A 183,304-nucleotide genomic window follows, 5' to 3' on the forward strand; every position below is an offset into this window, starting at 1 on the left:
CAAAAAATCTGTAGATTTTTTGGAAAGAGGAAAAACATATGTAGTATATTTACAAAACTTTGTTTTGTTCTATACGGAATATGTTTTGACGAGGTACAGCTAAGTTCGCAAAAAACGGAATTCAGAACCTTTCTCAACAGCCTGAACTGTGTTGATATTCTTTTAAAATTTATACAACGGGTAATGTCTTTGTCGTGTTAATGCACAAACTGTACAAAAAAAGTTTGTAATTTATGCCAATATGGCAAATATTGACGAAAAGCAATAATCGGTTTATAATATACATAAGACAATTTTTATATAAAAATATATATAAAGAGTTTTACGGAGAAAAATAATTAATGGGGGAAAGACTTATGAAAAAGAGTTTTTTGAAAAAAACCGTCAGCATAATGCTTGCAGTTGTTATGTCCGTCACAGCGGTATTGCCTGCGGTCAGTGCATTTGCCGGTGACGGTGTTGAAGGCAAGTACGACCTTCAAATCTTCTTCAGCGACACAGACACCATTGTTCCCGACAAACAGGAGGACAACACGACACCGTATATCGTTTATATGACCGAGGGTGACGAGCTTCAATTAAAGTACAAAATGATTGACTCGCAGTTCCCGGACAACGGTTATGTAAAGTGGTATTCCGAGGCGCCGGCTCTTGCCGATGTTGACCAAACAGGTAAGGTTAAGGCGTTCGACTCATCAAAGGGTGCGGTTGTTCATCTTTGGATTGACAATGAGGTAAAGACTATTCCGCTTTTGGGCAAACCTCTCGGCGCACTTCTTGAAAAGGCATTTTTCAATGAGTATGTTAACATTGACTCAATGGACACAGACGAAATTGTTGCCATTCTTGAAAAGACGCTCGGCTCTGATTCTTTGATTGCAGAGCAGATTGAGTCCTACGAGGGCGAACTTATTGACTCACTCCGTTCATATCTCGACAAGGTTAATTCAAACATTCACTGCGTGCTTTATGACAAGTACGGCGAAAAGCAGGCTGATGATGTTATCCGGCTTGTTGTTAAAAAGTGTGAGGAATGGTACGCAGCATTTTTGCCAAACGGTACTCACATCACAAATAAGTCGCAAGTGCCTGATACAGTTGCAAAGGGCGGTCAGATTCAGCTTTATGCTATCACCACTCCGCAAAGACTTAACTTTGGCACAGTATACTCCGTAAAATCATCATCAATAGTTTCACAGGGCAAGGTTGTTGCAACAGTTGACGACAGCGGTCTTGTAAAATTTAAGAATATCGGCACAGCAACAATTATGGCATCTCCTGACTCGGACGATGTCATACAGGGCTTGCTCAAGTTCATCAACTATTTCTATGAACTTGAGCACACAGGCACAATCGACTCTCAAAAGGCAGCCGATATCATCATCAAGTACATCGGTCTTGATATTAACCGAAATGTGCTTGCCACAATTTTGGATGCTTGTTTTGCAATTTCCGACATCGTGGGCGACACTGCCGACCCTGTTCAGCTCACCGCAACAGCAGTAAAGCTCATTGCAAATCTCTGCTTGCAGTTTGCATACAACGACACAATCGACTTTACAGTTGTTAAGGCAGAGCCGATTAAGAATTTTGACATTGACGGTCTTAACACCGTTAAAGAGGGTCAGCAAATCCAGCTCACTCCTACAAATATCGAACCGTCTGTCGGCGACCCGTCAGACATCGTGTGGACTTCGGAAAACCCAAATATTGCTTGCGTAGACAAAACAACAGGTGTTGTAACAGGTCTTGATGCAGGCGGTTCTCTCGGTTCACTTTCTTCACAGACTGTCACAATTCACGCAACCTCAACCACAAATAATGTTGACAAATCTTTGCAGATTACCGTAACGGGTAAAACAGGTAAGTATCTTTCAAAGGTTGACATCAACGGCAAAGACCTTGTCGACATTGAGGACACAGAGGATTTCTCATACACAATTTATCCAAATCGTGTTGCCGAGGGCGATAACCTCTACATCAAGTGGGGTATGGTAGGCCCTGAAGATGAGGACGGCAACCCAACATATATTTGGGCAGACGGCGAAAATGTTGCCGTTGACCCTGACGGTGTGGCTCAAATCGACAGCAAGGGTCACTTCACTCCGCTCAACGGCGGTAAGTGCAAAATCGCACTTGAAGCAAAAACAGGCTACCGTATTTCTGACGGAAGTTTTTACGAAATCAGTTCGTACACAGCAATCAAAGAGGTTGAAACAGGTGTTCCGGTTGAAAAGATTGACATCAGCGTTACAAAGGCGCTCGGTCTTGGCAATCCGTCAATAGGCAAAAACAAAACCGTAACCATCAACGGCAAGGATTACTACTATTGCACCGAAAAAATCGGTCTCGGCAATGCCTACAACGGCAGAGGCACAGCCGTAACAGCAAAGGTTTATCCTGAAAACGCAACCTATCAAAATGTTAAGTGGGTTGTAAGCAATTCCAATTGTGACCAAAAGGTTTCGGAAGATACTCATACAAACGAAATCACCGTTAAGCCGGGTCACGAAACAACTCAAAAATTTGATGTTTATGCAGTTTCGGCAGACGGCGAGGTATTGTCAAATGTAATCACTGTTTGTATCACAAGAAACTACGCAACAGGAAATAAGATTAACGAGGAATCAATCAATCTCATCAACGGCAAAACAGGCGAGGCAACTCACACAGTTACCTTTGACGGTACTTTGGAAAGTTCGGCATATGCTTGCTACGATGCAAACTGGTATTCATCGGATGAAGAAATCTTCACTGTTGAAAACAAGGGCAATGACAATTCAGACGCTGTTCTCACAGCTCACGATGTCGGCACAGCAACACTCTATTGCGTATCGGCTGACGGTGCTTTTATTGACGAAAAGACAGTAACCGTAAGACCTGATAAGCAAAGACTCAGAGAACTTGTTGAACTTTGTGACGGAACAGTTGTTCTTAAAACAAAGTTTAATAAGGATTACTATAAAGATTATTGCAGAAAGCTCAATCTTGCGTACATTGTTCTTGATGAGCAGGATATGCCTTCGCAAAATCTTGTTGACACAACAGCAGCAAATCTCCTTGCCGCATTCACAAAGATTGGCGGTTTTGTAAGCATCACAGACCTTCAAATCGCAGATAAAAACGGCAATGCACTCAAGAATAAATATGTAACAATTAAGGTTGGCACAGCAAAGAATTATAAGAACTACAGCTACGACTTTGATTACAAGGTTAATCCAAAGGGCGCAATGTTCTCAAGAGCAGAGTGGAGCTCATCAAACGATTCTATTGCAGTTGACGAAAACGGCATTTGCCGTCCGACTTCAAACAATCCTTGCTCGGCAGACATCACCTGTTCCGTAACCGATTACAGCGGAACAGAGGTTATTGATGTTGTTCATGTTGCATTTGCAAAAACGAAAGCAACGGGCGTTGAGATTATTCCAAAAGAAATCACAGATGCAAAAATCGGCGAATCTCAACAGCTCAAGACAATTGTTCTTCCAAAATCTGTTATCGGCAAGTCAGACGCTTCTGTTGGCGCTGTAACTTGGCGTTCAACCAACGAAAATGTTTGCACGGTTGACAAAGACGGCGTTGTAAAATTCATTTACGGCGGTAACGCAAGAATCATTGCAACAACAGCTGACGGCGGATTCACAGGCGAGTGTAACATTACCGTAACCACAAATTACGACAATCTTGCACTTCTTGTCAGCCAGTACAACAGCCTTTCACTCCGTGAGGAGGCTTATTATCCTGAAACATGGCAACCGTATATCACCGCAAAGAGAGAAGCGGAGCAAATGCTTGAGGCTAAAAACAGCACTCAAGAGGAGGTTGACGCACAGTATATCAAGCTCCAAACAGCACAATCAAACCTTAAAAAGTATGTAAATATCCAAAAGGTTGAACTTTACCTTGACGGCGAGCAAACCAAGGAATTCTATCAGTATGACCTTAAGCTCCTTAAAGAAGGTATAAAATATACAAATGCAAAACTTAACCTCAAGGTTAGACTTTATCCAAATGACGCAACCTATCAAAAGGCAGAGTGGACATCTTCAAGACCTGACGAAGTTTCGGTATCTTCTGACGGTATATGCTCACCAACAGCAAACAAGGCTTGCTACAGCGTCATCACTTGTACCGTAACCGATTCGTTTGGCAAGGAATTCTCCGACACCGTGCATGTATCGTTCTCGTATCATCCGGTTACAGGCATCAGACTTTCTGAAGAAACCATTTCAGGTTCTATCGGAGAAACACATCAACTCTCGGCAACTGTTGAACCTGAAGGAACAACACTTGTTCACACAGGCGCAGCAGACATCAAGGACTATTATTGGGAGTCGGATGACGAAAATGTTGCAACGATAGACGAAAAAACAGGCTTGGTAACATTTAAGAACGCAGGCTCAACCGTTGTTCGTTGCGTATCATATGACGGCGGTATTTATTCGGAATGTAGGGTTTCCACCGAGGGCGACAGAACTGCACTCAAGGCGGCTATCGAAAAATACAAAAACACCGATTATACTCAATACGAATATGAATACGGTATGGCATTCAAGAATGCGTATGAGCATGCTATGGTTGTTCTTAATGACAAGTCTATGAGCCAAGAAAACATTGACGCTGCCGCATCGGCACTTGAATCAGCAGGCGAGGCACTTGCAACTCATCCGTATGTTTCGGTTAGCACAATCAATGTTAAGTACGAAACACAGTCAAGAAATCTTTTGGATATCGCAACATCTGTCGGAGGCGGAACAGTCGGCTCAAACGGCGCAGTTTCAATTGACCTTTCAAAGAAGTATTCAAATTATAACAATTATAATGACATATTCCTAACAGCTTCGTGCGAACCGGAAGACGCAATGTATAAGTTTGTTAATTGGGAGGTTATCGAAAAATCAAATATGAAGTCCGAGGCATCGGGCGGAACAATCAAGCTCACACCTTCAGGACAGACTTCTGTATCTTGGGCAAGAGTAAAGGCAGTTTATACAGACGATTACGGCAAGACAACCGAGCGTGAAATTTGGGTATCAATGGCGGATGTTGTTTGTACCGAACTTACAGTTTCACCGCTTGAACTTAACCTCAAGGGCACAGCAGAGCCGTATCAGCTCAACTACACAACAAAGGGTACAGGCGTTGGCTATACCGATAAGGTAATCTTTAAATCAAGTGACGAAAGCATTGCAACCGTATCTGCAGGCGGTGTTGTAACTCCGGGCAACGCAGGTCAGTGCACAATCACTGCAAAGACACTTGACGGCGGATTTTCACAAATTGTTAATGTAACTGTTGAAACCGATTTCAGCGTACTTGCATCAAAGGTTACGGAATATGAAAAACTTCTTAACGATGTTAAGGATACCGACCAGTACACCGAGGAATCACTCAATGCATTGAGAGCTCAGGTTAACATCTGCAAAGAAATGATTAATGCAGGCAAGGCAAATCAGGCTGAAGTTAACGAGGCACTTCGCAAACTTAACGAGGCTTACGGCAACCTTTCAGGCTACATTCCGGCAACAGGCATCAAGGTTTCGCTTGACGATGCACAGTCTGCTGTCAGCGAGCCAAATCCGGGCTTTATCAGATACAAAGGCACTGCACTCAACGGTGTAAGCGTTCAGCTTTCAAGCAAGGTACTTCCTGACAACGGTATGTACTCATCAATCAAGTGGACCTCATCGGATTCGTCAATCACTGTCAACAATGACGGTTTGGTAACAAACAAAAATGCACTTCCGGGCGCAGCAAAGATTACTGCAACCGTAACAACCGCTTATGGCGACAGCTATTCAGACAGCGTATATGTTTCATTCGTAAGAAATGCAGTAACGGGCGTATCGTTTGAAACTGCACTCCTCTACGGTGCTCCTAACAAACAAAAGCAAATCACTCCTGTTTTGGCAAGTGATTCAACGGTTCAGCAAATTCCTGCTTCCGTAACAGGTTGCTTGTATCAATCAATGGATGAAAGCATTGCAACAGTCAATGCAGACGGTCTTGTATTGTTCAAAACTCAAGGCAAGACAACTGTCAAGGTTACAACTATTGACGGTGGTTATGTTGGAGAAATTCAGGTTCAAACAACTTGGGACACTTCGGCACTTGAGGAGGCTATCGTACAAGCAAGCAATCTCAACTATCAGGATTATGATGTTGAATACGGCACAATGCTCCAAACAGATTTGGCTGCCGCAAGGGCAGTGTTCGACAATCCTGACGCTACACAGGGTGAAATTGATAGTGCTTGCACAAAGCTCCAAACAACTCTCAGCGAGCTTGAAAATCACGAGTTTGTTCTCCCTGTTGTTTCAATGACTGCAAACGGCAAGGCACTTTCAAACGGAATGACATATGAGGCAATCGGCGGTGTGCTCAACATTGATGTTGCAATTGCCGGCACTATGTACAAGACCTTTGAACTCACAACCGACAACGAGGTTGGCGTAACTTCTGCTATCAGCGAAAACAAGGACAGCATTGTTCTTACAAAGACAGCCGAAAGCGGAACTGTTACAGTCAGCGCAAGAGTTGTTGATGATTACGACAGAGAAACAACCTATACCTATAATATTACTGTTGTAGACAAACTTGTGGCTATCAGCTCAATCTACATCACTCTTGACGGTCAAAAGGTTGATTCCGTAATAAAGTCGGGCTATTCACTCGGATACAGAGATTTCAGCCCATTCACTCTTGAATACAAGACCGATGATGTTGGATGTGCAGAGCCTACCAATGTTGAGTGGACATCAACAAGTTCCGAGTACATCTCAATTGATTCAACCGGCAAGGTTGACCTCACAATTGCAGGCAGAGCCAAGGCAACCAACAACACAAACATTACCTGTACCGTAACAAATGCCGACGGCACAAAGGTACAAGCAAAGATTCCTGTTCAAATCAGTAGAAAATAAAAGATAAGAGGTATGCTAAATTATGATAAAATTATATATTAAAAAAGGTATAGCCTCTGTTCTGGCATTACTCACATTAGCCACCTGCCTTTCAATGGGCAGTGTGGCGTTTGCCGAGGATTTGGTTGCCATCAATGAGCAGAACTTTCCCGACAATGCGTTTCGTGGGTATATCACAGACGAATGCGATTTGGACGGCAACGGCTATTTGTCTGTTTCGGAAATCAGCAGTGTAAAGAGTATGTGGCTGGATGCTTTCATAGAGAACGAACAGGTTTCAAACCTTGACGGTATTGACAAGTTCTATAATCTTGAAAAACTCTATTGTGCCGACCTTGGCTTAACTTCGCTCAACATCAGCAAAAACCAAAAACTCAATACAGTAAGAGCTTCAGGCAACAATCTTAAAACAATCACAATAGGTTCGCTCCCTAATTTGACAGTTTTTGATTGCTCCGAGAACAACATTACATCGCTCGATGTTTCGGGTTGTCCACAGCTTAGCGATTTAAAGGCTAATATAAATAAAATTGCTACCCTTGATTTGAGCAAGAATAAGGAACTCACAAAACTCAATGTGTTCCAAAATGAGCTTAGCGAACTTGATTTGAGCAACAACACAAAACTTGTTCAGCTTCGTTGTTCAAGCAACCACATTGCGGAACTTGACCTTTCGGCAAATACCGCTCTTCAAAACATTGCAACGGAAGCAATCGGAAATCAGTGGATTGAACTTCCTGCAAAGGTCAGCGATAACAAAATTACTGTTCCAAAGACTTTTGCCGATTCATCCAGAGTTATCTCTACCACACTCGACACCGTTATTCAAACCGAAGAGGGCGAGGATACAATCCTTGCATATTCAAACGGTGCGTTTGTAACAGATGAACTCATCAATATTTCGGGCAAACTCGTCAATGCCAACAACGAGGTCAAAGACGGCTTCACCTACAAATATAATACCGGCAACGACAAGTGCGATTTGATGACGGTCAACACGATTGTCAACAGAAATATGTATCAGGTCAACTTCTATCTTGACGAAACAAAGAGCGTAAGATTAGGCTATCAGCTTGTTGAAACAGGCAAGAGTGCAACCGCACCTGCCGTTCCTGAAGCATCATCTTGCAAAAAGTTTGTTTCGTGGTCGGAAGATTTCTCAAATGTCACAGCCGATATGGATGTCTATATTGTTTGGGCAGATGACCACAACATTATCAAAAATATCAATACCGAAAACGGAGATATTGACATCAGGTGTACAAAGTGTGACAAAAAGACCTTGCACTTCAACTTTAACGACACATATAATTGCTTCAAAGGCGACCCGAACTATAATGCCGAGGCGGATTTAAACAATGACGATGTTGTAAATGCAAAGGACTTTGCCATTATTGTTAATGATTATTAATCAAAAATTGAAGAAAAAGTCTTGATTTTTATGCCTGCAATGAGTATAATCGTTGCAGGCATTATTGTTAATGTACAGAATTTTTTGTGAAATTGCGGATGTGAATTTATGAAAAATAAAAGACTGATATGTTTAATTACAGCCGTTGCTTTGATTATTTCCGGAGTTTTAAGCATAAGTCTCACGGCGGTTGCAGGCACTGTGTCGTTCAATTACGAGCCTGAAAGTGCAACCTTGACCGTCAAAGGCAGTGGCGACATTTTGGATTATAAGGAAAATGACCTTAAATCACGCCCTTGGAATGTTTACCGAGATGAAACAAAGCATATTGTGATTAGTGATGGCATAACTTCTGTCGGCAGTTATTCCTTTGCACAGTTCAAGTACACCCAAACCGTTGAATTGCCAAGCAGTGTAAAATCTATCGGCGAGGCATCTTTTGCGGGATGCAACAAGTTGCTTGAATTAACCGTGCCCGACAGCGTTGAAACCGTGGGCGATTATGCTTTTGGTTTTAATGACCGGATGGAAACCCCGCAGGGCTTCGTTGCCCATTGCTCAACCAAAAGTGCGGCACAGGCATATTGCTTCAGGAACAATATTATGTTTGATTCGCCTATGGATTCTATGAGCACAACTGCCCACATCACAAAGTCGGATGAACTTCAGCTTTGGTCGTTTGTTCCGCTTACAGACGGCAAATTGACCTTTTATTCAACAGGCAAAAAGAACACGGTGGGATTTTTGTTTGATGCAGAAAATTATGTTTATTCCGACAACTACGGCGATTTGAGAAGAACCGCTTTGATTTATGATGACGATTGGAACGGCGGAGGCTTGAATTTCAAGTTTTCGTACAATCTCAAAGCCGGTAAGAGATATTATCTTGGCGCTCGTTTTCGACTTGCCCGTGATTATGACGGTTCAACTTTGACCGAAAACGGCAAGTTTGATGTTGTTGCCGAATTTGTTTGCAGTCAGCACAAGTACGAACTTTCTTCAACCGTTGAGCCGACTTGCGAGGAGTTTGGCTATAATGTTTACACCTGCATTGCCTGCGGTGATTCGTACAAGGAGAACATTTCTCCGCTTGGTCACGATTTTGTGCCGAGCAATGTTGACGGCAGTGATGTCGTGCTCGATTGCTCAAGATGCGGCAAAACTTCAAGAGAGCCGTTTGCAAATGTTTATCACGAAGAGTTGACCGATGAAAATCGCAAGTTTGATGTTAATTCCGACGGTGTAATCAACGCAAAGGATTATGCAATTCTTCGCAAATAAAATAAAAAACCAAGGAATATCCTTGGCATTGATACAAACAAAAAACGCAGTGAACTTTGATTTTAAAATTCATTGCGTTTGTTTTTATTTGTTTTGTTCTGCTTCAAGCGCCGCTTTCTCGGCTGCTGCCTTTTTCTCGGCACGGCGAGCCGCACTCCTTTTGCGTGATTTGTAGCTCATAAGTTTGTCGAGGTGCTCCTGCGGAGTTGAATATGCGCCAACCGTAACCGATTGTCTGCCGTATGTTCCGTGGAAGTCCGAACCGCCTGTTTGCAAAAGCTTTTTCTTCTTGCAAAGTGCGATGAGCTCTTCTGTCAATTCGTCACTGTTTTCAGGTGACCAAACCTCAACGCCGTCAAGTCCAAGCTCAACATAATCCTCGATTTCGTCACGGTTGTTGAACTTGCCCGGATGAGCAAGAACAGCGATACCGCCCGCACCGTGAATTTCATCAATAACTTCTTTTACGGATGGGTACTTTGTAGGAGCGAGAACATTGTTTTCACTGCCTGTGTCGAACAGTTGATAGTACAAATCTCCAAAAATCTCGTCTGTGTAGCCTGCATCCATAAGTGCGTGCATAATGTGTTGCTTGTAAAGGTTGGTTGAACCGCTTGCGTGGCTGATGATGAATTCGCTTGTAACAGGAAATCTTGCCGCAACTTTAAGCATCATAATTTGACCTGCTCTCTTTCGTGCAACAGAAGTCTTTTTGCAAATTCGCTCAAGTCTGTCCGGTGCGTCTGCGAGGTATGATATGATGTGAACTTTCTTGCCTGCAATTTCATCAAAAGCGCTGATTTCAACGCCCGACACAATGTTTATGCCGTATCTTTTGCCGATGACCTGACCTCTGACGACACCTGCAAGGCAGTCGTGGTCGGTGATGGCTATTGTATCAATTCCGCTTTTTTGTGCGATAACTATTAAATCTTCAATGCCAACAGAGCCGTCGCTCAGCTTTGTATGACAATGTAAATCCGCCGCCATAATACGTCTCCTTTCTGTTTTGTGTCGGTATTAGGGCACAATATTTATTTATACTATAACATAAAAATGTAGAAATTTCAACAATAAATCTGCTGTTTCTACATATAAAAGTTTGTTATTTTATTGCTAAAAGCTCCCTTGCAAGTTTGCTTACGGGAAGTCCGACAACATTGAAGTAGTCGCCGTCAATTTTTTCGACAAGCAGTGAGCCGTAGCCTTGAATTCCGTACGCTCCCGCCTTGTCAGCAGGCTCTCCTGTTTTGATGTATTCGTCTATTTCTTCATCGGTCAAATCAAAGAATTTCACCTTTGTTTCAACGGAAAAACTCCTTGTGATGTCGCCCTTGATTAAGGTCACTCCCGTGAATACGCTGTGAGCCTTGCCCGATAAAAATTTGAGCATTTCCCTTGCGTTTTCGTCATTCTTCGGTTTGCCGAGGATTTTGCCGTCAAGTGCAACAACCGTGTCTGCACCGATGATGATGTCGCTGTCGTTTTTGAACGGCTCTGCCTTGATTTTTGACAGATACAAAACAGCGTCTTTCGGAGAAATTCCGCTTGGCAAAGTTTCGTCAACATTGCTGACCTTTATTTCAAAATCGTTTGTTATGAGCTTCAACAGCTCCTGCCTTCTCGGGCTTTGTGATGCCAAAATTATCATTATTCTACCCCTCTGTATGTCAAGCCTCGTGTGTATTTGCCGTCAAATTGACCGCCTGTTTTGAACAAATTGATGATTTGCTCAACCTGATTTTTGCTCTCGTCAGTGAAGTAAAAATGGATGAAGTCGGTCTTGATTTCCTTTTGCCTGTCGCCCATATAAACAGGAACAGGGTTGAGCACCTCAACGCACGGATAAGGCGAACACTTCACCTTGAACTCAAATCCCTTGCGGTCGGTGAGCTTTCCTGTGCAACGGGAACAGCCGAGGTGATTTTTAATCGGGCAGTTTCGTGTCAGCATAAGCGGTAAATATCCGTAGCCGATAATTCCCGTGTCCTTTGCGCCGATTCGGTTTGTCTGTTCAAGAGTTGCCTCAAATGACAAAATCGGAGAGTTGAAAAGCTGTGCGCTCTCACTGTTAAATATGTTCAATCCAAAGTCGCCGTATACCTCAAATCCCATTTTTTGTGCAAGCGAATATGCGCCGAGGTTTGAGCAAAGCGCTTTTCTGACACCGATTTTTTTCAGGTGTTCAAGCCTTTTGGTGAGCTTTTCTTCCATACCGAAAAGCCCTCTCGGCACTTCAACTCCTGCACGGTTGTCCACAAAATCCTCGTCACTGCTCCAAATCGGGATGAAAATCCTCTTGAACGGATGCTTGTCCGGGATGCTGTCGGGATTCAAAAATCTTGCTGTGTAGTACGGTGTGCAGTCCTTTTCTTTGTACTTTTCGGCTTTGTACGGCATTTGTGTAAACGGCTGAATTTCAACTTTGTCAAGCATTTCAACCGCTTCCCTGCGCATTGAATTGATTACGCTTGCCAGCAAAATCAATCCGTCGTCAAGGTCGATTTTTATATTTTTCAAATAGAATTGAGTGTTACCGAATTTTGCAAGCCTTGTTTTAACGGATTCTTCGGTCATCGGCTTGTTGATTGCCTTTTCGGGTACGGTGCCCGTCACGGTTACGGCTTTTCCGAGTGCCCTTGCCGTCAGTTCTGCTTTGCGGTTCGCTTTGCAGATGAACTCAATGTCAATCGGCACAAGCGGATTTTCGTTATCGTAGAGGTGCGACAATTCCTTGAGCACATCCTTTGCCGCCACAACATCCTCTTTTTGACGGGTGCCGAACATATCCTTGCGTTTGCCTGTAAAATATCCGTCGGTAAATCCTGTTCGGGAAAATACAGATTTCAGCGTGTTTTCGTCAGAGGCGGAATATTCGCCGTCAATCGCCTTTTTGCACGAGGTGACAGCCGCCGCAACATATTCGGGACGCTTCATTCTGCCCTCGATTTTCAGGCTGACAACTCCTGCCTGTGCAATTTCGTTTATGTTGCCGATTAGGCTCAAATCTTTTAGCGACAAGTCACAGCTTCTGCTTGCATCGGCGCTGAAACCGAGCCTGCAAGGTTGTGCACAAAGTCCACGGTTGCCCGAGCGACCGCCGAGCATTGCCGATAAATAGCATTGACCGCTCACGCACATACAAAGTGCGCCGTGCACAAACATTTCAAGCTCCATATCTGTTGCCTGTCGAATTTCCTTGATTTCGTCAAGGCTCATTTCTCTTGGCAAAACAGCACGAACAAAGCCCATTTTTTCAAGCGCCTTGAACCCCTCCGGTGAATTGACACTGCACTGGGTTGAAGCGTGCATTCTTGCTGTCGGAAAATGGCTGTGTATGATTTTTGCAAGTCCGAGGTCTTGGATGATGAAGGCGTCAACTCCAAGCGACAATCCTGCTTCAACGGTTTTGTATGCAAGCTCCCTCTCGCTGTCAGAAATGAGGATGTTGAGCGCAAGGTAAATCTTGACATCTCTTGCGTGGCAGTATTCCACCGCCTGCTTCAGTTCCTCAAAGGTGAAGTTCGTTGCGCCTCGCCTTGCGTTTATTCCTTTTGTGCCGAGATAAACGGCATTTGCTCCGCACCTAACGGCAGCAATCAAACTTTCCATACTTCCTGCAGGTGCTAAAATTTCCGGTTTATTGTTCATATCTTTGTTCGTCTTTCAAAAAAATTAATGGACACACACTGCGTCCATTAATCGTAGTATATGGTTTATTTGCCTTCGCTTGCGTTTTTGCTTCGAAGTGCGGAAAGTTCTCTGTTGAGTCTTTCAATCTCTCGTCTTGCAACATCAACCTCAAGCTTTGCTCTTGCGGCATCCTCGATATAATCCTTGATTTGAACACGCAGGTTGACTGCTTCGCTGTTTGCCTTTTTGCAAGCGTCTGCTTGGTCAAGTGCAACAAGCACGGCGCACTGTGTTTGCGAAAGATTTGGCGATTCGTTGGAAATGTTGTGCATCTCCTTGTTGATGAGCTCACCGAGCTGTTCTACATATTCTGTGTCATCTTCTGTCAAGATGGTGTATGAATTGCCGTAAATTTTCAGAGTAACTCTGTTTTTTTCCATAGTATCACCTTTTTCGTCATAATACTTCAAATTTTTATTCTCTTTTAGTATAACAATTTAATATAAAAATGTCAACATTATAAACCGATTGTGCGTTTCCATATTTTAAGTGGAAATGTTGAAAAGGATAAATGAAATTACTTGATTTTTTAACTGTAATTAAAATTTATTCTATTTGTTGACGGATGATATAATCGGTGATAATATAATATTACTATTATAACAAACTATAGAAGTTTTGAGAGGTGAAAAGTATGGATAATATGAAAAACACAAAGTTCATCAGAAAGCTACCTGTACCGAAGGATATCAAGGCACAGTATCCGCTTTCGGAAGAGGCTACCGCAAAAAAAGAAATCAGAGATAAGGAAATCGAAAAAGTCTTTAAGGGTGAAAGCGACAAGCTCGTTCTTGTCATCGGTCCTTGCTCTGCCGACAAGCCGGAGCCTGTTCTTGAATATATCCACAGACTTGCCGAGGTTCAAAAAGAAGTTGAGGACAAAATTCTCATCATTCCGAGAATTTACACAGGCAAGCCTCGCACAACAGGCGAGGGCTACAAGGGTATGCTTCATCAGCCTGACCCTGAAAAGAAACCCGATATGCTCGAGGGTATCATCGAGGTTAGACAGCTCCACAAGGACGCTATCGAGCAAACAGGTCTTACCTGCGCAGACGAAATGCTCTACCCTGAAAATCACAGATATTTGTCAGACCTTCTTTCATATGTTGCGGTTGGTGCAAGAAGTGTCGAAAATCAGGAACACAGACTTGTCTCCTCTGCTCTCAATATCCCTGTCGGAATGAAAAATCCGACATCAGGCGACATTTCCGTTATGCTCAACGCAATCAAGGCTGCTCAGTCGGGACATATGTTCTTGTACAGAGGCTGGGAAGTTGAATCTGCCGGCAACGATATGGCTCATGTCATTCTTCGTGGAAGCGTGGACAAGCACGGCATCAACCATGTCAACTATCACTACGAGGATTTGATGAACCTTTGCACTCAATATTGCAACGGCGGTTTCAAAAATCCTGCTGTTATTATTGACACAAACCATTCCAACTCGGGCAAAAAGTATCTTGAGCAGGTTCGTATTGCAAACGAGGTGCTTCATTCTATGCGCCACAGCAACGACATCAAGAAGATGGTCAAGGGCTTTATGATTGAATCATATCTTGAGGACGGCAACCAAAAGGTTGAGGACGGTGTTTACGGCAAATCAATCACCGACCCATGTCTCGGATGGGATAAAACAAGAGAACTCATCCACATTATTGCGGAACAATTATAATAAAATTAAATTAAAATACCTGCTGTGAGTGTGCCCCAAAGCACGCTCACAGCAGGTGATTTTTTTATTAGTAAACAAAATACGGCTCTCATTCGGCGTGGTTTTTGTTGCAAAAAGAGAAATTTGTATCAAAAGTTGTTAAATTATTGACAATTTATCGCTATTGATATAAAATCTAATCAAATCGAATTGTTATATATTTAACAATGTTTAGGAGGTAAGATAGTTATGGCAAACAGAAGAGTAGCACTTGTCGGATGCGGCATGGTAGGTATGAGCTATGCTTATGCTCTTCTTAATTCCGATTTGTGCAATGAGTTAATTCTTATTGATATTAACGAGGACAAGGCAAAAGGTGAAGCTATGGACCTTAATCATGGCTTGTGCTTTTCAAGCTCTCATATGAAAATTCGTGCAGGCTCATTTGAAGACTGTGCGTATGCTGACCTCGTTGTAATCACAGCTTCGGCAGGTTCAAGAAAACCGGGCGAAACCCGCTTTGACCAGCTTAATAAAAATGTAAAAATCTTCAAATCGTTTATTTCAAAAATCGTTGCATCGGGTTTCAACGGCATTTTCCTTGTTGCTTCAAACCCTGTTGATGTAATGACAAGAGTGACCTATGAGCTTTCGGGATTCCCGGCAAACAGAGTTATCGGCTCGGGCACAACCCTTGACACAGCACGACTTCGTTATCTCATCGGCGATTATTTTCAGGCTGACCCTCATTCGGTTCACGGCTATGTTATCGGCGAGCACGGCGACAGCGAGTTCGTTCCTTTCAGCCAGCTCAATCTTTCTACCAAAAATGTTGAAGAATTCTTCAATGATGAGAGATTTGCTAACGATTATAAGCGTGAAGATATTGAAGATATTATCGAAAAAGTTAAGAATTCCGGCGCAGAAGTTATCAAGCTCAAAGGCGCAACTTATTACGGTATCGGTATGAGCCTTGTCAGAATTACAAAGGCGATTTTCGGTGACGAAAACAGCGTAATCACTGTTTCTTCAAGACTTAACGGCGAGTACGGTATGCGTGATGTTTATCTCGGCTTGCCTGCTTATGTTAACCGCAACGGTGTCAGAAAAATCCTCCCTCTCAACCTTACAGAAGAGGAAATTGAAAAGCTCCGCAATTCGTATAATATCCTCAAGGAATCATACGACGGAATCAATATGTAAATCAGCACAATAAGATTGGAATCCCCTCCCGTCTATTGTATATATGCCTTCCTGTGTTATTACGGGGAGGCAATTTTTTTGTACATCGGGGGCGTGTGGGTTGGATGTGATTGCTCCGTTTGGCACGGGTTTTAACAATTTGTAAAAGATTTGAGCAAAGTTGTGCAGGTTTTTATCATTCAACAGGCAAAATTACGAAAAATAAAGTTTTAACGATTGCTTTTTTGTAGAAGTATCTGAAAATGTCAAAATTGTTATTTTTTTAACAATTTGCCCTTGATATTAGAATAACAGAAATATATAATATAGTAGAAAAAAATTAAACCCAACCGGATATCAGGAGGTAAAGATTATGGAATATCGTATTGAACACGACTCAATGGGCGAGGTTAAAGTACCTGCAGACAAGTATTGGGCTGCACAAACAGAGCGTAGCCACGAAAACTTCAAGATTGGCGTTGGCATCGAAGTTATGCCAAGAGAAATTACTCACGCATTCGGCGTACTCAAAAAGGCTGCTGCTATTGCAAACAATCAGCTTAAGCCTGAAAAAATGACAGACGAAAAACTTTCTGCTATTTCACAGGCTTGTGACGAAGTTATGAGCGGTTCACTCAACGAGCACTTCCCGCTTGTTGTTTGGCAGACAGGTTCGGGCACACAGTCAAATATGAACGCAAATGAGGTTATTGCAAACAGAGGTAACGAGATTGCAGGCAAAAAGATTCTTCACCCGAATGACGACATCAATATGTCACAGTCATCAAACGATACATTCCCAACAGCTATGAGCATTGCGGCTGTTCTTGGAATCGAGGACAAAGTTTTCCCTGCTCTTGACAAGCTCATTGCAACATTCAAAATGCTTGAAGAAAAGCATCAGGGCGTCGTAAAGTCGGGCAGAACTCACCTTCAGGACGCAACTCCTATCACTTTCTCACAGGAAATCAGCGGTTGGAGATCTTCTCTTGAAAAAGACAGACGACTTCTCGAAATCGCACTTCCTGAACTTAAGGAATTGGCACTCGGCGGAACAGCGGTAGGAACAGGTCTTAACGCACCAAAGGACTTTGATGTTAAGGTAGCAGAGGCTGTAACAGAAATCACAGGCAAGCACTTCATCACAGCACCAAACAAGTTCCACGCTCTCACTTCAAAGGACGAAATCGTGTTTGCTCACGGCGCACTCAAGGCTCTTGCGGCTGACCTTATGAAGATTGCAAACGATGTTCGTTGGCTTGCTTCCGGTCCTCGTCTTGGTCTTGGCGAAATCAAAATCCCGGAAAATGAGCCGGGCTCATCAATTATGCCGGGCAAGGTTAACCCAACACAGTGCGAGGCTGTAACAATGGTTGCGGTTCAGGTTATCGGCAACGACACAGCAATCGGTATGGCTGCTTCACAGGGCAACTTCGAACTCAATGTATTTATGCCTGTAATTATTTACAATTTCACACAGTCTGTAAGACTTCTTTCGGAAGTAATGATTTCATTCAACGACAACTGTGCGGTTGGCATCACAGCAAACGAGGATAAGATGGCTTCAAACCTCCACAACTCTCTTATGCTTGTTACTGCTCTCAACCCGTATATCGGCTATGAAAATGCGGCAAAGACTGCAAAGCTCGCATACAAGAACAACATTTCTCTCAAGGAGGCTTGCGTTCAGCTCGGCTTCCTCACAGAAGAAAGATTTGACGAAGTTTTCCATCCGGAACAGATGGTTTGATTTCGGTAAAAATTAGAATTTTGGATTTAGGATAAAGGAGAATAGAATAATGACTTTCAGTTATTATCCGGGATGCACCTTGAAAACAAAGGCGCAGGATTTGGATAAATACGCAAGAATGTCGGCGGAGGCTCTCGGTGTTACACTTGAGGAACTCCCTGATTGGCAGTGCTGCGGCGGTGTTTATCCTATGGCAAGGGACGAGATTGCAACAAAGCTTTCTTCCGTTCGTGCGCTCAATAAATCAAAAGAACTCGGTCACGACCTTGTAACTATGTGCTCCGCCTGCCACAATGTAATCAAGCAGGTAAACAATGATATGCTCGATGAAGAAATCGCAGACAAGGTTGCAAGATATATGAAGCTTGACGAGCCTTACAGAGGCGAAACAAATGTCATTCACTATCTTGAAGTTTTGCGTGACAAGGTAGGTTTTGACAATGTCAAGTCAGCGGTAAAAAATCCGCTCAAGGGCAAAAAGATTGCGGCATATTACGGTTGCTTGCTTCTTCGTCCAAGCAGAGTTATGCAGATGGACGACCCTGAAAATCCTACAATTATGGAGGATTTGATTAAGGCTCTCGGTGCAACACCCGTTGTATATTCAATGCGCAACGAATGCTGCGGCGGTTACACCACCCTTGAAAACAAGGAAATTGCAAAGGCAAACGGCAACGCAGTGCTTGAAAATGCAGTTAAAAACGGTGCGGAGATGGTTATCACCGCTTGTCCGCTTTGTATGTATAATCTCAACAAGAACGCAACGGATTACGATGTGCCTGTTAAGTACTTCACAGAGGTGCTTGCAGAGGCACTCGGTTTGATTGGCGAATAAGGAGGGCTTGCAATGGAAAATAATTATCTCAAAGAGCAGGTTATCCGTTCGGCAGGTATCAATCCGCTCAAATGTATGGGCTGCGGCAAATGCTCGGCAACCTGTCCTTCTTATGATAATATGGAATATCATCCGCATCAGTTTGTGTCTATGGTGGCAAACGGCAACATCGAACCGCTTTTGGAGAGCGAATCACTGTACACCTGCCTTTCGTGCCTTGCTTGCTTGGAGCGTTGCCCAAGAGGCGTTGAGCCGGTAAGATTTGTTGAGGCTGTAAGAGTTGCCAAGATTCGCCGTCAGGGCGAGGAACATTTGCACCCGCAGGACATTCCCGAAATGTGGGATGAAGATTTACCTCAGCAGGCTATCGTGTCTGTAATGAGAAAGTATTGGAAATAAGCAGGGAGGAGTAGAAAAATATGCACAGAATAGGCGTATTCGTTTGTTGGTGCGGTAGCAATATCGCCGGTACGGTTGATGTTCATAAGGTTGCAGAAACTTTGAAGAACGAGCCGGGCGTAGTTTACTCCACCGATTATCAATATATGTGCTCCGAGGCAGGACAAAATATGGTTAAGGACGCTATCAAGGAATATAACCTTACAGGCGTTGTAATCTGCTCTTGCTCACCTCGTATGCACGAAAATACATTCCGCAAGGCTGCTGCTTCGGTTGGTCTTAATCCGTATATGGTTGAGATTGCAAACATTCGTGAGCAGTGCTCGTGGATTCACAAAGATATGGCAACGGCAACCGAAAAGGCTGTTATCTTGGGCAGAACCGCTATTGCAAAGGTTCAGCTCAACACTCCGCTTGTTGCAGGCGAAAGCCCTGTTACAAAGCGTGCACTTGTCATCGGTGGCGGTATTGCGGGTATTCAAACCGCACTTGACATTGCCGAGGCAGGCTTTGAAGTTGATATTGTTGAAAAGTCACCTACTATCGGCGGCAAAATGGCACAGATAGACAAGACTTTCCCGACTCTCGACTGTGCGGCTTGTATCTTGACCCCAAAAATGGTTGAGGCGGCACAGCAGGAAAAAATCAAGATTTATTCTTACAGCGAGGTTGAAGAAGTCAAAGGCTTCGTCGGCAACTTCAATGTTAAGATTAAGCGTAAGGCAAGATTTGTAAATGAGGACATTTGCACAGGTTGCGGACTTTGCACCGAAAAATGCCCTATGAAGAAAGTGCCTAACGAGTTTAATCTCGGTATGGATAACCGCAGTGCAATCTATATTCCGTTTGCACAGGCTGTACCGAAGGTTGCAACTATCGATCCTAATTATTGTATCAAGATGAAAACCGGCAAGTGCGGACTTTGCTCAACAGTTTGTGAGGCAAAGGCTATCAACTATGATGCAAAGGACGAATTTGTTGACGCACAGTACGGTGCAATCGTTGTTGCAACAGGCTTTGAACCGATTAAGGTTGATAAGTTTGACGAGTTTGCATACAATCAGTCGCCTGATGTTGTAACTTCTCTTGAATACGAAAGACTTATGAATGCGGCAGGTCCTACAAACGGCACACTTCTCCGTCCGTCCGACCATGAGCATCCGCATACTATCGTATTTGTTCAGTGCGTCGGCTCCCGTTGTGCCGAAACAGACCCCAAGGGCAAGCCGTATTGCTCAAAGGTTTGCTGTATGTACACCGCAAAGCACGCAATGCTCACCCGTGAAAAATATCCTGACACTGATGTTTATGTGTTCTACATCGATGTTCGTACTCCGGGCAAGAATTTTGACGAATTTTATCGCAGAGCGGTTGAAGAATACGGTGTTCACTATGTAAAAGGTATGGTTGGCAAGGTTGTACCGGACGGCAAAAAGCTCAAGGTTCAGGCTTCTGATTTGCTCAATAACAAACAGCTTCACATTGATGCGGATATGGTTGTTCTTGCGGCGGCTATTGAACCGTCAAAGAGCGCAAGACCTCTTGCAACAATGCTTACGGCTTCAATGGATACAAACGATTTCTTCACAGAGGCTCACCCAAAACTCCGTCCCGTAGAATCACCTACAGCAGGTGTGTTCCTTTCGGGTATGTGCCAAGGTCCAAAGGATATTCCCGAAACCGTATCGCAGGCTTCGGCTTGTGCGGCAAAGGTTATCGGACTTCTTGTAAAAGATAAACTCACTTGCAACCCTTGTGTTGCCCACAGTGACGAGATGATGTGCAACGGCTGTTCATCTTGCGAAAAGGTTTGCCCTTACGGCGCAATTACATATCATGAAAAAGAATTCCGTATGCCTGACAGAACAACTCAAATCAGACGAGTTGCAAGCGTAAATCCGGCTGTTTGTCAGGGTTGCGGTGCTTGTACGGTTGCTTGTCCGTCAGGCGCAATGGACCTCAACGGATTTTCTAACAAGCAAATTATGGCGGAGGTAGATGCAATATGCAAATAGAGAATAATGAATTCAAGCCAAAAATTGTAGCCTTCTGCTGTAACTGGTGCTCATATGCAGGGGCTGACTTGGCAGGTACAAACAGACTTAACTATCCTGCCGATGTAAAAATCATCCGTGTGCCTTGCTCATGCAGAGTAAACCCTATGTTTATTCTCCGTGCGTTCCAAAGAGGCGCAGACGGTGTAATTATGTGCGGTTGTCACCCGGGTGACTGCCATTACACAACAGGTAACTATTATGCACGACGCAGAATGACTCTCCTTTTCTCAATGCTTGATTATCTCGGCATCGAAAAGGGCAGAACCCGTGTTGAATGGGTATCCGCCGCAGAGGGTCAAAAGTTTGCGGAAACTATGAACAGCTTTGTGGAAACTATCTATGAGCTTGGCGAAAATAAGAGATTGGAGGATTTGAGATGCAAGAACAAATAATTGCAAAAGCAAAGGAACTCCTCCAAAACGGTACTGTTGACCGTGTTCTCGGCTGGAAAGTCGGCGAATTTAAGTACGACCTCACTCCGGGCGTGTTCACTTCGGCAGACGAGGTTGACCGTGAATTTGTTTACAACACATTTTCGGGTGCTAACCTTTCAAAATATCTTGTAAAGCAAACAAGAAAAGGCGAGGGTAAAATCGCAATTTTTGTAAAACCTTGCGATTCTTACAGCCTCCAACAGCTCATCAAGGAGCATAGAGTAGACCGTGAAAAAGTCTACATTGTCGGCATTGAATGTTTTGGCAAGACCGATATAAACAAGATTAAAGCAACGGGACTCAGCGGTATTTCGGATATTACGGAAGCTGGTGATTCAATCGTTGTTGAAACAATTTACGGTGACAAAAAGACTTTCAAGAAGTTTGAGGTTATGGCAGAGCGTTGCCTTTCCTGCAAGAGCAAGAAAATCGTAATTTATGATGAACTTATCGGCGAAAACGGCGAAGTTCTCGATTCTAACCGCTTTGACCAGGTTGCCGAACTTGAGGCTATGACACCTGACGAGCGCTTTGAATTCTGGCAAAACGAACTTTCAAAGTGTATCAGATGTAACGCTTGCAGAAATGTTTGCCCTGCCTGCACATGCGAAAAGTGCGTGTTTGACAACGACAATTCCGGCGTTGCTCAAAAGGCGGCTCAAACAAGTTTTGAGGAGAGCAATTTCCACATTATCCGTGCATTCCATGTTGCCGGCAGATGTACCGATTGCGGCGAATGTTCAAGAGTTTGCCCTCAAAATATTCCGCTTCATCTTCTCAATCGCAAATTCATCAAGGATGCCAACGAACTTTACGGTGAGTATCAGGCAGGCGAGGACGCAGACAGCCGTTATCCGCTTGTTAACTTTGATTTTGACGATTGCGAGCCGAGCGTTGTTTATGAGAGAGGAGGACAAAAGTAATGAAAAAGATTTCTATGTCACAAATCGACTCTCTTTTTAAGGCTATCGCAGAAAACGAGGCACTCTATATCCCGACCGACAAGGGCGACATTGCAGAGTTTGCAAAGTACGAGGACGGTATGACACTTACCGAAAAGTACAACACAAACCGTTCTGCAAAGGATTTCTTCTTCCCGCAGACCGAGAATTTGTACGACATTCGTATGAACGGCTTGAAGCTCGAAATCAAGGACACTCGTAAAGAGTGCGAGGATTTTGTGGTATTCGGCGTAAGAGGATGCGATGTCAGAGCGTTTGACATTCTCGACAGAGTGTTCCTTGTTGACCCGATTGATACATATTATAAGAACAGAAGAAGTCACGCAACAATTATTTCACTTGCGTGCAACCGCCCTGAAGAAACTTGCTTCTGCAACGCTTTCGGCATTGACGCTTCCGACCCGAACGGCGACATCACCGCTTGGAAGCACGGCGACACTCTTTATATGGATGCCAAAACCGAAAAGGGCGAGGCTCTTATTGCAAAATTAGGCACTGTGCTTGAAGATGCGGACACTGCTCCTGTTGAAGAAGTTAAAAGTGCGGTTAAAACGGTTATGTCAAAGCTTCCGCTTGCAAACACATCGTTTGAGGGTATGAAGCAAAGCGACCTTTTGGCTCATTTTAAAAATGAAAAATGGGCAGGACTTTCCGAGAGCTGTATCGGTTGCGGAACTTGCACCTTTGTGTGTCCAACCTGTCAGTGCTACGACATCAGAGAATTCGACACCGGCAACGGAGTAAAGAAGTTCAGATGTTGGGACAGCTGTATGTACAGCGATTTTACAAAAATGGCTCACGGCAATCCGAGAACATCACAGCTTGAGCGTTTCCGTCAAAGATTTATGCACAAACTTGTGTATTATCCGGATAACAACGACGGTATTTTCGGTTGCGTAGGTTGCGGCAGATGTATTGCCAAGTGCCCTATTTCGATGAATATCGTTAAGGTAGAAAAAGCATTGGAGGTTGAAGCATAATGAACAGTGAAACTTTAATTCCTCACATCGGTGTTGTTACAGAGATTCGTCAGGACACACCCGATGTAAAAACCTTCAGAGTGAACGCACTTGAGGGCGGAAAAGTGTTTGAACACATTCCGGGTCAGTGCGCAATGCTTTCTATTCCGGGTGCAGGCGAGGGTATGTTCTCAATCACATCTTCACCTACAAACGAAGAATTTATGGAATTCAGTATCAAAAAATGCGGTTGCCTCACATCTTGGCTCCATATGATGGATGTCGGTCAGGAAATCGCAATCCGTGGTCCGTACGGCAACGGCTTCCCTGTTGATACGGAATTTGCAGGCAAAGATTTGCTCTTTATCGCCGGCGGTATCGGTCTTGCACCGCTCCGCTCGGTAATCAACTATTGTAGAGATAACAGAGATAAATACGGCTCAATTGATATTGTTTACGGCTCACGCAGTATGGATGACCTTGTTGACTACAAGGAAATCATTGACGAGTGGTGCAAAGAGGACGGTATCAATGTTTACCTCACCATCGACCGTGAGCAAGAGGGCTGGGACGGTCATGTGGGCTTTGTTCCGAATTATGTCAAGGAACTCGGCTTCGACACAAACAAGACCTGCGTCATCTGCGGTCCGCCGATTATGATTAAGTTTACCCTTCAGGGACTTATTGAACTCGGTTTTGAAAAAACACAGGTTTATACCACAATGGAACTTCGTATGAAGTGCGGTGTAGGCAAGTGTGGCAGATGCAACATCGGCGACAAGTATGTTTGCAAGGACGGTCCTGTGTTCCGCTGTGACCAACTTGATGAATTGCCTGATGAATACTAAAATTGGGAGGATATTGGATTATGGGAAATAATATGGTTAATATATATTTGTTCGGCAAGAAATATTCTGTGCCGTCAAATTTGACAATAATGAAAGCAATGGAATATGCCGGCTATCAGCTCAAAAGAGGCTGTGGCTGTCGCAACGGCTTTTGCGGTGCTTGCGCAACAATCTACAGAGTTGCGGGCGACAAGGACTTAAAGGCTTGCCTTGCTTGTCAAACACAGGTTGAGGACGGAATGTACATTGCAACTTTGCCGTTCTTCCCTCTTGTAAAAGAGCCTTATGATATTGAAAAAATCAGCACAAACGAATCTATTATGATGCAACTTTATCCCGAGATTTACGCTTGCGTAGGCTGTAATGCCTGCACAAATGCGTGCACACAGGGGCTCAATGTTATGCAGTACATTGCATATGCACAGCGTGGCGAGTTTGAAAAGTGTGCAGAGGAGAGCTTCGACTGCGTTATGTGCGGCGTGTGCTCATCTCGTTGCCCTGCCGGTATTTCTCATCCGCAGGTTGCACTTTTGGCAAGAAGAATCAACGGCAAGTATCTTGCTCCGGAAAGCAAGCACTTGACCAACAGAGTTCAGGAAATCAAGGACGGCACATTTGAGGAGCTTCTCCAAAATCTTATGCAAAAGCCGATTGAAGAAATGAAAGAACTCTATAATAACAGAGAGATTGAGAAGTAAGGAGGCGACCGAAATGTACAACAAAGAAATGCAGGAATCTATGAAAAAGGTTGCGGCAAACAGAGCGGAAAATGCCGCACTTGAACCTCGCCGTATGACTGCGGAGGAAAAGGACACCCTCCTTGCAACCTATCACCCGGACTATAAGCAAGACCAATTTGCAACACTTCAAATCGGTCCGAATAAGGGCGAAAAAGTGCCTCTTGAGCTTGCGGATTTGCTTCAGGCTCACAGCAGAATCAACACAAAGGACATCAATCTTGACAAGGTTGACTATGATGTTGATGTTCTCATCATCGGCGGCGGCGGTGCAGGTGCATCGGCTGCGATTGAGGCAGACAACAACGGCGCTTCTTGTATGATTGTTACAAAGCTCCGTATCGGCGATGCAAACACAATGATGGCAGAGGGCGGTATTCAGGCTGCCGACAAGGAAAACGACTCCCCTGCACAGCACTATATCGACGCTTTCGGCGGCGGTCACTTTGCCGCAAAGCCTGAACTTCTTTACAAACTTGTAAACGATGCTCCCGAGGCTATTCAGTGGCTTAACGACCTCGGCGTTGAGTTTGATAAAGCTCCTGACGGCACAATGATTACCACCCACGGCGGCGGTACATCACGCAAGAGAATGCACGCCGCAAAGGACTATTCGGGTGCGGAAATTATGAGAACTCTCCGTGATGAAGTTCAAAACAGACAAATTCCTGTTGTTGACTTTACGGCGGCTATTGAACTTATCAAGGACACAGAGGGCAAGGTTGCCGGTGCTGTTCTTCTTAATATGGAAACAGACGAAATCCTCATTGCAAAGGCAAAGACTGTCATCATCGCAACAGGCGGTGCAGGCAGACTTCACTATCAGGGCTTCCCAACTTCAAACCACTACGGTGCAACAGCCGACGGCCTTGTTCTCGGCTATCGTGCAGGCGCAAAGCTTCTTTATGCCGACACACTTCAGTATCACCCAACGGGTGCTGCTTATCCTGAACAGATTTTCGGTGCACTCGTAACAGAAAAGGTTCGTTCTCTCGGTGCAAAACTTGTCAATGTAAACGGCGAAGTATTTATGCACCCGCTTGAAACCCGTGATGTTTCTGCGGCTTCTATCATTCGTGAGTGCTCAACAAACGGCAACGGTGTTCACACAGATGACGGCGTGGGCGTTTGGCTCGATACCCCTATGATTGAACTCAAGGGTGGCGAGGGCACAATCGAAAAGAGAATTCCTGCCATGATGAGAATGTTCGGCAAGTACGGAATCGATATTCGCAAAGAGCCTATTCTCGTTTATCCGACCCTTCACTATCAAAACGGCGGTCTTGACATCAAGGCTGACGGTATGACAGAGGTTGAAAACCTCTATGTTGCCGGTGAAGCTGTCGGCGGTATCCACGGCAGAAACCGACTTATGGGCAACTCACTTCTTGATGTTATCGTATTCGGCAGAAACGCAGGTAAACACGCTTCCGAAAAGTCAAAGAGCGTTGATGTTGCAGATCTCACTCTTTCTCATGTTGACAGCTTTGAAGCAGAAATCAAGGACGCAGGCATTGAAACAGAAACTGTTTCACCAAAGCTTCTCCCGGACTATACTCGCAAAGTAAATAACAAATAAGTATTAACTGAACAAGGCTCTCCTTGTTTGTTTTGAGGAGAGCCTATTTATTCGGTTTGTCAACTATATAGAGTGCGTTAGATGATATACTATATTGTTAATTATAAGGAGAAATTATGGATTTCGGTATTGTGTCCGTTACGGGCGTAGCGTTTTTAACCTTTAGTGTGCTGGCTATTGCGGCAGTTGGCTACACTCTCGGCAGAATTACCATTAAGGGAGTAAATCTCGGCACAGCAGGCGTGTTCATTGTTGCCCTGCTGTTCGGTGCGTTTTTGTTCCCTGTTCTTGATGACCAGCTTATGGTGGGCGATGAGGCAGTTTCGTTCACCAAAGAAGCTCTTAAAATTATAGAAAATCTCGGACTTATTTTCTTTGTCACTTCGGTCGGCTTCATCGCAGGACCAAAGTTTTTCAGAAATATGAAAAAGAATTTTAAGTCCTATGTTCTTTTAGGAATTGTGATTATTGCTTCCGCTTCGCTTGTGTGTGCACTTTGCGTGCTCATCGGCGGCAAGCTCACATCTGTTGACCACGAAACTTTCAAGTCAACTATGGTCGGCTTGTTTGCGGGTGCGTTGACTTCAACCCCGGCATTCTCCGCTTCAAAAGAGGCGGTTGCCGAAATGGGCGCTCACTACGAGGACGCTGTTTCGGCTGGCTATGCAATAGCTTACCTTTTCGGTGTAATCGGCGTTGTTCTTTTCGTTCAGATTATTCCGAAAATCACAAAGGCAGATATGGCAGAGGAACTCAAAAAAATCTCTGTTGAGGCAAGCGAATCGTCAAAAAAGAGCGACGACAAAAAACTTGTTTTGCTTGACGAACTCGGCTTTACTCCGTTTTCGCTTGCAGCGATTTTGGGCGTTATGCTCGGCTCAATCAAGCTCAAGGGCTTTTCGCTTACCACAACGGGCGGTTGCATTTTGGTTGCCCTCGTGTTCGGTCACTTCGGCAGAATAGGAAAAATCAGCATTATGCCGGAGCAGTCGGTTCTCCGCACATTAAGAGAACTCGGACTTATGATGTTCCTTATAGGTGCAGGTGTATCGGGCGGTGCAAAATTCGTGCAGTATTTTGAGCCTGTGTACTTCCTCTACGGTGCGTTGCTCACACTCGTTCCGATGGTCATCGGCTATGTGTTTGCAAAATTCGTTCTCAAAATGCCACTTCTCAACAACCTCGGCTCAATCACCGGCGGTATGACAAGTACCCCGGCGCTCGGCACGCTCATCAGCGTTGCAGGCTCGGAGGATGTTGCTTCGGCTTATGCGGCAACCTATCCTGTTGCCCTCATCAGCGTAGTAATCGCATCAAAATTGATTATTATGTTCTGTTGATATAAAAAAGACGCTTCGTTCCGCATTTCACGGACGAAGCGTTTTTGAATTATTCGTTTTTTAGGAGAGCTTGTCTAATTCACTCAAGTATTTCACGGCACTGTGGGCGGCAATGTTTCCCTCGCCGACCGCCTTTGCAATTTGGTACGGAGTGCCTGTGCAGTCGCCTGCGGCAAAGCATCCGTCAATGCTCGTTTTCATATTTTTGTCCACAACAATACTGCCGTTTTGCACCTCGAGTTTGTTCAGCAGAACATCCGCAGAAACAGCCTGTTTGATGAAAAATACGCCGTCAACATCAAGATTTGTGCCGTCTGCAAGCTCAATGCCCGATACCTTGCTGTCACCGATAACCGCAGTAATTATTGATTTAAGATGCGTAACATTCGCCTTGTCAATTTTCGATGTGAACTTGTGCGAATAGTAGACCTCACTTGCAAGGTCGCTCAAATATTCAACTTCTTCCTCGCCGTCTGCATTGTCGCAGAACACGGCGATTTTTTTGTCTTTGTACAACATTCCGTCACAGGTTGCGCAGTAGCTCACGCCCCTGCCGAGAAGTTCTCGTTCCTTCGGCAACGGCTTGATTGTTTCAGCGCCGAGGCATAGAATAACAGACCTTGCTTCAAACATTTTGCGGTTTGCAAGCAGGGTGAATTTGTCTTTCATATTATATATACCCGTGATTCGTTCCTCGGTGATTTCAATCCCCATTGAGTCGAGATGTTCACGCATTTTTGCGTTCAGTTCTTTGCCCGAAATATTTGGCAAACCCGGATAGTTGTTGATTTTTTCCGATATTTCTACCTTGTGCGAAAGCTCGTTTTGACCGAACAGCACAATGGATTTGTTCCTGATTTTGCAGTTGATTGCCGATGAAATTCCCGCAGGTCCACTGCCGATGATTGCAACATCAAACATAGCGTCACTTCCTTTATAATATTTATATAATATTTATTATACCACATCTTGAATTTAATTTCCATTGATAACAAAATTTAGTATGTTGCCTTTTTTTACAATTTGTGATAATATATATGCAGAAAGTTACAAATTGTAATAATTTGAATGCTTCACACAGGAGGTACAAAATGAAAAAGTTTATTTCGCTTGTGATGTCGGCTGTAATGCTTGTTTCAAGCGTCGCTGTCGGAATAACCGTTCAGGCAGGAACAGTTGAAGATAATTTGAGAGCACAGGGTTTTCCAGAGTCGTATATTGAGGATTTGGCGACCTTGCAAAAGGCTCACCCAAATTGGAAGTTTGTTGCATTTAAAACAGGGCTTGATTTTGATGATGCTGTCAAAGGCGAATTGTCGGGAACACCTACAACGGAGGAAAATCTTCGAGCTTATCTCGACCCTCGTAATTGGCTCAATGAAAAATATGTTTTCCAGTTTGAAAGCATCAGAAAGAGCGATGCAGTTCAGTCTGTTTCAAGTGTAAACGCTATTCTCAAAAACACTTGGATGGCAAACAGCAAGATAAATTATTTTGACACTCAAGGTGTCAGCAAAACGGTCACAGAAGTGAATACATATGCCGATGCAATGATTAAGGCTTCAAACGACACAAATTTGAGTGCAAACTATATCGCTGCAAAAATCCGTCAGGAAAATGGTAGAACAGAAAATACAGCAACTGCTGTTTGCGGAAAAAAAGAGCCGTTCAAAGGCATTTATAACTATTTTAATATCGGTGCTTACACAACCGCTATGGACGGTCTTGCTTGGGCGGCAGGATTTTTAAAAGCAAACAAGGACACCGTGCTTTTTGACGGTGCAAATGCCACGGCTAAACCGATTGTCACAGTTTCAAACGGTCAGCGAATGGCATATATCAAAGAAGAGGGTGACTATTACAGAGTTACACTCTATGATGAACTTGACAACGGAAAATATGACGATAAGGAAATCGGCTACATTCTCAAATCGGATGTAAATACAACATATATGGGCAATTACGGCAGACCGTGGACAGACCCTAATAAGGCTATTTATAATGGTGCAAAGTACATTGCAAACGGTTATCTTACATATCAGTTCACAATGTATTTGCAAAAGTACAATGTCAATTCACAGTCGGGCAGTTTGTACAGACATGAATATATGACAAATGTCAGCGGTGCGGCAAGTGAGGGCTATCATCTTTACAGCGGATATGCAAAGGCAGGACTTTTGAACAGTGCTCACACATTTTACATTCCTGTTTTCAACAATATGCCGAATGATAACTCTAATATCACAACAACTGCTCCAACAACCACAACCAAGAACTACACTCCTGCAAAGGTTAAGCTCACAAGCCTCACTGCACTTAAAGGTCACAAGATTAAGGCAAAGTGGAACAAGTGCTCAACTTCTGCAACAGGCTATCAAATTTATTGGGCAAAGGACAAGAAGTTCAAGAAAGTTGTTGCAAAGACAACTACAAGAGGCAGGTCAAAGGTTACCTACACAGGCAAAAACTTCACCAAGGGCAGAAAGTATTATGTACGAATCAGAGCCTATAAAAAGGCAGGAGGCAAAACATATTACGGCCCATGGTCAAATATCAAAGCAAAGACTTCTAAATAATATATACCTATTATAAATATAAGAGCAGGTAAGGATTCATTCCTTGCCTGCTCATTTTTATGACTTTTTAGTTGTGGTTTTCTTGCCTTTTTTGTCTTTGTCCTTTTTTGTCTTTCTTGTTCTTGTCACTCTTTTTGGTTGTGGTTGGCTTTGGCTTCGGCTTGCTGTATTTGCTGACGGTTCGGTAGTTTTGCTTGCCGTCAACCGTTCTTGTAAGGATGTATTGGTCGCCGTCTTTTTTGATGTTGATTTTCACATTGTTCGGCTTAACATCTTTCTTGCCGTAGAGCTTGCAAGTGAGCTTTCCGCCCTCGCAAGTCATCTTTATTCTGACATCGCATCCAAGAGTGTTTTTGAACTTGAAGTCCTTGCTGTTCCATTGCACCGTGGCATCTCCGCCGAGCGGAACATATCCGATTTCAAGCGAATGATTTGTTCTGTACACAATTTCAACATTCGCACGGAGCACGCACTCAAACAGGGTGGAGCTGACTTGACAAACGCCACCGCCAAGACCGTCAACAAATTCGCCTCCGTTGATGACCTTTGCGGTTTCGTAGCCTGCCGTGATTGTTCGCTTGCCGACAGTTTGGTTGAATGAGAACACCGCATCATCAGGAATTTTGATGTTGTTCAGCTTGCTGACTGCTGCTTTGAGATTTGCCGTTCTTGTTTCGTCACTTGAACGATAATATGAGGTGTATGTAGCAAGCTCATACGGATAGTCGCCCTCGCTGTCTTTTGACAAGCCCGGATAGACTTTCATCGTGTCGCTTTCTTTAAATGTTGTTTCCAAGTCCTCTGTTGTGGTCGGCTTGGTTGTAGTTTCGGTTGTGGTTTCGCTTGTTTCCTCTTCCTTGTCACCGCCTGCCGTACAGCCTGTTACTGTGCAGATGATAATGGTTAATATAAGCAAAACCGCAATTATATTTTTGTTTCTTTTCTTCTTCATCACAAATGTGCCTTTTATTTATTTCTGATTTTTGTATGGCTTTTTCTCGGCTACCCAGCCCTCTTTGTTCACTTGTCTTGCCCTTGCAATAGAAAGTGCTTCGTCAGGGATGTTGTCGGTGATTGTTGAGCCTGCCGCAATGTATGCCATTTCGCCCACCTTAACAGGAGCGATAAGGTTTGTGTTGCAACCGATGAACGCACCGTCACCGATTTCGCATCTTGATTTAACCTTGCCGTCATAGTTGCAGGTTACCGTTCCACATCCGAAGTTTACATTGCTTCCCACATCACTGTCGCCAATGTAGGTGAGGTGAGCACTCTTTGTGCCCTCGCCGACAACAGAGTTTTTAACTTCAACAAAGTTGCCGATGTGCACGCCTTTTTTGAGCACGCTGTTTGCTCTTACCTTAACAAACGGACCGCAGTCAACACCGTCCTCAATTGCAGAATCAGTGATTTTGCAGTTGTCAAGAACAACCTCGTTGCCGATTGTTGAATTGTCAATCCAAGTGTTCGGACCGATAACACAGTTGTCACCGATTACAGTGTTGCCGATGATGATTGTGTTTGGCAAAATTCTTGTTGATGAGCCGATTTTTACATCCTTGCCAATCATAATACCGTCTGTGCAAGGAATGTCAACACCGTTTGTCATATGATTGTCGTTGATGTTTCTTCTCATAATGTTGTTGAGAATGTTGAGCTGTTTTCTGTCGTTTGCGCCCAAAACGGTTTCGTTGTTCTCGCAGATGTATGCGCCTGCGTTCTCGCCCTTTTTGATGAGGATTTCAAGGCTGTCTGTGAGATAGTATTCGTTTTGTGCGTTTTCGTTTGTAATGTGGTCAAGCGCATAGAGGAGTTCGTTTCCCTTGAACCAATATGTTCCCGCATTCGATTCGTTGATTTTTTTCTGCTCCTCATTTGCGTCTTTGTGCTCGATGATACGCTCAAGCACACCGTTTTCGTCACGCTTGATGTGACCGATTCCGTTTGTGTCCTCAACAATTGCGGAAATAAGGGTGATTGCGTTGCCGTTCTCCTTGTGGTATTCGTATGCCTTGTTCATTGTTTCGGCATCCATAAGCGGACCGTCACCGTTGAGAATCAAAATGTCGTCGTCCTTGTGGGCAGAGATAAATTCTCTTGCCTGCATAACAGCATGTCCCGTGCCGAGCTGTGGCTCTTGAAGTGCTGTTTTGATGTTGCTGTCGTAGTTTGCAAGCCAGCCCTCAACAATGTCGTGTCTGTATCCTGTGATAACGCAGACATCTTCTGCGCCTGCCTCCTTTACAGCGTCAACAACATATTTAATCATAGGTTCAAAAATAACTTCGCACATAACTTTTGGTGCGTCCGTTTTCATTCTTGTTCCCTTGCCGCCTGCAAGTATGATTGCACACTTCATATAATCTAACCTCTTTCGATAGTAGTAAATAAAATATCAGTTTGGTATATTATGCACCTTTTCCACCGAATTTTCAACCGTTTTATAGTATATTTATAATTATTCCTTAAATATTCAAAAAAATGTTTGAAATTGCGGTTATTCTATGTTATACTTTTATCGGATTATTCTGCGTTGTCGTATTTTCCGCAGAATAAACAACAATGTATTTAATATTTTAGGAGGTAACTCAAATGTCAAACAAATGGGTATACATGTTTGAAGAAGGCGACATGACCATGCGTAATTTGCTTGGTGGTAAGGGCGCAAACCTTGCAGAGATGACCAAGATCGGTCTTCCTGTACCACAGGGCTTCACTGTTACAACAGAGGCTTGTACACAGTATTATGAAGATGGTCGTAAAATCAATGACGAAATCATGACTCAGGTTATGGAAGGCGTTAAGAAGATGGAAGAAATCAACGGCAAGAAGTTCGGTGATAAGCAAAATCCTCTTCTCGTTTCTGTTCGTTCAGGTGCAAGAGCATCAATGCCTGGTATGATGGATACTATCCTCAACCTTGGTCTTAACGACGAAGTAGTTGCAACAATGATCGCAGGTAACGATGATCCTGCTTTCGAGCGTTTTGTATATGACTCATACAGAAGATTCATCCAGATGTTCTCTGATGTAGTTATGGAAGTTGGTAAGAAGTACTTTGAGCAACTTATCGACAAGATGAAGGAAGAAAAGGGCGTTCAGTACGACGTAGAACTTACAGCAGCAGATCTCAAGGAACTTGCTACACAGTTCAAGGCTGAGTACAAGAAGCAACTCGGTTCAGACTTCCCTTCAGACCCTGTTGAACAGCTCAAGCTTGCTATCGAAGCTGTATTCCGTTCATGGGACAACCCTCGTGCAAATGTTTATCGTAGAGATAACGATATTCCTTATTCATGGGGTACTGCAGTTAACGTAATGCCTATGGTATTCGGTAACCTTAACAATCAATCAGGTACAGGCGTTGCCTTCACTCGTGACCCTGCAACCGGTGAAAATAAGTTGATGGGTGAATTCCTTATCAACGCACAGGGCGAGGACGTAGTTGCCGGTGTTCGTACACCTATGCCAATCGCTCAGATGGAACAAGAATTCCCTGAAGCATACGCTGAGTTCATCAAGGTTTGCGAAACTCTTGAGAATCACTACCACGATATGCAGGATATGGAATTCACAGTAGAAAACAAGAAGCTCTATATGCTTCAGTGCCGTAACGGTAAGAGAACAGCTCCTGCTGCTCTTAAGATCGCTTGCGATCTCGTTGACGAAGGTCACAAGACTCCTGCAGAAGCAGTTGCTATGATCGACCCTCGTAACCTCGACACACTCCTCCACCCACAGTTTGACGCTGCTGCTCTCAAGGCTGCTACTCCAATTGGTAAGGGTCTTGGCGCTTCTCCTGGTGCTGCTTGTGGCAAGGTTGTGTTCACAGCTGAAGACGCAGAAGTTTGGAACGAAAGAGGCGAGAAGGTTATCCTTGTTCGTCTTGAGACTTCACCTGAAGACATCACAGGTATGAAGGCTGCTCAGGGTATCCTCACAGTTCGTGGCGGTATGACATCTCACGCTGCCGTTGTTGCTCGTGGTATGGGTACTTGCTGTGTATCAGGTTGCGGCGACATCAACATGGATGAAGAAAACAAGAAGTTCACTCTCGCAGGCAAGGAATTCCACGAAGGTGATTATATTTCAATCGACGGCTCAACAGGTAATATCTATGACGGTATTATTGAAACAGCTGATGCTCAAATCGCAGGCGAATTCGGCAGAATTATGGCTTGGGCTGACGAGTTCAGAAAGCTTAAGGTTCGCACAAACGCTGATACTCCTGCTGACGCAAAGAAGGCAAGAGAGCTTGGCGCTGAAGGTATCGGTCTTTGCCGTACAGAGCATATGTTCTTTGAAGAAGACAGAATAGCTGCTTTCAGAGAAATGATTTGTTCAGACACAGTAGAAGAAAGAGAAGCTGCTCTTGAGAAGATTCTTCCTTATCAGCAAGGCGACTTCGAGGCTCTTTACGAAGCTCTTGAGGGTTGTCCTGTAACAATCAGATTCTTGGACCCACCTCTTCACGAGTTCGTTCCAACTGAAGAAGCTGACATCGAGAAGCTTGCAAAGGCTCAGGGTAAGTCTGTAGAAGAAATCAAGGCTATCATCGCATCTCTTCACGAGTTCAACCCAATGATGGGTCACCGTGGTCTCCGTCTTGCAGTTACATATCCTGAAATTGCAAAGATGCAGACAAAGGCTGTTATCCGTGCAGCTATCAATGTTCAGAAGGCTCATCCTGAGTGGACAGTAGCTCCTGAAATTATGATTCCACTTGCTTGTGACACAAAGGAACTCAAGTATGTTAAGGATATCGTTGTTGCAACTGCAGATGCAGAAATCGCAGCTGCAGGCGTAGAAATGAAGTACGAAGTTGGTACAATGATCGAGATTCCTCGTGCAGCTCTTACAGCAGCTGACATCGCTAAGGAAGCTGAGTTCTTCTGCTTCGGTACAAACGACCTTACACAGATGACATACGGCTTCAGCCGTGATGACGCAGGTAAGTTCCTCAACGCTTACTATGACAAGAAGATCTTCGAAAGCGATCCATTCGCAAGACTCGACACAACAGGTGTTGGTCAGCTTATGGAAATGGCAGTTAAGAACGGTAAGGCTACTCGCCCATCACTCCACTGCGGTATCTGCGGTGAGCACGGCGGCGACCCAACATCAGTTGAATTCTGCCACAAGATTGGTCTTGATTATGTTTCATGCTCACCATTCCGTGTGCCTATCGCTCGCCTCGCAGCAGCTCAGGCTGCAATCGCTGAAATGAACAACTAATCATCGCATAATGCAATATCGCCGTTTTAACGGCATAACACAAAGCCGAGGCTCATTCGAGCCTCGGTATTTTTTAATATAATTATTGAGTTTAATGTATAAAAAACATAATTTCAGTAAGTTTTGTTCTATATAAAATAGTTACTATAAAAGAACAACAAGGTAACATATTGTAATTTGAAAACTAATGTGCTATAATATTAAAAATTTTTTATTTGGAGGAAAAATAATGAAAAAAATTAGTCATAATGGATTTATAAAAAGATTTATATCTATGTTTCTTGCAATACTGATGGTGATGCCTACTTGTTTTGCAGGAAATACAAGCGTATTTCATCCGTTGGTAGCAAAAGCTGCCACACAAAGTGTCGCATCGACAAAAGGCTTAAAAGTAAAAGTAAATAATGCAAATGGTTTTGATGTGTCATTTGCCAAAGTTAAGAAAGCAAAAGGCTATCAATTGGCATATTCAAAATCAAAAAAATTTAAAAAGAAGCAAACAAAATTCGTTAGGATTAATCCAACATCAAAACAAAACAAGAAAAAAATCATAACATATAGCGTTAAAAATCTGAAAAACGGTCAAAAATATTATGTAAAGATTAGAGCGTATAAAAAAGTTGGTAAAAAGACAATTTATGGAAAGTATTCTTCTATAAAGGCGGTGACTGTTAAAAAAAGAAATTCTGTAAATAAACCTGAACAAAATGATACAAACAATGAAGATAAATCTGATTCGGATTCGTCTTCGGAAGATGGTTCGCTTGGAGGTTCAGCATCCGATAGTAATAATAAAGCACAGACTTATATTGAAGGATATATTCCTGAATCAATGATGGATAAGGAAGCAACCTTTGAAAAAACAAATAGTACAATTACATATTCAAAGGGTCAGTGGGTAAAAATGCTTTTGCAAGAGAACGGAAGCGATGTTTCTCTTGTTGATAAAGAAAGAGGTTACTCATACGCTGATGTTTCAGAAAGTGAATATGCAGATTATATTCAATTGGCTGAAAATATTGGATGTTTGCCTGCATCTGCTGATAAAGATTATGATCCTGAAAATGATGTAAAAATGTTTTATCCAAATGATGAGGCTACAAGAGAGTTTGCTGTATATACAACGGTTCATCTTCTTGAGTTTGAAACAGATAACATTGACATACTTACATTCTCGGATTCAGAAGATATAACTTATCCGAATGAGGTTTCGGTAGCAATTCGTAATCATTTTTTGAGCTTAAAAGATGGAAAATTTAATCCTAATTTAGCGTTGAGTGAAACTGATAAAAATCAAATATTTGCAAATATTGAAAAAATACAAGCATCAGAACAAATTGATGAAACCAAAGTATATGAAAATGTAAAATATTCAAGTGATGTAAAAAAACCAAATGTTAAATATAGAGCTGTGAAAAACGGTGATTCAACATTCACAGTAAGACTTAAAGATGAAACATCAGAGTATTCAGTAGGTGATGTTTTAGTTTTGCCTGCAAGTAATGAATATCCGGGTGGACTTGCAATAAAAATTTCATCCATAAAAAAGGATGGAGATGTGTATGTCTTGTCTGCAATTACACCGGAATTTGAAGAAGTATATAATACACTTCAATTTCAGGGAGTTAGTTATGCAGATGTTGATTCGTTTGAATTTGCCGATGACGTTACCGGTAGTGTTAAACTAAATGGTGGAAATCAAACCGGTACAGATGCATTTAGAATTAATGAAGATAAAGAATTTAATTTTGAAGATGCAAAATTGAGTCTTAATTTCAGTAAAGATATTACGGACAAAATTAAAATTAATGGTAATGTTGACTTTTCAATTCCAAAAATTAAAGCAAGAGTTGATGCAACAGTTAAATTCAGAAATACAACATTAAACGAACTCTATTTTACAACTACCAACAAACTTGAATTGACAGGTAATGTTGAAGCAACCGGCTTAGAGACAGGATATGAAATTACCCATGGAAGCGGAACCAAAGAATTTAAAGCAGCAGATTGGGAATTAGGAAGATTTTCGGTTCCTCTTGGTCATACAGGTTTAACAGGTGATGTCGTATTATACGCTGTTATGAATGTTAAAGGTGAAATTACATTAACCTATAAATTAACAACAGAAAGCGGAATTCATTATACTAAAAAATCAGGATTTAAAAGAGTAAATGAACTTGTTTCAAAAGATAAAAGAATATCGGTAAAAGCTTCTGCTAAACTTGGTTTAAAATTATCTTTAGGATTGTGGGCACTTAGTGCGTTTAATCTTGCTGCAATTGCAATTAATATTGGTTTTGGTGCAGCTGTTTCATATGTTAGACATGCTGATGTAACACCTGTATTAAATTGCGGCGACGGAGTATTATATTTATATTTGTCATTTGGACTTGACGATGGCTCATTACTTGCTAAAATAGGTGAGCATTTATCATTTTCAATAGAAAAAGAAATTTGGAATGAAACGAAGAGTCCGCTTTTAGAAAATGTTCATGTTGAAAATGCAAATTTGGTTAATAAGTGCACTTATGGTCAAAGCAGATTGATAGGAAAAGCAGTTGATAAAAAAACGGGCGAACCAATCAAACACGCTGAGGTTAAGGTATATCAAGGAAATGTGTTATGCCATACAGGAAGCACAGATGTAAATGGCGAATTCATTGTTGAAAATGTTTCGGTAGCAGAATATAATATTGTGATATCTGCAACAGGATATAAGAGATATTCATCAAAGGAAACTGCAATAAAAGGGGATTTCTATCTTCAAACATATGAACTCCTGTCTAAAAACGGTGCAGAAAAAGGTGACTTAGAATGTGATGTTTTGGATGCTGTAACAGCAAAAAGAATCGAAAACTTTACATTCAAAATTTACAAAAACTGGAATGTTATTTCCGGTACGGCAGTTTTTGGTGGTGAATGTCTTAGCGGTGGTATAAGTGTTTCTCTAGAATCGGGATATTATACTGTTGTTGTAGAAGCTAAAAATTATAGTAAGTCTGCAACAAATGTTGTTATTGAGGGAGGAAAAACAACAAATACATCTGTGGTTATGAATAGCTATGATCCAAAAAATGAAGGAACAATCAGAATTATTCTTACCTGGGGTGAGAAACCTCTTGACTTGGATTCACATTTATATTGCGTAAATAATCAAAAATATCATGTTTTCTTTTCTAATGAAAAAGTCGATAATGCAAATCTTGATGTTGATGATACAAATAGTTACGGACCTGAAACAGTTACAATTACAAAAGTAAATAGCGATGATAAGTTTGAGTATTATGTTCATGATTATACCAATCGTTCATCTACTGATTCCGATAAACTTGCCAAATCAAATGCAGTTGTAAGAGTTTATGATGGAAATAATCTAATTGCAACATTTAAGGTACCTACAAATAAAAAAGGTACGGCTTGGCATGTTTTTGATTATGATTCAGAACAAAATGAAATAACTCCGATTAATACAATGGATTATACAAAGCATGATAATATTACAAATATGTGAGTTTTGTGATATAATTCTAAATAAATGTTAAAATTGATATTGGCAACTTCTTTAGTTGCCGATATCTTTTGCATATGGAGGAAATTATGGAAATTAAATTTGATCCTAAAGCACTGGTGATTATGATTATAATTCCAATTGTAATATCTGTTTTTTCAACTGTTAAAATGGTTAATGCTCTTGTTACAGTTTCAAAATATGAAAAAGTTCAAGGCACAGTCGTAGATGTAGTACAAAGAGAAGTGAGTTCGGCTGAAAAGAGTGTTACAGCAGTTTTTATAAAGTATAATTATGAAATAAACGGAAAAATATATCAAACAGAATCGAGATCGGGAGTTTTTATTTCAAAAAAAATCGGAAGTAACAGAAAGTTTTATGTTAACCCAAAGAATCCATCGGAAATTATTTTTAAAAGAAATATAATTGGCTATGGAATAACAATTGTAATAGGAGTAGTAATCGCATTTGCATTTGTTTGTATAAAGAGGAAAATAAATGAATAAAAAATTAAAGAATTTATTACTCTATATTGTATGCATATCCATGTTATCTTCGCTTTTTACATCTTGTTCATCTAAAAAACAAAATATTGAATTGGAAAAATACAGTTTTTCTTTAAATGCAGTTTTAAATCCGAATGCAGAGTTTCAGGATGAAAAAGTGGCTTATCAAGTAGATTTTTCAGATTATGGAAATGGAGCCATGAATTTTCAATGCGATAGTATAATGCCTAACAGTTTTTATGAAATTTCTCTGTATATATACAGCGAGGACTTACAATTTGGCAATCAGGATTCGCCGGGAATATATATAAAATATGAATCTGATAAAAATAATAATTCTGATGTTGTATTTTCTAATGATGTAAGAGAGCCAACAACCGATAAAAATAGCGACGATGTTTTTGAATGGAAAAAATTAACTCTTACAGTTTATTCTTATGACAATGATAAAATAAATTTTTCCTTAGTTTTTGGGGATGATACAAAAAAAGAAAAGGGAACAATATATGTTGATGATATTTCTGTTAAAAACATTAAAGATTTAAATAATTATTCTATTATAAATTCAAATGATGACTCAATTATAATGGTATTAAAGAAAAAAATTGATAACCAAACTCATCAACAAATGAAATTATATTTGGATAGACTTTCTGACTTTAGAAAAGTATTAACAGAATGTGTAAGTGACGATTATACATACGGAAAAACAATTTATTTGGTTACACAAAATATTGATGCTTTTGGATATGCCGGTTTGCCAATATATTTGAATAATGAAGAATTGGATAGAATAATTTCTTCTGCATTAGATTATAATTTAAATAAGGGTTTTGATATTATTACATATGCCATGCTTCATGAAATGAGTCATACATTTGATAGAATATGTGGAGAAAAGACAGATAGAATATGGCAATTTAATTCAGAAGTATTGGCAAATGCTAAATCAGTATATGTTTTGGATAAATTAAAAATAAATTGTGATAATGTTTTAAATCAAGCTTTGAAAACAAATGGAACAGAAATTAAAGGCATATATAGTGATGAGTATGCTTCCAAGCTATTTATAGAAATTGGGAGAAAAAACTGGTCAATATATAAAAAAGTATTTTCAGAATATCAAAATCAAAAAAATTTATCTCTTGATACTGATTACAAAAAGTTCTGTAAATTTGTTGAATTATATAATCATTTTTCTTCAGAACCATTAGAAAGTTTGATAAGCAAAGAAGATTGGATAATTATAAAAAATTATTATAAGAATGTCTGAATAAAAAATATAGCGTTTGGATTTTTTCCAAACGCTATGTTTTTTATTCTTCTGTTTTGTTTTGTTCGGAGAGGTCGATGATGTCGTCTTCAACTTCCTTTTTTTCTTCGATGTTAAGAGTCTTTTTGATTTTCTTCTTTGCTTTGCGAACGATTATTCCTGCTATTGCACCAACAGTAACAACGCCCGCAACAACAAATTGAAGTGTGTAGCTCATAACCGAAGGGTCTATGTATAATTTAATTTCTTCCATTCTTTTTTTGCTCCTTTTGTTTTTGAATCAGTTTGCTGATTATGTATTTTCCGGCAACCTCACCGCTGTGTCCGTAGTTTGCCACATATTTTGTGCGAATATCTTTGATTTTTTCTGTGTACTCGTTTTTATTTTGCAACATCTTGGCAATATCTGTCGACATTCCTTCAAACTCGTTTGGAGAATATCGTTTTCCGATCAAGTTTCTTAATTTAAGTTCGAGTGGTTCAATTCCGATTTCTTCGTAATCCTCGTTGTAAATTTTAGGCGGAGTATCAATGAAAATACACGGCTTAAGGGTTACATACGAAAATTCAAAGCATGTGGATGACCAGTCGGTAATAACAATATCAGAATTGTAGATTGAATCCGTATTTGAAAAATCAAGTTCAAACGTGAGGTCATCGCCATCGTAATCTTTATATCTTTCAACAAGTGCTTCAAGACGATTAGGATAACGCTTTTTATATTCCGGATGTGGTCTTACAACTACATTATAACCTTTTTGTAGCAATTCGTAAAGTAAATTATCTATACAGGAATCAAGAATGTTATCTTCTTGCCACGATGGAGCAATGAGAATTTTAGGCTTGGCATTTTCGGTCTTTTGCATTTTGTCATATTTTTCTTGCAATAATTCCAAAAATCCATAGCCACAAACAACAAGCTCTTTTTTTGGGAGATTATATAATTTTTCCTGTTTGCGTATTTCAGGAATTTGGAAATCGCCAACGCAGAAAATAGTGTCAAAATGGTCAAGGCATCCTTTGTTCATTACCATATGTGTGCTCATAGGACCGTGAACTGTATAAATATATTCAATGTCCTTTTTTACATATGAACGCTTGTAATAATATGTTTCCAAATCAGGTGTAGTCATTAAGACAATATCTGCATCCATTTTCATAAAAACGGTCATCATCTTTTTTTCTCCGATAAAATATGCACGGAGTTTTTTTTCTTCTTTTTCAAGATTAAATACATTGTCGTTTGGGTCGTTTGTTATGTAATGAATGATGATGTTTGAATTAGATAAAAGATAATTTATGATTCGTTCAAAATATTTGTAAAAACCACCGTTTTCAGCATAAATAACAAGATGTTTGTTTTCAACAGAGAAAAAGCGTTTGTAATCTCGTTTTTCTCGTTTATATAGCTCTGTTCCTCGTTTTGGTGAGTTGTTGCCACCAACCGATGACAGTTTTTCAAGTTCGATCTTGCTTTTTTCAAGTTCTTTGTAATCAATGTATTTTTTTGGATTCATAACAGAGTTGAGAATAAGCTGTTGAACCATAGTTAACAAATTACTGCATATCCAATAGAATCCGATTCCTGCAGGAACAAAGCCTCCCAAAATCAGTGAGATGCCGATTGAGATGGCATTTGTGCCAATTTGTTCAAATCTTGATTGCTCTGCTTGAAGCGGATTTTTGATGTTTTGGAAAAGACAAAGTGCAAGTGCCGACAATCCTGCCAAAAACGGAACAATATACATTATTCCGCCTGTTGTAAATGGTGTGGCAGATAAATCAAATCCAATGAAATCCATATTAAGGGCTTTGATTAGATCTGCAGTTGCACCTGAACAGGAATTGTTAAGTGAAAATCCGCCTTGGATTTCTGTCACGGCAAAAAGTTGAGCCGTATTTGAAGTGATATCAAATCCTGTTTTATTGCAAATGAAGGTGAGAATTTGAGAAATTTCTTCTTTTTCGAGAGAAAGAATGTACGACAGAGGATTGTAGATAATCTGAATGACACACATAAGCAAAAAAAGTTGAATAATCATTGGAATAAGTCCGGCAAGTGGGTGATAATTTTCTTGCTTATATAATTTTAACTGTTCATCGGAAATCTTGTCTTTCTCTCCAAAATATTTAGCTTTTATATGATTTAATTGTGGTTGAATTTTAATGAGGTTTAATGAATTTTTGTGAGTCCATAAAGCTATCGGAAATAATATAATCTTTGTTATGAATGTAAAAAGTATAATTGCCAATCCGTAGCTTGAAAAAAGATTATAGCAAAATTTCATTATAAACCCAAAGGGTTTGGCAATGTATTCCATTCGCATCTCCTTAATACCAGGCTTGCTTGGTATCTATTGATTTTTCGAATTTCCAATTATTTTTGTCTGCGGCGTAGCCGGTTATTTTGTATTTGTCAAATATCAGTTTGCTGTCGCCGCTTAATCGTGAGTGATAGTAAATCCTTGTTCTTGTTTGATTTTCGTCAATGTCAAACAAGCTCTTGCCGTAATTGTGGTTTGTCTTGAGATTTGTGTCTTTTACTATTGTAGGAATAATATCGGTAAGTGATGCTTGAGTGTGCCTTGTTTTTAATTCACCTTTTGAATTCTTAGGCTTAACAAATAAACAGGTTCTTGTGCCCTTGTCCATATATTTGAGCATCGATTCGGTGTCGGTGTACGGATAGCCGTGGTCACCTGTGATGACAATGGTTGTATTGTCGTAAACGCCCAAACGCTTCAGTTCCTTGATGTATTCATCAATAATTTTAAAAGAACCGACTGTTTGCTCAATAGAGGTTGACTTGCCAACTCTTTCAACATTTGAGTTGAGCGTAAACGGCGAGTGACTTCCGTGCAAATATATAAAAGTAAAGTTTTTGTCGCTGTTATATGTGTCAAGTCCGCTTGCGGTTAAGTTTTTATACACCTCGGCATCGTCATCGTGATAGATTTTGCCTTCGGTTTTAAGGTCGGATAACTTTAAAACCGTTCCGAAAGCCGTAAACATGAACATTGTTGAAGGCATTTTATGAGGAAAAATCCTGCCTTCAGATAATTTGAGTAAATAGTTTAAAATGCGTTTTTGATTAGCGGTGTAGCCGTCTACTTTTACTGCGTTGTCGGCAATGTCTTTTAAGTATTTTGCGTCCGAGTATTCATAGTATCTGTCAACATAAAGGTTAATATTGTAGCCATTTTTTTTTAAATCTTTTAAAAATGGAGAGGTTGTGTATGCTTTTTTAAAGTATTCGTCCGCACTTGTTTTGCCGTCATATGTTACGCCGGTAATCATTCCCGCAACAGCCGGATATGTCCTTGAAAATGTTGAAACCGTATTGTCAAAGTATGTAAATCCGTCAAGTGTTTTGCTGAAATAATCGGGATATTTTTCTACAATTTCGTCGTAAAACATTTTATTAAATCTGTCAAAAAGGAAGTAAACAACATTTTCCTTGTCTGAAACATTGAACATATTTTTTTCTGACAGAGCATATTCGACATTTGCTCCGTTGGCTTTTGCCGCATTTTTTGAGGTAAAGTCGGTTACAAGCGTTGCCGAGTTCATTGCTATTAGTAAAATGCAGAGAAAAACGCAAATGTTTTTCCATTGTTTTTTTAGAAACAGACCGAGAAGCAATATAATGTACATTGTTATGCCCAAAATAATAAAATACGCATTTTCTACTTTGTCAGGGGCAATTCTTACATCACCGGACACAAACATTCCTTTTCCAACGGTTAGATTATATACATATCCGGATACAAAAATTGACAGAATAACCGATGTTATTATATTGAGAAGTTGTTTGTTAAATATCATCAAAATGCCGAAAATCGCAGCAAAACATATAAGAAAGCATAACAAAAGAGGCAAAATAAAATCATTAAGTGCAAAAGAAAACTCCTGTGCGTTGTTTGCAAAAATATCTATAGGATTGAATATAAAAACTATAAAAGAAGCCGCAAATGAAATTAATGCCGAAATGAGAAATTTTTCTTTTATATTATACTTTTCCATTTTAAGAGCAGATTTTCCGTCTTTGTTCTTTTTCATATAATAACTCCTGAAAATATTATAAAATAATAGTATCATTATAAGTATTTTTTTGCAAGTGATAAAAGATAAATAGATTCCTTTATAAGTTAATATTTATGTGAGTATTGACGATTTATTATATAAATGATATACTGATTGTAAGAAATGATATAGGAGAAACGATATGAATATTAAGACAGAAAAAATACGCAAGATTTTGATATTGTTCGTTATGATAGCTGTTCCGACAGCGATTTTTTTAATTCGAGATTTGGATAATGATACATGGTTTATGCTCAATCACGGTCGATATATACTCCAAAATGGATTATATCCTGAATTTGAACCGTTTACTGTTCATGAGGGATTGCATTTTACATTTCAAAAATGGCTTTGTTGCGTATTGTTTTGGGTGATATACAAGTATTGTGGAAAACTTGCGCTTAAGCTGTTTTGTTTGATTGTGTATTTTGCGTTTGATTTGGTTATGTATAAACTTCTTGAGTATATCAGACCAAAAGCAAACACTCAGCATTTGTTTACATTAGCGGTAATGAACATTTTTATGGTTCAGTTTATGTACACAAGACCACAACTGTTTACATATCTTTTTTTGGCTATCGAGATTTTGGTGCTTGAAAAATATGTAAAAGAGAATAATGTGAAGTTGTTGGCTGTCATTCCTTTGTTGTCGTTTCTTGAAATTCAAATTCATTCAACGATTTGGCCAATACTTCTCATATATATGTTGCCGTATATGTTTGATTTTTCATCCTTGGCAAAGGTTTGCGAAAAGGTGAAACTTCTCAGTCAAACTCACTACAAAAAATTGCCGATTTGGATTGCTTTTTTTGCAAGTATGCTTGTAGCGCTTATTAATCCTTATGGCTTTGAATCAATAGTGTATCTTGTAAAATCGCTCGATATTGAAGAGTTGGCAATACTGATTTCCGAGGTAAGATCACCACGATTTTTGTCATCAAATGTTCTTTTTATTGTGATTACAATCGTATTCTGCCTTTATGGATTGTATAAAACAAAGTTAACGGAATTGAGATATGTTTATTTTATCGGCGGAACTGTGCTTATGGCAATTATGTCAACTCGTCAGTTTTCATTTTTGGTGATTCCTGCCGTAATGGTTTTTTCATATTATTTTGACTTGAAAGAGCTTAAATCTTTTACAAAAAATGTGATGATAATAATATTATGTGCTTTTGCTGTTGTTCCGATTTATTCTGCATACGAAATGCAAGTTAATGTTCAACAATATAAAATAGATGTGGGAGATTTTCTTGCCGATTATGATGGAAATCCCGACGGAGTTAAAGTGTTTAATGTTGGTGATGAAGGTTCGTATCTTGAGTTTTTAGGATTTAAAGCCTATAACGATACAAGAGCAGAGGTTTTTTCAGATAAAATAAATAACAAAGAAAACTCTCTTAAAAAGGTTATTTTGTTTGAAATGGAAAAAGCTCCTTACACCGAATATATTTATAAATACGATTATAAATATATTGTTGTGTACAATTTTTATAAAAAACAATGCTCGGCAATGAATAAAGATGAAAATTTAAAGAAGATTTATACAAATAGATTATATAATGTTTATGAAATAAAAAATACTAAATAATAATAAAATCGTAAGACAAAAACAGTCTTACGATTTTATTATTTCTGCAAAGCACCTCGGTTTTGCAAATGATTGCAATTTTAAAAATACAGCCACCAAAACTCGTCGTCTTTATCGTAATCGGGTTGTGTCAGTACCTACCAAAACAAGATTTTCCAAATCAACCCAAACGGCATAAATGCTATTTTAAAAAAGTTTTTATAAGTAATAAAACTAACTTAAATATAATGTATAACATAAATAACACCATAGTTTTGAATATTAATCGGCTCGCTTTTTATTCAAAACATTGCTTAATCATTGCTTCAACTTTTTCTTTTTTGACCCCACGATGAACGGTATGTATTTGTTAACAAGTGCACAAATCGGTGCAAGGACAATTAGTGTAAACAGCGTTACCGCCGAATAAATCAGTATGCCTTTGCGACTTGCGCTCAAGAGACTTGCGTCAAATTTTGGCGACACAAAAGTTGCTAACAAAAACATTATCAGATTGCATGCAGGAATGTGGAAAGCATAATAAAAGATGGTGTTTTGACCAAATTTTACAACGAATTTTGGAAATTTCATAAAACTGAAGAATATGAAAAATGCAAGCACTCCGCTAAATGCAACCAGCATATCATAAAAATACGAACAGTATAGCGATGAAAAAAGATTGATATAGTTGAATTTTCCTGTGCGGTATTTGTATATTGCCGGTAAAGCAATAAAAATAATCATAGAAATTGTTGCAATAATGATAAGATAATTTTTCTTTATTAAAGCAAGAAGTGATTTGAGATAATAGCCGAAAACACACATAGGATAAGCCACAAACACTGCGTTTACGGTCATAAATATGTGTTTGCCTGTTATGCAAAAATATCCCAAAACAAGCGAAATCACAGCACTTATAATTACTAATGCGTCATTTTCTTTTGTGATTTTAAATATGATGAACATTAAAAAATTGCACAAAAACAGTGTTGGGAAAAACCACATAATTTTGCCCATACAAATCAAATCAAGAGAATGTTTTGCCCATTCAACAAGTGTGCCGTCATATGTGAATAAATCGAAGATGCACAAAATAATTGACAGGCAAAGAAACGGCACAAGTATTCTTTGAGAGCGAGTAATCAAAAATTGTTTTATGCTCATTTTTTTCTTTGGATTAAATACAAATCCCGAAGCGGCAAAAAACAACGGCAATTTCAAAAAACTTGTGTACATTACAAATGTTGTGAATCCGTTAAGCCCCAAATGCACAAATATTACAAATGCCATTGCAACAGCTTTGATTGCGTCAAGCCAGTCATATCGTGGTTTTTGCAAAGGCGTGCTGTTTTCTCCCATAATTCAACCTCTTATAATTAGTATGTAATGATTATATCATATTACATAATTTTGTTCAATATAGCAAAAACTGCTTGAAAAATTTCAAGCAGTTCAGAGTGCAGAAAATTACCTATTCCGCTGACATCAATTCATTCTTTTTTGAGTTCTTCACGGATTTGGTCTATTTTTTCAATGGCGCTGTTGAGCATTTTCTTTTTATAAAAGTCGCCGTTTTGGATCTGTTTATAGTAGTTGTATTCGGCGTGTTGGCAGAGCATTCACTAAATGCCAAAACAGGGCTGTGTTGAAAAGATTTTCTAAAGAAATCGTGCCGTCAGTAGTCCTCATCAGGCATATTCAGCAATATGTTTATCAATCGCAATTCTTCTTCCTTTGTTGCGGTGTCGGAATTGTAGCTTGCCAAAAATTCCTCATCAGACATAATTGTTTCTCCTCCAACCGTATTTCTTATTTCTGAATTTACAATATCACAAATTTTGCAGGTAGGCAATATGGCAATAGGTATGAGTACATTTTTTAGGACTTGAACACGGCGCTTTTATTTTCACTGATTGTGGGTTGTAAACGGGTGGTGCAATATTATTGCAGATATATTATAGTACAAATCAAAATATTTTCATAAAAATCTTTTAAAGTATTGAAAAATCAAACGGTTTGGTTATATAATGAAAAAAATATTTTGTGGGATGAATATAAAATGAAACAGAATTCAATGCTTACTGGCGCCCCTATAAAAAGTATAGTTAGGTTCTCTTTACCGATTATGGCTTCGTCACTTTTGCAGTACAATTACACCTTGGTGGATAATATTCTTGTCGGACGATATGTGAGCACGGACGCTCTTGCAGCTGTTGGTGGAGTTGGCTCGATAAACTCCTTTATTGTCGGTGCGGCGCTCGGTCTTACAAGCGGGTTTACTATACCTGTGGCGCAGGCTTTTGGTGCAAAAGACCAAAACAAAATTAACAGGTTTGCCGGAAGCAGTATTACGGTGTCACTTTTGCTCGGAATTTTGCTTGTTGTGATTGCACACATCATTTCAACTCCGCTGTTGAAACTTATCGGAACACCGGATGAAATCCTCGGACTTTCGTCCTCTTATGTTAATATTCTCTATTTTGCAATTCCGTTTCAGATGCTTTCAAACAATTTTACCGCAATTTCGAGAGCGGTCGGAGAAAGCAAAAAACCGCTGTATTATTTTATAGTGAGCATTTTTGTGAATTTTGTTCTGGATATACTGTTCATTGTCGGGTTTCATTGGAGCGTTGAGGGCGCTGCTCTTGCTACTCTTATTTCGCACATCGTGGCGGCAGTTCTCACGGGTAACTATATTTTGAGGCATAACAAAAGCGTTGAGGTTTCAAAAGAAAATTTCAAATTTGACACGAAAACCGCTTTGATACAATTGAAATTGGGCATACCTGTTTCTTTGCAGTTCACCGTCACTTCCATAGGTTCAATGATTCTTCAAAGTGCGGTAAATTCATTTGGCACGGCAACGATTGCGGGCTTCACCGCAGCAGGCAGGGTAGAAAATCTTGCAAACATTCCGTTGAGCGGTTTGAGCGTTGGCACGCAAACTTTCGTTGGTCAAAATTACGGTGCTAAAAATTACGACAGAATCATAAAATCAGTCAAAAAAATATTCGTTCTCGATATAATGCTTTCTGTTGTTTTGAGCGTTGCAATGCTTGTTGTCGGTATGCCGATTGTAAGATTGTTTATGACAGAGCCAAACGAAGAAATTTTGTTTGCGGCTAAAAAATATCTCCTTGCAACAGCAGAGTGCTTCAGCCTTGTTGCAGTGTTGTTTGTTTTGAGGAACACACTCCAGGGTCTTGGATTCACATATGCAAATGCAGTTGCAGGCGCAGGAGAATTGATAGGCAGGATATCAATAGCACTCATTTTCACCCCGCTCATCGGCTTCAATGCCGTGTGCTATGCGGCTCCGGCGGCGTGGTTGCTTGCAGATATTCCTCTCGCAATCATATATCTAAAGAAGCAGAAAAAATTCAAGGCATTGGCTTTGAAAGAACAACAAAAAGAATAACAGCAAAAAAGGAGGCAGCTCGTCAATTTGAGTTGCCTCCATATTTTTATATTCTTGATTATTTAATTAATCCGCTTTATTTGTTTGATTTTTTATTGCCCAAAGAAGCGATTTTTTGCAAAATTGCCCTTTTACTTTTGCTATACGGATTAAATAAGTGTTGACACAGAAAATAAAATGTGATAATATAAGCGTGAGTTAGCAGGTGCTAACTTAAAATTTTGGTCATTGGTTAGCCTATGCTAACTGCAAAAGGAGGAGCAAATGTCTTTTGTAGAAATTAACGGAATAAAAAAGAATTTTGGTACAGGCGACAGCAGGGTTGAGGTGCTCAAGGGCATAGACTTTGAAATTGAAAAGGGCGAGATGTGCGTGCTTCTCGGACCGTCGGGCTCGGGCAAATCAACACTGCTTAATATTATCGGTGCGATTTTGTTGCCATCTTCAACAAGGTTGTAATCGTTGAGTGCCGCAGTAAATCTGCTCCAAATCTCTTTGTGAAATTTTTGTCATAGCTTTGCTCCGAGCGTAAAATGTCACAAATATTATAGCAGCAATGCCAAAAAATTCAATGAAAATTTGTCATTCTATCCAAATCGGATTTGTAAATGCCCAAAACAGTTCAGGCATTGTTTTGTTTGTCTTTTTAACTCCTCTGTTGCCGAGGAAGGTTCTCTCCGCAAATGCCACAACCCTTGTTGATACCGGACCGAGGTTGTAATCTATTTCTGCACGGATAAAGCCTGCCTCTTTGATTTTAAACTGTGCCGACCAAGTTTTGAAATTCTTTTCCGCCGTGTGGGTAAAAATCACCTTGTCGTTGTTGTAAACTACAAGTTTGTGACCTTTTTTGAATTTTGTAATCGTTATTTCTGCCGTGTCGTTTTCGGACAGTTTTGCCGTGTCGCCCACCTGAGCTGAACCCACGGTTAAGTAAATCATACTCGATTTAGGCGAGTTTGTAACAACGCTCCTGCCCTCACGGATGGCTTTTAGGATTGAGTCGGCAGTCTTTTCTTCTGCCAAAACATAGGTTGTCGGCACAGCAAGAAACGACACGGGACCGTAATATCTGTGATGGTCCGAGCCGCCTACAGCCATAATTTTGTTGCCCTTGATCAACTGTTCGTGCCACCACTCCATATTTTTCAGGTTGTCGGAGTGTTGAACGGTGTTCCAAACCTCAACCGTGTCAAATTTAAATTCGTCCTTGTCAAGCAAAAACGGACAGTTTGAACAAAACGGATGATTAAGCGAAATTGTTGCTCCGGCTTCTCGGCTTGCGTCAATCAGCTTTTTGTAATCCTCAACGGTGTCAAGTTTGTGCGGCGGGTCGTGCGGAACTTTTGCACCCCAAACATTAACATGTCCCGGTTCGTCTGTAAGCTCCTGACCTTGAATAATCAGCATATCGCCGTCAAATCGGCTTTTCTTAATCGTGTTGTAGTTGTGGTCTGTGATTATCATATAATCAAGTCCGATTTTTTTACATTCCGAAATCAGCTTTTCGGGCGTCATATTACCGTCGGAATTTGTTGTGTGCAAATGCGTGTCGCCCTTGTACCATTTTTTCATAATACCAACTCCCTTTAATATATACTTATTATATCATATTTGCGGAATGTGTTGCAATAAGTATAAATATATGTTATTTTAAAAGTGAAAGGATATAAACCTCTTGAACATCGGGAGTAATTATGAAAAGAAGTAAAAACGAAAAAAGATTTATTTTCAAATTGATTATTTTGCTTGCTTCTCTTGCCTGTTCAACTTTGATGGGCTATGCAGGCTTGCCTTTGCTTGGCGGTACGGGTTTGTTCGATGATGTAAATTCAACGGCAGGTACTATGGTTATGACAGGCTTCTTTCCTTTTGTCAATATAACCGAGGCGGTTTTGGCAATCGTTTTCTGCCCTATTGAAAACAGTGATTTCAAAATCAAGCAAAAACTCGGCAGGCATTTTGATTTGTCTGTTTTCAGCGGAATGATGACGGCTTTTAATATCGTTAATTTCGGCATTTGGATAACAATATCCGTCGGACTTATTAAACTTCTTGATGATTTCGGTTAAACAGAGGTGCGTTATGAGTAAAAAAATCAATTCCGTTCTTGCTGCTCTTGTTGTTGCGGCGGTTTTAATTGCCGCTTACTGCGGTGTGATTTTTGCCGTGCAGAAAAATTCAAATAACGCTTTATATATCAACGAGGTGACAGCTGTTGACAAATCAACAACTTTGAATAACGCTCAAAACGGTTCGGCTGACGGTTTGTCTTTTGTCGGCTGTGTGCAAGATGACGGATATTACATAAGCAGTATTGCCGATAATTTCGATACAGGCAAAATCCTTACCGTTCCCGTAAAATACGAGGGCAAATATGTTAAGTTTGAAACTTCGTTTTTCAGAGAATTAAACGAAAATTCCGTAAAACTCCGCTTTGAGTCCGAAAGTCCATACTACACAATTGAGGACAATATTTTGTACAATAAAGACAAAACAACATTGCTTTGCTGTTTTAACGACAGCACAAAGGCAGTTATCCCCGACGGTGTTTGCAAAATAGGCGATTATGCGTTTTACAAAAGCAAAATAACCGATGTAAAAATTCCGAACAGCGTTAAAACCATAGGCAAGGAGGCGTTTGCCGACAGTATGCTTAAAGAGGCTGATTTGGCCGAGGGTTTGCAAACAATCGGTCAAAAAGCTTTTCTTTGCGAAAGTCTTACAAAAATCACAATTCCTTCAACCGTAACTTCGTGCGGCAATTTTTTTGTTGGCTCGTCCGATAATTTTAAAGTGCTCAACATAAATTGTTCCTATGATGCATTCGGTGATATGGGCATTGTTTATTTTGGGTTTAGAGAGGGTTCGCCTTATTATTTTGACGGCAGCTACACCGTAAACAGTAAGGAAGTTTTTTATCCGTGCCGAGATTTGTATTTTTTGCTTTCTGCCGAGAAAATAACGGTTAATGAACCGTGCAAAGAAAAAGATTTTGACCCTTTGAAATACAGTGACGAACTTAAAAAGGCTACAAATAATGCCTGTGAAGTAAAGGTTGTTCAAAAAGGCAATCCTACAAAAATCAGGTTCAAATTTGCCGCCGATGTTAATCACGAATGTATTGTTACATTAAATTTTAAATAGCATAAATACAAAAGGCACCGCAAACATCGAGTCTGCGGTGCTTTAACAATTCTGTGAGTGCGATAAATCGTTCTGTTAAATACAAAAAAACATTATTGCGGCAATTGCGATTGCAATTATCGTTCTTTTCTTTTTCTCGTTGCGACAAGGATAATCAGTCCTGCGCCTGCACTGATGATTGATGCAAATATTGATGCGTTGCCCGTGAGCGGAGATTTTTCGTAATTGTTTGAATTTGCATCGGCTTTTTTTGCGCCCGCCGATAACGAGTTTTTGTCTGTGTTGTTCTTCAGTTTGCATTTTCTTCTCCAATAATATATGTATTTTGTTTAGATATTGTCAGTATCAGAACGACCGTTCGTTCATATACGATATATCATAATTTTTTTGTGTCAATAATGCGTTATATATATTAGAACCCGCTTTTTTATATATCATTCGGAGCGATTTTTATAGACATTCGACAGGTTGAATGGTAAAATAAAATCAGCCTTGAGACAGGAGGAGTGCTATGAAAATTATTGAATGTAAAAAGAACATTTTTGTGCTTGATATGAAAAACACACATTATGTGGTTGGTGTTGACGAATTCGGCAGGGACAGGTTGATTCATTGGGGCAAAAAATGTGATGCGGACGACTACGAAATTTTCACTTTTGGTGACGAAAATTCAAACCACACCTCGCTTGACGAGATGAAGCAGGAGTGCACGGTTTTTGGCAAAACAATGTATCGTGAATGTGTGCTTAAAGCGAATTTTTATGATTCTTGCAGAGAAATCAATTCGTGCTTTTGCGGTGCAACTGTTGAAAACGACAGGCTGACGCTCAATTTTAAGGATGAGCATTACGGCTTGGTGTATTCAATCAATTACAGGATTTTTTCGGATTGTGATATTGTTGAAAAAAACATCACCGTAAAAAATGAAAGCAAAAACGACATTCAATTTGAAAGGCTTTTCAGTGCGGAATTCTCTTTGCCGTCAAAGAACGCTTATACATTTTCAAATACAAACGGTGCGTGGGGCGGAGAGTTCATTGAAACAAACAACACGCTGACAGCAGGCAGTTTGGTTTTTGACAGCAAAAAAGGAGCAAGCTGCCACAACAATTCACCGTATTTTATTGCGTATCAAAATGCTGATGAACACAGCGGTGATGTATATTTTGCCTCGCTTGCATATTCGGGCAATTTCAAGGTGATTGCAAACCGTGATTTGTATTCAAACACAAGAGTGCTTTTGGGTATGAATGATTTTGACTTTTCGTATCTGCTCAAAAGCGGAGAAAGTTTTACAACACCGTGCGTTTATGCCGGATATACTCAAGGTTTCGGCGAAATGTCAAGGCAGATGAACACTTTTGCGGTCAATCATCTTTTGCCTCGTCAGTTTAATGACAAGGTGCTTCCTGTTTTGTACAATTCGTGGGAGGCAACCGAATTCAATATTAATGTGTCGCAACAACTTGAACTTGCAAAAATTGCGTCCGATTTGGGCGTTGAACTTTTTGTTATGGATGACGGTTGGTTCGGCAAGAGAAATAATGACAGAGCAGGACTCGGCGACTGGACTGTTAATCAGGATAAATTTCCTAACGGTTTAGATGAGCTGATTGACGGAGTTAATGCTCTCGGAATGGATTTTGGCATTTGGGTTGAGCCTGAAATGGTAAATCCCGATTCAGAACTTTATCGCACGCATCCCGATTGGGCATATCATTATGATACGAGAGTTAAAAGCGAGCTTCGGCATCAGCTTGTGCCGAATATGACAAGAGCAGATGTGCAGGAATATGTTTTTGATTGCGTGGATAAGCTCTTGAGTGAGCACAATATCAAGTACATTAAGTGGGATATGAACCGTCCGTTTTCAGAAACGGGAGCAGAAAATCTGAATTGCCCTAAAATGCTTTATTATCTGCACACCAAGGCGGTTTATGACATTGTTGACAGATTGAAAGAGAAGCATTGCGATGTTCAGTTTGAAGCCTGTGCATCGGGCGGTGGCAGAGCTGATTTGGGCGCACTTTCCCATTTTGACCAATGCTGGACAAGTGACAACACGGACGGAATTGACCGAATGACCATTCAGCACGGCTATTCTCTTTTGCGACCGATTAAGGCAATGCGTGCGTGGGTGACGGACATTGCAGGCATCAACAAACCTTGCACTTTGGATTTTCGTTTCAACATAGCCATGCAGGGCGCACTTGGTCTTGGCGGAAATTTGCTTAAATATTCCGATGATGACAAGGAGATTTCCAAGAAGAATATCGCACTTTACAAGGCGATTCGGCACACCGTGCAGTTTGGCGATTTGTATCGAGTGTCAAATCCCGATGAAAACGAAGTGTTGATAAATGTCTATGTTGAGCGTGACAAATCAAGTGCCGTTGCATTCATTGCAAGCAGAGGAACACGGTTTTTTAAAAAGAGAATTAACATCCTTTTTGACGGGCTTGAAAAAGATGCAAAATATAGATTTACCTTCCAAAATAGGGAATATATCAAGAGCGGTGCATATATGGCAAATGTCGGAATTCCCGCCCACATCCACGGTGCGTATTATAACGAAATCGTGTTGCTCGATAAACTGAAAAATTAAATTTTTCTTCATTCATTGCAAACAAAATGAGCTATCAGACCTTAAAAATCTGATAGCTCTTACTTTTTACTGTATCAATCAAGCACTTGGTAGTAGCTTGAGGTTTTGCTGATTTTTTCTTCGAATTTGTCCTTAGGTTGTTCCTTTGGAACTTCAATCGGATATTTGCCCGTAAAGCAACCATCACAACAATGTGTGCTTGCACTTTCGGCTAATTTATGTGTTGATTCAACAGACAAATACGCAAGGCTGTCAACGCCGATGACCTTTGCAATTTCTTCAACCGAATTGTATTTGCATGCAATGAGGTTTTCTTGGCTGTCAACATCTGTTCCAAAATAGCACGGATGCTTGAACGGAGGAGATGACACACGCATATGTACCTCTTTTGCCCCTGCTTCACGAAGAAGATTTACAATTCTTGCGCAGGTCGTTCCACGAACGATTGAGTCGTCAATCATAATAACTCGCTTGCCCTTGATGTTCTCCTTGATGACATTCAGTTTGATTCTGACTGCGTCCTCACGCTGTGATTGATTTGGCTGAATGAAACTTCTGCCGATATATCTGTTTTTGATAAAGCCTATGCCGTACGGTATTCCGCTTTCGTTGGCATAGCCAAGCGCCGCATCAAGTCCGCTGTCGGGAACACCGATGACAATATCTGCGTCAACAGGGCTTTCTTTTGCAAGAAATGCACCTGCCCTCATTCTTGCGTGCTCAACCGATGCACCGTCAATTATGCTGTCCGGTCTTGCAAAATAGATGTATTCAAACACGCAAAGATTTCCGTTGCTTTTGCAATGCGTTTTGTCGGAATGAATACCGTTTGAATCAATCGTGATTATTTCGCCGGGGAGCACATCACGGATTATTTTTGCGCCGACAGTATCAAGCGCACAACTTTCGCTGCTCACACAAATTGCTCCGTCGGCGGTTTTGCCGAAACAAAGCGGTCTGAAACCGTTTGGGTCACGAAAAGCAATCAGCTTTGTGGCGGTCATAACAACGCATGAATATGCACCTTTTAGATTTGGCATAGCTTTTTTTATGGCTTCTTCCGTGCTCTTGCACGAAAGTCGGTTCGAAACGATTTCGTAAGCTATGGATTCCGTGTCGCTTGTTCCGTGGAAGATACCGCCGTTGAGTTCAAAGCTCTTGCGGATTTCCATAGCGTTAACAAGGTTTCCGTTGTGTGCAAGCGCAAGATTGCCCTTGATGTGGCGAATAACAAGTGGCTGAACATTGTTGATGTTCTTTCCGCCTGTTGTTGAATATCGAACATGACCGATGGCAATATTTCCCATACCCAAATGCTCGAGTTTGTCTTGTGTGAAAACATCGGGCACAAGTCCGTTGCCTTTGTGATGAGTAAACACTCCGTCATCGTTGACGGCTATGCCACAGCTTTCCTGACCTCTGTGCTGAAGCGCATAAAGTGCCAAGTAAACCGATTGTGCAACATAAGAAGTTTTTGGCTCGAATATGCCAAAAACACCACATTCTTCGTGTAAATTATTAAACATTCAAAACACCTCTCTAAAACACAAAATTAAACAAACAATGTTTTGGTTTAATTTGGTGTGTACAAGTTTGCATATGGTCTTGAAGTTGCAGGCACAAGTTTTTTGAAAGGCTTTGCCATAATTTCTTCAAAATCGGCGTCAAAGTATTTGCAGTATTTTTTTACATAAGACTTTAGCTCTTTTTCGTCCTCTGCATTGAGCTTTTCAACCTTGATGTTGTGGCTCAAATTCTCCTTTGGAAATGTGCCGCGAACAAAGATTTTGCCTCCGTGCATACCGCTTGCGCAATGAGTTCCGAATAGTTTTTCGCCGTGCTTGATGTCAAGACCGAGGAGCACAATCGTTCCGCCTGCCATATATTCGCCGAGGAATGAGCCTGCGTTTTGACCGATGACGAGAACGGGGCGCATTTCTCTGAATTCTTTCATATGAATACCGCCACGGCACGCAACATTATCTCTGATGTAAATCTGTCCGTCACGCATACCGTAGCCCATAGCGTCACCGCTGTGACCGTGAACAACGATTTCTCCGCCGTTCATTGTGTTGCCGACAGCGTCCTGACAGTTGCCATACACAACGATTTTGCCACCGTTCAGGTAGCATGCCATATCGTTGCCCGGCGTTCCGTATATTTCAATGGTTTTTCCCTCATCAAGAGCACAGCCAATGTATCGCTGTCCGTTAACATCCTTAACGGTGCACTTGTTACGCTTTGAAAGTGTAGCCTTGATTTCGTCATTTATTTCTTCGTATCGTCTGAGTCCTGCTTCTATCATAGTGACACCTCCTATTCGCCTGCGTGCTTGATTCCGAGTATCTCAAGTTCTTTTTCGGTCAGCCCTATGCCACGAAGCATAAGCCTGTTTCCACGGAGCGAGTCAACCGAATTGATACCCATTCCGCCCATAATTTCCTTGATTTCGTGATTCCAAGCCGTGATGAGGTTTTCCACTCTTTGATGTGCTTGCTCCGGATTTAGTCTTTTTGTGAGTTCAGGTCGTTGGGTTGCAATGCCCCAATTGCACTTGCCCGTGTTGCAAGTTTGGCACATATGACAGCCCATAGCGATAAGCGGAGCAGAGGCAACATAGCAAGCGTCTGCGCCGAGTGCAATCGCCTTGACAATATCGCTTGAACATCTGAACGAACCGCTTGCAACAAGCGAAACGGTTGAACGAATACCCTCGTCCCTCAACCTTTGGTCAGCTGCCGCAAGTGCCAATTCGATTGGAATACCGACATTGTCACGGATTCGTGTAGGTGCGGCACCTGTACCGCCTCTGAAACCGTCAATAACAATGATGTCCGCACCTGCTCTTGCACAGCCCGAAGCAATGGCTGCAACATTGTGCACAGCGGCAATTTTTACCGCAACGGGTTTTTGATTGTCGGTTGCCTGCTTCAAGCTCCAAATGAGCTGACGCAAATCTTCAATAGAATAAATGTCGTGGTGAGGCGCAGGGGAAATCGCATCACTGCCTTCGGGTATCATACGAGCGTTTGAAACTTCAACATTTACCTTTTCACCCGGCAAATGTCCGCCGATGCCCGGTTTTGCACCTTGACCGATTTTTATTTCAATAAATTTGCAGTTGTTCAAATAATCTTTGTGCACGCCGAATCGTCCCGATGCAACCTGAACGACCGCATAATCGCAATACTCTTTTAAGGCAGAATGAAGTCCGCCTTCGCCCGTGTTGAACAGCGTTCCGAGATTTTTTGCAGCCATTGCAAGCGATTTTTGAGCGTTGAGCGAAATTGAACCAAAGCTCATTGCCGAGAACATAATCGGCGTTTCAATCATAACTTGCGGAGGCATTTTTGTTGTTGATTTGCCTTTTTTCTCAACTTCAATCTTGTCGGGTTTGCGACCCAAAATCGTTCTGATTTCCATAGGTTCACGCAATGGGTCAATAGACGGATTGGTTACCTGCGAGGCGTTGAGCAAAATTTTGTCCCAATAAATCGGGTACGGCTTTGGGTTGCCCATGGCGGAAAGCAGGGTTGAGCCTGTGTTTGCCTGTCTGACAATTTCTTGTTGATATTGCGGTGTCCAGTTCGCATTGTCACGATAATCGCAAACATATTTTTCAATTCTCAATGCACCGCTCGGGCACATATCAACACAGCGGTGACAAGCAACGCAGTTGTTGGAATTTGACAAAACCGTTTTGCCGTCATCTGCAAAAAAGTGACATTCGTTTATACATTGGGTGACACAGCCACCGCAGTTTGTGCACAAATTTTTGTCACGAATTACAGTAAATCTTCTTGGAATGTAGCCTATCATCAGTCGTCAACCTCCTCTTCTTCAATTTCAAGGGGAATGAAAACGGGTTCTGCTCCCGATACGGACCAAACTTTGTCAGGGTCGGGGCAAATAATTCTGATAGCCGATTCTTCACTTGCAAAGTACGCTCTGTCGCCCTTTGTTGCAGCGGTGAGAGAACGGAGCTTCAACCTGTCGTTGATTGCAAGCAAGCCTTTGTTTGAACCGAGGATAACGGAAAACGGACCGTTAACCAACGCTCCGCTGTAAATCGCACGGAGATTGGTGAAGTATTCCTTTTTGTCAGCGTCCATTCTGTCAATTTCGTCCCATTCGGGTGCGGTCAAAACATCGGCGGCAACCTCCATAGGCAATTTGTGGTGACGCAGTAAGTGGTCAAACAAATATGTAATAACCTCGGTGTCTGTCTGCATTGTGCAGATGTAGCCGAACTGTTCAATGTATCTTCTGTTGGTGTCGTATGATGAGATTTCACCGTTGTGAACTATTGACCAATCGAGGATATTGAACGGATGTGAGCCACCCCACCAACCCGGTGTGTTTGTGGGAAATCTGCCGTGCGCAGTCCAAAGATAAGCGTCATATTGGTCGAGCATATAAAACTCTCCGACATCTTCCGGATAACCAACAGCTTTAAAACAGCCCATATTCTTGCCACTTGAAAAGATATATGCGCCGTCGATTGAATTGTTCACATTTGTTACGCATTGAGCAACATATTCAAGCTCGTCAAGACGAGCGTTTTTCATCCTAACTCGGTTTGCTCTGCCGAAATAACGCCAAATGTCAGGTCCGTTTTCAATGCTCTGCACCTTGCGAGTAGGTATTCTTTCCGCAACATCAATGTTGAAGTGCTTAAATAAAAAATCCTCGCATTGCTTTTTTGCGTCTGCGTTGTCGTAAAATACATGGATGGCATAATCTTCTTTATGCTCCGGATAAATTCCGTAGGCAGCAAAACCACCGCCGAGTCCGTTTGACCTGTCGTGCATAAGTGCAATGGATTTGATGATTTCAGAGCCGTTGATTTTGTTGCCCTTCCTGTCAATAATCGCTGCAATTGCACATCCGCTCGGAATTCTAACCTGTCCTTCCTTTAACATATATAACCTCCTAATATACGCAGCAATTGGGCAAGCTTTCGCTCACCCTTTTGCTGTATATTATTTATTCGTATTGTTCGTTTTATTCGCCTTCAACATCCTGAAGTGCGTCATAACCGTGTTCGCCGGTGCGAACTTTCATCACATCTTCAACATCGTAAACAAAGATTTTGCCATCGCCGATGTTGCCTGTGTAAAGAACTTTTCTCGCTGTTTCAACAACGGTCTTAACAGGAATTGCGGACACAACCATTTCCAGTTTCATCTTTGGAAGCAGGCTCATTTCCTCAATTTCTACACCACGGTATTTTTTGATGTGTCCTTTTTGAACACCGCAACCCATAACATTTGTGGCTGTCATACCTGTAATGCCGATGTCGTTCATCGCTTCTTTCAATTCCTCAAATTTTGAAGGGTTGAAAATCATAACTATCTTTGAAAGCACAGCGTCTGTTTTTGTTGTAAATGTTTCAACAGGAATTGCCTTTTCAACAGATTGTGCAGGCGGAGCTGAACTGATAAGAACACTTGTCGGCACAAAGTCTGCATATGCAGACGGCAAATTGTGCTCTGTTGAATCAAGACCTTTGATTTCTTCCTCTGCCGTAACACGAAGTCCGTTTGTCTTTTTGATAAGTGCAAATACAATTATCATTGTGATGACTGCCCATGAGGCAACTGCAACAAAGCCGAGCAACTGAATTCCCAATTGTTTGAAACCGCCACCGTAAAACAAGCCTTTTCCAACTCCGTCATATCCTCTTGAGAAAAGACCTACTGCAATCGTGCCCCAAACACCGTTTGCCAAGTGAACACCGACAGCGCCGACAGGGTCGTCAATATGGAGCTTCTTGTCAAGTCCTTCTACAACAACTACAACAAGTATACCCGAAACCGCACCGATGATAATTGAGCCAAAAGCGTCAACACAGTCGCACGGAGCCGTGATTGCAACCAAACCTGCAAGCGAAGCGTTGAGCGACATAGAAACATCAGGCTTTCCGTCTTTAATCCAAGTGAAAATCATTGTTACACATGTGGCAGTTGCCGGTGCAAGTGTTGTTGTGAGGAATATTGATGCAAGTGTGTCAACATCTTTTGCGGCAGCGCCGTTGAAGCCGTACCAGCCAAACCAAAGAATGAAAACGCCGAGTGCACCGAGTGTCAATGAATGTCCCGGAATAGCTTTTGCTTTTTTCTTTCCTGTTTTCTTATCAACAACATATTTGCCGATACGAGGGCCGAGGAATATTGCACCAATAAGGGCGGCGATACCGCCAACCATATGAATTGCCGTTGAACCTGCATAATCGTGAAATCCCATTTTTGCAAGCCAACCGTTCGAATTCCAAATCCAGCCTGCTTCAATCGGATAAACAACTGCCGAGATAACAGCTGAATAAATGCAGTACGAGCTGAATTTTGTTCTTTCTGCCATAGAGCCGGAAACAATAGTTGCGGCTGTTGCACAGAAAACAAGGTTGAATACAAAGTTTGACCAATCTGCACTTGATGAAGTGTAATCTGTCAATAATTTAAGTGTAGGTAAACCAAAGAGTCCGGCTACATAATTTTCGCCAAACATCAAGCCATAGCCAATGAGAATAAACATCAAAGCACCGATGCAGAAATCCATAAGGTTTTTCATTATGATATTTCCGGCGTTCTTTGCTCGTGTAAACCCGCTTTCAACCATGGCAAATCCACATTGCATAAAAAATACAAGTGCGGCACCAATTAAAAACCAGACTCCAAAAACATTATCTGCAATTGCAGTAAAAATTGAATCATTCATATTTAGTTTCTCCCATAGTTTGTTATAGACATAGAGTAGAATTAATGCAGAGCACGAAAACCGCAATGTGCCGAGCATTAATTAAGTTGAGCATCCTCAAGATATAACCCCAAGGATGCCGCTTAAAATGAGAACGACTAATTAAAGTCATAAGAGAGGGTAAATTAATAGTTAATCATATAGTGATTAATCTCCCACTGCGAAACAGAGGTTTTGTAGCTGTCCCATTCAGCCTTTTTGCCTGAAATATAGTTTGAATATACATGATTGCCAAGAGTTTCTTTGATGAATGGATCTGCCTCAGCAGCCGCAATAGCTTCGGCAAGTGAACCCGGCAAGCATTGAATTCCTTTTGTGTGTAATTCCTCATCAGAAAGTGCAAACACATTTTCGTCATATGCAGGAGCAGGCTTCAAGCCCTTCTTGATTCCGTCAAGTCCCGCAGCAAGGCAAAGTGCCATTTCAAGATAAGGATTGCAGGTTGGGTCAGGACAACGAAGTTCAACTCTTGTGCCCTTGCCACGAGAAGCAGGGATACGAACAAGGCAACTTCTGTTTGATGTTGACCACACGAGATATGACGGAGCTTCGTAGCCCGGCACCAATCTCTTGTAGCTGTTTACTGTTGGGTTGCTGACAACTGCAATGCCTTGGATGTGAGCCATAATGCCTGCAATAAAGCTGTAAGCTGTATCCGAAAGACCCAATTCGCCGTCAGGGTCGTCAAAAACATTTTTGCCTGTTTTGAGGTCGTAGAGCGACATATTTGTGTGCATACCCGAGCCGTTGATGCCCTCGATAGGCTTTGCCATAAATGTTGCGTGCAAGCCGTGTTTGGTTGCGTAAGTCTTAACAACATGTTTAAAGGTCATAACTCTGTCTGCCGTTGTCATAACATCGCCGAACTGGAAATCAATCTCGTGCTGTCCCTTTGCAACTTCGTGGTGCGAAGCCTCGATGGTGTAGCCCATTTCTTCAAGCGCAAGGCAAATATCTCGTCTGCAATTAGAACCTGTGTCGATAGGGTTGAGGTCAAAGTAGCCTGCCTTGTCGTTGGTTTCAAGTGTCGGTGCACCGTTCTCATCTGTGTTGAAGAGGAAGAATTCGCATTCAGGTCCGACATTGAATCCGTAACCCATTTCGGCAGCCTGGTCAATGACTTTCTGCAACACATTTCTTGGGTCGCCCTCAAAAGGTGTAACATTGTCTGCCTTGTAAACGGAGCAAATCAAACGAGCCGTCTGTGCATTTTGATGCTTGCGCCATGGGAAAATTGCCCAAGTGTCAAAATCAGGATGCAAATACATATCACTTTCATCAATTCGAACAAAGCCGTCAATCGATGAGCCGTCAAACATACAATCGTTGTCAAGCGCTTTTTCAAGTTGTGAAAATGTAATTGCAACATTTTTCATAATGCCAAACAAATCGGTAAACTGCAAGCGAATAAACTCAACACCGTTTTCTTTGGCCTCTTTCAAGATTTGTTCCTTTGTGTACTTACTCATAATACACACCCTCCTATAGTTATATTGTTTTATAGACCGCATAAACCGCAAAGCAGTCTATAAAAAAGCAAAGCGAGGGAGTTCCACCTGTTGGAACTTCCTCGTTCTTTCTATGTTTTCATAATACGCCGATGATTTTTATTTGTCAATAAAAAAATTTATGTTTGTGCAATTTCTATATACAACCCCCTGTTTTCGGGTTTTGTATTCGTGAAAATTATAAAAAATTTTCCTCCGAAAAACCCTGAAACCCTTTGTCAGAGTGACTTTGCGACAGCAACGCACAAATTATCTTTCATATATGGATTTGAGAGATTTAATTCTTTGATTTAAACATTTCTTTGTGCTTATGCTATTAGAACGTTATTCTTTTAACTTCCTCGTTTAATTCATATAATGCCGTTTTGTCCAAATCAAAATGCAATCGTTCATTTGCTTCGGTATAGTTGCACCATTTAAATTCCGTATGTTCATCTGATATAACTATATCTTTTTTATCTAAATTTACTGAAAATGTAAAAACAGGAATAACTGATTTTTCTCCCCAAGTTTGACGTACTTTTTCAGAAAAATTTTCTACGGAAACATAACCCATAGAAACTAACCGTCTATAATTGCTGTTGGGAGAAATACTTGCTTCTTCTAAACTTTCACGAATTGCTGCTGTTCTTGGCTCTTCATCGTCTTCTCCTCCACCGGCAATAAATTGCCAAATGTTCATATCAGATCTTTTAAAAATGCAGTATTCAACATTATTTTCATAGATATGATACGGCAATACTAATACATTATACGGTGCTCTGCTCATTGAATTTTATCCTTTTCTTTTATAATTGTTTTTGTTTCTTAATCTAACCATATGTTTTGAATTCTTTTGAAATGTTGTATTTTGACATATTATCACCTTGATTATATCGTACAATATATCGGTTTAAAATTCAATAAAATTATTGTATGTTTAAATTTTTTGACTTTAATTTCAACAAGGCTTTCAATTCCTATGACACTCTTGACGGTGTAAAATGCCAAACAACACCAAAAACAATGTCACAACTTGAGGCTGCGGTCGAAGCTGTTAAGGCAGTCGGACTTAACCAAATCCACGAGGTTAAAAAGGAGTGGTTTAGCTCTGAAGAACAATACAATATGTTCTGCCGGCGACTAAATGTTTTGAATCAAAATTTGATATAATTATATTAAAAGTAATATTTGAGCTGTAAATGGTTTTTTGCTGTTTGCAGCTTTTTATACCCTAAAAGGTATATTTTATATTTCCAAGTAAACAATATACCCGATAGGGTTTATAATTGAAATAAATTCATTGATATTGTACCCTAAAGGGTGTAGAATAATCATAGATAATAACTACAAGGAGTAGTAATATGAACCCGATTGCGGAATTTGTAAAAGAAAACAGAAAAGCTGCAGGACTTACGCAGGAACAATTTGCATTGCGTTCGGGTCTTGGACTTCGCTTTGTTCGTGAGCTTGAGCAAGGCAAGGAAACCGTGCGTATGGACAAGGTAAATGTTGCGCTTGCAATGTTTAATGCACAGGCTGTTGCCGGAAAGAAGGAAGATAAATGAGCGTTTTCAGAACAGCCTATGTTTATGTGAGAAACACCTTTGCCGGTGTCCTCAAGGAAACAGATAACGGTTACTCATTCAAATATGATTCAGATTATTTGCAGAGTAAAAATGCGTCTGCCGTTTCGCTTACCTTGCCGTTGCAGGCGGAAGAATACACATCAAAAACATTGTTTTCGTTTTTTGACGGACTTATTCCCGAAGGTTGGCTTTTAAAAATTGTAACCGATAATTGGAAAATCGACAGCCACGACCGCTTTGGGGTTTTGCTCATAGCCTGCAGGATGGAATCGGCAATGTTTCAATAAGGGAGGAAAAGGAATGAATTGTTTATGTTGTGGAAAACCTTTGCGTACACCTGATGAAACAGGCTGGCACAAGGCTTGCCTTTATTTGCAACTACTTGCAGTGAACATTCATATACCGAATATTCTACTGAAATCGGCTTTTTCTTAAATAACATCAAATCATCCTTATATCGTTTTAACAATATTATGATCGCTAACAGTGTTCTTTTTTGTTACTGCTCTCTATGCAATATTCCATATTACTACTAAATGAGTTTCATTGAACAATCTCAACATAATTGTTTGATATATTCTCTCATAATTTTAATAATAAAGATGGCTAACAATAACTGTAATTCGAGAAATGGTCTTTCAAACTTTTATTTATTACTTCATAAGCCTTTACTTTATTATTTTTTTATTCTTTTATTAAATACTGTAGGATGGCTCGTGGTGAAATGGTCAGATTCATAGCGGAAAATAATATTGAAAATCCGGTGGAAATTCAGAAATTTGACAGACTCGGATATTCGTTTAGGTCTGATTTATCTTCAGATTCCGGATATGAATTTGAACGCAAAATAAAATAATAATAATGAGAATTATTACTATTTTTATTGACAACAGGATAATAGCGGTATATAATTTTTATTAAGAACCAATCCTAATAAGGAGGACGAATGACAAGTAGGAGAAATACCATTCAAAAAGATCTTGTAAGAAATACCGTATACGAAATGAGAAGACACGTTACGGCAAATGAAGTGTATGAATTTATAAAAGAAGCATATCCAACAATTGGAAAAGGAACTGTATATAGAAATCTTGATATATTGGTAGAGGAAGGTGCATTAAGAAAGGTTGAAGTTCCGAATGGACCGAACCGATTTGATTTTATATTGAAAAATCATTACCATGTAAGATGTATAAAGTGCGGTGAAATTTTTGATGTGGATATGGATCAAATACCGGATTTGCTGGAAAGAATTCATAACACTCATGGAATTGAATTTGTGGATTATGATATTTCATTTAAAGGCATTTGTCCGAAATGCAGGGAGAAGGTAAAGGAGGAACATCATGGATAGGAAAGCAATGTATAAGTTGAGTTATGGACTGTTTGTATTGACCGCTAAAGAAGCAGAAAAAGATAACGGATGCATCATTAATACAGCCATTCAGGCAGCTTCGGAACCAAACCAGTTAAGTATCTGTGTAAATAAGGCAAATTATACGCATGATATGATTCAAAGAACCGGAAAATTTACTGTATCAGTCTTAAGTCAGAAGGCACAATTTGAATTGTTCAAACATTTTGGCTTCCAATCAGGAAGAGATACCAATAAGTTTGAAGCATTTGAGCAGTGTGCCAGGGGCGCGAATGGTATTTATTATGTTACAGAAGGTACAAATGCATACATTTCTGTGACAGTTACTAAAACAGAGGACTTGGGTTCACATACGATGTTTATCGGTGAGATAACCGATATGGAAGTTTTAAGCAATGTTCCTTCAGTAACATATGATTATTATCAGAATAATATTAAGCCTAAGCCACAGGAGGTTGGAAAAACAGAGGACGGTCAGACAATATGGCGTTGCAGAATTTGCGGATATGAATATGTAGGCGAGGAATTACCGGATGACTTTATATGTCCTTTGTGCAAGCACCCGGCATCAGATTTTGAAAAAGTAGTAAATAAAACGGAGGTAAAAGAGATGGCAAAAAACAAATATGCAGGAACACAGACAGAGAAGAATTTACAGGAGGCATTTGCAGGGGAATCACAGGCAAGAAATAAGTATACCTATTTTGCTTCTGTAGCGAAAAAGGAAGGTTACGAGCAGATGTCAGCATTGTTTTTAAAGACTGCAGATAATGAGAAAGAACACGCAAAGATGTGGTTCAAGGAATTAGCAGGAATTGGTGATACAAAGGAAAACCTGGTGGCAGCGGCTGAAGGCGAAAATTATGAGTGGACAGATATGTATGAAGGCTTTGCTAAAAAAGCTGAGGAAGAAGGATTCCCTGAGCTTGCAACAAAATTCAGGGCAGTAGGTGAGATTGAAAAGCACCATGAGGAAAGATATCGTGCACTTCTTAAGAATGTTGAAACTGCACAGGTATTTGAAAAGAGCGAAGTTAAGGTATGGGAATGCCGTAACTGCGGACATATTGTGGTAGGAACTAAGGCGCCTGAAGTATGTCCGGTATGTAATCATCCACAGAGCTATTTTGAAGTACATGAAGAGAATTATTAAGAAGATGAGATTATTACGAGGAACAAACTAATGAAATATGTATGTGACGTTTGCGGATGGGAATATGATGAAGAGGAAGGTTATCCTGAAGGTGGTATTGCACCAGGAACAAAGTGGGAAGACGTTCCGGAAGATTTTGAATGCCCATTATGTAATGTTGGAAAAGATCAGTTTTCAGAAGTTGAATAAAATTCTGATTATTTAAATACGGATAGATAAGCAAAAACCCTGGTGCGTGTGAGCAACAGGGTTTTTTATTCTTACTTATTCATTTTTTCAACGAGCTCATCTGAGTCGTTTAGGTTAATTCGTTTTGAGCAAATTGATGTTTTGTATGTCTTGAAGTTAATTTTATCCTTTGGGTTGAATTTGCCGTAGGTTGAGGTTACGATTGTTCCATCGTCAAGCACCACATTTCCGCAGTAGCCTGTGTCTGCCTCGGCACTGTATGCAGGCTTTCTTTGGCCGTCCTTGTATATATGAGCAAGCTTGATTCTGTATTGTCCCTCGTTGCCCTGCTCCAAATCCTCAAAGGTTCCTACCCAAGCAATCCAGCCTTCGCTTATCCATCCGCCCGTTACCTTTCGCGAGGCATTTTCTTCTGCCTTTTTACCTCTTTCGATAGAACGGAAGGTGATGAACAATCTGCCGTCCGGCGTATATTCCGCCTTGTGACGCTCACCGTTAAGTGCAGCGGGAGCTTCAACAGGCTCGCTCCAGCTTTTACCCTCGTCATCAGAGAATGAAATCAAAGAATTCATTTGCTTTGAGTTGCTTCGCGAGATAAGGCAAAGCCTGTCGCCCTGTCCCTGCTCACTGCGAATAACCTCAACCTCGCACATATTTGATTTTTGCTCAATCTCTCTGTACTGTGCAAAGTATTTTTCAGGTGCGCTCCATTGCGGGTTTCCGTCCTTGTCAAAGGTGAGGATGGTTTTGTAATTGTAAAAATCAGCGTCGTGGAAAAGTCCCATCCACTTGTCAACAAATTTGCCGTTTTCCTTGAGCTGTGTCAGGCTTGACATTGCAACGATAGGAATAACGGGTGTGTCGCTGTTTACATCGTAAAAGGTTTCAAACTCTGTCCAGGTTTCACCCTCATCGGCAGAAACGGAGCAGTTAAATCCACCGTCCGTCGGCTCGTCGCCCCACTTTGGGTTTGCCGAAATCATAATCAGCTTGTCATCGGTTACACCGTCGGTAAATTGCAAACGATATACTGTTGGGGTTTCACGAGAATTTTCCCAGCTTGGCGGTGGATTTTTAACACCGTCCCCCCAAGTGAGACCGCCGTCTGTGCTGATTTTTGTCTGAACTGCACCCTTGCCGTGACCTTCAGGGTACATAGTGAGTATGTTGCCGTTTTTCAAAAGTACGGAATCGGGATGCGCCACATAGTCCTTTGAGTTGTCAACAACCGAAAGCTCATACAAGTACTCATATTTGCTATCCTTGTATTCCTCCGGTATAACACTCAAATCCAATTCGGGAATAGTGTAGTCCCCGCCTGTAAATGCAAGCCTTTCAGTCGAGCATCCGGCAAGTAATGTAAAAATTAAAATTACGCTTAACAGTGTGCAAAATATTTTTTTCATAATGTTTCTCCTTAAATATTCTGTGTTTTGGATTTTTAATATTACTTACTACAATAGGATTATATCACATCTAATCACGATAATAAAGAACAAAATGAAAAAACCGCCCGAGATTGCCCGAGCGGTTCAACTGTTGTTTATGATTATTAGTTCTGATTAAAGTGCCTCTGCGACAGCAACTGCACAAGCTACGGTAGCTCCGACCATAGGATTGTTACCCAATCCAAAAATCATATTTGTTTTTATGTATTTGTGTTTAATCGTATCTTCCGAAACCCTTGCTATCACTGCGTTTCAGAGTTCTTTGTTTGAATTTTGTATCTTTTTGTGTTTTGCTGTATTCTGCTGTATTTTGGCGAATATTTTTCATTTTGACGAATATTTGGCGAATTTGTCACGCCGTTTTCCCAAATCAAAATGCTCATATTGTATCCTTGCAAGGAACAAAAAATAAATAACTTCCAACCTCGTATGATGGTAAAATGTTAATTATATTGCAATTAAAGTTAATTTTTGTTATCATAAATATAAAGTAACGAAAGGAGTAAGCTATGGGCAATAATGATTGGTATTCATACACGATTATGCACAAGGACACAGAGGTTGTGACTGTTTACAGTGACGGTGCTTGTGAAATTCACAATCTTGATTTTATGCCATATAATCTTTATTTGATAACCGATAAAGATGACATTAGGTCAAGAATGAATAATCTTGATAATTTCTATCATTGGTGCGCCTCCAGAGTGCTTACTCTTGACAGAAAGTATGCGAAAGAAATTCTTAACAGCATCGGCATGAAACAAGCTGTGTCTGACCGTGACAGAGCAGAAATTGCGATTACTTATCATGGACTTTCAATGACAGATGTATATTGGATAAAGGCTGACGAGGATATTTCTTTTGACGCTATCAATTTGTACGAACACTCACTTTCCAACGCCTTTGTGGATGTTTCCCTTTGTGGCAAGCAGTTGACTGCTGACAACAGCGAATTAATCGGCAAAGAGGATGTCGCAGGCGATATTGGCACAATGGGCGTTGCACCAAAAGCTTGGGTACGAGAGAACGGTAACTTCTATCTGTATAAAGACGGTGATATTCGTGATGTTGATGCCGAGTTGCTTGCAAGCAAAATAATTGATTGTTTTGATATTGAGCATGTGCAATATTTTGAGGGCGAATACGACAACAACAAAGTCAGCATTTGCAAGATTTTCACTTCGTTGAATTATAGCATTGTTCCGATTGAGCATATTGAAATTTACTGTGCCAACAATGATATGACCGTTTTTGATTTAGTTAGTCAATACGACAGTTATTCATATCATATGATGAATATAGTTGATTATCTTGTTGGAAACACTGATAGGCATTGGGGCAACTGGGGCTTCCTTGTTGACAATTCAAACAATAAGATTGCAAAGCTGTTTCCGTTGATGGATTTCAACAAGGCTTTCAATTCCTATAACACTATTGACGGTGTAAAATGCCAAACAACACCAAAAACAATGTCGCAACTTGAGGCTGCGGTCGAAGCGGTTAAGGCAGTCGGACTCAATCAAATCCACGAGGTTAAAAAAGAGTGGTTTGGCTCCGAGGAACAATACAATATGTTCTGCCGGCGACTAAATGTTTTGAACCAAAATTTGATATAATTATATTGAAAGTAATATTTGAGCTGTAAATGGTTTTTGCTGTTTGCAGCTTTTTGTTTTTTAATAAATATCAAAGGATGGTAAAGGATGAATAATTATTTGTTATGGGAAAACACAAACCGCAACGAAACATTTTCTGATTTTGTTTGCTTGAAAATAAGAGAACGACAGCTTAACGAAGTAGCACTTTACAAGAGCGTTGACTTGTCGATAGATATATTTTCAAAAATGTTCAGCAACCGTTTTTATCGGCCGTCAAAGCAAACTGCCATAAAATTTTGTTTGGGGTTGAAACTGAACTTGGCAGAAACGGATTATTTGTTGAGCCTTGCGGGTTATGCTTTGTCAACAAGCTTGAAAGAAGATTTAGTCGTCCGCTTCTGCATTTTAAATGGGATTTATAATCTGTTTGAAGTGAACGACCTGCTTTATGAATATTGCAAAACCACTTTATAATGATAAATCCGAGTCCTTTCAAACTCGGATTTTTGCTATTTAGTTTTGTCTTTTCAGCTTTAGCTGTGCATATTTCACAGTCGGATAACGCTTTGACGAGCTTGTATTAAAAACATTAATATCTTCTTTCGGAATTATCAAAGTTTCACTTTCAATGTCTGTGTAAGCGTTTTGAAGATTTATACAAACTCGATATTGTTCGTTGCCATAGTCGTAACTTGTGAAAAATTGTGCGGTTTTTGCATAAAAGTCAATTTCCACATTGTTGTTGGTCAGGGTGTTGAAATCGTTGCTTAAAAAAACTTCAACATCATAAATTAGGGTGTCAGAATAGTTAATATTCAAGTCGTAAAGCGAATCGTCAAGGTCGTTGCCGTGATTTATTTCAAATGCAATGGCACGCAAGGCATCGTAATTCAGCGGGATTCGCACAGCAATCTCCAATATTTCCGGAATGACTGTTTGCTTCTCTTTGTCGATGGAATCGCAAAGGTATTCGTTTATTTCAGAAATGCTCGGAATAGTAAAATTGAATTTGTAATGCAATCTGTTCGGACGGTTGATTAAGTGCTCGCCAATAAGTTTGGAATTGTTGACAGTAAAAATAAACAGCTTTTTGTTCATCGAAGTCCCGTCCAAAAGAGAAAGCAGCTTCGGGTCACATTCAGAGCCTCTAAATGTTTGAGTCACCATAGTTTTGTCAAATTCATCAAACAAAACAACCGCCTCTTGCTTAATGCTGTCGATGAAAGCAGTCAATCCGTCAAACTGTCGGTCAACCAAGATAACGGGCATTTGGTAATTTTTTGCAAGCTCGCACAGTTTCTTTGCAAACAGTGTTTTACCCGTGCCGTTTGCACCGCAGAGCAGAACACCCATACTTTTTGGATAATGCAAATAAGTTTTGTATACGCTCGGTGCTTTGTCTGCATAATCGCCATAAATCTTGCAGTCAGCCTTCAAGTCCTCACGCTCAACCAAATACAACTCACCATTATGGTCCTTCTGAATGTGGTAAGTTCCGAGAGGAAGCAGGTCGTGAGTTTTGATGATTCCGTTCCCGATTTTGAATATATCTTCGTTTTGTAAAATAGTCATAAAATATCTCCTTTATTTAAACTAATTTTACAACGAATAAACCCATCTTGGGTATTTTGAGTAAATACAATGATATGGCGCAAAAAAACAGTTAGGATATTGTTCCTAACTGCCATTTTCATTGTTATTTTTCTGATAAGATGTCTATCACTTGAAATATTTTTTCTTGCATTTCTGCAGGAGTTTTTAAGACTCTTTTGTACATCTCGTTAAAACTCGATTCTGTTATTTCGCCGGACAAGAGATAATCCGCAGATACATTTAATGCCTTGCTGATTTTATACAAATTCTCCGACAATATGGATTTGCTACCTCGTTCAGCAGTAGAGATCATTTGAGGTGAAACATCTGCGAGTTCTGCTAATTGTTCTTGAGACAAGCCTAACTGTTTGCGTCTTTTGATAATTCTTTTGCCCATTTCACCATTAAAATTATTAGTTTTCAATATCAACACCTCCACTACATTAGATATTATATCTTGGAGTGGATAAACGGTTAACAGACTAAAATAGAATAATTCCAAAATAGTAGAATTATCGACACCGTTCGACAATATATTTGCAATAAATATGTTATTGTTTATTCGATGTGAGAAAGGAGGGATAAAATGAGTTATATTTCTATTCTTAACAAAGTTGCAAAAGAGCATAAGACAACACCCGAAGCAGTTGATAAAGAAATCAGAGAAGCTATAAAATATACCGGTATGAATATAGAACCGGAAGCCTTTATAAAAATCATCTCTGCCAAAGTGAAGGCACAAATGACGGTGTAATAAAACAGCCGCTCTGCTTTATGCAATGCGGTCGGAATTCTGATAAAGTTCAAAAAATTGCAAGGAGCTGATGTTCTGTCATCAGCTCCTTATTAATTTTATAAAGACTATCAATCAAACATGTATATATATTTATGTCGTTGATTATATAGTAGGCTTTTTACTCTTGTTATGATTTCGATCGGGTAATAATCATTTACTGTTTCAATAGTTTTTTCTATATCATAATTTGTAAATGATAATTTTAGTTGGTCACCAAACAATTTTGTGGCTGCCTCTAATTGAATGTCAAAATCATCATTAAAAGGTTTTGCTTTGATTTTTTCTATGCCTTTATATATATCTAAACCGATTGGATAATCTTCTGTTGTATCTGCAAGCAGAGATAATCCAAAATCAAAATATGGGCAAAATCTAAATTCACCGGTTTCGTCATTAAGAATAAATGCAATATTGTTTGTATGTCTATCCTCATTTAAGAAAAACGCATCAAGCTCAAGCATCATAGTGATGTATGCACCAACATTTTCTAAATGTGTTACTTTTTCAATAAAATTTACGGTATGTTTAATTTTATCCTCCGGAGTTTGATAATTTAAAAGTTCTTTTGCCATTGAATTAGCAAGCCAACTTTTAGCCAAATGCTCAAGCGTTACTATGCTTTCGTTTTTGCCTTTGAAATTTTTTGAATAGCAACCATTTAATGTTTTGTTATCAAATTCGATTTTTGTTGGGTGATAAGCAACAAAATTATTTACATTTGATTTGGTTAAAAGTTTTGATATAACAACTTCACAGAGTGCCTCATATCCCATATGGTCAGCTTTGTACCATAAGTCATCAACCGACCACTTTTGCTGATTGCCTTTTGATGAAGTTACTTTTGTATCAATCAAATCATATCCGTTAAGATTAATTGTGTTTATCAAAATGCCATCCTCCTTTTTCTTGTAAATCGTAAATATTGGTTATCTTCAGCAGTTCTCCCGTTTGTTTTTTCAACAATTTGAAACGGGTCATAGCTATCAATACCTATCCTGCCAAGAATAGTTTTGCACATAGCTCTTTCTTTTGGAAAACATCTGTCAGCAAGAAAATCCTCAAAATCCTGCCATGTCGGATTTTCATTAATTCCAAAAGCTCGTTTCATAATATCATTTGTGCGATTAACAATATTTATTTTTTTATGTGTAAAGTCAACATAAATCTCTGTGCAAATTTTTTGCTTATACATAAAATCTATTCTCATCACATAATTGTCATTTAAAGGCTTGTTAAGATATTTTGAGATGGTTTGTCTGCTTACTCCAAAATGCTCTGCGATTTCTTTTGTTGTTTTTCCTCGCTGTTGCATTTCGATAATGGCTTCAGTGTCCTTTTTGCTTAACGCTTTCTTTCTGCCGGAGCGCTGTCTGCCGGCAATTTCACGCAATTCCGTTTCATCATCAGTTCCGAAAATTTCTATACATAGTTTTCTGTAATCCGTCATAACCCGCTCCTTTCAATAGTGTAAACTTTCATTGTTTACACTATTATATATTATGTAAATTATTTTGTCAACTATACTAAAATACGGGTTTAGTTTTTGTATTTGTCATATTCGGCAAGTAGCTATTCGTGTATTTGCTCTGTTTACAATTCTATGAATAAATGATACAATATTGTCGTAATGAGTTTATTTAATCTTGGCTTTAATTTGGATTTTAATTAGAATTTTGTTTATAAATTTATAGCGAAACCTTTGGAGAAGGGCAATGGAAAATTTGAGGATCAGCAGGAGAGAGGCTTGCGAGATTTTGTCTATTTCAACCGAAACGGCAAGCAAGTGGATAAAACTCGGCAAACTGAAAATGAACGATGACAAAACCTTTGACAAGGAATATGTTGAGCGTTTGGCAGAGGAAAACAAAACCGGTTCGCTCTTGAAAAGCAGACGAAACAAAAGGCTGAAAGACGCTGTTGAAATCTATGGCGGTTACATCAACAGCTATAAAAATCGTGAGGAAGTCAAGCGCCTTTTGAACGATACCGATATTCTGTCGCTTGACGAAATCAGAGGTGTTCTTGCTTATTTTGCACGCCAACTTTACGCAAAAACAGAGCAATCAAACCCGGAAGTATTTGAAGCACTCATATCGGATTTGACGAAAAATTCCGTCAACTCATTCTGCAACAATTTCAACATCAACCTTGAATTCACACCGTTTGACGACACTCTCGGATTCGTTTATATCTCACTTTTGCAATTTTCAAACAAGAAATCCAAGGGTATGTTTTTCACGCCCAACCGAATATCCGATGACATAATTGAAGATTTAAACAGCGTTACCGACCTGCAAAACAAGATGATTTGTGACCCGTGTTGCGGTTCGGGAAATTTTCTTTTGAGACTTATGAAAAACGGCTTGAGTCTGAATCGTATTTTTGGCTTTGATATTGATGAAATAAGCGTGGCTTTGGCAAAAATCAGCCTTTTTTTGAACGACACAAATTTAACCTCGGAACAACTGAATTCCCACATCAAATGTCTTGATTCTCTGACTGAACTCGACAATAATTTTGATGTGATAATCGGAAATCCACCGTGGGGCGGCAGCTATGACAAAGAATACAGAAAAGCTGTCAGAAAATCATTTCTTGTTGCAAAACGCAACGGATTCGACACTTTTGATTTGTTCATCGAAAAAGCAATAGCCATGCTCAACGAAAACGGATTTTTAGCCTATATTCTGCCCGAGGCATTGATGAATGTGAGCAGTCATCAAAAGGCAAGAGAGCTGATTTTGAACAACGCTTCGTTTAAGTCGGTTCATTATTTCGGTCAAACATTGAAAGGCTCAACCAGTCCTGTTGTGGCGCTGACCTTGCAAAAATGTGATTGTGGCTCAACAAAAAATTGCAGGATAAAAACCAAAAGCAACTCGTTTGTTATCGGCTCAAACAGACGCATTGATTCAAGTAATTTTAACCTAAACATTACCGATTTTGAATACGAATATCTTGAACAAATCAACAGCATCAAAGAGCCGGTGTTTTTGAAAAACAATGCTGTTTTTGCAGTCGGAATCATCACGGGCAACAACAAAAGTTACATCAAATCGGAGCGTTTGCCTGACACAGAGCCTATCTTAAAAGGCACGGACATTGGCAAATACACAATCAACGAGGCACACGCTTTTGTGCATTACGACAGAAGTATTTTTCAGCAATCCGCACCGCCCGAAACATATCGTGCAAAGGAAAAAATACTCTATCGTTACATTTCAAGCACGCCTGTTTTTGCTTATGACGACCGTCAAATGTTGCCGCTCAACAGCTGCAATGTTCTCATTCCGCAAATTGACGGACTCGACATAAAATACATTCTCGCAATTCTCAATTCAAGCGTTGCGGAGTTCTTTTTCAGCAAGACTTTCAATTCGGTTGAGATGTTAAAATCGCACATTGAAGCCTTGCCGATTCCTGTTCCGACAGCTCAACAGCAAGCAAAAATAATCTCGCTTGTGGATGAAATTTTGAACAATTCAACCGAAGCAACCATAATTCAAAATGAGCTAAACAGCATCGTTGAAAAGTTATATAATCTTGCATAAAAACAGTGGCAGTTAGGGAATTCTCCTAACTGCCGTTTTATGATTATGTTATGTCGATGATATTAAATAACATATCCATCTATTACAATATTGTTACACTTTGTATGCTTGTTGAATATGGGATTGCTGTTAAAAAATCCCGGAATTATGATTATTAATCGCAATTCATCAAAAAAGAAAATCGTTAAAAAATATAAAAACTGCTTACTCGTTTGAGTAGGCAGTTTTTGTGTCAATTATAAATCTTTTCAGCTAAATTAATTATGTGTAATCCTCGGCAATATCGTTTTCAACATCTTCGTTGATGTCGTCATTGGCTTGCCAAGTTTTTTCCATAGCAAGATTATGGATATATTCTATTCTTTGGTTGATTGAAGATATTATTTTTTGCTTTCTTGCATCGTCAATTAAATTTTCATCGGCATCATTCAATATGCCGAGTATTTCATTGTCGATATTTTTCAAAGCGTCAAAGTCTATCCAATCAAAAGAGGTGACTAATCTTAACTGTTCAAAATGAGTCTTTTTGAACGGTTTGCAAACTATCAATGATTGTTTATCCATATTAGGTGTAACCTTATCATAACCGAGCGAAGAACCACTGTCGAAAATCGGTGCAACGCCAATCCATTCAAGCGTGTTTGCATTTCTGACGAGACCGAAATTATTGAGGTGTCTGTCCTCGTTGGATATAATAAAATCAACTACAATCATTTGATTGATTTTATCAACGATGTCATTAATGCCTAAAGATTTGCAACAATTAATATAGTGTTGATAAACAGACAAGTGATTAGGTTTAGGATACCTTTGCAAAATCTTCCAAGCCGTCACAAGTTCTGTATCTTTTGAAATGAAATCTTCGCAAACGCTATATGGTTTTTCGTCATCAACAATAACGGAATAATTGACATGGTCAACATTCAACTTATCCATAATCAATGATGCAATAGCCTCATTAAACGGCTGTTGTTCATATGGCAAACTGCCTGCTTTAAGAAGACAACGCTTTTGATTAATTATTTTCCATCTTTTCTTTAAGCAACCGTCAGATGTGTTGTCGGGTGAGTTCAAACTGATATTTTCAGAATCTTTTGTTTTTCCGAACAGAATATCACCGACATCTTCTGAAAAATCATTGTCAAAGAAATTTACCAATTCCCATTCCAAATCGGAATTAATAGGCTTAACCCAATATTGATCCGAGAGGCTTAATCCGTAGCATTTTGCCAAAAGCAGTTTCGGAGTGCTTACACGCAAAATTTCAAGTGCATCTCTTACACCCGATCTGCTTGCAGGAATTGAACGATCGGTCCACCATTTATTGAGCAAGGCTCTGTCGGCGGATAAATCGTCTTTAGTTGTACCGATAGGAAGGTGAGCAAAGTTATATATTTCGCCTATTTTAACGATTGAACCGGTTTCTTCATCTAAAGATAAATCAGCCACTTTTATGTTTTTGTGCATCAAAGTATAGTTCATAACAACACTCCTCCCTAACTTATTTTCATTAATTATTATACACAATCTGTTATTTAAAATCAATTATTAACATTTTATTTAATTTATAACCTATTAATATATACAATCATTTTAGCTATAGATATTACCAGGTTCAAAGACGGTGCGTTTCTTTAGGGCTCAAAATAGGTTCTGCCTAAAAGTGCGGAAAGCCTTATTTTATGTGGGTTTGAGAGGGTTTGGATATTGTCAAAAACCGACAAATTAAAAAAGCGTTTTGTTTTTGACTAAAAAGTTCAATCAAAAATTGTCAAAAACAGGGCGTTTCTTGATTTTTTTGTTTTTTATTTTTTATGTTATAATTATATTGAAGACCACAGGTGTACTCATCTCGCAACAGTCCACCGGACTATAAACATAAGTTATTTGATTGGGACAGCATATGTTAAGACATACTTATGCAACAAGATGTATTGAAGCAAAGATAAATGCCCCTGTGTTGAAAGCATTTTTAGGCCATACGGATGTTTCAACGACAATTAACACATATGTTGATATTTTTAACAAATTTCAAAATGAAGAAGTGCAGAAATACGAAGATTATATGAAAGATGTTTTTAATATAGAATCGTATTTAAAATAAAACCCAATAAATAATCCTCCTACGGTATATTTGAACTGCCATAGGAGGATTTTTTTTAGAAACAATATTGCCCAAATCAAACTCAATATCGTTTTTAAGATATTTTTATAAATTGTAAAACAAACATCTTCGAGAGAATTGTTATCAGCAATCGGTACTTTTTTTACCGTCTTTAAATACAATGGCAATAAAAATGATCGCAACGATTATCAACGGAAAATAATTGGTCAAAAACATTTTCAAAGTCAAGATTTCAAAATTTTCATACAAAAGAAAGACTTTGGTACTGCTGACAAAAGTGTTTATCAAATCGTACAATAACAAAACCATTATAGTTATCGGTGCGGATTTTGAAAAAAATATTACAAGCATAGATAATCCGTAATAAAACACAGCTACACTTAAAATCTTAAAAAGAAATCCTATCAAATCATCTATGCAATAAAAATGCAAAAGTATCACTGCCAAAGCATTAATCAAATAGCATATCTGGATTTAATATTATTCCACATTTTAAAATCACAGATTTTGAATGGGTCCTGATAACCTTGTTACTCGCTTTGCTCGTAATAAGGATTCGAACCGTAAATGACGGAGTCAGAGCCCCATGTAAGTTTTATAAACCAAGTAATTGCAACGGTTTCGGGATTTTAGTGACACTCAAATGTCACTCTGGCACCCCCGAAAATCGGGTTTTTGCAGTTTTAAAATCGCCTTACAAATTATAACCGTATCTCTGCAAAAAAATGTCGATGTAAGAGCGCACAAATCTCGCAAAATATACCAAAAATCTAACGAAGCATGATAAAAGCAAAATTTTGGATAGAAAAATGAATTTCTAAGTGCTAAAGTGTCACGAGATGATCACGAACAACTTAAAAGGGTTAAATTTTATAAAAAAGGCAGACGCATTTATTCGACTGCCTTTTGTAGTATCCTTTATATACGCTCCCAGCCTAATAGACTTTTCGCTGCGTCTCTCAAAAGTCACTTTTCACCAGGTTTTTCGCATTGAATTGCCTAGTGAATGATTGAGTTGTCATTTTGTTATATAGTAATAATATCATTATGGGATTCAAATAATAAACGAGACACGGCTTTTATATAAAACAGCAATTCAATTTACCGTTCAATTTACATTTTGTAAAAATGGCTTGATTTCAATTAACATGTATGTTAAAATTACGTTAGAGGTGAGTTAGATGTTATTGACAGAAAAGGAATCATTAACTATAGAATTCAAAAGTGACAAAAAGAAACTGTCCGATAACGATTTGATTGATTCAATTGTCGGTTTGGCAAATACTTCAGGCGGCAAATTGTATTTAGGCGTGGAAGACAGTGGAGAAGTATCGGGTGTTCATAAAGACCACAGTAATATTTCTACATTAAGCGCGTTTATTGCCAATCGAACAGTTCCACCGTTAAGTACTCGTTGCGAAATGGAGGTTTTCAATGGGTTATCGGTTGTTATTATTAATGTAAATCAGTCGAGATCTATAGTTGCAACATCTACTGGAAAAATACTTAGAAGGAGATTGAAAACAGATGGAACACCAGAATGTGTTCCAATGTATCCTTATGAAATAACTTCAAGGCTTTCTGATTTAAGTTTGCTCGATTTTTCAGGACAGCCAGTTCCTGATGCGACAAAAGATGATTTAGATCCTATTGAAAGAGTGCGGTTAAGAAATATCATTAAAATTAATTATGGCGAAGCATCGTTGTTGGAATTAACTGATGATGAACTTGATAGTGCATTGCAATTAACAAAAGAAGTTGAAGGAAAACACATTCCAACAATTACAGGAATTCTTTTAATAGGAAAGAGAGAAAGCATAAAAAGATTTGTTCCCACAATGGAAACCTCTATACAAGTGTTGAGTGGTACAGAGGTGATAGTGAATGAGTCTTATCACAGGTCAATTCTTTCAACGGTAGAAAAAATCGAAAACTACTTTAACGCATGGAACCCATCAACTGAGATGGATTTTGGACTGATCAGAATGAATATACCGGAATTCAATCGAAGAGCGTTTAGAGAGGCCCTGGTAAATGCTTTTTGTCACAGGGATTATTCTATGCTTGGTAGGGTGCGAGTGTTAATCAATGATGAAGGTCTTACAATCACAAATCCCGGTGGGTTTATTGAAGGTGTTACCATTGACAATTTACTATACGCTGAACCACATGGTAGAAATCCTGTATTGGCGGATGCTTTAAAGCGTATTGGTCTTGCCGAGAGGACGGGAAGGGGTATTGATAGAATATTCAGCGGATCTTTATTTTATGGTAGACCGCTACCGGACTATTCAGCATCGACTTCTAAAAATGTCAATTTATTTATTGCAAGAAGCGCACCAGATAAGAATTTTGTTAGGATGCTGACCGATGAGCAAAGCAAAACGGGAAAAGACATTCCTGTAGATGCTTTACTAATCCTCAATTCACTTAAAGAATTAAGAAGGGCCAGTATTAAGCAAGTGGCGAATCAAACCAAGTTAAGCGAAATAAAAGTTCAAGCCACTCTAGGTAGACTAGTCGAAAGTGGTTTGGTTGAAGCGATAGGCTCTGGTAAAAGCAGAAATTTTCTTTTGTCGTCAAAATTATATAGAGACTCCGACAATTCTGTTGGATATGTTCGCCAAACAGATATTGACAAACTGCGTTCTTTGGAATTGATTCTTGCTTTATGCAAGCAGCAAGGGGAAATAACTAAGTCAAATGTTGTTGAATTATTGCATGTCAACGAACGTCAAGCATATACTTTGTTAAAAAAACTAGTTGATGAAGGTAAACTAGTAGTATTACAAAAAGGTCACTATGCAAAGTATGGAATGCCTTAATCCAATTTACATCCAATTTACATCCAATTTGCAAAAAAAGTAAATTGGAAGTGAGTTAAAGGTATCAATATATAGTACAAAAACTCTCTATTTGAGAGTTTTTTCTATATACGCCGTCTCGTTTTTAACGTTTTTCAAATAAAAACAGTTAGTAAAAACGACAACCCTTCAAAGATGAGCGCACAATCAATAATGGCTGCAGCTATAATGTCGATGTTTATTACGGAAAACTTGACTCAAACAGAAATCGCCGTTATTGACTCTTCAACCGCAATTATACTTATGGGGCAAGCGCTAAAGTGTCACGAGATGATCACGAACAACTTAAAAGGGTTAAATTTTATAAAAAAGGCAGACGCATTTATTCGACTGCCTTTTTATTTCATAAAGTCTTTTAATGCTTTGTTAGCGGAATAAGCAAGCGCCAAGCGCCTTGCCTGCCGTTTGCTTCGCTTGATTTGCTTTTTGCGGCGTTTTGCAGCTGCTTTTTTACTGCGTCTGACAGCGCTTTCGTGAACGACCTGCGGGTCGCAGCAAAAGTCAACAAAGCCCTTAAGCTGCGCTTTCGCCTCATCCGGACGGTTTTTGAGATAAAGTACAAACAGGTATATCAGTGCAATGAGGTAACCGATTGCATAAAGAAGAGCAAAAGGCATAAGAACAATCGTTACCGCGCCGATAATAAATGTAACAATCAGCCCTAAAAAGCCAAGCACTGCGAACATTGATAACTGTTTATCTGTATACTTCATAAAAAACACCTCGTTTGTGCTGTTTTCACCTTAAATATATATAAAACGCGTGCATTTTGCAACAAAAATCAGAGCAAAGTCCAAATTATGGTACACAGAACGCCCGTTCTATTTACTTTAAGAAGTTTTGGTGTTACGTTTGCGTTGGCGTTAATCTTGATATAATATTTTAAAAAGTATATAATCTTAATTGAGGTGTTATTATGTTTGACTGGGACGGAGACGGAAATTACGGAGCTTTTGACGCAGCGTGTGATTTTGAAATGTTTGAAGCAATCACCGGAGCAGATGAGGATGAATACGATGATTCCGATTTTGACGATTTCAGCGACGGTGATGAATTAGGCTTATTCCGCGAAGACTTTGAAAATGACGAGGAATATGAAGAAGCTGTTGCAGAAGCAAGGGGAGCCAAAACGGTTAACACCGTACTTGAAATAAGTTTCGGCAATCCTCGCGAACAGTGGGAGCACATTAAGCCTGAGGACTTTCCAAACAAGCGCCGCTATGAAGCTGCGCTGACTCTTGCAAAGGGTACGTGGTGTTTTGAAGATTTCAAAAAAAGATGTATATTCATAGGAGAGAAAGCAGATAAAATTCTTGCGGCAAATTACTGCACATACAACCGCGGATTTATTTACGCTCAAGCAATAAAGGACAATTTTGATTTGCCCTGTGCCCTTCCCGATGAGGACGAAGAGCGTGAAATGGATTTCTGCGATATTATAGCCAAAATTGCAAAAAGGGATATTCCGCTTGCTTTTAAGGTTTGGGAATGGTGCCTTGAGCAGTTTGCGCCGTACATTGAATATTGTGAATATGCAGCTGAGGAAATGTCTTCAGATGTTCTCGGCAAGCTGTTCCTTTTTATGGACGTTGAAAACTTCCAACCTGCGCTTGTCCGTTATATGGATGCTCACCGCGATTTCTTTGAAAAGGTTTATTCGCTTGCACCCGAATACATTTATGATACTCCCGATTTGTCCGCAACGGCTATAAAGGAGGAGCACTACGATATTGCCGAGGCGATATTTAAAAAAGGCATTGAACTTGCAAACGGCGATTGGCAGTGTATTTGCTCTCTTACCTATACCGCAATAGATTATTTAACGGACGATATCGACCTCGTTGCTATGGAGTGGTTCCGTGATAATTTGTTTCCGCTTATAAAAGCAATCCCCGACGGAATGGTTCAGGATGAAATACCGGGATACGAAAAGACTATGTCTGATTTTATTTATGATATTGAAAAGGACAATGAGAAGTACGCATATACCCGTAGAAACTCTTGGCGCACAACTGTTCCCGACGGAAAAGAGTACGGCATAAGTCCTCTTGAATACGACAGCGAAGAGGAATATATGGAAGCGCTTAATGAAGAAAAGTACGGATGGCGCGAATGGCAGGAGCCTAATGATTTCGGAATAGACGTAAATGATTTTGAAACGGAAGAGGAGTATTGGGCTGCCGTTGAGGAAGAAGAGGAAAAGCGTGAGCAGGAACGCTTTGAAAAGGAACTGATTGAAGCGGCAAAGGATAAGAAAATATATACATACTGCGGAGTATCAGTACCGAAATCTCCGAGACCGCTTTCCTACCGTACAGACGATGAAACAATCAGCATCGGAGATACGGTTATCGTCCCTTACGGCAGAGATGACAGAGAAGCAGAGGGCACGGTCGTTTCCGTAGGGCAATACCTTGGAATATCCGCTCCCTATCCCGTTGAAAAAACAAAAATGATTATCAGAAAGAAATAAAAAAAGCGAGTCTCAAAAAGACTTGCTTTTTATATCATTCTGTTATTATTTCAGAAGCATTTCTTCTCCGTTTTCAAGAGCTTGATAGTATTCATCCGATAATGTCTTATTGAAGAAAACATACAACTTAAGCATCGCTCTGGACATAGCAACATAATTAAGCATTCTGTCTGATAAACCCGTAAATCCATGTAAATCAATGAAAAGAACGATTTTTGATTCCAAACCTTTAAAAGACTGAACGGTATAATAATTAATGCACTTTTTGTCGAATTTATTTATATTACTGTTTTCAATGATTTTGTAATTGCATATTTCGTCAATGTTTGCCAGCAAAGAGTTTGATTTCTTCAAAGTGGAAATAATAACAATGTCTTTACTTTCTACACCTGATGATATCAGTGACATTATTGTTTTCCTAAGTTCTTTTATAAACTCCTGCTTGGTTTCATATTTTTTGTTTTCAACTTTTAGTCCGTTAACTTTAAGATATTTCGCAGGCGGAGTATTTGTAAGCAAGGACGTTCTTCTTGCTATTTGTTCGGTATTTCTGCAATTAATCCTTAAGTTCAGTATAGCGGGTTTGTATGATTCTTTCAGTAATTCAAATGTGGTTTCAAAATCATCGATTTTGCCGAAAATATTTTGATTGGGGTCAAAAAACATATACCAACTACCGGTAGACAGTCCGTTCTTTACTATATATTCAAGTACGTCAAACACTTCAACACAGAATAAATCCTGTCCCTCATCAACGACTACTACATCATATTTTTCCGTTTCATCAAAACACTGTAATGATGATTTATTACATAATTCTTTTACTGAGTAATTATAAACTTCTTCATCTTCAAAATACTTTTTCATTAATGTATGAAAAGTTGAAACATTTATATATTCCGATTTTTCTAATGAAGCAGATGCGTATCTCGCCATGTTCCTGTTAAAGCATAAATATAAAACATTTTTTTCTTTTGCAGCACTCTTTCTTACAAGTTCTAAAGCCAGCAAAGATTTTCCTGTTCCTGCCGTGCCTTGTATTAGTGCGCGTTCATTTTCCTGAACGGTTTCAATAACATCATATTGTTCATCGGTAAGTTGAAGCATTCTTTCCTCAATGCTTTGCAATTCCAGATGCATCGACGGAACTACTCGAAAGTCACCTCTTAACAAATCATTTAACTGTTTTAATTGTTGAATATTTAGTTTTTCAGGAGAAAAATGATGTTTTGTTTTTTCCTGTTCAGTCCAGTAATCGAAGACGCTATCCAAATATTTTCCAAATTCATAAATATTGTTTTTTCCATCAAAAACAACTTCCGTAACTAAATCATTTCCTTCTCCCGTAAAAATACATTCCGGGAATATAACAGCATAACCTATCAAATAATTCGCTTGTTTTGAATGCTTTCCGTAAATATCTGACAGGTATTTTTTTAATGCATATTGGCAACCGAGTGCCTGTTCGAACGGATTGTGTATTTGAAAAGTTTCTCCGTTTCTGTTTTCCGAATACCAAGTTCGATCCTGTCTGTAAATGTTTTGTCCGCCTTTCACCTCAATACAGAGTATGCCTCTTTCGCATATGTATAAAAAGTCAATTTCCGAACTTAGTTTATAGCGATGGTTTTTTTGACGTAAAGAATAGTATACCGTTCCTTTTATTTCGTCTTTTGAAAACCAATCAAAAACCAGACGCTCGCCGTTTCTTCGAGGATCGTCTCTGTCAATACTATTAGGGAACAATTCTGCCATATTATTTACCTCATAATAGTTCCTTGAAAAATGATAAATCGGCATTATCGGGTGTTCCGACAACCGAGGCTCGATCTAATAAGCAGTTTAATGATTCACAACTGGTTTCGGGTAAAAGTGTACAAGCATGACATGCAGCATAGTTTAAGCCCTTAAAACCTTGACTTTTGGAGTCTATACATAACGGATCATTGGAACACCAAGAGCTTTCCTGAAGCATATTTAAAATCGTATCTGCAATTCGGTCAGCCTGTCCTTCTCTTACCAGTCCGCCTAAGCTTCCGTCTGTATCAGTTGCAGATGTGTATATAAGAATACCACACATTTTGTCGTTATCATCTTCGTATGTTGAGTATATTCTTTCTTTAATTGAAGCGGTTGCATAACCGCATTGCGCTGTCAATTGTCTGATAATCAAATGTGACAATGTGTGTAACAGTACATATCTCGGAGAGTTGCCGTCATACATGCCTTTACCAATCCATTTATCAATATGCTTTTTGGTCATGTTTACATATCTGTTTTTGTTATTTCTCTCCCATTCAGAAACAAGATTTTCATTTAATTCAAAGAAAATACCCTCTCCGAATAATTCTATTGCCGGAAGCCATGGCAGTGGTTCTTTTGACAATGGTGAAAACTCCCTGTTTGACATGCCGAGGTTTTTCCGTTCTTCTTCGCTTTCCGGTTTAGTAGGAAGTATTCTTCTGAAGCCCTGAAGAACCATAACTTCTCTAAGCTTTTTTACAAGTTTTATTTTTGAAAAATACTTAGAAATGACATCGGGTATTTCAATAGATTCTGTGCGTAGGAATTCGTGGTCAACATCCTCGCTGCAAAATGCAAGGTATTCTTCTTTTCTTAAGTCGTTTTCGGTCAAATCCTCTTCAACATTTCCGTACCTTGCATATGCAGCTTTTCTATATGCTTCGTAATTAGAACCATAAAACTCCGGATGTTTCGAATACTCTTTTTTTAATCGTCTTTCCGTTTCTTCTTCATTGTCATCAAAAATATCTTCAAATAATGAATTCTTTTCTGCCAATTTCTTTTGAATTTTTTCGCTCCAGGGAGGTATTGTCAGAGCGCTTTCATTAACGGAATAATAAATATTGTTGGCGCTTCTTTGCATACCTCTCAAGGTTGCAAAGCATTTGTCGAGATCGTGGTATGTACCATCTTCGGTTTTCAGCCAAGGCATATTGCCGGAGCAGCTAAGACCTCTTAAAGCATCTTTGTTCATACAACCCGCCATCGTTGTTTCAGCTCCGCAGTTTTCGCACTTAATATGTATAGCATCTAAGCCGCCTGTAGTGCCTTTGTATTCCAATAACATCCTGGGATTTTTACAAGTGCCATTTTTGCTGTTTCTGTGACACCACCAAACATAAGGAAAGTCTTCAATGTGCCCGTTAATACAAGCAGCAACAAATCTCGAAGGGACCAGCTTTTCGTCACAAATATTACATTTTAACGCTGTGTTATACTCGGAGTTGTTCCAAGATGAAGACTTGGCAATTTTACTGTATATGTCCAAACGGTGACACTTTGGGCAATAATACCAAAGCGGAAATCTGTATACCGGAATAGAAAAGGTGTCATTAATGCTTTTATTATCCGATGAAACCTGGTAAAAGAAATCTTTTCCTAATAACAGTTGCAGGTTTCTTTCATAAATCTTGTTTGCAGAGTATAGATTTGTCCAAGAATCTATGCCGGATACTATAGCCGACATTCTCGGAAAGTCAGCTAATGAACCGCTTCCGAATGTAGTTATAGTCTGTGAACGTCTTAAATCGCCAACATATTTTTTTTCAAATTTAATATTTCTAATACGTGGGGGCATATATTAATCCTTTCGTTCGTTTGTTGAAACCTTAACAGATGTCTCAACACTTCTCATAGTATTAAGTATTCTAAAACGACCGTTTTCACAATAATCGGGTTGGAACAGTGCATTATCTTGGCTTTCATATTCGCCTTTTTTATATTTAAATTTCTCTCTTCTTATGCAACGTTCTTCCCATTCCAATTCTATTTCTTCAATGTCTTGTTTTACATGTTCAAGTTCCGAGGGATCAACTCTTTCAACATAATCAAAAATATATTTTTTGATATCGCTTAATTCCGGAATGGTACGCCTGAAATTAACAGCATCTGTATTAGCAGCCAACTCATCTATGAGATTTCTGCACAGTATTACATACAGAGCCTGCAAAGCTCTGTCTCTAGCTCTGTCTGAAAATGGGGTAACACTTGTAGCTTCAACATATCTGTAAAAAGTACCGTGATATTGAGTGAAGTCTTCATAATGTGATCTGTCTCGAGATTTTGATTGATTATAGGTTGTAATAACCAATCCGGGCGTTTCACGACCGACACGGCTGGTTGCCTGAATGTATTCAGACGTTGTCTTAGGTTGTCCGACAACAACCATGGTTCCCAATCGACCTACATCAACACCGACTGAAATCATATTTGATGAAAGTAAAAAGTCGTAGGGATGTGTAGAATTATCAGCTTTATACTCAACTGTTAATTCTTTTTGAATTACGGTTCCTATGTTTTCGCTCTTTTCACGACTGGTTAACTCTTTATAATAATCATATCTCGATATATCTTTCTTTATAGGATATTTTTCGACAAATTTTGATTTTCTGAGATAGTTAAACCTGTCTTGAATATCGTCTACTACCCTTATTATGGCACCGCCGAGCTCTCTTAAAGTATTGAAATAACCTGTTATTGTCCAAAATGAATCTATGATTCTTTCATCATAATCCAGCTCTGCCAAATATCGCGATGCAAATAATAAAGACGTTAAAACCCTAATCATCATGGTTGTCGGACTTGTGCCGATACCCATACAGCCAAGGTACATTCTGGCCGGTCTGTCTTCTCTTTTTGATATTTCCGCAAAGAATGAATCGTTTATATCAATACCTTGCGGAGGAAACTGCGTGTAATCAGATGCATACAATGAACTTATTTGTTCTTTTGCGTTCTTTATGGTAGCAGTTGATGCAATTATTTTCGGCACAATATTATTGTGTTCACAAAGCTTTCTGATTGCTGCTTCATATAAACCCGTAATTGTACCCAACGGCCCAGATATAAGATGTAATTCATCTTGTATTATTAATTCAGGTGGCCTCTTATTTTTGCTTTTTCCGAAAAGAGATGATGTGTTTTCATTTAATGCTACTTGTGCGAACTTATCTATTGTTGCAACAATAAAAGTCGGAGTGTACTCATATATTTCTTCATCAATAAGATAAATAGGTAACCCGGTATGAAAATCGCAGCTGGGATTATTGCAACAAATTGTCATACGTTTCTTTTCGGTATTACAATGATAGTTGTGTTCGCTAATCGGTTTTCCGCACCAGGGACATTTTTTAATCTGAACGGGATTGCTGCTTTCTGCTTTTTCGATTTTTTCTCCGTTTAGTATTTTTCGTGCGTCCGTGATGTTGTTCGGTGTTAATGCCATACCTGCCCAAAGGCCGATGCCTATTTCACCGCCTTTGATTTTTTCTTTTTTTCTTATAACTTCACATGCACAAATTAAAGCAGACGCCCTTTCAAACTGTTGAAAAGAAAGCAGCCTCAAAGTGTATCTCATGAGAATGGTAACACCGTCACCGTTATCACCGTATTTAAGTCTTCTTAAAAAGATAACAAATGCTGCAATTCCAAGGTACGCTTCGGTTTTTCCGCCACCTGTAGAAAACCACAACAAATCTACTTTTTTTCTTTCTTCACCGTTCGGGTCGGCAAAGGATACGATTTCCTGTAAGAAAAACGCTAACTGAAACGGATACCATTTAATGCTGTCATCTGATTTATATTTATTTGTGTTTAACAGCATTTGCTCTCTCTGCAAAAACATTGCTTTGTTTGCCAATGCAAACGCCTTAAAAATCAAGTCATCATTTAAGCAATTAATGGATTTATTTAAAACCGCACATGTTTCTCTGCACTTCCTTATATTGATTGCAGCAGGATCTTTATGCATATCCTCCAACTCTTTTGCGTTGTTTTCAATGGAATCAATCCACTCACCGTATTTTTCGGTTAGCTTTTTTAACTCATTAATTACTTCGTTTTTGCTTGATTCTCCCAGTTTTTTCATTTGCAAATAATCGCTTCTAAATCTTGTGGAAGGCATCATTTGAAGCACTTCGTAATCAGGCATAAACTCTGTATAGATGCTTTTTATTTCTCCGTCTTCTTCATACCAATTAACTGCGCATCCATGTCCCGAAGCATAATCACCAATCCTGCTGTACAGCATTTCCAGTTCTTTTACTTCGTTATTGACAGCAATATGTTTATTGCGCCGAACATCCGAAAATGTATTCGGTTCAACAGCCAACACTTTAATGCTTGGTTGGAAGAAAGAATCTACGCATTCAAGCGCCAAGTCCCTCTCCTTCGGGGAAGTATTTTCGTTAACAAGAGTTACGCTGATTGTTTTTGTTCCGTCCCTGTAGGTTTTATGAACTACTATTCTTAAAGATAAATTTTCGCATACTGTTTTTTGTTCAATATGTCCTTGTTTATAAGTTGAAACATCAATGAGAAAATCGTCGGGATTTAATTCGTTTCTTCTCCAAAAAACAGCTTTTTTACGATACTTACCGTCTTCAAATCCCAGTGCTTTTTGAGCATCTTCACGGGAAATAATACTATATTTAGCTGCATTTATATGTACAATGAATCTATTGATTCCGGCGTTTAAAGAAAAAGATATCCCAAACGAGGAAGGGTTTTTACTATTGCTTAATGAAATACCCGCTTCTTCATCCAATTCACCGCAATCTTCCGATGATGAAACAGACACATCGTTAGCAGAACTGTCCTGAGGATACAGTTTACCCAAAATATAGTAATCCAACGGTCTCTCATCGCAGATTATTTCATCTTTTTTAACCGGACCAAGTAAGTCCTCTTGCATTATTCTTGCAAGTATTTCTCTTGCTTCGTAATACTTTTCAAATCCCATGTTTTTCACCAATTAATTCTATTAATAAACATCATATTCCATGTGACCCAGTCCGATAATATCAATCCACTTCCATACCCCGTTCGGCGCAACTGATGTTATATCCGGATGAGTTTCAAGGTATTTTGAATCAACAATTTGAGAATATACTCCCGAAACGTACAGATTGTTCACGGATACAGGTAACTCCACTGCTTTTGATAACGTCATTGGGTTTAACTTCATAATTCTGATAATGTCCTTTACGAACATAGAATCCGAACCGATTTTTCCGATAATGCTTTCGGTTTTTTCCGCAACAACATTATAATAAAATGTATTTTGACCGATTTTTCGTTCAAGTCTGATTGCGTCACCAGCTTTAATGTTTGCCATTTCTTGATTGTTAAAAAAGGCAAATTGGTCAATATTTACATCTTCTTTTCCTAAAAACTCAAGGTATTTTAATTCAAAATTCTTAATAAATCCCCAACGTTCATTATTGAGTCCATACCATTCTTTTTTGATTTTGTTGATTTTGATATGTCTCATTGTTTTTACGGACTTTAACAATCTCTTTGCACGCGTAACGGCAACATAAAATACTTTGTATTCATCTTTATTGACATCATTTTTATATAGCTCATCAGCGAATGATTTATCAATAATAACTGTATCGTATTCTCGACCTTTTGCCCTGTGAATATTTGAAACGATTTTAGATTCTTTTGAAATTGAACGGAATATTACATCATCAAATTTTGACGTTGCAATACGACCAAGTAAATCCCGAACGTCAAACGAGTTGCTTTCGGTTTTATAATAATATTGAATTCTTTTCCAAATAATTGGTGCCGAATAATCAGCGTTGCTGTTAATAAGTAGATTTTCAAATCTGTTATAATCGATAAGCGAATTTGAATAATCTGCAAAAACATCGGCAATCCAGGGTGCATAGTTTTTATCAAATTTTTTACTCAAGTTAAGAGTATGCTCAACTCCTCTTTTTCGAAAATCAGATGATAAAAGCAAGGTTTGTCCGTTGTTTCTTAAAAGAATTGCACCCTCGTTTTCAAAACGATTATACAAAGACTTTTCGCTGACCTCTTCAATACTATCCATAATTGAAAGAACGGCGTTTTTCATATCTGCAATATTGTCTTTTAGAATGGCGTTTCTCAAAACAACGGTTTTTGAAATAAGGTCGTTTGTCTGCCTGTGGTTCTCGGTAAAGAATATGTATCTGGCATTGTTGCCGAACTGGTTACATACTGCTTTGTAAAACTCGATTGAACGCATAGAAGACTCGTTATCGCATTGATAGTCATATATAGCCTGGCATGCGTCACCGAAAACAGTAACGCCGCAATTGTTATTCAAGCATGCATGAATAATCTTTAACACAAATCTTGCCAATGTATTGGTTAAGTCCTGTACCTCATCAACAATAAAATGTTCCCACCAATTAAAAACATCTTTTGAATGTGTGGAAATGATATGAGAAGCTTTGTTTAATGATTCGTCATAATTGTTCAGTGATGACAACGGAATATTTGCCCATCCCATTTCATTAGCTTGGTTTATTAACCACCAAGCAAAAGAATGAAATGTTCTTACATCAACATTCATTAAACCCCTATCAGCACCGTCTTTGACAAACTGATAAAGCCGTTTCTTTATTACATCAACAGCAGCGTTTGTAAAACATAATACCATTATTCCCTCGGGATCGACCTCAAGTTCATTAACCATGTAATTTATCTTATGGATTAATGTGTATGTTTTTCCAGTTCCCGGACCTGCATCAACAAATGTGTACTCTTTCTTACCGCCTGTAATTACTTCGTCCTGTGTACCGCAAGCAAAGAGTTCAAAAATATTATCATTTACCTGATAGGTCAGGTCTTTGGGAGGATTATCGGTGATGACATTGTCATGAAATTCATCTGCCAAAGTTTCGATTGTATCGTCTTTAACATTTCTTTTCGAAATTCTTCTGAGAATCTTTAAAACATCAAACCTGTCTTTGTTGGCTGCAGATATCTCTTTTTCTTCCGTTAAAGGCAAATCTTTTGCTTCCGTTAACGGTAACTCCTTTTTTTCTGTTAACGATAACTCTTTTTCGTTTTCATATGTGTCCTCATATTTAAAGGATTCTCCCGTCGCCAAAGGAAAAAGTGTATACTCTGCTTTGCAGGCTGAGTATCCGTAATCATCAACATAGCTTGTTATCGGAGCAAATCTTTCTATTTCACCCTCCGTTAACGGATTTGAAGCTCTGCATTTTGTAAAATTTGAGCATTCGGTTTTTGTGCAACGACACACCCATTCATAAGCGTCAGCTTTTCTTTTAATACCCCAACACGGCTCGAATTTATTAAGCGCACAAAAAGGTGTTTCCGAATTAATCTTTTTTTGATATTCATTAAAATAGTTGTCTGTATGGTGCTTATTGTACAGAGAATGCAATTTATAGAAATCAACTATTTGATTGAAAAACCTTTTGTCTGAAGTTAAATCCCCTTCAAAAGGGAAAACATTACTTCTGAAAACTATGTTTGAACTCATTCTTCGGTATCCTCAACTTGAAATGCTACTTTTAAATTTTCATATTTCCAATTAACTGCTCTTGTTTCGGAAATACGATTGCTTCCTATTTTTGTCTTAAACACATTGTTGTTATCAACATAACATTGCAGTGTGAGATATTCGTCGGCCATATTATATATCGGTACAAATACATTTTCGTATAATTCCCGTGACTCGGGTTCCTCGGAATCCGTGAACACAAAACATGCATCGCTGTTGTCAATCGTGCCGAAATTAATCTTTAATTCTTCGCAAGGAATCCTTTGTCCTTTTTTTATCAACGGGAAGTATGTGCCATCGCTTAATTGTAATCCGACAGACTTGCTGAGAGTATATCCGCCGTTTCTTGTGGATGTAATGGAAGCTCCCTCTGCAATGTTCCACATTACTCTGTTAGGATAGTATACTGTGTCTTCTCCATATTCCTGTTCTAATCGCTCCTGTAATAATCGAAGTTTGCTTGAACCGCCAACACACAGAATCTTATCTATATTCTCCTTGTTAAGTCCGGACTTTTTAATAACATTTTCCAAACAAGACATAGCTTTATTTATAAAAGGTTCTATTAATAATGAAAAATAGTCGTATTCGATTGCTTCGCGGACCGAACCATAGCGGTCGTATTTGTTTATTGTGATAACGACAACATCTTCATCTTCAAAATCGCATTTCGCTTTTTCGCATTTTGAAATCAATTGGTCCTTCGTTACAGCGTCTAATTGTTCGAACGGTACCGATATTTCCTTTTTACGCATAAAAATAGCATGCATTCTTTCGGCAAGGGTAATATCTATACTGTTTCCGGCTTCGTTAATTCCATCTGCGGATAATTCGGATACGTTTCCGTTATCTACTCTCAGAGCAACAACATCGAGCGTTCCTCCGCCCCAATCAAATACAACTATGTTTTTACAACTGCGAAGCTCATTATAATTACTGCAAAACGCAGCTGTCGGCTCGCTGATAAACATTTTTATATCAATTCCTGCTTTTGACGCAGCTTTTCTGAGCGCAGATTTTTTGCTTGCAGTATAACCAATCGGAACTGCGACCACAGCTTCATCAAGAGAATTGTTTCTTGAAAGTGCTTTGGCTTTTAACGCTTTTAGTATTTCTGCCGCAATGTCTTCGGGAGTCCAGATTTTTCCGGCAATCGTCCAGGTTTTATCTGTTCCCAAATATGTTTTTATTGATGATATATATTCGTGTGTCTCAAGTAAACTATTTCTTCTATCTTTAGCCTCTCTGCCTGTAATTACCGCACCGGTTTCTTTATCAATTGCAACTACAGACGGAAACGGTCTTCCTTCATCATCTCCGTAATACAGAGTTTCAAGGTTTGACTCATTTATTCCAGTTAAAGATACCGCCGCACTGTTTGTTGTGCCGAAATCTATTCCAAACCAATTATATCTATCGTTCATTATTTTCTGCCCTCTACATCAATTCCCGATTTCGCTAAAATTTTAAAGATGGAACGAATCTGATATCGCAGATTTTCGCCCAAATCAATAGTCATTTCCATTTCTTCGGCATCCAGAAAATCCGTGTATTCGGATTTAAGTTTAGAAGCAATTGCATTTAGTTGTTCTTCTTGAGATGATTGCTTATCGCTTGAATAAACGGAAACGACAGAATTCATTTTTTTTATTTCGTTTTGCAGCTTTTCGATTAATTCTTCGTCTTTCGAAACAGTCTGCTTTAATTCTTGAACTTCTAACCTACACGCTTCAAGTCTGGAGTTCAAATTGCTAACAGTACTTTTTTCGGCTTTTAATTGACGGTTTAAGTTATCAGCGTTCTTTATTGCTTCAATAAGTTCTGTTGTTTTTTCTTCAATTATTCTTTTTTTAGCCTCGTTCTTTTCATTAAGTACGTTGACCTTATCCACGGTTACGGATATCTTTTTTACAATTGCAGAAAAAAAGTTTTCGATTGCCGTTATATCAGAAGGTTTCAAACCGTTTGACTTTTTTGTTTTTGAATCTGATTTCGTGCTTTTGCCCTTTTTTGACAGTTTTGTTAAAAGTTTAATTATTGACGAAAAGTCTTCAAATATTTCCTCAACATCTTCCGGTACAAAGGAAACATCGCATGATGTAATTTCTCTTATAACGGGAGCGGTGTCTTTCTTTTCTTTCTTTGATGCCTTTTTAACAATTACGCCCATATCTTTTCCACCGTCAAGCCAGCATTTCAGTGTAAGGATGGATTCGGGAGAAACGGACGAAGACGGCTTAATTTCTGCGAGTACATTGCTCATAACTTTTATAAAAGCATTCAATAACGTCTTTTTGATTTCAACAGTATTAATATTAAGCAAGAATGAATCGCTTTTAACATCGGACAATAAGTATTTAGACAACACCTTTTTTGCATCGCCGAAAGTCTGTCCCTTCTTGTTTTTGGCCTTTACGGGAGTATCTTTTATGATTTCGGTAAGCAGTAACGGGTTTTCGTTATACTTTTTAACGGCGTCAAGCAACAAAGCCACATCAAACTTAAAAGCGATGTTGCGTTCGTTATTTTTCATCATATCACTGTTGTAGAATGACTTGATTTTGTTGTTCTGCTCTTCGGCGCTGCCTTTAAATAAATATTCAGCTAACGGTGCGGCACCGCAAAATGGAAATCCTTCAATCAGGTATTTTTGAGTTTGTTTTGTTAAACCGCAATCCGAAAGCATTGCCGTTATTTCATGGTAATACAACTCTTTTTTTTGCTTTGACGCGTCGGACTTTTTATTGATAGCTATTAATTCATCTAAAACACTTAAATCCATTTCTTTTCTCCAATCGCAAAAATGTGTTTTTCATTGTTTCCGTTTATTTATTATATCAAAAATAATAATAACATACAAGGTTTTTATTAACGTATTGTATATTCTGTGTAATTAAGATTTTATAACACATTTACAGCACAAAAACCAATTGATTATTGGCAAAAAATATGATATTATTGTCATAACATATTTGTAGGTGATAATATGGATAACCACACACCCGAGCAGCGGCGAAAAAATATGAAAGCTGTAAAAAATAAAGGTTCAAAAATTGAGACTATGCTGCAAAAGGAACTATGGCGCAGAGGCCTCCGTTACAGAAAAAACGCAAAGCAGGTTTACGGTACGCCGGATATAGTTTTTATTGGTAAAAAAGTTGCGGTTTTTTGTGATAGCGAGTTCTTTCACGGTTACGACTGGGAAAACAAACAAAACGAAATCAAATCAAACAGAGATTTTTGGATTCCGAAAATCGAAAGAAATATGCAGCGCGATTCTGAAGTTAATGAAAAACTTCAAACCGAGGGATGGACAGTGCTTCGATTTTGGGGAAATGATATAAAAAACGATTTGACAAATTGTGCAGATATAATTGAAAGAGTGGTAAGAAACAATGCCTAAATACAAATCAATAGATTTATTTGCGGGAATCGGTGGAATTCGGTTGGGATTTGACAGAGCTTTCGGCAAGAACATTGAAACCGTTTTTGTAAGTGAATGGGACGAAAAATGTCAGGAAACTTACAAAGCGAATTTTAAAGATGATTTTGAAATTGCCGGAGATATTACTGTCTTTGATGAAAAACTTATACCCAAATTTGACATTTGTCTTGCCGGCTTTCCATGTCAGGCTTTCAGTATTGCCGGCAAAAAACAAGGTTTTGATGATGATTATAAAGGCACCTGTAGGGGCACTCTCTTTTTGGATGTTGCAAGAATATGTGACTATCACAAACCGAAAGTTATTTTCTGTGAGAATGTTAAAGGACTTTACATACATGACAGAAAAAGAACATTTAAGATTATTTGTAAAACCTTTGAAGACTTGGGATATAAGGTGTTTCATAAAATACTCAACAGTAAAGATTTCGGCGTTCCTCAAAACAGAGAGCGAGTATATATTGTAGCATTCAGAAATGATATCGCTCCGGTAAAATTTGATTTTCCCGAACCTACGGACAGTACCAAACAACTTTGGGATATCAGAGAAGAAGAACCTGTCCCTGCGAAGTATTATTTGAGCAATACATATATGGACACGCTTGTTGCACACAAGAAACGCCATGCAGCAAAAGGAAACGGTTTCGGATTTGAAATAAGAGACTGGAGCGAAACCGCAGGTGCAATTGTTTGCGGCGGAATGGGAAGAGAAAGGAACCTTGTGATCGATAACAGACAAAAAAATCTTGTTCCCACAACTAATATCAAGGGGGAAATTAATCCGTTTGGTATCAGGAAAATGACTCCCCGCGAATGGGCTCGTCTTCAAGGGTATCCGGATAGTTTCATACTTCCTCTTGCAGATACTCATTTATACAAGCAACTTGGCAACAGTGTTACGGTTAATGTTATAGAAGCAATAGCCAAGAACATAAGGATGGTTTTAGATGGTAGAATCAATTAAAGGCAAAAAGCTGAACAAAGGTGAATGGGCAGAGTTTTATGTAATGCTTAAACTCCTCGGCGAAGGAAGATTATATACTGCCGATAAGCTGCTTCAAAAGAATTATAAGAGCTATTTGGACGTCTTAAAAGTAATAAGACAGGAAATGACTTCTCATGTTCTTGAATACATAATTGATGAAGATAAAAGCGCTGTAATTATCAAGCCGCAGGAAAAGGAAGAGATTTGGGCAACTATATCCACTGATGAATTCAGCGAAAATGCTAAGAATTTGTTTGATGGAATTAAAGACTTAAAAGGCAATTCCGTTCCTGCTCCCGACAGCGTTTGCGAATTTGCCAAAATCATTTATGTAAGCAAACCGAAGGCTCCGGCTGTTAAGGCATTGAAGAAAGAGTTCGGTGGCAAGAATGATATTTTTATCGAAGTAAGAGACGGCCAAACCTCTATAGTATCAGTAATGGGTTTCTCAATAAAATCCAAGTTCGGACACAACCCTACTCTTTTTAACGCAGGTTCATCGTCACAGTTTTTGTATAAACTTTCAAACTGTAACGATGAAATAATGGATGAGTTTAATGCAATAACCGTTAACGGTGGCAGAGGATGGTCAAAGTGCAAAGAATACTTGACCGATAATAACATTTCATTACAGTTTACATCAACACAGAATCCTGTTTACAACGATAACTTATTTTTGATAAGAGAGCCTATGAGTAAGATAATGGCTTGGTGCGTTAAGGATAGGCTTATAGATTCGCCCGGAAACTATGAGGTTATGGAAACCGTTGAACGAATGACCGACGCAAATCCGTTAAATGTTCCGAATCCGCAAATATATTATGAAAAAGCTATTAAGGACTTTCTTATGGCGGGTTTTACAGGCATGACAGCAGGAAAGCCATGGGATGGAAAAGAGCAGGTTAACGGCGGTTATATTTCCGTTATGGACGACGGCGATGTGCTTTGTTATCATTCAAACGACAGAGAAGCGTTCAGAGATTATTTGTATCGCAACACACATTTTGAATATGTCAGCGCCGATAAGTATGTTTGGAGCAGAATAATAAAGATTGATAATGATTATTATTTGCCGCTGAATGTATCCGTTAGGTTTAACACACATATCAGATAATATGAAAGTAGGTAGCTTATTCTCAGGAATCGGCGGAATTGATTTGGGATTTATTCAGGCAGGTCACGAAATTGCTTGGGCAAATGAAATTGATGACGCTGCAGTAAAAACATATAAAAATAATTTTCCCGAAACGGAAATTATTCATGACGATGTAAGAAACATAAAGTTTGATAAACTTAATAGCGTCGATTTGATTGCGGCGGGTTTTCCCTGTCAATCATTTTCAATAATGGGATACCAACGAGGATTTCATGATTCCAGAGGCAATTTGTTTTTTGAAATTACAAGAGCCATTGATATCATAAGACCTCGTTATGTCTTTTTAGAAAATGTTAAAAATCTGATGTATCATGATAACGGAAAAACCTTTCTCGTTATTTATAATTCTCTTGTTCAATTCGGATACTTCGTAAAGTACAAAGTTATTGACGCAAAAGATGTTAATATACCCCAAAATAGAGCGAGAATCTTTATTGTTGCATTCAGAGATTATGCAGATTGCCTGAATTTTGAATTTCCGGAAGCTGTTGCGCTTGAAAAAACGGTTGATGATATCATAGACCGTTCCGTGAAACAAGAAGAAATATACTATTATAAGGAAGATAACAGGCATTATGACGAGTTGAATCGTAAAGTTACAAGTAACGGTATTTATAGAATTGATGACAATGGTATTGCCACTCGTAAATGGGAAATTTGTCCGACGTTAAAAGCGAATATGGGCACCTATCCCGACCGTGTGCCTATTGTCAGAGATGATTTTGGAATAAGAAAACTTACATTAAGAGAATGCTTGGATTTTCAAGGCTTTCCTGAAAGTTTTTTGTTTGAAGATGTACCGATGGATAAAGCATACAAACAAACAGGAAATACTGTTTGTGTGCCCGTAATTAAAAGAATGGCAGAAAAATTAAACAATTCGTTGTGAACTTCTTTTATGAAACCTGATTTAAAGGATTACAAAAAATAAGTTGAGATACGGATGAGTAATCATAATTATTTAAAAAGCACTGGAATAAAAGAAATATAAAAACAAGACGGGTGATGAGAATTATCCGCCTTTATTATTGCTTTGATCCCTGTAAAAACTCGCAAGATTATAACAGTCCGTTAGCAGAATTATGTTCACAAAGTGAACATGGTGATGGTAAACACAGTATTTTGCATGATAACAATATTGAAAGCTGGAGGAGAGACTCTACTCTTGCTTAATTAACAAGCACTTATAAGCGGTGCTATAATGTCACGAGGTGATCACGAACAACTTAAAAGGGGTTAAAAAATATTTTTGACATAATTGCGGCGAAAATAATCGGTCGTAAAAATGGGTTTTATGATTTTGTATCTCACGAGTGTCACAAATTATTCTTTATTATTCTTTTACTTTTTGAATGGTAGAATTAATAAGCGTAAAAACTGTTACAAAAGCCCGTCAACCTTAGAGGGCGGAATGCGAGTCATTTTATCAATTTGAGCTTTGAACCTACGATAACGGAGCAGGAGAAGTGCGATTTTATCTCTCAAATGTCTCAAAGTATTTTGGCAAATTTTGCGGATTTTGTGTCTCAGAATTGTCTCTGTCAGTGTCTTTTTCAGTTTTCTGTATCGGTTGAAAGCTGTTGATACAACTTGATTTCGGGACTTTTTGACCGCCAAATACATCGATTTACAACAAAAATGGACGACTCTTGTGAGTCGTCCGTTTCTTTGGCAGAGGTATAAGGATTCGAACCTTAAATGACGGAGTCAGAGCCTCGCAATCTTTTTTCAAAACCGCCTATTTAAACCATTTTTTCAGACTTTTTATCTCTCAAAAATCTCTCGGAATTTTGTTTTCGCTTAACACAGCAAATTCGTATGAGGAGTTGCGAACCTTACACTGAGGTATCAAAGCGAAATAATTTAAATCATTTTATGATTTAAACTGGTCGAATTCTACTAGTTTAAAATTTCGATTGATGTTCAACAAAGAAAAAACCAAAGGTAAACCTTCGGTTTTGTGGTAGGGCGGAGGGAGTTGAACCCTCGGTGTATATCTCATAAATCATAATAGCTCTATCAAAGGTTTACTGATACCACCCCACATACACCTGTATAATCCCCAGTAAAAGCCAATGAAATTAATTTCATGAAATCATCTCCTTTAAAATTAAACTCAAATTCAATCTTAGTATTGTCTCTGAATTCCTTGGAAATGGTAAATGATATACTTGATAGAATTATTGCTACTATGCTCATGAACTAAATTTCATGTATTATTATATCATATTTCAATTCAAAACACAATAAAACATTATTACTTTATGCAGATGCAATACTATGACTTAGTCAGAGAAAAAGTAGTTATACCTAAAAAATAAAAGGCGATTATGAAATTGATGTTCTCAATTTTAAACTCACCAAATTAAAAAAGGTATGATGATAACTGTTAAACACTATGTTAAAAACCCATCATAAGCATATAGCAAAATCAACATCTTAAAATATAGTTGTTTTTTATCTCAGCTTTAAAATCATATTGTAATTTACTTGATTTTTTGATATAATAAATATGCGTACAAATTCAGTTAACTGTACGCAGAAAGTTGGTGAATCGTTGCCTAAAGAAAAAATTGCAAAAAACGTTTTTGAAAACGTTGGCGAAATTGCAAAGACTTCTGATTTCAAAAATGCCGGTCTTACAAATTATGATGTAGCAAAGCTGTGCAAAGACGGAATAATCGAAAGAATACGAAACGGTTTTTACCAACTCCCTGATAATTACAATATAAGCGAAGAACAACTGCTTGCCACTTTGTTGCCTTACGGAACGGTTTGTGTTGAATCGGCTTTGTTTTATTACGGATACAGCGATTTTGCTCCGAGAGAATGGTCGATTGCAGTTCCTCGAACTTATAGAAACCAAATTTCAAATATGCAAGAAATACCTATCAAAGCATATTATATTCAAAAAAATATAATTGAACTCGGAAAAACAACAGGTGATTTTAACGGTGTAACACTCCCTGTCTATGACCGAGAACGAACAATCTGTGATTGCTTCAAATATCGTTCAAAAATAGATAACGAAATGTTTAATAAGGCACTTAACGCCTATGTAAAAGATGAAAAAAAGAACCTTACAAATCTTTCTAAATATGCCAAGGAAATGCGTGTTTATGTAAAAATGATGGATGTTATGGAGGTGTTGCTGAATGGCTGATATTGCAACGCTGACAAAAGCACTTAAAAAGAATTTTGAAAATCGTGAACACGCCTTTACGATGGAACAATTTGAGCCGTTTATAGCAATGGTTGAAAATAAAGAATTTGAAGAAAAATGGACTACTTTGGAGAGCAAGTGGAAATAAGAGGAGGAAAAACAAATGATAAAGAAAGCTACTTATCGCACGGAAGATCAAGTTAGAGATAGTGCTAAAATCATATTGGGCTTTGATGCCGCAGAAGCAAAAGTGCAACAAGGTACTGGACAAATTACAACCTTTAATCAATTAGGATTTACTGGCATAAACGACAAACCTGACGGATGGTATTTGCCTGATGATCATAATATGCCAGCCATAATACTTGAAACTAAGTCAGAAGCAGAAGATATATCTAATCAAAAGTGGATTGATGAACTTATAAAAAACTGCAACATTGTTGCGACAAAATATAAGCAAGTAGTCGGTATTCTATATAATGGCATAGATGTTCGTGTTTTTAAAAACAATATTGAAGATACCGAGGCTTCAATAACTCTTCAAAATAAGACATACTATATTGCCCTTTTCACCAAGAACGCCATAGATAAACAACGCATTTATAATCTTACAAAGAAAATCAACGATTGCTTGCATACAGAGTTTGGTATTAAAAATTTGTATCACAGAATGATTTTTACCGCTTGTGCCTTGGTTGCCAAAAGATATGATGCAATATTAATCAAAGGTATGGATTTTTCACTTATGAAAAATTCAATTTTAAGCACCTTATCAAAATCATTAGAAGAAAATAAAAAACAAAACTTAAAACTAGATTTATTGATTGAAGTTTATTCCGAAATCAAAATGAATAATGCTTCTAATCAAGAAGCAATTGATAACTTCATTAAATGGGTTTCTGAAATTTCCGATTGCGTTAATTCGGATTATTGGAATGGCGAAGATGTAATGGGTATATTTTTCAATGAATTTAACCGTTATAAAAAGAAATCCGAAAGCGGGCAAGTGTTCACCCCTGACCACATTACCTCATTTATGTATCGCCTCATTGATATAGATCAAAATGACAGAATATTGGATGCCGCTTGCGGCTCCGGTGCGTTTCTTGTAAAGTCCATGTGCAACATGATTAAAGAAGCGGGTGGCATAAACGCCAAGAAAGCACCGGAAATCAAAGAAACACAGTTGTTTGGCATTGAGTTTGACAGGGAAATATTTGCTCTTGCCTGTGCAAATATGCTTATCCATAAAGATGGAAAAACTAATTTGGAACAGTTGGACACACGTACACAAGAGGCTTGCGACTGGATAAAGTCAAAAAGCTATAAAACTAACAAAAAAGGAGAATTTCAGAAGGACAAGAACGGCAACCTCATACTTACAAATAACTACATAACAAAAGTTTTGATGAATCCACCCTTTGAGCGCAAATACGGTTGTTTAACAATCGTAAACAATGTTCTTTTAAATGTACCGCCGCATACAAAATGTGCTTTTATTCTCCCTGATAAAAAACTAGAAAAGGATAACGGAGCTAAACTACTCAAGCATAGCACCTTAGAGAAAATAATTAAATTGCCAGAAAAGATATTTTCTGAGGGTGTAACAACTTCCATCTTTATTTTTGAGTCAGGTACTCCACAAAACAATAAAGAGATTTTTACCTGCTATATAGAGGATGATGGTTTGGAAACGGTCAAAAATCAAGGCAGACAGGATATTAAGGATAGATGGCAGAGCATTGAGGATAAATGGGTTGAGATAATTCGAAAACAATCGGGTGATAACACAATAAAGTGGATAAAGCCTTCTGAACATTTAAGCTATCAGGTTCCAGAAAAAGAATTTGAAATTAGCGAAGAGGATTTCACCAAAACAATGATGGATTATTTAATGTTCAAACAAGGCATTGATGTTAAGGAATTTGGCGAAAAACTGCTGACCAAGGTACTGTATAGCAGTTCTGTGGAGTCGAAAGATGATTATGTTTCAATTATGCTGAAAAACGGAGGTGATTGCAGTGGGCAAAATTGATACGTCGAAGTGGGAGCCTTTTAAAATCCGTTCGCTTTTTACTGTAAAGCGCCCAGCGGCGAGAAGTCAGTCAAAATATGACGATGGTGATGTGCCCTTTGTTGCGTCAGGAAACCACAATAACGGCGTTTTGAAATACTTATGTCCTAAAACTGGGGAAATACTTGATAAGGGAAACTGCATTACTGTAAGTCCAATAGATGGCAGCGCTTTTTATCAAAAGAATGATTTCCTAGGTCGAGGTGGCGCTGGATCTTCCATAATAATGCTATATAATGATAGTATCAATGAGTACAGTGGGTGCTTTATAGCAACTATTATAAGCACGGTTTGTAAAAAGTATTATTACAGCGATATGGCAAATAAAGACGTTATTGCAGAAGAGACAATTATGCTCCCTGTTGATGAGAATCATCAACCTGATTTTTCATATATGGAAGAATATATGAAAAATCGAGAAATTGCAGTCAGCGCTTCGCTGACTAAATTGCATTCAGCGAAGCAATCTGCTGTTTTTCGAAAAATCGATGTAAAAGAGTGGCGAAACTTTCATTTATATGATATATTTGAGATCGATTCTGGTACTAAATTAGATAAAGCAAAAATGGATACAACCATACCTAAAATAAGCTTTGTAGGTCGCTCAAATTTTAATAATGGTATAACCCAAAAAGTTAACGAAATAAAGGGGTTAACTCCTTATGATTCAGGTTGTTTAACTTTAGCGTTAGGCGGTGCATATTTGGGCTCATGTTTTATTCAGGAAGAACCTTTTTATACGAGTCAGAATGTTGCAGTTTTAATTCCAAAAGAAAATATCACCTTTGAAGCAAAGCAATTTATTGCCTCTGCAATATTTAAAGAGAGTCAAAATAATTATCGAGCATTTATTAAAGAATTAAATGCTCATATCAAGAGGAATTTTGTAATAAAATTGCCTGTAAATACCGATGGAGATCCCGACTATGATTATATGACAGCGTATATTAGCAAAATAAAAAAGCAAAGTTCACATACTCTTGAAGCATTGCAAGCCATATAACTGAGCAGTAAATAAAATTGATATCATAACAAAAAACAAGAAACACCAAAGGAGGTTTATATGAGCGAAATTAAAACATCTTCAAAAGGTATAGATTATGCTCCTCCGCACACTCTTAAAACGAAAAAAAGTGTGTACTCTCAAGCAATGCTAATGAAAATTCCTCATGAGCATCACAATGAACCAGATATATCATTAAAAATAGGAAGATATCTATTTCCTTTTGGTAAAGTTCAAAATGAAAAGCCAAAAAGTGAACTTACATTAGATAATGAAGAATTAAATGCTCTTATCAGTTATATTTCTGAATATTATGTTCCTGTAAATCTTGGCTCCGGAAAATATATAAATGTATCTGATGATGATGAAGAGCTTATAAATAAATTTAAAGAGTTAGTTGAAAAGAATAGCGATACTGCCGAATTTCTGATTGAAAAAGGAATTCTGTCTGACAATGTATTTGTTGCTGCAATATCCATAAAAAAGAAGGATGCCCTTATTGATTTTGAAAGAAATCTTGGAGAAGCATTGCCTGAATCTTTTTGGCAAAATTGGTTTACTGAAAACAAATGGGTTCTTGGTTCGGATTTTGCACAAATTATCGATGAGCGAAATATAGATACTGAGAATATTGCAGACTATATAATGCGTGCTTTTGATGGATTCGTGGATTTAGTAGAAATAAAAAAACCAAACGGTTTGCAGTTTTGGTCTGCAACAAAAGATCATAATAATTATGTTCCTTCTACTGATTTAGTTAAAGCTATTACTCAATGCCTCAACTATATTTATGCTATTGAGCGTGAAGCAAATAGTGCTAAATTTATTGAAAAGACCAAAAGTAAAGTAATAAAACCACGATGTATTTTGATTTTTGGGCGTTCTAATGATTGGAACGATGAACAGCGAGAAGCTTACAGAATACTCAATGCTGCATATAATCAACTATCAATTCTTACATATGATCATCTTTTATTTCGTGCTAAAAATGTATTGGGAATAACCGAAGATGTTGATACTACAGATGACGATGAGTTACCATTTTAGCAAAAGAGTGCCGAGTATAACTTTTGAAATAAGTTATACTCGGCATAATTTTAGGTAAAGATTAAATCAAAATTTACAATCTCCGTTGCTCTATTACGGATATTATTCATCTTCTGCACTCATAACATACAATTATTTTAGCTATAGATATTATTGGGTTCAAAGACGGTGTGTTTCTTTAGGGCTCAAAATAGGTTCTGCCTAAAAGTGCGGAAAGCCTTATTTTATGTGGGTTTGAGAGGGTTTTGATATTGTCAAAAACCGACAAATTAAAAAGGCGTTTTGTTTTTGACTAAAAAGTTCAATCAAAAATTGTCAAAAACAGGGCGTTTCTGGATTTTTTTGTTTTTTATTTTTTTATGTTATAATTATATTGAAGACCACAGGTGTAATCATCTCGCAACAGTCCACCGGACTATAAACATAAGTTATTTGATTCACGACATTCTGACAGAGAGAAAACTCAAAACTTGTGGTCTTTCATTCAAAATAGTAATTGTGGCGGTTTTTGTTTTTTTAAAAAATTTGTTACAATTACTATGAATGTCGGAGATAAACTGAATATATCCATATGAGGGACTGCTCCGATGAGCGGTCTTTTTAATTTTTTTAGAAAGGTAAATATGATTAATAAAATAAAATTATCCGATTATCCAATAAACATAGATACAATTTGTTTCAAAATCAATGCGGAATTAAACGAGAGTTGCTATTCCGATTGGGAAAATAAATATAAATTTTATCAAACAATCAGATTTGTAAACGGAAGCAGAGTCAGTATCAGATATTATCATTTTTATAAATGTCTTTCTATTTATATAGATTCGTTGCCGGGGCTTTTGTACGGTTCGTCGCAAGAACTATACAAATACAGTGATTATCCTCATTTCAAAAAAATACTTTCCGATTTGCTCAACGGTGTAACGGGTCTTGATGAATTCAAACCCGATGTTTGGGATTATGCAAGAATTGTTCGATTAGATTTGAATCAGGATTATTATTTTTCGTCAAAGAGCAATGAAGAAAAATTCAGGGAATGGATTAGCAAGTTCAATATGCCATACGGAAAAGGCGTTGTTTATAATTCCGGCAAGAAAAACGGAACAAAATCGACCAACTTAACTTGTTACTCGAAAGATGAGCAGCTAAAAAAGAAATATCGAAATTTTGAAAATCCGTATAGTTACAAATGCTTTTGCACAAGGGTTGAATTTCAGCTTAAAGCAAATTATTGGAAAAGCAACAAAATATATTTGCTTAACATTCTTTCAAACAACTGCGAAAAGAAAAGTTTTGATAGTAGCCTGCTGTAAGAGATGTAATTAATATTGTAAAAGAAAAGAAACTATGATATAATATTTTACAATAATTGCGAGGTGATATTATGGCAGGCAATGTTGACATGAATAAAGCCAAAAGTGCAAAAAATGATGAGTTTTACACTTTGTATTCCGATATACAAAAAGAGATCAACGCTTATATAGAATACAATCCAGATGTGTTTAGAGATAAGGTTATTTTATTACCTTGCGATGACCCTGATTGGAGTAATTTTACAAAGTTTTTTGCGCAGAATTTTGAAAACTTTGGCATCAAAAAATTAATTAGTACAAGTTATGCACTTGATTCAAAGTACAACAATGTGCCATTGCAATTATCTTTGTTTGAAACGCAATCACCTAAATTCGATGAAACAAAAACAAATTCTCACGGCAAGATTTTTACATTAACAAGAGATACAAATAATTCTGGCAGAATAGACATTGATGATTTAGAGTGGGAATATTTAGAGGGAAATGGCGATTTTAGAAGTAAAGAAGTTAAGGCACTTCGTGATGAGGCTGATATTATTATAACAAATCCACCATTTTCATTGTTTAAGGAATTTTTGAGTTGGGTATCAGAAAAGAATTTTTTGATTATTGGAAATATTAATTGTATTTCTTATCAAGAAGTTTTTTCAATGATAAAAGAAAACAAGGCTTGGCTTGGCAATGGTATGGGAAGATGGATTTCTGGATTTATTGTACCAGAAGATTATGAACTTTATGGAACAGAAGCACGAATTGATGAAAATGGTAATCGTATTGTTGCAACAAATAATTGTTTATGGTTGACAAATCTTGATCACGGAAGAAGACATCAACCATTACAATTAATGTCAATGGCTGATAATATAAAGTTTAGTAGTCACAAACAAGTTCGTAATAAAGAGTATAAAAAATATGATAATTACGATGCGATAGATGTGCCATTTACGGATGCAATACCAAATGATTTTGATGGTAAAATGGGTGTACCAATTACTTTTTTAGATAAATTTAATCCAGATCAATTTGAGATTATAGGAATTATGGCAACAACAAAAGTTGCAGGTTATAATTTTGGATATCCATATATTGATGGTAAAAAAATCTACGCAAGAATTATTATTAGGAGAAAATAAATGAAAACTACACTAAGAACGGACTTGACCATTAGAGATATTTGTAATGGCTTTGTTTATAATGAATATGAGGGCAAAGGTTTGTTTGGTTGGTCTGGTAAATTAACCATTCAACCTGAATATCAAAGAAATTATATATATAACGATGGCAAAAAGGATGTTGCTGTTATTGATTCCTTGATGAATGAATATCCAATAGGTTTGTTATATTTCGTTAAAGTTGCCGAAGATAAATATGAAGTACTTGATGGTCAACAAAGAATTACAAGCATAGGAAGATATGTAACCAACAAGTTTGCTGTAAAAGATAAAAATGGAATGGAACAAAACTTTGGTGGATTGGATTTGAGTATTCAAAAAAAGTTTTTAGATATTCCTTTAACAATATACATTTGCGAGGGTGAAGAACAAGAAATAAAAGAGTGGTTTAAGACAATTAACATTGCAGGTGTACCACTTAACGAACAGGAATTATTAAATGCAATATATTCAGGACAATTTGTTACAAAGGCAAAAGAAGTGTTTAGTAACAGCCAAAATGCAAACATCCAAAAGTGGAGTGCGTATATAAAAGGAAATGTTGTTAGACAAGATTATTTGCGTACAGCGCTTGATTGGGTTAGCAAGGGCAATATAGATGCGTACATGAGTCAACACAGATATGATGACAATATAAATGAGTTAAAGACATATTTTGACACAGTAATTGATTGGATTAATACTGTTTTTACAGATGTTATAAAAGAAATGTGTGGGCTTGAATGGGGAAGATTATACGAAACATATCACAACAATCCTTATAATCCAGAAGAAGTGTCCAAAAAATTACACGAACTATATGATGATGAATTTGTTGATAATAAAGGTATTTGTGAATATATACTTGGTGGATGTGTTGACACCAAATTATTGAATGTTCGTGTATTTGATGAACATACAAAAAAGGTTGTTTATAACGAGCAAACAAAAGAGGCAACACAAAAAGGTATATCAAATTGTCCTTATTGTGCGATTGGAAATGGCGCAGAAAAAACAAAAATCTGGGATTTGAAAGATATGGATGCAGACCACATAACTGCGTGGAGTAAAGGTGGCGCAACAGATATATCAAATTGCCAGATGTTATGCAAAACACATAATAGAGCCAAAGGCAACAGATAATAAGCATATATCAAACACATACAAAAGATATAATAACAGTATAGAGAGTAGAGGTTTATCCTCTGCTCTCTTTTTGTCTTATAAGCCTCTGCAAGGCGGTTTTATATTAGTCAAAGTAATTTTATACTTTACTAATCATTGATAATCTCTTCATAAAAACTTGACCTCAACTTGATATTTTTTACAAAAAAACATTAGACACATCATAACATAAACTTGTCAAATGATGTGTCTAACTTTTTTATCAATGATTAAATTTACAATTTAATGCTTAAGTCTCAAAAAGTGGCTTATTTAATAGCCTCTGCAACTGCAACTGCACAAGCAACAGTGGCACCTACCATAGGGTTGTTACCCATACCGATAAGACCCATCATTTCTACGTGAGCAGGAACTGATGAAGAACCTGCGAACTGTGCGTCTGAGTGCATACGACCCATTGTGTCTGTCATACCGTATGATGCAGGACCTGCAGCCATATTATCAGGGTGAAGTGTACGGCCTGTACCACCGCCTGAAGCAACTGAAAAGTACTTTTTGCCTGCTTCAAGTCTTTCTTTCTTATATGTGCCTGCAACAGGGTGCTGGAATCTTGTTGGGTTTGTTGAGTTACCTGTGATAGAAACATCAACATTCTCTTTCCACATGATTGCAACGCCTTCTGTTACATCGTTTGCACCGTAGCAGTTAACCTTTGCACGAAGACCGTCTGAATATGCCTTGCGGAATACTTCCTTAACTTCGCCGGTGTAGTAATCCATCTCGGTTTCAATATATGTGAAGCCGTTGATTCTTGCGATGATCTGTGCAGCGTCCTTGCCAAGACCGTTAAGGATAACACGGAGAGGCTTTTGTCTAACCTTGTTTGCTTTTTCAGCGATACCGATAGCACCCTCTGCGGCAGCGAATGATTCGTGACCTGCAAGGAATGCAAAGCACTCTGTTTCTTCTTCAAGGAGCATCTTGCCGAGGTTACCGTGGCCAAGACCAACCTTACGCTGATCAGCAACAGAACCGGGGATGCAGAATGACTGAAGACCCTCGCCGATTGCAGCAGCAGCTTCAGCAGCTGACTTTACGCCCTTTTTGATAGCGATTGCACAACCAACTGTGTATGCCCACTTTGCGTTTTCAAAGCAGATTGGCTGAATGCCTTCAACGATTTTGTAAGGGTCAAAACCCTTAGCCTGGCAGATTTCTCTGCACTCTTCGATTGATTTAATATCGTATTTTTCAAGAACAGCAAGGATTTGCTTTTCTCTTCTTTCATATGATTCAAATAAAGCCATTTTTATATCCTCCTACTCTTATTCTTTTCTTGGGTCGATAATCTTAACAGCGTCAGCAACACGGCCGTATTGACCCTGTGCCTTTTCGAATGCTGTGTTTGCATCGTCACCTGCTTTGATGAAGTCCATCATCTTGCCGAAGTTAACGAACTTGTAGCCGATGATTTCGTTGTCCTCATCAAGAGCGATACCTGTTACATAACCGTCTGTCATTTCGAGGTAGCGAGGACCAGCCTTGCGAGTACCGTACATAGTACCAACCTGTGAACGAAGACCTTTACCGAGATCCTCAAGACCTGCACCGATTACCAAACCGTCATCAGAGAAAGCACTCTGTGTACGACCGTAAACGATCTGGAGGAAGAGTTCTCTCATTGCTGTATTGATAGCGTCACAAACAAGGTCTGTGTTGAGAGCTTCAAGAATTGTTCTGCCAGGGAGAATTTCTGATGCCATAGCAGCAGAGTGAGTCATACCCGAGCAACCGATTGTTTCTACAAGAGCTTCTTCAATTACGCCGTTTTTAACATTAAGTGTGAGCTTGCAAGTACCCTGCTGTGGAGCACACCAACCTACACCGTGTGTAAAGCCGGAAATATCCTTGATTTCCTTTGCCTTAACCCACTTTGCTTCTTCCGGGATAGGAGCAGCACCGTGAGCAACGCCCTGTGCTACAGGACACATTGTTTCAACTTCATGTGAATAAACCATTTTCTAAACTCCTTACTTTTAATTTAGAATAAATTTTTAAAATTTACCGTCTTTATTATACCCAATAAGTTTCTTGTATTCAAGTAAAAATATAAATATTAAGCATTTTTTGACAAATTATACACAAAATAGTTATATATACACTCTTTAATTATAAGTTTTTAGTATACACTTATTATAATATGGTTGAAAATACCTTTTTTATGTGATATTATTATGGTGTATTTTAATGCTTTGGTATAAAGCACAATTCGTTTATTGGGAGAAATAGTATGACTAAAGATGAACATAAATTTTTGTTTTCGGTAATTATGCCGATTTATAATGTTGAGGATTATATTGAAGAGGCGATTTTGTCACTTGTTAATCAAACGATAGGCTTTGACAAAATTCAGCTTATTATGATTAACGACGGCTCACCTGACAACAGCGAGGCTGTTTGCCTCAAGTATAAGGAGCAGTATCCTGACAATATTGTGTATAAAAAGATACCAAACGGTGGCGTAAGCAATGCAAGAAACACTGCTTTTCAGTATGTTGATGCAAAGTATATCACCTTCCTTGACCCTGATGACAAGTGGGAACTTTCGTCATTTGAAAATGCCTACAAGTTTTTTGAAGAACATTATGACGAGATTGATGTTCTTGCCGCAAGAATTCAGTTTTTTGAAGAAAATGATGATTTTCATTCGCTTGATTACAAGTTTAAAAACGGCACAAGAGTTGCCGACCTTGAAAACAAAGAAGAATGGTTTTCCGTTCAGTCAACCGCTGCAACAACCTTTATCAGAAGTGATGCACTCGGTGATGTAAGATTTGACAGCAGATTAAAGTTTGGCGAGGACTCAACCTTTATCAACAAGATTATGCTCAAAAAGAAAAAGGTCGGCTTAATTTGTGAGGCGCTATATCTTTACAGACGCCGTAATCAGGGCGATTCTGCCGTTAACAATCAAATTTTTGACAAATCGTTTTATATCAATTCGCTTGTTTATTATCATATGGAGCTTATGAAATATTGCGAAGAGATGTACGGCGAGGTTATTCCGTATGTTCAGTCAATGATTGCATATGACCTTTATTGGAGAATCGGTCACGATTATTATCTTGAGGTCCTTGATGAGCAGGAGCAAAAAGAATATCTTGAAAGAGTTAAAATACTCCTTGACAGAATTGATGATTATATTCTTCTCAACAATCCGAAGCACAAGACAATGTTTAAGAAAAATGAGGCTTTCAAAATTAAGTACGGAAAGACTTTGTTTGAACTCATAGATTTTGATGCCGAAACAGGCACGCTTCATTACAAGGACATGTGGTCACTTTGTTTGCCTAATCAAAAGGGTAAGGTGTGCAAAATTGCTGCTCTTGATGTAAAAGACGATAAGCTTTTTGTTGATGTGTTTGTTGCACAATGGCTTTTCAGATGCACAAAGGACGGCAAAGTCAGCTTTAAATTTCGCTTTGGCGACCAAGAGGTAACACCTGAACTTGTACCTTACGATCCATCAAATGTTGTCGGTAAACTCGGACATCCGAGTTATTATTATCTTTGCAAATGTGAATTCAGCCTTAAAGGCGTAAAGGAAACCGAGATTTGCTTTAGACCGTACATTTCATACGGCGGTAATGAAACATCGGTTTCAATGTCATACAGCAGGTTTATTTCTACTAAAAATCTGTTTAAGCCGTCATATAAAGTTTACGGCAAATATATTGTCAGATGTATGCGAAAGGCAATTAAGGTTTCTGTTCCTAAAGACCTTAAAGCTTATGTGGAAAATGCTGAAAAAGCTTGCGTTGATTACCTTAAAGAAATCGGCAGAGATGACCTTGCAGAAATAAGAGCAGGCTTCCCGAAGTTTAAAAAAGAGCAGGAGAAAAAGGGCAGTGTTTGGCTTTTCTCCGACAGAATTGACAACGCAGGCGACAGCGGTGAGGTTGTGTTCAAGTATATTTGCGAGCACACCCCAAAAGGAGTAAGACCGATTTTCACAATCGGCAGAGCGGCAAGCGATGAGGTTAAAAATCGCCTTGAAGCAATCGGTGAGGTTGTGTATTTTGAGGATACCGAGTTTAAGTATTATTTTCTCCTTGCGGACAAAATCGTTTCATCAAGCGCAGGTGAGTTTACAATTAACGCATTTGAGGACGACAGACCGTATTTTGTAGATATGTACCACTTTGATTTTTATTTTATGAATCACGGTGTAAACTGCGGTGACTGTTCTGCTTGGCTCAATCATTACAATAAAAATATCAAAATCTTCTTCAATACAGGCGTAAATGAGCGTCAGGCAATCATTGACGGCAGATATAATATGACTGCCGACCAATGTGTAATTACGGGACTTCCTCGTTTTGATGCACTGTATGATGACAGAAAAAAGCAACTTCTTGTGCTTCCGTCTTGGCGAAAGAGCATCAAGGGTGCTTATGACGACAAGACCTCAAGTGTTTATTATGACGGCTTTGTAAATACGGATTATTATAAGTTCTACAACGGACTTATCAATGATGAGCGTTTGCTTGCAAAGATGAGAGAAAAGGGATACACGGGTCTTTTCTGCCTTCATCCTATTTTCAGGAAGCAAGCGGTAGATTTCCAAAAGAACGATGTGTTTGCAATCAACGAAGGCTTCATTGATTACAACAAAGTTTTTGCCGAATCATCGGTTATGGTAACCGACTATTCAACCATAGCTTTTGACTTTGCTTATCTCAAAAAGCCTATTGTTTACACACAGTTTGACAAGGAAGAGTTCTACAAAACACAAACTTATGACAAGGGCTTCTTTGAATATGAAAGAGACGGCTTCGGTCCTGTTTGTTATGACTTGGACAGTGCGGTTGACGCACTTATCAAGATTATTGATAAAGATTGCGAAAACGATTATATCGACAGAGTAACAAACTTCTTTGTCAATATTGATAAGAACAATTCAAAGAGAGTTATTGATGCCGTTTTGGCAGACAGCAAAAAAGAAGAAAAGCCGTCATTCTTTAAACGACTTTTTTCAAGAAAATAAAGGTGTAGTATGAATATAGTTACAATTCTTGCAAGCGGTGTGGGTTCTCGATTTGGTTCTAATGTTCCAAAGCAGTTCCACAAAATCAACGGCAAAATGGTAATTGAATATGTTGTTGATGCAATTCTTGAAGCAAAAACCGTGGATAAGGTGCTGATTGTCACAAATGTTGAGGCAAACAAAAGTTATCTGACAAACCTTGCCGGAAACGACAGGGTAGATTTTACAAACGGCGGTGACACTCGCAATTATTCGCTTGTCAACGCACTTGAATATATCAATAAAAATTATGATTGCGACAAGGTTATTGTTTGCGATGCGGTTCGTCCGATGATTACGGGTGAACTCATTGACAAATATTTTGCGTTTCTTGATGAATATTCTGCTGTTGTAACCGCACAGGCAATCACCGATTCACTCGGTTGCTATGATATTCAAAAGGTTTATCGTGACAGATATTATCTTATGCAGTCTCCGGAGGGCTTTGATTTCAAACTGCTTTATGACAATTTTGACCCCGAAAGCAAGCTGACCGAGGTGACCCAGCAGTTGCCGGAGGACAGCAAAATCAAGTTGTATTTTGATTTTAACAATAATTTCAAGCTCACATATCCTGCTGATTTGAAGTACCTTGAAGCACTTATCAATGCAAGGGACAACAATGTTGATTATAGAGAAATTTTCAACAGCGTCAGCAGGCTCAACAGATATTTGTTTGAGAATTATCCGTCACAGACAAAAAATTGGAGTCGCCGATTTGAAAACGAAATTCCAAATCTTCTCAAAAAATGGCAGATAACCGATTACAGAGTTGTCAAGACTTCGCATTTCGGCATTATCTTTTTGGCAAACAGCATAAAATACGGCAATTGCGTGCTCAAAATGATTCCGCCGTTTATTGACAGATACGAGCCTGAAAGAAGTTGTTATCAAACTTTGCCTGCCACATTTATGTGTGAGCTGTATGATTATGACGATACTTGTTCGGCAATTCTTATGCAACAGATGGACAGCGATTTGCCTGATTTTGATAAGGATGACAAAACCGTGCTTGAGTTTTTCAAAAAGGCTCTCGACAGCTATCGGGATATAAAAATCAGCGAAAGTGACCGCCACAAATTCCACAATTATTCAAGCATTCTTCACGGCAAACTTGACGAAAACGATTTTGTTTATCGCAATGAGGAAATTATGCAACTTGTGGCCGAAGCAAATGAACTCTATGACGATGTTTTCGGCAATGACGAATACTTCCTTGTGCACGGCGATATGCACAGATACAATATTATGAAAAGCGATGATTTGATTACTGCCATTGACCCAATCGGCTACATTGCACCGCTTGAACTTGATATTGCGAGATTTATCGGCACGGAATTGACCGACACAACAGACGATGTAAAAAAGAAAAAAGCCGAGCTTGTGGAATACTTTGCTCCGCTTTCGTCAAAGGAGAGGATAGAATCGCTCCTGTTTGTTGATATGGTGTTCAGATGCCACAACAGCCTGTTCGAAAACGACACATTCGAACTCACAGACAAGTGGCTGTCGATATTAAAATAAATTAACAACGCTCCGATGAATATTATCTCGGAGCGTTTTGTTGACATAAATTTACAAATAATATATAATTGCTGTGGACAAAGGAAACTATCGATTAGCGGTAGGCGGTTAGCCCTCTTTGCAAGAGGGCAGTGCCCTCTATTTTTGTTTAGGGGGTGAAGCTATGGAATATGCAGTGATAATTACTCTTGTACTTATTTTAGCAATAACATTGGCAGTAAAAGAATAACCGCCCTATAATCCGCGAAAATTAAGGGCGATTATTTCGATCTTATATGACAAGCGGCTAACCGTCTATCCGACAAGCCCTTTGTCTATTTTTATATTATCATAGCAATTTCTTTTTGTCAATAGGTGACCGATGAGTTGGTTGCTTTTTTATTTTCCCCATTTGTTGATGATGTGCTGAACCTTTTGCGGGTTGTTGGTTGTGATGTTGTCGGCGGTGTTGACGAGGGCACGCTTGATTTGGTACTTCCCGTCAACTGTCCAAATTGAGAGCTTGTAGCCGTTTTTGTGCAACAAATTCGACAAGGTTCGTGATGCGTATTTGTAGTTGCAATTTATACCGATAGCTCCTGTTTTTTCCAGCATATCAATGATTTTTTGCTGATAATCTTCGGTGAAAATGTTAATTCTGCTTGGCATATAGTTGACATAATATTCAACTCCCGGGCAGTTTTCCTTGACCTTGTTTGCCTGAAAAACTTCAATTCCCGTGAGCGTCACACGGTCGGTGAGGCTGTAATCAACTATCAAATCGTGAAGATTTTTGAGCACCCTTGTTTCTCTGATGTCAAGATTTAGGTGCATATCGGTTTTTTTCACTCTTTGAAAAGCGGCGGTAATTTCCGTGCCGTCCGAATTGGTGTTGATGATGTCGTTGCTCATAACGATTGTTCCGTTAGGTCGCTGCCGCACCTCAATTTCAAACGAAGCGTCACCGTGCTCAATTGCCTTTTCGAGCGATTCCATAGAGTTGTCGGGCGTGTTGTACGCACCTGTGTGAGCCGTGATTGTAAATCCGTCAACAAATTTCAAATCGTGCTCGTCAAAGGTTTTGTTGAATGCGTACGAAACCACCATAACAAGCATTGAAACGCTGACCAAAAAAGCCACAACTTGATATGCAAATCGCTTTGCCCATGTGGGTGTCATATTCCGTTTTAAAAACCGCTTGAACTTTTCTATTCGTTTTTTGTTTTTTGCCGTTTTCGCCATATTTTCACCCTGTCAGAATATCAAACCGCCGGCAAGGTATGCAGGCGGTTGTTTGTGCGAATGAATAAATCTTATTTATTTCCTGAATAGTTAGGTGCTTCCTTGGTGATGTAAACATCGTGTGGATGTGATTCAACAAGACCTGCGCCTGTGATTCTGATGAACTGTGCGTTTTGGCGAAGCTCCTCGATTGTGTGGCAACCGACATAGCCCATACCTGAACGCAAGCCACCCATCATCTGATAGATTGTGTCTGATACAGCTCCCTTGTAAGGAACACGACCTTCAACGCCTTCCGGAACAAACTTCTTTGAGCCTTTCTGGAAGTATCTGTCAGCAGAACCGTGGTTCATAGCGCCGAGTGAGCCCATACCACGATATACCTTGAACTGACGACCTTGATAGATTTCTGTTTCGCCCGGTGCTTCGTCACAGCCTGCAACGAGTGAGCCAACCATAACAACGCTGCCGCCTGCGGCAAGAGCCTTAACAATTTCGCCCGAATACTTGATACCGCCGTCTGCGATTACAGGAACGCCGTACTTGTCAGCCATAGCAGCTGAATCGTAAATAGCTGTAATTTGCGGAACACCGATACCTGCAACGATACGGGTTGTGCAGATAGAACCCGGACCGATACCGATTTTAACAGCGTCTGCACCTGCTTTGATGAGAGCCTCTGTTGCCTCTGCTGTTGCAACATTACCTGCGATGAGAGAAACATCAGGAAATGCTTCCTTAACTTTTGTAACATTTCTGATGATGTTTTCTGAATGACCGTGAGCAGAGTCAAGAACAAATGCGTCAACGCCTGCTTCGTAAAGAGCTTGTGCACGGATGAGCACATCGTCTGTTACACCGAGAGCGGCTGCACAAAGAAGTCTGTCCTTGCTGTCACGAGCCGTGTTTGGATATTTAACGGCTTTTTCAATGTCCTTGATTGTAACAAGACCTGTGAGCTTGCCGTTTTCGTCAATAAGAGGAAGTTTTTCAACCTTTGACTTCATCAAGATGTTTTTTGCTTCTTCAAGAGTTGTGCCTGCAACTGCTGTGATGAGTTCCTCCTTTGGAGTCATTACAGTAGAGATTTTTACGCTGTAATCCTGAATGAATCGAAGGTCACGGTTTGTAAGAATACCAACAAGAGTGCCGTCATCCTCGCAGATTGGAACACCGCTGATTTTGTACTTGCCCATCAACATATCTGCGTCTTTTACGCTGTGATGAGGGGAGAGATAAAACGGATTGAGAATAACGCCGTTTTCGCTTCTCTTAACCTTATCAACCTCGGTAGCCTGTTCCTCGATTGTCATATTCTTGTGAATAACACCGATACCGCCTTCACGAGCAATGGCAATAGCCATTCTTGATTCGGTTACAGTATCCATAGCCGCAGTCATAAGCGGAATGTTAAGACTGATGTCTTTTGTGAGCTTTGTCTTGAGCGACACACCGTCAGGGGTTACATCGGATTTTGCAGGAATAAGCAAAACATCATCAAATGTAAGTCCTTCCTTTACGAATTTTTCACCGTATTCTTTCATAACAACCTCCCATTAAATTATAATATTAAAATATTTTATCTATAATACCATTTTAAGTGTATGAAATCAAGACTTTTTTATTTCTCGGCAGCTTTCACAATTTCGGCAACTGTTTCCTCAACTGTATTGTTGTCGCAGTCAATAATCAAATCTGCCCATTTTTGATACATAGGCAGTCTTTCGTTGTACATATCTTTGAGCGAATCACCTTTTTTGACAACTACTCCACGGGTTGTGATGTTTTTTATTCTGTCAACCATTGTGTCGTAGCTCAAATTGAGAAAAATGATTTTTCCGCTTTTCTTTAGGTGTTCCATAGATTTGTCGCTGTAAACCACGCTTCCGCCAGTTGCAACAACGGTTGCGTTTATGTCGAGCGACAAAATTGTTCGCTCCTCGGCAGCCAAAAAGTATTCAATGCCGTTTTCGTCAATTATGTCCTGAAGTTTCTTTTCTTCAAGACCCTGAAACAGCAGGTCCGTGTCAAAAAAATTCTTCAGCAAAGCCTTGGCAGCAAGTACGCCGCATGTACTTTTGCCGCTGCCGGGCATTCCGATTAATATTATGTTTTCCCTGTTCATTATTTAAGTCCAACCTTTTTGCAGTTATATTCCATAGGACAGATGTCGCATTTCGGCTTTCTTGCCGAGCATATATCTCTGCCGAAAAGCACTATCCTGTGGCAGAAATCCGAGCCTTCTTCGCTCGGTATTATTTTTTTGAGAGCAAACTCGATTTTTTTCGGGTCTTTTTCGTTCACAAGTCCGATTCGGTTTGCGATTCTTATCATATGAGTGTCAACAACGATTGACTCCTTGCCGTAAACATCGCCGACAATGAGGTTTGCCGTTTTTCTGCCAACTCCGTTGAGGGTGATGAGGTCGTCAATATTGTTCGGCACGACTCCGCCAAATCGGTCACGCACGCCTTTTGCCATATCAATTATGGAAGTTGCCTTGCTTTTGTAAAATCCGCAGGAATGGATGAGTTCTTCAATGTCCTTGACATCGGCGTTGCAGTAGTCGTCAAGTGTTTTGTATTTTTCAAACAGTGCGGGGGTGACGAGGTTCACTCTTGCGTCTGTGCACTGTGCCGACAACCTGACTGCCACCAAAAGCTCAAATGGATTTGAGGAATTGAGTGAGCAAATCGCTTCGGGATATTCTTTTTTGAGAACCTCAATTGCGTTTAACGCTCGTTCTTTTTTCGTCATTTTTCGCCCTTAATTCTGCTCCAATAATCTTTGTGAGCCTGTTCGTTTTTGTTTGTTCCGTATTCGTAGTATTTTGTGTTTTTCAGTTTGTCAGGCAGATATTGTTGCTGAGTCCAATGATTTGGGCAGTCGTGAGGATAGACATAGTGCTGTCCTTTGATTTCCGCATCCTCGCCGTCAAAATGCTTGTTTTGCAAATGCCGTGGAATAGGACCGAAATTGCCTTTTTTTACATCTGCCATTGCTGTGTTTATCGCTTCGTAGGCGCTGTTTGATTTTGGTGATTCGGCAACAAGAACAACCGCATCTGCAAGCGGAATTCTCGCCTCCGGCAAGCCGACCATCATTGCTGCGTCAACCGCCGCTTTGACAATCGGAATAATCTGCGGATATGCAAGCCCGACATCCTCGCAGGCACACACCATAAGTCGCCTGCAAGCCGATGGCAAATCCCCGGCTTCAAGCAGTCTTGCAAGATAGTGCAAAGCAGCGTTTGTGTCCGAGCCACGCATACTTTTTTGAAATGCCGACACAATGTCGTAGTGCTCTTCGCCGTCTTTGTCGTAGCGCATTGCCGATTTTTGCGTCAGTTCCTCCGCAGTTTCGATGGTGATTGATTTTTCGCCGTCAATTGTCGGTGTGGCAAAGTAGCAGTTTTCAACGCTGTTGAGTGCTTTGCGAACATCACCGCCACAGCCGAGTGCAATTTTTTTCACAACCTCATCGGGATAGGTGATTTTGATGTCGTTTTCTTTTTCCAAAAATTTAAAGCCTCGCTCCACAGCAGGCATAACATCGTTGCAGTCAAGTGCCTTGAATTCAAACACTGTTGAACGAGAGAGTATTGCCGAATATACATAAAAATACGGGTTTTCGGTGGTGGAGGCAATAAGTGTGATTTTGCCGTTTTCTATGTATTCAAGGAGGGATTGTTGTTGACGCTTGTTGAAATACTGGATTTCGTCAAGATAAAGCAAAATTCCGTTTGGTGCGGAAAAAGTGCCTATTTCTGCCACAATGTCCTTGATGTCTTGTGTTGAAGCGGATGTGCCGTTGAGCTTTCTCAACGCACGCTTTGTTTTGTTTGCAATGATTGAAGCAACCGTTGTTTTGCCGACACCCGAAGGTCCGTAGAATATCAGGTTCGGTATGTCGCCGTTTTGAATCATATTGTATAGCGCTTTGTCGGGTGAGAGCAGATGCTTTTGCCCCACAACATCGCAGAGTTCGGTTGGTCTTATTCTGTCTGCCAACGGTTTATTCATCTTTGTTCTCCTTTGAAAAAACACAGCCACAGAAATTCTGTCTGTATAGCTGATATTCTCGGCTGAGTTCGATAGAGCGCTTGTAGCCCTCTTTTTTCTTGAAGTCCGACGGCAACCATTTTATGCCGTATTTTTCTGCAACTTCGTAGCCGATTTCGTTGATTTTTTGGCTGTTTTTCAGCGGACTGATTGAAAGGGTTGTGCAGAAATAATCAAATCCCTGTTCCTTTGCGAGCTTTGCCGTGCTTTCAAGTCGCATACGGTAGCACCTGAAACAGCGTTCGCCACCCTCGGGAACATTCTCGTAGCCTTTTGCTATTTTCAAAAAATCGTTGTAGTCATATTCGCCACACACCAACTTGATTGGGTGCTTTGACGGCAGAGCCTCAATCAATCGCTTTTGCTCTGCGTATCTCTTGTCAAATTCTGCCTTTGGTGAGATGTTCGGGTTGAAATAGTATACCGTGATGTCAAAATAATTGCTCAAATATTCCAGCGTGTAGCTTGAACACGGAGCACAGCACGAGTGCAAAAACAGTTTTGGAACATCTCCGTTTAGGCTGTCTGTGATTTTGTCTAATTCTTTTTGATAATTTATTTTGTTCATTTTATTATTTGCTCAAATACGGCGCAGAGTTGACCTTGCTTCCGTCAATGATAAGTTCAAAGTGGCAGTGAGGTCCTGTTGAATTGCCTGTTGAACCGCCTCTTGCGATTTGCTGACCTTTTTTTACTGTTTGTCCCGTGCTCACAAGAAGCTGTGAATTGTGGGCGTAGAGGGTTACGATTTTTCTGCCCAAATTATCCGTGCCGTGATAAATCATAACATATTTGCCATATGAATAATTCAGTTCTCTTGTTTTGATTACGATACCCTTTTGTGCGGCAACAACCTTTGAGCCGACCGGGTAAGGAAAGTCTGTGCCTGTGTGTGCCTTGCCTGAACTGTATCTGCCGTATGCACAGGAAACAGAGTAATGTCCCGGTGCAGGGTAGGTCAGGTTGAGCACACCTGCGGAATTGTAGTAAAGTGGAGAAGAATTGTTCTCGCTTGGGGTGTTGTTCTTTTTGTCGTTTTTGTCACTCTTGACGGCGGTGGTTGCTTCTTCAGGAGTTTTGAGTCCGCTCAAAACACTGCTGATTTCGTTATCAACCTGCTTCAAAAGTTCCTCGTCCTCGTATTTGTATTCGGAATACATCTGTGTTTTTTGTGCGTATTCCGCAAGGAGTGCGTCACTTTCAGCTCTGTCCTGGGCAAGAATAATCTTTTTTTGTGCGATTTCTGCCTGCTTGCTTTCGATTCCGTCACGCTCGTTTTCGATGATTGCGCTCTTTTCGTCAAGCACAGCCTTGCTGTTTTCAAGCATTGCCTTTTGCTCGGCGATTTTGTCGCTCTTTTCGCTGATTTGCTTTGTCTTTATCTTTGCTTCCTTGAGAAGTTTTGCGTCGGATTTTGACACAGCCTTTATCATTTCGTATCGTGACAAAAATTGGCTGATGTCCTTGCTTGTGAGCAGTGCAACGAGTATGCTGTCCGAACCCGATATGTACATTGCCCTCATTCGCAGGCAATATGCAGAGTAGGTTTTTTGGAATGATTTGTTGAGTTCGTCGATTTCCTCGGCAGTTTCATCGTATTGCTTTTGAACCTTTTTGATTGCCTTTTTCAACTGCTTTGTTTCCTGCTTCAAACCCCTGATTTTTTCACGGGCAGAATTAATCTGTGTGTCAAGAACGCTCAAATCTTGGTTCATATATCCGATTTTTTCATCAAGCGAGTTGATGTATTCCTCGGTTGCCATTTGACCTTTTTGATATTTTGCAAGTTTCTCTTCGCTTTCTTTGAGCTTTGCTTCAAGGTCAACTTTTTGCTGATTGAGTGCTTCCTCGGGCGACATTGTCACGGTTTCGCCGTTTTGGTTGGTAACAGCTTTGCCCTGTGCGTCCGTCATTGCAACACCTGTGGTGCTTTGCGCTTTTGATGAAGAAGATTGCGCCACGGTTGTGCTTTCTTGTGCGTATACGCTGACACTTGCGGTTGACAGCATAGTTAATGATGTTAATATTGCGATGCTTTTTTTGATGATTGGTTTCAAAATGAATGCCCCTTATTTTGCTTGTCTTGTTGAATTATGGCAAATAATATGCCGGATTTACGGCGTCATTGTATGAGCCGTCGCCGAGTCTGACCTCAAAGTGAAGGTGAGGTCCTGTTGAATTTCCTGTTGAACCGCTGAGTGCGATTTGCTGACCCTTGATTACATGCTGACCCGCCGATACAGAGCGAACGCTGTTGTGTGCATAGAGCGTGTAAACAGTTTCGCCGTTTCTGTTAGGGTGGTCGTGCATAATAACAATGTATCTGCCGTAGCTGCAATATCCGTTGCCGTGGTAACTTTTTTTGCAGGTGTCACGGTCGCAGGTGATGTCCCTTGAAATGATGACCGTACCGCTGTCCGCAGCAACGATTTTGTGCCCTGTTGTTCCGCCTGTTGAAAAGTCACAGCCGTTGTGACCTCTGTAGCCGTGGAACGCACAGGTGATTCTTGTGTGATCAGGGCAAGGATAGGTCATATTGATGAAGTCGGAGGAGATTTCGTCCTCTGTTGTTTCTTCTTCGGTTGTCGGCTCTGTCACATGCTCGGTTGTTGTTTCGTTTGGTTTGGTAGCAGTCGGCTTTGTTGTGGTCGGCTTCTTTTTCTTCTTCTTTTTTGTGGTTGTTTGCTTGTTTTGGTACTTTTTGATAGCTTCCTTAATCTCGTTGTCGATTTGGTCGATTTCCTCTTGGGTTATATCGTGAAGCTCTGAATATTCTTTTGTTTGGTCGTTGATTTTTTGAAGTGTTGTGTTCGCTTCAATCTGTTGCTTTTCCATAGCCGATTTCTTCTTCTTCATTTCGGCTTCTTTTTCGTTGAGCGAAACTTGTTGAATTTTCAAACTTTCGGTGTCCGACTTGAGCACCTTTTGAGTTTTGTTCAGTTCTTCTCGCTTTTCGCCAAGCTGTTTGCGTGAAGTTTGGACTTGCTCAATTTTGGTGTTCATCTCTTTCAGGAGTTTGCTGTCTTTTTTTGCAACGGCAGACACCATTTCAAGCCTTGTCAAAAAGTTTTGTATTCCGTCGGAAGAAAGCAAAAATGTAAGCACGCTTTCGGTTTCACCGCTGACATAAATCGCTCTGACTCTTTGGCAGTATTTTTGCCAAACATCATCGTATTCTGCTTCAAGAGTCACCGATTGAGCTTCCATATCTTTTAGGCTAACTTCAATTTCTTTGAGCGTTTGGGTGTTTGTGCTTATGCTTTCCTGCGTTTTGTGCACCCTGTTTTCAGTTTCGTTCACTTCGCTTAAAGTGATAGAATACTGTTCTTTGAGCGTGTCAAGTTTTGTGTCGATTACATCAAGATATTCCTGTGCGTCATCTTTTTCCTTGCCAAGCTCTTTGAGTTTTTTGTTTGTTTCCTCGAGCTTTTTTTCAAGCTCTTCTTTGCGTTGTTCCTGCGATTGGGTTGTTTTTGCACCAACGGGTGTGCAGATTGCCGCACTTGTGCATATTAAGCACGCACTCATCAAAACAGAAACAATTTTTTTAGCATATCTATTCATTCTGCACCTCCGTAAAATTCTACATAATAATTTTACCACAATTATTATTATAAGTAAAAGGAAAATTATTTATTTTTTATATTTTTTTACATTATATTAAAAAATAAAGAATTACGCTTATTTTATGAATAAAAACTTCTATTGATGGCATAACAATATGCCTCCCCTTGAAGCAAGGTGATTCCCCCGTTAATCGGGGAAAATGTCTGCAACGCAGACAAAAGGGGGCGTCTACGCAGTAAAGGTGACGAGTACAACGAGTCGGTGGGGTTTTAGTTTTAATATCTTTTAACCCCTCAGTCGCACATAAAGTGCGACAGCTCCCCTTGATTACATAACAAGGGGAGCCGGAATAAGGTTAAACTTATAGATAGTTGAATGGATTTACTCTCGTACCATTCACACGCACTTCAAAGTGGCAGTGCGGACCTGTTGAGTTTCCTGTTGAACCGCTGCGAGCGATAACTTGACCCTTTGTGACATGTGAGCCGACACCTACAAGAAGCGTGGTGTTGTGAGCATAAAGAGTTGAAAGTCCGTTGCCGTGGTCAACAACAAGATAGTGACCGTAGCTGTAGTTGAGGTTCTTTGCGATAATTACTGTGCCCGAGGCAGCGGCATAAACTGCTGAACCTGACGGAACAGGGAAGTCAACACCGCCGTGGTAACGACCGCTTGAATAGTTTGGATAGCTTGCGGAAATTCTGCGTGAATTTGTTGGATAACCAAGAGTTCCGCTGTATGCACCGCTTCCGTAAGAACCGCTTGTTGAGCCTGTGTTTGCAGCTTGAGCCTTGCGGATTTCTTCTGCAATCTGTGCCTCAATTCGAGCCATTTCTTCCTCGTTGTCCGAAATGCTTTCTTTGTATTCGGCGGTTTGGCTGTTGAGCTTGCGCATCATTGCGTTTGCTTCGCTAACCTCTTTGTCGAGTTCTTTCTTTGAAGCGTTGACTGTTGCAATGTTGCTGTCGAGCTTGTCCTTTTGTGACTGGAGCTTTTCCTTATCTTTATTGAGCTGTGCTCTTTTTTGTTCAAGCTCTGCCTTGTCTTTCTCAATCTCGTTCATCTTGTCCATAAGGTCGTTGAGAGTTTTGCTGTCCTTTTGCGAAACAGATTTAATCATCTCTGAACGGGTGAGAATTGAGCTGATGTCGGAACTTGTGAGGAGCACTTCAAGGTTGCTTGCGTGACCCGAAACATACATTGCACGGAGTCTTTGGCAATATTCGTCAAAGGTCTTGTCAAATTCAGCCTGCTTTGCATCAATGTCGGCTTGAATTTTGTTGATTTGTGCACCTGTGTCCGAAATGTTTTTCTTAACCTTGTCAATGTTGCTTTGGAGAGCATTTGCCTCTGCTTTAAGGGTGCTGATTTTGTCCTTAAGTGCTTGAATTTTTACATCAAGAGCAGATATGTACTCCTCTGTGTCTTTCTTTTGACCGGAAAGTTTGTTGATTTTTGATTGAGCTGCGTCAATCTGACTTTGAATTTTTTTCTGCTTGTCACGAAGGGCAGAAGTGCTTGCGGCGTAGGTGGATGTTGTTCCGCCTACAACGCTGAAAGCAAATGCCAGTGACAATATCAAAGAAATAATTTTTTTGCTGTTAAACCGCACTTATCTCACTGCCTTCCTTTGTAAGATATTTTCTCATAGTAATGAGCGAACCGCCAACACCGCTGACTATACCGATAGCAACAAATACTCCGAGCATAATCCAAGCGTAATCTGTGAATTTAAGCGGATCTAAACCTATTGAGCTGAACACATCGCCAAATCGGTTGATGGCAAGCTCGTATATTCCCCAAACGGCGAATAACGACAGAACACCTGCCACAACGCCGAGGATGACACCCTCAACAACAAACGGAAGCTGAACAAAGCTGTTTGTTGCACCAACCGATTTCATAATGCTGATTTCAAGTCGGCGAGAATATACAGTAAGTTTGATTGTGTTTGAAATGATGAACAAAGAGATTGCAAAGAGAACAGCGATTATAACGATTGAAATAATGCTGATGCCGTTTGAAATTTTTGCCAGCTTCTTTGCAAGGTCAGTGTTTTGTCTTACGGTGTCGATATGGTTGAGCTTTTTGATTTGCTTAACCGTGGTTGTGAATTGCTCCAAATCTTTAACCGTAACTTTGTATGCGTCAGGCAACGGGATTTCATCTGTTTGCTCGGTGAAAAATTCTGCCTGTGCTTCGTCCATTGTTGCAATTTGTTCTGCCCAAGCGTCTTCTTTTGCAACAAATTCGATTTTTTGCACATTGTTGAGATTTTGAAGTTCAATGCCCAATTCGTCAATGTCGGCATCTGTTGCTTCGTCATCAATGTACACCATAATAACATTTTCGTTTTCGATTTTTTGAACAAGAGAATCAATGTTCAGGAAAATCATTGAAGCTGAACCAATGAGAAGCAAACAGCTGAGCAATACGCATATTGATGCAACAGACATCATACGGTTTGTCCAAGTGTTGTGAAAGCCCTCTTTTATCAGGTATCTAAAACTTGCTCCGGACATTATTGCTCACCTCCCTGTGCCAATTCGTTGAGGTCAACAGTGCCCTCGGTTTCTTCTTCTGCCAATGAAGCAATGCCGTCTGTGTTGAGCGCATCACTTTCTTCCAAGTCCTCAAAAACTTCTGTCAGGTTTTCGTTCTTGACATTTTGCTCAAAGTAGAACATATCGTTTTCTTTCTTTGTTTCCTTGGTCTTGAATTTTGCAAAGGTTGGGTCAGGTGTGTCGGATACAACTTTGCCCTTTTGGATTACGATAACACGGCGCTGGAATGTACGCACAAGGTCGTGCTCGTGAGTAACCATAACAACGGTTGTGCCGCTGTTGTTGATTTTTGTAAGGAGTTCAACAATCTCGTGGCTCATTTCAGGGTCTACATTTCCGGTAGGCTCGTCCGCAATGATGAGGTCGGGATTGTTAACAAGTGCTCTTGCAAGCGAAACTCTCTGTTGCTCACCGCCCGACAATTCGTTTGGCATTGAGCGTGCCTTTTGGCTGAGTCCTACAAGCTGAAGAATGTACGGCACTCTTTTTCTGATTTCTTTTTCTTTTGTTCCGATAACACGCATTGCGAATGCAACATTATCGTAAACGCTCATTTTCGGAATAATTCTGAAGTCTTGGAAAACTATTCCCATTGTTCTTCTGTAGTACGGAACCTGACGCTTCTTCATTTTTGTTGAAGCGTATCCGTTTACAATTACTTCGCCCGATGTCGGCTTTTCTTCGTGCATAATGAGTTTCAAAAAAGTACTCTTACCTGCACCCGATGAACCGACAATGAATACAAATTCGCCGTCCTCGATTTTGATGTTGACATTTTCGAGGGCGTGTGTATCGTTGCTGCCGTAGACTTTTGTTACATCTCTGAATTCTATCACAGCGCTCACTCCTATCTTTTTGTGAATAATTATATCAAGTAATAAAAGTCGGAAAATTCGGTTTTACCCAATAAGTATATATATAATATAACATAATCACGCAAATATCAAGTATTTTATGTTGCTATTTTGTAAATTTTGTAACACATTTGTAAATATTTCCAATTGGCTAATAAAAAAACCTCCCCTTGTTTTGCAAAGGGAAGGTCGTTGAATTTATATAATTGTGATATAAAGCGGGGCAGTGTCGGTGTTTGAATTATCAACATACCAGCTGTTGCCGATTCTGACAACATAAACCTTTGTGTTTGCAACGACATCGCCGTTTTGATTTGTGACCTCAACGGTGCACTCGTCAACTGCTTCAATGCTGTCTGCAACATTGAGATTTTCAAACGCAGACTTCATTGCTTCGGATTTTTTGTCATCAAGCGTGTCGGCAACCGTTTCGCTCTTTTGGATGATAGGAACAACTCTGTTTTTGTAGCCTTTGACATAAGCCTCAACTTCGTCGGCAGACAATTCCTTTGTGTCGGTTACGGTTGTTGTGAGCTTGTATTTTTTGCCGTAAAGCTCTTGATAAGCACCTGTTGAAGCCTTTTGGATAACAGTTTTTTTATCAGCCGCAAGCACTTTTTTCGTTCCTGTCAACTTGTTTGCATAGGTCTGAACATTGGACTCAAACACGCTGAACATAAAGTCTGTGTCCATATAATCGTCTTGAAGAACAGCCACTCTGACCTCTTTGAGTTTTGCAAAATAGAGGCTGTAGAACTCGTCATAATTTTGAAGTCCGACTGTTTTTATAAGCTCGTCATAGTAGTCGTACATTGTGTTGTAAACTGTGTCGAGGAGCTTTGCTTCTTTCTTGCTTCCTGTGCCTATTTCTTTGTTCTGCTCAATCTTTTTTTCGCCTTTTTTCTTTCCGCTGTTGTCGTTTATATACGGTGCCATATAAGCGTTGATTACAAAATTGCCGAACTTTTGATTTTTTGAAACCAAAGAAACCTTGAGTGCATTGTAGCCGTCACCTGTTTGAACGATTGTGTCGGCATAAGACTGTGCAACCTTTTCAGGAGAAAAAGCATTGTATCTGGTGGTGAATGCAAAAACAGTCATTCCAACGAGAATTGCGGCAACGAGTACGCCTGCAATTATGCCGTAAAGCCCTGTGTTAAAACCCTTTTTTGATTTTGTCATAGCATATCCCTCCTTATTCTGCAACTTCTGCCGAAACGGTTTCGGCTTCTTCTGCTTTTTCTGCTTCTTCCTTTGCTCTCTTTTCAAGGAGGGCAGCAGTAATTCTCTCTTTCTTTTCGACTACCATATCATAGAAAAGAATAGGGACAAATTGAAGAATTACAAAGATAGCAGGTATTACTGTATAGATTGCAAGGAACTTTGTGAGAACCTCGTCCGATTGTGCGGCATAAGCAACATTTTGGCTTGTTGAGAAGTGGTAGCCCGACCAAGTATAAACAAGGAACGGCGCAAGATATTTTGTGCCTGCCGATGCGATTTTTGAGAAAAGTCCGTAGCCGGCATAAGCAAGACCTTCTTGTCGCTTGCCTGTTTTGTATTCCATTTCATCAATACAGTCGGCAATCATAATGTTTGGTGTTGTGTTGGTGTTGCCGTGCTGAATTCCGCAGAAGAAATTGAGAATGAGGAACGGAATGATGAGGTTGCTGTTGAAGCCTACACCCTTTGATACAAGGTACAAAATTGCCATTGCAGATGCACCGTAAACGCAGAAAAGGATGAATGTTTGCTTTGTTGAAAACTTTTTGAGCACAAGATTAACAAGCAAAGTGCCGACCGCTGTGCCGATACCCATAGGGAGCATAAGTGCGAGCTTCAATCCCTTTGAGCCAAGGAGATAAACGGCTATGTAAAGCGAAACTGTGCCGTAAACACCACGACCGAAGCCGAACAATTTTGTAAGCGAAACCATAAGCAGGTTTTTGTTTGTGAAAACAAGCTTGATGGATTCTTTGAGCGAAACTTTTTCGCTTGTGTATGGCACACGCTCTTTGTTGTTTGCAAAGAAAATCATAACAAAGATTACCATACCGAGAGCACAAACGGCTGTTGAAATGATGAGGTCAAGACCTTGACCTTCGGCGTTTTTGTACTGCTGTTGACCCATAAGTGCTTTCATAATGAGCGGAACAACAATGATTACAACCTGACCGCCGGATTGACCTACCGAACGGAGGAACGAAGCAATAGAAATTGCTGTTGAACGCTCACTCGGATTTGGTGAACAGAGTGCGCCGAAGCAGTTTGACGGTGATTCAACCGCACAGGAAACCGCAGTGTAAAGTGCGTAAATCACAAACATCCAAATTGTTGCAAGTGTGAATGATGATGTGTTTGGTGCAACAAACACAAGCATAGAGATGATGGCTTCATGTACTTTTTTGCTACTGTTGTCGGCTTTTCCGCAACAGCGCTTTTGTTTTTAGCCATAGAAAAACTCCTTTATTGAAAAATTAGACAAAAATATTATATCACTCAAAAAAATCCTTTACAATAATTTTATTTTGACTTTATAAAAAATTTATTTTACAACTGAATGGGTAAATACAGACGATTTTAAAAGCAACAAACTTCCCGTATTAGACACGCTGTAGGCTGTTGAGAAAGGTTCTGAATTTCGTTTTCTTGCGAGTGGGAGCTGTACCTCGTCAAAACATATTCCGTATAGAACAAAACAAAGTTTTGTAAGTATACTACATATGTTTTTCCTCTTTCCAAAAAATCCACAGATTTTTTGGAAGCCTTATATTTGCTTGTTTGCAAAAAAACGAAAAACGCCAAAAGTGCCGTAAACTTAATGTTTGCGGCACTTTTCTTTAGATTGTGTTATTAATACGATAATATTTCGGGATAGGCAAGCCTATCCTACTTAATGTGTATTAATATAATTTTGGCGTGGTTCAGGGGCTTTATCGACAGTCTGAAACCTCCCGTATTCGGGAGGTTTGTTTAATTCGATATATCAATCTTTTTGTCGTAGCGATTTGATGGTGTTTTGCGTCTTTTCAAGCTGGAGCTTGATGTTGTTCAGCTGTTCTTTGTCGCCCTTCATAAAGCACACATTCCACTTGCTGTTGTCAAATTCATTCTCGCCGTCAAAGAACGGAACTGTGTAGCCACCGTTTTCGGTGAACGAATTTTTGTATTCTCGCTCGTTGTCGATGTAGTACTTTGTGTAGCCATATTCGGTTTCGTAGCTTGCTTTAAACTGCTGTTCAAAACTTTGACCGTTGAAGCGCATCATCTTTGATGTTGCCGACACAAATCTGCCGTAATCACTCGATTTGAATTTGTTTGTGCAATAGAAATATCTGTCGCCGTCTTTTTTGAGGATGTAGTATGCGCTGTCTTCATCGTTGTATAGGTTGCCGATTCCGTCATCCTGATAAACCTGGATGGCGTTGTGACCGTTCCACGAATAAATGTCGCAATAATATTTTTCTTTTTCGACGGACACATAGTTGCCCTCGTAATCCTCGTCACGCTCGCTGACCGAACGCTTGTAGATGAGCATCAACTCATCCTGACCGTCACCGTCAAAGTCAACAAGGTTAACCCCTGCAAGACCGCTGATGTACGGCATTTTGGCACTTGTTTCAAGTTTTGCTTCGCCGTATTTTGCGGTGTATTCCTTGACTATTGCATGGTATGCGGATTTTGCCGTGTCGGTTGAGGCTTGAATATGTTTTTTGGTCGTTTTTTCTGCATAAGAATCTGTTGCGTCAAGCGTTCTGTCAACGGTGGTTGACGCTGCATTTTCTCTCAAAACAGCAAATTTTATGCGTTCAAAACAGTCGGTCACATTGCGTGATTTCATCGCAAACGAATACTTTTCCGTGTTGTACACGGCAGTGGCTTTTTTCTTGAACTTACCGCCGGAAAGCTTGAACAGAGTGACTTTCGACAGGTCGGAAGCGCTGTGCTCCGCAAGATAAAAGGCTTTGCCGTTTGAATAAATGCTCACCCAAATATCGTCATTTCTGTTGGAGGATTGAGGCACTTTTTTGTGATAAAGCTGTTCAAAATCGTTGCCCTTGTAGCCCCAAACATCCTCGTAGTATTCGTCATTGTCGTTGTAGCAAATGAGAAGCTCGGACTTGCCGTTGTCGTCAAAATCAACCTCTCTCACAATGCAAACGCCTGTGAGCATATAGCCCTTTACTTCGTATTCGCCCATATATTTGTAGTTTGCAATGCCGTATTTTTCGGTGTATTGGGTGTAAACCTTATTGGCATCTTTTTCAAACTCGTGGTGTCGTGAATTGACTGCGTTTGCCGAGTTCATAACCGCTGTAACAATGATTACAACGATTAAGACAATTGCCACCAAAAATACGATGATTGCCCTGAGCCACGGTGACATTGTGCGTCTTTGCAAGATTTCTTCTTCAGATTCGGCGTACATCAGGTCTGCTTCGTGTTCCGCTTGTTCCGGAGCTTCGCCGTCTGCCTCAAGTTCTTCTTCGTATTGCTCTTTGAGTTTCTCAACCCTTGCTTCCTCGGCTGTGTCGTCAATGTCCTTTTTGATGCTCTTGTAGGTGTTCGTCACCAAAAGCACCAAGCCCAAAAAGATTGATTTAAAGAAGCCGATGATTTTGTGGATAACAGAATGTTTCTTTGGTTTGTGCTCAATCAAGGTCGGCGCTTGCTCTTGTGATTCCGTGAACTCGTCAACAAGCTCTTGAACTTCCTCTTGGAGCTTTTCTTCCTCCGGGTCGTCATCAAAGTAGTTATACTTCTGCCTGCGCAAAACATCACCTCCTCTTTTCTTTTAATCTCTAAAAAGTATATAAGTTTATTTTACATACTATCATAAATAAATAAATTTTGCAATAACCTTTTATTTTATAAGGCTTTACTGTATTCAGAACTTTGTTTCAACCAACTTAATGGCATTGTCGGGGGAATATTTCCAATGTGATATTCTTCCGCTGTCGATAAAATAGGACAGTTCGGCAGGGGAGTCAAAATCGTCAAATGCTTCCACGATGACCAATTTCACCTTCATTTTGTCGGGCAAAATCGACTTGATGAACACCGATACCCGTTGACCCGGTTCGAGATTTTTGCAAGGCTCGGCAAGACCCGCAAGGTTTGGCGCAAGTTCCACAAAAACGCCGTAGGTTTCAATGCTTCGCACAACTCCCGTCACGGTTTCGCCAACGCTGAACATAGATGCATTTTCCTCCCAAGTGCCGAGCAGTTCTTTCAGCGAAAAGGTCATTTTGTGTTCTTCCTTTTTTCTCAATACGGTTTGTATAATTTGTCCTATGTACACTCGTTCTCTCGGGTGGCTGATTCGTGACACCGACAGCATATCAATCGGTATCAGCGAGTTGATACCGGCACCTATGTCGATGAACGCTCCGAACCGTTCAAGGTGGGTCACTCTTGCGGTGATTATGTCGCCGCATTCAAGCGGAGAAATGAAGTCACGCATACATTCAAGCTGAACTATTCTGCGTGACAAAACCGCATAGTCGTTGCCGTAGTCATCCTGCCGAACAGCCACTATTTTGAAGGCTACGGGCTTGTTCACCTTGCTGATCAAGGCAATGTCACGCACGGTTTCCTCCTCTATTCCGAGAGCGCCCTCGCACCTCGGAATAATTCCGCTCATAATCCCCAAATCAATGTGGAGATTGTGCTCCTTGTCGCACAGCAAAACCTTGCCTTCGATGATTTCACCGCTTGCAATTGCCGATTTGATTTCGTTCAGCGTGGCGAATTTTCTGTCCGTAAAATTTATACCCTCCGGATAATAATTCATTCTAATCATTCCTTTACTTTAGTAGTAAAGTCTATGAGAGAACGCAATAAAATATGTTATTGATAAAGATATAGAATAGTGATATAATATTTTAGTTATAGATCAGTAAAGGACGGTGACATTGTGGATATTCAAATAGGCGATGTTTTGACGGTGAAAAAACCGCATCCGTGCGGAAGCAAGGAGTTTGAAGTTTTGCGTATCGGTGCAGACTTTAAAATTAAATGCCTCGGCTGTGGCCATGTTGTTACCGTGGCAAGGAGCAAGATAGAAAAAAATATTCGCTCCGTCAGCCGAAACGAAGAATAATTTTCAGTGAGGATACAGAATGTTTGATAAACTTGAAGAAGTAGAGAAAAGATATGAGGAAATAAACGAGCTTGTTTGTCAAAGCGAGGTTGTGGCAGATATGGAACGCTACACCGCTTTGATGAAAGAGATGAAACAGCTCACTCCGATTGTGGAAAAATTCAGAGAATACAAAAACGCAAAGGCTGCCAATGAGGAAAGCCGTGAAATGCTCGGCGACAGCTCTCTTGACGAAGATTTTGCCGCTATGGTAAAGGAAGAATTCGAGAGCAGCAGGGAAGATATGGAGCGACTCGGCGAAGAACTCAAGGTGCTTCTTCTTCCTCGTGACCCTAACGATGACAAGAATGTTATTGTTGAAATCCGTGGCGGTGCAGGCGGTGAGGAAAGTGCACTTTTCGCAGGTGTGCTTTATCGTATGTATTCTATGTATGCAGAGTCAAAGGGTTTCAAGACAGAGGTTTTGTCTGCAAGCGAAACAGGACTTGGCGGATATAAGGAAATCAGCTTCAGCATCACGGGTGACGGTGCTTATTCAAGATTTAAGTTTGAATCGGGAGTTCACAGAGTTCAGCGTGTGCCTGAAACAGAAAGTCAGGGCAGAATTCACACTTCAACAACAACTGTTGCGGTTCTTCCCGAGGCTGAAGAGGTTGATTTTGAAATTCTCGACAAGGATTTGCAGATAGACACATTCCGTGCTTCGGGTGCGGGCGGTCAGCACATCAACAAAACATCATCTGCCATCAGAGTAACCCATATCCCGACAGGCACGGTTGTTGAATGTCAGGATCAGCGTTCACAGCACCAAAACAAAGAAAAGGCACTTCTTGTGCTCCGTGCAAGACTGCTTGATGCTGAAAGAGAAAAGCAAAATGCAGAAATTGCAGGCGAACGCAAGGCGCAGGTCGGCACAGGCGACAGAAGTGAGCGTATCAGAACTTACAATTATCCGCAGGGCAGAGTTACCGACCACAGAATCGGACTTACATTATACAGGCTTGAACAAATCCTCAACGGCGATATGGACGAGCTTATTGACGCACTTATTACAGCGGATACCGCTGAAAAATTAAAGGCTTCACAGGGAGAAGAATAACGATGAACACAAAGTTGTTCGGCACAAGTGAATATGATATTGCAGAGGCGGGCAAAATGATTGCACAGGGCAAACTTGTTGCTTTCCCGACCGAAACCGTGTACGGCTTGGGTGCAGACGCTCTCAATGACGAGGCGGTGCACAACATTTATCGTGCAAAGGGCAGACCGTCAGATAATCCGCTGATTGTTCACATTGCCGAAAAAGAAGATATTGTGCCTCTTGTAAAAGAGGTGACGCCAAAGGCAAAGGCGCTTATTGACGCATTTTTCCCGGCTCCGCTTACAATTATTTTGAACAAGTCGGACAAGGTGGGCAAGGTTGTCAGCGGCGGACTTGACACCGTTGCCGTTCGTATGCCGAAAAATGAGATTGCACGCAAGCTGATTAAGGCGAGCGGTTGTCCGATTGCAGCACCGAGCGCAAACACTTCGGGCTTGCCGTCACCTACAAGGGTAAAATATGTCATTGATGATATGATGGGCAAGATTGACGGAATCATTGACGGCGGAGATTGTGAATACGGTGTGGAAAGCACGGTCATCACTCTTGCAACCGATGTTCCGACTTTGCTTCGTCCGGGCGCAATTACAAAAGAAATGATAGAAGCCGTTATCGGCGAAATCACGGTTGCTCCGGCTGTGCTTGAGGGTATGAAAAACGACGAAGTTGCCGCTTCACCGGGTATGAAGTACAAGCACTATGCACCAAAGGCAAAGGTGGTTATCGTCAACGCCGACAAAAAGACTTATGAGGATTTTGTAAATTCTCGAAAGGATGCTTTTGCGCTTTGCTTTGATGATGATGAGGTGACAATTCCAAAGGTAACCTTTGGCAAAGAAAATGATGATTTGAGTCAGGCAAAGGAACTTTTTGACGCTCTGCGAGAGCTTGACGAAATGGGCGCAAAAAAAGTTTATGCACGAATTCCGCACAAAGACGGAGTAGGTATGGCGGTTTACAATCGACTGATTCGTGCGGCGGCTTTTTGCATAATAGATTTAACAAAGCCGTTCACCGTGGGGCTTACAGGTCCGACAGGTGCAGGCAAAAGCTATGTTTGTGAGATTTTCAGGCAAAAAGGCTTCAAGGTTATTGATTGCGATAAAATCGCACACGAACTGACTGCAAAGAACGCTCCGATTTTGGCAGAACTTGCAAGTGAATTCGGCGAGGATGTTGTCAAAGACGGCGAACTTGACAGAAAACTTCTTGCTTCAAGAGCGTTTGACACAGCGGAGCACACCAAAAAGCTCAACGCAATTCTCCACCCTGCAATCATCAAAAGGTGCAAGGAGGAGGCAAACGGCTTGACCGTGCTTGATGCGTCACAGCTTTTTGAGGCGAATTTGCAAAATGATTGCTACAAGGTAATCGGTGTTCTTGCCGATGACGATATAAGAATAAAGAGGATTGTCGTAAGGGATAATATAACCGAACAGCAGGCACGGCTTCGTATGTCGGCACAGCTTGACAGGGATTATTTTATTGACAATTGCGACTATATAATTTATAACAACGGCGAAGATGTTGCCGTTCAAACAGATAACATTTTGGAGGTAATCTTATGAGCGAAAAGGCAAAGCAGTTGAAAGAAATGCTTTTTAACAAAAAAGAGTGCGGTGTTGATTTTATGACCGACGACGAACTCAAGGAATGTGATGATTTTTGCGAGGGATACAAGGACTTTTTGTACACTTGCAAAACCGAAAGAGAGGTTGCCGCTTGGGTAGAGAATTTGGCTCAGGCAAACGGTTTCCAAAGTTTTGATGAATTCGGCGACGCTCTTGAACCGGGCGAAAAAGTTTACTATATGAACAGAGGCAAGGCAATCATTCTTTGCGTAAAGGGCAAGAGAAGCATCAAGGATGGCGTAAGAATTTCTGCCGCTCACATTGATTCACCTCGTCTTGACCTCAAACAATGCCCTGTTTATGAGCAGGAAGGCTTGGGATATTTCAAAACTCACTACTACGGCGGAATCAAAAAATATCAGTGGACAGCTATTCCGCTTTCACTTCACGGCAGAATTTGCAAAAATGACGGAACATTTGTTGATGTTCGTGTAGGCGAAGAAAAAGGCGAGCCTAAGTTTTGCATCACGGATATTCTTCCGCACCTTTCTGCAGACCAACTTACACGCAAGGCAAACGAACTTGTAAAGGGCGAGGAACTCAATGTTGTCATCGGTTCCCGTCCGTTCAAGGATGATGAAGAAAGCGAAAGAATCAAGCTCAATCTTCTTTCGATTCTTTATGAAAAGTACGGCATTGTTGAGCGTGATTTCCTTTCTGCCGAGCTTGAACTTGTGCCTGCTTTCACCGTTGATGACATCGGCTTTGACAGAAGTATGATTGGCGGATACGGTCATGACGACCGTGTTTGCTCATATCCTGCACTTCAGGCTATTCTCAACATTGATGACGCTCCCGAATACACGGCAATCACGGTTCTCACCGATAAGGAGGAAACAGGTTCGGACGGAAACACAGGTCTTAATTCTTCTTATCTCAAATATTTCATTGAAGATTTGGCAAGACTTGAGGGCTACGAGGGCAGAGATGTTCTCCGCAATTCAAAGTGCCTCAGCGCAGATGTAAACGCAGGCTACGACCCAACTTGGTCAACTCCGTTTGAAAAGAACAATTCAAGCTTTCTTAACAACGGCGTTTGCGTAACGAAGTTTACGGGTGCAAGAGGTAAGAGCGGAACATCGGATGCAAGTGCGGAATATGCAAGCTGGGTTAAGACTTTGCTTGAAGAAAACCATGTTTTGTGGCAAACAGGCGAGCTTGGCAAGGTAGATGCAGGCGGTGGCGGAACTGTCGCTATGTATATTGCAAATTTGGATGTAGACACCATTGATGTCGGTGTGCCTGTTCTTTCCATGCACGCACCTTACGAGGTTGTTGCAAAGGTTGATGTTTATATGGCATACAAGGCATTCTTGACCTTCTTCACAAAGTAATGGGGATTGTTATTTGTCCAAAGTGCAGAGAAAAGTTGAGCGTTGACGGCAACAGCCTAAAATGTGTTAACAACCACTCCTTTGATTTTTCAAGGGAGGGGTATGTTAATTTGTTGCTCACCAACAAGAGTGGCGACAAAAAGGGCGACAGCAGGGACTCTGCACACGCAAGGCATAATTTTTTGGCGAAAGGCTATTATGATTTGCTCAAAAACGCCATCGGCAAAAAGATGCAAGGTACGGTTCTTGATATTTGCTGTGGCGAGGGGTATTACGATACATATGACGGTGAGCTTTACGGCTTTGATTTGAGCAAAGAAATGGTGCGCCTTGCCGCAAAAAGCAACAAAAACGGCAAGTACTTCGTTGCCAACCTTTCGCAAATTCCGATTGAGGACAAAAGCATAGACACCGCAATTCACCTTTTCGCTCCGTTCAACGACAGGGAGTTTTCAAGGGTGCTCGAGGATGACGGAGTGCTTTACAGCGTTATTCCCGGCGAAAATCATCTTATCGAGATGAAAGAACTTTTGTATGATGTTCCGTACAGAAATGACGAAAAAGCTCCAGACAGCGAGATTTTGCAACTTGTTGAGCGTGAAAAGGTGAGCGAAAAGGTGCATATTTCAAATGATGATTTGTACGAATTGTTTTCTATGACGCCGTATTTTTATCGCACAAGCGAGGAAAACAAGAACCGCTTGAAAACAGCGGGCGACATTGATTTGACCGTGGAATTTGTAATATTAAAATACAAAAAATAATAAACAAAGGAGATATAATATGGACTTAATTCCAAGCTTTCAGGTAGACCACAACCGCATTGTGCCGGGTATTTATGAATCAAGACTCGACACCCTCGGCGATGAGTTTGCCACAACTTTTGATATAAGAATGAAGAAGCCGAATGCAGAGCCGGCAATTCATCCAAACGCTATGCACACAATCGAGCACATTGTTGCAACCTTCCTCCGCAATGATGAGGAGTGGAAGGACAGAATTATTTATTGGGGTCCTATGGGTTGCCTCACAGGCTGTTATTTGATTGTTAAAGGTCATCCTACTCCGCAGGAAATTTTGCCTTTGATGATCAGAGCGTTTGAATATTGTGCAGATTATGAGGGCGAAGTCCCTGGTGCAAATCCAAAGAATTGTGGCAACTATATTCTTCACGATTTGAATATGGCAAAGTACGAAGCAAAACTTTTTGCCGATATTCTCAACGACAATCCGGGCTTTGAATATCCTGTTGAGGAGCGAATTCAAACCGAGCATGGTCAGACTTTTTATGATTCGTAAATAAAGAATTAGACTGTCGATAAAGTTCCTGAAACACGCCTATATATTCAACCGATTTATGCCTCCACTTTTTTAAAAGGGGAGGTGGCAACACGAAGTGTTGACGGAGGGGTTTTAAAAATGCTGTAAGTGTTGAACTTACAGCATTTTTAGCGTTTTCCGTTTTTTGCTCGGGGGCGGTACCTATGTACAGCTCCCGCTCGCAAGAAAACGAAATTCAGAACCTTTCTCAACAGCCTACAGCGTGCCAAAAACACTTTTTTTATACGCTTGTCTTTTCACTTAATTTGGGGTTGTTCATAGTATAAATAGGTGATACTATGACATTTTTAGGGATACTTATCCCGTTTTTGGGAACAACGCTTGGTGCGGCGTGTGTGCTTTTGTTCAGGCAACAAATGAAGCCGTCGCTCCAAAAACCGCTTTTGGGATTTTCTGCAGGAGTTATGGTGGCGGCTTCCGTGTGGTCGTTGCTCATCCCTGCCATAGAGCAGAGCGAAAATTTGGGCAAACTGTCGTTTTTGCCTGCAACGATGGGGCTTATGCTTGGAGTGGGTCTTTTGCCTGCGGTTGATGCTGTTTTGCCAAGGATTAATCTGTCCAAAACGGCAAAATTAGTCCTTGCCGTAACCGTGCATAATATCCCGGAGGGAATGGCGGTCGGCATAGTTTTTGCGGGCATGTTGTCGCCCGAATGTAATGTGACTTTGGCAGACGCAATGGCTTTGTCAATCGGCATAGCAATTCAAAATTTTCCCGAGGGCGCAATAGTCAGTTTGCCGGAACTTGCACAGGGCAAAAGCAGAGGAAAAGCCTTTTTGATTGGAACTTTGAGCGGTGCTGTCGAGCCGATTTTTGCGGTGCTGACCCTTTTGATGTTCAGCATAATTTCACCTGCAATGCCTTATCTTTTGGCTTTTGCGGCAGGCGCAATGATTTATGTTGTGGTGGATGAACTCATCCCCGAAGCAAGCCTCGGCACGCACAACAATCTTTCAACATTCTCCTTTGCAATCGGCTTTTGCGTGATGATGATTTTGGATGTTGTGTTTGGGTAACAAAAAAGGCTATGGTGCAAAACGATTTGTTCTGCATCATAGCCTGAATTTTTATGAATCAGTTTGATGATGATTGGGTCGGAAGATACGGAATAAGAGCCTCTGCGAGTTTGATGGTCGGCATTGTTTGAAGAATAACTTTGCCCGGACCTGTCACAACTGTGTTGAACAATCCCTCTCCGCCAAAAATAATATTCTTTGCGCCCTTGATGGTCTGAATTTCCATTGTGCACGAAGCTGACATCATCACCACATGACCTGTGTCAACAACAATCTGCTGACCCGGTGCAAGCTCATACTCAACAGCTGCGCCGTCAATTTCGACAAAAGCAACGCCGTTGCCCGAGAGTTTTTGCATAATGAATCCTTCTCCGCCGAAAAAGCCCGAACTCAACTTCTTTTGGAAGAAAATTGACAAGTCAACACCTTCGGTTGAAGCAAGAAATGCACATTTTTGCACAACATATTCGTTGTTTGGTGAAATTTCCAATGCCACAATGTCACCCGGGAAGCTACTTGCAAATGCAATTTCTCCGCATCCGCCAACAGCCGTGTACTTGTTTTGGAACAGTCTTTCGCCCGAGAACATTCTGCCAAAGACCTTACCAAGTCCGCCACCAACGGTATCCATTTTCATATTTGGCGACATCCAACTCATTCCGCCACCTTCGGTTATCATTGTTTCGCCCGAATTGAGCTGGCAAACTACGGCAGGAAAATTACCGCCCTTGATTTCGTATTTCATATAAGCCCTCCTTCTATTTTTATATTCTGTTTAATTATACATTATCATATAATCATACAAAAAACAATTATCGTTATTTCTATATTTCTCTATTGATTTTTGTGCAAAACATAAAAAGACTTCCCTTGTGTATGGGAAGTCTTAATAAATTTATTGCTTGTTTTCTTCAGCTTCTGCTTTTTTCTTTTCTTCGTACTTTGCGGCTTCTTCTTCCTCAAGAACACGATATGCAACCTTGCCGACCAAAGTTTTCGGAAGTTCGGTACGGAACTCGATTTCTCTCGGAACGCCGTAGCGAGAAACATTCTTTTTGCAGTTTTCGATGATTTCTTCCTTAATCTTATCTGACGGTTCAACACCCTGACGGAGAACAACAAATGCCTTTACAACATGCATTTTGTATGGGTCAGGAATACCGACAGCGCAAGAAAGAAGAACATCGGGATGTGCATCAATTGCATTTTCAACCTGTGACGGATAAACATTGATGCCCGAAACGATGATGAGTCGCTTTATTCTCTGCTTGTAATATACAAATCCGTCCTCGTCCATATAGCCGAGGTCACCTGTGTGGAGCCACAAGTTGCCGTCTGCGTGTCTGCGGAGAGTTGAAGCGGTTTCCTCTGCGTTGTTGAGATAACCCTTCATAACTGTCGGACCGCAAATACAGATTTCGCCCTCTTCGCCGTATGGAACTTCGGTGTCGTTGTTTGGATTTACGATAGTATAATATGTATCGGAAAGAGGAATACCGATACTGCCCTCACGGTACATATCATACGGAGTAAGGCAAGAAGCTGTTACGCACTCTGTTGTGCCATAACCCTCTCTGACTTGAATTGTTGCGTTGTGCTCCTTGAGGAACTTGTCAACCTTTTTCTTAAGCTCAACAGAAAGTGAGTCGCCGCCACAGAACATACCACGGAGGAATGAAAGGTCGTAATTGAAGCCGTCACTGCGAAGAAGTGCCTCGTAAAGTGTCGGAACACCAACGATAACATTCGGCTTATACTTCTTTACATCTCGTGCATAGGTCTTGATTGTAAACTGCGGAATGATGATACAAGTTCCGCTTGCCATAAGTGCAGTGTGGATGCCGACACCCAAGCCGAAGCCGTGGAACAAAGGCATAACGGAGAACATACGAAGTCCCTCCATTGTGAATCCTGCATTTGCCGCAACCTGTGCTGCGAGTGCGTTCATATTCATATTTGTGAGCTGAATACCCTTTGATGTGCCTGTTGTGCCACCCGAGAAAAGAATAACGGCTGTGTCCTCTGCCTTTGGGAGTTCGTTTGTAAGAGTAACCTTTTTGCCACCTGAAATGAAATCAGGCCAGTCGATTACATCCTTGTTGTCCTTTGGAAGCGGAGCAGGCTTATCCTTTACTGTAAGCGGATAAAGCATATTGAGCGGGAACGGAAGTTCGTCCTTGATGTGAGCAACAACCACCTTAACAGGATAGTTGACTTGCTTGAGTGCTTCAAGCATTTTTTCGTAAAACAAATCAAGAACCAAAACAGCCTTGCTTTGAGTTTTGTTGATGTAAAATGCGATTTCGCCTACTGCTGAAAGTGGGTGAATCATTGCCGGAACAGCACCGATTCGGTTAAGAGCGTAGAATGTGTCAACGCCCTGCGGAGTGTTCGGCATACAAACTGTCACCATATCGCCCTCGTTGATACCGATGCTTTTGTAAGCCTTGCCGAGAGTTTCAATCTTGTTAAAAAATTGCTTGTAGTTAGTCTTTTTGCCTTGGAACTCATACGCAACGCTGTTCATCTTCTTTTTTGTTTTGGCAGACTCTTTTACTGCTTCATACATTGAGCCTGTCGGATAATCAAGATGAGCCGGCATATCTCCGAAATATTTGAGCCATGGTGCTTTTGGTGTGTTCATAGCATATCTCCTTAATTTTTCGATGTATCGGTATTATAACTAATTAACAAATAAAAATCTACCTTTTTAGCAATTATTAATAGTTATTTTATAATAAGTTCACTTTTGACCGCCTAAATGTGTGCCGAGATTGTATATATCTGTTGAAAATGCCTGTAATAATTGGTATAATAAAAAAATATTATATAACGAGGTGAATATGTTGACTCGATTTTTAATTAATTTCGGTGAAAAGAAAAAATTTGACAGAGAAGCCTTTGCGGTTATGAGTGGCGGAGTAGGCATTATTTGCAACATTTTGCTTGCGGTTTTCAAATTTGCAGTCGGTAAGTTGTCAGGCTCTATCTCAATCACGGCTGACGCTCTCAACAACCTTTCGGATGTTGCGTCAAACGGCGTCACAATCGTTGGTGCAAGGCTTTCAAAAAAACCTGTGGACAAGGAACACCCTTTTGGTCACGGCAGAATGGAATATATTTCAGCTCTTGCCGTGTCGGCACTTATTCTCATTATGGGATTTGAACTTGCAAAAAGCTCTGTGCAAAAAATCATCAATCCCGAAGAACTGAATTTCAGCTTTGTATACATTATTATTCTCGGTGCGTCAATCCTTGTTAAGTTGTGGATGGCATATTTCAACAACCGACTTTACAAGCACACCGACAACATCAACCTAAAGGCGGTTCGTCAAGACAGCCTCAACGACTGTATTTCAACCGGTGCAACCATCCTTGCACTTTGCATAACCCACATTTTCAAGATTGCGTGGATAGACGGTGCAATCGGTTTGTGCGTTGCGGTCATCATCCTTTTAGGCGGTATCGACATTGCAAAAGAAATTATTTCTCCGCTTCTCGGTCAACCGCCAAAAAAAGAACTTGTTGACAATATCGAACGCATTATGCTTGAACCCGAATACATCCTCGGCGTGCACGATTTGATTGTTCACGACTACGGACCGGGCAGAATTATTGCAAGCGCTCACGCAGAAGTGCCGTCAAACATTGATGTGATGAAGCTCCACGATATCATCGACAATGTTGAATCAAAAATCAACAAGGAACTCGGCATAATTATGTGCATACATATGGACCCGATTGTTGTTGACGACAAAGAGGTTGACCGCTACAAGGCTCTTGCAAAAGAGATTATTGAAGATTACGACAGTGATTTCACCTTCCACGATTTCAGAGTTGTAAAGGGCGAAACGCATACAAACCTTATTTTTGATTTGATTATCCCGTTTTGTGACGACAGCGAAAAAGCAAAAATCAGCGCCGACCTCACAAAACGCTTTAAAGAAAAAGACTCGTCACTCGAACTCGTGATGGTGATTGAACATTCGTTTATATAATTAATGTAGGCTATTAAAGTTCCTCATAAAAAAGAGGCGAACACAGTTCGCTTCTACGGTAAAAATAAAACAATAATTTATTTTAAAAATTCAAAGAATCTTTTTTGCTTTGCAATTCGGGTGGTTTCGTCCGTTGAACTGTCAAAAAATTCAATGCTTGCGGGTGCTTGTGATGATGACAAAAGGTCGTCTTTTGCAAGCACTCTTTTTAATTGCTTCGACACTCCCACAGAGCCGTCAAAGAATTTTACATCACCCAAAACAGCGCTGATTTCGTCTTTTATCAGCGGATAATGGGTGCAACCGAGCACCACATTGTCAATCAGTCCGACATAGTCCGAAAGTGCTTCTTTCAGATATGCTTTGATTTTTTCCTTGTCGCCCTGTTCGATAATATCCGCAAGACCTACACACGGCATAAGTGCAGTATTCTCATTGTAATATTTATAAAAAAGTCTGTGGAATTTTTCGCTTTCGATAGTGCCTTTTGTTGCCATAACAAGGGTTGCACCGTCGGGATTGATGTCGTGCACCATTTTGTAGGCAGGCTCAATTGCAATAATCGGCAGGCTGTATTTTTCTCTCAAAAAACTCCCCGCCTTTGCCGAAGCGGTGTTGCACGCAAGGACAACTGCCTTGCAATTTTTTTGGAGCATCAGGCTCACGATTTCGTCACATCTTGCAATGATTTCCTCGTCTGTTTTGTCGCCGTACGGATTGTGTGCCGAGTCGCTGAAAAAGAAATAATTTTCGTTTGGCAGGAGCTTGACTGCTTCTCTCAAAACGGTCACTCCGCCTATTCCCGAATCTAAAAATCCTATTGGATTGTTGTTCATTTTTACGCCTTCTTTGACAGTTTATCTTTACTGAATATGATAATATCACATACAAAATGATTTTTCAATGTTCAAAATGTTTGCATTATTATACTATTTATGGTATAATTTTATGGTATATTTTTAAATCATATAAATGGAGGACAGTATTTATGACATCAGCACAAGTGTGTATAATGATTTCTATCGTAGTATATTTATTAAGCGTACTGTTGATAGGCATTGTGTATGCAAAAAAGACAAAAAATGTAGGCGAGTTTTACCTCGGCGGAAGAAAGCTCGGTCCTATCGTTACTGCAATGAGCGCCGAGGCATCGGATATGAGCAGTTACTTGCTTATGGGCTTGCCGGGACTTGCATATCTTTCGGGTTGTGCAGAGGTTGGCTGGACTGTTATCGGTCTTGCAGTCGGCACTTATCTCAACTGGCTCATCGTTGCAAAAAAACTTCGTAACTATTCCGCACACATCGGTGCAATCACAATTCCGGACTATTTTTCATTGAGATATAAGGACGACAAGAAAATTCTTATGGCTCTTGCAGCGTTGATTATCATCATTTTCTTCGTTCCTTACACAGCTTCGGGCTTCAGTGCTTGCGGCAAACTCTTTGGCACATTGTTTGGAATCGACTATCACATTGCAATGGTTGTGTCGGCAATCATCATTGTCGGCTACACTTCACTCGGCGGATTTAATGCTGCTTCCGTAACCGACCTTGTTCAATCAATTGTTATGACGGTTGCACTTGTTATCGTGCTTATTTTCGGTGTTTCAAAGGCAGGCGGTATTGACGCTGTTATGAACAACGCACATCAACTCAACGGCTATCTCGACCTGTTCGCCGTGCACCACGATGAGGGCAACACTTCAACGGCATTCAGTGCAATCAGCGTTGTCTCAACCCTTGCTTGGGGACTTGGCTACTTCGGTATGCCTCACATTCTCCTCAGATTTATGGCTATCGAAAATCCTAACAAAATCAAAATTTCCCGCCGTGTTGCTTCTGTTTGGGTTGTAATTTCAATGTTCATCGCAATCGCAATCGGCATTGTCGGCAGAGGAATGGTTGCAAACGGTGCAATCGAGCACTTCAAGGACAGCGAAACAATCATCATCCAAATTTCAAACGCATTGAGCCAAGAGGGCATTGTTCCGGCTCTTATCGCAGGCGTTATCCTTGCAGGCATCCTTGCTTCAACAATGTCAACTTCGGACAGCCAGCTTTTGGCTGCTTCGTCATCGGCAAGCGAAAATCTCCTCGGCGGTCTTTTCAAGCTTGACCTTTCGGAAACCGCAAAAATGATTGTTGCAAGACTTACTCTTGTCATCATTTCCGTTATCGGCGTTGTAATCGCTTGGGATTCAAACAGCTCTGTATTCGGCATTGTTTCGTTTGCTTGGGCAGGTTTTGGCGCTGCATTTGGTCCTGTTGTTCTTCTTTCACTTTTCTGGAAGCGTTCAAACAAATACGGTGCAATCGCAGGTATCTTTGCCGGCGGTGCAATGGTATTCCTTTGGAAATTTGTCATTGCAGGACTTTCACCGATTTTCAACATTTACGAACTCTTGCCGGCATTCCTTACAGGTCTTGCAGTGAATGTGATTGTTTCACTTTGCACAAAAGCTCCGGATGAGGACATTGTCAAGGCATTTGAAGAAGTTAAAAAAATCAAGTAAATTTCAGAAAAAAGGGGTGTAAAAATTGCACGAATCAGGCGAAATGTATCTTGAAACAATATATGTTTTGTATCAAAAACAGCAGAATGTTCGTTCCATTGATGTGGCGGAGGAAATGGGATTTTCAAAGCCAAGCGTGAGCAGAGGTGTGAGCATTCTCAAGCGTGACGGATATTTGACCGTTGACGAAAAAGGCTATCTTGAACTTACGGATGCAGGCACTGACCTTGCAATGAAAATCTACGAGCGTCACATAATCCTCACCAAAGCACTTGTTTTGCTCGGTGTTGACGAACAAACGGCTGCACAGGACGCTTGCAAAATGGAACATGTCATCTCCGACAAAACCTTGGAGGCGTTCAAGAAGCACCTTAACGAACATATAAAATAATAACCAATCACGGCTCCCCTTCTAATGTTATAAAGGGGAGCCTAATTTATTTACAAATTATATATTGTTTTTTAGAATAATATAATATATAATAAAATCGATTATATGGTAATGGGCGGTGAAAAGGTGAAGATATTAGCCATCGGTGATGTTGTGTCAAATCAAGGCTGTGATTATTTGCGTGACAATTTGCCAAAGCTAAAAAGAGAGTATCAGGCAGATTTTGTTATTGTAAACGGCGAAAACAGTGCAGTCGGCAACGGCATAACACCAAAAAGTGCACAGCATATTTTTACAAGCGGTGCAGATGTTATCACCCTCGGCAATCATTCGCTTCGCAGACCTGAAATTGCGGATTTTCTTGACGAAAACGAGTTTATCATCCGTCCGTGCAACTACCATTCCTCTGCACCGGGCAACGGCTCGGTTATTCTCGATAAGGGCAAAAACCGAGTGGCAATCATCAATTTGCAAGGTGCTGTTTATCTTGACAACATCATCAATCCGTTCGACAGCATTGATGACGAAATCAAAAAGGTCAAGGATGACGGTGCAAACATTATCATAATCGACTTTCACGCAGAGGCAACGGGAGAAAAAAAGGGTATGGGATTTTACCTTGACGGCAAGGTTTCCGCTGTCTTTGGCACTCACACCCACACTCAAACCGCCGATGAGCAGATTTTGCCAAACGGCACGGGTTACATCACCGACATTGGTATGACGGGTCCGTATTATTCCGTTTTGGGCGTCACTCCCGAAGTTGCAATACAAAAAATGAAAACAAATTTGCCGGTTAGATTTACAAACCCTGACGGTCCGTGCACCTTGGAGGGTATTATGATTGAAATAGACGAAGCAACCGGCAAAACCACTCATATAGAAAGGTTCAGAAAATGACCAAAAAGGCAGTGGCAATTCTGTGTGTAATTGCCATAATCACCGCCTTGTTCACAGGCTGTAAAAGTAATGTGCCGGAGCAAAAGCACGAACTTGTTTTGCAAACCACGGCAAAGGTAACCGAGGACACAGACAATTTCAAAATCAGTTACAGCCAGTCGGATTCGCTCAATCCGTTTGAGGCGGACACACTAAACAATCAAACAGCGAATGACCTTGTGTACGAACCGCTGTTCAGAATAGACGAATCGTTTGAGGCAGTTCCGGAAATTGCAAGTTCATACACCTATGAGGATTCGCACACGCTGTCAATCACCATAGTCAGCGGACTCAAGTTTTCGGACGGGTCACCTCTTACGGCAAGCAATGTTGTCAGTTCATTCCACGAGGCTCAAACTTCACCGAGGTGGAAAAACAGCCTGAAGCCGATATATTCCGCATCGGTTGTGAGCGACACGGTGGTAAAATTCAAGCTGTCATATGCAAACCCGTATGCACATCAGCTTTTGACATTTTATGTTGCAAAAAATTCGTCAAAATCAAAATATCCGCTTGGCAGCGGACGATACAAATTCCTTGAAGAAAACGGCAAGGTATATGTTGAGCAAAACAAGGAATACAAAGAAAATTTCAATCCGAGATTTACAAAAATTCAGCTTGTCAATGTTCCGTCGGCGGAGTCAATCAACAACGCTATGAACATAGGCAACATCAGTTACGCATACCGTGATGCCAGCAACGACACGGTCGCAAGGCTCAAATGCAACAAAAAGCAGGTTAACCTGAACAATATGGTGTTCTTGGGGCTTCGCAACTCAATGGGCATCACATCAAATGCAGACATTCGCCGTGCGATTTCACTTGCGGTTGACCGTGGCACACTTGCAAAAAGTGCTTATCAAGGCTACGCACGACCTGCAACTTCGCTGTACAATCCGATGTCAAAAATCGGAGGGGAAACAAAGATTTTTGCAGACTCGGCAGACACGGCGGCGGCAAAGCAAGCAATCGCAAAAAGCGGATACAAATCAAGCCAACTCACGCTGAAAATTGTTGTCAACGAAAACGAGAGCAGAGTTGCAATTGCAAAACTTGTTGCACAGCAATTGGAAGCTGTCGGATTCAAGGTGACTGTCAAGGTTTACAGTCAAAAGATTTTCAAGCAAGCACTCAAATACAGTAACTATGACATTTATGTTGCCGAAACAAAAATACCGAACGATATGAGGCTTTCGTCATTTTTTGACAAATCGGGCAAAACTCATTACGGTATGAGCACCGAGAGCGAAACCGCAAAACTGTACAGAGAGTATCTCAACAATGGCGGTGAGCTTGGAAAATTCATTCTTTCATTTTCAAACGAAATTCCTTTTGTGCCGATTGTGTACAGAAAAGGAGTTATCTGCTATTCAAAGGCTATGCACGGAGATATGCAGGGATATTACAGCAATTTCTTTGCCAACATTGAAGATTGGTATTACAATTGATATATTCATCGAATATCCACCGACTTAATCGAAAAGGAGAAATCTATGATTAAATACGAAAATCCTAACGGATATATAGAAATCACCAACAACTATTTTTCCAGACTTGTCGGCAATGCAGCACAAAGCTGTTTTGGAGTTACAAGAATGGTGAATGCAAACCCTGTACAAATAATCAGGTCTGCCATCAAAAGCAGAGTTGACGGCGTTGACCTTGACACATCAAATCAGGGTGTAACAATCAAGAGCGTCAACGGCGCATTAGTGGTTGATCTTTCTATCGCTGTGTCATACGGTGTAAACATCAATGCCATTGCGGACAGCATTGTAAACAAAGTTCGCTACACTATCGAAAGCACCACAGACTTGAAGGTTTCCGAAGTAAATGTTCATGTCGAAGGTATCGACAGTATTAACTAAACTCGGAGGACAACCATGATTACAGGACAGATGTTTCGTGACGGTGTTATTTCCGCCGCAAACAACATAGCAAACAGCAGACAGGCAGTTGACGCACTCAACATTTTCCCGGTACCTGACGGTGACACAGGCACAAATATGTCGATGACAATTGCATCGGCATCGGACGATATAAAAAATATGGAGGACGACAGCGACCTCGGTGATGTTGCAAAAAGAGTGGCTTCAGCGCTTCTTCGTGGTGCAAGAGGAAACTCGGGCGTTATTCTTTCACTTATATTCCGTGGCTTTTCAAAGGCATTCAAAGGTCTTGAAAAAGCAGACAGCAACGATATTGCTCACGCATTCCGTATGGGAAGTGATGCGGCGTACAAAGCAGTAATGAAGCCTACCGAGGGCACAATTCTCACAGTAGTGAGATGTGCGGCAGAGGCAACAGAAGAAATTGCACCAAGTACGCAAGAACCGATTGATGTTTTTTTGGCAGGTCTTGAAGCAGCCAAGGAGGCACTTGCAAAAACACCTGAAATGCTCCCTGTTCTCAAGCAGGCAGGAGTTGTTGACGCAGGCGGTCAGGGCTTCTTGCTCATCCTTGAGGGTATGAAATCCGTGTTCATCAACAATGTGATTATCCGCCCTATTGGTGAGGAAGCAATCACGGACAAAAAATCATCTGCAAGCGGTGAGGCTCAAAGCGGATACCAGTGCGAATTTGTTATCCAAAAGGAACACGGCGCAAAAGAGAGCGATTCAATCAAACTCCGTGCATATCTTAAAGCTATCGGCAGTGATGTTGAGGTTCACGAGGAAAACGGCAAAATCGCAGTTAAGGTTACAAGTGAACAGCTTGCCACAATTGTGCAAACTGCCACAAAATACGGTCAACTTTTTGATATAAACATTCAAAATCTTGCAACTCCAAAACAGGAGGAGCAAAACGAAAGCAGTGAAAACGAAATTGCAGAGCCTGAAAATGACTACGGCTTTGTATCCGTTTGTGCAGGCGAGGGACTCACGGAGCTTTTCTCCGACCTCGGTGCAGATATTGTTGTCAGCGGCGGTCAAACAATGAACCCGTCAACCGACGACATCATAAAAGCTGTTATGAAAGTGCCGGCAAAAATCGTGTATGTTTTGCCAAACAACAAAAACATCATTATGGCGGCGCAAATGGCAAAGAACAGCGTGAACGACAGAGAGGTTATTGTGCTTGAAACCAAGACAGTGCCACAGGGAATTTCCGCTATGCTTGCCTTTGACGAAACAGCAGATAAGGAAGAAAATGTTGACACAATGATGCAAGCGGCAGGCAATGTTCAAACCGCATCGGTTACCTTTGCGGCTCGTGACAGCGAGGTTGACGGCAAGCTAATCAAGGAAGGCCAGATTATGGGACTTTGCAACGGCGCAATCAAGTTCATCGGTGAGGACAGAGAGAAAATTGCTTTTTCTGCAACAGACGAACTGTTCAATCCTGACGAAAACGCACTTGTGACAATTATTTACGGTGAGGATGCAACCGAAGAGGACGCACAAAAGATTGAAGAAAAGCTCACCGAAAAATACGGAAGCAATATCGAGGTAAGCATTGTAAACGGCGGACAGCCTGTATACTACTACCTTATTTCAGTAGAATAATATAGTAGGAACGAACTGTGTTCGCTTTCTACAAAAGGTCAATTAATTATGGATTACTATGGATTACAGTGATTACAACATTCAATTCATAAAAGGTGTAGGAGATAAAAGAGCCCAACTTTTCAATAAGTTGGGCGTTTACACTTTACAAGACCTAATTAATTATTATCCACGAAAATACATTGACTGGAGCAAAACGCTCACGGTCAAAGAGGTCAAATCGGGAGAGCCTGCTTTCATCAAAGCAACTATGATTACCCCTGTGAAAGAGGCAAAAATCAGAAAAGGGCTTACTCTCTACAAATGCAATTTTACAGACGGCGAAACTGTCATCCATGTGACGATTTTCAACAACGCCTATCTTGCAAAAGCATTGCGAACCTTTGACGACTACATTCTTTACGGCAAGGTTGACAGAACATTCACCGAAGCTTCTATGAGTTCGCCTCAAATCGAAAAAGCAGAAAAAGCGACAGGCATTGAGCCGATTTATCCCGCAACCACAAACCTTTCGTCAAAGATTATCGAAAAGGTGGTTAGGGCAGGACTTGACAAAGTCGGAGCAATTCCCGACACTCTGCCCGAATATTTGCTGACCGAATACAATCTTTGTTCGCTCAACTTTGCAATCAGGCAAATTCACTTCCCCGATAAAGAGGAGAATATCGAAATTGCAAGACGCAGGCTGATTTTTGAGGAACTGTTAACTCTCCAACTTGGCTTGATGAAACTAAAAAGCAAGAGAGCAACAAAGAATTTGTTGAAAATGCCTCTTGATTTCAGCGAAGAATTTTATTCGCTTCTGCCGTTCAATCCTACAAACGCACAGAAAAAAGCGGTTGCCGACTGCATTGCCGACCTAAACGGTGACAGGCAGATGAACAGGCTTGTTCAGGGAGATGTCGGCTCGGGCAAAACTGCCGTTGCCGGTGCGGTTATGTACACCGTCATAAAAAACGGCTACCAAACCGCAATGATGGCACCGACCGAAATTCTTGCAACCCAGCACTATGAAAGTTTTTGCAAGCTGTTTGACGGCACGGATATAAAAATTGCCTTGCTGACAGGCTCAACAAAGGCAACAGAAAAAAAGAAAATCAAGCTCGCACTTTACGACGGCGAAATTGATTTGATTATCGGCACTCACGCACTCATTCAAAATGATGTTGAATTCAAAAATTTGGGGTTAGTGTGCACGGATGAACAGCACCGATTTGGTGTTGAGCAACGCTCCAGCCTTGCAATGAAAGGCAACAATCCGCATCTCCTTGTTATGTCCGCAACCCCGATTCCACGCACAATGGGACTGATTATTTACGGTGATTTGAACATCAGCGTGCTTGATGAATTGCCTCCCGGCAGGCAGGAAATCCGCACCGATTTGGTGACAAGTGCCTACCATCAACGCATATACAAATTCATCAAAAATGCAGTTGACAACGGCAATCAGGCGTATATTGTTTGCTCACTTGTTGACGACAACGACAGCGATTTGCTTTCGGCAAAAGAATACGCCGACAAGCTGTCTACCGAGGTTTTTCAAGGGTATAATCTCGGACTTCTCCACGGCAAAATGAAGCCAAAGGAAAAAGACAAGGTTATGCAGGAATTTGCAAAAGGCAATGTTCAAATTCTTGTTTCAACCACGGTTGTTGAGGTTGGTGTTGATGTGCCTAACGCAACCGTTATGCTCATAGAAAATGCCGACCGTTTTGGATTGTCACAGCTTCATCAGCTTCGTGGCAGAGTTGGCAGAGGCAAGGACAAGAGCTTTTGCATTTTGGTGTCCGACAACAAATCGGAGTCATCTGTTGAACGCTTAAAATTGCTTAAATCAACCAATGACGGCTTCAAAATTGCTGACTATGACCTAAAAACAAGAGGTCCGGGCGACTTCTTCGGCACAAGACAACACGGCTTGCCACAGCTCAAAATTGCGGATATGCTTGAGGATACAAAAATCCTTGAGCAATGTCAGGAATGTGCAAAATACATCCTCAAGGATGACCCGAATCTTGACAGTTTTCCGGAACTTTGCAGGCAAATTTCAGATATGTTCAGAAAGACAGACTACTGATGAAATATAAATACGAACTACACACTCATACAAAATACGGTTCTCGTCAATGTGGCAGAACCGAGCCAAAGGACATTGCAAGAATGTACAAGGAAAAAGGCTATTCGGGCATTGTCCTGACCGACCATTACAGTCCGCTGACCTTTGATTTGGCACACGGATATTTCAATCCGAAAAAATTCATTGATTGCTACATTGACCCGTATCTTGAAATGAAAAAATATGAGGACGAGCATTTTTCCGTTATGTTTGGAATGGAAATCCGCCACTATGCAACCGCAAACGACTATCTTGTTTACGGTGTTGATGAGAATTGGTTGAGAAAACAGGGCAACCTGCTTGCACTTTGGGAAAAGCAGATGTGCAAACTTATGCACAGCCAAGGCTATTTGGTGTATCAGGCTCACCCGTTTCGACCTGCGATTACAAGATGCAATCCCGACTATCTTGACGGAATTGAGGTCTACAACGGCAAAACTCCAAAGAAATCGAACGAAAAAGCGGAGGCTTGGGCGAAAAAGCACAACAAACTGATGGTGTCGGGTTCCGACTTCCATGTGCCAAAACAGCTTGCAAGGGGCGGAATCATAACCGAAAAACCGATTCGCAACAATGCCGATTTGCTTTATACCCTAAAATCTATGGATTTTGAAATGATTAAAACTTATTAATCTGTACTCCAAAATTTTATTAATATTATATCTTTTTAAATGGTTAAGCATACTATATAATATTCTCATAATAAACCGATAGGAGAATATTTTATGGAAAAAACAGCAAAGAACAACAAGGTTAAGCGTGTTTGCATAACAGGTCTTATGGCGGCACTTGTTTGCGTTGCAACTGCTTTCATCAAAATGCCGACAGGCATAAATTCGGGCTATCTTCACTTTGGTGACAGTATGATTTATCTTGCAGGATGTTTGCTTGGTCCGTGGGCTTCCCTTGCGGCAGCTATCGGCGGTGCGCTTGCAGATGTCATTTCCGGAGCACCGCAATGGGCACCGGCAACCGCAGTCATCAAGGCACTCAACGCTGTTCCGTTCATCCTTGTTTGCAGAAACACAAATCACAAAATCATCACCAAATGGACAGTGCCAATGACCATAGTTTCGGGTCTTATCACAATTGGCGGATACCTCTTGGCAGAGGGCGTTATGTACTCGTTCCCAACAGCAATCACATCGGTTCCGTTCTCCTGCATTCAGGCAGTCGGTTCGGCAATCGTATTCATTATCGTTGGTGCAGTCCTTGACAAAATCAAAATCCAAAAGTATATCTGATAATTTACTCTATAAAAGGCTTTACGGTGTGTAACCGTAAAGCCCTTTTTTTCATATTATATTATGTAAGATAACAGGCAAATACGGGGTGGCAGTGCGTGATGCCGTGAATAGCTGTCATTTTCTGCCTGATAACATATATCGCTTATTCCATCGAATTTGCAAGGCGGTCGTATTCGTCAATTGCCTTTGAAAGTGCAATATAGCAGTAGCCGAGCGAGTTGTTCATTTTTTCCTTTGCGGTGGAAATGTGTCGGGAAACGGTCGGTTGCGACAGTTTCATCAGATTTGCAATTTCTGCTTGGGTTTTGTGATTTTCGTATCTATATCGGAGGCAAACGCTCTGCATTGGGGTTAATTCCTCCTGCATAATCAGTGGCAAAACAGCCGAAAATGCCTTTTTCTTTGCCTTCTCTCTGTCCATTCCCTCAACCGTGGAATAGTCCTCGTAATAATAATTATTGATAAAGTCTATCATTGTCGTGGTCCTCCTCGTAATATCCAAAAAGCATTGATGCCGTTCTTCTGCATTCACAAGCCATATCGTAATATATTTTTATTTTTCTTCTCAACGATACAAGGTCCTCGCCACGATAGACGCACAGCAACGGCTTCATTGCGTCAAGTCGTGCGCTCAACACCTTGTATTGTTGCTCATATTCATGAGCCAATTCATTAATTGTCATCTTCTGCCCTTCTTTCAATATGTATTAAATCGACTTGAGTGGTTTGTCAATTTTAGACAAGCTTTTATCGAACTTATGTTCAAATTTCGCAATGTCTACTGCATATATTAGTCGAACATTTGTATTGTGTCAATATTTTTTGAATAAAAAGTCCAAAAAACTTCTCGACAAAAATCGACAAATAGTACAGATGTTGTTGTTTTTGTCTATTAAAAGGTGATAATTTAATTTTATGAGGTTCATCATAAAATTTCATCACCGTTTTTGTATATTTTACCAAAAATGTTTTAACTTTTCACTTGACAAGTTGGTAAATTTCTACTATAATGTTGGTACGCTCGAAACGGAGCCGCAACCGTTTTGGGTAACCTGTCCTCCTATAGTTTGTTATAGACAGAGAGGGAAAAGAGTAGGTGTTACACCTACTCTTTTTTCTTTATACAGCCTCAGGCTGTCGATAAAGCCCCTGAAACACGCCAAATATATTTAACCGATTTGCCTCCACTTGAGGCAAGGGGAGGTGGCAACACGAAGTGTTGACGGTGGGGTTTTAAAAATGCCGTAAGTATCGAACTTACGGCATTTTTGGCGTTTTTCGTTTTTTGCTCGGGGGCGGTACCATCGTACAGCTCCCACTCGCAAGAAAACGAAATTCAGAACCTTTCTAAACAGCCTTTTTAATGCGCCTACAATGAAATTCAAGAGTTTAAAAATGAAACTAATTCCGTAGTGGCGAACTTTGTTCGCCTGCAAAATCCGAATATCAAACAATTTGTCAGCACAAATAAACTCTGCCTATATATTGTATTAATTACAATTATATGTTATAATATATCGAATAAATTGTGAGGTGAACTTATGCAAGAGATTTTTACAGAGGTTAAGGGCGAGGCTCTTACTATCGTTAATTCCACCAACACTGCTATTGCTGCACAGAGCGGTTCGTTGCCTGTTTTTGGCACTCCGTTTATGATTGCTCTTATGGAAAAGGCAACTTGCATGGCTATTTCTGACTTTTTGGAGGGTGACGAAACTACTGTCGGCACAGCAATCAATGTCACTCACGATAAGCCGAGTGGTGTGGGCACGGTTGTAATTGCTTACGCAACACTCAAAGAAGCGCAGGGCAGAAAGCTCATCTTTGATGTAAAGGCTTGCGAGGAGGACGGCACGGTAATCGGCAAGGGCACAATCGAAAGATTTGTTGTTGACAGCGTGCGTTTTATGAAAAAAGTGGAGGCAAAATAATGGTTAAGGCGGTTATTTTTGACTTTGACGGCACACTTTGCGACACGGGTGTCGGCGTCAAAAAAAGTGCAAAATACGCACTTGATGCATTCAATATTGAATCTCCGGAATGGGAAGAACTCGACTTTTTTATTGGACCTCCACTGCTTGTAACATTTCAGGAAAGATTTAATCAAAGCGTTACGGATGCCGAAAAGCTCGTTAAAAAATATCGTGAAAGATATACAAATATCGGACTGTACGAAAGCGAATTTTACGAGGGCATTCCACGGCTGTTAAAGACGCTTAAAAACGAGGGCTTCAAACTCGGTGTTGCGTCATCAAAGCCAATCAACTATGTTGAGGAGCTTCTTATAAAAGCAGGACTCAAGGATTATTTTGACTGCATAAGTGCAGTCAGCTTCAATGCAGATTGCGAATCAAAGCAGAGCATTTTGAGCCGTTGCGTAAACGAACTTGGTATTGAACCTGCAGATGCAATTATGGTTGGCGACAGATTTTATGATATGGACGGTGCACGAGAAGCCGGAGTTCCAAGCGTAGGCGTTCTTTGGGGATTCGGCAACAAGTTTGAACTTATCGAAAGCGGTGCGGATTATGTTATCGACAAAATCGAGGACATCGAATCCATTGCTCTCGGTATGTACGAAAGAACCGAAAATGCCCAGGGCATCTACAATGGCAGAGTGCTCACCTTCCATGTTGACGACATCACTCTTTGCAACGGTGACAAGGCAAACAGAGAAGTTGTTGACCACCCGGGCGGTGTGGGAATTATTGCGCTGACCGATGATGAATGTGTGTATATGGTGCGACAGTTCCGCTATCCATACAAAGAAACTATATACGAAATCCCTGCCGGCAAGCGTGAAAAGGGCGAAGACCCTCTTGAAACCGGCAAGCGTGAACTTCACGAGGAATGCGGTATTATTGCGGAAAATTATATCGATCTCGGCAAAATTTATCCGTCACCGGGCTACACAAACGAGGAAATCTATCTCTATGCTGCAACAGGTTTGACCAAAGTTGAGCAAGAGCTTGACGAGGACGAATTTTTGCAGGTGACAAAAATGAAACTGTCCACTCTTATTGCAAAAATTATGAGCGGTGAAATCACAGACGCAAAAACAATTGCAGCCGCATTTAAACTGAAAGAATTGAGAAATATAAAGTAATGAGTGCTTATTTAGATAACAGTGCAACCACAAAGCCGGAAGAGGCAGTTGCAAAAAAAGTTTATCAAATGTTGACCGAACATTTTGGCAATCCGTCATCTTTTCACAAAGAGGGATTGGACGCAAATGCAGAGGTTCGCAGAGCAAGGGAGATAATTGCAAAATCCCTTTCGTGCGAAAACGAGGAATTGTTCTTCACCTCGGGTGGCACAGAGGCAAACAACCTTGCAATCTTTGGCTCGGCAATGGCAAACAAGCGCAAAGGCAACCGAATTGTCACAACTGCAATTGAGCACGAAAGCGTGCTTGAATCGGTGGCAGAACTTGAAAAACAGGGCTTTGAGGTTATCAGGCTTGAACCGAACAGCGACGGAAACATCAGTGAGGAGCAGATTTTTGAGGCTGTCAACAGCGACACAATCCTTGTTTCGATGATGTATGTCAACAACGAAGTCGGCTCGGTTTTGCCTGTCAAGAGCATAAGAAAAGCTGTCAAAAAAGCAAAAGCACCTGCACTTGTGCACATCGACTGCGTTCAGGCATACGGCAAGTACGAAATCAAGCCTGCCAAATTGGGCGCTGATTTGGTGACAATCACGGCTCATAAGGTGCACGGTCCAAAGGGCACGGGTGCGTTATACATCAAAAAAGGCACACGAATTGTACCGAGAACATACGGCGGAGAGCAGGAACACAAAATCAGACCCGGCACAGAGGCTTCACCTCTTATTGCAGGCTTTGGCGAGGCGGTTTCACTCTTCCCCGACCTAAAAGAACAAACAAAAGCAATTCACGAGCTTAACTCTTACGCAAGGGCGGAGCTTGAAAAAATCGGCGGTGTAAAAATCAACAATTCTACCGAATCATCGGACTACATCCTCAATGTGTACATTCCGAGTTTTATGACAAGTCAGACGATTGTTCAGCATCTTTCAAGCCAATACGGAGTTTATGTCAGCAACGGTTCAGCCTGTGCAAAGGGCAAAAAAAGCCATGTGCTCACGGCTATGAAACTCGGCGACAAAGTGATTGAAAAATCAATCCGCATCAGCTTCAGCCGAATGAACACAAAGGCAGATGTTGATGAGCTTACCTCGGCAATCAGGGAAACTGTGGAAAAATATCCAATATAAATCAAACAAACCTACCAAGGCGCCCCTTACTTGTAAGGGGAGCTGTCTGCATCTTGTATGCAGACTGAGGGGATTAACCCTAACTACCAAATTTCAACACAACAGGAACAAAAAATGAGAGAAATTATACTTATCAAAAACGGCGAGCTTGTACTCAAGGGACTCAACAGAAACACATTTGAGGACATTCTCATAAAAAATATGCGCAAGGCACTTGCCGAAATCGGCGAGTTCACCTTCAAAAAAAGCCAGTCAACTATTATGGTTGAACCAAATGATGACGACATTGACCTTGATGACGCAGTTGAGCGCCTCAAAAAAGTTTTCGGCATTGCGGCACTTTCAAGAGCGCTTGTTGCCGAAAAGGATATGGACGACATAAAAGTAAAGACTATCGAATACCTCGGTGAGCGTTTTGAAGAAGTTGAAACCTTTAAGGTGGAAGCAAAGCGAAGTGACAAAAAGTTCCCGCTCAAATCACCTGAAATTTGCAGAGAACTTGGCGGTCACATCCTTTCAAACTACCACGATTTAAAGGTTGATGTGCACAATCCGGAACTCACCGTTACGGTTGAAATCAGAGATACTTATGCTTTCATCAGAGGCAACAACATCAAAGGTGCGGGCGGTATGCCTGTCAGCACAAGCGGACGAGGTGCGGTGCTCATCAGCGGTGGCATCGACTCACCTGTTGCAGCTTATATGATGGCAAAGCGTGGAATCGAACTTGTTTCCGTTCACTTTGCTTCCCCTCCGTACACCACCGAACTTGCCGAGCAAAAGGTTATGGATTTGCTCCACAAGGTTGCACAGTACAGCGGACCGATCACAACTTATGTTGTGCCGTTTACCGAGCTTCAGGAGGCTATCAGGGATAAGTGTCCGGAAGTTTACTTCACAATTATTATGAGAAGATATATGATGAAAATTGCGGAAATCATTGCAAATCACCAAAATTGCTCCGCACTCATCACAGGCGAAAGCGTGGGTCAGGTTGCAAGCCAAACAATCTACGCACTCGGATGCACCGATGTTGCAACCGAACTTCCTGTTTTCAGACCTTGCATTGGTATGGACAAGGACGAAATCGTGCGTATTTCAAGAGAAATCGACACTTTCCAGACCTCAATTTTGCCATACGAGGATTGCTGTACGGTGTTCACTCCAAAGCATCCGAAAACAAGACCGCATATTGAAGAAATACTTGAAGCAGAAAAAGCACTCGACAGCGAGGCTCTAATCCAAAGAGCTGTTGAAGGTGCAAGAAAGACAGTGATTAAATAATGAAAAAGGATAATAAAAATTCATTTGCCGAAATGGTAAAAAAATACAAACTTCCTATCATTTGCATAAGTGCCCTTGTTGCAGTTTTGGTTGCAATTGCAGTCATCAGCTCAATAAGCACCGCTTATTTAAGACCGTATGAAAAGAAGTACAACATCAAATATCCTCGCCATATTGCAGAAGAATTTTGCGATGCGTACGGCAAAAATTCTGCGGTTTGCGGTATGTTGACATTTGATGACACAGATGAAAAAATATTTGTCACTTCCGATGTATACCAAAACGGAAATCACTTTGATTCAGGCTCTGCAATTGATGACGGCAAGCAAATCAAATCAATCGGGCTTGAAAGCTCTGCGACCGAGATTGAAAAGCTGTATTCATCCGTCAAGGGATATAACAGTTGCACTCAAAAGGTCACACTCACCGATATTTACGGCAAAAGCAAAACTTATCAGGTCATCGCCGCTTATTATGCAAATGTTCTCGGCAAAGACGACAACGGCTATGTTTTTCCGTATTTTGCCCACGGCGATTTAACAGAGGACAGCTTCAACCAATACGAAGACAGAGTCCACTGCCGTTCGCTCTATCATCCGTCATATGATATGTCATATACCGATAATTATTTGAGCATAAATGTAGACACTGAGTTTATGAAAGACTTTAAGTTCGTCATCCTCTGCGTTGAGGTTGACGGCAAGGTTAAGCCATATACCGACGCTGTGAAGAATAAAAAAATCCATTACCCGCAGGTTTGGTACGATAAGCACGACAAACACAATCCGTATTGGCTCTCGTCACAATGGCAACCCGAAGTCTACACCGACAAAAAGCACAAAACAACTGAAAAGATGTAATATACAAAACAAAAATGACTGCCCAAGTGACAGTCATTTTTTATTTGTCCTTCCGACAATATAATCAATACTTGTTTTATAAAAGTCTGCTAATTTCCATAACAAATCAATCGGAATTTCTCGTTTTTCATTTTCATATTGTGAATATGTGTTTTGTTTGATGTTTAAAAGTTTTGCTATTTGATATTGTTTCAAATCATTATCTTCTCGCAAATCCCGAAGTCGCACATAATCACCTCATTATTAGTATTTACTAAATAATACAATATCTCATAACGAGATATTGACAATAATCACAAAATGAGATATATTTTAATTAAAATCGATTTTTAAGTAATAACTCTAAATTTAGAAAAATCGACAGTACAAGTCCTATAAATCGGACTTCAAAGGCAGATTAAGTACAATTATGTTGCTTTTAGGCTAAATTATGTTATAATTTATGTATAGACAAAATATAAAAGGGGTAATCAAATGAAATTGTTACATTTAGCAGATTTGCACATCGGCAAACGAGTAAATGAATTTTCAATGATCGAAGATCAAAGGTATATTTTAACTAAAATTCTTAACATTATTGATGAAGAAAAGCCAGATGCAATTTTGATAGCCGGAGATGTTTATGACAAATCTGTTCCGTCATCAGAAGCTGTTGAAGTTTTGGATAAATTCATTAATGACATTGCTTCAAGAAAAATTGAAACATTTATTATTTCAGGAAACCATGATGGTGCAGAAAGACTTGCGTTTGCTTCAAAACTGATAGATACAACAGGTATACACATTTCACCTGCCTACAACGGAAATATTGATGCAAAAACTCTTAATGATGAATACGGAAGTGTTAATTTCTATATGTTGCCATTTATCAAACCTATAAATGTAAAGCAAATATTTAAACTTGAAGAAAACATTTCGTATTCTGAAGCAGTAAAAATCGCTATAGAAAAAATGAATATTGACAAGTCTCAACGCAATGTATTATTGTCGCATCAATTTGTAACAGGTGCTGAAGAATGTGATAGTGAAGATTTATCAGTTGGCGGTACAGAAGGAGTAAGTGCATCTGTTTATGAGGATTTTGATTATGTTGCACTTGGGCATATTCACGGACCACAAAGAGTGTCAAGAGATACAATAAGATATTCCGGAACACCACTTAAATATTCGTTTTCAGAAGTTAATCATAAGAAATCTGTTACTATTGTTAATATAGAAGAAAAAGGAAATGTAACTGTTTCAACCATTCCGCTTAATGCAAAGCGTGATTTGGTAGAGTTAAAGGGAAAATATGATGAACTTATGGATAAATCGTTTTATGATAAAAAGAATTTAGATGATTATTATCATATAACCTTGACAGATGAAAATGATGTTGTTGATGCTATTTTTAAGTTAGGTAAAATTTATAAAAACATAATGAAACTTGATTATGATAATGCCAGAACGCAGTCTATAGGAAAATTAACAGCAGTGAATGATGTAGAGCATAAACAGCCTATAGAACTTATTGATGATTTTTATAAAAAACAAAACGGTTTGGATATGGATGAAAATCAGTTATCTTATATCAATTCAATTATTGAAAAAATTTGGGAGGAACAAAAATGAGACCAAAACAAATTACAATGTCGGCATTTGGACCATATGCGGAAAAAACTGTAATTGATATGGACAAGCTCGGAACAAAAGGTATTTATCTTATTACAGGTGATACGGGTGCAGGTAAAACAACTATTTTTGATGCTATTTCTTATGCACTGTTTGGTGAGGCAAGCGGTGATGTAAGAGATGCATCTATGTTTCGTTCAAAATATGCAGACAAAGAAACTCCTACCTTTGTTGAATTGGTATTTGAATACAACGGAAAAGAGTATAAGGTTAAGCGAAATCCTGAATATATGCGTCCAAATAAAAAAGGAAACGGTGAAACTAAAGAAACAGCAAAAGCTGAATTGATATTACCGGGCGAAGAAACCAAAACTAGAATAATAGAAGTAAATGAAAAAATTAAAGATTTATTAGGGGTTAATAAAAAACAGTTTTCCCAAATTTGTATGATAGCACAAGGTGATTTTAGAAAACTTCTTGATGCAGATACTAAAAGCAGAATAGAAATTTTCAGAAATATTTTTAAAACTGAAAAATTTAAGGAAATTCAAGATAAAGTTGCCCTGGATACTAAAAACTTATCCGAAAAAAAAGAAGGTGCTAAAAATAATATTAAAACATACATAGGCTTAATTAGGTGCGATGAAACCGATGTAAAATATCTTGAATTGCTAAAGGCACAAGCCGGAGAAATGTTAACAGAAGATGCTGTTAAACTAATTGAGTCTATTATTGAAATGGATGAAAACAACAAAAAAGTTGCCGATGAAAAATTAGAAAATATTGATAAAGATCTTAACGACATCAATGTGAAAATTGAAACTTTGAAAACACAAAAGGAAAACAAAAAGCAATTTGAAGAGAATGAAGAGAATTTAAAAAGTAAAAGATCTCATCTTGAACAAGCTGAAAAAGTTTTTGAATCGGAAAAAGAAAAACAAGCCGACAAAAAGAAGCTTGAAGAGAAATCTGCATTAATTAAAGATAAACTTCCTAAATTTGAAGAATTAGATCAACTCAATAGTGTTCTTTGTGAAAACACAATCCGAGCAAAAGAATTACAAGAAAAAATAACCAACGCTAAAAACGATATTGATCGATTAAAACAAGATGAAATTAATTATAAAGAAGAACTGGATTCGTTAAAAGATTGTAATGAAAAGTGCATTTTTGTAAAACGACAGCAAGAAGATTATAAAGCTAAAGCAGAAAATATAAATGAACTTAAGGATAAATTTAATGAGTATAATCATCTTGAAAAGGAACTTGAAGAAAATAAAAAAGATGTAGAATTAGCTATTAACGAGTCAACTCGGTTAATTGAAGTGTTTAATTGCAAAAATGCCTTATTTTTGAAAGAACAGGCCGGAATAATTGCTCAGTCGTTGCAGAATAATAAGCCGTGCCCTGTTTGTGGTTCTTTGGAGCACCCTTCACCTGCCATTAAATCTGACGAAGCTCCTACTGAAGCTGATGTTAAACAAGCAAAAAAGTTTGCTGATGAAGCAACAGAAAAAGCAAACAGAATGTCGCAAGATATAAAATCATTGGAAGGAAGAATTAAAGAACTTAAAAACAGTTTGAATCAAGACGGTAAAAAAATCATTTCCGATTTTGAACTTTTAACAGCTGAAGTTCAATTAAAAGTTGTTGAATCTGAAAATAATTCTGCATTGAGTGAAATTAAATCACAAATTGAAGAGTTAGAAAAAGCTGTTGAACGCAAAGATAAAATTGAAAAAGAACTTCCTGAAATTCAAAAGAAGATTAATGATATTGATAAAAATCATAGAGAATGGGAAAAAGAGCATGAAGGATGTGAAACACTAGCCGAAGAAAAATTTGAGCAAGTGAGCAAGATAAAGCAAGAACTTGAATTTGAAAGTGTGGACGTGGCTAAGAAAAAAATTAGTGAACTTAAAGCTCGAATAGATGAAATTGATGAGGCATATATAAAGGCTCAAAATGAAGTTAAAGAAACTACTGAATCAATTAAATTACTTGAAGGTGGACAAAAAACCTTAAAGACAGCACTTGAAACAATCGTTGATTATGATGAAGATGCTTTAAATTCTAAATACGAAGAACTGAATAATCAAAAAGAAGAAGTGACAAAAATTCGAGATTCAGTTAATTCAAGAATTACAAATAACAGCGATAATCTTAAGGAAATCAAATCAAAATCTGAAGAACTTATAGGGATTGAAAAAGAATACGAATGGATGAATGCTTTGTCCGAAACTTTAAACGGTAAAATCACCGGAAAAGAGCGTATTCAACTTGAAACCTATGTCCAAATGAGCTATTTTGACAAAATCATTAACAAAGCTAACCTTCGTCTTTTGACGATGACTGATAATCAGTATGAGCTTAAAAGAAGAGAGGAAAACAAAAATTCCGGTCAGGTAGGTTTGGATTTGGATGTAATAGACCATTATAATGGAACAGTAAGAAGTGTATCTTCGTTGTCCGGTGGTGAATCATTCAAAGCATCATTGTCGCTTGCACTTGGTCTTTCTGATGAAGTTCAATCGTCGGCAGGCGGTATAAAAATAGACACTATGTTTGTTGATGAAGGCTTTGGCTCTCTTGATGAGGAATCATTACAGCAAGCCTTAAAAGCTCTTATAGGATTAAGTGATGGTAACAGGTTGGTTGGAATTATATCACATGTAACTGCGCTTAATGAAAGAATTGATAATAAGATTATTGTAAAAAAAGAAAGAGAACACGGCAGTAAAATTACAATAGAGGCTTAATGGAGGTACTTATATGAACATTAAAATTGATGTGGATAATCTCAGGGACGATCTCAGAGATTATTATGGCTCGGCAGTGGGATGTAATCCCACTGCTATGGCAGATGTAATAAATATTGATTCTATGTCTGATGAGGATGTTGTAGAAAAAGCAGTAGAAAACGGATTTAATCTTTACGATTATGAAGTGTAATTAAGAGGGAGAGAAAAAGCTATGGCGTCTGCTGATATTAATACATTCTTCACTTTTAAAGGAACAAAAGAAGAATTAAAAGCGATGTTGGATGTTGTTAAATATTATTTTGTGGATTGCAAAGAGCAATATCGTCATCATCAACCCGAAGATGGAAATTGCAGTTATTTGGATTGTGTAAGTATTTCTTATGTAAATTCTAATTCCACAAAAGCAAGTCAAGATATTGATGAATGGTCAGAAAATCAAATAGAAACGATTTTGGATGAGTCAAACGGTACAATTTCCGGAAGAGCCAACGGTCCTTATGGTGTTTTCGATTTTATATCGGGAATCGGTATACCGGAAAAATTAGCAGAAGCTGCACCGGGTGCTTATTTTAAAGTTACAATAGAAAAAGACGGTTCATATGAAGAGGAAACTTTGAAGGCAACTTTAAAAGACGGAATTATTTATTTTGAGGATTATTATAAGGAATATTGTGAATGTGACGAAGATGATCCTTATGATCAGCTTTACAAGTTGGATTATTTTGATGATTTTGTGGTTAAGAAGCTTCCGTATCTGACTTTTTGTGATATGGCAAAAATAACAGCAAGAAAATGGTTTAATGAATTAAAGTACTGGCAATTTATTTGTGCGGCAAATGATAAATTTGGAACAGAAGCATTTAGTTATGATAAATTTAAAAGACTTTGTAAACATTCAAAATTAACAGAGGAAGAATTTCCTGCTTTTGCAAAAATCTTGGGTGATCTAAAAATTTCGGAAACAAATTTTTATGATTATATTGATGAAAAAGTAGATGAATTGGATAGTGCTCCGGTAGATGAAGAAAAAAACAGAGAAAAATATACCAGTAGGTGGAAATACGACATTAAAAATCATCAAAGAATGAAATGGAAGAAATAAAGTTCATATAGCTCAAAATCACCTTTTCCGAGGATGCGGGGAAGGTGATTTTTTTGCAAAAACAACCCCCGGGGAGGGTTGCCTTGGATTCTGGGGTATGATAATATACAAGTGTATAAATCATTTTTGAGGAGAAAATTATGCACATTCCCGAAAATTATCTTTCCCCGGCTACCTGTGCGGTTATGACAGCCGCTGCAATTCCTGCGTGGGGATATTCAATAAAAAAAGTATCTAAAGAAATCACAAAGGATAAAATGCCACTTTTGGGTATCTTTGCTGCTTTTTCATTCGTTGCAATGATGTTCAACATCCCTATTGTGGGCGGTTCAACCGGTCACGCAGTAGGCGGAACGCTGATTGCCATATTGCTTGGACCGGAGGCGGCGTGCCTGTCGGTCAGCGTGACTTTGATTTTGCAGGCGTTGCTGTTTGGTGACGGCGGTGTGCTTGCAATTGGTGCAAACTGCTTCAATATGGCGTTTGTTTTGCCGTTTGTCGGCTACGCCGTGTATAACATTATTGCTCGCAAAATGAAAAACAAGACCGGCAAGTTCATCGGTGCGGCAGTAGGCAGTTATGTCGGCATCAACTGTGCGGCACTTTGTACGGCTGTTGAGTTCGGTATTCAACCGCTCCTGTTCAAATCCGCAGACAGTCAGGCGCTTTATTGCCCGTACGGACTCAATGTTTCAATCCCTGCAATGATGGCGGAACACCTCACACTTTTCGGCTTGGCAGAAGCGATTTTCACAGTTGCAATGCTTGCATTTGTAGAAAAAACTTCACCTGAAATTATGGCAAAGAAGCCAACAACCAAAAAGGGCAACACCTTCATCGGCGGACTTCTTGCGGTGCTCACTCTTGCAACACCTATCGGACTTTTGGCAACAGGCACAGCCTGGGGCGAATGGGGTGCAGACGAGATGACCGACCTTGTCGGCTATGTTCCAAGCGGTCTTGAAAACGGCCCACTCTCCGCATTTGAGGCAATTTGCCCTGACTATTCAATCGGCGGTTTGCCTGATTGGGTTGGATATATTTTGTGTGCTGTAATCGGAATTGCACTTTCAACAATTCTGTTCAAACTCGCAAGCACATTTATGAAATCAAAGGTTAACTATGACTGAAAATGAAATACCGTCTTGGTTGACGGTAAACGAGGACTACACTCCGCCAAAGGACAAAAGCGGATTTATCACAAAATCGCAAAAATCCGTTGTAGCGGTGATGTCAAAATTTAAAGTTAACAGAGGCTTATATAAGACGAATGAAGCGAACACTTCCGTTCGTCTTTTTGCCGTTTTATTGCTGATAATTTTCACAGCATCGGCAAAAAATTACAGCTTCGTTTTCTTTATGCTCGGAGTAACTGCGGTGAGGATTGCTCTGCTCAAAGCAGACAAAATCAAGGCACTTTTCAAGGTACTTATACCTGCAATGATAATATCGGTTATCATTCTGCTACCTGCCGTTTTTATGGGACATCCCAAAACATTGCTGACAGTTCTCGGCAAAGTTGCCGTCAGCACAAGTCTGATTATGGTGGTCAATTTGACCGCACCGTTCAACAGCATAACGGCATCGCTCAAATCGTTTCGTGTTCCCGATGTGGTGATTTTCACCTTTGACATCACGATGAAATACATCTTCATTTTGAGCGAAATCTGCCTTGAAATGCTTGACGCACTGAAAATCCGCTCAATCGGTAAGAACGACAACAAAAAAGCATCCGCTTCGGGAATACTCGGCACGGTATTTATTAAAGCCAAGCAATCGGGCGAGGAAACGGTCAAGGCCATGGAATGTCGAGGATTCAGCGGAAAATACACGGTCACACGGCACGAAAAATTAAAGGCAAATGATTTTTTGTATATGCTTTTTGTTGTCTGTGCGGTGGGAATATTTGTTTATTTTGAGGTGATTGCAAAATGATAAAACTTGACGATATTTGCTTTGCGTACGACAGCACTCCTGTGTTGAAGCACTTTAGCACGGAAATCGCAGACGGCGAATTTGTTGTCATCAAAGGTGACAACGGCTGTGGCAAAAGTACACTTTTGAACATCATAAACGCTCTTGAATTTGCCGAAATCGGTACTTACACCTTTGACGGCACTGTAATTGACAAAAAGGCTGTGAAAAATGAGCAATTTGCAAAAGCCTTTCACCAAAAAATCGGATATGTGTTCCAAAACACAGACGCACAACTGTTTTGTTCAAGCGTGTACGACGAAATTGCCTTTGCTCCACGCCAAATGCAACTTGACGAGACGGAAATTGCCAAGCGGGTTGATGATATGCTGAAACTCACGGGCACGGAACACCTCAAAGAGCGTGCACCGTTCCACCTCTCAATGGGCGAAAAGAAAAAAGTTGCCGTGGCGTCCGTGCTTGCAATGAATCCGCAAGTCCTCATTCTTGACGAACCGATGAATTTTCTCGATAAAAAATCAAGACAGTGGCTTGTTGAATTTCTGAATCAAATGCACTCTGTCGGCAAAACAATCATAATCGTGTCGCACACAGATGATTTTGACAAAATGGCAGATAGAATAATCGAATTATAAATGAAGAATATCAAAAACGCTGTAAGTATCAAACTTACAGCGTTTTTAAAACCCCACCGTCTTTTTTGTTACACAAAAAATCCACCTCCCCTTGCAACAAGAGGAGGCAGAATCGGTGTATTTTATCAGTCGATTTCAACAATCCAGCCTTCAGGGGCTTCGATTTCGCCCATCTGGATGCCTGTGAGTGTTTCGTAAAGTTTCTTGGTGTACGGACCCATTTCCTCCATACCTGACGGGAAGCAGATTTCCTTGCCGTGGTCAACAATCTTGCCGACAGGAGAAATAACAGCTGCGGTTCCGCAAAGACCGCATTCTGCAAAATCCTTGAGTTCGTCAAAATAAACCTCTCTGTGTTCAACAGGCATATTGAGATAGTGCTCTGCAACATACATGAGTGAACGGCGAGTGATTGACGGAAGAATTGAGTTTGACTTTGGAGTTACAAGCTTGCCGTCTTTTGTGATGAAGATGAAGTTTGCACCGCCTGTTTCCTCAACCTTTGTACGAGTCTTAGGGTCAAGGTACATATTTTCATCAAATCCGCAATTGTGAGCATCAACAATGTTGTGGAGTGACATAGCATAGTTAAGACCTGCTTTGATGTCACCTGTTCCGTGAGGAGCGGCTCTGTCAACATCGGAAACTCTGATTGTGATTGGCTTTGCGCCACCCTTGAAGTATGGACCGACAGGAGTTGCAAAAATTCTGAATTGGAACTCATTAGCCGGTTTTACACCGATGATTGAATCATAGCCAAAAACGAATGGACGAAGATAAAGTGTTGCGCCCGAACCGAACGGAGGAACATATGCCTCGTTTGCCTTAACTACCTTTTTAACCGCATCAATAAATTTTTCTTCAGGTACTTCAGGAATTTCGAGTCTACGGCAAGATTCCGCAAGTCTTTTTGCGTTCATATCAGGGCGGAAGCAAACAGTTCTGCCGTCCTTTGTTGTGTACGCCTTCAAGCCCTCAAATACTGTTTGAGCATATTGAAGCACGCAAGCACACTCGCTCATGGTGATGTTAGGGTCTTTTGTGAGAGCACCGTCATCCCATTTGCCGTCCTTGAACCACGAAACATATCTTTCGTCTGTCGGCATATAACCGAAGCCAAGGCTTGACCAGTCAATATCCTTTTTTGCCATTTTAAACATCTCCCTTGTTTGTTATAAATATAATTTTATTATATCACTTTGAATAATTTTGTAAAGAGTAAATATTTTGGCGTGCTTCAGGAACTTTATCGACAGTCTTTTATTCTGTCGAACAAGTAATTTTGCCGTTATGATTTGATGATACAAAGCCGATATAAGACTTGCCCTTATTGACTGAAAGAGTGTTGCCCACTGCATCTTTGAGTACAAGTTTGCCGTCTGAAACCTCCCAAGTAATATCCGTTGCCGTGCCGTTTGAAATATACTTGCCGCTGCCTGAATTCCACTTGTAGTTGAGGTAGGTTGTGGTTGAGCCTTTGTACGGCACTGTTATGTAAGTTGATTCAGCTTTCAAAATAATGAGATTTTGGAACTTAACCTTTTTCTCCCAATCGTTTGTGCTGTACTTGCCGTCCTCTGCGTTGTAGGTGAATTTTCTTGTGTCGGTTCTGTCAGAGAATTTTACGCCAACAGAAGTTGCACCGTCTGCACCGGCAGGAGCAACGGTTGAATTGAAGTGAAGCGGTGAGAAAGAGCTGTCTTTAAGCTCGGTTCTGTATCCTTTTTTCTCGATTGCCTTGTTTATCTTTTTGCCGTTGAGAACACCTCTGTGCTCGCTCGACACCTTTCTTGATGAATCACGGCTGAAAAGTTCGCCGCCCGACATACCGTCAATGTTGTTGACCTTTTCTTTTTTGATAGTTTCGTATCCGCCTGTGTAGTTCTTTGTGCTGTGGCTTCCGCCCCAATGGATGAAAATTGCATCAAAAAATTTGCTGAATTTTACATAGCTTGGTCGTGCAGAACGAAGCGGACCAACCTTTTCAGGCACATCCTTGACATTTGCATAAAGCCAAAGCATACGGCTGATGCCACCCTCAACTTCGCCCTCGCAAATAATGTCAGGCGAAGTGATGCCCCATTGCGGTCGTGCAGGGCGGAGGTTTTCAACAACGATTGCAACAGGTCTTTTGCCGACTGCCGATTCGGAAAAACCTTCTTCGCCGGTCAACGGATTGAGCACCGGTGCTTTTGTTGTGGTTTCGGTTGCAGGCTGTGTGGTTGTCGGTTCTTCATCTTGTTTTGCCGAGCAACCAAACAGTGCAACTACCATTAAAATAGCTAATAAAACTGCTGTGATTTTCTTCATTTTACATATCTCCCAAAAGTTAATATAAAATAATTTTACCACTTGGAATATACAATTTCAATCGTTAATAGGTAAAAATTCACAGCAAAATTTTGTACGGATTGAAAGGTGACGAAAATCGTTTGATTAATTGTTCGACTCCTCCACCATAGTTTGTGCAAAAACGGCATACCCCTTTTGCGGATTGCCAACAATCACATGGGTGAGAGCGCCCGCAAGTTTACCGTTTTGAATAATCGGAGAGCCCGACATTCCCTGAACTATTCCGCCTGTTTTGTCGATTAAATCCCTGTCCGTCACCTTGACTATCATATTTTTTTCACGGTTGTTTTCATTGAAACCGATTCGAGTAATCTCAATTTCGTATTCCTTTGGCTGTCCGTTTTCAACAGTTGAAATCACGGTTGCCTTGCCTTTTTTCACTTCTTGAATTGATGCAACGGGATATTCCTTTGCACAGTCCGACACTTCGGCATATGCACCGAAAATTCCGCAATCCGTGTTGGTGAGAAGTCTGCCAAGCGTTTGATTTGTAAAATCACATTCGAGCGAACCCGTTGTGCCCCTCGTGCTTTTTTCGATTTTTGAAACAGTCGCTTTGACCGCCTCTCCGTCAAGCATCGGCATAATTTCCTTTGTGTCAACATCGTTGATTTGGTGACCGAGCGCCCCGAAAATTCCGCTGTTTTTGTTGTAAAAAGTGATTGTGCCGATACCTGCGGTGGAATCACGCACCCACATTCCTGCCTTATAACATCCCTCTCGTTCGCAGTAAATCGGAGTTACGGTGAAATTCCTGAACCTCTCGCCTCTCTTGATTTTTACATCAAAACTACTGCCGTTGTTTGCACCCAAAATTGACTGAACTTGGTCCGATGTGTACACATTTTCGCCGTCTATGGCAACAATAATGTCGCCGACTTCTATTCCTGCCGAACCTGACGGACTCTTTTTACCCGAATCGGTTTGAACCTCCTGAATACCAACGACAATTACGCCGTCTGTGTACAGTTTTATGCCGAAAACTTCACCGCTGACCATAACGGACTGCTGTGCTTTTTCGGTTACGCTGACCTCTTTGACGGGAATAACGCCAAACATTTTTAGGCTTTCCCGTCTTGGACTTGACGACTGCCTGTCCACCGCAAGGCTTGTGTCTTTTGCCGTGTAGGTGAACACCTTTGCAATTGGCGAATTGTTGCCGTCATATGTCACAACGCTGTCGGGCAGGGCAACATTTCCCCAAATGATTACGCCAAAAATCACACTGCAAACAAAAAACAAAATAACATCAAAAATTCTAATTGCTTTTTTCAAATTTAACACCTCGTTATAGTTTTGCCGAGGCAATCAAAATTCATACTTGCAACCATATATTATATGTGCTAAAATATTTTGTGTATAAATCTGACAGAAAGGTATTTTTTAATTATGAGCGGACATAATAAATGGAGCACCATCAAAAGAAAAAAAGGTGCAAATGACGCTGCAAGAGCAAAGGTATTTACAAAAATAGGAAGAGAGCTTGCCGTAGCGGTTAAAAACGGCGGTGCAGACCCAAACAATAATGCAAAACTTCGTGATGTTATCGCAAAGGCAAAGCAGAACAATGTGCCAAACGACAATATCGACAGAATGCTCAAGAAAGCCGCAGGCGACGCAGACACCACAAACTACGAAGAAATCATATACGAGGGCTACGGTCCGTCAGGTGTTGCAGTTGTTGTTGAGGCACTTACAGACAACAGAAACAGAACTGCCGGCGAAGTAAGACATTATTTTGACAAGGCAGGCGGAAATATGGGTAACCCCGGTTCTGTAACCTTTATGTTTGAAAAGCTCGGCGTAATCATCATCGAGAAAGAGGACACAGACGAGGATCAGCTTATGGAAGACGCACTCGAAGCAGGCGCTTCCGATTTCCTTACCGATGAAGAGGATATTTTTGAAATCCGCACAGAGCCAAACGATGTTGGTGCAATCCGTGATGAACTCGAAGCAAAGGGCTACACAGTTATTTCAAGTGAGGCTGCTTATGTTCCAAGCACCTACACCCGTCTTGAAAGCCAGGATGATATGAAAAAGATGGCAAAGATGATTGAAATGTTCGAGGAAAACGACGATGTTCAAAACATCTACCACAACTGGGAAAACGAAGACGAATACAACGAGGATTAATTTTATCCTTTGATAAAACGAACAAAAGACCGTAGAAATTTGATACACATCTCCTAAAGTCTGTTATTTTTGGAGGTGTGTTTTTTTTACATAAAAACAACATTTAATATAGAATTTAAAATTTCTATATAATTTTATTTAAGTATATCTAATATTACATTTAAGGAAATATTTATATATTATTCATAATAAAGTGCGGAATTGTTATTGAATTATTTTGATTGAGAAGGTATAATATCTATGATTGGATAAAAAAGGAGATGTACTAAATGGAAAAGGTATTTATTCCGTCGGGCGTATGCTCACGACAGATTACTATAGATGTAAACGAAAATGATCAGACCATCAATTCAGTCAGCTTTGTTGGCGGATGCAACGGCAACCTCAAGGGTATTGCTTCTCTCGTTAAGGGCAGAAAAATTGATGAGGTTATCGGCGACCTTAAGGGTATAGATTGCAATTTCAAGGGCACTTCCTGTCCGGACCAGCTTGCAAAGGCTCTTGAGGAAATCAAGGAAGAACTTTGATTAATCTAAATTATAAACATATATAAGGGGATAGGTATGTTTAAATTATCAAGTAACAGACTCAAAAGAGAATTTAAAATAACGGACGGAAATTTCTACGCGTCCCAAATCAAGAACACCTATTCGGGAATGAGTTTTGTTCCTGATGGCAACGGCAACGAATTTGTTGTTCATTTTGTTGACGGCGGAGAATATTCGTCAAAAGGCTTGCCTGTTGAAAACAGCGGTTATGAGGACGATAAACTTGTTTTTAGATTTGTTGAAAGTGACGGACTTCAGGTCACCCTCAAATATTGGGTGCACAAGGACGGCAACACCGTTTGCAAGCAGATTTTTATTGACCAAACTGATGACAGAGCTGTTGATTTTATCGAGCTTGAAAATGTCGGAATAATCAATTCAAAGACACATTTTGATGTTTCGGTTGTTGAAGGCGGAGAAATTCCTGCGTTTTGGTCAATGCTCGGACAGCCTATTTATATTGACAGCTTGTTCTTTGGTTGCGAATTTCCTGCAACGGAAAACAGAATTATCCACGGTAGTGCGTCGGTCAGATATTTTGTCGGTCACGCACTCGGCAAGGGTTTCGTTTGCCCTGTAACCGTTATGGGCGGTGGCGAGGACAACACTTTGCCGTCAGTTCGCAAGGCTTTTTATGAATATATCGAATCAATCAGCGTTCCTACCTCACTTCGTTTTCAGTACAACAGCTGGTATGATTATATGAAAGACATTACCGAGCAGAACATTATGACTTCGTTTGCCGAGGTTCACAAACAGCTTCAGGCATACGGTGCTCCCGAGCTTGCGGCTTATGTTGTTGATGACGGCTGGCCAAATGTCAAGGCGGATTTCTGGTCATTCAACAAGAAGTTCCCTAACAAGCTAACAAATGTAACTGCTCTTTGCAACGAGATGGGTTCAAAGTTCGGCTTGTGGCTCGGTCCTCGTGGCGGATACACCCGCCCGGATAAAATCGCAAAGCGTTATCAGCGTGCAGGCAACAGCTATCTTAATAAAGAAGCACAAGAAATTTGCGTTGCTTCATCAAAATATGTTGAAAAACTCGGCGATTTCCTTGTTGAAACCACAAACGAGTTTGATATTGATTATTGGAAACTTGACGGTTTCTGCCTGAAACCTTGCAAAAATCCAAAGCACGACCACGCAGTAGGCGGTTATGAGGATATGTATTTTGTAACCGATATGTGGCAAAAGTGGATTCAGCTTTACAACAAGCTCCGCTCTGCAAATCCAAACCTTTGGATAAATATGACTTGCTATGTCAATGTTTCACCGTGGTGGCTTCAGTGGGTTAATTCCCTTTGGGTGCAAAACAGCGGTGACATCGGCTTTGCCAAAAATCTTGAAAATCAGGCGCAGGTCGACAAGGAAATCACCTATCGTGACGGCAGATATTTTGACTGCCTTTGCAAGCGTGCACTTCAAATTCCGCTTAAAAATCTTTATAATCACGAGCCGATTTACGGCAACACCGCAAAAGTAAGTTATACCGATGAGGAGTTTGAAAGATACATTTATTGGTGCACCGTCAGAGGTCAGGCTCTCAACGAGCTTCATCTTTCGGTCAATATGATGAACGAAAGCAAGTGGCGCAGTCTTTCATCTGCTATGAATTGGCAAAAGGCAAACTACCACATTCTTCAAAATGCACAGTTCATCGGCGGTGACCCTGTTGAAAATAATATCTACGGCTACATTTCTTGGGACGGTAACGAGGGCGTAATCGCACTTCGCAACCCGACCGATGAAGAAACCTCGCTCACTCTTACTCTCAACAAACTTATGGGTGCACCGGAGAGCCTTCAAGGCGCAAGAAGATTTAATGTTTATTGCAAATCTCTTGCGGAAACAGACGAAACTTATAGCTATAACTCAAAGATGGAGCTTACCATGAAGCCGTTTGAATCTATGATTTTTAAAATTGCTAAGGAAAGATAATTATGAGCAAAAAAGTAAAAACATCAGCCGAAACCGAGGTTGAGGAGGAAGAAACCCAAAAATCCAAACTGCGTGAGTTCCTTGAATTTATCGCACCTATCGTTATTGCACTTGTTGTTGCGATGATACTCAAATATTGCATATTCGCAAATGCCGTAATTCCGACAGGTTCGATGCTTGAAACAATCCAAAAAGGCGACCGTGTTATCGCAAGCCGACTTGAATATAAGTTTAACGACCCTGAAAGATTTGACATTGCAATATTCAAATATCCCGATGATGAGAGCCAGCTTTTCGTCAAGCGTATCATCGGACTTCCGGGCGAAACGGTGGATATTGTTGACGGCACGGTTTATGTCACAGGTGCAGACGGCAAAACAATGAAACTGCGTGACGATTTTGTTGCACCTGAAAATATGGATAGATATAACGGAACATTCGTTGTGCCGGAGGACAGCTATTTTGTAATGGGCGACAACCGTGACAATTCCGTTGATTCACGATATTGGACAACAACAAATTTTGTATCTCGTGACAAGTTTGTTGGCAAAGTTATGTTCAGGTATTACCCGTTCAACACCGCCGGCAAACTTGAATAGCAGAAATTTTTTTCAAAAAATTGTTGACAAATGAGTTTTGTTGTGCTAATGTTAAGTAAACCGATGAGAAAGAGTAAGTAAGTTTTTTACCGCTTTTCAGAGAGTCGCCGATGGTGGAATGGCGATAGGTAAGGGAAGAACCGAATGGGCTTTTGAGGGCGAGCCGAAAATTTAGTAGGCAAGACGGAGCAGGCACTTCGTTAACAACAGTCTGCGTATGATAGTACGTGCAAAGTGGGCACAGTATATGTGTCAAGACGGGTGGCACCGCAGGAGTTAGATTATCACTCTTGTCCCGACAGAAATGTCAGGACGAGAGTTTTTTTATTTATCAAAAGGAGATTTGCGGCAATGTTTATTTTGAAAAGACGATGGCGACAGTAAACTTTTTACATATTATTTAACAACCACTTATCACATTTTTTAACATTTAACATTGAAAGGAAATTATTATGAAAAAGTTTAAGAAAATCATCGCAGTACTCACAGCAATTTCAATCATCTTCGCTTTTGCAGCTTGTAGCAAAAAGGCAACAGACAGCAAAACAGAATCAGACGCAAAGACCACTTACAAGGTAGGTATTTGCAACTATGTAGACGACGCTTCACTCAATCAAATTGTTGAGAGCATTCAGTCACAGCTCAATTCACTCGGTGAAGAAAAAAATGTAACTTTTGATGTAACCGTAGAAAACTGCAACGCAGACGCTTCGGTTATGAACCAAATCATTTCAAACTATATTTCAACAGATGTTGACCTTATGGTAGGCGTTGCCACTCCTGTTGCAGTTGCAATGCAGGCAGCAACCGAGGACAACAAAATCCCTGTTGTGTTCGCAGCAGTTTCAGACCCTGTCGGTGCAGGTTTGGTAGCAGACGATAATGCTCCGGGTGCAAATGTAACCGGCACATCCGATTACCTCAACACAGACGCAATTATGGACTTGATTTTTGCAAACAACGAAAAGGCAGATAACATCGCACTTCTTTATGATATGGGTCAGGATTCATCAAAGACACCTATCGAAAACGCAAAGAAATATCTTGAAAAGAAGGGCGTTTCATACAAGGAATATACAGGCACAAATGTAACAGAAGTTCAGCAGGCTGTTTCAACAATCATCAACGACAAGTGCGATGCAGTGTTCACTCCGACCGACAACACAATTATGACAGCAGAGCTTTCAATCTACGAAGATCTTGCAAAGGCAGGCATCCCTCACTTCACAGGCGCCGATTCATTCGCACTCAACGGTGCATTCCTCGGCTACGGTGTTGACTATGTTGCTCTCGGTCAGCAAACAGCAGATATGGTTTCCGATATTCTTGTAAACGGCAAAGACCCTGCAACATATCCTGTAAAATTTTTCGACAACGGCACAGCAACAATCAACACAGAAACTTGCTCAACTCTTGGCTACAAACTTGATGATGTAAAAACAAAGTCAAATCCGTTCTGCACAGAGATTAAGGAAATCACAACAGCAGAAAGTTTCTGATAATAGTTAATTAAACAAATTTTTGGCACCTTGCAAATCGCAGGGTGCCCATAATTCTACATCGTAGGGGCGAACTGTGTTCGCCTTAGACTGTCGATAAAGCTCCTGAACCACGCCAAAGTTATTTCAACTCGATTTTGTAGGAAATAGGATTGCCTATCCTGAAAAACATTATATAAATAAAAGTGCCGCAAGCATAAAGTTTGCACCACTTTTGGCGTTTTCCGTTTTTTGCTCGGGGGCGGTACTTATGTACAGCTCCCACTCGCAAGAAAACGAAATTCGGAACCTTTCTCAACAGCCTACTATATTTATTATTTTTATGAAAGACAATGGTGAAAACAATGTCAACTTTAGCTTCAATATTCGATGCCGGACAAATGCAAACCGTTTTGGAACTTGGCTTAATCAGTTCGCTCACGGTGCTTGCTTTGTTCCTCAGCTACACAATGCTCAATGTCTGCGACCTTTCAACAGACGGTTGCTTCACATTCGGTGCGGCAGTCGGTGCAATCGTTGCACTCAACGGACACCCTCTTTTGTCAATTCCGCTTGCAATGCTTGCCGGAGTTGCTTCGGGATTTATCACTGCAATTTTGCAAACCGTTCTTGGCATAGACAGCTTGCTTGCCGGTATCGTAGTAAATACGGGATTGTACTCAATCAACATTGCGGTTATGAAAAAGTCGTCATTGCTCAATCTTAACAGCAGCGACACCGTGTTCTCGCTCCTCAAAGCAAAACTTGAGGGCACAGCACTTGAGGGCAAGCAAACACTTATTATTGCATTTTTGGCAGTGTTTTTCGTTGTGCTTTTCTTGTCAGTTTTCCTCAAGACAAAGCTCGGACTTTCGATTCGTGCAACAGGCAACAATCCTGATATGGTCAAGTCGTCATCAATCAATCCGATTGTCACCACAATTATCGGACTTTGCATTGCAAACTCATTCACCGCACTTTCGGGTTGCTTGCTCGCACAGGCTCAAAAGCAGGCAGAAATCAACATCGGCACAGGTATGGTAACCGTTGCTCTCGCTTCACTTCTTATCGGTGGAGTATTTGTCAGACGAGGCAAAATTCCGCTTCGTGCAATCGGTGCGGTTCTCGGTGCAGTTGTGTTCCGTTTGGTGTATCAAATCGCAATCGGACTCCATATGCCTCCGTTTATGCTAAAATTCGTGTCCTCGATTATCGTAATCATCGCAATTGCAGGACCGTATCTCAAAACAAAGCTTCCTGAATATGTCAGAAAAGCAAAGGTTCGTGTAGGAAAGAAGGTGCAATAATGCTCACATTGTCAGATGTAAAAATGGTCTTTTTCAAAGGCACACCTGATGAAAAGGTTGCACTTAACAATCTTTCACTTGAAGTAAATCAGGGCGATTTTATCACAATTATCGGCGCTAACGGTGCGGGCAAATCAACTTTGTTCAACGCTATCGCAGGAACATATCTCACCGATGAAGGCAGAATTTTGCTCGAGGGCAACGACATTACCGCTATGCCGGAACATAAGCGTGCTCGTTTTATCGGCAGACTTTTCCAAGACCCGATGAAGGGCAGTGCGCCGGGTATGAGCATTGAGGAAAATCTTGCGCTTGCAGCAGGCCACGGCGGTTGGTTCAGCACAATTTCAAAAAAAGATAAAAAGCTGTTTAGGGAAAAACTCGCTCTTTTGGGTATGGGGCTTGAAGACAGAATGAACTCACCTGTCGGACTTCTTTCGGGAGGTCAGCGTCAGGCACTCACTCTTATGATGGCAACCATCAATCCGCCAAAGATTTTGCTTCTTGATGAACACACGGCGGCTCTCGACCCCGGCACAGCAGAAAAGGTGCTCACTCTCACCAACCAAATTGTTGACGAGAACAAAATCACTTGCTTGATGATTACTCACAATATGCAGTCGGCACTCGACCTTGGCAATCGCACAATTATGATGGATAAGGGCAGAGTTGTTTATGATGTCGCAAATGAGGAGCGTTTAGGACTTACCGTTCCCGATCTTCTCGAAAAATTCAAGATTTCTGTTGGCGAAAATCTCGATAACGACCGTATGCTCTTGTCATAATTTACGGATAATAAAAATATTTTTGCACCCCTATATATTTATACCTATTATATATATGGCAAAACTGTGCGCATCAATATATTATGTGCCACGATTGCTTGTACAACCAAAGTATACAATATATAAGGGTGTTGCATTTTAGTAACAAAAGTAACATCAAATTTACAGAAAAAACAACTTGAAAAAAATATCAAAATAGTTCTTGACATCTGTATCAAATTATGATAGAATTCACATTACCAAATGACGGAAGCGCAAGCGACCGTTACATATAGTCGGTGTTTATTACGCTGAGGGTCCACCCGTTCCCATACCGAACACGGTAGTTAAGCTCATGCGTGCCGAAAATAGTTGGAGGGCAGCCTCCCGCAAAGATAGGTCGACGCCGACATGGTTACCACAAAACTTTTAAAAAAGTTGAAAAAAGTTCTTGACAAACGCAAGACGCTGTGGTATTATATATAGGCTGTCAAAGAGAATAACAGACGGCAAGGACCTTGAAAATTAAACAACGATGAAAAAGTAAGGAACCCGATTAAGATAATTGAGTAACTGAACTCCATGTTCTACGGAACATAAATAACAGTAATGAAACGACAGGTTCGAGAGAACTGAGAGGTTTCGAATGATTAAGATTAGTACATTCTGTATGGAATGATTAATACAAAGTTTTAAGAGTTTGATCCTGGCTCAGGACGAACGCTGGCGGCGTGCCTAACACATGCAAGTCGAACGAAGCTTGACGAATGATTACTTCGGTATGAATTCTGATATGACTGAGTGGCGGACGGGTGAGTAACGCGTGAGCAACCTGCCCTTCAGAGGGGGATAGCGTCTGGAAACGGACGGTAATACCGCATAA

General features: G+C 40.0%; 151 protein-coding genes, 2 rRNA genes, 3 pseudogenes and 1 other annotated feature. Of the genes and pseudogenes, 95 read left to right on the top strand and 61 right to left on the bottom strand.

Translation table 11 applies throughout. From position 1 onward, the window contains the following. The first annotated feature begins 356 nt into the window (after positions 1–356). From B5D29_RS00005 to B5D29_RS00015, 3 genes are all read left to right on the top strand, one after another. Positions 357–6,923, top strand: a complete 6,567-nt coding sequence (locus B5D29_RS00005) for an Ig-like domain-containing protein (RefSeq protein ID WP_159443351.1) — start codon at positions 357–359, stop codon at positions 6,921–6,923. A 22-nt stretch (positions 6,924–6,945) separates the two neighbouring features. After that, positions 6,946–8,334: a leucine-rich repeat domain-containing protein gene (locus B5D29_RS00010; RefSeq protein WP_078767527.1), complete on the top strand. Its 1,389-nt coding sequence runs from the start codon at positions 6,946–6,948 to the stop codon at positions 8,332–8,334. A gap of 108 nt (positions 8,335–8,442) precedes the next feature. Further along, complete coding sequence (locus B5D29_RS00015; protein WP_078767528.1) at positions 8,443–9,615, top strand: leucine-rich repeat protein; 1,173 nt, start codon at positions 8,443–8,445, stop codon at positions 9,613–9,615. 84 nt (positions 9,616–9,699) lie between these two features. Here B5D29_RS00015 and B5D29_RS00020 read toward each other — a convergent pair whose 3' ends face one another. From B5D29_RS00020 to B5D29_RS00035, 4 genes are all read right to left on the bottom strand, one after another. After that, on the bottom strand, positions 9,700–10,605 hold the full coding sequence (locus tag B5D29_RS00020) for a PHP domain-containing protein (RefSeq protein ID WP_078767529.1): 906 nt from the start codon (positions 10,603–10,605) through the stop codon (positions 9,700–9,702). Positions 10,606–10,720: 115 nt separating this feature from the next. Further along, positions 10,721–11,266: a Maf family protein gene (locus B5D29_RS00025; RefSeq protein WP_078767530.1), complete on the bottom strand. Its 546-nt coding sequence runs from the start codon at positions 11,264–11,266 to the stop codon at positions 10,721–10,723. Next, complete coding sequence (locus B5D29_RS00030; RefSeq protein WP_159443352.1) at positions 11,266–13,227, bottom strand: U32 family peptidase; 1,962 nt, start codon at positions 13,225–13,227, stop codon at positions 11,266–11,268. Before B5D29_RS00030 ends, B5D29_RS00025 begins: the two co-directional genes overlap by 1 nt. 104 nt (positions 13,228–13,331) lie before the next feature. Next, the gene (locus tag B5D29_RS00035) at positions 13,332–13,688 is read right to left on the bottom strand and encodes a cell division protein ZapA (protein WP_143406692.1); all 357 of its coding nucleotides are present in this window, start codon (positions 13,686–13,688) and stop codon (positions 13,332–13,334) included. A 254-nt stretch (positions 13,689–13,942) separates the two neighbouring features. On the opposite strand from B5D29_RS00035, the gene B5D29_RS00040 reads away from it, so the two are divergent. From B5D29_RS00040 to B5D29_RS00100, 13 genes are all read left to right on the top strand, one after another. Beyond that, positions 13,943–14,983: a 3-deoxy-7-phosphoheptulonate synthase gene (locus tag B5D29_RS00040; RefSeq protein ID WP_078767533.1), complete on the top strand. Its 1,041-nt coding sequence runs from the start codon at positions 13,943–13,945 to the stop codon at positions 14,981–14,983. A gap of 228 nt (positions 14,984–15,211) precedes the next feature. Further along, on the top strand, positions 15,212–16,165 hold the full coding sequence (locus B5D29_RS00045; RefSeq protein WP_078767534.1) for an L-lactate dehydrogenase: 954 nt from the start codon (positions 15,212–15,214) through the stop codon (positions 16,163–16,165). Positions 16,166–16,517: 352 nt separating this feature from the next. Continuing rightward, positions 16,518–17,894 carry a class II fumarate hydratase gene (fumC, locus tag B5D29_RS00050; protein WP_078767535.1) on the top strand — a complete coding sequence of 459 codons (1,377 nt, stop codon included), beginning with the start codon at positions 16,518–16,520 and terminating at the stop codon, positions 17,892–17,894. Positions 17,895–17,943: 49 nt separating this feature from the next. Further along, positions 17,944–18,729 carry a CoB--CoM heterodisulfide reductase iron-sulfur subunit B family protein gene (locus tag B5D29_RS00055; protein ID WP_078767536.1) on the top strand — a complete coding sequence of 262 codons (786 nt, stop codon included), beginning with the start codon at positions 17,944–17,946 and terminating at the stop codon, positions 18,727–18,729. Positions 18,730–18,741: 12 nt separating this feature from the next. Further along, positions 18,742–19,128: a 4Fe-4S dicluster domain-containing protein gene (locus B5D29_RS00060; RefSeq protein WP_078767537.1), complete on the top strand. Its 387-nt coding sequence runs from the start codon at positions 18,742–18,744 to the stop codon at positions 19,126–19,128. A gap of 20 nt (positions 19,129–19,148) precedes the next feature. Beyond that, entirely contained in the window at positions 19,149–21,143 is a 1,995-nt protein-coding gene (locus B5D29_RS00065; RefSeq protein WP_078767538.1) for a CoB--CoM heterodisulfide reductase iron-sulfur subunit A family protein, read from the top strand. Further along, positions 21,134–21,577, top strand: coding sequence for a hydrogenase iron-sulfur subunit (locus B5D29_RS00070; protein WP_078767539.1), 444 nt, complete (start codon positions 21,134–21,136; stop codon positions 21,575–21,577). Before B5D29_RS00065 ends, B5D29_RS00070 begins: the two co-directional genes overlap by 10 nt. Next, the gene (locus tag B5D29_RS00075) at positions 21,562–22,542 is read left to right on the top strand and encodes a 4Fe-4S dicluster domain-containing protein (protein WP_078767540.1); all 981 of its coding nucleotides are present in this window, start codon (positions 21,562–21,564) and stop codon (positions 22,540–22,542) included. The genes B5D29_RS00070 and B5D29_RS00075 overlap by 16 nt, the downstream gene beginning before the upstream one ends. Then, positions 22,542–23,561, top strand: a complete 1,020-nt coding sequence (locus B5D29_RS00080) for a 4Fe-4S dicluster domain-containing protein (RefSeq protein WP_078767541.1) — start codon at positions 22,542–22,544, stop codon at positions 23,559–23,561. Before B5D29_RS00075 ends, B5D29_RS00080 begins: the two co-directional genes overlap by 1 nt. Then, entirely contained in the window at positions 23,561–24,388 is an 828-nt protein-coding gene (locus B5D29_RS00085) for an FAD/NAD(P)-binding protein (RefSeq protein ID WP_078767542.1), read from the top strand. The genes B5D29_RS00080 and B5D29_RS00085 overlap by 1 nt, the downstream gene beginning before the upstream one ends. A 20-nt stretch (positions 24,389–24,408) precedes the next feature. Further along, the gene (locus B5D29_RS00090; protein ID WP_078767543.1) at positions 24,409–25,086 is read left to right on the top strand and encodes a 4Fe-4S dicluster domain-containing protein; all 678 of its coding nucleotides are present in this window, start codon (positions 24,409–24,411) and stop codon (positions 25,084–25,086) included. A gap of 13 nt (positions 25,087–25,099) precedes the next feature. Continuing rightward, positions 25,100–26,704, top strand: coding sequence for an FAD-dependent oxidoreductase (locus B5D29_RS00095; RefSeq protein WP_078767544.1), 1,605 nt, complete (start codon positions 25,100–25,102; stop codon positions 26,702–26,704). A gap of 116 nt (positions 26,705–26,820) precedes the next feature. Continuing rightward, positions 26,821–28,044, top strand: a complete 1,224-nt coding sequence (locus tag B5D29_RS00100) for an aspartate-alanine antiporter-like transporter (RefSeq protein ID WP_078767545.1) — start codon at positions 26,821–26,823, stop codon at positions 28,042–28,044. A 60-nt stretch (positions 28,045–28,104) separates the two neighbouring features. Here the strand turns inward: B5D29_RS00100 and B5D29_RS00105 are convergent, their stop codons facing one another. After that, entirely contained in the window at positions 28,105–28,965 is an 861-nt protein-coding gene (locus B5D29_RS00105) for an NAD(P)/FAD-dependent oxidoreductase (RefSeq protein ID WP_078767546.1), read from the bottom strand. Between the two features lie 170 nt (positions 28,966–29,135). On the opposite strand from B5D29_RS00105, the gene B5D29_RS00110 reads away from it, so the two are divergent. Next, positions 29,136–30,620, top strand: coding sequence for a fibronectin type III domain-containing protein (locus tag B5D29_RS00110; RefSeq protein ID WP_078767547.1), 1,485 nt, complete (start codon positions 29,136–29,138; stop codon positions 30,618–30,620). 67 nt (positions 30,621–30,687) lie between these two features. On the opposite strand, the gene B5D29_RS00115 is transcribed toward B5D29_RS00110, so the two are convergent. Both B5D29_RS00115 and glmU read right to left on the bottom strand, forming a co-directional pair. After that, positions 30,688–31,572, bottom strand: a complete 885-nt coding sequence (locus B5D29_RS00115; protein ID WP_078767548.1) for a VanW family protein — start codon at positions 31,570–31,572, stop codon at positions 30,688–30,690. A gap of 18 nt (positions 31,573–31,590) precedes the next feature. Continuing rightward, entirely contained in the window at positions 31,591–32,979 is a 1,389-nt protein-coding gene (gene glmU, locus B5D29_RS00120; protein WP_078767549.1) for a bifunctional UDP-N-acetylglucosamine diphosphorylase/glucosamine-1-phosphate N-acetyltransferase GlmU, read from the bottom strand. A gap of 233 nt (positions 32,980–33,212) precedes the next feature. On the opposite strand from glmU, the gene ppdK reads away from it, so the two are divergent. The 4 genes from ppdK (at position 33,213) to B5D29_RS00140 (ending at position 41,142) form a co-directional block, all read left to right on the top strand. After that, the gene (gene ppdK, locus B5D29_RS00125) at positions 33,213–35,855 is read left to right on the top strand and encodes a pyruvate, phosphate dikinase (protein WP_078767550.1); all 2,643 of its coding nucleotides are present in this window, start codon (positions 33,213–33,215) and stop codon (positions 35,853–35,855) included. A 229-nt stretch (positions 35,856–36,084) separates the two neighbouring features. Further along, positions 36,085–39,366, top strand: a complete 3,282-nt coding sequence (locus B5D29_RS00130; RefSeq protein ID WP_078767551.1) for a carboxypeptidase regulatory-like domain-containing protein — start codon at positions 36,085–36,087, stop codon at positions 39,364–39,366. Between the two features lie 86 nt (positions 39,367–39,452). Next, a complete protein-coding gene (locus tag B5D29_RS00135; RefSeq protein WP_159443354.1) occupies positions 39,453–39,869 on the top strand; it encodes a DUF3592 domain-containing protein in 417 nt (138 codons plus the stop codon). Continuing rightward, positions 39,862–41,142 (top strand): hypothetical protein, encoded by a 1,281-nt coding sequence (locus B5D29_RS00140; RefSeq protein WP_078767553.1) that lies wholly within the window; start codon positions 39,862–39,864, stop codon positions 41,140–41,142. Before B5D29_RS00135 ends, B5D29_RS00140 begins: the two co-directional genes overlap by 8 nt. A gap of 43 nt (positions 41,143–41,185) precedes the next feature. On the opposite strand, the gene B5D29_RS00145 is transcribed toward B5D29_RS00140, so the two are convergent. The 3 genes from B5D29_RS00145 to B5D29_RS00155 are packed head-to-tail and all read right to left on the bottom strand — an operon-like array spanning position 41,186 to position 45,201. After that, on the bottom strand, positions 41,186–41,395 hold the full coding sequence (locus B5D29_RS00145; RefSeq protein ID WP_078767554.1) for a hypothetical protein: 210 nt from the start codon (positions 41,393–41,395) through the stop codon (positions 41,186–41,188). Further along, positions 41,382–43,469 (bottom strand): membrane protein insertase YidC, encoded by a 2,088-nt coding sequence (yidC, locus tag B5D29_RS00150; protein WP_078767555.1) that lies wholly within the window; start codon positions 43,467–43,469, stop codon positions 41,382–41,384. The genes B5D29_RS00145 and yidC overlap by 14 nt, the downstream gene beginning before the upstream one ends. 4 nt (positions 43,470–43,473) lie before the next feature. Further along, positions 43,474–45,201: a sulfatase-like hydrolase/transferase gene (locus tag B5D29_RS00155; protein WP_159443356.1), complete on the bottom strand. Its 1,728-nt coding sequence runs from the start codon at positions 45,199–45,201 to the stop codon at positions 43,474–43,476. Positions 45,202–45,367: 166 nt separating this feature from the next. On the opposite strand from B5D29_RS00155, the gene B5D29_RS00160 reads away from it, so the two are divergent. After that, positions 45,368–46,816 carry a hypothetical protein gene (locus B5D29_RS00160; RefSeq protein WP_078767557.1) on the top strand — a complete coding sequence of 483 codons (1,449 nt, stop codon included), beginning with the start codon at positions 45,368–45,370 and terminating at the stop codon, positions 46,814–46,816. Positions 46,817–47,113: 297 nt separating this feature from the next. On the opposite strand, the gene B5D29_RS00165 is transcribed toward B5D29_RS00160, so the two are convergent. Then, entirely contained in the window at positions 47,114–48,154 is a 1,041-nt protein-coding gene (locus B5D29_RS00165) for an acyltransferase family protein (RefSeq protein WP_078767558.1), read from the bottom strand. Positions 48,155–48,285: 131 nt separating this feature from the next. Further along, the gene (locus tag B5D29_RS08810) at positions 48,286–48,414 is read right to left on the bottom strand and encodes a hypothetical protein (protein ID WP_276971340.1); all 129 of its coding nucleotides are present in this window, start codon (positions 48,412–48,414) and stop codon (positions 48,286–48,288) included. Positions 48,415–48,854: 440 nt separating this feature from the next. Here B5D29_RS08810 and B5D29_RS00170 point away from each other — a divergent pair, with 440 nt between their 5' ends. Further along, on the top strand, positions 48,855–50,213 hold the full coding sequence (locus B5D29_RS00170) for an MATE family efflux transporter (RefSeq protein ID WP_078767559.1): 1,359 nt from the start codon (positions 48,855–48,857) through the stop codon (positions 50,211–50,213). A 264-nt stretch (positions 50,214–50,477) separates the two neighbouring features. Beyond that, positions 50,478–50,654: pseudogene (locus tag B5D29_RS00175) on the top strand (ATP-binding cassette domain-containing protein); the annotation flags it as partial. A 141-nt stretch (positions 50,655–50,795) separates the two neighbouring features. On the opposite strand, the gene B5D29_RS00180 reads toward B5D29_RS00175, so the two are convergent. Then, positions 50,796–51,788, bottom strand: coding sequence for a CehA/McbA family metallohydrolase (locus tag B5D29_RS00180; protein ID WP_078767560.1), 993 nt, complete (start codon positions 51,786–51,788; stop codon positions 50,796–50,798). A 122-nt stretch (positions 51,789–51,910) separates the two neighbouring features. Here B5D29_RS00180 and B5D29_RS00185 point away from each other — a divergent pair, with 122 nt between their 5' ends. The 3 genes from B5D29_RS00185 (at position 51,911) to B5D29_RS00195 (ending at position 55,965) form a co-directional block, all read left to right on the top strand. Beyond that, positions 51,911–52,285: a hypothetical protein gene (locus B5D29_RS00185; RefSeq protein ID WP_078767561.1), complete on the top strand. Its 375-nt coding sequence runs from the start codon at positions 51,911–51,913 to the stop codon at positions 52,283–52,285. Positions 52,286–52,298: 13 nt separating this feature from the next. After that, positions 52,299–53,360 carry a leucine-rich repeat domain-containing protein gene (locus B5D29_RS00190; RefSeq protein WP_159443357.1) on the top strand — a complete coding sequence of 354 codons (1,062 nt, stop codon included), beginning with the start codon at positions 52,299–52,301 and terminating at the stop codon, positions 53,358–53,360. Between the two features lie 511 nt (positions 53,361–53,871). Continuing rightward, positions 53,872–55,965 carry an alpha-galactosidase gene (locus tag B5D29_RS00195; RefSeq protein ID WP_078767563.1) on the top strand — a complete coding sequence of 698 codons (2,094 nt, stop codon included), beginning with the start codon at positions 53,872–53,874 and terminating at the stop codon, positions 55,963–55,965. Positions 55,966–56,039: 74 nt separating this feature from the next. On the opposite strand, the gene purF is transcribed toward B5D29_RS00195, so the two are convergent. From purF to B5D29_RS00230, 7 genes are all read right to left on the bottom strand, one after another. Beyond that, positions 56,040–57,491: an amidophosphoribosyltransferase gene (gene purF / locus B5D29_RS00200; RefSeq protein WP_078767564.1), complete on the bottom strand. Its 1,452-nt coding sequence runs from the start codon at positions 57,489–57,491 to the stop codon at positions 56,040–56,042. Positions 57,492–57,538: 47 nt separating this feature from the next. Further along, the gene (locus tag B5D29_RS00205; protein ID WP_078767565.1) at positions 57,539–58,270 is read right to left on the bottom strand and encodes a GltB/FmdC/FwdC-like GXGXG domain-containing protein; all 732 of its coding nucleotides are present in this window, start codon (positions 58,268–58,270) and stop codon (positions 57,539–57,541) included. A gap of 11 nt (positions 58,271–58,281) precedes the next feature. Beyond that, positions 58,282–59,787 (bottom strand): glutamate synthase-related protein, encoded by a 1,506-nt coding sequence (locus B5D29_RS00210; RefSeq protein WP_407717319.1) that lies wholly within the window; start codon positions 59,785–59,787, stop codon positions 58,282–58,284. Next, positions 59,784–60,887: a class II glutamine amidotransferase gene (locus tag B5D29_RS00215; protein ID WP_078767567.1), complete on the bottom strand. Its 1,104-nt coding sequence runs from the start codon at positions 60,885–60,887 to the stop codon at positions 59,784–59,786. Before B5D29_RS00215 ends, B5D29_RS00210 begins: the two co-directional genes overlap by 4 nt. Positions 60,888–60,969: 82 nt before the next feature. Further along, positions 60,970–62,682, bottom strand: coding sequence for an ammonium transporter (locus B5D29_RS00220; RefSeq protein WP_078767568.1), 1,713 nt, complete (start codon positions 62,680–62,682; stop codon positions 60,970–60,972). Positions 62,683–62,846: 164 nt separating this feature from the next. Next, on the bottom strand, positions 62,847–64,190 hold the full coding sequence (glnA, locus tag B5D29_RS00225) for a type I glutamate--ammonia ligase (RefSeq protein ID WP_078767569.1): 1,344 nt from the start codon (positions 64,188–64,190) through the stop codon (positions 62,847–62,849). Between the two features lie 355 nt (positions 64,191–64,545). Next, positions 64,546–64,998, bottom strand: a complete 453-nt coding sequence (locus B5D29_RS00230; RefSeq protein ID WP_078767570.1) for an NUDIX hydrolase — start codon at positions 64,996–64,998, stop codon at positions 64,546–64,548. Between the two features lie 146 nt (positions 64,999–65,144). On the opposite strand from B5D29_RS00230, the gene B5D29_RS00235 reads away from it, so the two are divergent. The 9 genes and pseudogenes from B5D29_RS00235 (at position 65,145) to B5D29_RS00265 (ending at position 68,514) form a co-directional block, all read left to right on the top strand. Beyond that, the gene (locus B5D29_RS00235; protein WP_078767571.1) at positions 65,145–65,381 is read left to right on the top strand and encodes a hypothetical protein; all 237 of its coding nucleotides are present in this window, start codon (positions 65,145–65,147) and stop codon (positions 65,379–65,381) included. Between the two features lie 191 nt (positions 65,382–65,572). Next, positions 65,573–65,776: a helix-turn-helix domain-containing protein gene (locus B5D29_RS00240; RefSeq protein ID WP_078767572.1), complete on the top strand. Its 204-nt coding sequence runs from the start codon at positions 65,573–65,575 to the stop codon at positions 65,774–65,776. Then, positions 65,773–66,084 (top strand): HipA N-terminal domain-containing protein, encoded by a 312-nt coding sequence (locus B5D29_RS00245; RefSeq protein ID WP_242941702.1) that lies wholly within the window; start codon positions 65,773–65,775, stop codon positions 66,082–66,084. The genes B5D29_RS00240 and B5D29_RS00245 overlap by 4 nt, the downstream gene beginning before the upstream one ends. A gap of 13 nt (positions 66,085–66,097) precedes the next feature. Next, positions 66,098–66,232 (top strand): hypothetical protein, encoded by a 135-nt coding sequence (locus B5D29_RS08815; RefSeq protein ID WP_278286407.1) that lies wholly within the window; start codon positions 66,098–66,100, stop codon positions 66,230–66,232. A 274-nt stretch (positions 66,233–66,506) separates the two neighbouring features. Continuing rightward, positions 66,507–66,653, top strand: a complete 147-nt coding sequence (yaaA, locus tag B5D29_RS00250; RefSeq protein ID WP_479723657.1) for a peroxide stress protein YaaA — start codon at positions 66,507–66,509, stop codon at positions 66,651–66,653. Between the two features lie 90 nt (positions 66,654–66,743). Beyond that, the gene (locus tag B5D29_RS00255; RefSeq protein WP_078767573.1) at positions 66,744–67,151 is read left to right on the top strand and encodes a Fur family transcriptional regulator; all 408 of its coding nucleotides are present in this window, start codon (positions 66,744–66,746) and stop codon (positions 67,149–67,151) included. Positions 67,152–67,158: 7 nt separating this feature from the next. Then, a pseudogene (locus B5D29_RS08930) lies at positions 67,159–67,593 on the top strand (flavin reductase family protein); the annotation flags it as partial. A gap of 60 nt (positions 67,594–67,653) precedes the next feature. Continuing rightward, complete coding sequence (gene rbr / locus B5D29_RS08935) at positions 67,654–68,325, top strand: rubrerythrin (RefSeq protein WP_479723658.1); 672 nt, start codon at positions 67,654–67,656, stop codon at positions 68,323–68,325. 30 nt (positions 68,326–68,355) lie between these two features. Next, positions 68,356–68,514, top strand: coding sequence for a rubredoxin (locus B5D29_RS00265; protein ID WP_005339874.1), 159 nt, complete (start codon positions 68,356–68,358; stop codon positions 68,512–68,514). A 71-nt stretch (positions 68,515–68,585) separates the two neighbouring features. Here the strand turns inward: B5D29_RS00265 and B5D29_RS00270 are convergent, their stop codons facing one another. The 3 genes from B5D29_RS00270 to B5D29_RS08630 all read right to left on the bottom strand — a co-directional run bounded on the left by B5D29_RS00270 (position 68,586) and on the right by B5D29_RS08630 (position 70,345). Next, on the bottom strand, positions 68,586–69,920 hold the full coding sequence (locus B5D29_RS00270) for a sialidase family protein (RefSeq protein ID WP_078767575.1): 1,335 nt from the start codon (positions 69,918–69,920) through the stop codon (positions 68,586–68,588). Positions 69,921–70,076: 156 nt separating this feature from the next. After that, positions 70,077–70,154, bottom strand: a complete 78-nt coding sequence (locus B5D29_RS08525) for a GGGtGRT protein (RefSeq protein ID WP_143406699.1) — start codon at positions 70,152–70,154, stop codon at positions 70,077–70,079. A gap of 50 nt (positions 70,155–70,204) precedes the next feature. Next, on the bottom strand, positions 70,205–70,345 hold the full coding sequence (locus B5D29_RS08630) for a hypothetical protein (RefSeq protein ID WP_159443358.1): 141 nt from the start codon (positions 70,343–70,345) through the stop codon (positions 70,205–70,207). A 126-nt stretch (positions 70,346–70,471) separates the two neighbouring features. Here B5D29_RS08630 and B5D29_RS00275 point away from each other — a divergent pair, with 126 nt between their 5' ends. Beyond that, entirely contained in the window at positions 70,472–71,578 is a 1,107-nt protein-coding gene (locus B5D29_RS00275) for a HipA domain-containing protein (protein ID WP_078767576.1), read from the top strand. Between the two features lie 87 nt (positions 71,579–71,665). Then, a complete protein-coding gene (locus B5D29_RS00280) occupies positions 71,666–72,034 on the top strand; it encodes a hypothetical protein (RefSeq protein ID WP_078767577.1) in 369 nt (122 codons plus the stop codon). A gap of 39 nt (positions 72,035–72,073) precedes the next feature. Here the strand turns inward: B5D29_RS00280 and B5D29_RS00285 are convergent, their stop codons facing one another. Both B5D29_RS00285 and B5D29_RS08635 read right to left on the bottom strand, forming a co-directional pair. Then, entirely contained in the window at positions 72,074–73,132 is a 1,059-nt protein-coding gene (locus B5D29_RS00285) for an AAA family ATPase (protein WP_078767578.1), read from the bottom strand. A 124-nt stretch (positions 73,133–73,256) separates the two neighbouring features. After that, complete coding sequence (locus B5D29_RS08635; protein WP_159443359.1) at positions 73,257–73,577, bottom strand: helix-turn-helix domain-containing protein; 321 nt, start codon at positions 73,575–73,577, stop codon at positions 73,257–73,259. 162 nt (positions 73,578–73,739) lie between these two features. Between B5D29_RS08635 and B5D29_RS08530 the strand changes: the two genes are divergently transcribed. Continuing rightward, positions 73,740–73,907: a hypothetical protein gene (locus tag B5D29_RS08530; protein WP_143406694.1), complete on the top strand. Its 168-nt coding sequence runs from the start codon at positions 73,740–73,742 to the stop codon at positions 73,905–73,907. A 110-nt stretch (positions 73,908–74,017) separates the two neighbouring features. Here the strand turns inward: B5D29_RS08530 and B5D29_RS00295 are convergent, their stop codons facing one another. After that, positions 74,018–74,836 carry a hypothetical protein gene (locus tag B5D29_RS00295; RefSeq protein ID WP_078767580.1) on the bottom strand — a complete coding sequence of 273 codons (819 nt, stop codon included), beginning with the start codon at positions 74,834–74,836 and terminating at the stop codon, positions 74,018–74,020. Then, positions 74,833–75,396 (bottom strand): helix-turn-helix domain-containing protein, encoded by a 564-nt coding sequence (locus B5D29_RS00300; protein ID WP_078767581.1) that lies wholly within the window; start codon positions 75,394–75,396, stop codon positions 74,833–74,835. Before B5D29_RS00300 ends, B5D29_RS00295 begins: the two co-directional genes overlap by 4 nt. 265 nt (positions 75,397–75,661) lie before the next feature. Here B5D29_RS00300 and B5D29_RS00305 point away from each other — a divergent pair, with 265 nt between their 5' ends. Next, entirely contained in the window at positions 75,662–77,500 is a 1,839-nt protein-coding gene (locus tag B5D29_RS00305; protein WP_078767582.1) for an Eco57I restriction-modification methylase domain-containing protein, read from the top strand. 261 nt (positions 77,501–77,761) lie between these two features. On the opposite strand, the gene B5D29_RS00310 is transcribed toward B5D29_RS00305, so the two are convergent. Next, on the bottom strand, positions 77,762–78,982 hold the full coding sequence (locus B5D29_RS00310) for a HipA domain-containing protein (RefSeq protein WP_078767583.1): 1,221 nt from the start codon (positions 78,980–78,982) through the stop codon (positions 77,762–77,764). A 421-nt stretch (positions 78,983–79,403) separates the two neighbouring features. Between B5D29_RS00310 and B5D29_RS08880 the strand changes: the two genes are divergently transcribed. Both B5D29_RS08880 and B5D29_RS00325 read left to right on the top strand, forming a co-directional pair. Continuing rightward, complete coding sequence (locus B5D29_RS08880) at positions 79,404–79,604, top strand: tyrosine-type recombinase/integrase (protein ID WP_078767584.1); 201 nt, start codon at positions 79,404–79,406, stop codon at positions 79,602–79,604. Between the two features lie 1,202 nt (positions 79,605–80,806). After that, on the top strand, positions 80,807–82,450 hold the full coding sequence (locus tag B5D29_RS00325) for an RNA-binding domain-containing protein (protein ID WP_078767586.1): 1,644 nt from the start codon (positions 80,807–80,809) through the stop codon (positions 82,448–82,450). Positions 82,451–82,827: 377 nt separating this feature from the next. On the opposite strand, the gene B5D29_RS00330 is transcribed toward B5D29_RS00325, so the two are convergent. Further along, positions 82,828–83,202, bottom strand: coding sequence for a hypothetical protein (locus B5D29_RS00330; RefSeq protein ID WP_078767587.1), 375 nt, complete (start codon positions 83,200–83,202; stop codon positions 82,828–82,830). 203 nt (positions 83,203–83,405) lie between these two features. Between B5D29_RS00330 and B5D29_RS00335 the strand changes: the two genes are divergently transcribed. Further along, positions 83,406–84,962 carry a hypothetical protein gene (locus B5D29_RS00335; RefSeq protein WP_078767588.1) on the top strand — a complete coding sequence of 519 codons (1,557 nt, stop codon included), beginning with the start codon at positions 83,406–83,408 and terminating at the stop codon, positions 84,960–84,962. A gap of 45 nt (positions 84,963–85,007) precedes the next feature. On the opposite strand, the gene B5D29_RS00340 is transcribed toward B5D29_RS00335, so the two are convergent. From B5D29_RS00340 to B5D29_RS00365, 6 genes are read right to left on the bottom strand one after another with little or no spacing between them, the layout of a single operon-like run. Then, positions 85,008–86,717 (bottom strand): NERD domain-containing protein, encoded by a 1,710-nt coding sequence (locus tag B5D29_RS00340; protein ID WP_159443360.1) that lies wholly within the window; start codon positions 86,715–86,717, stop codon positions 85,008–85,010. A gap of 10 nt (positions 86,718–86,727) precedes the next feature. Next, positions 86,728–88,563 (bottom strand): DUF1998 domain-containing protein, encoded by a 1,836-nt coding sequence (drmB, locus tag B5D29_RS00345; protein ID WP_078767590.1) that lies wholly within the window; start codon positions 88,561–88,563, stop codon positions 86,728–86,730. Positions 88,564–88,566: 3 nt separating this feature from the next. Continuing rightward, positions 88,567–91,725 carry a helicase-related protein gene (locus B5D29_RS00350; RefSeq protein ID WP_078767591.1) on the bottom strand — a complete coding sequence of 1,053 codons (3,159 nt, stop codon included), beginning with the start codon at positions 91,723–91,725 and terminating at the stop codon, positions 88,567–88,569. 21 nt (positions 91,726–91,746) lie between these two features. Beyond that, the gene (locus B5D29_RS00355) at positions 91,747–94,272 is read right to left on the bottom strand and encodes a UvrD-helicase domain-containing protein (protein WP_078767592.1); all 2,526 of its coding nucleotides are present in this window, start codon (positions 94,270–94,272) and stop codon (positions 91,747–91,749) included. Next, positions 94,269–95,717 carry an Hsp70 family protein gene (locus tag B5D29_RS00360; RefSeq protein ID WP_078767593.1) on the bottom strand — a complete coding sequence of 483 codons (1,449 nt, stop codon included), beginning with the start codon at positions 95,715–95,717 and terminating at the stop codon, positions 94,269–94,271. Before B5D29_RS00360 ends, B5D29_RS00355 begins: the two co-directional genes overlap by 4 nt. Continuing rightward, positions 95,717–97,075 (bottom strand): coiled-coil domain-containing protein, encoded by a 1,359-nt coding sequence (locus tag B5D29_RS00365; RefSeq protein WP_078767594.1) that lies wholly within the window; start codon positions 97,073–97,075, stop codon positions 95,717–95,719. The genes B5D29_RS00360 and B5D29_RS00365 overlap by 1 nt, the downstream gene beginning before the upstream one ends. Before the next feature lie 240 nt (positions 97,076–97,315). Here B5D29_RS00365 and B5D29_RS08535 point away from each other — a divergent pair, with 240 nt between their 5' ends. From B5D29_RS08535 to B5D29_RS00415, 12 genes are all read left to right on the top strand, one after another. Next, the gene (locus B5D29_RS08535; RefSeq protein ID WP_242941703.1) at positions 97,316–97,696 is read left to right on the top strand and encodes a very short patch repair endonuclease; all 381 of its coding nucleotides are present in this window, start codon (positions 97,316–97,318) and stop codon (positions 97,694–97,696) included. Continuing rightward, positions 97,689–98,699, top strand: coding sequence for a DNA cytosine methyltransferase (locus B5D29_RS00370; protein WP_143406696.1), 1,011 nt, complete (start codon positions 97,689–97,691; stop codon positions 98,697–98,699). The genes B5D29_RS08535 and B5D29_RS00370 overlap by 8 nt, the downstream gene beginning before the upstream one ends. Beyond that, complete coding sequence (locus tag B5D29_RS00375) at positions 98,683–99,834, top strand: HpaII family restriction endonuclease (protein WP_078767595.1); 1,152 nt, start codon at positions 98,683–98,685, stop codon at positions 99,832–99,834. The genes B5D29_RS00370 and B5D29_RS00375 overlap by 17 nt, the downstream gene beginning before the upstream one ends. Before the next feature lies 1 nt (position 99,835). Continuing rightward, positions 99,836–100,765, top strand: a complete 930-nt coding sequence (locus B5D29_RS00380) for a DNA cytosine methyltransferase (RefSeq protein ID WP_078767596.1) — start codon at positions 99,836–99,838, stop codon at positions 100,763–100,765. 1,668 nt (positions 100,766–102,433) lie between these two features. Continuing rightward, entirely contained in the window at positions 102,434–103,039 is a 606-nt protein-coding gene (locus tag B5D29_RS00385) for a type IV toxin-antitoxin system AbiEi family antitoxin domain-containing protein (protein WP_242941704.1), read from the top strand. Continuing rightward, positions 103,032–103,187: a hypothetical protein gene (locus B5D29_RS08540; protein WP_242941705.1), complete on the top strand. Its 156-nt coding sequence runs from the start codon at positions 103,032–103,034 to the stop codon at positions 103,185–103,187. Before B5D29_RS00385 ends, B5D29_RS08540 begins: the two co-directional genes overlap by 8 nt. 15 nt (positions 103,188–103,202) lie before the next feature. Further along, positions 103,203–105,074, top strand: a complete 1,872-nt coding sequence (locus B5D29_RS00390; protein ID WP_078767598.1) for an HsdM family class I SAM-dependent methyltransferase — start codon at positions 103,203–103,205, stop codon at positions 105,072–105,074. Further along, entirely contained in the window at positions 105,061–106,116 is a 1,056-nt protein-coding gene (locus B5D29_RS08640) for a restriction endonuclease subunit S (protein ID WP_159443361.1), read from the top strand. The genes B5D29_RS00390 and B5D29_RS08640 overlap by 14 nt, the downstream gene beginning before the upstream one ends. Before the next feature lie 60 nt (positions 106,117–106,176). Further along, positions 106,177–107,163, top strand: coding sequence for a Shedu immune nuclease family protein (locus B5D29_RS00400; protein ID WP_078767599.1), 987 nt, complete (start codon positions 106,177–106,179; stop codon positions 107,161–107,163). A gap of 623 nt (positions 107,164–107,786) precedes the next feature. Continuing rightward, positions 107,787–108,476, top strand: a complete 690-nt coding sequence (locus tag B5D29_RS00405; RefSeq protein ID WP_143406697.1) for a hypothetical protein — start codon at positions 107,787–107,789, stop codon at positions 108,474–108,476. 71 nt (positions 108,477–108,547) lie between these two features. Beyond that, complete coding sequence (locus B5D29_RS00410) at positions 108,548–109,609, top strand: adenine-specific methyltransferase EcoRI family protein (protein ID WP_078767601.1); 1,062 nt, start codon at positions 108,548–108,550, stop codon at positions 109,607–109,609. Further along, on the top strand, positions 109,610–110,770 hold the full coding sequence (locus B5D29_RS00415) for an HNH endonuclease family protein (protein ID WP_078767602.1): 1,161 nt from the start codon (positions 109,610–109,612) through the stop codon (positions 110,768–110,770). Between the two features lie 290 nt (positions 110,771–111,060). Here the strand turns inward: B5D29_RS00415 and B5D29_RS00420 are convergent, their stop codons facing one another. Both B5D29_RS00420 and B5D29_RS00425 read right to left on the bottom strand, forming a co-directional pair. Further along, positions 111,061–112,059: a GGGtGRT protein gene (locus B5D29_RS00420; protein ID WP_078767603.1), complete on the bottom strand. Its 999-nt coding sequence runs from the start codon at positions 112,057–112,059 to the stop codon at positions 111,061–111,063. A gap of 18 nt (positions 112,060–112,077) precedes the next feature. Continuing rightward, entirely contained in the window at positions 112,078–112,770 is a 693-nt protein-coding gene (locus tag B5D29_RS00425; protein ID WP_078767604.1) for an iron-sulfur cluster assembly scaffold protein, read from the bottom strand. A gap of 272 nt (positions 112,771–113,042) precedes the next feature. Here B5D29_RS00425 and B5D29_RS00430 point away from each other — a divergent pair, with 272 nt between their 5' ends. Then, complete coding sequence (locus B5D29_RS00430) at positions 113,043–115,799, top strand: bifunctional glycosyltransferase/CDP-glycerol:glycerophosphate glycerophosphotransferase (RefSeq protein ID WP_078767605.1); 2,757 nt, start codon at positions 113,043–113,045, stop codon at positions 115,797–115,799. A gap of 9 nt (positions 115,800–115,808) precedes the next feature. Then, on the top strand, positions 115,809–117,362 hold the full coding sequence (locus B5D29_RS00435) for a 2-C-methyl-D-erythritol 4-phosphate cytidylyltransferase (RefSeq protein ID WP_078767606.1): 1,554 nt from the start codon (positions 115,809–115,811) through the stop codon (positions 117,360–117,362). Positions 117,363–117,740: 378 nt separating this feature from the next. On the opposite strand, the gene B5D29_RS00440 is transcribed toward B5D29_RS00435, so the two are convergent. The 15 genes and pseudogenes from B5D29_RS00440 to B5D29_RS00510 form a co-directional block, all read right to left on the bottom strand. Further along, positions 117,741–118,583, bottom strand: coding sequence for a glycerophosphodiester phosphodiesterase (locus tag B5D29_RS00440; RefSeq protein WP_078767607.1), 843 nt, complete (start codon positions 118,581–118,583; stop codon positions 117,741–117,743). 71 nt (positions 118,584–118,654) lie between these two features. Next, positions 118,655–120,127, bottom strand: coding sequence for an IMP dehydrogenase (gene guaB / locus B5D29_RS00445; protein WP_078767608.1), 1,473 nt, complete (start codon positions 120,125–120,127; stop codon positions 118,655–118,657). A 77-nt stretch (positions 120,128–120,204) separates the two neighbouring features. Continuing rightward, entirely contained in the window at positions 120,205–120,708 is a 504-nt protein-coding gene (locus B5D29_RS00450) for a shikimate kinase (RefSeq protein ID WP_078767609.1), read from the bottom strand. Then, entirely contained in the window at positions 120,708–121,340 is a 633-nt protein-coding gene (nth, locus tag B5D29_RS00455; protein WP_078767610.1) for an endonuclease III, read from the bottom strand. Before nth ends, B5D29_RS00450 begins: the two co-directional genes overlap by 1 nt. Beyond that, complete coding sequence (locus B5D29_RS00460; RefSeq protein WP_078767611.1) at positions 121,337–122,605, bottom strand: replication-associated recombination protein A; 1,269 nt, start codon at positions 122,603–122,605, stop codon at positions 121,337–121,339. Before B5D29_RS00460 ends, nth begins: the two co-directional genes overlap by 4 nt. After that, positions 122,598–123,212 (bottom strand): epoxyqueuosine reductase QueH, encoded by a 615-nt coding sequence (locus B5D29_RS00465; RefSeq protein WP_078767612.1) that lies wholly within the window; start codon positions 123,210–123,212, stop codon positions 122,598–122,600. The genes B5D29_RS00460 and B5D29_RS00465 overlap by 8 nt, the downstream gene beginning before the upstream one ends. 4 nt (positions 123,213–123,216) lie before the next feature. Then, entirely contained in the window at positions 123,217–124,701 is a 1,485-nt protein-coding gene (locus B5D29_RS00470; RefSeq protein ID WP_078767613.1) for a murein hydrolase activator EnvC family protein, read from the bottom strand. A gap of 34 nt (positions 124,702–124,735) precedes the next feature. Continuing rightward, the gene (locus B5D29_RS00475; protein ID WP_078767614.1) at positions 124,736–126,208 is read right to left on the bottom strand and encodes a murein hydrolase activator EnvC family protein; all 1,473 of its coding nucleotides are present in this window, start codon (positions 126,206–126,208) and stop codon (positions 124,736–124,738) included. Positions 126,209–126,572: 364 nt separating this feature from the next. Then, positions 126,573–127,823: a murein hydrolase activator EnvC family protein gene (locus B5D29_RS00480; RefSeq protein ID WP_078767615.1), complete on the bottom strand. Its 1,251-nt coding sequence runs from the start codon at positions 127,821–127,823 to the stop codon at positions 126,573–126,575. After that, complete coding sequence (gene ftsX / locus B5D29_RS00485; protein ID WP_078767616.1) at positions 127,813–128,733, bottom strand: permease-like cell division protein FtsX; 921 nt, start codon at positions 128,731–128,733, stop codon at positions 127,813–127,815. Before ftsX ends, B5D29_RS00480 begins: the two co-directional genes overlap by 11 nt. Positions 128,734–128,954: 221 nt before the next feature. Beyond that, positions 128,955–129,611, bottom strand: a pseudogene (gene ftsE, locus B5D29_RS00490) (cell division ATP-binding protein FtsE); the annotation flags it as partial. 216 nt (positions 129,612–129,827) lie between these two features. Then, entirely contained in the window at positions 129,828–130,811 is a 984-nt protein-coding gene (locus B5D29_RS00495) for a hypothetical protein (RefSeq protein WP_078767618.1), read from the bottom strand. A gap of 13 nt (positions 130,812–130,824) precedes the next feature. Beyond that, complete coding sequence (locus B5D29_RS00500) at positions 130,825–132,009, bottom strand: MFS transporter (RefSeq protein ID WP_078767619.1); 1,185 nt, start codon at positions 132,007–132,009, stop codon at positions 130,825–130,827. Positions 132,010–132,615: 606 nt separating this feature from the next. Beyond that, complete coding sequence (locus B5D29_RS00505; protein WP_078767620.1) at positions 132,616–134,403, bottom strand: ATP synthase subunit B family protein; 1,788 nt, start codon at positions 134,401–134,403, stop codon at positions 132,616–132,618. A 114-nt stretch (positions 134,404–134,517) separates the two neighbouring features. Then, complete coding sequence (locus tag B5D29_RS00510; protein ID WP_078767621.1) at positions 134,518–135,423, bottom strand: S1 RNA-binding domain-containing protein; 906 nt, start codon at positions 135,421–135,423, stop codon at positions 134,518–134,520. A gap of 123 nt (positions 135,424–135,546) precedes the next feature. On the opposite strand from B5D29_RS00510, the gene B5D29_RS00515 reads away from it, so the two are divergent. From B5D29_RS00515 to B5D29_RS00545, 7 genes are all read left to right on the top strand, one after another. Beyond that, positions 135,547–135,732, top strand: coding sequence for a DUF951 domain-containing protein (locus B5D29_RS00515; RefSeq protein WP_078767622.1), 186 nt, complete (start codon positions 135,547–135,549; stop codon positions 135,730–135,732). A gap of 19 nt (positions 135,733–135,751) precedes the next feature. Continuing rightward, positions 135,752–136,831: a peptide chain release factor 1 gene (prfA, locus tag B5D29_RS00520; protein ID WP_078767623.1), complete on the top strand. Its 1,080-nt coding sequence runs from the start codon at positions 135,752–135,754 to the stop codon at positions 136,829–136,831. Positions 136,832–136,833: 2 nt separating this feature from the next. Then, positions 136,834–138,402 (top strand): L-threonylcarbamoyladenylate synthase, encoded by a 1,569-nt coding sequence (locus B5D29_RS08855; protein ID WP_159443362.1) that lies wholly within the window; start codon positions 136,834–136,836, stop codon positions 138,400–138,402. Next, entirely contained in the window at positions 138,399–139,799 is a 1,401-nt protein-coding gene (locus tag B5D29_RS00530) for an aminopeptidase (RefSeq protein ID WP_078767624.1), read from the top strand. The genes B5D29_RS08855 and B5D29_RS00530 overlap by 4 nt, the downstream gene beginning before the upstream one ends. After that, a complete protein-coding gene (locus B5D29_RS00535) occupies positions 139,799–140,563 on the top strand; it encodes a putative RNA methyltransferase (RefSeq protein ID WP_078767625.1) in 765 nt (254 codons plus the stop codon). Before B5D29_RS00530 ends, B5D29_RS00535 begins: the two co-directional genes overlap by 1 nt. Positions 140,564–140,582: 19 nt before the next feature. Further along, entirely contained in the window at positions 140,583–141,098 is a 516-nt protein-coding gene (locus B5D29_RS00540; RefSeq protein WP_078767626.1) for an S-ribosylhomocysteine lyase, read from the top strand. A 320-nt stretch (positions 141,099–141,418) separates the two neighbouring features. After that, positions 141,419–142,156, top strand: a complete 738-nt coding sequence (locus B5D29_RS00545; RefSeq protein WP_078767627.1) for a ZIP family metal transporter — start codon at positions 141,419–141,421, stop codon at positions 142,154–142,156. A gap of 58 nt (positions 142,157–142,214) precedes the next feature. Here B5D29_RS00545 and B5D29_RS00550 read toward each other — a convergent pair whose 3' ends face one another. Both B5D29_RS00550 and B5D29_RS00555 read right to left on the bottom strand, forming a co-directional pair. Continuing rightward, the gene (locus B5D29_RS00550) at positions 142,215–142,901 is read right to left on the bottom strand and encodes a TIGR00266 family protein (RefSeq protein ID WP_078767628.1); all 687 of its coding nucleotides are present in this window, start codon (positions 142,899–142,901) and stop codon (positions 142,215–142,217) included. Between the two features lie 150 nt (positions 142,902–143,051). Then, on the bottom strand, positions 143,052–144,800 hold the full coding sequence (locus tag B5D29_RS00555) for a class I adenylate-forming enzyme family protein (protein WP_078767629.1): 1,749 nt from the start codon (positions 144,798–144,800) through the stop codon (positions 143,052–143,054). A gap of 199 nt (positions 144,801–144,999) precedes the next feature. On the opposite strand from B5D29_RS00555, the gene B5D29_RS00560 reads away from it, so the two are divergent. Beyond that, complete coding sequence (locus tag B5D29_RS00560) at positions 145,000–146,154, top strand: cation diffusion facilitator family transporter (RefSeq protein WP_078767630.1); 1,155 nt, start codon at positions 145,000–145,002, stop codon at positions 146,152–146,154. A 77-nt stretch (positions 146,155–146,231) separates the two neighbouring features. Here the strand turns inward: B5D29_RS00560 and murI are convergent, their stop codons facing one another. After that, positions 146,232–146,990: a glutamate racemase gene (murI, locus tag B5D29_RS00565; protein WP_078767631.1), complete on the bottom strand. Its 759-nt coding sequence runs from the start codon at positions 146,988–146,990 to the stop codon at positions 146,232–146,234. Between the two features lie 152 nt (positions 146,991–147,142). On the opposite strand from murI, the gene B5D29_RS00570 reads away from it, so the two are divergent. From B5D29_RS00570 to B5D29_RS00610, 9 genes are all read left to right on the top strand, one after another. Then, positions 147,143–148,669, top strand: coding sequence for a sodium/proline symporter (locus B5D29_RS00570; RefSeq protein WP_078767632.1), 1,527 nt, complete (start codon positions 147,143–147,145; stop codon positions 148,667–148,669). A 25-nt stretch (positions 148,670–148,694) separates the two neighbouring features. Then, complete coding sequence (locus tag B5D29_RS00575) at positions 148,695–149,060, top strand: metal-dependent transcriptional regulator (RefSeq protein ID WP_273471787.1); 366 nt, start codon at positions 148,695–148,697, stop codon at positions 149,058–149,060. Positions 149,061–149,186: 126 nt separating this feature from the next. After that, positions 149,187–149,960: a TIGR00282 family metallophosphoesterase gene (locus B5D29_RS00580; RefSeq protein WP_078767664.1), complete on the top strand. Its 774-nt coding sequence runs from the start codon at positions 149,187–149,189 to the stop codon at positions 149,958–149,960. Beyond that, on the top strand, positions 149,957–151,447 hold the full coding sequence (locus tag B5D29_RS00585) for an ABC transporter substrate-binding protein (RefSeq protein ID WP_078767633.1): 1,491 nt from the start codon (positions 149,957–149,959) through the stop codon (positions 151,445–151,447). The genes B5D29_RS00580 and B5D29_RS00585 overlap by 4 nt, the downstream gene beginning before the upstream one ends. Before the next feature lie 45 nt (positions 151,448–151,492). Further along, positions 151,493–151,867 carry an Asp23/Gls24 family envelope stress response protein gene (locus B5D29_RS00590; protein WP_078767634.1) on the top strand — a complete coding sequence of 125 codons (375 nt, stop codon included), beginning with the start codon at positions 151,493–151,495 and terminating at the stop codon, positions 151,865–151,867. A 15-nt stretch (positions 151,868–151,882) separates the two neighbouring features. Continuing rightward, entirely contained in the window at positions 151,883–153,505 is a 1,623-nt protein-coding gene (locus B5D29_RS00595; protein ID WP_078767635.1) for a DAK2 domain-containing protein, read from the top strand. A 58-nt stretch (positions 153,506–153,563) separates the two neighbouring features. After that, positions 153,564–155,582, top strand: a complete 2,019-nt coding sequence (recG, locus tag B5D29_RS00600; protein ID WP_078767636.1) for an ATP-dependent DNA helicase RecG — start codon at positions 153,564–153,566, stop codon at positions 155,580–155,582. Next, positions 155,582–156,253 (top strand): PHP domain-containing protein, encoded by a 672-nt coding sequence (locus tag B5D29_RS00605; RefSeq protein ID WP_078767637.1) that lies wholly within the window; start codon positions 155,582–155,584, stop codon positions 156,251–156,253. Before recG ends, B5D29_RS00605 begins: the two co-directional genes overlap by 1 nt. Before the next feature lie 93 nt (positions 156,254–156,346). Further along, positions 156,347–156,865 (top strand): TIGR04002 family protein, encoded by a 519-nt coding sequence (locus tag B5D29_RS00610; RefSeq protein WP_078767638.1) that lies wholly within the window; start codon positions 156,347–156,349, stop codon positions 156,863–156,865. 145 nt (positions 156,866–157,010) lie between these two features. Here the strand turns inward: B5D29_RS00610 and B5D29_RS00615 are convergent, their stop codons facing one another. Both B5D29_RS00615 and B5D29_RS00620 read right to left on the bottom strand, forming a co-directional pair. Beyond that, complete coding sequence (locus tag B5D29_RS00615) at positions 157,011–157,343, bottom strand: sigma factor-like helix-turn-helix DNA-binding protein (RefSeq protein ID WP_078767639.1); 333 nt, start codon at positions 157,341–157,343, stop codon at positions 157,011–157,013. Then, entirely contained in the window at positions 157,324–157,551 is a 228-nt protein-coding gene (locus tag B5D29_RS00620) for a hypothetical protein (protein ID WP_078767640.1), read from the bottom strand. The genes B5D29_RS00615 and B5D29_RS00620 overlap by 20 nt, the downstream gene beginning before the upstream one ends. Before the next feature lie 858 nt (positions 157,552–158,409). Here B5D29_RS00620 and B5D29_RS00625 point away from each other — a divergent pair. The 5 genes from B5D29_RS00625 to B5D29_RS00645 all read left to right on the top strand — a co-directional run bounded on the left by B5D29_RS00625 (position 158,410) and on the right by B5D29_RS00645 (position 163,251). Next, positions 158,410–158,799 carry a thioesterase family protein gene (locus tag B5D29_RS00625; protein ID WP_078767641.1) on the top strand — a complete coding sequence of 130 codons (390 nt, stop codon included), beginning with the start codon at positions 158,410–158,412 and terminating at the stop codon, positions 158,797–158,799. After that, positions 158,799–159,974: an HAD hydrolase-like protein gene (locus B5D29_RS00630; RefSeq protein WP_078767642.1), complete on the top strand. Its 1,176-nt coding sequence runs from the start codon at positions 158,799–158,801 to the stop codon at positions 159,972–159,974. Before B5D29_RS00625 ends, B5D29_RS00630 begins: the two co-directional genes overlap by 1 nt. Beyond that, positions 159,974–161,107 (top strand): cysteine desulfurase family protein, encoded by a 1,134-nt coding sequence (locus B5D29_RS00635; RefSeq protein WP_078767643.1) that lies wholly within the window; start codon positions 159,974–159,976, stop codon positions 161,105–161,107. The genes B5D29_RS00630 and B5D29_RS00635 overlap by 1 nt, the downstream gene beginning before the upstream one ends. A gap of 114 nt (positions 161,108–161,221) precedes the next feature. Continuing rightward, positions 161,222–162,391 (top strand): tRNA uracil 4-sulfurtransferase ThiI, encoded by a 1,170-nt coding sequence (gene thiI, locus B5D29_RS00640; protein WP_078767665.1) that lies wholly within the window; start codon positions 161,222–161,224, stop codon positions 162,389–162,391. Beyond that, complete coding sequence (locus B5D29_RS00645) at positions 162,391–163,251, top strand: hypothetical protein (protein WP_078767644.1); 861 nt, start codon at positions 162,391–162,393, stop codon at positions 163,249–163,251. Before thiI ends, B5D29_RS00645 begins: the two co-directional genes overlap by 1 nt. A 33-nt stretch (positions 163,252–163,284) precedes the next feature. Here B5D29_RS00645 and B5D29_RS00650 read toward each other — a convergent pair whose 3' ends face one another. Continuing rightward, positions 163,285–163,479: a helix-turn-helix domain-containing protein gene (locus tag B5D29_RS00650; protein WP_078767645.1), complete on the bottom strand. Its 195-nt coding sequence runs from the start codon at positions 163,477–163,479 to the stop codon at positions 163,285–163,287. A gap of 246 nt (positions 163,480–163,725) precedes the next feature. Here B5D29_RS00650 and B5D29_RS00655 point away from each other — a divergent pair, with 246 nt between their 5' ends. The 7 genes from B5D29_RS00655 to B5D29_RS00685 all read left to right on the top strand — a co-directional run bounded on the left by B5D29_RS00655 (position 163,726) and on the right by B5D29_RS00685 (position 171,296). Then, positions 163,726–164,862, top strand: a complete 1,137-nt coding sequence (locus B5D29_RS00655) for an exonuclease SbcCD subunit D (protein ID WP_078767646.1) — start codon at positions 163,726–163,728, stop codon at positions 164,860–164,862. After that, a complete protein-coding gene (locus tag B5D29_RS00660) occupies positions 164,859–167,621 on the top strand; it encodes an AAA family ATPase (RefSeq protein WP_078767647.1) in 2,763 nt (920 codons plus the stop codon). Before B5D29_RS00655 ends, B5D29_RS00660 begins: the two co-directional genes overlap by 4 nt. 13 nt (positions 167,622–167,634) lie before the next feature. Next, positions 167,635–167,814 (top strand): hypothetical protein, encoded by a 180-nt coding sequence (locus tag B5D29_RS00665; protein WP_078767648.1) that lies wholly within the window; start codon positions 167,635–167,637, stop codon positions 167,812–167,814. Positions 167,815–167,835: 21 nt separating this feature from the next. Beyond that, positions 167,836–168,726, top strand: coding sequence for a hypothetical protein (locus B5D29_RS00670; protein ID WP_078767649.1), 891 nt, complete (start codon positions 167,836–167,838; stop codon positions 168,724–168,726). Positions 168,727–168,866: 140 nt separating this feature from the next. Beyond that, positions 168,867–169,856 carry a cobalt transporter CbiM gene (gene cbiM, locus B5D29_RS00675; protein ID WP_078767650.1) on the top strand — a complete coding sequence of 330 codons (990 nt, stop codon included), beginning with the start codon at positions 168,867–168,869 and terminating at the stop codon, positions 169,854–169,856. Further along, positions 169,849–170,661, top strand: a complete 813-nt coding sequence (locus B5D29_RS00680) for an energy-coupling factor transporter transmembrane component T family protein (RefSeq protein ID WP_078767651.1) — start codon at positions 169,849–169,851, stop codon at positions 170,659–170,661. Before cbiM ends, B5D29_RS00680 begins: the two co-directional genes overlap by 8 nt. Next, a complete protein-coding gene (locus B5D29_RS00685) occupies positions 170,658–171,296 on the top strand; it encodes an energy-coupling factor ABC transporter ATP-binding protein (RefSeq protein ID WP_078767652.1) in 639 nt (212 codons plus the stop codon). Before B5D29_RS00680 ends, B5D29_RS00685 begins: the two co-directional genes overlap by 4 nt. Before the next feature lie 125 nt (positions 171,297–171,421). On the opposite strand, the gene B5D29_RS00690 is transcribed toward B5D29_RS00685, so the two are convergent. The 3 genes from B5D29_RS00690 to spoIVB form a co-directional block, all read right to left on the bottom strand. After that, positions 171,422–172,447, bottom strand: coding sequence for a branched-chain amino acid aminotransferase (locus tag B5D29_RS00690; protein WP_078767653.1), 1,026 nt, complete (start codon positions 172,445–172,447; stop codon positions 171,422–171,424). A gap of 109 nt (positions 172,448–172,556) precedes the next feature. Next, entirely contained in the window at positions 172,557–173,606 is a 1,050-nt protein-coding gene (locus B5D29_RS00695; protein ID WP_078767654.1) for a DUF3048 domain-containing protein, read from the bottom strand. Positions 173,607–173,732: 126 nt separating this feature from the next. Next, a complete protein-coding gene (gene spoIVB, locus B5D29_RS00700; RefSeq protein WP_159443363.1) occupies positions 173,733–174,923 on the bottom strand; it encodes a SpoIVB peptidase in 1,191 nt (396 codons plus the stop codon). A 114-nt stretch (positions 174,924–175,037) separates the two neighbouring features. Between spoIVB and B5D29_RS00705 the strand changes: the two genes are divergently transcribed. From B5D29_RS00705 to B5D29_RS00745, 9 genes are all read left to right on the top strand, one after another. Further along, complete coding sequence (locus B5D29_RS00705; RefSeq protein WP_078767656.1) at positions 175,038–175,784, top strand: YebC/PmpR family DNA-binding transcriptional regulator; 747 nt, start codon at positions 175,038–175,040, stop codon at positions 175,782–175,784. A gap of 269 nt (positions 175,785–176,053) precedes the next feature. Then, complete coding sequence (locus B5D29_RS00710; protein ID WP_078767657.1) at positions 176,054–176,311, top strand: TIGR03905 family TSCPD domain-containing protein; 258 nt, start codon at positions 176,054–176,056, stop codon at positions 176,309–176,311. Positions 176,312–176,347: 36 nt separating this feature from the next. Further along, positions 176,348–178,273, top strand: a complete 1,926-nt coding sequence (locus tag B5D29_RS00715; RefSeq protein ID WP_078767658.1) for an alpha-amylase family protein — start codon at positions 176,348–176,350, stop codon at positions 178,271–178,273. 2 nt (positions 178,274–178,275) lie between these two features. Continuing rightward, on the top strand, positions 178,276–178,872 hold the full coding sequence (gene lepB, locus B5D29_RS00720; RefSeq protein WP_078767659.1) for a signal peptidase I: 597 nt from the start codon (positions 178,276–178,278) through the stop codon (positions 178,870–178,872). A gap of 54 nt (positions 178,873–178,926) precedes the next feature. After that, positions 178,927–179,173: a binding site (T-box leader), on the top strand. 151 nt (positions 179,174–179,324) lie between these two features. Further along, the gene (locus B5D29_RS00725) at positions 179,325–180,371 is read left to right on the top strand and encodes an ABC transporter substrate-binding protein (protein WP_078767660.1); all 1,047 of its coding nucleotides are present in this window, start codon (positions 179,325–179,327) and stop codon (positions 180,369–180,371) included. 344 nt (positions 180,372–180,715) lie between these two features. Further along, entirely contained in the window at positions 180,716–181,657 is a 942-nt protein-coding gene (locus tag B5D29_RS00730; RefSeq protein ID WP_078767661.1) for an ABC transporter permease, read from the top strand. Continuing rightward, positions 181,657–182,442, top strand: a complete 786-nt coding sequence (locus B5D29_RS00735; RefSeq protein WP_078767662.1) for an ABC transporter ATP-binding protein — start codon at positions 181,657–181,659, stop codon at positions 182,440–182,442. The genes B5D29_RS00730 and B5D29_RS00735 overlap by 1 nt, the downstream gene beginning before the upstream one ends. Before the next feature lie 274 nt (positions 182,443–182,716). Further along, positions 182,717–182,833 (top strand): 5S ribosomal RNA (gene rrf, locus B5D29_RS00740). 276 nt (positions 182,834–183,109) lie between these two features. Further along, a 16S ribosomal RNA gene (locus B5D29_RS00745) occupies positions 183,110–183,304 on the top strand; the annotation flags it as partial.

This window comes from Eubacterium coprostanoligenes (assembly GCF_900167205.1).
Classification (GTDB): Bacteria; Bacillota; Clostridia; order Oscillospirales; family Acutalibacteraceae; genus Eubacterium_R; species Eubacterium_R coprostanoligenes.

Bases quoted from the DNA above. Each gene is read 5' to 3' on its own strand.
- B5D29_RS00430 (WP_078767605.1), top strand. From the start codon at position 113,043: ATGACTAAAGATGAACATAAATTTTTGTTTTCGGTAATTATGCCGATT.
- B5D29_RS00270 (WP_078767575.1), bottom strand. From the start codon at position 69,920: ATGAAAAAAATATTTTGCACACTGTTAAGCGTAATTTTAATTTTTACA.
- B5D29_RS00325 (WP_078767586.1), top strand. From the start codon at position 80,807: ATGTTATTGACAGAAAAGGAATCATTAACTATAGAATTCAAAAGTGAC.
- thiI (WP_078767665.1), top strand. From the start codon at position 161,222: ATGAGAGAAATTATACTTATCAAAAACGGCGAGCTTGTACTCAAGGGA.
- B5D29_RS08855 (WP_159443362.1), top strand. From the start codon at position 136,834: ATGAACACAAAGTTGTTCGGCACAAGTGAATATGATATTGCAGAGGCG.
- B5D29_RS00165 (WP_078767558.1), bottom strand. From the start codon at position 48,154: ATGGGAGAAAACAGCACGCCTTTGCAAAAACCACGATATGACTGGCTT.
- B5D29_RS00585 (WP_078767633.1), top strand. From the start codon at position 149,957: ATGACCAAAAAGGCAGTGGCAATTCTGTGTGTAATTGCCATAATCACC.
- B5D29_RS00625 (WP_078767641.1), top strand. From the start codon at position 158,410: ATGCAAGAGATTTTTACAGAGGTTAAGGGCGAGGCTCTTACTATCGTT.
- B5D29_RS00060 (WP_078767537.1), top strand. From the start codon at position 18,742: ATGGAAAATAATTATCTCAAAGAGCAGGTTATCCGTTCGGCAGGTATC.
- B5D29_RS00615 (WP_078767639.1), bottom strand. From the start codon at position 157,343: ATGATAGACTTTATCAATAATTATTATTACGAGGACTATTCCACGGTT.
- B5D29_RS00110 (WP_078767547.1), top strand. From the start codon at position 29,136: ATGAAAAAGTTTATTTCGCTTGTGATGTCGGCTGTAATGCTTGTTTCA.
- B5D29_RS00425 (WP_078767604.1), bottom strand. From the start codon at position 112,770: ATGGTTTATTCACATGAAGTTGAAACAATGTGTCCTGTAGCACAGGGC.
- B5D29_RS08815 (WP_278286407.1), top strand. From the start codon at position 66,098: ATGAATTGTTTATGTTGTGGAAAACCTTTGCGTACACCTGATGAAACA.
- B5D29_RS00285 (WP_078767578.1), bottom strand. From the start codon at position 73,132: ATGACTATTTTACAAAACGAAGATATATTCAAAATCGGGAACGGAATC.
- yidC (WP_078767555.1), bottom strand. From the start codon at position 43,469: ATGCGAATGGAATACATTGCCAAACCCTTTGGGTTTATAATGAAATTT.
- B5D29_RS00690 (WP_078767653.1), bottom strand. From the start codon at position 172,447: ATGGCAAAAAAGGATATTGACTGGTCAAGCCTTGGCTTCGGTTATATG.
- ftsX (WP_078767616.1), bottom strand. From the start codon at position 128,733: ATGTCCGGAGCAAGTTTTAGATACCTGATAAAAGAGGGCTTTCACAAC.
- yaaA (WP_479723657.1), top strand. From the start codon at position 66,507: ATGGCTCGTGGTGAAATGGTCAGATTCATAGCGGAAAATAATATTGAA.
- B5D29_RS00310 (WP_078767583.1), bottom strand. From the start codon at position 78,982: ATGAACTATACTTTGATGCACAAAAACATAAAAGTGGCTGATTTATCT.
- B5D29_RS00065 (WP_078767538.1), top strand. From the start codon at position 19,149: ATGCACAGAATAGGCGTATTCGTTTGTTGGTGCGGTAGCAATATCGCC.
- B5D29_RS00620 (WP_078767640.1), bottom strand. From the start codon at position 157,551: ATGACAATTAATGAATTGGCTCATGAATATGAGCAACAATACAAGGTG.
- B5D29_RS00085 (WP_078767542.1), top strand. From the start codon at position 23,561: ATGAACAGTGAAACTTTAATTCCTCACATCGGTGTTGTTACAGAGATT.
- prfA (WP_078767623.1), top strand. From the start codon at position 135,752: ATGTTTGATAAACTTGAAGAAGTAGAGAAAAGATATGAGGAAATAAAC.
- B5D29_RS00550 (WP_078767628.1), bottom strand. From the start codon at position 142,901: ATGAAATACGAAATCAAGGGCGGTAATTTTCCTGCCGTAGTTTGCCAG.
- fumC (WP_078767535.1), top strand. From the start codon at position 16,518: ATGGAATATCGTATTGAACACGACTCAATGGGCGAGGTTAAAGTACCT.
- B5D29_RS00715 (WP_078767658.1), top strand. From the start codon at position 176,348: ATGTTTAAATTATCAAGTAACAGACTCAAAAGAGAATTTAAAATAACG.
- B5D29_RS00020 (WP_078767529.1), bottom strand. From the start codon at position 10,605: ATGGCGGCGGATTTACATTGTCATACAAAGCTGAGCGACGGCTCTGTT.
- B5D29_RS00440 (WP_078767607.1), bottom strand. From the start codon at position 118,583: ATGGCGAAAACGGCAAAAAACAAAAAACGAATAGAAAAGTTCAAGCGG.
- B5D29_RS00170 (WP_078767559.1), top strand. From the start codon at position 48,855: ATGAAACAGAATTCAATGCTTACTGGCGCCCCTATAAAAAGTATAGTT.
- B5D29_RS00605 (WP_078767637.1), top strand. From the start codon at position 155,582: ATGAAATATAAATACGAACTACACACTCATACAAAATACGGTTCTCGT.
- B5D29_RS00560 (WP_078767630.1), top strand. From the start codon at position 145,000: ATGTTGACTCGATTTTTAATTAATTTCGGTGAAAAGAAAAAATTTGAC.
- B5D29_RS08810 (WP_276971340.1), bottom strand. From the start codon at position 48,414: ATGCTCTGCCAACACGCCGAATACAACTACTATAAACAGATCCAAAAC.
- B5D29_RS00500 (WP_078767619.1), bottom strand. From the start codon at position 132,009: ATGCTTGTGTTTGTTGCACCAAACACATCATCATTCACACTTGCAACA.
- recG (WP_078767636.1), top strand. From the start codon at position 153,564: ATGGATTACAGTGATTACAACATTCAATTCATAAAAGGTGTAGGAGAT.
- B5D29_RS00610 (WP_078767638.1), top strand. From the start codon at position 156,347: ATGGAAAAAACAGCAAAGAACAACAAGGTTAAGCGTGTTTGCATAACA.
- B5D29_RS00030 (WP_159443352.1), bottom strand. From the start codon at position 13,227: ATGGAAAGTTTGATTGCTGCCGTTAGGTGCGGAGCAAATGCCGTTTAT.
- B5D29_RS00670 (WP_078767649.1), top strand. From the start codon at position 167,836: ATGGCGTCTGCTGATATTAATACATTCTTCACTTTTAAAGGAACAAAA.
- B5D29_RS00135 (WP_159443354.1), top strand. From the start codon at position 39,453: ATGGAAATTAAATTTGATCCTAAAGCACTGGTGATTATGATTATAATT.
- B5D29_RS00630 (WP_078767642.1), top strand. From the start codon at position 158,799: ATGGTTAAGGCGGTTATTTTTGACTTTGACGGCACACTTTGCGACACG.
- B5D29_RS00590 (WP_078767634.1), top strand. From the start codon at position 151,493: ATGATTAAATACGAAAATCCTAACGGATATATAGAAATCACCAACAAC.
- B5D29_RS08535 (WP_242941703.1), top strand. From the start codon at position 97,316: ATGAAAGCTGTAAAAAATAAAGGTTCAAAAATTGAGACTATGCTGCAA.
- B5D29_RS00090 (WP_078767543.1), top strand. From the start codon at position 24,409: ATGGGAAATAATATGGTTAATATATATTTGTTCGGCAAGAAATATTCT.
- B5D29_RS00635 (WP_078767643.1), top strand. From the start codon at position 159,974: ATGAGTGCTTATTTAGATAACAGTGCAACCACAAAGCCGGAAGAGGCA.
- B5D29_RS00460 (WP_078767611.1), bottom strand. From the start codon at position 122,605: ATGAATAAACCGTTGGCAGACAGAATAAGACCAACCGAACTCTGCGAT.
- B5D29_RS00040 (WP_078767533.1), top strand. From the start codon at position 13,943: ATGGATAATATGAAAAACACAAAGTTCATCAGAAAGCTACCTGTACCG.
- B5D29_RS00330 (WP_078767587.1), bottom strand. From the start codon at position 83,202: ATGAAGTATACAGATAAACAGTTATCAATGTTCGCAGTGCTTGGCTTT.
- B5D29_RS00735 (WP_078767662.1), top strand. From the start codon at position 181,657: ATGCTCACATTGTCAGATGTAAAAATGGTCTTTTTCAAAGGCACACCT.
- nth (WP_078767610.1), bottom strand. From the start codon at position 121,340: ATGACGAAAAAAGAACGAGCGTTAAACGCAATTGAGGTTCTCAAAAAA.
- B5D29_RS00695 (WP_078767654.1), bottom strand. From the start codon at position 173,606: ATGAAGAAAATCACAGCAGTTTTATTAGCTATTTTAATGGTAGTTGCA.
- B5D29_RS00555 (WP_078767629.1), bottom strand. From the start codon at position 144,800: ATGAACACACCAAAAGCACCATGGCTCAAATATTTCGGAGATATGCCG.
- purF (WP_078767564.1), bottom strand. From the start codon at position 57,491: ATGTTTAATAATTTACACGAAGAATGTGGTGTTTTTGGCATATTCGAG.
- B5D29_RS00145 (WP_078767554.1), bottom strand. From the start codon at position 41,395: ATGGAAGAAATTAAATTATACATAGACCCTTCGGTTATGAGCTACACA.
- B5D29_RS00335 (WP_078767588.1), top strand. From the start codon at position 83,406: ATGTTTGACTGGGACGGAGACGGAAATTACGGAGCTTTTGACGCAGCG.
- B5D29_RS00365 (WP_078767594.1), bottom strand. From the start codon at position 97,075: ATGGATTTAAGTGTTTTAGATGAATTAATAGCTATCAATAAAAAGTCC.
- B5D29_RS00545 (WP_078767627.1), top strand. From the start codon at position 141,419: ATGACATTTTTAGGGATACTTATCCCGTTTTTGGGAACAACGCTTGGT.
- B5D29_RS00465 (WP_078767612.1), bottom strand. From the start codon at position 123,212: ATGAACAAAATAAATTATCAAAAAGAATTAGACAAAATCACAGACAGC.
- B5D29_RS00665 (WP_078767648.1), top strand. From the start codon at position 167,635: ATGAACATTAAAATTGATGTGGATAATCTCAGGGACGATCTCAGAGAT.
- B5D29_RS00685 (WP_078767652.1), top strand. From the start codon at position 170,658: ATGATAAAACTTGACGATATTTGCTTTGCGTACGACAGCACTCCTGTG.
- B5D29_RS08880 (WP_078767584.1), top strand. From the start codon at position 79,404: ATGTTAAGACATACTTATGCAACAAGATGTATTGAAGCAAAGATAAAT.
- cbiM (WP_078767650.1), top strand. From the start codon at position 168,867: ATGCACATTCCCGAAAATTATCTTTCCCCGGCTACCTGTGCGGTTATG.
- B5D29_RS00015 (WP_078767528.1), top strand. From the start codon at position 8,443: ATGAAAAATAAAAGACTGATATGTTTAATTACAGCCGTTGCTTTGATT.
- drmB (WP_078767590.1), bottom strand. From the start codon at position 88,563: ATGCCCCCACGTATTAGAAATATTAAATTTGAAAAAAAATATGTTGGC.
- B5D29_RS00680 (WP_078767651.1), top strand. From the start codon at position 169,849: ATGACTGAAAATGAAATACCGTCTTGGTTGACGGTAAACGAGGACTAC.
- B5D29_RS00595 (WP_078767635.1), top strand. From the start codon at position 151,883: ATGATTACAGGACAGATGTTTCGTGACGGTGTTATTTCCGCCGCAAAC.
- B5D29_RS00080 (WP_078767541.1), top strand. From the start codon at position 22,542: ATGAAAAAGATTTCTATGTCACAAATCGACTCTCTTTTTAAGGCTATC.
- B5D29_RS00010 (WP_078767527.1), top strand. From the start codon at position 6,946: ATGATAAAATTATATATTAAAAAAGGTATAGCCTCTGTTCTGGCATTA.
- B5D29_RS00370 (WP_143406696.1), top strand. From the start codon at position 97,689: ATGCCTAAATACAAATCAATAGATTTATTTGCGGGAATCGGTGGAATT.
- B5D29_RS00660 (WP_078767647.1), top strand. From the start codon at position 164,859: ATGAGACCAAAACAAATTACAATGTCGGCATTTGGACCATATGCGGAA.
- B5D29_RS00105 (WP_078767546.1), bottom strand. From the start codon at position 28,965: ATGTTTGATGTTGCAATCATCGGCAGTGGACCTGCGGGAATTTCATCG.
- B5D29_RS00400 (WP_078767599.1), top strand. From the start codon at position 106,177: ATGAGCGAAATTAAAACATCTTCAAAAGGTATAGATTATGCTCCTCCG.
- B5D29_RS00230 (WP_078767570.1), bottom strand. From the start codon at position 64,998: ATGAGCAGAGCACCGTATAATGTATTAGTATTGCCGTATCATATCTAT.
- B5D29_RS00340 (WP_159443360.1), bottom strand. From the start codon at position 86,717: ATGGCAGAATTGTTCCCTAATAGTATTGACAGAGACGATCCTCGAAGA.
- ppdK (WP_078767550.1), top strand. From the start codon at position 33,213: ATGTCAAACAAATGGGTATACATGTTTGAAGAAGGCGACATGACCATG.
- murI (WP_078767631.1), bottom strand. From the start codon at position 146,990: ATGAACAACAATCCAATAGGATTTTTAGATTCGGGAATAGGCGGAGTG.
- B5D29_RS00705 (WP_078767656.1), top strand. From the start codon at position 175,038: ATGAGCGGACATAATAAATGGAGCACCATCAAAAGAAAAAAAGGTGCA.
- B5D29_RS00155 (WP_159443356.1), bottom strand. From the start codon at position 45,201: ATGAAAAAGAACAAAGACGGAAAATCTGCTCTTAAAATGGAAAAGTAT.
- B5D29_RS08530 (WP_143406694.1), top strand. From the start codon at position 73,740: ATGAGTTATATTTCTATTCTTAACAAAGTTGCAAAAGAGCATAAGACA.
- B5D29_RS00725 (WP_078767660.1), top strand. From the start codon at position 179,325: ATGAAAAAGTTTAAGAAAATCATCGCAGTACTCACAGCAATTTCAATC.
- B5D29_RS00005 (WP_159443351.1), top strand. From the start codon at position 357: ATGAAAAAGAGTTTTTTGAAAAAAACCGTCAGCATAATGCTTGCAGTT.
- B5D29_RS00190 (WP_159443357.1), top strand. From the start codon at position 52,299: ATGAGTAAAAAAATCAATTCCGTTCTTGCTGCTCTTGTTGTTGCGGCG.
- B5D29_RS00435 (WP_078767606.1), top strand. From the start codon at position 115,809: ATGAATATAGTTACAATTCTTGCAAGCGGTGTGGGTTCTCGATTTGGT.
- B5D29_RS00530 (WP_078767624.1), top strand. From the start codon at position 138,399: ATGAGCGAAAAGGCAAAGCAGTTGAAAGAAATGCTTTTTAACAAAAAA.
- B5D29_RS00540 (WP_078767626.1), top strand. From the start codon at position 140,583: ATGGACTTAATTCCAAGCTTTCAGGTAGACCACAACCGCATTGTGCCG.
- B5D29_RS00415 (WP_078767602.1), top strand. From the start codon at position 109,610: ATGAAAACTACACTAAGAACGGACTTGACCATTAGAGATATTTGTAAT.
- B5D29_RS00215 (WP_078767567.1), bottom strand. From the start codon at position 60,887: ATGTTAAAGGAAGGACAGGTTAGAATTCCGAGCGGATGTGCAATTGCA.
- B5D29_RS08525 (WP_143406699.1), bottom strand. From the start codon at position 70,154: ATGATTTTTGGATTGGGTAACAATCCTATGGTCGGAGCTACCGTAGCT.
- B5D29_RS00100 (WP_078767545.1), top strand. From the start codon at position 26,821: ATGGATTTCGGTATTGTGTCCGTTACGGGCGTAGCGTTTTTAACCTTT.
- B5D29_RS00140 (WP_078767553.1), top strand. From the start codon at position 39,862: ATGAATAAAAAATTAAAGAATTTATTACTCTATATTGTATGCATATCC.
- B5D29_RS00280 (WP_078767577.1), top strand. From the start codon at position 71,666: ATGAATAATTATTTGTTATGGGAAAACACAAACCGCAACGAAACATTT.
- B5D29_RS08540 (WP_242941705.1), top strand. From the start codon at position 103,032: ATGGCTGATATTGCAACGCTGACAAAAGCACTTAAAAAGAATTTTGAA.
- B5D29_RS00075 (WP_078767540.1), top strand. From the start codon at position 21,562: ATGCAAGAACAAATAATTGCAAAAGCAAAGGAACTCCTCCAAAACGGT.
- B5D29_RS00710 (WP_078767657.1), top strand. From the start codon at position 176,054: ATGGAAAAGGTATTTATTCCGTCGGGCGTATGCTCACGACAGATTACT.
- B5D29_RS00115 (WP_078767548.1), bottom strand. From the start codon at position 31,572: ATGAAGAAGAAAAGAAACAAAAATATAATTGCGGTTTTGCTTATATTA.
- B5D29_RS00375 (WP_078767595.1), top strand. From the start codon at position 98,683: ATGGTAGAATCAATTAAAGGCAAAAAGCTGAACAAAGGTGAATGGGCA.
- B5D29_RS00405 (WP_143406697.1), top strand. From the start codon at position 107,787: ATGATTAATAAAATAAAATTATCCGATTATCCAATAAACATAGATACA.
- B5D29_RS00730 (WP_078767661.1), top strand. From the start codon at position 180,716: ATGTCAACTTTAGCTTCAATATTCGATGCCGGACAAATGCAAACCGTT.
- B5D29_RS00160 (WP_078767557.1), top strand. From the start codon at position 45,368: ATGAATATTAAGACAGAAAAAATACGCAAGATTTTGATATTGTTCGTT.
- B5D29_RS08630 (WP_159443358.1), bottom strand. From the start codon at position 70,345: ATGAGCATTTTGATTTGGGAAAACGGCGTGACAAATTCGCCAAATATT.
- B5D29_RS00095 (WP_078767544.1), top strand. From the start codon at position 25,100: ATGTACAACAAAGAAATGCAGGAATCTATGAAAAAGGTTGCGGCAAAC.
- B5D29_RS00510 (WP_078767621.1), bottom strand. From the start codon at position 135,423: ATGAATTATTATCCGGAGGGTATAAATTTTACGGACAGAAAATTCGCC.
- B5D29_RS00255 (WP_078767573.1), top strand. From the start codon at position 66,744: ATGACAAGTAGGAGAAATACCATTCAAAAAGATCTTGTAAGAAATACC.
- B5D29_RS00350 (WP_078767591.1), bottom strand. From the start codon at position 91,725: ATGGGATTTGAAAAGTATTACGAAGCAAGAGAAATACTTGCAAGAATA.
- B5D29_RS00245 (WP_242941702.1), top strand. From the start codon at position 65,773: ATGAGCGTTTTCAGAACAGCCTATGTTTATGTGAGAAACACCTTTGCC.
- B5D29_RS00655 (WP_078767646.1), top strand. From the start codon at position 163,726: ATGAAATTGTTACATTTAGCAGATTTGCACATCGGCAAACGAGTAAAT.
- B5D29_RS00535 (WP_078767625.1), top strand. From the start codon at position 139,799: ATGGGGATTGTTATTTGTCCAAAGTGCAGAGAAAAGTTGAGCGTTGAC.
- B5D29_RS00180 (WP_078767560.1), bottom strand. From the start codon at position 51,788: ATGAAAAAATGGTACAAGGGCGACACGCATTTGCACACAACAAATTCC.
- B5D29_RS00205 (WP_078767565.1), bottom strand. From the start codon at position 58,270: ATGATAGAAGCAGGACTCAGACGATACGAAGAAATAAATGACGAAATC.
- B5D29_RS00495 (WP_078767618.1), bottom strand. From the start codon at position 130,811: ATGACAAAATCAAAAAAGGGTTTTAACACAGGGCTTTACGGCATAATT.
- B5D29_RS00305 (WP_078767582.1), top strand. From the start codon at position 75,662: ATGGAAAATTTGAGGATCAGCAGGAGAGAGGCTTGCGAGATTTTGTCT.
- B5D29_RS00045 (WP_078767534.1), top strand. From the start codon at position 15,212: ATGGCAAACAGAAGAGTAGCACTTGTCGGATGCGGCATGGTAGGTATG.
- B5D29_RS00070 (WP_078767539.1), top strand. From the start codon at position 21,134: ATGCAAATAGAGAATAATGAATTCAAGCCAAAAATTGTAGCCTTCTGC.
- B5D29_RS00645 (WP_078767644.1), top strand. From the start codon at position 162,391: ATGAAAAAGGATAATAAAAATTCATTTGCCGAAATGGTAAAAAAATAC.
- B5D29_RS00360 (WP_078767593.1), bottom strand. From the start codon at position 95,717: ATGAACGATAGATATAATTGGTTTGGAATAGATTTCGGCACAACAAAC.
- B5D29_RS00300 (WP_078767581.1), bottom strand. From the start codon at position 75,396: ATGACGGATTACAGAAAACTATGTATAGAAATTTTCGGAACTGATGAT.
- B5D29_RS00235 (WP_078767571.1), top strand. From the start codon at position 65,145: ATGTTTAAATTTTTTGACTTTAATTTCAACAAGGCTTTCAATTCCTAT.
- B5D29_RS00420 (WP_078767603.1), bottom strand. From the start codon at position 112,059: ATGGCTTTATTTGAATCATATGAAAGAAGAGAAAAGCAAATCCTTGCT.
- B5D29_RS00475 (WP_078767614.1), bottom strand. From the start codon at position 126,208: ATGAATAGATATGCTAAAAAAATTGTTTCTGTTTTGATGAGTGCGTGC.
- glnA (WP_078767569.1), bottom strand. From the start codon at position 64,190: ATGAGTAAGTACACAAAGGAACAAATCTTGAAAGAGGCCAAAGAAAAC.
- lepB (WP_078767659.1), top strand. From the start codon at position 178,276: ATGAGCAAAAAAGTAAAAACATCAGCCGAAACCGAGGTTGAGGAGGAA.
- B5D29_RS00275 (WP_078767576.1), top strand. From the start codon at position 70,472: ATGGGCAATAATGATTGGTATTCATACACGATTATGCACAAGGACACA.
- guaB (WP_078767608.1), bottom strand. From the start codon at position 120,127: ATGAAAGAATACGGTGAAAAATTCGTAAAGGAAGGACTTACATTTGAT.
- B5D29_RS00380 (WP_078767596.1), top strand. From the start codon at position 99,836: ATGAAAGTAGGTAGCTTATTCTCAGGAATCGGCGGAATTGATTTGGGA.
- B5D29_RS00390 (WP_078767598.1), top strand. From the start codon at position 103,203: ATGATAAAGAAAGCTACTTATCGCACGGAAGATCAAGTTAGAGATAGT.
- B5D29_RS00450 (WP_078767609.1), bottom strand. From the start codon at position 120,708: ATGAACAGGGAAAACATAATATTAATCGGAATGCCCGGCAGCGGCAAA.
- glmU (WP_078767549.1), bottom strand. From the start codon at position 32,979: ATGAAGTGTGCAATCATACTTGCAGGCGGCAAGGGAACAAGAATGAAA.
- B5D29_RS00265 (WP_005339874.1), top strand. From the start codon at position 68,356: ATGAAATATGTATGTGACGTTTGCGGATGGGAATATGATGAAGAGGAA.
- B5D29_RS00055 (WP_078767536.1), top strand. From the start codon at position 17,944: ATGACTTTCAGTTATTATCCGGGATGCACCTTGAAAACAAAGGCGCAG.
- B5D29_RS00410 (WP_078767601.1), top strand. From the start codon at position 108,548: ATGGCAGGCAATGTTGACATGAATAAAGCCAAAAGTGCAAAAAATGAT.
- B5D29_RS00220 (WP_078767568.1), bottom strand. From the start codon at position 62,682: ATGAATGATTCAATTTTTACTGCAATTGCAGATAATGTTTTTGGAGTC.
- B5D29_RS00025 (WP_078767530.1), bottom strand. From the start codon at position 11,266: ATGATAATTTTGGCATCACAAAGCCCGAGAAGGCAGGAGCTGTTGAAG.
- B5D29_RS00035 (WP_143406692.1), bottom strand. From the start codon at position 13,688: ATGGAAAAAAACAGAGTTACTCTGAAAATTTACGGCAATTCATACACC.
- B5D29_RS00355 (WP_078767592.1), bottom strand. From the start codon at position 94,272: ATGAGTTCAAACATAGTTTTCAGAAGTAATGTTTTCCCTTTTGAAGGG.
- B5D29_RS00185 (WP_078767561.1), top strand. From the start codon at position 51,911: ATGAAAAGAAGTAAAAACGAAAAAAGATTTATTTTCAAATTGATTATT.
- B5D29_RS00240 (WP_078767572.1), top strand. From the start codon at position 65,573: ATGAACCCGATTGCGGAATTTGTAAAAGAAAACAGAAAAGCTGCAGGA.
- B5D29_RS00195 (WP_078767563.1), top strand. From the start codon at position 53,872: ATGAAAATTATTGAATGTAAAAAGAACATTTTTGTGCTTGATATGAAA.
- B5D29_RS00130 (WP_078767551.1), top strand. From the start codon at position 36,085: ATGAAAAAAATTAGTCATAATGGATTTATAAAAAGATTTATATCTATG.
- B5D29_RS00570 (WP_078767632.1), top strand. From the start codon at position 147,143: ATGACATCAGCACAAGTGTGTATAATGATTTCTATCGTAGTATATTTA.